Origin of the sequence: Thalassotalea atypica (assembly GCF_030295975.1) — a bacterium.
GTDB lineage: Bacteria > Pseudomonadota > Gammaproteobacteria > Enterobacterales > Alteromonadaceae > Thalassotalea_F > Thalassotalea_F atypica.
Genome location: NZ_AP027364.1, coordinates 634,387 through 865,072, shown reverse-complemented (window position 1 = coordinate 865,072; position 230,686 = coordinate 634,387). Strand labels below are relative to the sequence as shown.

Below are 230,686 nucleotides of genomic sequence, written 5' to 3'. Positions count from 1 at the left end.
GTGCAGGTAATGCAGGAACATCAAACACCGCTGTTGGCGGTACAGGCGGTGTGTAACTCGTAAGAGGGCCTGTTGCTACCCCCGCATTATCATACAATTGATAAGTGTAAGTGCCTGAGCCTGGAGGATTTTCCAACACATCGACACGCATTGGCATCATCGCTCTCGCCGCTACAGGATCTGACATATTAGTAATTTCAACTTTACCCGCACTAACATTGTTGTCTGATGGCTGAATTTCAATGGCTGCACTTGCCGCAATTCCTGAGCCGTCATTAAGGGTAACAGCTATTAAAGATGCACTGTTTTCTGTAGGACGAATGACAAAAGCATCGCCAGCTACTGGGGCCGCGCCAGTCTCAACGAACTCAAAACCAAATGCCGTTGCATAGGTACCGCTGCCTGCAGCGCCTAGGTTAGTTACTGTGCCATCACGTTTGTTTGTCATTTGATAGTTGGCACCGTCATATTGAATTTCAAATTCATCCGTCGGCACTAACGTAATATCGGTAATATTCACTATCGCACTGACACCAGCGGAATTTCCTGATAGCTCTAAAACTCGAGAGCTTGCCAATACCGGCGCATTTATATCAGTAAATATGTTTTTGCCTTGCTGCTGATTCAGGTCTAAGCCATCTGCTTGAGCTGCATTTAAGGTTTCAGAGATTCCCATGGCGATACGATTAATTTCGCTTCGAATCTGCATAAGATCATTGTCACGAAATGAAATTTTGGCGCCTAATGAGCCGCCAATAGAGCGCTCATCGATCGCCACCTTACTATTGGGGCCGACTAGCGACAATGTAGTTTGATTAGGATCTGGATCACCTGCGTTAACTTCTACAGTTAAGGCTGTGATGCCTGCAACTAACGTATTTCCGCCACCAATCATTACGGTCATAACGCCATTTTGATCTGTAACCGTGTTTACTTTCGCGTATTGCCCTAGCTCAGTGACTAAGATGTCACGTTTGTCTAACAAGTCATTAGGTTGACCTGATGTAGAAAAGCTATCGTTTTGTAATATGGCTTCATTGATCTTAGCCAGCTCAACCGATATTTCAGAAATTTGCTTAGCAATTTGATCTATTTCACCGTTATTAGATTTTTCTAGTTGATCAAAGTTTTCGTTCAGTGAATTAAAATCCGACGCCAAAATTTCAGCTTGGGTTAGTGCAATACTGCGTAGTCCCAAATCACTGGGGTTGTCGGCAATACCGTTAACGGCTTGATAAAATCGATCAATTGAATTCATCACCGCATTTCCAGAAAAGCTCATAATTTCATTCAATTGATTTAAGCTTTCATGTGATGATTCTGCGCCACCTAGAGTACTAGTAGCTAACAACTGTTCTTTATAGGAAAATTGATTATAAATGCGCGTAACGTCTTGAATGTACGTACCAGAACCAAGAAAGTTGTTACCAAAAGGGTCTCCAACTGCAGCTTGTTGCTCAGCACGCTGACGGTTGTATCCCTCAGTATTTACATTGGCAATGTTGTGGCCAGTTGTAGCCAACTGTTGCTGCGCCGCTAATAAACCGCTGACGCCAGTTTGGTACAAATTGATAGACATGTCCTACACTCCTAAAAGTCTCGAAATCGCTCGAAACCTTTGCGCTACATTTAGTCAGAGAGCAGGCTTGTGACTTTACGTAATGTCCCTAAAATTTTATTCGCGTAATTGGGATCGGTCGCATAACCTGCTTTCTGTAATCCATGCAGAAAGTGTTCCACATTGTCTGGTTTTGATAATGCATCCTGATAACGCTCACCAGTGGATAAAAAAGAAACATAGTCGGAGAGGCTGTCTTCTATGGTTTGATATACTCGAAATGGCTCATTTTTCTTCACCAACGTGCCTTGCTCATATTCAAGTGTTTCCTTACTTGTTTTATCGCCTCCCCATCGTTGGTCGGCTTTAATATTAAACAAATTATTTGAGCTTTGGCCTTCGCTATTTTTAATAATTTTCTGTCCCCAGCCAGTTTCTAAGGCCGCTTGAGCGATTACAACCTCAAATGGTACCCCAAGGGATTGCTGTACGTTTTTCGCAGAACTTGAAAGCGCGGTGACAAAATCCTTAGGATCTTTATATTGAGGAGAATTTGACACGTCTTTTTTGGTTTGCTCGTTAGCCTCAACCGCATTTGAGTTATTTTGATGACGATTATTTGACGCTTGTCCGAGATTGAAAAACTGCTGAGCCAATTGATCCAGCTCACCGCTTTTCGCATTAACTTGTGCATTTCTAACACTAAAATCATTATTCTCAGTACGCAACACCGAGCGAGAGGTAAAGCTATCATCACCACCTAATTGACGAACGATTAAGTCTGATAAACCTAAAGTGCCGTTAGTCGACATTTCAAGTGCCATTTGTTGATCTTGCATATCGCGGTAAAACTTGGTGCTTTGTGAATTAAATGGACTATCTGATGCAAGAACATCTTCAGCTTGGCGCATACTTTTGAGCAACATTTGCATGAAGATACCTTCAAATTGCTGAGCAGCTTCTTTTAACGCTGCATCCTTTGATGCCTTATCGTCACCACGAGATTGTTCACGGATTGAGTTTAAACCGTTTAAATCAAGAAAGTTGCGTGCGTCTGCTAATTTAGTATCCATTGTCATCACCCAGCCTTTTCGCTTTAAATAATGATCAGCTCACCGCGCAATGCGCCAGCTTGCTCTAATGCTTCAAGAATGGCCATCACATCTCCTGGTCCCGCCCCCACATCATTTATGGCTCTGACCAAGGTATCTAATGTCACACCGGGGTTAAATACAAACATGCGAGAATCGTTTTGGTTAACGTCAACTACTGAATTATTGGTTAATACTGTATCCCCTTCTGCAAATGCATCTGGTTGTGACACATCCTGTTGCTCATTAATAGTCACTGTAATTCCGCCATGGGTAATTGCAGCGGCAAGCAAGCGCACTTCTGAGCCAATAACTATGGTTCCTGTACGAGAGTTTACAATCACTTTCGCAGAAGGTGTATCCGGTTCAAACTCTAGATTCTCGAGCATAGACAGGAAACTAACGCGGTCTGAGGCATCTCTTGGCGCAGATACTTTAATTGAGGTTGCGTCCACGGCCCTTGCCGTTCCTGCGACAAAATCATTGATAGTATCAGCTAATCGTTTTGCGGTAGTAAAATCAGAGCTGCGTAAGTTCAACGTGATGTGATCACCACTTGTAAAAGGAGATTTAACTTCTCGCTCGACCATAGCACCATTTGGAATACGGCCAACGGTAGGCGTGTTAACAACTATTTTAGAGCCATCTAACCCTTCAGCCCCTAAGCCACTGACCACTAAGCTGCCCTGTGCAACGGCATAAGCATTGCCGTCAAGCCCCATCAGAATAGTTTGCAATAGTGTGCCGCCTCTTAAGCTTTGTGCACTGCCCATCGAAGAAACCGTGATATCGATTTTTTGACCTGGTTTTGCAAATGCGGGTAATTCAGCATGAACGGCAACAGCAGCAACGTTTTTGATTTTTGGCTTTAAATTTTGCGGCATAGTAATGCCGAAATTGCTGAGCATGGTTTTAAAGCTTTGCTCAGTAAAAGGACTTTGCTCACCTGTGCCCGGCAAGCCTACCACGAGACCGTAACCGATAAGTTGGTTTGAACGCACACCTTGTACATCTGCCAAGTCTTTAACTCGTTGTGCTAATGCAGAATTTGAGAGACACAGTAAAGTTATAGATACCGAGATTAGTAATGATTTTACTAACATTTTCATTTAGATACTCCTCATATACCTATAAGCTACAACGGCCACCAAGAGCTGTTAAAAAACTTAGTCAACCAGCCTTGTTCTTGAACGTCAGCAAAAGTTCCTGTACCGGCATACTGAATGCGTGCATTAGCAATTTTTTGTGACAAAATCGTATTATCCGATTTAATGTCTAACGGTCTGATAATACCGGTGAGTCTGATGTACTCATCACCGTTGTTCAACGTCATCCATTTCTCACCACGGATCATTAAATTACCGTTAGGTAAAACGCGTAACACGTGAACAGAAATGTTACCGCTTAAACTATTACCCTGATCTGATTTTGAATCACCTTTAAAATCAGACTCTTGGTCTAAACCAAATTGTATTGAGTCACCTTTGAAGTTTATTGGAGTACCACCAAAGCCTGTGATTGGCTGTAAGTTGGCACTGTTTTCTTTTTTCAGTTCTGTTTTAGCATTTTTCTTTGCCTGTGTGCTTTCACTTAGCACCACTGAAATTATGTCGCCAACTCGATGTGCTTTAGAGTCTGAATAAATATTATTAACGTAGTTAACTTTAAATAGAGAACCCGTTGGAATCACTGAGTCTTCTTCAGCTTCAGGCAAAATAGGCGCAAAATCAGGATCATCAGGTAAAATTTTCGCTTGTTGAGGCGAAGCGCAACCACAAAGCACAGATGCAATAAATAAGCTTGAGATGAGTTTGTTCATATGCCCCCCTTAAAGCTAAAGTTGTTGGTTAATGTAACTTAACATTTGATCTACAGCTGAAATCACTTTTGAATTCATTTCATAAATACGCTGAGATTCAATTAAGTTAACCAATTCTTCCGTAGTGTTTACGTTTGATGTTTCTAACGCGCCTTGAACTAACATCCCGTATCCTTCAAGCCCAGGCGTTCCCTCTTGTGGTGCTCCTGAAACGGCTGTTTCAACAAATAAGTTTTGTCCAACAGGCTCTAAACCCGTTGGATTAACAAAATTAACCGTATTGATTTGCCCAACGACCGCATTTTCAGCTTGCCCTTGAATACGAACGGACACTTCGCCGTCTTGAGAAACGTTAATAGATGTTGCGTCTTCCGGAATAGTGATTTGTGGCTGCAATTGGTAACCTGCACCTGGGGTAACTACGTTACCCTCTTCATCCATAGTGAACTGACCATTACGCGTATACGATGATGAACCATCAGGTAAAAGGATTTCAAAAAATCCCTCACCTTGAATCATTAAATCAAGCTGATTGTCCGTAGTGACCATATCACCTTGACTGTGAATTTTTTGCGTCGCAACTACTTTGGTACCTGCACCTAACATTAAACCTGATGGAGCTTCGGTATCTTGAGACGTGCGCCCGCCAGGCTGATTAATGTTTTGATAAAGTAAATCTTCAAATACAGCTCGGCTTTTCTTAAAGCCAACCGTACTCGCATTCGCTAAGTTATTTGAAATAACTGCAATGTCTTTTGTTTGTGCATCTAAGCCTGTTTTACTGATCCATAATGCTGGGTTCATAAATCACCTCAATAAAATATTTAATTAGTATGCACGCAATAATGCAGAGCCACGTTCATCCATCTCTTCAGCTGTTTTCATTAGCTTTAGATGCATTTCAAATTGTCGTTGCATGGCTATCATATCGGTCATTTCGTTGACAGGACTAACATTGCTTGATTCAAGCATGCCACTTTGTACTTTAACTGTGATGTCTGCGGGTTCATTCGCACCATCTTTTCGCCGATATAAGCCATCGTTGCTTTTTTCAATCATTGTAACGTCTGGTCTCACCAACTTAAGTCGCGCAACCTCATCTTGTATGGTTGATGGGGCCCCTTCAGGCTGGACCATGATGCTACCGTCTTGTGATATTTGAATATTTCTAACTGGCAACGGCAAAAATATAGGTCCACTTTCACCTAAGACTAAATCGCCGTTATTGGTTTCTAATGCGCCGGTATCTGTAAGTTTTAAGTGACCCGCTCGGGTATATGCTTCACTACCATCAGCAGTTTGCACGGCAAACCAACCATCACCTTCTATGGCAATATCTAGATCTCGACCGGTGGACAAGAGTGAACCGCTGTCAAAATTTTGGCTGGCACGTTCAGTCATAGCAAACACACGGGTTGGCATGCCTTCGCCGAAGGCCTGCATGGTTCTCGCCTGCGCTAAATCGGCTTTAAAACCCGTAGTTTTGGCGTTGGCTAAGTTGTTTGCTGTCACTGATAAGGCATGCATGTTTTGCTTAGCACCACTCATCGCAACATAGAGCATCTTATCCATAGTGAATCCTAGTTAAACTGTTATGAATAGATAAATGCAATACTGATGCCATACTAATACCATGGACAATAAAAAAGGCTTAAACAAAACAGTTTAAGCCTTTTAAAATGGAATATTAGCTATTGTTAACGAATTTGTAGAATCGTTTGGTTCAACTGATTATCTACTTCTAAAGAACGGGAGTTCGCTTGGAAGTTTCGTTGCGCAGAAATCAAATCGATTAACTCTGAGGTTAAATTAACGTTCGATTGTTCTAATGCTGACGAATTTATTGTACCAAACGTGCCTGAACCACCTTCACCGGCTAAAGGCTCGCCAGATACTAAACTTTCCTTCCATGAAGTTCCTCCAACTTGAGTCAAGCCTTGATTATTAGCAAAATTTACAAGGGCAATACGCGATAATGGCTCAGATGTACCGTTACTGTACGTTGCACGGACTAAACCATCAGCGTCAATATCTAAACCTGTTAAACGACCTACAGCTAAACCATCTTGCTCCAAACTTGTCACCTCAAAATTTGAAGCAAACTGAGTAGGTTCATTTGGGTTAGGTCCAGCAGTATCAAGGTTGAAATCTACTATCACTGTTTGTGTTGTATCTGCACCATTAGTCAATATGTTTGCATTAAGTGCGGCAGTCGTAATCAAAGCTGGGCTTTGTGCAACAAAATCACCACCAGAGCTAAAGCTCAGCGTAGCGCCATTTATTGTTGCTGGGCCGCCAGGATCGTTAGCCAATGTAGGGTTGGCAATATTATTTGTACCCCCTGGCACATCCACCATAATACCATCGACTGCGGTATACATTGTCCATTCACTTGTCGCTGGAGTTACCGCAGGATCTTCCTTAACAAAGTAATAGGTCATAATGTGGCTATCACCTAAAGAATCAAATATCGTTATTGACGTAGAATGGTTGAAAGTTAAAGGATCTGTCGGATCAAAGCCAACAGGTGCAGCAGTGATATATGCATCTCCAGCAGGTAAATTCATTCGGATATCAACTTCACCGGTTTGCTGAGGTGCCCCAGAGGCTGTTGGAATACGAATGGGCTCTGCGGTACTCAACGCTACCGATGAGGATGAGCCATCAGGGTTAACAGGAAAACCAAGTAAATGACCTCCACTTGAATTCACCACAAAGTTATCGGCGTTCAACTTAAATTCACCGGCACGAGTGTACGTTTTTTCTAAACTATCAATTTCCGGTACAGTGGCAAAAAAGCCATTGCCGGTTATCGCCAAATCCAATGCATTATTGGTAAATTTTATACTACCTTGTGCAAATTGCTGAGCAACGTCTGCGGTCAGTACACCATCACCTACTTTAGTTTTACCACCAGCAAGTAGTGATGCTGCATAAACATCGACAAATTCAGCACGTGACTCTTTGAAACCTGTAGTATTAACGTTTGCAATGTTATTTGACGTAACATCCAAATCTTTTTGCGCCGCGTTTAAACCACTTAATGAAATATTAAAAGACATAAATTCACCTCTTAGAAAATTTTGCTGAATTAACCTTCAGAAACTTCGACAACATCAGCTAAAGCCATAGATGATCCGCCATTTAAATTTAATAGAATATTGCCGCCAGCACCTGCTAACGTCACACTATCTACTTTACGATAGGTCATTGCTTGTAACTCTGACGCTTGACCATCAACAAGGCCCGCAACTCTAAACCTGTATGCACCTGCTGGTGCAGATTCGCCACTTGAAGTCATACCATCCCAAGTAAAGGCATGTTCACCTGCGGCAAAATTACCAACAGGAACAGTTTGAATAATTTCACCGGCCGTGTTTTCAACATAGATATTGACGCTACTAGCCGGTAAATCTGTAACGATTTTACCTTTGACCTCTTCACCTTCATTCAGCGCAAATACATTGTCTTCAACTAACACACTGCGCCCCACTAAGGATGACGCTTGAAGCGCTTGGCTAGATGACATCGAATTCGCAAATTGGGTAAATTGATCATTTAGCTGCGCTACACCATCGGTAGTCGAAAAAGCTGTCATTTGAGAGATCATTTCATTGTTCTCTACAGGCTTTGTTGGGTCCTGATGCGCAAGCTCTTGAGTCATCAGTGCAAAAAAGTCTTCTTGGGTCAGCATACCGTCATCTTCGCTGGCAACTTTGGTTGTTTCTTGCTGCCACCGAATTGAATCTAATACACCGCCACCACTAACTGAATCCATAAGTTATCTCACTCTCAATTTATCGTTGGCCAAGTGTTAAGGTTTTGTTCACCATGTTTTTTGCTGATTCAGCAAGTTGAACATTGGTTTGATATGAACGAGATGCAGAAATCATGTTAGTCATTTCTTCAATTACATTCACATTCGGTTTATATATATAACCGTCTTTGTCAGCCATAGGATGTTCTGGTGAATACTCGACGTTTAATGGTTTATCACTTTCGACAATTCCTAAGACGCTCACCCCTACGGCCTCTCCGCTACCAGCGGCAGCTTTTTGCATCTCTGCGGCAAAAACCGGATGCCGTGCGCGGTAAGTCTGGTCAATACTGCTACTGACACTGTCTGCATTGGCAATATTACTTGCTGTGGTATTAAGACGTAGTGATTGCGCACTCATACCTGAGCCACTGATATCAAATACGTTAAATAAACTCATGCTTATTGCCCTCCAGAAATTGCTTTTTTCAAGCCTTTCACTTTTGAATTCAAAAATTGAACACTGGCTTGATACTCTAATGAGTTTTGTAGATACAAGTTTCGTTCCACTTGTGCATCAACGGTATTTCCATCTCCCGTATCAGGTTGGTCGGGAATACGAAAATCGATCCCATTATTGAGTTCCATACGAGTATCAAAGTGTTTTTCATTGGTTCGGGACATGCCCATTTGTTGGTTTTTGGTGGCATTGGCAAGGGCTTCTTTGAAGTCCATCCCTTTGGCTTTGTAGCCTGGCGTGTCTGCATTCGCAATATTACTTGCTATGACTTCCGCGCGCTTTGCACGTAGCACCATCCCTTGCGGATGGATCCCAAATGCTTTATCAAAATTAATCGCCATAAAATGCTACCTCCAATCTATTAGAGATAGCTATTCAATATTTATGCCAATGAAAGTGTCAAATTTATGATTGTTTTTGATAAATGATGCCTGGATTGCACCTAACCATATCAAAATTTTGATTTAATCCAGAAAGTGATTCCGATGCGCCAAGATACAAGTACCCGTTTGGATTTAACACACCATGAATTTGAGAAAGGATTTGCGCTTTAACTTCAGGCGCAAAATATATCAGTACATTTCGACAAAAAACTATGTCAAATCGTCCCATTAAGCTGTAACTATTTAGCAGGTTTAATGGCCTGAAATTAACTAATTTTTTTACATTGTCTTTTACTTTTAACATACCATTATCACCCGGTTCAAAAAACTGACGTTTTCGCTCCGTGGATAGCCCTCTAGCCAATGCCAAAGAGTCATAATGGCCGTATTTACAATGCTCAAGCATAGTATTTGAAATATCTGTGCCTGTAATTTGTACCCCGCGAGAAAATGACCCCGGCTTTGACTGGATATACTCAAGCACAGACATCGCTATAGAATAAGGCTCTTGGCCAGATGAACTAGCTGCCGACCATATTTTCAGTGGCATTCGGTGATTGGCAAACTCAGGTAATATTTTGGATTTAAGTAACTCAAATGGGTAGTCATCGCGAAACCACAGTGTTTCATTTGTGGTCATTGCATCAATAACTGCGGCACGTAACTGCCGCTCTACCGGACTTAAGGTACGCTTTACCAACTCAGCTAACGACTCAACGTCAAATTTTGCCATGAGTGGTGCGAGGCGGCTTTTAACAAGATATTGTTTATTCTCGCCTAAGACAATGCCGCACTGTTGCTCTAAGAACGTGCGAAAATCTTGATAGCTTTTATCGTCAAGCTGTCGTGGTGACACTAATAGAATTCCTATTTATAACTTAGCAACAGTTAATTATTCTTCAATCGCCAACCACTTTTTAACAGCGGTAGCTAATTCGTCAGGATGAAATTTAGGGATAAAATCTTCAGCGCCTACTTTTTCAACCATAGCGTTATTAAATACACCACTTAAAGAGGTGTGCAAAATAACCGGCATGGCTTTCAATTTATCATCATTTTTAATTTCAGCCGTTAACGTATAACCGTCCATTTCAGGCATTTCAATATCAGATATAAGCAGTGCTATTTTCTCACTGATACAGGTATCGCAATCATCACTAATCGCACGCAATTGATCCAAGGCATCTTGGCCATTCTTGGCCAAGATCATTTTCAGCCCCAGCGGCTCTAAAGCTCTACGCACTTGATTTCTTGCTACGGTAGAGTCGTCAGCGATCATGATCATACGCTCACCTAAACTTTCACCAACAGATTCATCAACAACGTCTTCACTTAACTCCGTAGAAACAGGGCTGATCTCATTTAAGATTTTCTCCACGTCTAAAATTGACACCATTTCATTGTCAATTTCAGTTACCGCGGTCAGGTAACTTGATTTACCCGCACCTTCTGGTGGCGGCATGATATCTTGCCAACTTAGGGTAGTGATACGCTCAACACCGGCAACCAAAAAGCCTTGAACACTACGGTTGTATTCAGCAATGATAATAAAGCAATTTTCAGTGTCTTTTATTTCAGAGCCACCTGTTGCTTTACTTAAATCAATCACTGAAATTGTTTGCCCACGAATGTGCGCAACACCTTTAATATAGGGATCTTGGTTAGGCAATGCGGTTAATCGAGGACACTGAAGCACTTCGCGTACTTTGAAAACATTAATACCAAATCGTTGACGGCCAACCAACTTGAACAGCAACAGCTCCAACCTATTTTGACCCACTAGTTGAGTACGTTGGTTAACTGAATCTAAAATACCTGCCATAAAAACCTCTTATAGAACCATGCATCCAAAATTAGGCACAATTCTTGTTTACACTAAATAAGTATGTGACTAAACGACCAAACTTTGACACTTTACTCGTCATTGTTGCTTTATATAAGCATAGACGAGTATTTATTTTTCCCTAATCTGTATATAAAAAATTTATGCGTAAAATAAAGCTTTTTCTAACATTTTTACTTCTACAGGCAAGTTTAGCTCAATTTAGCCATGCGCAAATTTTTGATCATGACTATATAGAAAATTTTGCTAAACAAGCGCTTGAATCATCATTAATTTCTACAGACGATAGACAAATTTCTGTCTCAATCTCTCCAATTGATCCCCGAGTAACTATAAAACCGTGTTTTTCAGAGTTAAGTGCAAATATACCTGAAAATCATAATAGTAGGAATGTAAATGTTGAAATTAGTTGTGCTGATTCGACGCCTTGGAGCTTATATATCCCAGCTAGGGTAAAAATTATGAGCCCTGTAGTAGTGGCGTTGACCGCCATTGATAAAGGCAGCCTATTAACTGGCGACAACATTGGCGTTAAGTTTATTGATGAAAAAAAAATCAGAGGCGAAAAACTCACTTCTACAGTTGAGCTTATCGGTGCAAAAAGTAGACGAAATTTATCTTCAGGCAGTGCCATCTCTCGTAGAAACATATGCGTAGTATGTAAAGGCGACTCTGTTACTATTGAAGCTCATTCTGCTGCTCTAAGCATCAGAACGGCAGGAGTGGCGATGATGAACGGTTATGTGGGCGATAAAATTAAGGTAAAAAATGAACGTTCTGGTAAACTAGTTAACGCTCGGATAAGCGGCTTGAATAGTGTAAAAATTAATTTGTAGTTTTAGTTAAGGTTTACGTCAAAATGCCGATAAAAGGGAAGTAGAATTAAATTTTTGATGTAGGATATTATGATGGCTATAAATATCAACAACTTGGGTAACAACAACCCAATTAACCAGAACTTGAAAAACCAAGCAGAAGCAAAGGCACAAGCACAGCAAACTGCAACGGCTCAGCAACCTAAAGCAAGCCAAGATTCTGTCTCTTTGACGCCACAGGCTCAAAAGATGAGTGAGTTACAAAGTAAAAGTAACCAAGAACCAACAATAAACCAGAAAAAAGTAGATGAACTTAAAAAAGCCATCGAAGCTGGTGAATATAAAATTAACCCTGAAAAACTTGCTGCAAGTATTGCAAAGTTCGAGTTTGATTTAATTTAAAAAGGTAAACCATGAGTGACCAAGGTACTTCAAATCCGTTATTAGAAGAACAATTTAACCTACTTAGCCAATTGGAAAAGTTGTTAGTTCAAGAAAAAGAAGTACTCCAACAGCGTGACTCAGAAGCATTAATTGCGCTTTCTCAGGTAAAAGAGCAACTTTTAGCTGATATTCAGACAAACGATCAAACCATCGCGACCAGCCAAGTATTTATACAACAAAAAAACAGTGGCCAACTATCTGAGCGATTAAACGATGTAGAAAGCTGTTTACAAAGATGTAAAGAGCTTAACGAAGTTAATGGGCAGATAGTTGCTCACTCTCAAGTAGCTATAGAACGTATGAAGTCCGCTTTATTAGAAAGTCGTGATAAATCATCCATGACCTATGACAGCAAAGGCAAAAAGCATGCTGGCCTTAGTAGTTTAGGGATAAAAGCCTAAGCTATACTTAGCCTCATAAAAGCTACTAGGTTTCAATATACAGACAATAAAAAACCGCTCAAATGAGCGGTTTTTTATTGTTTCGATTCTCTTTAATAATTAGCTATTAAACGCAATAACAAATTGCTAGTAATAGGTAACGTCCTTAATTTTCTTGCGCTTTAATGAAGTGATATAAATGTCATAAACCTCTTTGAAATCCATCGATAGTTCTGTCGCGTAGGTATCTCCTACTGGGTAGCTCTTTATCACTTTCGCACCACGAATCACGCCTTGTACTGACGCTTTCAGCTGATCATTATTAATTGCCAAATCAGCCATCGTTGTATTACCCGTTACATGTTGTCCATACACTTGCTCTGCCAATTCAGCGTAGGCCGCCAGTTTTGACGCCTTAACGGCCATCAACATTTTTTGTGTTTGATGTTCAGATTTTTGCAAGCTAATTGGAGCATAACCAACCGCGTGTAATACCGGGTATGAACTTGGCGCCACAGGCTCCCACTCTACATGAGTGTCATAAACAGAAGAGCACGACATTATTGTCGATGCCGCTACCGCTGCCAGCGCAAGTTTTAATTTATTCATTACCACACTCCCAAAAAAATTGGCTTGAACTCAATTTAATGATGCTTTTTATGATTAACAATAAAGCACGATTTATACCAACTAACAGCACTAAACTTGAAAGTTCCCCTTACGCTGGTTCACGATTCTTAAACTTGCATTGCTTCGGCATAAAATATGCTTACTAAGGTATTATCGATTTATTTAGCACCTGATAATTAATCAAGGTGCAAAATAGTAAATCTAAGAAAAGTGAGATATTAAGATGTTTCGGATATTAATTGTTATTTTGCTAGTTAGCACCCACCTATGCGTTAGCGCCCAGTGGTACGAAGTTGAAGGTCGAGCATTCATAGCAAATGGCGATAAACATTCAGCTAGAGCGCTTGCTATGGAAAATGCACTTAAAAAGGCATTACTGGTTGCTGGTGCTTCAGTATCAAGTGTACAGCAGGTAGTCAACGGCTTATTGACAGAAGATCAGCTAAGTGTTCGCGCCAGCGGAACGGTTAATTCAGTTGATATAATTAACGAATCGTTTGACGGTGACTATGTTAATGTCACGGTACGTGCAGATATTTTTCCACAAGAGAAACAATGCTTTGCTGCTGACTACAAAAAGTCGCTCCTGATCACTCGTGCGAATATAATGCATAGAGAGCAAGCCAATATTGGCAAAATTTATAAACTCGATACCGTAATCCCCGACGTACTGAATCAGAAAATATCTCAGCATAGTCGTTTTATTGACGCTCATCTTGTTGCCAAAAACAAAGTTAACTTTTCTCGACTTAACCAGAGCTTTCAAAATGAAGAAATTAGAACACTGACCATGGAACTTGGTCATATGTTTGATAGCCAATACGTTTTATACAGCGAGTTAAATGACATTTCTTTTGGGCAGGAGTCGTTAAACACTTGGCAGTTTTGGCAAGAAGCGCAATTTCAACGCCACTTCTCTACCACACTGTATTTGTACAATAGTGCTAATGGCGAATTTATATTTAGCAAAGAGTACAGTAACAGCGCCCCTTGGCAATTTAAAAAACGTGAAGCCATTGATTTAAATAGCCAAACATTTTGGCAAAGTGAATATGGCCGCATGGTTGATAGAACTGTTGAGCAGGCCATTATTGATATTGATGAAAATGTAATGTGCCAACAGACCCGCGCTAAAATCGTGCAAGTAAATGGCAACCAGATTATGATAAATCTTGGAAAGCAGCACGGCGTGCAAGTGGGTGATGAATTTGCACTATTGCACTTAGACAACTTTATCAGTGACAACGGCAAAAACTACGCAGGATTTAACGTCAGTAATTATTCTGTAAAAGTAACCACAGTCCACGAAATGAATGCCCTTGCCGTTGCCACCGACGAACGCTTACTTGGCAATATCCAAATTAATGACCTTGCCGTAAAAGACTAATAACTATCGATAAAAAATAGAACAGCACCTTTAAATAAGATGCTGTTTTTTTATTTAAAAACTTGATAATATTTTATTCGCTTCAAATACAGGCCCCATAGCTCAGCTGGATAGAGCGGCCCCCTCCTAAGGGGCAGGTCGCAGGTTCGACTCCTGCTGGGGTCGCCATAAAAATCAATAGCTTAGCAACAAAACAGTCTATTTTAAATTCACAATAAGTTTTATATGTAGCATATTTGTAGCAAAATCAAATTGATTTTTGATAAGTGTATCTGGCCTTACCGTAGTAATATTTTGATGTTTCTTGAGCTACTGATATCTAACGGTATATTCTATATTCATTTTAAGGGGAACGCTGCGGAGTTTGCGGCTTCAAACTAAAACCAATAAAAGTGTCGATTAAAAAGCTAATTGATACTTGTATTAAACAGCTCACAAAGTGAGAACAGATAACTATGTTAGTGGTGTAACCTAGTTCAATTCGTTTATTCTTTATAAGTGATAAAATCGAAATAACAAACTATTTCGATTTACTTAATTAACATTAATCGGTATTAATAAACCTCTCTTGGAACCACCTTTCCTTATCCTTTCTATAAGCGCCGTGACCAAATTTTTTGTCTAAAGCGTTTTCATCACAACTAAACTTCATTAGTATGAATTTAATCTTAAGAGAATCTTCAGCGTCACACTTTAGAAAAAAAATACTTGGAAGAGTAAAAAAAGTATAAGGCATTGATATGATCGTTAAAATAAAAAGGTCTAAAACAGACTTGATCGAATACTTAGGTTCGCTTTCTTTTTTACTAATTGTAGGTATTTGTCTCATTGGAATGAGTGTTTTTAAGATTAATTTAATAATTGAGTCATTAGGAAATAAGAATCGCTCATTAATTTTAATCAAATATAGTTCGACCAAATTAACGTATGGTTTTAGTATTTTCAAATATTTACTAGGGCTAATTGATGGCTCAAAATTTCTTAAAAAATCAGCTTTAAACAAACCCGAAAAGTAAATAAAACTCATCGGTTCCAATCTCATTAAGCCGGTCAATCCATGCATGCCTAGCTTAGCAAGTTTATAATTACTAAACTTATTAATAACTTTTGACTCATTAGTTTGATTTGGTGAATGAAAGCTTGCGAAATTATCACCTAAAATGAATTCGTAAAACTGCTTGTGTGGAAAATAAAAGTTTTGAGAGCCAGAGGCTGGGTCAGGAACTAACAAACCGTTAGACCTCACTTCAGAGCCAATTTTTTCCGCCACTTCACGCTCAGTTTCATTTTTTTCAATTTTATCTAAATTAAGCTGTGTAACGGCTTGCCTCAACTTTTGAGGAGAATCACTGCGCAAGAACACTTTATCAAAGTCTTTTATTACTTTCTCTGTTACATTGTCAATATCTATTGCTGAAATTGTGTTTTGAGCCTCTGCTGCAAACATGAATTGCGCTATAGCTTTCGTAATAAAATGACGAATTTCCCATGGAAGTATTTGATATGCCCCTAACTCTAGCACTTGCTCTTCTTTTCTGACATATGTAGCTTCAATATAGCCTTTAACTATTGATGCTGGAGTTATCGATTCGTTGAAACTTTTGCTTTGTTTTATTCTCTCCCATTGACTTACAATAACAGGTAGCATACTAGGTCTCTTTGCTATATCCATTAATGAAGAGTCAATGGAAGCCCTTGAAATAATTTCTTCAGCCAATACAGGTTCGATGTTTCTTAGTACTTTTCTTATATCAGATAGCTCCATGAAGTTAAAACGATAAACCTTTGAAGTTACTGTACCGGCAGATGCCGAAGTATCGTTTATATTCAAAAATTCATTAAGTTCATTTTCATTGAAAAAGAAATTTGGCCTACCGGTAAATATTATTTTCGAACCCTGAAAAGCATATTTCCATAATGCATTAAATTGGCTGTAGCGGTCTAATTTGTTTCCAGCATTTTTAACTTCATCAAACCCTTCAAAAATCAAAATAGCCATTTTAGATTGAACTAAGTTCAATAACTGTTTGCCCGTAAATCCATGCTTATTGCCCCAATCACCCAACATTGCTTCAGGAGTAGGGAAACTACTAGGACTCCTCCCTCTTAACTCAATAAGAAGTGGAACTCTGGAAAATTCATTGTCGTGTTCATCACTTGTTAAACAATTATTTGCCCATCTAGCACAATACTCCAATAAAGCCGTACTTTTCCCTTGCCCAAACTCCCCCAGCAAAGCCAGTTGAGGCACTGAGTTGTTCGCTAACCAAGAACTTATAACAGCATTGAAAGTGTAGGTGTTTGTCTTGCCTTCCTCTTGTTCATACAATCTTGGTTCACTGAATGTGTTATTAAGAGTTACCTCAGAAGTTAATTTGCTGCCAGAATCAGAATTGCGTTCATAGCTGATGGCAACACTTTCTTGAAAACGCTTTAAAATATTTTTGGCATAATTTTTTACATCAATAGATTGTTGGATGAGCTGAAGTTTATTTAGACTTGTTAAATCATTAGAATGAGCGAATTTATAGAATTCCTGGCTTGCTTTCTCGTTTTCGTAACAAAAAATTATTTGATCCTCGCTTGTAGCTACGTTTATTATTTCTTGAAAACGTGCCTCCATCATTTTCAAAAAGTCGCCAGAAGTTAAAGGAAATAAATAGATTTTACTTTTTGTACCTGTTGCATAATTTGTTTTCTCACAAATATGGCAACAATGATAGTTTGACCAGTTAGATTTTTTGGCAGATATGTCTGAATTAGAAGTAAGTAATAAATCTAAAGAAAGATCTTTCCAATTTATTGCTTTGTTATTAGGCTCAATTTTAAATGGGTTTATTCCCGGCTCAAAAACAACATTATTTGGTTTCAACAAAAATTGCATGTCAGCTAGCAATAGCTTTAACAGAGTATGTTCCTCATCGTTAGAGCAATTAGTTTTAGCCTTCCATTCAGATTGCCTAACAGGTCCTTTATAGTTTTTTATTCCTAAAGCCCCTAAATAAGTTACGCCTATTGAAGAACTAACAGCTAATAAAACGGTTACAATTTTGTTAAGGGTAGTAGAACTCTTTAATAATGTGATTGATTCTTTTAGGCTACCAGTTTCTATCCATTTAGAAATCAGATGGACAGTGTCTATATTATATGACATTAGTGATATAGACAAAATTGAAACCAATACTAAAATTGTTCCAAGGACAATTCCTGATAGACTCTGCTTCCAGCTGTAGTAAAATTTTCCAAAAGATATTAAGGTTAAACATAGGGTAAGAATAAGGAGAGTAATCATAAAATCCCTTTTTGTTAATCTCTGATATTGAAACATTAGCATCAATTATTCCCTAATAAAATAAGTATTCAGTACAGTTATTTACAGAACTCCAAGTAAGACACTTTAGCCATTTTAGTTTTGAGTGGTTGTCGGTGATTAGATGTAATTAGAAGTTGGTACTCTAGGGCTAGAATTAGCCATTAAGTACTTTCTTGTGAATTTTAAGTCGACTAGCCCTTTAAAATTAACGGCCAGCGATGCATTTCTATGCAAATAAGTAGTCGACTTCGTTTTCGAGAAAAGTCGAGTCCGTATCTGCTAAATTTTGTGCTTATTTACCTCCTTTCTAGCCGTTGATTTTATTGAGTTAACTCGAGTTTTAAAAGTCGACTGTGAATCAATAATTCTCTGAGATAATTTATTAATCAATGAACTAACTTCCCGAGTATTAAGTCGAGATTTTCTCGAGTTTCCACGTAAAGAGTCGAGTGATATAAGTTTTGCTATTAAACAGCAGCCCTTTTATCTTCATGATGAGCTCACCATCATAATAGCTTTGTAAACATTCGCCTGTTACGGTATTCACGTTTACATCATAATGAAGTTTAATCGGTCTGTTTTTTGAGGGTGTTGTAATACCGCCCATCAATTGGGTATAGGCTTTCCAATCACTGTTATCGGCTGCATGCCTCACCTGTTCAATTAAAGTGTTTTCTTGCCCGCTAAACATAGTTCGAATTCGTCTAAGCTCGCGCCACACAGAAACACTTGCACCCCCAATTTGTTGAAATTGACGAATACACCAACATGATGCCCAAGCATCAATACGCTGTGCTACGAGTACCGAGTCATTACCAAATAAATCCTCATCTAAACCTTCACCATCAATGTTTTTAATGATGTATTTTAAGATATAGCCTGTAGCAGAGCCTTCATTCGGGTCTATTTTTTTAAAATCACATCGATTTTCAGCAGCGCCTTTCTCGTCGCCGTCAATCTCTAAGGCGTAATGGCGAATAATGCGTTTAAGTGAGTCGAGCTTTTCATCTTTAATAAAGAACAACATATGCCAATGAGGTGTACCGTCATGTTGCGGTTCAACTACGCGAAAGCCATAGGGCTCTATGCTTTGTCTTTTAAATTCCGCCCGCGCCTTCTTCCATTGATTATTTAGATATTCATTCGCCTCATCCGGCATAAGCCCTTGCCATTTTGGATTGGCGGCACCCGATTTAGCGAAAGCGCGATGATATTTAGACGGGCAAGTAACGGTAATGAATAGTGCTTCATGGCCTAAATCTTTGGCTAAGTCTTCAAAGCCACGGGCGCGACAAATTAATTCATCTTTTCGAATTTTAGGGTTTGATACATTTAAATCAGATATTTCTTTGAGTGAATAACGCTGTCCTGCATCATTAATAATGAAATGAGAGCTAAGTAATTCATCATTACGTAATCGTTGTGATATGCGATTCTTGGTTGTAATAGTACTGGCATAAATTTGCCGCTTACTATTCACCAGATTAAACATGATTGCGGCTTTTTCATTTGCCTGAGTCACCAGTTTTCTAAATCGTCGTAACCACCAACGGTTATCTATAAGCCTTTTTATTGCACCTGTTAGCGTGTTTTGTTTTTCGCTTGTTTTCGGTGCCACAAGACCGAAACTGTTCGCATATGCTGAAAGCTGTTTATAAATGAATAATGCTTCATCATTTTCTATAGCGAATTCGGTATTCATTTCGGTTTGGTGATAGCGAAAACCATTAACGCATTTAGGCGAATTATTTCGCTTTGATTCGGTGTATTTCGGTGTTATTTTCGCGTTAACGCCTTCATTCGATTCAAGGCGTATCGTTTCGCCTTTTTTCCGGTTATTTATAGCGAAATGATACCGAACAGGCTCAGGGTTTATTTTTATATTTCGGCAATGCTCACTACATTCTTTCGCTTTCAATTCGATATCATGTTCGGCTGCAAAAAACATGTGAGCGACTTTTTTCGGTAGTAGTTCGCTTAATTCTTTGGTTGTTTGTAATATGTACCGATTACGTTCAACATGATTTTCCTTGTTAAATGCGTGTTCTAATATTGTTGACTTAATGCTGTTCGAAAACGGCGTTAGTTTAATTCGAATAAACTCGGCATCATACTTATCAACTTTCCCAAGATAAGGCGCTAATATTTCATCCGAAGCCGTTAACGCCTTAGCAATTAATTTCTCTTTAAATGCGACCATGAGGTTTCCTTAGTAGCACACATTAAAGAGGCATATACTTGCCCACTTTCGTTTAGTTCATAGCTTTTCCATTTAATGCCGAAATGCCAATTAACTCGACTTCTGACTAACCGACACCGAATAAGCTTTTTCAGCGTTCTAATATCGAATTTGTACTCTTCACCATCAGCATTAACATAGTGATGCAAGCCTAAATAGTTGAACTGTTGTTTTGATTTAACAAAGCGAACAGCGAACACATCACCAACAATGGCTAACCACGTTAAAAGACGAACTTGCTCTGGCGTTAACTTAGGCATGATTATCACCTACGTAACATTGGCTTGTATTCTCAAAGCGATAAAAGCTATCTAACCAGTTATCTAGGTCTTCTTTCAAATACCTAACAGCCCGACCTATTTTTATAAAAGGTGGAGCTGGTGTTCTATTTTGTCTATTTCCTTCCATTCGAGACTGACGAAGGAATGAGCGACTCATACCTATATATTCGGCTGTTTCTATTTCAGAAAATACGCGTTTGTTTTGTGTTGTGGGCATAATTGCCTCCATGTTCGTTAAAGTTCATGGAGGAATTTATGAGATGAATTTTCTAGAATGAGCTTATCGATGAATTGGATGAGCTTATAGATGAATTTTAATTGTCTTCAGTAGCTAATACTGATTTTCTCGCATTTGTTAACCTATTAGGGAATGAACCAAAATTAAGCGTTTTTATTTTTCCACCTGTTCGAGGTTGCCATTTCAACTGACCACCATTTGCTTCTACAAGTAGATTATATTTATCAAGAGTTCTGAATCCTTCCATTTCTTCAGCTTCACTTTCAAGCAATCGCCAGTAGTCTTTGGCTGAATATTCAGGCTTTGCTTTAACAGCATTTATTAGCAACTCTTGAAAATCATCTATTCTCGTCTTAGGTGTATTAGGAGAAGGAACGATTTCTTTAGTAGCGGCAATCGTTTCAATTGCTACTTTTTCTTTAATAACGCCAGCCTTCACTAAATCGCTATGCAAAATACAAACATCTGCCAAAGTAAAGTTAATACCTTTAGCATAAAATTCTACTTTAGGTATTTTAGCAATTATCTCTTTATGTTCTTTGATTGTTTCCGGCAATTCTGGGCTCAAACTAGATAATGAGTTTTCAAGTACTTTTCCAAGAGTACGTAAACTATGCTCTCTTTCTTTTGGAAATAACTTTGCTGTAATGATTGGCCAAACTACATCGCTAGTTACCTTAGGTTCCCAGCCATAAAGAAAACTATTGGGTAGAGCAGTTTCGAAAGGATAATCTAAATCATGATGGCTTATATCTTCTTTTGTAATTAATTGGAAAACAATGCAATTCGTGCTTTTTTTAGACAGAACATTAAGTTGCTCTATCTGGTGGACTTTTACTAAACCTTGATAAATAACTTTCGAATAACCAATAAAACCTTGGTCTTTTCGCCAACCGCCAATAATGAATCTTCTAGGCTCAGAAAGTAGAAAGGCCACATCTATTTGTTCATTTTCGACTAAATACTGTAAATCACTGAACGAGATATCGAAGCGCTTTTCCAGCTCTTCGATTCGGTAATACTCTTTTTCAATCATTAAATATCTTCACTATATAATTTGATTAGCTAAGCGTCTAAAAACTAATTACTATCATTGCCTAGCATTTATAATATTGAAAATTTCATTAGATTCTGAACTAGATTCAACCTTCATTTTGTTAAGATACTCATCCTTTAAATCAGGTAGAGTACTCATCAAGCCTGACACATATTGCGCCAAGTAATTAGCTTGTAATACTGACAAAAAGCCAAACTCAACAATTTTACGGTATTGAAATACTAATCTGTTAAGTTTAACTACACTAAATTCATATTCTTTTAAATGAACTAATTTTGTAAAATAAAACATAAATTCATTTGAAATTAGCTCTAATTCTTTTTCTAACGTAATCAAAACTGAACTGCTCGCGTTGAGGCCTTGTTTAAGTTGCGAACTAATTTGGTCTTTTATGTCATCCGAGTTATTAAAAAAAGCTTCATTCAGGGTAAAAGACGCTAATCTTCCCCCTTTATCTATCTTCATTTTGATTTCAAGTAGCTCATTAAGGCGACGGTTTAACATATCTAACTCTTTCTTTACTGAATCAAGCGTCTCCTTCTTTTCATAGAGTCCTACTTGCTTGTGTAGAGATTCTGCCTGCTTTTGATTAGCAAAAGTACTTTGTTCAAGTTCCCTTCGAGTTAACTTTAACTCTCTCAGTTGAACTTGAATACTCCAAACTAGCAAGGAGACAGTGGCAAAGCCTAAAATAGGATTTAAAACACCGCCGAAATAATCCCCAAATTGCGCCATAGATTCTCGAGTCAAAACCGTAGTGCTATAAAAGTTGTAAAAATAAAAAACTAATATTAAAAAGGCCAATAATAACAATAGCCACTTACCAAGATTCAAAACTATCTTTTCTTCTTTACTTATCATCATCTTAGGTCTTTTAATAGTTTACTAGAACAATAGATGAAGTTATGACAACAACAAACAGCATACATATCATTCCTTCAAACTGAAAATTGCTATATGCAGTATCTCTTTTGAAAAATAACTTTAATATTAAAATCAAAAATACAGACAATAATGCAAATAAAACCACATTTAGATAACTTTTTTCTATCCCAAAAGGCATTACTTTCAAGTGAAAACAAATACCAATAAAATAAAGGTAAAAAACACCTTCAAGGTACTTTATTCTGTCGGAGATTTTTTCTCTTAATTTGACTTTAGTCTTATTCATCGGCGAGAGAAATAGCATATAGGCTGTTACTATAATTGCGCTTGATATTAGAAATAGAGATTGGTATTTATTCAGGAAAGTATCTACCATTTTTTGAGGAGCATCGAAGATTCCTACGCCATCAATTAAAACTATCATGAGTGAAAAGAATATAAACGTAATAGTGGCAATTACAAAGCAAACGCCCGACTCTTTAGCTACGGTAATTAATAGCGCTCTCGACTCAACATTATTCTCCAAAATTTCTTCTTTATCAGTCAATTTACTACCTTTATTTATTTTTAATTCAATTGCTTACCAAGCTGATTTGGAAAGAGAGTAATATGAATTACTTCAATAATAAACAGATTTAAGGAATGTGTATTAAAATTTGTTAATTTCAACCAAAATCATAGACATTCAAATCGTTTAATTAGACAACTTATATAAGTGCTAATACACATTTTTATGGTTTACGATTCAAACTCAATTTCGACTAAATGAAATGAAATGAAAAATAGAATCGAAAATTAATAGGTACTTGGATTTAAGTAATTCTGTAAATTGAACTGCAATAATGCATTTTTTAAATAATGTATTAACCTTATTCATTGAATGATATTAAACAGTTACCCAACGATACGAGGTTAATTAATAGCTACAGCTTGACTATGAAGCACACGCTTCCTTTGTTCAATTTATTAAGTGCAGCCTACTAGCTGCCGATAGATTTATGCAGTGAATGGCGCGAATCAAATGCTATATTAGGATTAACAGTATTGTTCAGTTTATAAAAAAGCTACTACAGGAAGAAGAATAACTTTATTGAGGAAGAGCAGATGAATAGACCAATACCTGATGAGATAAACAAAGCCTATATCGGACTCATCGAAGATTATCAAAAAACTTACATGGGAAAGGTAATCAATGATGAAGGTGAAATGCCAATATTCACTTCTGTAACGTTCATAATGGAAAAGTGTAAATTATATTTAGCTAAATTGAATCAAGAAAGTATCTACGGTGAAAGTGATGCATTTACACTTCGTAATGATGCTATTTTATTCTTAATGACAAACATTCACCAGATGGTTTTTTTACCCTTACAAAGTGCATATGGTCCAAATCTTGAACTCTATAGTGAGGTTTCCAATGAACATTTTAATATCAATGATTTTTATAGAAAGATAGAAATCGATATTGAAGAGATCATAAATTGTTCCGTTGAATTGGCAAAAAAAAGAGAACGGAAAGATATTCCTGCATCAATTGTGTTAGAAGCATCAGGATCAATAATTTTTGATTTAAATATGAAGAGCTTTAGGATTTGGGAGAACATCTATGTCCCAGCAAGATGAAAATAAAGAAGCATTAGAGGTAAGCAGTAACGAAAAAAATGAAAAGAAAAAACCATTAAAGATAGACAGTAACAAAATAGAAAGAATGGAAAAAACTAGCGATGGTTTATTCAATCTATTGTTTGTTGTTCTAGCAGGTATTCCTGCAGCTATTTACTCGTTCGCTACAAAGTACAACATGCCATTTTATTTCTACCTCGTTTTACTATTAGTTCTAGTTAGTCTTTATTGTAGCTGGCGAAACCGCGTACTAGGTCTTGCTTACTTATCAGAGGGTAAACAAGCAGTTCAGGGATATTTCGATAAACAGGCTAAAGCAATAGTTGTTGCGATTATTTTGTTAGTCATTGCTATAGCAATTGGGTTATCAAGTGCGAAAGAGCAACCTACAATCCAATCAACTGAAATAGAAAAATCAGACTTAAAGCAGTGAGCCTTTAACCTAATTATTTCTTTGAATGATTAGTACTAATTCAATTACATTAATTTTAACCTACTTACTGACCACCTTTTCAAAAAATAAAACATAATTGAAATTCACACTATTCACTAAAGGAAAATATTAAGTTTTTGTATAAGTCGTAAGCAATGCATACTAAATCATTAACCAATCAAATTAACCGCCGCTGCCTTATGTTCTGGCGCTAAGTGTGCGTACCTTAGCGTCATTGTTAAATCTTTATGCCCCAACAATTCACGAACAGTATTTAGGTCAACACTTGCCATGACTAGCTTACTGGCAAAATGGTGCCGTAAATCATGAAACCTAAAATTGGTGATTAGCGCCCTTTCCAATAAAGAATCCCAGCCTTTTTTAACATCTAATAGATGAGTATTATTTTCACCTTTAAATACATAGCCTTTTTTACCTGATAACTCTTTCCAATTAGCAAGTGCGTTATAAGCAATATTGTTCATTGGAATATGGCGCGTTTTACCTGATTTGGCTTTATCAGATACAACGGTAATTATTCTATTGCCGAAATCTACTTGCTCCCACTCTAACGAGAGGATTTCGCCTTTACGCATACCTGTATTCATGGCGATAAGTACAACGGGTTCTAAGTGGTCTGCAAACTCATACTGATTGAGATCAGTTAGTAATTCATAATTTCGTGATTGCCTGAATTCATTGGCGCTAGTTCTTTGCACTTTTATCTCGTTGTCACGATCTCTAAGTGCCTTTTTAAGCCTTTTCTCTTCCAGAGAATCCAAGTACCTAACTTTTGAATTGTCGACCTGTAAGGCTTTTACTTTGCTTAAATCGTGACTTTCTATTACTCCCCACTCGACCGCCCTACTCAAGCAGCCTTGAAGTTGTGTTATTTGACGATTAACCGTTGCAGGCTTTAATCCTTTTTTTAAGCGCTTGCTACGCCACTTTTCAAGCTCCCATGCGTTTATATCGCTTAGTTGAAAATCATAAAACTCACTAAATGATGATTTAAAACTCTTCATTGCTTTATCAGCAGTTTTTGCATTGCGAGAAAACAACCAAGGTGAATAGCTCTGTTCTAGAAAAACTTCTAACGTTGAAAGCTTGGCAAGTTTAGTTTGAATGCGGTCTTCTTTTTTGACCGTTTGAACATCAACGCCTTTTGTTACTTCCGCTAGTTTATCTTTAGCAAGATCTCGGGCTTGGATAGGCGTAATAATTGGGTGATTCCCCAATTTGAAATTTACTTGCTTACCTTTGTGACGATAATAGATATAGTAAGATATATTTCCACCATCAAATATACGCGCATGAAAGCCTGATAATTCTGTATCATTTTGGCGTTTATCTTCTGGTTTTAATTCTTTAATACTGGTCGCTGTGATCTTTTTCTTGATAGCCATGTCATTTCTATTTGTAGCATATTTGTAGCACACTCATTATTTCTCAATGAACAACAGTAAACAAGAGAAAACTAACTACAATAAAAATAACAGCTAAATATCAACAACTTAAATAAAAATAACGTTCATCCTTGTTCATTGGCGTTTACTGAAAAACAGGCCTTTTTCACGCTCCTAAGGGGCAGGTCGCAGGCTCGACTCCTGCTGGGGTCGCCATATAAATAAACAAACTACTTTCTAAACGCCAACTGAAAAATCGAGTTGCAATAACCTGTCCTTTAAAGAGCAATCCTTTGGTGTTTTGATTGAAGTCATCGTCATATTGACTGAGTTTGTATTCACCCTCTTTAGAGTGATTCTTGCTTTTTATAGATCATCTGAACGAGGTATTCGCTACTTGTATCAAAATCTTTGTATTGTGTCTTATAAGTTGGGCCTAAAGTGTTCTCTACTTGCGAAAGAATCTCTTCAAACTCTTTATCTTTTTCATGACCTTGTTTAACCAGTTGCCATACTGAGTCCAAAAATTTTGCATCACGAACTACCGATTTCACTGTGGTTATTTCACCATGCCCAGGGAGTACAATCGTGGGGTTCAAAGAGGCTACAACGCTCAATGTATCAATCAAGTTTGGTACGTTGCCACGAGGCGTCATAATCGGCAGCCAATTTGAGCTTAATACATCTCCGCCCATTATGACTTGCTGCTCAGGTAGCCACACCAAAACATCACCAGGAGAGTGGCCACTATTGGCAAAAATAAACTCTATATTTACGCCGCCAAGGTTGCGCTTTTCTTTTTGAGCCAAAACAGCGGTAGGATAAGAGAGGTCGGTTGTACCCGTTGCACCTTCTGTCATGCGAGAAAATGCGTCAACAACACCTTGTCCGTCTTCTTTCATTGCTGCTATTGATAAACCGGTTGAATAAATTTCAGCACCTTGTTTAGCAAAAGCTGCGTTCCCTAACCAATGGTCGGCGTGACTGTGAGAATTTACAACCCAACGAATTGGCTGCTCTGTCACCGACTTAATAGCCTTAATTATACCGTTGCCAATTAATTCAGACGAGCCAGTGTCAAACACTAAAACGCCCTTTTCAGTCACAACAAAATGGCTATTAGAATTCCATCCTTTGTTATCTTCACTAGGTCGTCCATACGACGGTGAAATTATGCTATACACGTTTTTGGTAACATGAGTCACTGAAAAGTCAAAATTAGTATCGGCAGCCAACACTTTGCTAAGAAACAGGCCAAGAAAACTTAGCGTGAGTAAAGTGGGTTTAAACATTTTACGATTATCTTCCATATATTCGATAGTTAATTGAGCAACTTGGTTTTTATAACAGCATAATCGGCTTAAGTTGGTATTTTGAGATGGTTTGCTGAGTTATTACGTTAAAGGGCAGCTAAGTAGACAACATAAGTAAGCGCACAAATAAATGGTAGGTTGTGCTGCGCGAAGATGAAACAAAACTGTTAACACAGTCTCATGGACAGTTTTCCATTTCAATTCGTGCGGGATCGGTATAAGTTCAAGCAAGCTGTATAAAGGTCAGCACTTTAACATTAGCCGTAAGTTATACTACTCCGGCCACACAGTAGATTGACAGCCAAAATAGAAATACAAAAGCTAATTACACAATAATGATGCCGCTGTTTAGTCTTTCGGCTCATTTTCGTCACTCTTTATTTTAACATACAAACAACTCGTTACTTGACTGTAACAAATTGGTACAAATTAAGTTTTTTACATTGTTACTATAATGTCACACACTGATTAAGCGGCTTTGAACACACCGCGAGAAGATATGAATTTAATTTGCTTTAAATGTAACAATTCAGAAACAAGCAACTAATATTAGTTAAGAATAGGAATAATGTACTTATAAATTGATTTTTTTGAAATAATCAGATTGCGTAGATTTCCTGTATTTTTAAATAAAGTCATTAATTAGTATATGCCCATACGAAAACTGTATATTTAATCTAGAGGTTTATATGAAGGGAAAATCACTACTAGCACTTGCTTTAGTTTCAGTCCTTGCGACAACAGCTACAACTGCTAATGCAACAACTGATAAATCACGTCCAAACGTTTTAGCGATTTGGGGTGACGATATCGGTATGGATAACCTAAGCGCATACACGAAAGGCCAAGCAGGACACTGGACGCCAAACATCGATCGTATCGCTAACGAAGGTGTATTATTTACTGACTTCTACGGTGAAAACTCTTGTACAGCGGGTCGTTCAGCTTTCATTACGGGTCAACATCCAATGCGTACAGGCTTAACTAAAGTAGGTATGCCTGGTGCCAAACAAGGCATGAAGAAAGAAGATCCAACACTTGCCACTATGCTAAAAGATAAAGGCTATGTGACAGGTCAATTCGGTAAAAACCATTTAGGTGACTTAGATGACATGTTACCAACAGAACATGGTTTTGATGAGTTCTTTGGTAACTTATACCACTTAAATGCGGAAGAAGAGCCAGAAGGAGTCGACTACCCGAAAAATCCTGCGTTTAAAAAACAATTTGGCCCTCGTGGTGTAATTCACTCATATGCTGACGGCCGCATTGAAGATACAGGTCCATTAACAAAAAAACGTATGGAAACTGTGGATGAAGAATTCTTAAGTGCTTCTCTTAGCTTTATTGACAAAGCACATGAAGAGAAAAAACCTTTCTTCGTATGGTTTAACTCGACACGTATGCACGTTTGGACTCACTTAAAGCCTGAGTCTGAAGGTATTTCAAAACGCGGTGGTTTATACGGTGACGGTTTAGTTGAGCATGATCGTCACGTTGGTCAATTACTTGACAAGTTAGACGAGTTAAACATTGCTGACAACACAATCGTAACTTACACAACTGACAATGGCGCAGAAAAATTCACATGGCCTGATGGCGGAACAGTGCGTTACCGTGGTGAGAAAAACTCTACGTGGGAAGGTGGTTTCCGTGTTCCAGCTATGATGCGTTTTCCGGGTAAAATCCCTGCGGGCTCAATTGCTAACGAAATTGCTTCACACAATGACTGGGCACCTACTTACTTAGCAGCTGCTGGTAACGATACTATTGTTGCAGACCTTAAAAAAGGTAAGACGTTAAACGGTACTAAGTACAAAGTCCACATGGACGGCTACAACTTATTACCTGCACTTAAAACAGGTAAAAACACAACAGCTGATGATAATTCAAATTGGCCACGTAAATCATTCTTCTATGTAACTGACGGTGGCGACATTTCAGCAGTGCGTGTAGGCGACTGGAAGGTTATGTTCAGCATTCAAGAATGTGAAGGTATTAATACTTGGAGATGCCCATTAACACCAATGCGTGCACCAATGATTGCAAACTTACGTCAAGACCCTTATGAAATTGCAGAGCATGAAGCGGGTTCATACGAGAAATGGTATTTTGAACGCTTACCATACCTATACTTAGGTGCAGCTACTACTGCACAGTGGTTACAAACTTATAAAGAGTTCCCGCCACGCCAAGTACCAGGTTCATTCTCTGTTGACCAAATCGTTGAGAAAATGAATATTTGGCAAAACGCTCAATACAAATAATTAATACTTTTAATTATTGTTCAAAAGCCAACCATAAGGTTGGCTTTTTTACAGAAACGGTTACACATATAGCAATTAATCAAAATTAATACTTGTAAGTGTGCTTTAGTTAGCATCGCCAGCTTGTACACAAAACACCTTGATTTAAATTATTACTAGGAGAGTTTCATGCGCATATTAACCTTTATAATTTTGGTAACCGCATCCTTGAACGTATATTCAAGCGAGGCAGATCACTCCGGATTATTACCTGAAACCCAAGTAAAAGAGCTTATTAAAAAAGCATACCGTGGTTACTCTGAACAATATTCGGTCTTTGCCAAGCTTTTCAATTTATGCCAGAAAAAACCACACGACATTGAATGCAAAGAACCTTACGAGAATGCTAAAAAGGAATACAAAGCCTCCAAAGCACTTTATGACACACTTGAAGTGCAGTCAGACATACAATTTAGATACCTACCTGCTCCGCCAATGTCATTGAAACCATTAGATGACAATCTAAGAAAATTAGGTTACCTAAAAACAGAACAGGACGTTGAGCCAAACTTTCAAACAAGGCTAGGTGCATTAAATAAGTGGGCGGTTAATAATGGTCTACCAGAAACCAATAGAATTTACTTGTTGCACGTGCAATTAGTTGAAGCAGAAGTTAAGTTTAATTGATGTTTGATGGAGCCCATAAAGCTAATCTTATGGGCTTACCAGCCCCTCTTATATGATCGCTATATTAAAATAGTTTAATTACTGAAGAACGCACTACAAGACCACAATTCCAACATTACAGTTTTACTTATCAATGTAATAAAATATAACAAATAATTATTTTGGCCATAATACATAATCAAGCGAGTTAAAATCCTGACAAATAGCTAAAACAGTTATTTATCTCCTCCCTCTTTGCCCTTTAAATTTATAGGTTTAATAAAAGTTTTTCTTTGTTATTAGGGTTTAACACTATAAAACAGCCCTAATCACCATAAATCTAAGTTTACGTTTACGTAAGGAACGTTATTCGCATTAGTTTTTCTAATGAATCATCTGCAATATTATTTGTTTGTGAAACCCCGATGAGATCATGATAATAGCGTCTCTTTTTTCATTACCATTTAATATTTATAGGAGTATACAAACCTGATGAACGAAGTTTTCTTTGATGCCATGAGCTGGATAGGACTGGCTTTCTGTATAGGCGCATTTTTTATCAAAGACATACAATTGCTTCGCATAGCAACGTTAATAGGTTGTGTTCTCATGACGGTATATTATTCACATATCGAAGTGCCACAAGGCATAGTGTCTAATATCATCATCGTGGTAATTAATTTCGTGTACTTATTAAAACGTACTGAAGAGGAAGAGGATGAGCAATCTAATTCAACACAATGTTTAGATTGAATCAACCATAATGCTCGCGCAAAAAAAAAGCCTCGTTTAATCACGAGGCTTTATTTTAACTAATCAAATTTACTTTGATTCTTCAACTTGTATTTCCGTATCACCAGCAACAGTATTATTTGAGAGCATTGCAGATACCGCTAACACTGCAACAGCAAAAAAAACAGTCGTGAGTTTAAATCCCTTTGAAGATGATTTATTCATTTTTGTTATCCTGCTTGTTGTTTGTTCTTTATTATTCTTAAACAACGCAGAAAAATTTAATTCATTCAATCACATAATTCAATCTTTTCCGTGGAATTTCTTCATTTAATTGCAGTTTTTGCCGTTTTAGCTACTAATACCCCAATTTTCGATCAATCGTATTGCTTAATGGTTGTTGGTTATTGTGCGCCAAATAGTTATCAACAATCTGGCGAACAACTTGTTTCTGGTCTGTAATAGCAGCGATATGTGGTGTAAGTATTACTTGTGGATGCGACCACAAAGGACTGTGTGTTGGCAAAGGTTCTAGCTGAACAACATCCAATACAGCGCTGGCGATTTCATGATTATCCAATGCCAACAGCAAATCATCTTCATTGACAGTGCTGCCTCGCCCAACATTAATAAAGCAGGCATGACTCGCCATGCATTTGAATAATTGCTTGTTGATCAAATGCTGAGTGGCATTTGTAGCAGGTAAGATTGAAACGATAAAATCTGCACCAGCTAAAACATCGGGCAACGCTTTCATACCGGTTCTAACGTTAAAACTGAGCTCAGGTTTGCTGTTTCGATTCCAGCCGGTAACGTTAAACCCATTATCATGTAGTTTTTGGCCAACAGCCTGCCCTATTTGACCAACACCTAAAATGGCCACATTTTTATAGTCATGCCTTTCTTGCGGTTGCCATTTGGATTGATGTTGCTGGTTAATGTATTTATCAAGGCGAATATTTTTCATTAGGAGAATGGATTGCACAAAGTCAGCCATTTGGCCAGATAAATTCTTGTCCACGATGCGGATCAGCGATGCTGATTTCGGTAGGTTAACGTCATTAATCAACCCATCAACCCCTGCCCCTAATGAACATACGACTTCAACATGTGGTAATTGCTGCCAAATATCCTCTGGCTGACGCCAAGCAACAACAAACGTTGCTTTAGCCAACTGTTTTGTGTCAGGCCAAACCGCTACATCAACTTCTGGAAGTTCATTTTTTATGCCTTGAACAAGTTCGTCTAAACTACGATCTGTAATCAACAGTCCTATCGTCATCGTTTTTTACACTTTCATTGATTAAACTTGTTGGTACTTATCCAAAGATTCACCGTCAAAATACTTTTCACCCTTTCGACTAATATCGGCTTTAAAGGATGCACTGATCATATAGTTGAGCCCTGAAATGGGGGACAATTTAATATCACCGCCCAGCTGGTGACAAATCTCTTGTGCGAGCGTCATCGAGGTGTTCAATTGGGTAAATTCTTCTTCTAAAATTTCCGTCGAAACGTTGTGGCCAGAGCTTCCCTCATCACTCGGTGTCACGACCAAAAATATTGTGACGCTGCTGTGTTTATGCATGTGTGCTTTAACGGTTATTCGCAAAGCATCGCAGTTAAATATCAACGCACCATTTTGAAGTATGGCATTAAAAACTTGTTGAATACGTAATTCATCACCGTCTATCATCTGTGGAACATCTTTATGAACAACAAATGTCACTGTTTTCACAATTTGCTGCTCACTCACGTTCGACATATTTTCAATACGTTTGATAAATTCATGCAAATCAAATGATGATTTTTTCACAGACAATAGCCCTGTTTCTAATTCCGACATGTCTTTGATGGTGCGAACAAATTGATTTAGCTGATCTGATACCAAATTAATGTTGCCAATAATGTCTTGTCGCTCATCGTCTGTTTTACTATTAACTAACATTTCGGAATAGCCAACAATACCTTTAATAGGCACTCTCAACTCATTACTTAACATTTTTAGAAATTTACTTTTTGTCTGACTGACATGTTCTGAGCTTTCCTTCTCGAGTATAAGTTCTCGCGTTTTCAATCTAATTTGCTGTCTTAGTTCACTCGAATATGCCGTCATTAGCAAAATAAGAAATTGGTATAACAAACCTCCCAATGTGCCCCCCACCAAGACGCCCCAGTTTATCCAGCTGCGTGGTTGTAACATTGATGGCTCTGTTTCTCCAATGGTAATTCGCCATTGACGACTAAAGGCATCCATTTCGCTTGCATGAATTAATCTATTTTGGTCATTTAATTCATTACCATACAAAGCCAATGGTTGTGTATTAGAAACGTCTTCAATAAATAGTGACACTTTCTTGCTGTGTTCAATACTGATGCTCTTCGGGTTAAATAATTCAAATGCATCAACCACGGCGACTAAATACCCCGCTGCATATTTAGCCTCTTGTGCAGAGCCAACATCTGTTGATGAAATCAAAAGGGAAGAAAAAACATAAATATTATTACCTTCAAGTCCATTAAGGTTTGAATTTATTGGCAGTGTCGCAACAGATGTTCCAAGCTGATTTGCTTTTAACATGGCTTTATTAAATTCTTGGTGGCTAAGAAAATCTACCGCTAAATAATACTCTGACAACGCTGTTGGGTAGACGTATTGAAGGGGAGCGTTATACGATTCATTCTTTAATGTACTCATTTGTGCATCGAATGGCCGAATACTCAAATCTAATGCAGGAAACATGTCATTGAGTTGCTTTTCAAACTGTGCTTGATCTTCACGTGCAATAACAGGCAACCAACCAAAAATTTTTACTTGTGTTGTATCACGAAAAATAAGCCTACTGAAGGTGTTAAATTCAGTAGCATCAACATTTTCACTTGCATTGAAAAATGCGCCAAGTGAATGTAATTGCTCCTCCACCATGTCGATACGCTTTTGAATTTGCGCGGTGATTTCTCTTTCAGAAATATGAAATGTATCTGCGCGCTGATGTTGATAGTCTTTTTGCGTCACTTTAAATAGAAGGCAAAGTGCGATAAAACCCAGTATTGACGCTACCATGATTTGCTTTTTTTTCGTCTGACTGATCATGGTATTGCTGTTATAAAAAAGAATTAATGTGATAGTAAACACAGAAAACAACATCGACAATGACCAATGACTCATAAAAATAAAGAGTAATCCAGAGTCAAATGTTTGGTTGTCCATCACCGATAATATCGATACGCCAGCGGCTGAAACCAAAGAACCCACAGGCCCGATTTTGATCATAAAAGACATTAAGTCTGAACGTTTGGAAAGCCAACGTTCTAACTCTATTTCACCAGAGGTCAGCTGCACAATCCACAAGCTTTGTAGTGTAATGCTCAGTAAGGCAATTAAAATAAGTGAAAGCGTTACATCCAAATCCAAGAAATAGCTTGAGGCCAGTAAAATAGTTGATATCACGGCCAACACAAGAAATATTGAACGACTGCCCCAAAAGAGAATTAGGGCTGTAGAAACCCCTGCCATAGGGCCAATGTAATTGAGGACAGAAAAAGGTTTAAAACAAATCGAGACGATCGTAGCTATTACAAAAACAAGGAGACTAACTAAGCTAATTTTCTTGATATGTTCAATCATCTAATTCCCTAGAGTAAATGAGTTTTTCTTTTCCTTTTCATGGTTATACCATGAAATTCTCTTTTCAGAGAATGATATCGAAATTTTTGCTCAAAAAATCTGATTATCTTATTTTACAAAAGAGTGGCTCAGTGGCGTTTTGAGCTCGTTTTCCTCACTTGATTATATAGCCTTATAACACTTTTCAACTGTTTTAGAAAAATAACTCTAAAACTTACAATATAATTTGCAGTACGCTTAGCACTGAGCGAGAATAGCGCAATATTTCGCTTATTCAATTCTAGTTAAATTTATCAGGAGCAATTATGCCGTCGCGTCAACAACTGGCCAATGCAATCCGTGCTTTAAGCATGGACGCCGTTCAAAAAGCAAAATCGGGACATCCCGGTGCCCCTATGGGTATGGCTGATATCGCAGAAGTACTCTGGCGTGACTATTTAAAGCATAATCCGGCGGATCCTAAATGGTCTGATCGTGACCGCTTTGTTTTGTCAAACGGCCATGGCTCAATGTTGATTTATTCACTTCTTCATTTGACCGGTTACGACTTACCAATGTCAGAGTTAGAAAACTTCCGTCAACTACACTCAAAAACACCGGGCCACCCTGAATACGGTTACACGCCAGGTGTTGAAACAACAACGGGCCCATTAGGCGCAGGTATTTCAAATGCCGTTGGTATGGCAATCGCCGAGAAGACTTTAGCCGCACAATTTAACCGTGAAGGTCATGATATTGTTGACCACAACACCTACTGTTTCCTAGGTGACGGTTGTTTAATGGAAGGTATTTCACACGAAGCTTGTTCATTAGCCGGTACGCTAGGTCTAGGTAAGTTGATCGCCTTTTGGGATGACAATGGCATTTCTATTGACGGTGAAGTAGACGGTTGGTTCACTGAAGACATTCCAGCACGCTTTGCTTCCTATGGCTGGCATGTTATTGCCGGTGTTGATGGTCATGACTCAGTCGCTGTTGCTTCGGCAATTGAAGAAGCGAAATCAGTCACTGACAAACCAACAATGATTTGTTGTAAAACTATCATTGGTTTTGGTTCACCAAATAAATCAGGTAGCCATGACTGTCACGGCGCACCATTAGGTGATGATGAGATTGCTGCAGCACGTGAATTTTTAAACTGGCCACATGCGCCATTTGAAATTCCAAGTAACGTTGCTGATGCCTGGAATCAAACTGAAAAAGGTGGTCAAAGCCAATCAAGTTGGAATGAAAAATTTGCCGCATACCAAGCTGCACACCCTACCCTTGCTGCTGAATATGAGCGTCGTGTAATTAAAGGCGATTTACCAGCTGATTTTGAAGCAAAAGCTAACGCTTACATTTTAGAGTGCCAAGAAAAATCAGAAAACGTTGCTTCGCGTAAGGCGTCGCAAAATACTATCGAAACCTTCGGTAAAGTATTACCCGAATTATTAGGTGGCTCTGCTGACCTTGCAGGTTCAAACTTAACACTTTGGTCGGGCTCTAAAGGTATTCAAGACGACGCTGCTGGTAACTACATTTTCTACGGTGTTCGTGAATTTGGTATGAGCGGTATCATGAACGGTATTTCTTTACACGGTGGTTTTATTAACTACGGCGCAACTTTTATGATGTTCATGGAATACGCACGTAATGCGGTTCGTATGTCTGCACTAATGGGCATTCAAAACATTTTCGTTTATACCCATGACTCAATTGGTCAAGGAGAAGATGGTCCAACGCATCAACCAATTGAACAACTAACAAACTTACGTACCACACCGAACATGGTGACATGGCGCCCAGCTGATGCAACTGAATCAGCTGTAGCATGGAAAAATGCAGTAGAGCGTCAAAATGCGCCAACATCACTTATTTTCTCTCGCCAAGGTTTACCTGCACTTGGCCGTTCAAATGAGCAAGTAGCAAATATTGCAAAAGGTGGTTACGTACTTAAAGATAGCGTCGGTACACCAGAAGTTATTTTAATTGCGACCGGCTCAGAAGTGTCATTAGCATTAAATGCTGCAGATGCGTTAGGCGATAACGTACGTGTAGTTTCAATGCCATCAACGAATATTTTTGATGCACAAGATGCTGCATATAAAGAGTCTGTGTTGCCAAGCACAGTAACAAAACGCGTTGCTGTTGAGGCGGCTCATACTGATTTTTGGTACAAATATGTGGGCTTTGGTGGCAAAGTTGTCGGTATGACAACCTTTGGTGAGTCAGCACCTGGTGGCGATTTGATGAAGCACTTTGGCTTCACAGTCGACAATGTCGTCGAGACAGTTAATAGCTTATAATTGCTATTACCAATTAAGCGCCGCTAGTCGGCGCTTTTATTTCTCTATTGTTTTAATTTCTTTGTTAACTATGTTCATAACAACATGCGCTTAAATTCTACGTCATCATCTTCTACTTCGAACAATCCGCTACCTGTGCGAATTGCTATCAATGGCTTTGGCCGTATTGGTCGCAGCATCGCCAGAGCGTTATATGAAAACGGGCGACAATCTGAGTTCGAATTAGTTGCTATCAATGAGCTTGCTGATCCTAAAGGCATTGCGCATCTATTAAAATATGACACAACCCATGGTCGATTTCCGTTTGCAGTAGAACATCAAGGTGAACAATTAATTATTGCTGGCGACGAAATAAACCTAAGTCACTACAAAAATTTGTCAAAGATGCCATGGCAAGCCAACGAAGTTGATATTGTTTTGGACTGCACAGGAAAGTTTTCTAGTCACGCAGATGGTGAACAACACATTGCTCAGGGAGCAAAGAAAGTACTGTACTCACACCCTGCGGCGCACGATGTCGACGCCACTATAATTTATGGTATCAACCATAACTCATTAACAGCCAGTGATACGGTGGTCTCTAATGGCTCTTGCACCACAAACTGTATTGTACCTGTCATTAAAGTCATTGATGATGCCTTTGGTGTTGAAAGTGGCACGATAACCACGATTCATTCGTCCATGCACGATCAACAAGTTATCGATGCATATCACCCTGATTTGCGCAGAACCAGAGCAGCTAGTCAATCCATTATTCCCGTAGATACTAAACTAGCCAAAGGCATTGAGCGCATTTTGCCAAAGTTCTCTGGCCGTTTTGAAGCGATTGCCGTGCGCGTACCAACTATCAACGTGACTGCCATGGATTTAAGTTTGACGCTCAATTCAGATGTATCAATCGATGATATAAACAACGCCATTATTGAAGGTCAGAAAAATGGCCTTGCAGGTATCTTAGGCTATACCGAAGAACCATTGGTGTCTGTCGACTTTAACCATGATCCGCATTCATGCATCGTTGACGGTAACCAAACCCGCGTGAGTCACAAACGATTGGTGAAATTACTGATTTGGTGTGATAACGAATGGGGATTTGCAAACCGAATGCTGGATACTGCATTAGCGATGGCAAACGTAAACAAATAAAGATTAATTCCACGATTCTAAATTAAATAAGCAATCTCAAACGATAACGAGGAGCTAAAATGTCAGTAATTAAAATGAGTGACTTATCACTCAATGAAAAACGCGTACTTATTCGCGAAGATTTAAACGTACCTATCAAAGACGGGAAAATCACTTCAGATGCACGTTTACGCGCCGCACTACCAACCTTAAAACTTGCATTAGAAGCGGGTGCTAAAGTGATGGTTATGTCACACCTTGGTCGCCCAACTGAAGGCGAATTCAATAACGAATTCTCACTTCAGCCTGTTGTTGACTACTTAGCTGCAGCACTTAACTACCCTGTGCGTTTGGTGACAAATTATCTCGATGGTGTTGAAGTCGGTACCGGCGAATTGGTTGTTTTAGAAAACGTACGCTTTAATGTTGGCGAAAAGAAAAATAACGATGAGCTCGCGCAAAAAATGGCGGCTCTTTGTGATGTTTACGTTATGGACGCATTCGGTACAGCCCATCGCGCACAGGCAAGTACTCACGGCGTAGCTAAATTTGCACCAACGGCTTGTGCAGGTCCTTTGCTTGCGGGTGAATTAGAGGCACTAGGTAAAGCACTTGATAATCCAGCAAGACCTTTAGTTGCCATTGTTGGTGGGTCAAAAGTATCAACTAAATTAACGGTATTAGAGTCTTTAGCAGGTATTGTCGACCAACTTGTTGTTGGCGGCGGCATTGCCAACACCTTTATCGCAGCAAATGGACATAATGTAGGTAAATCACTTTATGAAGCAGACCTAATTGACGAAGCCAATCGTTTAACCGCAAATGCACAAGCCAATAATGGTGATATTCCAGTACCAAGTGATGTAGTTGTAGGGAAAGAATTCTCAGAAACGGCTCAAGCGACGTTAAAGGCGGCAAATGACGTCGAAAGCGATGATATGATATTTGATATTGGTCCAGAATCAGCCAAAGCACTGGCAGATATTTTGAAAAACGCTGGAACGATTGTTTGGAACGGCCCTGTAGGCGTCTTTGAATTCGACCAATTTGGTGAAGGCACTAAAGCTATTGCTCATGCAATCGCGGAAAGTTCAGCATTTTCAATCGCCGGTGGCGGAGACACTTTAGCCGCAGTTGATAAATATGATATTGCCGATAAAGTCTCATACATTTCAACCGGTGGCGGCGCATTCTTGGAGTTTCTTGAAGGCAAAAAGCTACCTGCCGTCGCTATTTTAGAAGAGCGAGCAAAAAGCTAAATTAATACTAGTAGAAAAGTTTTAAAGCCAAGACATATGTTCTTGGCTTTTTTATACGCGTATAGCCTATGTGCTATTTTTATAAAAGGATGTAATTTTTCATCAAAATAACACTAAAAAGATAAAATAAGCTCAAATATTACGGCGATTTTAGTAATTCTCGAACAAAATTTTAGCGAGTGTTAGGGTTTTGATTTTTATTCGTTTGTTGCGACATTTTAGTGATAATTGCACTGGTTCCTTGCTATAATCTTGTCGCCTATTTGGTAAGCTTTCATTTTTTATTTCAACGAGATAAAAAATGAAAATTTTTCGGTTAATAGCAAATACACTAGGAGTATTACATGGCTTTAATTTCAATGCGTCAAATGCTTGATCATGCAGCAGAATATGGTTACGGCATTCCAGCATTTAATGTGAATAACTTAGAGCAAGTACGCGCGATCATGATCGCAGCGGATGCAACGGATAGCCCTGTAATATTGCAAGGCTCTGCAGGAGCGCGCAAATATGCAGGTGCCCCATTCCTTCGCCATTTAATTTTGGCCGCTATTGAAGAATTCCCACACATCCCTGTGGTTATGCATCAAGACCACGGTACATCACCCAGTGTATGTCAGCGCTCTATTCAATTAGGTTTTTCATCTGTGATGATGGATGGCTCTTTAATGTCTGACGGCAAAACACCTTCATCGTATGAGTACAATGTTGATGTGACTCGCCGTACCGTTGAAATGGCACATGCCTGCGGTGTATCAGTAGAAGGTGAACTTGGTTGTTTAGGCTCTTTAGAAACAGGCGAAGCGGGTGAAGAAGACGGCGTAGGCGCTGAAGGTAAGTTGACCATGGATCAAATGTTAACTGATCCAGAAGAAGCCGCTGACTTCGTTAAAAAGACACAAGTTGATGCTTTAGCAATAGCCTGTGGAACTTCACACGGTGCCTATAAATTCACTCGCCCACCAACAGGCGATATTTTAGCTATCGATCGCATTAAAGCTATTCACGAGCGCATTCCGAACACTCATTTAGTGATGCATGGCTCATCTTCTGTTCCTCAAGAATGGTTGGCTATTATTAATGAATTCGGTGGCAAAATCCCAGAAACATACGGTGTACCTGTAGAACAAATCTTAGAAGGGATCAAAAATGGTGTTCGTAAAGTAAATATCGATACCGATCTTCGTCTAGCTTCTACTGGCGCTGTTCGACGCTTTTTGGCAAACAATCCAAGCGAATTTGACCCGCGTAAATTCTTGAAGGTTTCTACTGACGCTATGGCTGATATCTGTAAAGCGCGTTACGAGGCATTTGGCACTGCAGGCCACGCCAGTAAAATTAAACCAATTTCATTAGATAACATGTTTTCTAAGTATGAAAACGGCGAGTTAGACGCTTTAGTTAAATAAGCGGCAGCACCATTTGTAAATAAAAAAGGGCTTATGCCCTTTTTTTGTGTCATTTTTTTAACATTTTGTGCCTAAATCGTAGGTTTACTGAAATATCTTGGCTATAATCGCACCAAATAGGCTAAGCAGCAGTATTGGCTTAGCGACAATAAAAAAGAAATGGGGAACCACATGGAACAAATCACATCCTTTTTACAAAATAACCAAGATATGATGATTAGCTACGGCATTAAAGTCATTGTTGCCATTATTATCTTTATCGTGGGTAAATCATTATCTAAAATGGTGAGCACGACCATTACAAAATTAATGGCCAAAAGAGGCGTTGATACCACAGTCTCATCTTTTGTAGGAAGTATCATTTATGGCTTAGCCTTCGCACTAACCATCATTGTTGCAATTGGACACTTAGGGTTTAATACCACATCTTTGGTAACCATTATAGGTGCTGCGGGTTTAGCTGTTGGTTTAGCATTACAAGGCTCTTTATCAAACTTCGCATCAGGTGTATTACTTATTATGTTTCGTCCGTTTAAAGCGGGTGACTTTGTAGAGGTTTCCGGTGTATCAGGTGTTGTAGAGGAAGTACTAATTTTCTCAACCATTCTTAGAACGGGTGATAACAAAACAGTCATTATTCCAAACGGCGGTATTACTGGCGGCACTATTACCAACTATTCAACCAAACCTACACGTCGTATCGACCTTGTCATTGGCGTCAGTTACGATGCGAACCTAGCTCAAGCAAAAGAAATACTATCAAAAGTTGTTGAAGCCGACGATCGTGTACTTCCAGAGCCCGGCGTAACCATAGGCGTAAGTGAATTAGCAGATTGTAGCGTGAACATTGTTGTTCGTCCTTGGGTCAAGTCTGGCGATTATTGGCCAACATACTTTGCCCTATTAGAAAATATTAAAGTTGCTTTAGACGAAGCAGGTATTGAAATTCCTTACCCGCAAATGTCTGTACATGTAAATAAAGAGGAAGAAAATGAAGAATAATTTAATTGCTGCTGCAATTATTGCGTTGACAGCGAGTGCTATTGCGTCGGCGGAAGAAACAGCTAAACCTGACGAGCACGAGATAAAAGCATCTGCTGAGCTTGGCTTTCTGTTTAAAACGGGTAACACCAAAAGTGGCGATATTAAAACAGGTTTTGATATAGAGCATAACTATCTTCAATGGCGCAACCTACTCAACTTCGATCTTCTTTACAAGAAAACTGAAACAGAAGTAGAAGATGCCAATGGTGATGTAAAAGATGAGTTTGAAACGAGCGACCAAAAATGGTCGATCGACGCGCAAACTAACTACACTTTGACCAAAAGTCCACAGAATTATTTGTATGGGAACTTATCATATCAAGACGATCGGTTTAGCAGCTTCGACAACCAAAGTTCTGTTTCAGTGGGTTGGGGTAAGCAATGGATGAAAGATAAAGTTTCATCATTATTTGCTGATATAGGTCCTGGTTACAAACGTGACGTGATCAAAGAAACTGGTGATACCGAAACAGCTGCGATTGTCCAAGCACAGGCGTTATATGAACGTGCCATCAATGAGCATGTGCAGTTTAAGCAATCGTTAGTAGCCAAGTACGCAGTAGACTCTGATAAGAACAGTAACTACAAAGCAGAATCGTCGTTAACAACAAAACTGATTGAAGATTTACAAATGAAGTTTAGCTTTATTGTTGAACACAACACTGAAGTTGCAGATGGTGACGATAATACAGATACACAAACAGCTGTAACATTAGTATATAGCTTCTAGTTCCGTTTTGTTTTCGCTAATAAAAAAAGCACCGAAAGGTGCTTTTTTTATACATTTGATTTATTTAGAAAATAGATCGAACTGAACTACGCTTTCTTCGCGTTGTACGTCTATTTCTCATTCTGCTGTGCAGTTCTCTACGTTTTGAGTCTAACCATTCTTCACGTGTTATTGTGCTATCACCTGCACGCTCTGATTCTCTTTCACGGTAGCTGCAAAACTCTTCATAGGCTTCGATATCGTCTTTAAGATCTTCAGAGACCAACTCGATCATGATGGCATCATCTAAAAAACCTAACACAGGAATATGATCAGGTACTAAATCTTCAGGCTCACTGAAGTACGCCAATGCACCTAATACATCGGTGCGCTCCGGCTCAGGAATTGCCCATTCGCTATCTTCAATCATTGCTACCATGGTTTCTAACTTTTTAAGTCTTGTCGAAACAAAGGCTGGTACGTCAACTTTGACGTCTTGGCTCAAGCTTTTTGCATTCGCTAAAATATCGGTCTCACTAATCTTTTTAGCCCCAGACTGAGCTTCTCTCATCACCGTTCTAAAATGCTCTATATCCGATTCATTTAGCTCAAAAGTAACTTCAAACGCCATTATAATTCTCCTATTATTTGGCTCGTTCTAATAATCCACTTTATAAATTTAACAGAACATTCGCGATTGAGCACGTAAGATATACAAATTAATTTGTTTTACCTGTAACAGACGATATAAATTGCAATACCCTTTTACACTTGTCTGTAAATCGAACAATGATAATATGTTAAGTAATTGTTTTAGCTCACGATGCCTTATGCCTTTAGAAACTAAAGAGAGTAATAATAAAGACTCTCAAACAGTCAGTTGCCAAAACTGCTTTGCTCCAACAGAAGGGCCATTTTGTAGTCGGTGCGGACAAGAGGTTGAGTCAAGACTAACCTATTTTTGGACAGTTATACTTCATATTCTTGATGACATCTTTAGCTTCGACTCTCGTGCAGCTCGCACAGTTAAACCACTACTCATCAACCCAGGATTTTTAACCAATCAGTATATTTTGGGACGTCGCGTATTCTATGTTCCACCGATCAAGTTATATTTGTTTGTTAGCGTTATTTTTTTTATATCGTTAAAATTTATCTCTTTTACAGATGATCAATTTTTAGTTCACAAGCAACGTGTTCAGCAAACAAGCGATGCCATTAACAAACGCGTTATCAGTCTAGAACAAGAAATAAAAAACCTGCCCATTGAACAACAGCAATTAACACGCGAACAGGTCACTCGTTTCAATGTCTATCAAGAACAGTTATCGCCCGGTACAGAGCGTAGTATTGTAGATATTGTTAAACGTATGGCAGACATAGAGTTGAGAGCAACTATAGAACAACCGCTTTCTAAAAAGAGACAAGCTGAACTTGATGAGCTAGCTAAAAAGCTTATTGAAGTTAAAGCGGGTGCCGATTCCGATCTTGGCAAAGTGAATGTCAATATTGGCAATACCAAAACCAACGTACTACTGTTTTCTTTTTTAAGTGACGAAGCAAATAAACGTTTAAATGAAAAAGTACAAGCGTTAGAGCAAAAAGCTGAAAACGCGATTAATACAGATGCTCGGCCATTAGCGAAGCAATCTATGAGTAAGCTGCCTCAATTGATGTTTGTACTTTTACCTTTCTTTGCCCTTATCTTAAAGATATTTTACCTATTCTCTAATCGCCTTTATCTAGAACATTTAACCGTTGCGCTTCACAGCCACAGTTTCATTTTTTCAGTCTTCCTGCTCCTTAATTTAACTTCAATCGTTCAGGAATATTGCAATGATAGTTTCATGTGGCTCTCATCAGGCCTAGATGTGTTGAGCGTCCTATTATTCATCTGGATACCAATATATCTATTTATTATGCAAAAGCGCGTATACAAACAAGGCAATATACTTACTGTGGTCAAGTTTTGTGTAGTGTCATTCGCTTATATCAATATGATCGCGATAACCAGCATTATTGCCTTTATTTGGGGGTTAACGGATATTTAGTCATCTTGGACATTGAAACCATGAAAGGCTGAAACGAAGCTAATAAAAAAGCACCCGAAGGTGCTTCTTATGATTATTCTAGAATGCCTTTATAGGTTATTCGGCTAAAGGGCGCATATGTGGGAACAAAATAACGTCTTTAATTGTTGGTGAGTCAGTGAACAACATCACTAATCGGTCAATACCAATTCCTTCACCCGCTGTGGGTGGTAAACCGTATTCAAGAGCTTGAATGTAGTCGGCATCAAAATGCATCGCTTCATCGTCTCCCGCATCTTTACCTTCTACTTGATTTTGGAAACGAGCAGCTTGATCTTCAGCATCGTTAAGCTCTGAGAAACCATTAGCCAACTCGCGACCACCTACGAAGAATTCAAAACGGTCAGTGATGAATGGGTTTTCATCGTTACGACGGGCTAGAGGTGAGACTTCCCATGGATATTCAGTGATGAATGTTGGTTGATCAAGTAAATGCTCCGCAACTTCTTCGAATATTTCACAGATGTACTTACCTGGTCCCCAGACTTTTGAAGCATCAGTTTCTTTAACACCAACTTGCTTAGCAATAGCTTTCAACGCTTCAAAATTTTCTTCAGGATTGCGCAAAACACTTTCATCAATATCGTTGCCATATTTTAATATTGCATCAATCATAGATAAGCGTGCGAACGGCTGACCGAAGTCGTAGAATTTTTCTTCAACCACTTCGCCTTCTGCGTTTTTCACTGTGTTACGAATAACAGAGGTACCCATCACATCTTCCGCTAAGGTACGCAACATATCTTCTGTAAGGTTCATCAGGTCATTATAATCCGCATAAGCTTGATAGAATTCGATCATAGTGAACTCTGGATTATGACGCGTTGATAACCCTTCATTACGGAAGTTACGGTTAATCTCAAATACTTTTTCAAAACCACCTACAACCAAACGTTTTAAGTAAAGTTCTGGCGCAATACGCATATACATTTGAATGTCTAAGGCGTTGTGGAAAGTTTCAAAAGGTTTTGCCGTTGCGCCACCAGGGATGGTTTGCAACATTGGCGTTTCCACTTCCATGAAGTCACGTTCAGTTAAAAACTTACGGATACCATCGACAATTTTTGAGCGTACTTTAAAGGTATTACGTGTGTCTTCATTGATGATTAAGTCAACATAACGCTGACGATATTTTGTTTCAACGTCTGACAAGCCATGGAACTTTTCTGGTAATGGACGTAGTGACTTAGTTAACAGCTCATATTTGTCCATGTTGACGTACAAATCACCTTTGCCGGACTTATGCATGGTGCCTGTCACACCGATAATATCGCCGATGTCTAACGTGCCCCAACGCTCTTTAATATCTTTTTGAACGGTTTTATGAGCATACGCTTGAATGCGCCCTGTCATGTCTTGCAACACAAGGAAAGGACCACGTTTGGCCATTACACGTCCAGCAATACTGTAAATGTCTGACTCAGCTTCAAGTGTTTCTTTGTCTTTCTCACCGTGTGCAGCCTGTAAATCAGCTGCATAGTGTTTTCGGTCAAACTTATTAGGGTGGCCATTAGCCGGACAGTTTTCACGAATTTGCGCTAATTTGCCGCGACGTTCGGCAATCAATTTGTTTTCGTCTTGATTCACTTGATCAGTCATTTGATTTCTCAATGTTTGCTTTGTTAATTCCTATTATAACTAGGAACGCTAATTTAAATATTGAATTGAGGCTAAGTTTATTAGGTCAATTCAAGGAGAATACACGCAACATAGACTCCTATGAGGGTATATTCGACGCATAATTACTTTAGTAACTACGCGTTAATCATTATTTATAGACCAGACTTTAAGCTCGCTTCAATAAAGCGATCTAAATCGCCATCAAGCACCGCTTGAGTATTTCTGTTTTCTACGCCCGTTCTTAAATCTTTAATGCGGCTGTCATCTAATACGTATGAGCGTATTTGACTGCCCCAGCCAATATCAGATTTACCATCTTCTAAGACTTGTTTGTCTTCATTTTGTTTTTGAATTTCCATTTCGTACAATTTTGCTTTTAAAAGCTTCATCGCTGTAGCACGGTTTTTATGCTGTGAACGATCTGCCTGACAAGCCACTACGGCTCCAGTAGGCTCGTGGGTGATACGAATGGCAGAATCTGTTTTGTTTACATGTTGTCCGCCAGCACCAGAGGCTCGAAAAGTATCTATGCGCAGATCTGCTGGGTTAATATCAATCTCTATATTGTCGTCAATTTCAGGGTAAATAAACGCTGACGCAAACGAGGTATGACGACGACCACTGGAGTCAAATGGTGACTTTCTTACCAATCGATGGACCCCGGTTTCTGTGCGAAGCCAACCATAGGCATATTCACCTGAATATTTAATGGTACAACCTTTAATGCCGGCAACATCACCATCAGAAACTTCAATCACTTCTGTTTTAAAACCATGCGATTCGCCCCAGCGTAAGTACATACGCATGAGCATTTCAGCCCAGTCTTGAGCTTCTGTTCCGCCGGAGCCAGATTGGATGTCTAAATAACAGTCATTAGCATCTTGTTCGCCGGAGAACATACGACGAAATTCTAATTTTTCCAACGCTGTGACTAGTTCCTCTACCTCTGCGCTAGCATCGTTAAAGGTTTCTTCATCTTGTTCTTCAATTGCCAATTCCACTAAACCATCAATGTCTTCACAACCGGAATCAAGTGTGTCAATGGTTTCAACCACAGCTTCTAACGCCGCACGTTCTTTCCCTAAAGCTTGAGCGCGTTCTGGCTCATTCCAAATTTCAGGTAGTTCTAATTCGCGCGAAACTTCAACTAAACGCTCTGATTTTAGATCGTAGTCAAAGGTACCCCCGAAGTAGGTCAGTACGATCGCGAATTTCTTTTAATTTATTTAAAACAGGGTTAACTTCAAACATTTTTTACACACACATAAGGTTTAGACGAAATTAGCTTTCTCTAGCACTAGCTAGGGCAATTATTCAAGCCCACGCCGCAAACCGAAAATAAGTCGCGCATTGTAACTTAAATAGCCGTCTAAATAAACGGTAGGGACACTAATTAGCACAACAAATTAGTTATGCTAAAACAATGATGTTTCGAGTAATTTTATGTTGTTTTTTATCATCAATATTCAACATCAGCATGGCGCAATATGTTCAACCATAAACTGCACCGTTTGCTTTCCTCTAAACTCATTAATATCAAGTTTATATGCAAGAGACACCTGTTTGGTTTCGCTACTTGGCCACACAGAAAGGTCAACATTAAAGGCGATAGCATCAAACACCATGTCGTTTTTTTCTACCACTAATTTTAGATGTTTTTCGCCAACAATACGCTGCTGTACTATGTTAAAGTGATCATCAAACACTGGCTCAGGAAATTGTTGCCCCCAAGGCCCTGCATCTTGAAGTTGCTGAGCAAACGATAATGTCAAATGTTCAGTACCTAAAACCCCGTCTGAAAATACCTTTCCTTGAAAGTCTTCCTCCGATAACCATTCGCCAGCAACTTGATTAAATAAAGATGAAAATTGCTCGAAATGTTCCGCTTGAATAGTTAGCCCTGCGGCCATTGCATGACCGCCGAATTTTAAAATCACGCCAGGGTTTTGGCTGTCAATATGTTCAAGTAAATCTCTTATGTGTAATCCGATAATAGAACGAGCTGAGCCTTTAAGCTCATTGGGAGTTGTATCTGATGCTGCGAAAACGATACTCGGTCGGTTGAATTTTTCCTTTAATCGACCAGCCACAATTCCGATCACGCCTTGATGCCAATCCGGTTGAAACAATGAAATCGCATTAGGAAGTTCACTGCTAGCAAATGATTTAGCGTGAGTAAGTGATAACTGCGACAAAACACGCTCTGCTTCTTGCTGTATGCCCTGCTCAATTTCTCGGCGAGATTGATTTAAGCCATCAAGTTCAACGGCCATGGCTCTCGCGGTCGATAAGTCAGATGCTAATAAGCAATTTATCCCGAATGACATATCATCAAGACGGCCTGCTGCATTAATACGCGGACCGAGTGAAAAACCAAAATCACTGGCGATCAACTTCGCTTGGGTTTTGTTGGCCACTTCTAAGAGCGCTTGAATGCCTGGCCTAGTCACACCTGCTCGAATACGCTTAATGCCTTGCTCGACTAAGATCCGATTATTGTAATCCAAAGGCACCACATCAGCAACGGTTCCTAGTGCGACCAAATCCAGTAACTGAGCAAGATTTGGCTCAGCCATCTGTCGCTCTTCATACCAACCTAGCTCTCGTAAATGTTTTCTAAACGCCATCATAAAGTAAAACGCAACGCCAACACCTGCTAACGCTTTACTAGGAAAATTACATACATGCTGATTAGGGTTAATAATGGCATCTGCGGGTGGCAGTTGTTCACCTTGTAAATGGTGGTCGGTGACGATAACTTGTAGGCCAAGCGCTTTTGCTGTGGTTACGCCAGCGATACAGCTAATGCCATTATCAACGGTAATGATCAGCTCGGCGCCGCGGGCATGTGCAATATCGACGATTTCTGGCGTTAGCCCGTAGCCGTATTCAAAACGATTAGGCACGATGAAATGGTGGTTGGTAGAGCCCAACAAGGTTAACGCTTCCATCATAAGTGCAGTGCTTGTCGCACCATCAGCATCAAAATCACCGACGACGAAGATTTTTTTCTGTTGAGCAAATGCGTCAAACAATATCTCACAACCTTCTTTAAGCCCACTAAGAAGCTCTAATGGCAAAAGTTTTGGCAAATTGAGCGATAACTCATCTTCATTTTTTATCCCACGTCGAGCATAAATTTGTTTAATGATGGGATGTAGCGTATTGGGTAAGTTGTTATCATCAACTAGAGGTCGGCGAATGATCTCTTTTTGCATGTTGTCGTCATTTCCTAGAAATAAAAAAGCCACATTAGTTCATGTGGCTTAACTTCTTCACATTAGCTATATATTACATGCTATCAAGCAATTGAATAAGATCTTTCGGCGGAATATAGCCCGGACGCAAACTACCATCTGCTAGTACAAGTGCTGGCGTGGCATTAACACCAATTTGACGGCCAAAGTTAAATTCTTCAGCAACTGGCTTATCACAAATACGTTGTGGTACACCGCTACCGCTTTTTGCTTTAGTCAATGCTTGTTCAGGGTTTTCGTTACACCATATTGAGCGTAAATCTTGAAAACCTTGCGTGAAGACTCCAGAGCGATCCGTAATACCTGCACGAGGATAAGCGAGGTAACGAATAGTAATACCTAAATCGTTATACTCATCCATTTGTTCATGCATTTTTCGGCAATACCCACAAGTAATGTCGGTAAAAACTGTGATGACATGTTTCTCGTTTTTAGCCTTATAAGTGATAGTGTCGTTGTCAAACTTTTCCAGTCCGATCAAACGCATTTTAGACATCGTTGCTTCAGTAACATTAGTTACGGTTTGTTCAGACAAGCCAAACATGGTGCCTTGAATTAAATATTTACCGTCGTAAGTTGTATAAAACAAACCTTGGTCTGTAATGATTTCGGCAATGCCTGCAACCGGTGAAGGCAAGGCTTCAATCACTGTCAAACCGATTGTTTCGTTTATCGACTTTTTCAACGCTTCAACGTTAAAACCTTCGATAGGCTTAGCAATAGTACTTGGCACATTGGGGCTCGTTGCCGCCATTGAAATCGAAGAAAATATCACTGTAGTAGTCAACGTCAATATTTTTAACGCATGTTTTAACAGTGCTGTGTGTGCTCGAAATAACATCAAATAATATCCTTAAGGGAACGCAGTCAACTAAGACCGTTTAATGGCTGCTAAAATTACAGATATTCGTGATAGAAATCAATCGAAGTAACAATTTCAGCGAGATTATTAAAGTAAATTGTACGCATATGTAGCGAAGAATATGCTGGTTCTGATAAACTCGCGCCACTTTGTATTCCCATTTAGGTTTAATTGATGAAGATCGGATTATTCTACGGCTCAACAACTTGCTACACCGAAATAGCCGCTGAAAAAATTCAAGCAACACTTGGCGCTGATATTGTTGATTTGCATAACATCAAAGACGTCAACTTATCGCTTAGCCTAGAATACGACTTTCTTATTTATGGGATCTCGACTTGGGATTATGGTGAACTTCAAGAAGACTGGGAATCACACTGGCAGGATATAGCGTCATTAGATTTATCAGGAAAAATAATTGCGTTATACGGTATGGGCGATCAGGTAGGTTATACCGATTGGTTTCAAGATGCACTTGGTATGCTACACGATGAAATATTACCATTAGGCGCAGACATTATTGGCTATTGGCCAAACGACGAATACGAGTTCGCAAAGTCAAAAGCGTTAGCCGAAGGCAATGAATTTTTTGTTGGCTTAGCACTTGATGAAGATAACCAATACGCGCTATCCGAGCAGCGAATAGAAGCTTGGTGCGACCAGATACTGTCTGAAATCAACGAGTTGCTCGACGTCTGAATTCGTTGATGAGCACTAAGATACGGATAAATAGTGCCGTTTTCTATATTGATTTGGTGATAGACCAAAGTACTGCTTAAAAGCACGACTAAAATGACTGGTGTTTTTAAACCCCACTTCAAAACACACTTGGGTAATTTGTTTGCCCAGCGCGATCAACTCTGCGGAGCGTTTTAGCCGCTGTTGATTTTGATAGACCAAAGGTGAACAGCCTAGTTTTTTCTTGAACAACTCAAAAAATTTAGTACGGCTCATACAAGCTACTTTACAGAGCCTGTCTATATCGTATTCATTCGATAAATTAGCCATCAAATAATGCAGTGCGGCGGTAAAACCATCTTGGTCTGGCCTTAACAAAGTACTTTCTAGGACTGCACGGTACTTTTGGTGTCGCAGTAGGCGTACCAACAATTCATTCACCGCTAGGTCAATCATGAAGCTTCTATCAGGGTGATTCTCAGTGAAAATATCGACCATGCGGGTGAGTAAGGCCTGTGTCTCGGTATTATGATGTGTATGAATTAAAGGGTGATTAGCACTCCCTGTCCCTATTTTCCCTTCAACAGGCGCCAACACATTCATTTGTTGGCTAATTTTTTCTACACGTTCATTTGAAATTTCAATGGCTAAACACGTTGTTGGCTGTTCTATTTTGGCTTCCGGAAAGTCAATTTCGACCATTTTATTTGGCGCAATGACAAAAGATTCATGAGGCAAAAATTCTTGATGATAATTTTCATCATCGGCATGCATGATCTTCTTACCTGACACCATGCCACAAAAGAGCAGCTGATCTGAGGCTAGCTGAACTTTATCTGCACTTTCAAAGGTATCATAAATACTCAGTTCCGCCGCTTGTGCAGCAAAACTTATCTTATTTTCGACCAGTACATGAGGGTTGAGTCTTTGTTCCTTCACTTTCCCTGAAATCATAATGTTCAACTATACTCCAATAACACTTTTGCTGTACTAACAGTCAACAAAACAGGACTGCTAGCATAGTATGATTTTTGCTCAGCCGCTACGGTAAAGTTCTTGTTTATAAATAATTAAAACGCAAAGGAAGACTCATGATTTATTCTGCCCCCAATACATCAGGTGCTTTATTCAATTTCAAAGACAGGTACCAAAATTATATCGATGGTCAATGGGTTGAACCAGTTAACGGCCAATATTTTGACAATGTCAGCCCCGTCAACGGCGAAGTATTTTGTAAAATTCCACGTTCAGATGAAAAGGACATTGAACTGGCGTTAGATGCCGCACACAAAGCAAAACAATCTTGGGGTGAAACATCAGTAACTGAACGTTCAAATATATTATTGAAAATTGCTGATACCATGGAGCAGAACATTGAACTATTGGCCTTATCTGAAACTTGGGATAACGGTAAAGCAATAAGAGAAACCTTAGCCGCTGATATTCCACTGGCGATTGATCATTTTCGTTATTTTGCCGGCTGTATTCGAGCACAAGAAGGTTCATTAGCAGAAATTGACCAAAACACCATGTCATATCATATTCATGAGCCTTTAGGTGTCGTTGGCCAAATCATCCCGTGGAACTTTCCAATCCTAATGGCAGCATGGAAGCTTGGCCCAGCGTTGGCTGCGGGAAATTGCATCGTGTTAAAGCCAGCAGAACAAACACCCGCATCCATTTTGGTGTTGTTAGAGCTCATTGGTGATTTAATCCCTGCCGGCGTGCTAAATGTAGTCAATGGATATGGACAAGAAGCAGGCCAAGCATTAGCAACCAGTACTCGAATAGCCAAAATTGCCTTTACTGGCTCAACACCTGTTGGATCACATATTCTTAAATGTGCGGCGGAAAATATTATTCCTTCCACCGTTGAGCTCGGTGGTAAATCGCCAAATATCTTTTTCTCTGACGTGATGGACTTTGAGGATAATTACTTGAGCAAGTGTATTGAAGGAGCTGTACTTGCCTACTTTAATCAAGGCGAGGTATGTACTTGCCCATCACGACTGTTTGTACAAGAAGACATTTACGATGCCTTCATCGCTAAAGTTATCGAGCGCACCAAAGCGATTATTCAAGGTAATCCACTTGATACTGACACTATGGTCGGTGCGCAAGCATCAAAAGAGCAGTTTGATAAAATTCTAGGCTATTTTGATATTGGTCGAGATGAAGGCGCCGAAGTGCTCATGGGTGCAGAGGTCAAACAGGTCGACAATGAAATTTCGGGTGGTTTTTATGTTAAGCCTACGCTACTAAAAGGCACTAACGACATGCGCATCTTCCAAGAAGAAATTTTCGGTCCGGTTATCTCTGTCACTACATTTAAGGACGAAGCTCATGCACTTGAGCTAGCTAACTCCACGGAATTTGGTTTAGGTGCAGGGCTTTGGACGCGTGATACCAATAGAGCTTATCGCATGGGACGAAAAATTGAAGCGGGTCGAGTATGGACTAATTGCTATCACATGTATCCGGCGCATGCCGCCTTCGGTGGTTACAAAAAGTCAGGCATAGGTCGCGAAACACATAAAATGGCATTAGAGCACTACCAACAAACGAAAAACCTACTGGTAAGCTACGATACAAATCCTCTGGGTTTTTTCTAAAAGCTATTTTTTGATCGTTAAAAAGCGCCGATATCATCCAACTAATATCGGCTTTTATAAAAAAATCACAAAACAGCACTATACTTGCACAAATATCGTACAGGAAAGTAACGACTTCCCTAAGACATACGGGTATAATCGCCCCCGTTTTTAATTCACTCGGTAACATACATGTTTGAGCAGTTTGACCTCGACCAAGACCTGATTGGCGGCATATCAAAAGCTGGCTTTAAAAAGCCTACCTCTATTCAACAACTGGTTTTGCCAGAAGCAATGGAAGGTAAAGATGTTTTAGCGTCGGCACCTACTGGCACCGGAAAAACAGCAGCATTTATATTGCCTGTTGCTCAACACTTATTAGATTACCCACGCACCAAACCTGGGTTTCCTCGTGTATTAGTGCTATCACCTACTCGAGAGCTCGCTTTACAAACCAGTGAACAATGCGAGCTATTAACTTCGCACACCAACATTAAAACTGGTGTTATTACTGGTGGCGTTAACTTTGGTAGCCATAAAGATATTTTAACAACCACTACTGATATCGTAATCGCGACTCCAGGCCGCTTACTAGATTATATCGAGAATGAACAGTTTGACGCCCGTGATATTGAAATTCTCGTACTCGATGAAGCAGATCGCATGCTGGATATGGGTTTTGTTGAAACCATCAATCGCATTATTGCCGAAGCAAGATGGCGTAAACAAACCATGCTTTTCTCAGCAACACTCGAAGGCTCTGGGGTAATTAAGTTTGCTAAAGATATTTTAAAAGAGCCTGTTTATTTAGAAGCAAACCCATCACGAAAAGAAAAAGCTAAAATCCATCAATGGATTCACTTAGCAGACAGTAGCGAGCATAAAACACAGTTACTCGTTAACATCTTAAAGCAAGAAGAAGTTGAAAAAGCCGTAGTTTTTGCAAACAAGCGTGAAACGGTGCAGTACTTATCGGGTAAACTTTACGCAGAAGAAGTACCTTGTGCTTGGTTGGAAGGCAAGATGCCACAAGATAAACGGAACAATGCCGTAGATCGTCTCAAAACCGCCAAGGTTAATGTCATGGTGGCGACTGATGTTGCGGCTCGTGGTTTAGACATTGATGATATTACCCATGTCATTAACTTTGATATGCCACGTAAAGCGGATATCTATTTGCACCGAATAGGTCGTACTGGGCGTGCAGGCAATAAAGGAACAGCCATTTCACTGGTTGAAGCACATGACATGGCCGTGATCAGCAAAATCGAACGCTATATGGGCGACCGCCTTCAACGTCGCGTTATTGAAGAATTGCGGCCTAAAAATAAAGAAGCGAAAGTGCCAGTGAAAAAGGCGAAAATAAAACGCACCACTGCTCAGAAAAAAGCAAAAGCGAAGAAGATCGCAGGTAAAAAAGCTAAGAAGAAAAAATAGCCCGAACTATTGATACTCTAAAAAAGTAATCTTCAGAATAGGTTATCAATAATAATGGCCCTCAAATCAATTTGAGGGCCATTATTATTTTGACGCAATGATTATTAATACATACTCTTTGCTACAGTTTCAACTTGTTGGCTAAGGCTAAGCCGAAAAGAAGCTTGAGCTTAAACTGAACCTGCATTTCCATACCAATCGCTATAACATTTGGAACAAAATTCAATGGTTATGCTTTGATATCAGCATGTTTGCTCTTTGTGCAAAATCGTTTGCTCTTAGCAAGGTTTTTACCTGTGTAAGACTATAGTGACTTAGCATGCTGCTAATATGAAAAAACTCTAGATGATTATTGTTACTCTGATTTAATATATTCATTTGTTCAACTTTAGTTTGTTGTTCAAATACGGCTAGTTCAGCAATTCTGCACGCCAAATAACAAATAACAATATCTATTTTGTCGATATCATTAAGCGATTTAACACTTCTGTCGTTGGTTAAGGGGGCAAGACTATACTCTATGTCTTTTACCATTGTTTCAGGTAACTCCCATGCCCTAGCCGCGTGACTGCCAATAATCGATGAATTTGTTTTAAATTTTAGCTGTGTTTCCTTAATACGTTCATAAAAAGAAATTCCTTTCTTATACAAATAAGAGGACTCAGGATTTGAAGACAATAAGATCAAGTCCCCCAAATAAAACAACAAACAGAGCGTTGATAGTTCAGATGCATTATCTCGACCAATCACTTTGCCTAACTCTAGTGAAATACTGCTAGCTAGAGCACTCGCTTTCCAAACATTGTTAAATGACTGCTCTTGCTCTGTATTATTTGATTCAAAGCTGGCTTTTAATGCAAGTTCAGTTGCAATTGCCCTTACCTCTGATATCCCCAAATACATAATTGCATGATTCAGGTCTTTTATCGGCTGCTGAACACCAAACCTAGGCGAATTTACAATAAACAAAATTCTTCCGGCAATCTTTGCATCAGCTTTTACTATCGTGACGAGTTCTTGTTGCGATACATACCCATTGGCTAGGCTTAAAAGCATCGGATGAGGTTTTTTATAATGAGACACCATAGTAAGCGTTGCTTGCTGTTGAGTCTCACAAATATCATTTATCGACAATAAGTTCAGCTCTTTTAAAGCGACTGGTTCTTCATAAAATTCTTCACAAGATTTTAGCGTACTGTTTATCGGTGCTTTGATAGAAATATCATTTTGACGTGACACTCGACTAGCTGTTAACGATTGTTGTTTAGGTGTCTTATGTCTAGTCGTAGTTTGTGTAGTACGTTTGTTTATAGATCTTCTAATAATAATTAAAATTAAAGTTAATAAGGAAATTATTATTAGTATTGTTAATCCCTGAACCATTAGTCCCTTTGTCCATTTTAATTAAATTTTCATTTGAAATATGACATTATTAAATTGATGAGTATAGGTTTTTTATTGGCTCACTAGGAAATATTAGTTTCATTCGGAAAAACGGAGGAGGTAAAGCATTTACGATCAGTTGTGAAGAAACATTTATGTTTCTAGAGTTTGATGACATTTATTTGGGGTTATTATTAACCTAACTTAAGTCTAAGCCTTCACATAGGTAGCTCTAGTTGTAACTTGCTCTCTTCAACTTTAGTTATCGACGAACCAAAACCAATCGTCAAACCAACGAGTCTAATAGGCTTACCTTCTCCTCTGGCTACTGCGGTACGTAAAAGTTCGATATACTCTTCGAAAATTGGCGAATGACTTTGGTGTTCAACCGTAGTTTGAGTAAAGTCAGCAAACTTTATTTTTACACCTTGCTTAGTCATATTTTTGTTTTTATGCGGTTCGTAACGACGCTGCAATTTATCGTACAGCATCGCTGCAACGTCTTCACATTCGTCAAAAGCTGTTAAGTCTGTCGCGAAGGTACGCTCTACTGCAACTGACTTCCTCTCTCTAGAGCTGACAACTTCTCTGTCATCTTCACCAAAGCTATATTCATGTATTCTTTGAGCAAATTTTCCCACTATAGGTACGAGTGACTCAGCGGATGTTTTGCGAACATCAGCACAGGTACGAAAGCCATGAACGGCTAGTTTTTCATTAGTTTTTGGGCCGATACCCGGAATTTTCTTAAGCGGCAGTTGTTCAACAAAATCAGCCACCTTAGCAGGAGAAATAACACATTGGCCATTCGGCTTGTTTTCATCGGATGCAATTTTTGCGAGAAATTTATTCGGTGCAACGCCAGCAGAAGCAGTCAGTTGCAACTCGTCATAAATTGCAGCTCTTATTTCTTGCGCTATTAAGGTCGCACTGCCTTGGTGTTGTGTACAATCACTTACGTCTAAGAAAGCCTCATCAAGTGATAAAGGCTCAATTTTGGCAGTATAACGTAGAAATATTTCACGGATTTGATGGGATATTGATTTATATACATCCATACGCCCTGACACAATTAATAGATCAGGGCAAAGCTGTTTCGCTTTTATCGCTGGCATAGCAGAACGAACGCCATACTTTCGAGCCAAATAATTGCAGGTGCATAAGACACTGCGAGGACCGTCTCCCCCTACTGCTAGAGGCACATTTTTATATTCTGGATTGTCCCTCATCTCTACTGCAGCATAGAAACAATCCATATCTATATGAATAATCTTTCTCATGGCAAACCGGCAAACACTGTAAATAATAACAGTATACCGATTTAGCGTGGAATTTAAAGAGATCTGCGCAAAAGTAAATTCCTGTTAACCATGTCCTAGAAACAGTTTAAGTAATCATTAGCGTTTACTAACTTACTTTTGGCAGAAATTGAGCCTTTAATTCATCCAAAATTGTAATATCATCAATTGTTGATGGCACTTGATAAGATTCGCCATCTAACATTTGCCTAATCACTTTACGCAATATTTTTCCTGAGCGTGTTTTCGGCAGGCGATCAACAACCATGACTTGCTTGAGTGAGGCAATAGCGCCTATTTTTTTGCGCACCATTAGCGTTAAATCATTTTGCACTTGCTCATGCGCCAATTTCACGCCATTTTTAAGTACCACCAATGCAAAAGGCATTTGTCCTTTTATTTTATCAGCTGCGCCTACCACAGCGCATTCAGCAATATGAGGGTGATCAGCAATGACTTCTTCCATTTCACCCGTTGATAAACGATGCCCTGCAACGTTAATTACATCGTCGGTTCGCCCCATGATATAAAGGTAACCATCGTCGTCAATGTATCCTCCATCCCCCGTTAGATAATAGCCAGGGTATGTGTTCAAATACCCGGCTTTAAAGCGATCAGGGTTTTGCCAAATGGTATGTAAACACCCCGGTGGCAAAGGCAATTTAATGGCAATGCTTCCCTCTTCTTGCCTGCCAAGATCATGGCCTTTTTCATCAAGTACTTTGATATCGTAGCCCGGTGTTGGAACACCCGCAGCGCCCGCTTTGGTTTCAAGTGTTTCAATACCAACAGGAATGCCCGCTATCGCCCATCCAGTTTCTGTTTGCCACCAATGGTCGATAACTGGAACACCGCTATGTTCTTTTAGCCAGTGATAGGTAGCTGGATCCAACCTTTCTCCTGCCAAATATAGTCGCTGCAAATGAGTTAAGTCATACTGGGCCAAAAACTCCGCATTAGGATCTTCTTTGCAAATGGCTCTAAAGGCAGTTGGAGCACTAAAAAGTGCTTTGACTTTATGCTCCGCACACACGCGCCAAAATGCGCCTGCATCCGGCGTTCTTACCGGTTTACCCTCATACAATATCGTTGTACAACCAGCTATGAGAGGTGCATAAACGATATAAGAATGCCCAACAACCCAGCCGACATCAGAAGCAGCCCAAAAAACATCGCCTGCATCCATTCCATAGATAACCTCCATGCTGTACTTCATTGCGACTGCATGACCGCCATTATCACGAACAACACCTTTTGGCTTTCCAGTGGTACCAGAGGTGTATAAAATGTATAAAGGGTCATTGGCATCAACAATGATAGGCTCCATTTCCACTGCATCATGCATTAAACGGTGCCAATCATAATCTCGGCCATTGGTCATTTCTGCCAAACATTGCTCGCGTTGAAATATGATGCAACTCTCGACAGGGTGTGTCGCTTCTTCTATCGCGTCATCTAGTAATCTCTTATAAGGGATGATTGTCTCGCATTCAATACCACAACTTGCACTGACTATTGCTTTAGGCGTGGCGTCATCAATTCTAATAGCGAGCTCATGGGCGGCAAAACCACCAAAAACAACCGAGTGTATTGCGCCTACTCGTGCGCAAGCTAACATCGCAATTGCCGCTTGCGGGATCATTGGCATATAAATCAATACGCGGTCGCCTTTGACGACACCTTTTTGTGCCAGCACATCAGCAAATTTTGCCACTTGGCTATGGAGTTCTTTATAAGTAAACTTTTGACTACTATCGCTGACCGGAGAGTCATAGATTAAAGCCAATTGCTCACCGCGACCATTCGCAATATGATAATCAAGCGCTAAATAACTGGTGTTTAATTTGCCATCAGAGAACCATTGGTATTGTTGGTCACTATCTTGAGAAAGTATCGTTTTCGGATTTTTATACCAATCAACTTTCGCCGCTTGCTGTCGCCAAAACTCTTCCTTATTTTGAATTGAACTTTTATAAGTGTCTTGATAGTTCATTGTACTTTCTCACTATTGGGCTATGACATCAGTATAAAAACTACACTCACTGTTAGGTATTAGACCTTAGCCTAATATGCAGTGAAAACTTTCAATCCGAGATACAAAAAAGGCCTCATCAGAGACCTTTTATCAAAACAATGCATAAGGTGATTAGCCCAAGATTTTTTTACGCCCTGCTAATCCGATAAAGCCAAGCAGTGCTAAGAATAGCGAAGAAGGCTCAGGTATTGCATTAGGGTCACTTGGTGGCGCTGCTTGTAATGCCGCAGCAAATATTTGCTGACTTTGTTGCTGAGTTTGGCCTTGTACAGCAAGTTGGCTTGTTAGTGTATTACTCGCATCAACAAAACCACCGTTATATCCAAATGCTTGTATCCATCCATATAGAAAAAACTGATCTCCCGCTGATACATCAAATGAGACTGTTACTGTTCCCTCAATTGGCTCTTCTAGTGAACCTGATACTCGCGGTTCATTATTAGTATTATAACCAGCTGTCGCTATTTGATTTCCCCAGTCGGTTGGAAAAATTTGCTCAACATCAAATAGCATATCCGTCGCTACGCCAATTTCCATCCCTAATAAGTAATCATTTATTTCAGGTGTATCACCTAATGCCCAAGCACCTCCTGAAGCGAAAAAATCGAAATTGGCAGTAAACTCTAATGTTTCATCTTCACCCGTCCATAAATACTCAGTGGCGGCGAAAGCGTTAACTGAATTTCTTTCAAACTCGTCTGATTCAGATTTAACTTTTATTTCTGGCAAACCAAGATTTTCATCATCAAGGGTTACTTGCGCATAATATTTACCGTCCTTAGTACCGACAGTGGTCATGTCTTCTGGGCCTGCGCTAGCAATAATTTCTAATGTACCCACTTGCTCAGCGGTAAACTCTCCCCCACCTGATATCGCTTCTCCATTTTCACCTGTTGGCCAAGCGTCATCATATCGCCAATTTGCATCCTTCGGTGTACCATCGCTATTAAAATGTCTTTCTTGATTTCCACCATTAAAGTGACACATTAAATCGGCATCAGCTTGTTCAATGCCATAGTACCACTCAACTATAGGTTTCCAATTTTTTACCCAATTAGCATCGGCGACTCCGGGGCAAGATCGTTGATAGGTTTGAACTGAAGTGTGTTGCGTCACCAATCCAGCATTTGCACTGAGAGCGGTTATGGTAGTTAAGGTAAAGAGTGCAGTTTTTATTTTATTTATCATTGACCTAGTTCCTATAGTCTGATTATTTTTATAGCTCGAGTTATAGAGCAAAAAACAGACCATCAAAATTAATCATTGAATAATCAGTAACTTAAAGCAAACACCAACGTACACAATAAATATAAGTGTTCATTTTTCAGACACTTATCAACCAGGCTAATAAAAATTATTCTAGATGGGTTCAAAAAAGGCCACGATTGTGGCCTTTCACTAGATGTTTTTAATATCTATTTGATTCTTTTCTTGTTCGGCTTTGCGTTCACGTTCTTGTCTTTTTTCACATGGATTATCGCAATTACATGCTTTATCTATGCCAATAGAGCCCAAACCACCGCAGCTGCCTGCCAAAGTTTTTTGCTGAAATATATAGCCAACGGCCATACCCGCTGCCACGATCAAGAACAAAGCAAGGGTAATCAAAAACATAGTCATACTATAAGCCTATTTAACGAGCAACAACTAATGAACTGATTGTAAGATCACTTCAAATATTGCATGAATTTTACCGTATTAATCTCTTCAAATCCATGCTCTGTTTTAACAATCAACATAGCAGCTAATTCATGCTCTTCGGCAAATTTAAGGCCTACCTCTGGCCCCATCACCATAATTGCAGTAGATAAACCATCTGCAGTCATCGATGACGGATGAATAATTGTTACTGACACTAAACGATGTTCTATCGGCAGTCCTGTTTTTGGATCAATAATATGAGAATAACGCTTACCATTAACTTCGATATAATTTCTATAATCACCAGAAGTCGCTACGGCATTATCTTTGGGTACAATAAATTGCTGTGCACTTCGCTCATTTGAAATTGGTTTTTCAACAGCAATAGTCCATAGCGTTCCATTTGCTTTAAACCCCTTTAACCGTAATTCCCCACCGATCTCTACTAAATAACCGTCGATACCGTTAGCTTCGACAATATCTGCAACTACGTCAACACCATACCCTTTAGCTATCGTCGACAAGTCTACATAAATATCGTGCTGAGACTTGCTAATATTATCACCTGAAACTTCAATTTTATTCAGGCCTATACGCGCTCTTGCTTGTTGCTGCTCATTATCTGTTGGCACTTTATTAGGCCTAAAATCAGGTCCGAAACCCCATAAATTAACCAATGGCCCAACGGTAACATCGAGCATTCCGTTGGTGATTTTTCCTAAACGCACCGCTTCATTAATTACTTTACTTAAGCCCTTAGACATTACTATAGGTTCAACACCATCACTTTTATTAAACAGTGAAAGTTCAGAGTCTGCAATATAGGTCGACATTTCTTGATTCACTTGTACTAAAGCTTCATCAATTGCTTTGTGTAATGTAACCGTATCAACATCACTTCCTACAACTACTTTAATGTTATAAGTGGTGCCCATTGTACGTCCTTGTAAAAGTACTTCCTTTTTACCATTAGGGTCTACAGCAGGAAAACATGCGCTTAAAACAAGCATAAAAATAAGGACAATTAATAGCTTAAATTTCATCACTTCAACCAAAATTAAATGTTTTTATCAATACAAAAAGAGCGACCTAAGTCGCTCTTTAATTAAGTCAGAAAGTATAATTATCCGCCGAAGTCATCGAGTAATATATTTTCGTCTTCTACGCCTAAACTCTTAAGCATGTTGATAACAGCAGCGTTCATCATTGGGGGACCACACATGTAGTACTCGCAATCTTCTGGCGCTTCATGATCTTTCAAGTAGTTTTCATAAAGCACATTGTGAATGAAACCTGTCATGCCATCCCAATTATCTTCGGGTTGAGGATCTGATAAAGCAACATGCCAATCGAAATTGTCATTTTCAGCTGCTAAGCCGTTGTAGTCGTCTTCATAAAACATTTCACGTAAAGAACGTGCACCGTACCAGAAACTCATCTTACGCTTAGATTTAAGACGCTTTAGTTGGTCAAAAATGTGAGAACGCATTGGTGCCATACCCGCACCACCACCGATAAAGACCATTTCATTATCAGTTTCTTTAGCGAAGAACTCACCAAATGGACCAGAAATAGTTACTTTGTCACCTGGCTTCAAACTGAAGATATAAGATGACATTTTACCAGCTGGTAAATGTAACTTTCCAGGAGGCGGCGTAGCAATACGCACGTTCAGCATGATAATGCCTTCTTCTTCTGGGTAGTTAGCCATTGAATAGGCACGTAATGTATCTGTGTCTACTTTTGACTCTACGTCGAAGAAACCAAAATGATTCCAGTCACCACGGTACTGTTCATCAATATCAAAATCACTGTACTTAACATGGTGCGCTGGCGCTTCAATTTGAATATAACCACCAGCACGGAAAGGTACAGATTCACCATTTGGAATTTGAAGCTTCAATTCTTTAATGAATGTTGCTTTGTTATCATTTGAGATAACTTCACATTCCCATTGTTGAACACCGAAGATTTCATCTTCAAGTTCAATATCCATGTCTTGCTTAACAGCAACTTGACACGCTAAACGACAGCCTTCTTTCGCTTCACGTTTAGTAATGTGACCCAATTCAGTTGGTAGAATATCACCACCACCTGAATGAACCTCAACACGACATTGACCACATGTACCACCGCCACCACAGGCTGACGGTACGAAAATACCTTGGTCTGCTAGTGCGCCTAAAAGCTTGCCACCTGCAGCTGTAGTAACCGATTTTTCAGGGTCACCGTTTATTGCGATTTTTACATCACCTGTTGATACTAACTTAGATTTGGCAAATAAAATTACCAAAACAAGTGCAACAACAATTGCTGTAAACATCGATACGCCGAGAATAATTTCCATCGACTTTTCCTTAGCACTTATCTTGAGAAGACAGCGATTACGCCGCCTTCTACGTTAATCTTATTATAACGAAATACCACCGAAAGAAAGAAAGCCAAATGCCATCAATCCTGCAGTAATAAACGTGATACCCAAACCTTTAAGGCCATCTGGAACGTCAGAATATTTCATCTTTTCGCGAATACCAGCTAACAATACGATAGCTAATGCCCAACCGATACCAGAGCCAATACCATAAACTACTGATTCACCTAACGTGTAGTTACGTGCAACCATGAATGATACTGCACCAAATATTGCACAGTTCACTGTAATTAATGGTAAGAAGATACCTAATGCTTGATAAAGCGCTGGGAAGTATTTATCCAACACCATTTCAAGAATCTGTACTAACGCTGCAATTACACCGATAAAAGTGATGAATGATAAGAAACTCAAATCAATCGTATTTGCTGGGTCAGTAACGCCCATCAAGCTGTCTAATGCACCAGGTGCCAATACCGCTTGATAGATAATTTGGTTAGCTGGAACCGCAATACCTAGTACAACAATAACTGCTACACCAAGGCCAATAGCCGTGCTAACTTTTTTAGATACCGCAAGGAATGTACACATACCTAAGAAGAACGATAACGCGATGTTCTCAATAAATATGGTTTTAATTAATAAGCTTAAATAATGTTCCATCTTATTAATCCTTCTCTACTTGTTCAGGTTTCCACTGGCGAATCGCCCAGATAAGTAAACCAATGATGAAGAATGAACTAAATGGTAATACTAAAAAGCCGTTAGCCATGTACCAACCATCATTTTGGATTAGTGGTAAGACTTCGTAGCCGAACAAATTACCAAAACCAAATAATTCACGAACAAACGCAACCGCTAATAGAATTACACCGTAACCTAAACCGTTACCGATACCATCCCAAAAGCTCACGCCCGGCGCTTCTTTCATCGCGAACGCTTCAGCACGACCCATAACGATACAGTTAGTAATGATCAAACCGATATAAACGGATAGCTCTTTTGATAACTGATACGAGAAAGCTTTAAGCACTTGGTCAACCACAATAACCAATGACGCAATAATGGCCATCTGGACAATGATACGTACGCTTGAAGGTATTTGATTACGGATAATCGAAATAAATAAGTTAGAAAATGCAGTAACTAACGTTACCGCAAGTGTCATAACCAAAGCATTGGCCATTGAACTGGTAACCGCTAATGCAGAACAAATACCTAATACTTGTAATGCGATCGGGTTATTATCAACGATCGGTTTCGTTAAAACTGATTTTGCTTCTGAAGACATTAGTTAACACCTCCCTTACCTAATGAAGAGCGATACTTAGCAATGAAAGGCGCGTAGCCTTCTTCACCAAACCAAAACTGCAACGTACGAGTTACACCGTTACTTGTTAATGTCGCGCCAGAAAGACCATCCACACCGTGAATATCATCTGCTTTTGCGCCACCTTTAACGAGTGTTACTTTCGCTACACCTGAGCCATCATAAATTTTCTTACCAGGCCATAAAGCTTTCCACTTAGGGTTCATGACTTCCGCCCCTAATCCCGGAGTTTCCTTATGATCAGAGTAAACAACACTACGAACTGTATTTAAATCGCTTTCAAGACCAACATAACCAAACATTAAGTCCCAAAGGCCTGAGCCTACGATAGGTAACACAACGGTTTCTACTTTGCCAGCTTCATTGCTCACCAGGTAAACAACTGCGTCATGTGAACGACGATTGATTCCAGCCATGTCATTTTCAGGCTTATCCGATTTAGCTGAATCACGCGAGTTACGGCGTTCATCAAATAATTCAGGGTTACCTTCAATAAACTCACCTGAATCTAAGTCAATCATTTTAGCTTTAACAAACTTAGCAAATGTCGCTTCAATTGACTTTGCAGAGCCATCAGTTAACGGCAGTAAGTTAGACGCTTCTAAGATTTTAGTTTGTTGATCAAGTAATTTGTTTTTCACCTGCAATGGTTTTAATTGAACTGCAGAGAAAGACACTAACAATGCACAAACGATACAGACGATAAATACAAATACGACTGTTTTGCCAAATGTTTCTTTATTAGCTGACACGAGCAATCCTCCGCTTGATGTTTGATTGAACAACAAAGTAATCAAACAATGGTGCAAATAAGTTAGCGAATAAAATAGCTAACATCATGCCTTCTGGGAATGCTGGGTTTACAACACGTACTAACACCACCATTACACCGACTAACGCACCAAACCAATATTTACCAGTGTTAGTGAATGACATAGTGACAGGATCTGTCGCCATGAACATCATACCAAAAGCAAAACCACCAACGACTAAATGCCAATACCAAGGCATTGCAAACATGGCGTTTGTATCACTACCAATGGCATTAAATAATGTTGCAGTTACTGCCATACCTAAGAATACACTTAGGACGATACGCCAAGAGGCAATTCCTTTATATAGAATGTATGCCCCACCTAGGAAAATCATAGCCGTAGAAACTTCACCAACAGAGCCTGGGATATAACCCCAAAATGCGTTCCACCAATCAGCGTTCATGCTGTAGTCGATAGCGCCTACTTGTGCCGATGCACCAGCGGCTAGTGCTGTAGCACCAGAGAAACCATCAACGGCAACCCATACTGCATCACCTGAGATTTGTGCTGGGTATGCAAAGAATAAGAAAGCACGACCTGCCAATGCAGGGTTAAGGAAGTTTTTACCTGTACCACCGAATATTTCTTTAGCGATAACAACACCAAAGGTAATACCGATAGCCACTTGCCATAAAGGAATAGTCGCAGGAACAATTAAGGCGAAAAGTATCGAGCTAACAAAGAAACCTTCATTAACTTCATGCTTACGTACCGCGGCGAATAATACTTCCCAAAAACCACCAACGATGAATGTTACAGCGTAGATAGGTAAGAAGAAACAAGCACCGTACAGCATCATGCCGAACCAACCAGACGATGCTGTTAACTCGCCACCTAGCATATGGAACAAGCCTACTTGCCATGTATCAGCTAGCGCATAGCCATTAGTCAAAGCATCGACTGCTTGGAAACCAATGTTATACATGCCCCAAAACATTGCTGGGAAAACAGCCAACCACACAGTGATCATGATGCGTTTTAAATCAATGCTATCACGGATGTGCGTCTTGCCTTTGTTAACATAACCTGGAGTAAACAAACCAGTAGCTACTGCTTCATATAAAGCGAACCACTTTTCATGTTTGCCGCCTTTTTCAAAATGCGGCTCAATATCTTCAATAAACTTCTTCAAGCCCATGACTAACCTTCCTTCTCAATTGTGGTTAGGCAATCACGAAGCATCACGCCGTAGTCTGTTTTACCTGGGCAAACAAACGTACATAACGCTAAATCTTCTTCGTCTAGCTCTAAGGCACCTAATTGTTGCGCGCCATCAGTATCTTTGGCAGCTAAGTCACGTAACAATAAAGTCGGTAAAATATCTAAAGGCATAACGCGTTCATAGTTACCAATTGGCACCATGGCACGAGAACTACCATTAGTCGTTGTTGTCATGTTGAACAACTTGCTTGGTGATAAGTGAGACAAGTAAGCACGAGTTACAGAGAACTTGTTCGCACCTGGCATCATATAACCAATAAACTCTTTCTCACGACCTTCAAGTAATGCACATACTTGCATGTGATAACGACCTAAGTAACCGTGTACACCCTGTGCTGTATAACCTTGCAATAATGAACCAGAGACTAAACGAACTTCACCTTCAGTGACTTCGCCTGCCGTAAATTCTGCAATGTTTGCACCTAATACGGTACGCACTAAGCTTGGCTCTTTTGCCGCTGGACCTGCAAACGAAACAACGCGAGTTGAATCTAGTTCACCTGTGGTAAACAGCTTACCAAAGGCAATAACGTCTTGATAATTCAAATGCCAAACGAATCGGTTTGCACCAACAGGTTTTAAGAAATGAATATGGGTACCGACTAAGCCCGCAGGATGTTTACCAGCAAACTCATTGACAGTAACGCCAGTTTCAGTAGGAATGTTCGCACCTGGAGCTTTAGAAACAAAAACTTCCCCTTCAGTTAAACGGGTTAATACCGTTAAACCTTGTTTGAACGCTTCGCTTTGTTCGTTAATAACAACTTCAGGATTAGCCGCTAATGGATTTGTATCCATCGCGCTAACAAAAATTGCACTAGGTGTTGCGTCGATCGCTGGAATTTTGCTGTATGGACGAGTGCGTAATGCAGTCCATAAACCAGAATTCACAAGATTAGACACCACATCTTCTCGAGCAATAGTTGCTAAATCATTGGCTGAGTAGCTAGTAAACGTTTCTTGTTCGTCGCCATCGATTTCGATAACAACAGATTGCAAAACACGCATTTCACCACGGTTGATTTCAGTAACAACACCTGAGCTTTGAGCTGTGAATTTAACGCCCGGATTCTTTTTATCTTCAAAAAGATCCTGACCTTTTTTAACACGATCACCAACTTTGACAAACATAGTCGGGCGCATTCCCACAAACTCTTCACCTAATGTTGCAACAGTTTTAATGGACGGACCATCATGGATTACTTGCTGGGGAGCACCTGATACAGGAACATCCAGACCTTTTTTTATTGTAATCATAAACACTTGCACTACTTTGACGGGAGTAATAAAACCAAAGACCTGTAAAAACGTATTACATTTACACAGCTATATGGTTTCAGTGTATTGAGTGGAAAGATAGTTCGAAAACTATTGACCACCAGTTTTAGTTTAAATTTTCTGCGGCGGATTTTAGCACGAAAAAACCTTTTGATGCTATCCGACCAAGACACTTTTAATTACAAATTAGCTAATAAAGATCAAACTTAGGTTAAATTCTAGTCAAGATATTAAAAAGTACCTTAAATTTAGTTAAATCATAGCTAATCGGCTAAAAGACACTCTTTTTTTGACCGCAGAGGTGACTAAATTTCGATGTTTATTCAACTAAAGTATAAGTAAATCTGAGCCAGCTTCTGTAATTGAATTGTAACCGTTAAATTTTGCAAAGTCGTTTGAATTGATACTCAATAGGCCAGTTTTCATAGTCTATAAAAAAGCCAGCGACTGCGCTGGCTTTTTTATTAATGAACGAGTAGCAAACTAGACTAGGTTGTTAATTTCAGCCAACGGACTAACATCTGCGTCGTAATCAACACCTGCAACATCAAAGCCAAATAACTTTAAGAACTCTTGATGATAGCTGTTGTAGTCGGTCATTTCATCAATCGTATCAGTATCAACGTTATCCCAAACATGTTGCACACGTTCTTGTACGCTGTCTTCAAGTTCACGATAGTTTTGGCTCAAACGCCCTGCTTCATCTAAACGAGGACTATTGCTGTATAAGTTTTCTCGGAACAAATCTTGAATTTGTTCAATACAACCTTGATACGTACCGTCTGACTTCATTACTTTAAACATTGCTGAAATATAAAGTGGCATGATCGGTATGGCTGAGCTTGCTTGCGTAACCACAGCATTTAGTGAAGTAACATAGGCTTTGCCGGCAATAGCACTTGTGCTGTCAGTGATCGCCGCAGCTGCACGGTCTAAATCTTCTTTTGCACGACCGATTGTTGCATGACCATAAATTGGCCAAGTCAACTTTTTACCGATATAAGTATAAGCAGTCGTTTTAAAACCTTCAGCCAATACACCTGCATCACCTAGTGCTTTGATCCATAATTCCCAATCAGCGCCGCCCATAACATCGATAGTGCCTTGGATTTCAGCTTCATTGGCTGCTTCAATACTAACAGAGTCAATGATACGCTTAGACGTATTTAAATTCTTGGTAGTAACGCTTTCGCCAATCGGCTTTAGTGTTGAAGAATAAACTTCACCCGTGTCCGGATCTGTTCTACGCGGAGACGCTAAGCTGTATATCACCAAATCAATTTGACCTAAATCTTCTTTAATCACATCAATCGCTTTTGCTTTAATGTCATGAGAGAACGCATCACCGTTGATATTTTTTGACCAAATGCCCGCTTCATCTGCAGCCTTTTGAAATGCGGCGGTATTGTACCAGCCAGCACTAGCCGTTTTTCGCTCGGTAGGCTCTTTCTCAAAAAAGATACCAAGTGTTTTAGCATTGTTACCAAAAGCGGCAGTAATACGTGAAGCTAAACCGTAGCCGGTAGATGCACCAATCACTAACACATTTTTTGGCTTACTATCAGCCTGAGTTTGACTTTTAACATAGGCGATTTGTTCATTAACGTGCGCTTCACAACCGGCAGGATGTGCGTTTGTACAGATAAAACCACGAATTTTTGGTTTGATGACCATAAAGAAACCTTATTAATATTGAGTCAAAGACCCATAGGGAAATTTATAAATTGTGCATAGTGTACTTCGCCTTTGGGCTTAAAGAGGTACGAGCAGCAAAAAATTTAGCAAAAGTTAATGGCAATTGATTAAAATCCGCCATCAACTCATACCGAAATAAGTACCGAAAAAGTATTACCGGTTTTTGAAATACTCTTTAAGTGTCAGATCATGATAGCTTCGAATTGACGTCATGAATTCGCTATACGATTGCCATACTTTTGAAAAGCCGGGATCCGCCTCAGCTTGCTCTTTCATGACTTGCTTAGTGATGGCTTTTAACTCCGTCAAAACAGATACTGGTAATTGACGCAATTTCACGCCGTGCTTTTCTTGTAATGCAATTAGCGCATTGTTGTTTCGCGCATTGTATTCATCTAGCGTATCTTCATTAACTGCCCTTGCTGCCACTTCAACAATTTTTTGCAAGTCTTTGGGTAGTTCATTTAATGCTGCTTCGTTAATTAAGAATTCTAAGCCCGTTCCTGGCTCATGCCAAATTGAAGAATAATAGTACTCGGCCGCTTGGTGAAAACCAAAGGCAAGATCATTGTACGGCCCCACCCATTCGGTGGCGTCAATCGCGCCGCTTTGCAGTGATGAAAATATTTCACCGCCAGTTAATGTCACCGGAATAGCTCCGGCACGTTTTAGCACTTCACCAGCCAAACCTGGGATGCGCATCTTTAATCCTTTTAAATCATCCATGGTGTGAATTTCTTTTTTAAACCAACCGGCAAACTGTGCACCAGAATTACCGCCCGCCATAGGTACTATGCCAAACGGTTTATACATTTCACGCCAAAGCTCTAAACCGCCACCATAATGTAACCACGCGTTTAGCTCAGTTGCCGTCATTCCAAATGGAATCGCGCCAAAAAGTGGCGAAGAAGGAATTTTTCCTTTCCAGTAATAGGAGCCACTATGTCCCATTTGCACTGTTCCTTGCGATACAGCGTCAAAAACTTCGAAACCAGGTACTAGCTCACCCGCACCATAAACTTGCACGGTTAACCTGCCCCCACTCATTTCATCTACATACTGAGAAAACTTCTCAGGTGCGACTCCTAAACCAGGAAAGTTCTTTGGCCAAGAAGTCACCATTTTCCATTGATAGGTTTTAACGTCCGCTTTCACCGTTGAGTCTGCTAGGCCCTCTTTCTCTCCACAGGCAGAAAGCAACAATGTTGTCGCCATCAATATTCCTATTTTTCTTATTGTTTTTTTCATTATGTTTTATCCGTAAATAAGTTCAGGTAACCAAGTCACTAACGCTGGCCATATTGCTAACGCGCCCAATAATAGTAGTTGCAACAAAATAAATGGGATCACTCCCTTGTAAATATCTGTCGTTTTAACAGCTTTATCTGCAACCCCTCTAAGGTAAAATAGCGCAAAACCGAAAGGGGGTGTTAGGAAAGACGTTTGTAAGTTAATCGCTATCATAATACCAAGCCAGATAGGATCAAGCCCCATTGCCAATAATATCGGCGCAACGATTGGTACGACAACAAATGTAATCTCAATAAAATCTAAGATAAAGCCCAGTAAAAAAATCACTAACATCACTATAATTGTGGCGCCAACAACACCGCCTGGCATACCTTCAAATAAACTATGAACAAGCTCCTCACCGCCAAAACCTCTGAAAACAAGTGAGAATAAACTTGCGCCGATCAGGATCAAAAAAACCATCGATGTTATTTTTACCGTGCTCTGCATAACGGCTTGTAGGTTGCTTTTTGTGACTTGTTTTTGCCATAACGCAAGCAATGTAGCGCCCATTGCGCCGACACCTGCGGCTTCTGTCGGCGTGGCAAACCCACCAAGAATTGAGCCTAATACCGCTGTCATTAATAAGATAGGCGGCACTAATGCATTTAACATCAATGGGATTAAACTTTTTGATTCATCCAATCCTTCAATATCTTCTCTTGAAATTTTAGGTACTGATTCTGGCCGAGTGATTGCAACATATATGCAGTAGCCCATATAAAGTGCCACTAGAATGAGACCTGGGATAACGGCCCCAGCAAAAAGATCACCTACAGATACAGTTTCAGGATTAAAAATCCCTATATTTAATTGTGCTTGTTGATAGGCACTGGAAAGTACATCCCCAAGTAAAACAAGAGCGATAGAAGGTGGAATAATTTGACCTAAAGTGCCTGTCGCACAAATAATTCCGGTAGAAAACTTAGGATCATAACCACGCTTTAGCATGGTAGGTAAAGACAATAAGCCCATGGTTACTACTGTCGCACCAACAATACCAGTACTAGCCGCAAGTAACATGCCCACTAAAGTCACTGAAATACCCAAGCCGCCATTAAATCGCCCAAACAACAAAGACATCGCATTAAGTAAATTCTCTGCTATTTTTGAGCGTTCTAGCATGGCGCCCATAAACACGAAAAAAGGTACTGCCAGCAACGTCTGATTATTGACAACGCCGTATAAACGGCTCGGCAAGGCACTTAAGAATGCTGCTTCAAATTCTCCCACTGAAATACCAATACCAGCAAACAACAGCGCAGTGCCAGCCAAAGACAGTGCAACCGGATAACCTAACAGTAAAACCAAGCAAACAACCACAAACATGAGAATAGCAATATACTCCATTACTTTTTCTCCTTTAATGATTTGGCTACAACAGGGGGATTACCTTTTTGTTGGCTTTGTGATGAAGAAAGCAGCAATTGCATATTTCGTGCTAATTCAGCTAATCCTTGTAACGCTAGGGTAACAGCCAATACAAGCAACAAGCTTTTGCCTAAATAGACGAAAGGCAGTCCACCTGCTTCAGGTGATTTTTCTAATATATGCCAACTGTTTGCGACATAATCAAAACTGATCATGAAGATAAAGATCGTAACAGGAAGCAATAACAATATTGTGCCGAAAAGATCGACTATCGCCTTCTGTTTGGCGCTAAAGCGATGATAAAAAATATCAACACGCACGTGGCCATCAGCTTTTAAGGTGTAAGCAGCACCTAGCATAAAAATAATGCCGTGAAGATATAAAACAGATTCTTGCATGGCGATCCAGCCGATGTTAAACCCATAACGCAAAACGACAATAGCAAACATGGTGATCACCATGACTAAAGTTAACCAAGCAATAATTCGCCCCAGAAATTCTGTCAGTGCATCTATAAGTGCGATGGTTTTAGGCAACCATTTCATTGAGTAATACTTCCTTTATCTCATTATTATTATTGATAATCTTTATTTATAAAGTGGTTAGTCAATACCGTAGGAGCTAAAGAAATAACAGAAAAGTAAATAAAATGGAATGATAGCGCCTTCTTTTAATGCTGAAAAAAGGCGCTTGATGGTAATTATGGCTAGTTAGCTGGAGTATTTATGCGGTAGTTTTTGAGCCACCTAAGCATTTTGGAGACAATGGTGTATTATCGGCGTAGTAATCTTGCCACTCTTTTTCTGTGTAGGTATGTAACGCCAATGCATGGATATGCTCAGCAAGCTCCGTTGCTAGTATTTGATTTATGGCACGGTGACGCTTAATCAACCGTTCACCTTCAAAATTGCTTGAGACAATAATAACTTTAAAGTGTGATTCACTGCCTGGCGGAACATTATGCTGATGACTTTCGTTGACAACATCTAGATGAAGTGGCGAAAAGGCAGACAGTAGTTTTTCTTCGATAATTGATTCAATGGTCATTGAAACTCCCTATTATAATTATGGGTTTTCTGCTTACCTTTCTTAATTTTAGTCGTTCTAGCCAAGTTCTCCATCATTCTAGATGGCTAACTCAAATCATACGTACTAAATATCTGCTGACACTATAAAAATTATTGGGAAATAATTTCTCGAAAGGTTAAGTTAATGCGCGACGATTTTACGCGTTTTGTTCGAGGTAAACAATGGCTCCAATATTGTTGGGTCTTACCCGCCATGATTAACAAGCTACCAGAGGTTAGATCTATGTTGAGTTTCTTACCGTTAGTTTTATGTTTTAGCTGAAAATTCCGTGTATCTCCAAGTGATAATGACGCAATCACGGGATCTACTCCTAGCTCAGCTTCATCATCGCTGTGCCACCCAACACAATCTTCACCATCTCGATATAGATTAGCCAGTACAGCATTAAAGTGATATCCAGTAGATTTTTCGATAACTTGTTTCAATGTAATTAAACAATCATTCATTGGCCGTGATGTCATTGTTAAACCAGAGTAGGCGTAGTTAAGATTATTGTCACTGTACAAAGCTTGCAAGCGAGGAAGAGTGACAGGCTTGCCATAAATCATAATTTCATCTTGGCGCCAATGAAGCTCGCTAAGTAATTGTGCAAACAACATACGGCTTTTTGCAGGCGATATGAATTGCGGAAAAAATGATAGCTGGGCATCGGGCGCTGAAATATTAATAATAAGCTTCCATTGAATTTACTAGCCGGCATAAAGCGAAATAATAGGCTAGCGGTAATTTGTGAATTTTGACACAATATCGACCATCAATGAACTAGGTCCAATCGGCCTTTTGTATCACCTGTCCATGTTAGGTCAATAATTTTATGCTCAGCCCGTTTATTATTAATGATAAAAACCTTTTTCTTGACCGTTTCCCTCTCGGACAAGTCAATCGAAGTTTACAAGCGTGGGATGCTACCGATGAATACCTGATTAATCATGTTCAAGAAAATAATGAGCAATCATCGCCTTTACACATTGTAGTTTTTAACGATAGTTTTGGCGCATTAAGCTGCAACTTAACTCAGCATCAGGTCACAATTGCCACCGATTCATACCTGAGCGAGCAGGGCATTAGACACAATATCGAGCAAAATAATCTAGAAGCTGATCAAATCAAAATAATTTCATCCTTAGATCCTTTGCCTTCCGATATCGATTTAATTCTGTATCGCATCCCCAAAAGCAAATCCTTGATGATTGAGCAACTCTATCGCATTAATCAACAATATATTGAAGCATCAGCTGATACGCAATTAAACAAACCCTCCTTTGTCGCTGGCGCCAAAGCTAAAGAAATTCATAGCTCAACATTAAAAGAGTTTGAAAAGTTACTCGGTACAACTAAAACATCACTGGCCGTTAAAAAATCACGTCTGGTTTTTTCCGCATTAGATCGAAAAATAACGAACCAATCTATAAATAAAAATAACTTATGCGCCACTTGGATACTTGAAAAAACAAATTTTAGCATTGCTAATCTAGCTAACGTGTTTGCGCGTGAAAAACTAGACATTGGTGCTCGCTTAATGCTTAAGCATTTGCCTAAGCTGAAAAGCGAACAGCATGCCATTGATCTTGGTTGCGGCAATGGTGTGCTCGGTTTAACCCTACTAGCGAATAATGAAGACGTGCAAGTGTCTTTTAGAGATGAATCATACATGGCGGTAGAATCAGCTCGCCTTAATGTGACTCAAAATTTACCCACTAAAATTGACGCCGCAAACTTTATTGTCGGTGACTGTTTGACTGAAGCAGCGCCTAACAGTGCTGACGTTATTGTCTGTAATCCGCCCTTTCATCAACAACATGCAACAACAGATCATATCGCTTGGCAAATGTTTAACGAAAGCTTTAAAGTACTTAAAAAAGGCGGCGAATTAAGAATAGTTGGTAATCGACAGTTGGGTTATCACGTTAAACTTAAACGCATTTTTGGCAACAGTACCGTTATCGCCAGCGATGACAAATTTGTAATTTTATCGGCAATCAAAAAATGAATATGAAATCTATAGCTCCGTTATTTCTTAGCGCTGTACTTATCGCGTGCGGCTCTACTCCTTCGAGTATCATCATAGCACCACAAGTTTATGCGCCGATACAAAGCCTATATCATAATCAATCCGTGCAACTAAGTATCACCGATCTACGTCGACAACATCACGTGATCCAAGTGCTTAAGAAAGATCAAGCCGCCAAATTATACTCTCCCGCTAATGACTTGGCATCGATACTCAATCAATCATTAACAACTGAATGGAAAAACCAAGGCCTTGCTGTCAATGATTTTGCGAATATCACAATGAATGTTTACATTGATGCTGCATTAGTCAGTGTCCAACAAGAAACCGTTAAGTATCAAGCGAATAGTGAGATTCGTCTACGCATAGAAATTAACAAAGCTGAAAAGACGTTAACCAACCACTTTAAATCTAAAGGCTCTAGCAATGGACCATTGTTTGCTGATGTTGCCGTGCTCGAACGAGATTTTAATCAACAACTCGGTAAGGTCATTGCGGAAATACTTAGCAATAACGACATCCAACATTTCATCAACCACTGAGATCGCTAACTAGCGTTAATATACATGGAGCACTCATGAGAAACTTATTTTTGGCTTTAATTATCGCCTTTTTCAGCTGTCATATTTTTGCAGAGAGTATCGAAATTGATCCTGATAACTTATTTCCAAAAGTAAAATTTGAAACCTCAAAGGGCGTTATTATTGTCGAGTTAGACCGGATAAAAGCACCATTGACTGTGAATAACTTTTTAACTTATGTTGTTGAAGGAGAGTTTAACAACACCATATTTCATCGCGTTATTGGCGACTTTATAGCACAAGGAGGTGGCTACGATAAAGACTTCAACATGAGAAAGGTCAAAGCGGATATTGTCAATGAGTCAGGCAATGGCCTTAAAAACGAAGAAGGCACTATTGCCATGGCAAAAGAAAGTCAGCCTCATACTGCTAACCGACAGTTTTTTTTCAACTTGGCAGACAACACAAATTTAGATCCTGGGCGAGGTTGGGGCTATACCGTATTTGGCGAAATCGTTGATGGACTTGAGGTAATGCATGCCATTGGCTCGGTTGAAACTGATTACGACGACAACATGGGCTGGGACGATGTCCCCAAAGAGCCCATTATATTGACTAAGGTCACTTTACTCCCCGTTGAGTAAGCTAAAAAACACTGTCGGCTAATACAATTCAATGCTAACTTAACCAACTGAAATTTATACACTTTCAAAATTTAACACAACAGCAACACTTTCGTTACGCTTTCATAACAGGTCAATTTTTTGACTTTCGACCGATTATGAACAATAACTTAAATATAATTATAATTTTTACGAAATTCACCTGCTGTCCGTTGTACGCTTACAATCCGTTCGTACATTTCTTGTTAATCAAGTGACATTGCGATAGAGAAAACATCATGATAATTGAGCAGTTTATCAGTGAAAAAATCAACCAGATCAGTGTCTATATCAGTGCCGTAATTGATCATTCTATCTATTATACCGAACTCGATAACTTTGTTATCGATACCATGGAAGAGTGGACATTACTACGTGTTATCGACGAAACACCTAGCAGCGCCAGAGAGCGTGTATTTTGGCATATAATGCATGAGCTGAGTTTACATGGAGCACTTGATTTAGAAAACAATCTCTTTTTCAGGAGTGAGATTCTTACTTGTGTCGACTTTTTTTCCGGTAAAGGTAGCTATCCCATCGACTGTATTGGATGGCGGCCAATCCCCTAGCATCTTTTACTGATCAGTTTGCTCGGTTTTCCTGCATAAACCACTTTTGTCATCAGTGAGTCTTTGATAGGCTTGGGTTAATTCTCCTTTTTTGTCATTTTCATGTCTAAACCTCATACAATTCTCCAAACGCTGCAGTATTTTAAAGATCGACGACTGCTTACAATATTTTGCTTTGGTATCGCCAGTGGATATCCATGGGTAATGATCGGCTCTGCCATGTCAGGCTGGCTGAAAGACGAAGGCTTATCTCGCTCCAGTATTGGCTTGTTTGGCTTAATATTTTTGGTGTATAGCATTAATTTTTTATGGTCGCCGTTAGTTGATCGACTGAAAGTGCCTGTTCTTCATCGCTTGCTCGGCCAACGCCGAAGCTGGATATGTATCACACAAGCGATTATTGTTATCTTGTGCTTACTGCTCACTCAGCTAAATGTTAGTCAACAATTAAGTACGATGGCGCTTTATGGCTTGATCATCGCTATAGCTGGTGCGACACAAGATATAGCCATTGACGCCTATCGTATTGATATACTCAATGATAAGGATAAAAACGTCTTAGCAGCAGGTTCAGCTATGGCAACAGCTGGTTGGTGGACTGGATTTGCAGGGCTAGGCAGTGTCCCATTTTTACTGGTTGACTCACCGAACTGGCAATGGTCTGAAGCCTACTGGGTGTTAGCCGCCCTCATGGCAATATTGACAATCACAGCATTAGTTGTAAAAGAGCCCCAAAGCCAACGAGAAGAGCTGCAAAACCGTATTCAACAGCAATATGCGAGTATTGTCCCTAATCAACAATTCAAAGCGGTTAGTGTATTGTTTTTGCTTACGTTATTAATTACTTGTGTTTGTTTGAAGGTATTTTCTACTAGCAGCGTGCTAGACCAACTATTGCTGAGCCAATATCCGACAGCAAGCTTTTCAATCTTCATTTTTGCCATAGTTGCATTGTTTATTAGACAATTAACTCAACTCAATGCTGTTGTTTCATCACAAATTGGTATCTCCAACAATCACACCGACCCAATACCAAACCGGTTTCATCACTTTGTTGCCTGGTTATTAACGACCTTAGTGGCTCCAATTCAAGAGTTTTTTGATCGCAACGGCACCAAACTCGCGCTATCTATTTTATTGTTTATATTCTTATTTAAGTTAGGTGAAGCCTACCTAGGTCGTATGTCGATCGTTTTTTATCGCGAAGTAGGTTTTTCAAACGCAGACATTGCTTATTATTCGAAACTGATCAATTGGTCGGTGACTATCGTGTTTTCTTTAATTGGCAGTGTATTCACCATACGTTATGGTATTTTAAAAGGATTATTTATTGGTGGTATTGCCATGGCATCTAGCAACCTGTTGTTCGCTTTAATCGCTATGGTTGGTCCAAATAAAGCACTCCTTGCTTTTACCGTGTTCATTGACGGGTTCACATCAGCTTGGGGCTCTGTTGCCTTCGTTGCATTGCTGTCAGTTCTTTGCAATCATACTTTTACCGCAAGTCAGTATGCACTGATGGCATCATTAGGTACATTTGGCCGCGTCACGTTAGGCTCATATTCAGGTATCATTGTTGATTGGCTAGACGGTAACTGGTCTTTATTTTTCGTTCTGACCGCGTTAATGGTCATTCCTAGTTTATTGTTCTTATACAGTATTCGAAAACCACTCAATGCACTGATAATCAAAAATGGGCAGGAAAATACAACATAGCTTTATTGTCCATTGTTCTCTAAGATAAAGAAAAGACTCAAAATTTTTAATTTATGATCAGATTATTTTTCCTACTACCCGTAATTATGTGTGCCATTTGGTGGAGTTATTTAAATGCCAAAGGTTTTAAAGCCAAAGACGGTTTACGAGGCTTTGGCTATATCCTCGCTTTTAATTTTATTATTTTAGGCTTTTTCGTCGTGATGATTATGGTGACAGACTATCCATAGCCCTGTAGCCATTGGCCTGTTAGTGCTATTTTAAGTGTTCTTGCCTTTAATTAGCCAACATCAAAGTTACTGTTTTTATCGTCGTGGATTATGCAATCAATGGCGATAACCGTTGACATCACTAGCCAGTTAAATTGTTCCTCATAAATATCAACACCATAAGTGTCTGACCAAGAAAACCATTTTTTTGATATTTCAGCGATAACTTGGCCATTCAAAGAAAACTGATATTCATGCGCCCAAATATTTCCTTCTATTTCAATTTTCTCGCGACCAAAAAACAAACTGAATTTATGACTAAATAAAGGAAAAAAATGCTTTTTCAACAACGCTTTTTGACCTTCTGGGTTGGTAAACTCAAATTTTGGCTTTATGGCAAACAGTTGCTGCTTGATAAAAGCGATTTCAATTTCATGATGATCTTTAAGGGTAAAAGATTTTTTTATACTTAAAAACTTACTTTTGGCCGTAAACGCTAGCTGTTCATGTTCGTCCGTGATTTCAAAGCTATCTCTTAAGCTAAAAAGCTTTTGGCGCATGACATAACGCATTCATTATTCCTTTGTTAATAATTTATTATTTGAATTCTTCGGGCGTTAATTCATTCACTTGAACCATTTCTGCTTCTGTAAGCTTTCCATACCCTTTTGGATAAGGCCAACCATAACCCCATCGAAACGGTGTCGGTAAATAAGGAGCGCCGCCAACTCTGACGCCTAAGAACATCAATTTAGCCAATTTGGGTTTTCCAACACTCACAATACAGGCACTAAACGCTTGATCAACTTGTAGCCTTTGCGCCACTGAGCCCCCTTGCCAATAAGCTAAATCATGCCTGATACAACAAGGCAAAAATAGATCCCGTTGATTGAGTGTACCATCAGGAAATGAACTACAGCCATCGGTGGTAAATGGCTTCAACTTCGATGCTGAAGCTTTAAAGCTAAGCACAAAAATTAAGGTGATTGCCACAATGCAAAGCAATCGATATTGACTTTGTTCAGGCAACTCTAAGTTTGGCTTATTGTAAGTGTTCAAGTTCATATTTAATTGCTTCTCTTACCTTATCAATATCTGATACTAACTGCTCTAAGGCGGCAATATCATCAGGTATCAGTGTCCAATGTTCACTCCAATTTAACTTTAATTTCATAGCATTGCCCGCGACATCACTACTGATCAAAGTGCTTAAATCGTTAATTAACCCTATTTTCACCCAACCTATGCGCGCGCTGCCCATCACTTCATCATTATCATAATGAGCTGCGTAAACGTTTTGTTCTAGTTCAGCCAAATTCTCTAATACTTCAAATGATGCCGTTCGCACATTATTATTAAATTCGCTCGCCTCCATTCGCCATGCATTATAGCTAAAGCCAACCAGCGCAAATAAGAAACTAAATATTGCTGTCAAATAGTATAAATGCAGCTTATTTTTTATGGTTCTCACCCTACTCTCCTATAACTTGAGGATCACACCGAAGGTCGCAAACGAAACGACAAGAGCTAAAACAGGCAATCTGAAAAACTTTAACAAAATAAATCCCGCAATAACAATTAATACATCAATTATAGAATGTATTGCGCTTTGGCTGATTGGCTGATACATCGCCGCTATAAGAATCCCAACAACCGCAGCATTAACTGATGATAACGCACTAGCGATTAGCGGCTCAGAGCTCAGTTTATGCCACGCTTTTGAAAACGCTACAATTAATAAAAAACCTGGTAAAAATAGCGCAAGTGTGGCAATAATCGCACCAATAAACATGTGTTCATTCATCAGTTGCGCGCCAAGAAATGTAGCAAAAGTAAACATTGGGCCCGGCACCGCTTGAGCAGCCGCATAACCGGTCAAAAACTGATCGTTAGTCACTATTGTACCAACGGAATGTTGCAACAACGGAAGTACAACATGCCCCCCGCCAAACACTAAGCTTCCTGCCTGATAAAAATCATTGAACATAGCCAGCCAGCCTTGCTCAGCACTTGCTAATGGAAGTAATAGAAATAAAAGTAGAAAAGATAATGCGGCAGTAACATTGATCTCTTTTTTAATCTCGTTTCTATTCTCGCTGCAGCTGGTATCTTCTGAAGTCACTAATGATTGTTTAGCGAAAAGTGCTCCAACTAAAGCCGCAATAATGATGATGCCGATTTGTACCTGCGAAGTACTAACAAGGATGAGCGCTATGGCTGAGACTAGTGCTAAAGCAAGATGTAATTTCTGTTGGCAAAATGATTTTGCCATCGTTAAAATAGCATCAGCGACAATCACCACTGCAAGCAATTTCAATCCGTAAACCATACCACTAAAGGTTGTTGTATCAGAAAACTGGCTGCCGAGCATGGCTAACAACAACATCAATAAAAATGAGGGTAAAGTAAAGCCCAAAAAGGCCATTATCCCACCCAATAGCCCAGCTCGCTCTATACCAATTGCAAACCCTACCTGACTAGAGCCTGGTCCTGGTAGAAATTGACTTAAAGCCACAATACGGCCGTAAGCCTGGACATCAAGCCATTTATACTTTTGAACGAATGTTTGTTGAAAGTAACCGATATGAGCTGCTGGACCACCAAAACTGATCAAGCCTAAATTGAAAAAACGCCAAAATATTTCGAGATACGGATTCATGATAAATATTGTCTTAATGTTTAAATTCATTGCTAATTTTACAACATATTTATGACAAGAAAATGCTATTTAATGTCTCAAACGTCTATTAATATTACTCGATATAAATAACATCAGCTTACAAATCACATCATTCAACAAATCTAAACTCTTCTAAACTTAACAGACTAGCGATGCTTAAAATTTATCACTTAATCGATATGAAAAACTTGTTTTACAGTATTACTCTTCTTCTTTTTCCTATTTTGACTCATAGTCAATCTTTTCAGTGGCAAGCGAACAAGCCTCTAGATCGCAAACTCAATAACAAAATAGAACAATGGCTTGATATCGGCGTGACTGAAACAGAACGATTGTTTTATCGATTACCTCAAAAAAAAATCTACTTCACGGTAACGCCGAGAAACAATGCGAAAGAGCCTGTTCCATGGGGGCAAGTGCGGCGTGATCGCTACAATAGCATTAACTTACACATTGATAGCAAGGCAAGCCTTTCATCACTCATAAGCGACTGGACGATTTATCATGAAATAGCCCACCTATATCACCCTTTCTTAGAAAATGAATCAACTTGGCTAAGTGAAGGATTTGCTTCCTATATACAAAACGTGACGATGTTGCATGCAGGTATTTACGACAAACAGACATATATAAACAAGTTACAAGCGGGCTTTAATCGGGGGATTAAAAATGCTCAACGTAACAAAGGAGGTATTGAAAAAATCAGCAAAAGCATGGAAAGCAGCCGTTCTTATATGCAAGTTTATTGGACAGGAGCGGCATTTTTTCTAGAAGCCGACCATCAATTACAAGCACAAAACGCAAACTTGGTTGAAGTTATCTCTCGTTATGTTGCGTGTTGTCTTCGCACACAAACCAGTGGCGCTAAATTTATTGCTACCTTAGATAAAGTAAGCAATACAACAATATTTACGGCGCTGCATAGGCGTTACATAACAGCGCAATATTTCCCACAGATCCAGCCAAGTGTCATTGAACACAGCGCAAACTATTATCAATTACACTAGTTTGGTCAGTGCATTAAAACGCCTGCAATTAGAGCAAATAATTTAACTATTCTTGTCAATTTTATCAGCACAATGTCGAGTATTTTTTAGTCAAAACCATGACTTTTGTATGTTCATATGTAATAATTCAAGTGTAAGCACATATTCAAGAGGTGGATTATGGCTGATTGTAACGATACAGGGTTTGCTAAAATGAATGACGATAACAAAACTGAAAATGAAGCTATTGAACAGCAACTTATTGATGCTCAAAAAGAAATAGAAGATTTAAAAATGCAAATTATGTGGTTGGAACGTTCTTACGAATAATCGCCTTAACGAATTTAGGTGAGCGAGAAGAAGGATTTCCGCTGTAAGCTTTCACCATAAGTTTCATGAAATTAAAAAGCCTTATCATTTGATAAGGCTTTTTGTTGTTCAAATCGTTTGATTTAATTTAAAAAATAAATTATTCCCATTCGATAGTCGCAGGTGGTTTACCTGAAATATCGTAAACCACACGTGAAATACCATCGATTTCATTAATGATGCGATTCGACACCAGACCTAAGAAGTCATATGGCAAATGAGACCAACGTGCCGTCATAAAATCGATAGTTTCAACACAACGTAAACTAACAACCCAGTCGTATTTACGAGCGTCACCCATTACACCAACTGACCGCACCGGTAAAAAAACAGTAAAAGCTTGGCTTACTTTCTTATACAAGTCATGTTTATGTAATTCTTCGATAAATATATGATCAGCGCGACGAAGCAAATCAGCATACTCTTTCTTCACTTCACCTAAAATACGGACACCTAAGCCGGGCCCAGGGAATGGATGACGATAAAGCATGTCGTATGGTAAGCCTAATTCTAAACCAATTTTGCGTACTTCATCTTTAAAAAGTTCACGTAATGGTTCAACTAAGCCTAACTCCATATCTTCTGGTAAACCTCCAACATTATGATGTGATTTAATCACATGAGCTTTACCTGTAGCAGACGCAGCCGACTCAATAACATCAGGATAAATGGTACCTTGCGCTAACCATTTTGCGTTGGTTAATTTACTCGCTTCTTCGTCAAAGATTTCAACGAATACATTACCGATAATCTTACGTTTCTTTTCTGGATCATCTTCACCAGATAAGCGATCTAAAAAGCGACTTTCCGCGTCGACATGAATAATATTCAAACCAAAATGATCACCAAACATATCCATAACTTGTTGGCCTTCGTTTAAACGAAGTAAACCATTATCAACAAATACACAGGTCAGTTTATCGCCAATGGCGCGATGCAAAAGCATGGCTACAACAGACGAATCTACGCCGCCAGATAAACCGAGAACTACTTCGTCATCACCGACTTGCTCTTTCATTTTAGCAATAGCATCTTCAATAATAGAAGCCGATGTCCATAGCTTTTCACATTGACAAATATCAACGACAAAGTGCTCAAGCATACGCATACCTTGCTTAGTATGTGTTACTTCAGGGTGGAACTGTACACCGTAGAATTTCTTGTCTTCATTGACCATTGCAGCATATTTACAGCTAGGTGTTTGAGCAATCGACGTAAAGCCTTCAGGGATTGCTGAAACTTTATCACCATGACTCATCCAAACATCTAATAGTGCGTTACCATTATCATTCACTGAGTCTTCGATGTTTTTAAATAATTCAGAGGGCGCAATAACTTCAACAGCAGCATAGCCGAACTCTTTATGCTCAGAGCTTTCTACGCCGCCACCTAATTGCTCAGCCATCGTTTGCATACCATAACAAACACCTAACACAGGTACGCCTGCACTAAATACATACTCTGGTGCTCTCGGAGAGTTATCTGCCGTCACGCTTTCAGGTCCACCCGCTAAAATGATCCCTGTTGGATTAAAGCTTTTAATTTGTTCTTCAGTTACATCCCAAGCCCAAAGCTCACAGTAAACACCAATTTCACGTACACGACGCGCGATAAGTTGAGTATATTGTGAACCGAAGTCTAAAATAAGAATTCGTGAATCATGGATATCTTTGGTCATTATCAAACCCTATATAGAATTTTAAAAGTAACAGGCTGATTATCAAAAGCGGTAATCAGCCTGTAAAATTACATTTTTAAAGAATAGCTTAAATTAAGCGATAAGCTGACAGAGTATTGCTTTTAGTTTAAGGCGAAGACGCGCAGCTTAGTTAAGTAAGTGAGCATCAACAACAAAGAATTCGAAGTAATAAACGTCAGCTCAGCAATCATCCCATGCGGTAGTTAGGGGCTTCTTTAGTAATGGTCACATCATGTACATGTGATTCACCCATACCCGCTGCCGTTATTTTCATAAACTCAGGCTTTGTGCGCATTACATCAATTGTTGCACTACCGGTTAATCCCATAGATGAACGCAGACCACCCATTTGCTGATGAATGATAGCAGCCACAGGACCTTTATAAGCAACACGACCTTCAATACCTTCTGGCACTAACTTATCTGCTTCACCATCGGTTTTTTGGAAGTAACGATCGCTTGATCCTTCTTTTTGGTCCATCGCCCCTAATGAGCCCATACCGCGGTAAGATTTGTAGTAGCGGCCTTGGAATAACTCAACTTCGCCTGGTGCCTCTTCAGTCCCAGCTAACATGCTACCAACCATGACACAATGAGCACCTGCAACTAGTGCTTTGGCGATATCACCAGAAAAGCGAATACCACCATCTGCAATTACAGGAATACCTGTACCTTGCAGCGCATCAACCGCATTAGAAATGGCAGTTAATTGAGGTACACCAACTCCAGTAACGATACGTGTAGTACAAATAGAGCCTGGACCAATACCGACTTTCACCGCATCAACACCAACGTCAGCTAATGCTTTAGCACCGGCGCCAGTGGCAACGTTACCGGCAATAATTTGTAAGTCAGGGTATTTATCACGAGTTTGTTTAACACGATCAAGCACACCTTGAGAGTGACCATGTGATGTATCAATTAATAAAACATCAACTCCCGCTGCAACAAGTGCATCAATGCGCTCGTCTGTGCCAGCGCCAACGCCAACCGCTGCACCGACGCGTAATCGGCCCAGCTCATCTTTACACGCGTTAGGTTTGCGTTCAGCTTTTTTATAATCTTTAACTGTGATCATACCTTTAAGTTTAAAACTATCATCGGTCATTAAGATTTTTTCAATGCGGTGTTCGTGCATTAAATAAAGGATATCTTCACGCTCAGCACCTTCTTTAACCGTCACTAAATCATCTTTCTTAGTCATTAGCTCAGATACTGGCTTAGTTAAGTCAGTTTCAAAACGTAAATCACGACCAGTAATAATACCAATAAGGTTTTGCTCTGCATCGATAACAGGAAAACCTGAGAAGCCTAGCTCTTTGGCTAATTTGATTACATCCAAAATAGAATCGTTAGGAGAGACAGTCACAGGATCCGAAACAATACCACTTTCGTATTTTTTAACTTGAGAGACGTTTTGTGCTTGTTCTGCAATGGTCATGTTTTTGTGGATAAAACCAATTCCACCTTCTTGAGCTAGCGTAATAGCCAAGCGCGCTTCTGTTACTGTATCCATAGACGCAGATACTATAGGTACATTCAGGTTAATTTTACGGGTTAGTTTGGTTGTTAATTCGGCAGTATGAGGAAGTACCGTAGAGTGGGCAGGCACCAGTAGAACATCATCAAAGGTTAAAGCTTCTTGAGCAATTCGTAGCATCGCAACATCTCACAAAGGTTGAGTTTCAGGAGGAAATATTGCGGTCGCATTTTAATCGTTTTATACCTATAGAACAACTTTAATTTTCATTAAAGTCAAAATAATTATAAAAAGAAAAAAAGATGCGCGAAATCCAAAGCAACACCGATATAATAAAGGCAGATAAATTCAGCGTTAATAACATTCGAAATGACACCTAAGCAGCATATTTTACAAGTTAGCGAACTGACTAAGAAAGTTCGCTTCATTTTAGAAAGCGAACTCAACACTGTTTGGTTATGCGGCGAGATTTCAAATTTTGTAGCTGCAAGCTCAGGTCATTGGTATTTATCACTTAAAGACAGCAAATCACAAGTACGCTGTGCGATGTTCAAAGGTAATAATTCGCGCGTTAGAATAAAACCTTCTAATGGTAAACAGGTTTTAGTTAGAGCAAAGGTATCGCTGTATGAACCAAGAGGTGATTTTCAGCTGATCATCGACCAAATGGATGATGCAGGTGAGGGTTTATTACAACAGCAATATGACGCGTTAAAGAAATCGCTAAATGCTCAAGGACTCTTTGGCCTGCAACACAAGCAACCATTGCCGAAAACCATCAATACGGTTGGTATTGTCACCTCACCTACTGGTGCAGCGGTAAAAGACATCATCAGCGTATTGAAGCGACGAAGCCCTGCGACAAATATTATTCTCTATCCCGCGCTTGTCCAAGGAAAGCTCGCTACACAAGATATCTGCTTGGCAATTCAAAAAGCCAACCAGCGACAAGAATGTGATGTATTAATTGTTGGACGAGGTGGCGGCTCACTAGAAGATTTATGGTGTTTTAATGAAGAAGCAGTGGTACACGCTATTTTCAATTCAACTACTCCAATTGTCAGTGCTGTTGGTCATGAAATTGATACCACGCTATCAGATTATGTCGCTGACTTAAGAGCGCCCACACCATCTGCTGCTGCAGAGTTGGTCTCTCGCGATCAAAGTGACATCATTGATAAATTCAATAACATCGAAAAGCGACTGCAATTTGCACTGCAAAACCGTATCAACATTCAAAAGCGCTTGGCCAATGATCACCTCAAACACTTATTGAAAAGACATCCAGAGCAAAGACTGGTAGTGCAAGCACAAAAAGCTGATGAACTCACCCAACGCTTAACCAATTCCACGGTGGGTTTGATTAAAAGTAAACAAATACTGCCGCAGCAATTAAGCAGAAACCTCATACACTTATCACCACAAGCAAATATTGACTATCAAACAGAAAAGCTGAAGCTACTCGAAGAACGTTTATCCCAAAGCCTGTCTCACAAATACCAACAAGAAAAAAACCACTTCGTCAGTATGATTGAGCAATTGCAGCTTGTCAGTCCGCTGGCCACCATTGCAAGGGGCTATAGTGTGACTCGGAATGAAAAAGGCAAAATAGTGAAAAGTGTAAATCAGGTTAAAACGAAAGATAGAATATCTATTCAGCTAAGTGATGGACAGGTTGATGCAACGATAAATTGACAATCACACTCTTATTGAACCCACACCTTTTATTCGGCGCCAATGACAACATGATTCAATAAGCGCTTAACTTGTTCTTTGGTCGTTGCATCATCATTGAACATTAAGCCCATAGAAACGCCGTTTAAAATACTCTTGGTACTACAAATGGTTGGATTGATTTTTAAATTTTGATTGCCTTGAAAATCTTCAATAACGACTTCAACGGTTTGACCTTTTTGCAGTAATAAATCATCCCCATTTGAAAGCGATACTTGGCAGCCTGCCACTGATAAATCAACAATCTTCCCTTGCCAATAATCCTCACCAATTTTAATTTTAGCAGCGATTTCTGTTTCAATACGGATATTGTTTCTTAGGGTTTGAAGGGTCACTTCTTTAGGAAATTCAAGTACCATCATACGAGACGGTATGTGAAGTGTCTGGCGAACAGGGCTAGCAAAAGCAACAACCGCTCCTTCGTGACCTTCAATTAACCCACGAACGGTAATAATGGTACCTTGAGCAATATAGTGTGAAAAGTTACCTAACTTTTTAACATCTGGAAATTGAATAAGTACATAGTCTTTTGGGGCCATACCAATGAAGGTAGTGCGAAATTTGCCGCGTTTTCCTGCGGGTGTAGTGACGTCGATGGTAACTGGCGCGCCGGCATGAAGTAGCCCGAGGTTTTTATTTAACCAACTTAACACATCAACCTTTACCGGACCTGTCATATAATTTAACCAGCTGTTTACAATCAAGTTTACAGTAGCCAAAACTGACCATAAAAGCAATGAGCCATCTATGACTCATTGCTTTATTTTGACTAAGAGTTCTTCTTGTAGCCTTGTGTAGCCCGCGCTAGTTTTTTCTGTTCGGTAAAGCTAAGTTTTTTCTTTCCTGAGAACGGATTTGATGTTTCTTTAAACTCAATTCTAATCGGCGTCCCCATGATTTTTAACGACTTTCGATAGTAGTTCATTAAATAACGTTTATACGATGGCGGCAGGTGCTTAGCCTGATTACCGTGTATGACAATAATCGGTGGGTTATAGCCGCCTGCGTGAGCATACTTCAACTTAATGCGACGTCCATTGTGCATAGGCGGTTGGTGATCAAAAATAGCCATGTCTAATATTTTGGTGACCATTGACGTAGAAATACGCTTAGTTGCTGACTCAAACGCTTCTTCAACTGATTCAAATAAATGGCCAACACCTGTTCCATGCAATGCAGAAATAAAGTGAATACGGGCAAAATCAATAAAACCAAGGCGACGATCAAGCTCTTTATGAATTCTATCTTTAATTTCCTGATCAATACCATCCCATTTATTCACCGCAAGCACCAAAGAACGACCCGACTCCAAAATAAAGCCCAGCAAACTTAAGTCTTGATCGGTAATACCTTCACGTGCATCTATGATCAATAAACACACGTTGGCGTCTTCAATCGCACGCAATGTTTTAATTACTGAGTATTTTTCAACAACATCAGTAACATTCTTACGACGACGAATACCCGCCGTATCAATTAACGTATATTCACGTTCGTTACGCTCCATTGGAATATAAACGCTGTCTCGGGTCGTACCTGGCATATCGTAAACAACCACGCGCTCTTCGCCTAAAATACGATTGGTGAGTGTTGACTTACCCACATTAGGCTTACCAATGATCGCCAATTTGATTTTATCACTTTCAAGCGGTGCATCTATGGTGCTCTCATCGAATTCAAATTCATCAGACGCGAACTCATCGTTTTCTTCATCGTCTTCTTGGCTTTGCCCTAACGCTTCAATATGAGGTGTTAACGCTAAGGTTAAGAGCTGTGTCACACCGCGACCATGCGCCGCTGCAATTTGGTGTACATCGCCTAAGGCGAGTTGATAAAATTCAGCCACTGCAGAATCTGCGTCGATACCATCAATCTTATTAGCGACCAAAAATACTTTTTTGTTTTGCTTACGTAAATATTCAGCAATTGACTGATCGGCTGAAGTTAATCCTGCGCGTGCGTCAACTAAAAACAAAACAGCATCAGATTCATCAATAGCTGCTAGCGATTGCTCAGCCATTAACGCATCGATTCCTTCTTCATCACCATGGATACCACCAGTATCGATCACAATGAATGGATTTTCTTCTACTTCCGCCTGCCCGTATTGACGGTCACGGGTTAAGCCCGGATAGTCGGCCACGAGCGCATCTCGACTACGAGTTAGACGGTTAAATAATGTTGATTTTCCTACGTTGGGACGACCAACAAGTGCTACGACTGGCAGCATGATTACCTCATTAACATAAACAAACAACGGCCCCTATCACTAAGTATAGGAGCCGTTTTAAATAGTATCCGTTTAAGTGCAATTAAAAAGGCAATGCCTTATAAATCACTTAAACGCGAAGCACCCTATCAATTAAGGTGTTTTAATCGCCTGCAAATCACCGTCACGTGACTGAGAATATAGAATATTCTCATTCACAGTTGGTGTTGCGTGAATGCCACTACCATCAACTTCATGACGTGCGACAATCTCTCCTGATTCTCTAGAAATCCAATGTAAATATCCTTCAAAATCACCGACAACCACGAAGTCATCAATAACTGCTGGTCCTGTCACACCGCGGTTAGTCAGTGATAGGTTGCTCCATTTTTCTAAACCGTTAATACGGTCAATGGCAAATACATGGCCTTTCACGTTAGTCAGATAAATGGTATTACCATCGATGCTGATTTGACGATATGAAGAATATTGGCGCTTCCATAAAGTACGACCATTTCTAATATCAACAGCCGCTAAATTGCCTCGTGACGATACGGCATAAACTTTATCACCGTAAACCACTGGCTCTGCATCGACATCAACCACACGCTCCAACTCAGTTGAACCAGTAGCCTCTCCTAAAGGAGCTGTCCAGCCTTGTTGGCCTTTTTCAAGCATGTAAACAGTAAGGTCACCCGAAGAGCTACCTAAAATAACACCACCACCAGAAATGGTCGGGGCACTAATACCACGTAATGACAAAGGAGGAACGTCTTGATCGATTTTCCATAACTCTTCACCATCTGTCGCATTAAACGCCTTTAATACCCCAGATGCACTATTAACCACCAAAATACCTGAGTCGAATGCCGGTCTAGCGATAATTTCACCTTTGACCTTGTTGCTCCATGACATTTCACCTGTTTCAGCATCAAATGCAAAAATTTCACCATTTTCGGTGCCAACAAACACTTTGTTAATTGCAGCAATTGGGCCGCCAGAAACTAATGCTGATTTTTTATTATCAAAAAAACCAGTTTCATCATTTACATCACTTAAATCAATCGACCAAACAGTATCACCAGTTTCAGCATTTAACGCGATAAGTTCACCATCGCGGCTCGCCGAGAATATTTTTCCATAGGCAGAAAATGGCTTGATTCTCGAAAAGTAGTGACCAACACCATCTCCGACACTTTTTTCCCATATAACTTTGGGTTCAAACAATTCTTGAATGTCTGTTAGCTCTGCGACTTTTATACTCTCATCTTCTTCATCATCAGTTGATGAACATGCCAATAGCATTGAGCTAAGCAAAACAGCGAGTGCAATTTTTCCGTGATGTTTTAATTGTTTTAATTTTTGCACACTAAGCCTCGTTACTTCGGTAAATTTACGGTTACAGCTAAATCGTCTAACTTCATTTGTAAATTAGGGCTAGTTGTTAATCCACCGGCATCTATGGCTGCTTGAAATGCGTTGCGTGCTAGGTCTTTTTTCTCTTGCATCACATAGACGTCACCTTTGGTTTCTTCGAACAGTGCATTAAATGCGACTGGCACCTGAGCTGATAACGTCGTTAACGCTTGTTCAAGTTCGCTAAGCTCAATTTGTACTCGCGCTAAACGAATGGTAGCTAACGCCTTAATTTCTTCAGAAGGTGCTTTCTCAACCGCCGTTTTCAAATGAGATGCAGTGGCATCCCAGTCTTGCTCATTTGCCGACTCTTTTGCTAGTGCTAATGCGGCTAACGATGCGTAGCTGGATTCGCTGTTAGCAGCAATGAATTGCTCAGCATCTGTCTTAAACCCTTGAGTATCTGTGACCGCTTTTTCTAATACCTCTTGGAAGGCATCTGCAGTTGCCAGCTCTGAATCAAGCTTGGCTTCTTGGTAGTAGTTATAACCTACAAATACAGCTAATCCAGCAGCAAAACCACCAATTATGGCATTGCCGTTTTCTTTCCAAAAGCCTTTAATCGCTTCTACTTGTTGTTCTTCTGTTTGATAAACTTCCACAATTAACCCTTAGACTAAATCAGTTAATAAGCTCGCAATCTCTTCGATAGGCAAACTTTGTTGTTCATGCTGGCCACGTAAATACTTCACCGTAATCGTGTTATTGGCCAGTTCATCTTCCCCTAAAATTAGGGCTATTTGCGCGCCAGATTTATCGGCACGCTTCATTTGTTTCTTCATGTTGCCACCACCACAATGACATTGCAGTCTAATCTGTGGCACTTGATCACGCCACTGCTCTGCCAAAATGTTGGCTTTTGCGGCAACATCATCACCTAGCATAATGACATACGCATCTACTTGAGCCCGCACATTATCAGCTTTCTCGAGACTCGTCATCATAAGTACTAAGCGTTCGATTCCTAGTGCAAAACCAAAACCAGGCGTTCCTTTTCCACCTAATTGCTCCACTAGGCCATCGTAACGCCCACCAGCACAGACCGTACCTTGAGCACCTAAGCTGCTAGTTACCCATTCAAACACCGTACGATTGTAATAATCTAAACCACGCACTAATCGGTCGTTTAGCTGGTAATCAATGCCTGCACTGTCTAATCGTGCACACAATGTTGAAAAGTGCTGTTTGGTCTCGTCGCCAAAGTAATCACTTAATTTCGGTGCATCAACTAATACCGCTTGCACGTCCTTATTTTTACTATCAAGTACGCGCAAAGGATTCGAATACATTCGGCGCTGACTATCTTCATCAAGCTTATCTTTATGTAGCTCTAAATAAGCAACTAATGCATCACGATAATCATTACGCTCGTCGTTTGAGCCTAAAGAGTTAAGCTCTAACGTGACGTGCTCGTTAATGCCAAGCTCTTTCCATAACCGCGCAGAAAGCATGATCACTTCAGCGTCTATATCTGGAGTTGCAATACCAAAGGCTTCAATACCAAATTGGTGAAACTGACGGTAACGCCCTTTTTGCGGACGCTCATGTCGAAACATGGGCCCCATATACCAAAGACGTTGCTCTTGGTTGTACAATAACCCATGTTGATTGCCCGCGCGGACACAGCTCGCCGTACCTTCTGGTCGCAAGGTTAAACTGTCACCATTACGATCATCAAAGGTGTACATTTCTTTTTCAACAATATCAGTAACTTCGCCAATAGAGCGTTTGAATAAAGCAGTTGATTCGACAATCGGCATGCGAATTTCGGCGAACCCGTAATTACTCGCAACGCGTCGTAACACTTCCTCGACCATTTGCCAGACATTGGTTTGTGCTGGAAGGCAATCATTCATGCCTCGTACTGCCTGTATTGCTTTACTCACTAAAACTGCTCTCTTGTGATCAAAATTAAACGGCGCATTATAGGCAGAATTGGATAAAACGTAAACTCTGCAAGCACCTGTGGTTACATTATTCCACTTCTTTTACATCGATTTGATTGTTTTCATCCATCAACTTCGCTTTTGAGCGGATTTTTTGCTCAAGTTGGTCGACTAAATCGTTATTATCAAATCGTTCTTTTTGTCGAACACCGTCAAGGTAAAAACCACTTTTTTTACTGCTGCCTGTTAAACCTAGATCGGAAACCGTCGCCTCACCAGGACCATTAACGATACAACCAATAATGGAAACATCCATTGGCGTTACGATGTCTTCAAGGCGTTGCTCTAACGCATTGACGGTGCTGATGACATCAAACTCTTGACGAGAGCAGCTTGGGCAAGCAATAAAATTGATACCACGACTGCGAATTTTTAATGATTTTAAAATATCAAAACCGACTTTGATTTCTTCTACCGGATCAGCGGCCAAAGAAACACGTAAGGTATCGCCAATCCCTTCAGAAAGTAACATGCCTAAGCCAATTGCCGATTTGACCGAGCCAGAGCGTAAACCTCCTGCCTCGGTAATACCTAAGTGCAATGGATTATCGATTTGCGCAGCTAGTAAACGATAAGCACCTACAGCTAAAAAGACATCAGAGGCTTTAACACTGACTTTAAAGTCATGAAAATTCAACCTATCAAGTATGTCAACATGGCGCATTGCTGATTCAAGTAATGCTTCAGGCGTTGGCTCAGTATATTTTTCTTGAATATCTCTTTCTAAAGAACCGCCGTTCACGCCAATGCGGATCGGAATATTTTTGTCGCGTGCAGAAGCAACAACCGCTTTAATGCGATCTTCATTGCCAATATTACCTGGGTTAATACGTAAACAATCAGCGCCATATTCAGCCACTTTTAGCGCGATGCGATAATCAAAGTGGATATCTGTCACTAATGGGATATCAACTTGCTGCTTGATTTGCTTAAATGCCTCAGCAGCGTCCATGGTAGGTACGCTCACACGAACAATGTCGGCACCAACCGCTTCTAGCGCTTTTATCTGGGCAACGGTAGCAGCAACATCTGTCGTTAGCGTGTTGGTCATTGATTGCACTGATATCGGTGCATCACCACCAACGGGGACATTACCAACCATGATTTGACGAGATTTGCGACGGATAATAGGGGATTCTTTAAACATAGTATTTCAATTAAGATTCTGGTGTTTCAGGTAAAATAAATTTTGCAATATTGCCAGTGTTGTATTTACTCATATCAACCACTCGACCATTAAAGTTTATTGCAACTAATTCAGGTTTGCCGACGGTAATGTTAAACGGCGGAACACCATTTAATTCCATGACATAACCTGCTTTTTTGATGCCATAGGCGATACGCTCACCCGTTCCATCTTGAATATTAACCCAACAATCACCCGCGAATGTAAAAATGGCCCGAACGGCAGGCAAAGCATTTGTCGGCACTTCTTGTTGAATAACATTACTTGTAGGTGCTGTTATCGATGCACGTTGCTGAGTTTCCTCTGTGAGTACTCCTTGCTCACCTGAACGGTCCATAATGTTGAGTTCAACATTGGTGCTATCAGGTCCTTCAGCAATGGTTACGGGATCGGATTCGACCTCTCTTGTATTTGCAATAACCTCAGTACTAAGCTCTGGTTCCATCACTTTTCCGGTGACATTATTAGTACTTCGCACGGTTTGGATATCTGAAATCAGTACAGCTTTTTGATTATTAGCATCCTGAAAATAATAAACAATCGTCAATGCAATCAACACCAATACAATAAGGTAACTTAACCACATAACTCTTGAATGCTCGGCTTGCTTTTCTGTAATTTTAGAAAAACTCTGCATTTTGCTGCCTTGTTGCTTAGCAACATCTAATGCATCATAGCTTGATAACACATCATCAACACTAATTTCAACTAACTTGGCATAGTTGATCAAATAACCCCGTGTAAAGGTTTCAGGTACTGATTTATCAAAGCGATCTGCTTCTATATCTTTTACTTGGCAGACACGAAAATTCAATTTTTCGGCAACGTTTTCCGCACTGAGATTCATTTTAACTCGGGCTTCTGCAAGCATTAAGCCAGGGCCAATAGCTTCAATGTTGTCCGTCAGCTCATTTGATGCTTTTTTACTCATGATTAGGTTTATTCATTCCCAACAGCAAATGGGCGTGGATCCGCAAGGTAAATTTTGTCACCAACGCGCACCAAACTTCGTTCATCTAACTTGTTCCACTCTTTTAACGCGTGCAAATGAATGTTGTATCTTTTAGAGACGGTGAATAGATTTTCTCCGTCCGCCATTTCGTGAGTCGGTAAATCTTCAATTTGATGGTATATGACCTCTTGCCTGATCTTTTCAGTCGTATTAGCTTTTGCATTACTGTCAGCGCTTACTATCTCTTCCTGTTGTTCAGAGTCCATAGTAGTAGATAAGTTCCCATCAGTATGACTTTCTAATTGACTCACAAGTTCATCGGTACTGCTCAATGCTTCTACATCATATGGAGTACTCTCTGTTTGTGCATTTTCGGCCTGCTCTAGTGCTAGTTGTTGGTCGTATTCCCTTGATAACTCTGCCAAGGTTTCATCGTTTTCAATCAACGCTTCTGCTTCAGCTAGTACTGCATCAATTGACTCATCACTGAGCATGCCATCATCAAGTACAGGATCTGGTTCAGCCTCGGCATCGTATTCTGAAGCATGTCTAGATATTTCAGCAATCAGAGCATCTGTCGACTGTTGCTCCAATTGTTCGGTTTCATCTGTAATTGACTCCAAATGAGCGATTTGTTGCTCTGCGGTTAGCACTGCACTATCGGTACCACTAGAGTTTTGCTCACTGGCTACAACTTTACTTGATTGTACTTGTGGCGCTTTTAATACCCTTGTAGGTTTTGCTGTTTTAACTACCGGCGGTTGATTTTGTTGCGGCTGCGAGGACGTTGTACCTTGAGTGCTTTCTTTTGGAATAGTGTAAACAGCAGATTGACGTGATTTAGGCTTATATTTTTTCTTTTTTGAAAAAACGATCGGGGCTTTATCTTTATCAGGCGATAACACCACGACACGCTTATTAACTGATTGGCTTTGAGTTTTTGATACCAATATTTGGTATTGAGTTGCTAGGTCATCCGCATCAATTGAGTCTAATCTATTAAGTAAATATTGCTTCGCATGCCAAGAGTCAGGGTACATTTTTACCAGCATAGTACCATAATTATTGGCAGTTCTGGTATCACCTAGCTTTAAATACACTTTGTAAGCAAGCGCCATATATTCAGAGCTGAACCGACGAGACGCTTTCTCAAAACGTTTACCATAATCTTTCGCGGTGACGTATTCACCAATAGCATATTGTAAACGCATCATTTGTAAAAGCGCCGAGCCGCTTGACGGGCTATGGGCGATGGCTTTTTCTAAATAATGTTCGGCTTTTTCAAAGTTAAATGCTTCTAATTGGCATAAGGCAAGATTTTCATAACTTTCCGAGACACGGATATAAGTGGGTACTTTAATCGCTTTGAGAAACTGTACTTCTGCTTCATCCAATCGTTCTTTTCTACATAAAAACACACCGTAATTATTCAAGGTGTTAGCATCATTAGGGTCCAGCGACAACGCATGTTCGTATGATTGAACGGTAAGTGCATCTTCACCAACGGTTTCATAGTAGTGAGCAAAAGCAGAATACACTTGGACCATGTTCGGCGCGTACTTTTTCGCTTTTTCTAGATTAAATTTGGCTTGTGAAGTATTACCCATTTTTAAATAACCTAGACCCAGCGATATGCGCGTTAAGGCAATTTCTGAGTCCGATGATTCATTTTCTAAGACTGGAGTATCATCTTCTTCATAATTTTGAGTTACACAAGCCGACAGAGAAACCATTGCAGTCATTGCAATCAACGTCTTTAAAAATCTTGTCATAATATTTTGATGTCACTTATTAAAATTTATACATCGATGACAACAAGCGACTCAATTCGCTTGTTCCTAAATTTTACGACGCAAATTATTATACTTATTGGTATTTTTTAATTTGAACAAATCAGCAGGTCGTAATTAGCCTACCATTTTTACTGAAATTGACTTGTCTTTCACCTGTTTTTTTTCATTGCTGGTTAAAGTACGTTTAGTTCGGTCTAAAACATCACCTGCTAATTGGCCACAGGCCGCATCAATATCATCGCCGCGTGTGCGTCGTGTTATCACAGTTAAGCCATAAGATTGCAGTACTTTATCGAATCTATCAATACGAGAATTACTCGAGCGTTTATATGGTGACCCAGGATAAGGATTAAATGGGATAAGATTGATTTTACTCGGCAAATCCTTTAGAACACGTGCTAATTCATGGGCTTGGTCTGTACTGTCATTAACATGATCCAGCATCACGTATTCAATTGTTGCCTGTTTGTTTGCTTTAGAGCCTTCCACATAACGACCCGCAGCTGCAATAAACTCTTCCAATGGATATTTTTTATTGATCGGTACAATTTCATCGCGCAAAGCATTGTCTGGTGCATGAACTGATATTGCCAAGGCGCAGTCAATTTTCTCTTTCAGCATATCTAGGGCTGGAACCACGCCTGAGGTACTCACGGTAACGCGACGTTTAGATAGTCCATAACCCAAGTCATTTAGCATGGTGTCGAGTGATGGGATTAAATTTTTCATGTTAAGTAGAGGCTCACCCATGCCCATCATCACAATATTAGTGATTGGTCGAGTGCCTGCAATTCGAGTTGCGCCAATATCGTTGGCTACGCGCCACACTTGCCCGATGATTTCAGACATTGATAAATTACGATTGAAGCCTTGCTGGGCTGTAGAACAAAATGTACATTCTAAAGCACAGCCTACTTGAGATGAGACACATAAAGTGGCTCTTCCATTTTCCGGTATCCACACGGTTTCAACTTCTTGTCCGCCCTCAAGTTTTAGGGCGTACTTAATGGTGCCATCATTTGAAACTTGCTTTTGAGAAATTTCAGGCGCTTTGATCTCACAATTACGTTGCAGTTTTTCACGTAATTTTCTGTTGAGGTTGGTCATTTGTTCAAAGTCATCATAACCAAAGTGATAAATCCATTTCATGATTTGATCGGCACGAAATGGTTTTTCGCCAATAGAGGCAAAGTATTCACGCATCATCTGATGATCAAAATTCAACAGGTTCACTTTAGAAACTGCTTTTGGCTCAGCAGGATTGACAACTTCAGTCACTTGACTCATGTAAATAATTTCTCAAAATAACAAAATTCAAAGGGTGCAAATTGTACACTTTTTCACCAAAAGCGGCAATTCAAAAGACATTATTTGTAACGACATAATATTTAAGTAAAAGCGTTATAAATAACTTCTTAGCGGTTCAAAAAACAAAAGCGCTTATAAAACAAAAGGATTTTACTGAAACCAGTAAAACCCTCTTAATTTTAATTTGAGCTTAAATCAACTCAATAGAGCTGATTTAAGACAAATTAACGAGTGCGCGGGCAAATCTCTTCATCAGTAAAGAAGTAAGCAATTTCACGAGCCGCTGATTCTACAGCGTCTGAGCCGTGAACTGCGTTTTCGTCGATTGAGTTAGCGTAGTCAGCACGTAACGTACCAGCTAATGCTTCAGCTGGGTTAGTAGCACCCATGATCTCACGGTTTTTAAGCACAGCGTTTTCGCCTTCTAATGCTTGAACCATTACTGGGCCAGAAGTCATGAACTCAACTAAAGCACCGAAGAAAGGACGCTCGCTGTGCTCAGCGTAGAAACCCTCTGCTTGTTCTTTAGATAAGTGAACCATTTTTGATGCGATGATAGTTAAACCAGCAGTTTCGAAACGGTTGTAGATTTGACCAATTACATTTTTTGCAACTGCGTCTGGTTTTACGATTGAGAACGTACGTTCAATAGCCATGATAAGCCCTTTTAAATAATTTAAATTAAATTTGGTACAAAATTTTGGCGCGATTATAGACGAAAAAAACACATTTGCCTAATCTTATTCTAGAAGAGTTTAAGAGGCATTTTAGGCGCTTGAATTGGCAGGCTTTAACAAAAAATTAAAGCTATAAAAAAGGCCAGCAATGCTGGCCTAATTCTTAAAACTGATTTCCTGAAGGATCTGAGTCACCTTTCTCGGCTTGAATTCGCATATAAATTTCTTCACGATGCACAGAGACTTCTTTCGGCGCATTTACACCAATGCGTACTTGGTTTCCTTTTACACCTAAGACAGTCACGGTAACGTCGTCACCAATCATAAGGGTTTCACCAACACGGCGTGTTAATATCAACATTCTTCTGTTCCTTTTAATTCAGAAATTAGGTCCACTAATTTTTAAGCTAGTTATTAATAAGTTAGTCTATTTTTTGAGAAACTTCATAAATTAATTCATTAAGTTAAACAAAATAGCTACTTAGGCAACGAAGCTAAATCAAATACCTGATGCAAGCGGGAGATTGCAGTATTCAAATGAACTTCATCTATCACAACAGAGATACTGAGCTCTGAAGTAGAAATCAATAAAACTTTAATTTGCTCTTTGGCTAAAGTAGTTAACACTTCACCGACTAAGCCAGCATAAGCTTTTATTCCTACACCGATAGCCGACACTTTGGCGACATTGGTATGAATTTGGGTATCTTTTATACAGTAATTTTTCTTAAATTTCTGTAATATATTTGTAAGTTTTGTTTGATCCTTGCTGTGGATCACAAATTGGAGGTTTATCTGACCGGCGTTAAGCACGCTTTTATTCAACATTTCCAATTCTATTCCCTGTTCACCGATTAAAGTAAACAAATTGGCCATCGCTATATCACTCTCAATACCGTTGATAATAACCAAGATATCATGTTGATGATGCGCAATACTTGTGATGCCTTGGTTACCGCAAAGTTCCGCAGCGATTGTATCTTTATGTGTCACTAAACTTCCTTCACCTGGCTCAAAACTACTTAATACGCGTATTGGCATGTTATGGCGCAGGCCGTATTCAACTGCCCTGTTTTGAAGCACTTTGGCGCCAAGGCTTGCCATAACAAGTGCTTCTTCAAAAGTCAGCACTTCAATTTTTCTCGCCTGCTCAACCAAACGAGGATCTGATGTATAAATGCCGTTCACATCAGTAAAAATTTGGCATTCATTTGCTTGTACCGCAACCGCCATTGCCACCGCTGATGTGTCCGAGCCGCCACGACCTAACGTGGTAATGTTCGCTTCATTATCCACACCTTGAAAACCGGCAACGACAATCACTTGTTCTTGTTCTAACGCTTGCTCAAGCCTTTTGGTATCAATAGACTCGATACGTGCCCGACCAAAGTGATTATTCGTTCTAATGCCCACTTGATGAGCAAGCAATGAAACTGCTGAAAAGCCTCGTTGAATAAGAGCGATGGTCAATAGCGAAATACTTACTTGCTCACCAGAAGCCATGAGCATGTCTAATTCACGTGTCGAAGGTTGAGCATCCAGCTGCGTTGCCAAAGACACCAAACGATTGGTTTCTCCTGACATAGCTGATAGCACCACAACAACTTGGTGCCCTTGCCTTACCGTTGCTATTACATTTTCAGCGACCGCTTCAATGCGAGCAAGGGAACCGACGGAGGTTCCCCCATATTTTTGTACAATGACTGCCACAAATGCTCAGTGATCTTTAGCTAAGTTTTTCAGTTAACCAAGACTCTACTGACTGTAGTGCCGCAGGAACATTTTCTGGCTCACTGCCACCAGCTTGCGCCATGTCTGGGCGGCCACCGCCTTTACCACCGACTTGTTGAGCAACCATATTGACAAGCTCTCCTGCTTTAACTTGGCTGACTAAATCTTTAGTCACACCAGCAATTAAGCTTACTTTTTGACCTGATGCAGTTGCCAGTAGAATAATGCCAGAGCCCATTTTCACTTTCAATTCATCAACCATGCCGCGTAAGGACTTGGCTTCTACGCCATCTAAATTAGCAATTAGCGCTTTAACGCCATTAATATCAACGGCCTGGCTAACTAAATCAGCACCCGCTGCTGAAGCAAGTTGTTGCTTAAGTTGTGCAATTTCTTTTTCTAATTGCTTAGAACGACTGATCATCTGTTCAACTTTTGACTCCGCGCTGGCAACGTCAGATTTCATCAAACCAGCAATAGACGATAGCGTATTAGCTTGATCATCAACAAAAGCTAATGCTCCTTCACCAGTTACCGCTTCAATACGTCGAACGCCTGCTGCAATGCCTGACTCGGAAGTAATTTTAAATAGGCCAATGTCACCTGTACGCTCTACGTGGATACCACCACAAAGCTCAGTTGAGAAATCACCTAAAGTCACGACTCGCACTTCGTCATCGTATTTTTCACCAAAAAGAGCCATTGCCCCTTTTGCTTTCGCCTCATCTATTTGCATTAATGCTGTTTCGCGCTCAACATTTTGACGAATTTGCGCATTTACTGTTCTTTCTACTTCAGCTAATTCAGCAGCCGTTACACCTTCAAAATGAGAGAAATCAAAGCGTAATTTATCTGGATCGACTAACGAGCCCTTTTGCGTCACATGCTCACCTAACACTTTTCTTAACGTGGCATGTAAAATGTGAGTTGCAGAGTGGTTTTTAATGATTTTCTCGCGGCGAGTCGTGTCAATTTCAGCATTAACACGACGGTTCATGCCGATAACAGCACGAGCAATGCCGTGATGAACAAATGCTTTGCCCACTTTGACTGTGTCGGTTACTTCAAATACGCCACCATCAAGGTGAATTAACCCAGTGTCGCCCACTTGGCCACCAGACTCAGCATAAAATGGTGTTTTATCTAAAATAATGACACCTTTCTCATTTTCATTAAGTTGCTCTACACTGCCTGTTTCATTGAATAACTCAACAACAGTGCTTGAGAATGAATCATTTGTGTAGCCTTTAAAATCAGTCACTTTGTCTGATTTTAATTGCTCGTTATAATCGGTACCAAACTGGCTCGCTTGTTGCGCACGTTCGCGCTGCAAGCCCATAGCCACATCAAACCCATTGTGATCAATTCTTAGCGCTCGTTCACGTGCGATATCAGCGGTCAAATCAGCTGGGAAGCCATAGGTATCATAAAGTTTAAATACGTCATCACCTGAAATTGTATCGCCTTCTAAGTTACTTAGGATATCTTCAAGCAAATTCATACCGCGATCTAAGGTACGACCAAATTGCTCTTCTTCGATGCGTAAGATTTTTTCAACAACTGCTTGTTGCTGAGCCAGCTCTGGGTACGCTTCACCCATTTGTTCAACAAGGGAGGCAACTAATTTGTGGAAGAAGTGAGCTTTGGCTTCTAATTTATGTCCGTGACGAACGGCGCGACGAATAATGCGACGTAATACATAACCACGACCTTCGTTTGACGGCATCACACCATCGACAATCATAAAGCTACATGACCGAATGTGATCAGCGATGACGCGTAATGATTTATGTTCAAGATCGTTACATGCTAATAAATTAGCAGCATCACCAATTAAGCCTTTAAAGATGTCAATCTCGTAGTTGCTATGAACGCCCTGCATAATTGCGGCAATACGTTCTAAGCCCATACCTGTATCTACAGAAGGTTTCGGCAGTTGCTCCATGGTACCGTCTGCGTGACGGTTGTATTGCATGAAAACGAGGTTCCAGATTTCAATAAATCTATCACCGTCTTCTTCTGGCGATCCTGGAGGACCACCCCAGATTTCTTCACCATGATCATAAAAGATCTCTGAACAAGGACCGCAAGGGCCTGTATCACCCATCGACCAAAAGTTATCCGATTCAAATTTCTTACTTGGACTTTTATCACCAATTTTAATGATTTTCTCTACTGGAACACCAATCTCATTGGCCCAGAAATCAAAAGCATCAGTATCAGTTTCATATACGGTTACCAGTAGCTTTTCTTTCGGTAGTTTCAACACGTCGGTGAGGAATTCCCAACCAAAACGAATGGCGTCTTCTTTAAAATAGTCTCCGAAGCTAAAGTTACCTAGCATTTCAAAAAACGTATGGTGACGTGCTGTATAACCGACATTCTCTAAGTCATTATGTTTACCACCAGCACGTACACAACGTTGTGAAGAAGTAGCACGTGTGTAGGCTCGAGATTCAGCACCTAAAAATACGTCTTTAAAAGGCACCATCCCTGCGTTAGTAAATAGCAATGTGGCATCGTTTCCTGGGATCAACGAACTGCTAGGAACGATTTGATGTTGCTTTGAAGCAAAGTAGTTGAGAAAAGCCTGACGTATATCAGCACTGGTCTTAATCATGGTAAAATCCAATTAATCTAAAGTAAGTTCGATTGTCTAATTTGTTGACAATGCCGCCATAATCTCATCATGTGAGAATCCGCGGTATTGTAAAAATCTTATTCTTTTCGCTTTGTCTTTCTGATCGGCAATCGCGCGGCCACCAAATTTTTTGCTATAGGCCAATTCTACTTGCACATACCAATCAATTTCTTGTGACTCCATCACCAATGAAATCGTCGAAGAATCCACGCCTTTTTGTGACAGCTCATTGTTAATATGACGCCATCCATAACCCTTACTCACCTTATTACGAATAACAGACTCGGTGAATCGCTCGTCACTTAGGTAGTTTTTTTCAAGCAAATGTTCGGTGACGATCGCTATATCGTCACGAAGAAACTCACGCGCTAATAGCTTTTGAGTTAGCTCTTTTTGGGAGTGCTCTCGGCGCGATAATAAATGTATGGCCGAATGCAAAACTTCTTTATTCAATTAACAAAAACAAAACGTGCAAAAATATTGGCAAGTATTCTACCCAGAAATAGCGCGCAATACCAACACACATGTGCAAAAGATAGGCGTTAAGGGTAATAATTTAACCTGAAGGGTGAAAACAAAAAAGCCAACAGATTAGTTGGCTTTTTATTCGAGAACAATTATTCGAGAACAGTTATTCGAAGATATTAGATTTAGATACTTATGCGCTTGTATTGTCGATAACTGGCGTTCCAGTAATTTCGTTCAATCTTCGCGGTTAGTTGTTCATCTGAGATTTCTAACGCTAACCCTTGTTCGAATGCAATTTTTGAAATAGCAAAAGCAATATCACGGCTCAGTTGTGCAATTGACGTTAAAGGAGGCAATAACTCGCCTTCGCCAGTGTTGGCAAGCGGCGATTGTTTAGCCAGCATTTCACTCGCCACTAGCAGCATTTCATCAGTAATGCGGTTGATGTTTGCCGATACCACACCTAGGCCAATGCCTGGAAAAATATAGCTATTGTTACATTGGGAAATAGGATACAGCTTGCCTTGCAATTCAACCGGCGCAAATGGACTACCTGTGGCTACTATTGCATTTCCTTCTGTCCATGTAATCACCTGCTCAGGTGTTGCTTCTACTTGTCGAGACGGGTTACTCAATGGAAAAATGATCGGCTTGTCACAATGACTGTACATTGCCTTGATCACTTGTTCGGTGAATAAACCTGCTTGACCAGAAACACCGATTAAGATATCAGGTTTTGCATTATTCATGACTTCTCGTAATGAAGCATATTCCCCTTCAATTTCCCACGATGTTACATCATCTGTTGTTTGTGTTAATTTTTCCTGGAAGTCTCTTAATCCCTCCATGCCTTGGGTTAAGAGACCCAAACGATCAACCATATAAATTTGCTTTCTGGCATGTTGCTCAGAAATACCTTCACTGACCATTTGAGCAATAATTTGCTCAGCAATACCACAACCAGCAGAGCCCGCACCGACAAACGCAACCCGCTGACTCGAAAGCTCCACGTTTTTAGAGCGGCACGCCGCTAGCAATGTACCAACCGTAACGGATGCCGTACCTTGAATATCATCATTAAAACAACAAATTTCATTACGGTATCGGTTTAACAAAGGTGTTGCATTGGGCTGAGCAAAGTCTTCGAATTGCAACATCACATGCGGCCAACGACGTTTGATCGCGTTGATAAACATATCTAAAAACTCATCATACTCTGCTTGGTCGATACGTTTATGACGTGACCCCATATACATTGGGTCGTTGAGCAGCTTTTCATTGTTTGTGCCTACATCAAGCATGACAGGTAAACAATACGCCGGACTGATGCCGCCACATGCGGTATATAATGATAATTTACCAATCGGGATCCCCATGCCGCCAATACCTTGGTCACCTAAACCTAAGATGCGCTCTCCGTCGGTAACCACGATGACTTTAACTTTATTTTTTGTCGCGTTGCGTAAAATATCATCTAATTGATGACGATCTTCGTACGAAATAAACAAACCACGAGAACTACGATAGATATCAGAAAATTGCTCACACGCATCACCGACAGTGGGCGTGTAGATAATGGGCATCATTTCTTCTAAATGTTCTTGCACCAATTTGTAGTACAAGGTTTCATTGTTATCTTGAATGGCGCGTAAATAAATATGTTTGTTTAGGTTAGTATTGAAGCTACTGTATTGACGATAACAACGGTCAACTTGCTCTTCGATCGTTTCAAAGCGCGGAGGCAATAAACCGGTAAGGTTAAACGCTACCCGTTCGTCTTTCGTAAAAGCACTACCTTTATTTAATAAAGGGGCTTCTATTAAGCTAGGGCCAGCATAAGGAATGTAGAGCGGTCTTTTTTGAGTATCTGTCATTGTTTTTATCTAATTTTGCAAAGTTAAGTAGCAATTAAGTAGCCTAGAAGGCGAGTGTGGCGAAGTATAGTTGAACTTACCGACATTAAAAAGCCAACCAGTTGGTAAATCAACGAATTAAATCGTAGTTTGCCTATCTAGTCGATAATTAGTCCGCTTCAGCGATCCATGCTAGTTGTATTGCTTCTAATACGCGCTCACCACAATGGGTTGGATCATCATCAAAGCGTTCAAGTGCAAGTACCCATTTCATCAGTTCTGGAAAGTGTAATTGCATTGGGTCTACATCAGGGTGTTCTTCTATCAAGTCAAGCGCGATTTCCAACGAGTCTGTCCACTTTAAGCTCATTATGTCCCCCTATTTGAAAAGCAGATTAAAACAAAAATAGTCAGCAGCTAACATCAGTATAAGCCAAATAATGACTCGCCGTGCTTTCAAACACAACTGACAATCGGTATGCCACCATTTTTTGAAGAGTTTAAACATTTGGAGTCCCTAACACCTGTCGACCATGAGAAATAATAGCGTTAGATATTTTTTTGTATATGCCTTTTAATAGAACCCAGTGGTGCCAATACAAGCTTTCAGTAATTTTTGCTTGTTTAAAGATGTGCACCAACTCCCCTTTTGCAAGTTCTTCTTGTATTTGTAACTCTGCAATCAAGCAATAGGCTGCACCATGTTTTGCCATTGCAACAAAAGCTTCAGATGAACGCACCGCGTGAAGCGGATAATCTCCTTCAGATAACCCAAAATGTTCATGAACAAAGCGAATGTGCATATTATCTTTGTGATCAAATGCTATACCCGGTGCTTGCCGTAAGCTGTGTTTATTAATTCCTTCGGAAAAATATCGTTCAATAAACTCTGGTGACGCCACTAAGATATAATCTAATTCACCTAGTTCTGTCAGTTGGCATCCTTTCACCGGTGTATTTTGACTGCCAATTGCGCCAAATGCTTGGCCGTCTCTTAGCATATCGACGGTGTGAGTTTCATCAGCAATCAACAGGTTTACTTCAATCAAATGTTGTTTAATTATTGGCGCAATTGCTGGGATCAGCCAAGTGGCTAAACTGTCTGCATTGGTGGCGATATGTAAAGTCAGCGGTGATTCAGGTGTGTCCGGCATGACTTGCGGCATTAAGTCTGCCTCCAACTGCACAACTTGATAGTAATGCCTTAATAATTGCTTGCCTAGCTTCGTCGTTTTTATTGGTTGGCTTCTGATCAAAACCGGTTGCGCAAGCTGCTGCTCGAGTGCTTTTATGCGTTGCGACACAGCAGATTGAGTGATGCACAAAGTGCCAGCAGCACGTTCAAAACTCTGATCTTTAATTACCGCGCTCAGTGCTTCTAGTAATTTGTAATCTAGCTTACTCATTGACGACTCATGTAATTCATACCCAACATTAGTATAACTTATGATTAATAATTTTAATTAATTATATTTATGACAAGAAGGGAACTATATTACCCAACATTGTTTTCTATTCATAAGGAAAGGCGATGTCTTTTACTGCGATGCTTCAAGGGCTCATTTTAGGAGCCGGAATGATCATTCCTATCGGTGCTCAAAACTCTTATGTCCTTAGTCAGGGCATTAAACGCAATCACCATATATTAGCAGCAACTATTTGTATGGTCTGCGACGTAATTTTAATCGGCTTAGGCATATTTGGAGGTGGAAAATTAATTGCCAGCCATGAATATTTAATGCTCGCTATTGGCTGGGGCGGTATTCTCTTTTTAACAGTTTACGCTTCAATTGCTTTTAAAAATGCATGGCAAAACCAATACCAACAGGCTGGCCAATTAAAAGCGGCCAATAACCGTAAGAAAATCATCGGAACCACTTTAGCAGTTACGCTATTGAATCCTCACGTTTATTTGGACACGGTTATGATACTCGGCAGCGTGGGTGGCACTTTTGACGGTAATGAACGATTGGCATTTGCCATTGGTACAATGTTGGCTTCCATTCTTTGGTTTTATAGCTTGGCACTAAGTGCAGCAAAAATGGCGCCGTGGTTAGGGCACCCTAAAGTACAGCGGGGAATAGATATACTCGTTGGTTTGATTATGGTTTTAGTGGCTTATTCCGTGTTTAACACTTTACTAAATCAATAATTTATCTTGTTGATTTGATAATGAAAAATATAAACATGTATACCATTAGCATGACAAAAGGCTGCATTTAGCAGCCTTTTTTATTGAACATAGAATGAGGTAATACGAACACTTCTTACTTTCTATATCTATGTTAACTCAACAGCGCAAATCCACCTGGCACATGATAAACTTTTGCAAAGCCATTTCGTTTTAATACTTTTGCGGCTGCGTCACTGCGATTACCACTACGACAAATACAAATAAACTCATGATCGTCATTACTGTGTTGGAAGTTATGAACAAATTCCGTTAACTGTGACAAGGGTACATTCACTAATTGTTTTCCTGCGACATAAGCTTCAGGATACGCCTCGTACTCGTGCACTTCTCGTACATCTACCACCGTCGCTTTAGGGTGTTTAACCATAAAACTTTCTAACTCATTAGGGGCTAAATTTCCTATTTCATCACTAGAGAATGATATTTGCCCACAAAAACAAGGGTTTTCAGACTCAGGTAGCTGTTGATCAATGCTAACTTTTTGCTTGGTAAACTCTTCAACTGACAGAGATTGATTCAACACACCATTTAATAGTGGGTTGGTTTTTTTCTCCATCGCCAAGCTCGTACTAAACAGTGATTGATAGTCATGGCTCGGACAAATAAGTGTTGAATCAATCACTGTACCATTAAGGGTTTGTAAAGATTCATACATTGATTGGGCGTTACTTTGTGCTAAATCTGTTCTGCCTAAACCGCCAATTTGAATCGAGTCGCCAACAAACACATAATCAACATTTTCAGCAAGCAAATCATCTCCATCGATTTCACCCAGTAAATACGCGACACTATTTTCGGTATGTCCCGGAATAGGCAATTGAGCCAATATTTTGCCACCCACTGTAATAGCTGGGACTTGCTGCCCATTAGCTAACCGCACAATCTTACTTTCTGCTGGCCAACCCAATAAATTGAAATGACCTGCAGCTATATGCTCGGGTATTAACTCTCTGACCATTTCAGGGGTTAATACTTGATGTTCATGACGGTGTGAGTCAAGTACAGCAATTACTTTGTAACCTTGGCACTTCACTAGCTTTTCAAATTTGTTGACTAATTCAGGCACCACATCGATAACCACACACTCTTTAGCGGCTTTATCAACATAACACCAAGTACATTGCTGATCATAGACCCACTGCTGTAATCCATCTACGCCAAACTCACTGGTATCATGAGTATCAGACAGCATTAAACAACTGTGATGCAGTGCTTTAACTGCTTGTTTGATTGCTTGACACGCTTGATCAATTTCTTGCTGTGTCGTTGCTGGGCCAAAGGACATTCGAATTGCCCCTTCGCTTTGCCATTTAGGCTTACCCATGGCATCAAGAACAAAGCTGCCAGTCACTTTTGACGAACAAGCAGAGCCAGAGCTAACACGAATTCGAGCTGCATCAAACAAATCCATGATTTCTTTACTTGATAGCCCTTTAACCGAAAAATTTAACGTCGTCGGTAAGGAATATTTGAAATCATGGTTAAAGATAATATCAGGGAAGACTTCCGTTAATGTGTCGAACATTTGTTGACGGTAACGCACTAACGTTTCATGATCTTTGAAAGTGTCGTCATGTTCACTATCAAGTAAGCTTAAAATCGCGTGCAGCGCAGCAATACCTGGTAAGTTTTCGGTGCCAGAGCGTAGGCCACTTTCTTGACCACCGCCAGCAATAAACGGTGTAAATGGAGCGTTTTCTCTAACATATAAAACGCCAATTCCCTTAGGCGCATATAATTTATGACCACTAAACGGTGCATAATCAATGGTAGTCTCTGAAATATTTAGGCTCAATTTACCTAACGCCTGCACACAATCCACCATCCATAATACGTCTTTATTGCCATTACGAATCACTGATTCCAATAAATCTAAATCTTGAAACACTCCGGTTTCATTATTCGCCGCCATAGTACAAATAACCAAGGCGTCGGCGATGTGTAATTTAATAAATTCAACATCTAAAATACCGTTTTCATCAACTGGAATGGCTAATACTTCTGCGCCAATATTCAACATGGCATTCCAGTGCTTTAACGTTTCAGGCACCGCTTTGTGCTCTGTTGCGCCATATAGTAATAATGGATTTTTTTGGCTGATACCCTTTTCACGCGCCGCGTTCAATGCTGAAATAATTGCTGTTTGTATGCCTTCTGTTGCGCCACTGGTAAATGTAATACCACCGGACGTTGCACCGATAACCTTGCGCACGAGGCTTCTTGTTGTCTCTAAAATATACTTGGCTTTCAAGCCAGTGATATGGCTACTACTTGGATTACCGTAACACAGTTGCATGGTATGCATGGCAGCTTCGGCGGCCTGCGGTAGCACTGGCGTTGTAGCGTTATTATCTAAATATATTTCATTTTTCTGAGGCTGGATATCATTAAGCGTCAACATAAAACCACTTCTTCTAATAAGTGAATACAAACTAAGTGTAAGTCGATTAAGAGCGGAACATTCTATCCACTTATAACCAAAAACACTAATATATAATTAAAACTTTTAAGGCGAATAATTGCACGCCTTATAACTAAATTGAATTATTCTTGATACTAGAACAGAATTCTTATGTGCAAAGTAATATCAACTACATTGAATTCATTTGGAATATCAGTTAATTCTGTTATTTATTTTGGTTTAATTACGATCAAAATGAGCAGTTAGTTTTGCTTATAAATGATCAATAGCTAGGGAAAAACATGGAAGATTTAATAAAACACTCAGCGGAGATAAAGAGCCTTGCGCAAGCTACACAGGCAATATTCATAAGTTTAGCAACCATAATGGCAGGCATTTGGGCAGTATTCAGACTTTTTGCCACAGATGAATTGAAAAAACAAAAAGCAGAATCAATTCAGAAACAAGTTGAGGTTAACCAAAAGAAAGGACTTAAAGGTGACATGTCTATTATCTTGGGAGAAAAAACAAATTCAGGAACCCCTGTTTTCATCGAGGTTAAAATTGAAAACCAGAGTTCTTCTACCCATACCTTAGATTGGTGCGGATATGCGTTAAAAATAGCAGCAGTAAGTTTTATTGAAAGTGAAGACCAAGATGGACATAGGCACAAATTGGATCCTATTACTAAGCTAAATCCTATTTCCATTAACAAAAATGGCAGCGAAGACTACTTTAGTGGCTCGACTTCACTTACTATCTTTCCTAGCACAGAGCGTATAGTAAATTTTTATTGGCTAATGAAACACGAAGGTGTGTTCATCGCTTCTATTTCAGCTCCTATGCCAGAGTCAATAGAAAAGCACATGCTGGATACGAGTGTCGACTTACCTGCTGTGATAGAGAATTCGGAAAAACAGTTTCCAGAATATAAAGCTAAATTTCAGTTTAATGTATCACGGTACTTCCAAGTTAATTAGCTGATATATTAAACTGAAATTCTAATATTCATCAATTTTCGCAAAGTTAGATAATAAAAGTTTAGCTAACGCGATACACTTTGGCGTATTAACTTAAACAATGACAAAAACAACGAAGTTGCGATGAACAATATTTCCTTTACAACAGAGCAAACCGAACAGCTCAAAACTTTACTTCAGCAATATTTCGAGCGTGAACTTGACCAAGATTTAGGTGACTTTGATGCCGATTTTTTACTGGATTTCATTAAAGAAAAAATGGGCGTACATTTTTACAATCAAGGACTAAGGGATGCCCAAGCGGTCTTAATGTCCAAAGTAGACGATATTACCGAAGCCATCGAAGAGATAGAACACGTAACTGATTTTTAATGAGTGGCATGTTCCCCTGCACTGCATTTTGTTTGTTATTCACCAGTAAAAAACAATTTTAGCAATGAACTATAACTTGGCTCACCATTATCGCGAGCCTATATACTTTTTGATCACTTTTTGAGGTATTTTAGCTCTTTTATAGCGTTCTAGCGCTTTGTTAAAATCGTTCCTCAACTTGGCATCATTAAATCCTACATGAGCTGAAACGGCTAATAGTAAATTATGCTCTTCAATTTCTTGTCTGCAATAACGCAACTTAGTGATTTGAGCCTCATCATGCCTATCTTCGTCGATTGAGTCTGATTGACAGTACCTTTTTAGAAAATAATAGAAAATATAATAATCAAGCACGACGAGATCATAGCGCCCCCACAACAACAATTCTGGAAACTTAGACATGTCAGCCAGCTCTCTATAGCCTTTTCCCTTTGACAACTTGACAAACTCTTCACCAAAGTATCCTGTAGCCCCTTGAAACGTTAGGATTTTCTTACCATCTGCATCAGATAATTCATTCAAACTAAATTGATTTTTTTTTAGGCTCAATATCACAGGACGATATTCGATGATGGCGTCGGAATAAAACAGTTGTTCGGAGTCTTGCTGATAAAAGGTTGGCAAAAAAAGATCCGCATATTTTAATTGCACTTGGCTTTTTCCACGGGCAAGTGGCATGAAATCCAATGTCACTTTATATCCCATACTATTTAAAATTTCACGGGTAATATCGATATCAATACCGCTATTTGACGCCGCAATCATATGCGGTGGGCCATCATCGCTCAGCATCGATAGCTCATTGGTTTGTACTTCCGTCGCAGTTAATTCTGCAGAAAGAAGCAAAAAAGAGAGGCTAGTATAAACTAGCAAAACAACAGGTGGCATAAATGAAAAAGTGTAATGGTCAAGCCCTTAAAAATCAGCTTAGACAAAAACACTCCATTAAACAAAATGTTTATTAGGAGGGCCGTAATTATGGATGTGATTCATTCGAATCATTTATATTACTTAGCACCTACTGGTATTGCTTTATTTTTTCTTTAAGTAATAAACAACATCCATATCGCCTAGCGGATCTTCGTGCAAATAGGTTTTTACGTATTCCATGCCTAACTTTTTCATGATATTAATCGAGCCTAAGTTGTCTTCAACTGCAATGGCGCAAACTGAGTCTATCGCTGTTTCGTTGAGCAAGGCATTCATGATGTGCTGCGCAGCTTCAGTAGCGTAACCTTTCCCCCAAGATTTTTGCATAAAGCGCCAGCCTAATTCCAGATTTCGCCATTGTGGGTTATCAGTAAAGTAATCCATTGGTCGAACTAACACCCAGCCGATAAAAGTATTCGACTCTGTAATGATGACTTTCCACAGCCCCCAACCTTTTTCAATATCAGTAAAGCTTTCAAGTCGAGGAATAAAACGTTGGTGAATATCTTCCATTGAGGTCATTTTGCCCCCGTTGATATAACGCATCACCTCTGGATCTTGGTCGAGTTCAAATAACAACTGAGCATCATCTTTTGTCATCAATTCCATCTGTAGGCGTGAAGTCTCTAGTACTTTCATCGTTTTCCTTATTTCATCTTTTATCAATTCAAAAAAGCCCACATAAAGTGGGCTCACATTAAATTATGTTAAACTCTACAATAAGTCATTATTCCTGAGATTTTACAGGAAAACCTCGGTCACGCATTAGGGCATCAACCACCGCATCACGGCCTCGGAAAGCGCGATACGCTTCAGCAGGATCTACGGCATTACGAACGCTGAATAAATGCTTCACCAACTTAGCGGCCACATTTTTATCGTAGTAACCACCTTCCGCTTCTTCAAATGCTTCACTTGCATCAGAAGTTAGTACTTCTGCCCACATGTAACCGTAATATGCGGCAGAATAACCTTCACCACTGAAAACATGACCAAAATGCGGTGTTCTGTGACGCATGACAATTTGAGAAGGTAATCCCAATTTGTTTAATTCGTCACGTTCGAACGCATCCGGGTCTAGACCTTTAGGGTTAACGGTATGAAGTTTCATGTCGATAATCGCCGAAGCTAAGTATTCCGTAGTTTTAAATCCTTCATTAAACGTTGCCGCATTCTTAATTTTTTGGACTAAATCTGCGGGCATTGGCTTACCTGTTTTATAGTGAATCAGGTAGTTGTCGATCACTTCGTCTGTTGTCAACCAGCGTTCAAGTAATTGAGATTGAAATTCCGTGTAATCACGTACACCGCCGTTTAATGTTGGGTAATCAACATTTGACGCTAAGAAATGAAGTGCGTGTCCAAACTCGTGGAAGTAAGTTTCTGCATCATCCCACGAAATAAGCGATGGTTGACCCTCTGGGCCTTTACTGAAGTTTGAGTTGTTTGAACTTAAGACATTAGTTTTACCGTTGATGGTAGTATGACTACGATAAGTTGTTGCCCACGCCCCCGAACGTTTTCCTTGACGTGCAAATGGGTCTAAATACCATAAACCGATGTGATCGCCAGAGGTTTTATCTGTCACTTCCCACACTCTAACATCTTCATGGAATACTGGAACAGAGCCGTCAGTCACTTCAGCAAAGCTGAAGTTAAATAAGCGGCCAGCAACATAGAACATCGCTTCACGTAGTTTGTTCAGTTGTAGGTATTCTTTTACTTCATTTGAATCTAAGTCATATTTTGCTTTACGCACTTTCTCAGCGTAGTAACGATAATCCCAAGGTTTAACTGCTTTAATGCCATCTTCTTTTTGACCAATGGCAAGCATATCAGCCACTTCTTCATCAACACGGGCAATGGCTGCAGGCCATACCGCTTCCATAAGTTTAATGGCATTTTCAGGCTTTTTCGCCATGCGATCTTCTAAGCGCCATGAAGCGTAGTTGTCATATCCTAAAAGACCAACTCGTTCATGGCGTAAGGTTAGAATTTCTTTGATCAATTCATTGTTATCAAATTCATCACCGTTATCGCCACGGTTGTAATAAGTTTCCCAGACTTTCTGACGTAATTCACGTTCAGTTGAATAAGTTAAAAATGGGTCCATTGATGAACGCGTGTTGGTGATCGCGTATTGACCATCTTTATCGCGCGCCGTTGCTGCCGATGCTGCTACTTGCACAACTGACTCAGGTAAACCACCTAGCTGTTCTTTGGTTAAGTAAAGTACGTAGTTTTCTTCATCTGCCAGTACGTTGCTTGAGAATTTTGTGTGTAGTTGCGCAAGGCGATTATTGATTTCGCCATAACGCTTCTTATCTTCACCATTTAAGGTCGCGCCATTACGAGCAAAACCATCGTAAACGAGTGTAGCCAAACGCTGCTGATCTGAACGTAGTGTTTTGAATTCTTCACCATTGCGAACTGCAGAAATACGCTGGAACAATGCTTCGTTTTGATTAATCTTGGTGTTAAACGCTGATAACTTAGGTGCCATTTCGCGTTGAATATCTCTAAATTCCGGTGTTGAACGATTAGCGCTCCAGATACCGTAGTAACTATAAATTCGACGTAAAACACTACCTGAACGCTCCATCTCAACGATAGTGTTTTCAAATGTAGGGGCATCTGTGTTGTTGGCAATCACGTCAATTTCGGCCAAATTAAGTGCCATACCCTCTTCCAGTGCCGCTTTTAGGCCTGCAATAGAGACTTGATCAAAAGCTGGAACACCTTGGAATGGACCGGTCCACGCAGCTAGTAGTAATGATTTTGCTTTTTCTTCAGCCGTTGCTTCAGTCGCATTATTAATGGTGCTTACTTGTTCGACAGTGTCCGTAGCTACTGACGCAGCACTTGTTGACGTTTCAGAATTACACGCGAATAACATGCCAGACATAAGCATGGCGGTAAACAATCTTGATTTATTCATAATTTTAGTTTCTTCTAGAAGGATATTTAGCTTATAAGACGCAAGCTAATTATTATTATTTTAGTTTCACCAATGAGTATCATTGGTGTTGCGTTTTGACAGCTTGCCACAGTTAACGAAAAATTTACAACATAAGTAATTATTAAACCCTTGTCTGTGATCATAATCAAAGTAGCCTGTCGTTAGATTTTGGCTGTTTACCGCAATGCTTGTTTGAAAATGTAGAAATCAGTATGCTTTGCGCACTTTCTTTTGTTGAGTTAACCACATGCGCGCCGTTTTTCTTGATACTCAAACTTTTAGCAGCCAAATACCCTTTTCCAACATTGCTAAGCAACTTGATGTACTGGAGTGTTTTCCTATTACACAACCCGAAGACGTTATTAAACGATGTTTAGGTTTTGACGTGGTGATCACGAATAAAGTGGTATTAACTGACGAAATTATAAGCGCATTGCCCGATTTGAAGTTAATTTGTGTTGCTGCAACAGGCACGAACAATGTTGATATTTTGTCCGCAAAAGCACAAGGAGTCGCGGTCACTAATGCCGCAGGCTACGCAGGACCATCAGTTGCACAATATATTATGGCTCAGCTCCTCAATTATTATCAAAACATACACCATCACCATAAAAATGTTGTTGATGGCTTGTGGCAACAAAGCGAGACGTTTTGTTTTCTCGGTAACCCTATCGAAGAATTATCAGGAAAAACACTAGGTTTAGTTGGTTACGGGCATATTGCCAAACACTTGGAAAATATTGCCAAGGCTTTCGATATGAAAGTGCTCATTAGCGAACATAAGCATGCGGATGTTATTAGAAGTGGACGTATTGCTTTTAATGACATGCTGACTCAGTCGGACATCATTTCTTTACATTGCCCATTGAACCAAGATACTGATCAGCTTATCACTCACGACAGTTTTAAGCGGATGAAACCAACAGCGGTGTTGGTTAATACCGCACGAGGGCAAATCATTGATACTGAGGCATTGAAAACAGCTTTGATAAATAAAGAAATCGGCTATGCAATTATAGATGTTTTAGTGCAGGAACCGCCTCGTTCAAATGAACTTCTACTACAGAATGATATCAGCAACATTAGCGTCACAGCTCACATTGCTTGGGCGAGTCAGCAAGCTCAGCAACGGCTGATTTCAATCATTGCCGACAACATCAAAGCGTATCAGCTTAATCAAGTTTTAAATAGGGTCATATGAAAGACAATAAGAATAAATTTAGTCGATAAAAACAGCCGCTTAGTCGTGGACTTTTAACCTCCAGACTTTTATTCTTGGCGTAGATAATAAGAACATTAAGCCCCTAAGGTAATATTTTATGAAAAAGCTCTACGCAGCAATGATGTTTGCTGGGATATTTTTATTGAGCGCATGTAATGGAAGCTCGGGGGAAAATGATAGCTCCCCAGCACCAACCCCCATTGCCTCTTCTGTTTCTCTTGCTCTTTATGATGCTAATGGCGTTGCCAAGCAAAGTTTTTCATCCGATGAAACGATAACACTGACTGCCACCGTTCGTGATGACAACAATACTCCCATTGCTGGACGTGCCGTTGCTTTTAACGCTGATATTGGAGTTCTATCTGTTACCAGTAAACTTACTGACAGTCGCGGTGAAGCGACTATCACCTTAACCAACAGCACATTTGCCGTCGGCGCAGGCTCTGCGACGGCCACCGCCAATGACATATCATCAACGATTGATTATGAGTTTTTATCTATCGGTAGTACTAATCCACCAAGTATTAGTACTGAAATTCGATTAGACGGCGTACTAATCAATCAGTTTAAAACTAGCGAGCAGGTACAAATTTCTGCTACCTTGATTGATCATAATAACCAACCAGTGGCAGGTGAAATTATTGCCTTTACTGCTGATATTGGTGAGCTTGCTACCGCCACCGCATTGACCAATGAACAAGGTACTGCCAATGTTGTGCTAACAGGCAATGGAGATATTGGTGCAGGCGTATTAACCGCCAACATTAATGACTCAACCTCAGTGACGCCAAGTCGCGTTAATTATGAAATTCTTGCGGATGACGCTGTCATCATTGATGAGGGTATTCGCATAGGGCATTTTGATGGAAATGATTTTATCGAAGGAAAAATAAAATTATCAATCGATGACAATACCATTAGCGCTGGCGGTACCTTAGGATTAAGCGTTGACCTAACCAATAACAATGGCGAATTAATTAACACGCCAACCCCTGTTTCTTTTACATCAAACTGTGTTCAATCACAGCATGCCGGTATTGATGAAACCGTACTAAGTATTAAAGGTAAGGCAACATCAACTTATGAAGATATCGACTGTGCTGGCGTTAGTGGTAGTGATGACGTCATCGTGGCCTCAATTACCGTAAATGGCGTTACCAGTGTTGCTTCAGAAACCATTTCTATTACCGGTGAAGAACTTGGCTCAATTGAATTTATATCCGCCGAGCCAACTTCCATTGTATTAAAAGGTACTGGTGGTCAAGGCAAACAAGAAACATCCATTCTGACTTTCCAAGTCAAGAGTGCGTTAGGTAACCCATTGGCGCAACAAGCGGTGAGCTTTATATTGGACACCAATGCCGGTGGTATAGAATTAACGCCAATGTCAGGGCTAACTAATAGCCAAGGCATGATCACTACTATTGTTAAAGCAGGAACAGTGCCTACTGCTGTACGCGTGACTGCTCGGTCGACCATGACCATAGGTAACGACACAATCGATGTGCAAACCCAATCGGATTTATTATCAATAAATACCGGTTTACCAGAGCAAAGCTCAATGACGATATCAACCAGTATTGTCAACCCAGAAGCCTATGATTTTAACGATGCAACCGCATTGATAACAGCGCAATTAGCCGACAACTTCAATAACCCTGTACCTGACGGTACTACGGTAAATTTCACTGCTGAAGGTGGCACTATCGGCAGTACTTGTATTACAGTCAATGGCGCCTGCTCAGTCGATTGGATCAGTTCAAACCCCAAGCCTGACAATCATCGCATCACCGTTTTAGCAACCGCCTCTGGCCATGAAACCTTTTTTGAGTCAAACGGGAATAACTTTTTTGATGATGACGATGGTGTAGCACATCAAGAAAAAAGCGTGTCATCAGGTGCAGCGCGCATTACGCCAATGGCATCTGGTTTTATCGATATGAGTGAAGCATGGCGTGATGATGATGAAGACGATGCATACGATGACGGTGAAAAGTACATCGACTTTAATAATGACAAAACCTTTAGCGCACCTGATGGACTTTTCAATGGCCCGCAATGCCAAGGTGCCTTATGTGCACCTGAAGGCACCAATGAAATTCACGTGCGTAAATCACTAGTGATGATCATGTCGAGCACTGCTGCTCTTGTCAGGCTAGTTAACGCAAACACTAATACCGTATACGTTGATAATAATGCAGGCATTAATGGTAGCTTGCCAGATATTGCAGACGGCAGTTCACTTGCCTTGCGTTTTGAATTTGCCGATACCGCATTACAAACATTGCCTATGGGCACGTCAATAAGAGTATCTATTGACGGTGGTGAACTAAAAGGCACAACAAGTTACGATGTTGGTAACACAGGAGCCAATGGTTATAAATCAGTGAGCTTTTTGATAACCAATGCCTCTGGCGGTGACCCAGAAACCGCCAGTTTATTAGTCAGTATCACCACCCCGCGTTCACAAGAAGTATTCTACATCAACGAGTTTGTTGACTTGTTATAATAGCTTCGACCCACAATAAAAAAACCGCTCTTGGGCGGTTTTTTTATCGTTTGAATGTCTCCAGTTATCCTTAAAAATATTTGTCTTTAACTTGCCCGTATTGGAAATACCCCCACTGCCCGACACGACGTAATGGCGCAAACGGAAATTTCGGAAGATGCCTTGAAAAAATAGGTAAGTCTGCCATTTTTTGTCCAGCAACTTTCTGGGCTAGTCGCTTACCTGCTTGGGCTGAGAATGAAACGCCTGCACCGCAATAGCCCATAGCATAAAAGATGTCTTGTTCTGGATTATGATGAATATGAGGTATGTCATCTAATGACATGCAAATCCAGCCTGACCAAGCGTATTGATAGGATAAATTTTGTAAGGAAGGAAAACTGGTTTTAAGCACTTTGAGCAATCGCTGCGCATAAAAAGGATCTTCAGCCGCTTTACCTGTAATTGCACCGCGTCCACCAAACAAAATCCGGTTGTCCGGCAGTTTTCGGTAATAATATTTCAGTGCTCGTGTGTCCATGACCACATTCGAGGTCAAGAAATTACAGGCCTGAATTTGTTGCTCAGAAAGTGGCTCGGTCACAATTATTTGCGACAACACAGGCAACGTACGGTTACTGACTAAAGGGTGAAATCCTTTTGGTGTATAGCCATTGGTCGCCATCACGACTTTCTTTGCGTAAACAATCCCTTGCGGTGTAGTAAGTTGATAACCGTTTCTATATGTTGAAAATTTCGTAACCGGGGAGCCTGTATGGATTTTTGCGCCCGCTTCCCGAGCTAACTTATGATAACCCCAAGCCAGTTTAAGTGGGTTTAGCCCAAAACCGTCTTGATATCTGATTGCACCGTGGGCATTTTGATCATCCATAAACTGCTCGCGCACCTCATTTTTTGATAAAACTTCCACGTCATAATTGAACATTTCTTGCTGCAGTTTAGCCAGCGCGATGAGTTCTTTCAGCTTCTTCGGCTTATGCGCCACCTTAATATAGCCGGGAGTTTGCTGCTCGCAATCAATTCCTTTATCAATTAATTCATTAACTGTTTCTGCACCAGCGGCCATCTCATTATAGATACCTCGCATCACCTCTTCGCCCCATTGTGCTTGCATTTGGGTGAAAGACTTTCGACCAGAAGATTTTAAGATAAAGCCTGCATTACGGCCGCTGCAGCCCCACGCACTTTGGTTTGCTTCTAGCACGCAAGCATTAATGCCGTGTTCACTAGCTAAATGATATGCACACGATAACCCTGTATAACCCGCGCCAATAATAGCGACATCAACTTGATGTTCGCCGATAATCGGGCCATCGTCTTTCGGTGCAATACCTGACATGCTTGCCCAATAGCTATCTGGGTAAGGCTCATTGGTACCAGGGGAGTTATCATGTAAAGGATCGTACATCTGTACCTCTATCATTTATTGAAGTGTGATAATTCTATTTATGATGCGCACGATAATAAATAGTGGCAAACTATGCTATTACTTTTTATTGAACTTAACTCGTTCTTAGACTATGCGAACAGATAAAAACATCACCTACCAAGCAATGAGCCCAGCAGATTTGGAACAAATAATTAGGCTTGGAAATCACGTCCATGGAGACGGTTACTTAACCCAAGAAAACGCAAAAGCTTGGTTTGAAAAAGGCCTAAGTGGAAACATCAATGCAGGCTTCGTTGCTTACGATGATAAAAAGCTAGTTGGTTTTAGGCTAACTTATGCCACAAATAATTGGCATATCGACCAGTGGTGCAGCCCGGAACTATGGCAGGCATCTCAAGAACGTGTGTGTTATTTTAAGTGTAATACGGTAGATGAGCAGTACAGAGGATATGGCATAGGCAGCGAACTCTTACGTTTATCGATTGAAGCAGCTCAACAACAAGGCGCAGTTGCAGGTGTCAGCCATTTGTGGAAACAAAGTCCAGGTAACAGCGCCGTTAAGTATTTTACAAAATGTGGTGGCCAATTGGTGAAATTACACCCTGACAAGTGGCGTGAAGACGCACTGAACGGTTATGACTGCATATTATGCGGTAATGATTGCCATTGTGAAGCAGCTGAAATGATCATCTATTTTGATGACAAGTGAATTATAACCCTCAATATTGATGTGATAAGAGCAAATCAGCACCTGCGCCAAAAAAATTAGCGTAGGTGCTTTATGTTTGCATTGTAGTTGTTATGCTGAAACTACTTGGCAGACATCAAGTAATCACGCAATTGAGCAAAATCTGCTGCCATATCAATCGACAATATCGGCTCACCCGCACAGTCGGCCAACTCTTTTGGCAAACCAATCGGCTGCCCTAAAGTATTTTCTACCACCTCTTTAAATTTGGCCGGATGAGCAGTGCCCAAGAAGACGCCAAATTCATTGTCTTCACAATCTTGCAATGCTTTATAAGCAACAGCGGCATGAGGCTCACTGATATAGCCTAATTTGGCTAATTGGATCATTGTGATCTGTGTTTCTTCTTCGTCTACTGATTGTGCGCTGACGCAACCTTCAACTAAGCCAGATTTGATCATATGCTCAACACGGGGCCAGTTATTTGGGTTACTAACATCCATAGCATTAGATATCGTCGCAATAGTTTCATGCGGCTCCCAGTCACCCGTTGAAAGGTACCGTGGTACCGTGTCATTTGCGTTAGTAGCAGCAATAAAACGTTTGATTGGTAAACCCAATGCTTTACCCAACAAACCCGCGGTAAGGTTGCCAAAGTTACCACTTGGTACAGAGACAACCAGATCGCCTAAATTCTGCTTTGATTTCTGCCTTGTTAACTGCGCCACCGCTTCAAAATAATAACAAACTTGGGCCAGCAAACGACTGATATTGATAGAATTGGCTGAATTTAATCCAATGGTTTGGGCAAGCTCTTTGTCATTAAAAGCATCTTTGACTAAAGCTTGGCAATCATCAAACGTGCCGTCGATTGCGATCGTTTCAATGTTATCACCTAAGGTGGTGAACATTTTCTCTTGTAATAAACTGATCTTGCCTTTCGGGTATAAAATCACCACACGGATATTGGCTAGGCCGTGAAATGCATGTGCTACAGCAGCTCCAGTATCACCCGAGGTTGCCGTGAGTATGGTTATTTTTTTATCTTTACTAAACGTTTGTAAGCATTGCGCCATAAAACGAGCACCAAAGTCTTTAAACGCTAAGGTTGGTCCATGAAACAATTCCAATATCGCACGATGTTCACTGATCGGCTGAATTTGTGCGGGAAAGTTGAATGCATTAGTGACAATGCTACTCAACTCTTTTTCACTTAAACTGCCTTGAACAAACGGAGCGAGTACTTTCACACTGCGCTCAACAAAGGGTAGCGCCAGTAAACTTTCGATGTCATCAAAAGCAGGCATTTTTTCTGGAAAAAACAACCCTTGATTCTTACCTAGTCCTTGTTTTACGGCTTGCGCAAAACTGACGACTTCATCATTTTCTTTTAAATTATAAAACTGCACGATTTCTTCCTTCTTTACTTATTCTTAATTTAATCATTTTGTTTCAGTCGTAACTACAGACAGCGAGAGCCTGCAATATCCACCTGACAAACATGGACAAAACCAAGATCAGTAGATAAATATTCTTGTGTTAACCAATCAGCCATTGCCTTCGCTTTTGTTAGATCATCTGTAACGGCAAATAGCGTTGGGCCTGAGCCAGAGATGCCTACCGCTAGGCTACCTTGCTCATATAAATAGTTTTTTGCTAGTTCAAAGTTAGGTAGCAGCCCTGCGCGATAAGGCTCTGCGACTACGTCTTTAAATTGTGCAAAGGCTTGTTCTTTATCATTGCGATGACAGGCATCGACAAAGGAAGCTAAATTCTGTCCAAAAGCGATCAAGTCTTGCCGGCTATATTCTGTCGGCAATACTTCTCTTGCTGCTTTTGTTGAGACCTCAATGCCAGGGTACGCCATGACATAATAGCAATCATCGAAGCTAGGTAATGTTCGAGTGATGATATTTTCACTCGGCACCATCAATTGTAAGCCACCGTAATAACATGGCGCAACATTATCATAATGCAAACTGCCACTGATTTTAGCTTCCATTTGGCCCATCATTTTTAACATGGTTTCTTGGTCGAAAAAATCACGATAAAACGCATTTAGAGCATGTAGTGTCGCCACCACAGAACAGGCACTAGAGCCTAAGCCACTACCTACCGGCATTTTCTTATCCAAGATAATATTAACAACATGGACGATTTGATTTTCAGTAACTAATGCTTGGTTAAACTGTAGCAAGCAATCCCATACGATATTACTTTGAGGATCGCTTGGCAATTTATCTGCAAAACGACCAATGACCGATAAGCTGCTTTTATTAGCACCAACTGCTGGCTCAACTGAAACTACATCACCTAGCAAAGTATCGTCTATTGGTTTTACGGCGAGGCCCAAGACATCAAATCCTACGGTCACGTTGCCAATCGACGCAGGAGCAAAAACAGAAACTTTGTTCATCTTTTCCATTAGTGTTGCTGCTCCCACGCTAGGGTACGTAATAAATCACCAAAAACACCTGCTGCCGTTACCGCAGCACCTGCACCATAGCCTCGAAGAACAAATGGTAATGGCTGATAATAACGACTGTGTATCGCCAACGCATTTTCACCATCTTTAATACTGTAAAGTGGGTGGTCTGCTCCTACAGCATCAATAGATACTTGACACTTCCCTCCATTGATTATGCCGATATAACGCAATACTTTGCCTTCAGCTTTTGCTTTATTAACCTTTTCCGCAACACTTTTATCTAAGGTAGGTAAGTTTTGCATAAATTGGTTTACATCACCGCTCGCGTCAAAGTCGTTTGGTAAGACAGAGTCGACTTTAATATCAGACAACTCTAGAGGCATACCCGCTTCTCGTGCCATGATAAGAAGCTTACGGGCGACATCCATACCGCTTAAATCATCTCGTGGATCGGGCTCAGTGAAACCATTTTCCTTAGCAATAGCGGTTGCTTGTGATAGCGACATGCCTTCTTCAAGCTTGCCAAAAATATAAGACAAAGAGCCAGACAATACGCCTTCAAAACGTACTAATTCATCACCAGCTTTAATTAGATTTTGTAACGTATCAATCACCGGTAATCCTGCACCTACCGTTGTTTCATATAAGAAGCGGCGATTAGTACTTTGCGCTGCTACTCTTAACTTTTGATAATAAGCCCAAGAGTCAGTATTGGCTTTTTTATTCGGCGTAACAACATGGATTCCTTCTCCTAAATAGTCGGCATAAGTTAAAGCCAATGCCTCATTTGAAGTAACGTCCACCAATACAGGATTAATCAGGTGATTATCTCGGGCAAACGCTTTAACATTATCAACGTTTAAAGGCGTGGTGTTAACACCGACCTTATCTTGCCACGACTCTAAATCAATACCCTCTTTGTCAAATACCATACCCTGACTATTAGCCAAACCATACACTTTTAAGTCAATATTTTGAGCTTTTAAACTCTGCTGTTGTTTGGCAATTTGACTGATTAACTCGCTACCAACAACCCCACAACCAACAACAAAAGCGTCGATGGTTGGTCGATGAGAGAAAAAATTCTGATGACACACTTTTACTGCATCAGTACATTTTCGCTGCTCGATGACAACGGAAATACTGCGCTCTGATGAGTCTTGCGCAATGGCAACGACATTCACACGGGCTTGCGCCAGAGATGAAAATAGTTTTGCCGCCATACCACGCTGATGATGCATGCCATCACCCACTAAAGAAACAATTGAGAGGTTGCTTTGCAATGCGACTGGCTCAAGTAAGCCATTTAAAAGCTCTAATTCAAATTCTTGATTTAAGCTTTGCTCAGCAATTTTTGCATCTGAAGAGTAAATACAAAAACTGATACAGTATTCACTTGATGACTGGCTTATCATTACCATTGAAATTTTTTCTTGGCTCATCGCCGCAAATACACGACTAGCCATGCCAACCATTCCTTTCATGCCAGGGCCAGAGACATTGACCATGGTTAAATCATCAAGGTTAGAAATGGCCTTAACTTGCTGCTTGTCGTCAGTTTCATTGGCGATCAAAGTACCTGGTGCTTCGGGGTTGCCTGTATTTTTGATTAAACAAGGAATGTGAAATTGCGCAATTGGACCGATTGTTTTTGGATGCAGTACTTTAGCGCCAAAATAAGACAATTCCATTGCCTCTTGATAAGACAAGTAGTCAAGTAGCTTCGCGTCTTTGATCACTCTAGGATCTGCATTATATACGCCATCAACATCCGTCCAAATCTCGCAACATTCAGCCTCAGCGCAAACTGCTAATACGGCAGCAGAGTAATCTGAGCCATTACGCCCTAAAGTGGTTACCTGCCCTTTATCGTCAACACCAATAAAACCAGGCATTACTGATATACTTTCAAGGTGAGCATATTCTCGTTTAAACGCTTGCTTGCATTCATTTAAATCGGCAATTGCATTTAATGATGCTTCATTAGTGATCAGAAAATTCTCAGGAACTAACGCAGAGGCTTGATGGCCTGTTGCTTTTAACACGGAGATAAGCATAGCGACACTCAGTCTTTCACCAGTGCTTATAATGCGCGCTCGAACATGCTCAGGACAAAAAGAAAGTAAATTGGCACCATGCATATAGCGATTAAGCTGAATTTCCCATTTGGCTAGCTCAGCTTCACTATGGGCGACATCAAAACCTGAAACGGTATTTGAAAGTTCGCTAATGATTGTTTGAATTTCATGTTTAAATTTTGCGAGATCACTGACCATTTGCACTTCGTTGCTAATATTATCGGCCATCGCAACTAAATGGTTGGTTACCCCTTGCGGCGCAGAAACAACAACAGCTACAGGAGTTGACTGACACTTATCAGCAATGATATTGGCCACTTCCGTAAATCGCTTTGCAGATGCTAACGAAGAACCGCCAAACTTTAAAACTCGCATTTTTACTTCCTCTTAAAAACAAAAAAGCCCGTGACCTTTTCAGGTCACGGGCTTGGTAAATTCTTTCTTTTTTACACGTCAGCCGATGACCACCTACCCATGAGGGTGGTAGTGGTAATAATGGTAATGATGCGGCTGCTGAATTTTTTCATGGATTTAAAATGCCTGATGCAGTAATACTTGTCAACCCTTTGAATATGAATAAACAATATATATTATGAATAAAAATGTAGTTTCTATGAACATTTATTCAAGTGTTGAGCTCCACAAATTTGGTTACGCCCGGATGATTTGGCGGAATATAACGCGCTATCAGTTTCAGATATCAGTTCGTTTATACTCTTATGACACTCTTGCACCACTGCGACACCAATACTGACTGAAAACTTAACTTCTTTTCCACCATAAATCACTGGAATACTCGCTATGGAATGACGAATTCGTTCTGCGACTTCAAAGGCGCCAACAAGATCTGTTTCTGGTAAAACAATAGCAAACTCTTCACCACCGTAACGACCAAAAATATCGCCTGTTCTTAACAATTGTTTAATCCTACTGGCCGTTTCAATTAGCACTAAATCACCACACTGATGACCATAGTTATCATTGAGCCGTTTGAAATGATCCAAGTCGAACATTAATAAACTTAGCGCATGGTTATGACGTTTTGTTCTTGAAAATTCGATGCTAAGTGATTCTTGCCAGAATTTTCGATTATATATTTGAGTTAACCCGTCTATTCTAGTAGCTAACTCTAACTCTTCCATGGTGTGTTTTAGTTTTGATTGATAGTGGCAAACATCAGTAACATCTTCAACCAATATGCAAACCCTTACCACCTGCCCCTCTTCTTCTATTGGTAAGAACGTACAGTTTTGTGCCATAAAATGGCTATCAGTTGTGATCGGTCTATTATGAGGGAGTTCAAATAAATGATGTCGCTGTTCCCACGAACAAAAAAACGGGGACTTCAATTGCGCAACACCTGCAATTTTTCGCTCAAACCAACGTTTAGGCAGTTCAGGGAAGATTTCAAAAACAGATTTGCCAATAACTTGCTCAAGATTTTTATTGGCGTGTATTGCTATAAAACGATTCCAGTTGATAATGTTACTGTCAAGATCCAGTACTAATACACCTGAATTAAGTTGATCAGATATCGTACTGAACATCGTTTCGTCAATCATTAGAATGCTTCCAATATCCGATCTATAACTTTTTTGATATCAACAATGGCAGGCTCTGGGATCAACAGAACCATATCGCAATTAAACGAATAATCGGTTACTCGATAAGTAATATTTACTTTTAGCGCAGTATCCCAACTAAATGAAAGTTGGTTTAAGTGTTGTGATAATGCCACACTATTGTCATCCAGTAAGCGCGGCGCACTGTATGACATTTGGTTTTCTATCTGACTGGCAAATACGTTTAGAAATGTTGTGGTTAGAATGGAACTAATATCTATAAGTTGCTCTTCTATCGACAATTCTTCCGGTTCATAACCTAAAATATCACCTATTTTATCTGAATCTTTATGCTGATAAACAAGGATGGCTTCACCACGAATTCCTTCATAACCAAAGAAACCTTGGCTAACCAAAGCCATAGGTTGTTCATTTGATTCTAGAGCTTTAGATAACTGTAAGGCACTAACTAGCTCAATGCTTGGTACCCTAAGATCAACAAAAGTATCTAAATATCGGGCTAACTGATCACTCGCTTGCCCCATAGCTACGTTGATAAGTTCTTGTAAGCAATCTTGTTGATCTTCATTTAAGTTAAATGGCATTACAAATACCCATGCTCTTGAAGTCTATCAACAAGAAGGTCTGTTTGGACTGGTTTGCGTAGAAAGGCTTTAGCACCTAAAGACAAGACTTTGTTCTGCATTTCAGGTTGAATATCTGCAGATATAACAAAAACGGATACATCGATACCTTCAGACTTTATTCCTTCTAGAACGCCTATCCCATCTAACTCTGGCATCGTGAGATCAAGAAATAGAACATTAATACTATTTGTTCGTAAGATATCTAACGCTTCGAGGCCATTTTTTGCCAACTGGACATCCTTTGACAATTGTTCAGGTAGACTACGTAATACTTGCTTACGCGCCATATTAGAGTCATCACAAATAAGAACTGACGAGCCCATCAAGTAAACTTCCTTTATTTATTGTTTTTGTTGTTAAAATTAATTTACATTAAAATCATCCATTTGTTAATGGATAAATAATAAGATTTTCTTATGGTAATGGCAAAATTATGACTTAAATCAAATATATCAATATGTTGCTGAAGAACAGATGACTAACTCAAAAATAAGGGCTGTAGAATTTACTTGAGAGGAAAGAGAATAATTTTGTTAGCCAATAATAAATAGCAAAAACATTATCGAGGCTATACCTGACAACCCATATAAAATGGCCATTTTCAAATGATCTTTACTTAATTTCATGGTCCTCTCCATCAGCTTTTGAAACATACGACATGAGCACCACTTTAAACGCCCCTTCCTGGTCAAAAAACATACAATTATTATGCCAAAAGGTTAAAACTACACCTGCTATACGATTACTCTGATGATTGGCCTATCGGTATTATCCATGTGTATATTTATCTGACACTATAATGACCGTAAGGTTTATTATTTTTCTATCGGATTAAAGCATATTCTTTAAAATTGCTTTTTGTAGCTATTCGTTTGATATCGCATCAATGATGTTAATACTGAGGACGAGGACTTTAGAAATATTAACCATTAACGAATATATAGACTGTGGCTTTTTAACCAATATTGGGCCTCTTTGTAATTCGGACAATATTGTTTTACCAATTGCCAAAATTCTTTGGAATGATTGAGAAAAATTAAGTGGCTCAATTCATGGATAATTACGTAATCAACCACCCTTTTAGGGCACATCATTAATAAGTAATTAAAACTAAGCTCCGCACGATTATTACAGCTACCCCAACGCGCTTTATACCGCTTAAAAACCACTGACTTATACTTCAATGACATTAACGCCGCTTGAGCTGATAATCGACTACCAATATATATGCTTGCTTGATTCTTTAGCCATTGTTCGTAAACAAATTGGGCCTGCTCTTGCTGATTATTACCACGTGGCTTCTGTTTATCACACACTCGAAGACTAATAATTAATGATTCATTTTCTATAGATACATTGGAGGTAGATGAACCCACAATTGTCAATACTTTGTTTTCGCCCAGAAATGGCACAACACTGCCCGATTCAAAGCTGATCCGATGTTGACTCTTAGCTAACTTCTGCTCATTAACTTTTGCTTCTAGCCATGCACTCTTTGTTTGTACAAATTTTTCGATGTACCGTTCACACAGTTCAATAGGCGCTCGAACTGTGATCTCACCTTGTTTGACTTGCAAAGCTAAAGTTTTACGTCTCGCACTTCTAATAATGTCATAATTGACGTGTTGCATTGTCGTTACGCTAATATGGGCTGCACAATTATGCAGCTTTCTCAGGTGACTTTGCCTTACTTTTACTCGCTGTTGGCTTTAATTTTACTTTTCCCGAAGGTGAAGCTTCAGGACTCTCCTCAGGCTTATCAACAGACTTAACCACTTTAGGTTTCTTAGCTTGTAGTGCGATAAGCACATCTTCTCGATGTTGGGCAAAGAAAATACTCAGTTCTTCTGTCATTTTTTCAGACAATTCGATTGGTGCACTCGCTAGCATTTCAGACAGATTATCTGCCATATCTAGCATCTTGTCGTATTCGTCCGCCGCTTTCTTATCCATAAATGTTTGCACCTCCACACCATTTCTAATCACGACAAATCGACTTTCTACTGCCATATGTTTCCCTTATTTTCATTTGCATTTAACGGAATTAAACCGCCAACAAAACTGTATAAAACAACAGTACCACATTCAAACGGTCTTCACCATGTGTTTATTATCATAAACCAAAGGCTGAAAAATCATAGTTGATATACGTTAAACAATGTCAATTTATCACTGATTGTAAAAATTGATGTCCGCGCCGTTATATCACCGACTCTATATCAACGCTGGTTCAATACCTTATCGATGAGTGGTAGGTTTTATGAGGTATAAATATTTACATTCACCTTGCTCACATTAACAACTTTTCTGCGCTTTAGGCCCACTATATAGGTGTGCTTAGCAATAAAAGGCACCGCTTAAAAATAAATCAGGAGAATAACCATGAACAAAGTTAAAACATCAGCAGTAGCATTAACCACAAGTATTTTTTTAATGGCAGCAAGTGCACCATCATTTGCTTTGGATAGACAAGTCGAAAACGCATTGATCAAAGTGTGTAAATCCACCTTGAGCGACAAGCCAATCCGTTTAAAAAATGCGATGGATGACTACAATTTAAAAATGCGTAATGTTGCCTTAAATGTGATGTGTAATGGAGATGACATCGTCGCATTTGCTGAAAAAAATGGCTCACATAAAATAGCAGATCGCCTTCACAACAGTGTTGGTAAAGTTAAAATCACTGACGTAGCTAAACTGAGTAAAATCAATGTTAACTTTGAATAATAAAAGAAGAACGTCATGCCTCAATTAAAACCTAAGCGTGTGCTCATTGAAGTCTAATGAGCGCACAACTTAGCGTTATAATAATTGCGTTAATGATGATTGATAACTAACATTCTCTTCACATTAACTGGATTAGTTTCCCGCAAACCGAATTACACAAATCATATTATTTTAAACAGTCGTCAAATAGCTCGACATCAACTAATTCACCTATTTCAACTCGGCCACGATCTTGCTCAAGTATAATGAAACAGTTCGCCCTTGCAATACTCGATAAAATGCCAGAGCCTTGCGAACCTGTACTTGCTACTTCCATTTCTCCTTGCGCATTCACAGTAACAACACCGCGTTGAAAGTCGGTACGTCCTCGAGATTTTTTTAACAGCGTTGTCGTTTTCACTTTAAAACGTTGGCGCTTTATAGGCGCTGCATTTTGGAGCTTGTGGATGCCATGAACAGAAAGTTGATAAAATGTTGCCAACGCTGATACCGGGTTGCCAGGAAGTCCGAAAAAGATACTGTTAGCCAATTTGCCGAACGCAAATGGTTTACCAGGTTTGATGGCAATTTTCCAAAATCCTATTTCACCCAATTCATCAAGTACATCTTTTGTATAGTCTGCTTCCCCGACTGAAACTCCTCCACTGGAAATCACTACATCCGCTTGTTCATCAGCAGAAATAAACGCCTGACGTATTTTTGATAAATCGTCAGCTATGATGCCAAAATTAATCACATCACAGTTTAGCTTTTTAAGCATAGGCGCAAGAAAGCTACTGTTGCTTTCATATATATCGCCTTCCAGTAGAGGCTGTTCTGGCGACTTCAATTCATCGCCTGTGGCAATAAGTGCTACCTTAATTGGCCGATAAACTTCAACTTTTCCTACGCCAACCGAGGTTAACATACCGATATCAACAGACGTTAGGCGATGACCTTTTTCGTAAATTTTGTGACCTAAGCTCACATCTTCACCAGCATAGCGAACATGTTGGCCTTGCTGACTTTTTTTATTAAAACTAATTTTATTGTTATCTGCGGTACAGTTTTCTTGCATTTGTACTGTGTCACAGTCGCTAGGCAATTTGGCCCCCGTCATGATGCGGATACACTCACCCGCTTTCACTTCACCTTGATAAGGAGCACCTGCAAATGACTTTCCTACCATCACTAACGTTGTACTTTGTTCTAATGAGGATTGCGCATATGCATACCCATCCATTGCTGAGTTATGGTGTGGTGGAACGTTGATAGGACTCACGATATCGTTAGCCAATACGCATTGGGCTGCTTGTGTGACCGCAACCGTAATTGTTTCTGCAACAGGCGTGATATCTTCAAGCATTTGCGCTAATGCTTGTTCAAATGGCAAAAGCCCCGGTTGGCTACAACAATCAGACATATCTGTCCCTTCTCTTAGAAAAATTTGATGATAATAAAACAATTTTTTATTTAGTATGAACTAAATCAATAAAGTATATTTTATAGCTTCTAAAATCACGAGCAATGTAAATAACTATTGTTATTCTCAAATACAGCGCTAAAATTAGAATAAATCGCCGAGCTTATTATAACTACTCCTGTTCCTTTCGGTAAGGCATGTTTAGTAGGCCGTGGTACATCGCAATTTTGCATCATACCACCAGGGTTAAAACGGAAACGTTTTAGCCTCCCGACATTTGGAAAGGTGAAATGTTAACAGATACTTTTGGCCGTAGGTTTTATTACCTGCGGTTATCCATTACTGATGTGTGCAACTTCCGTTGCCAATACTGCCTGCCCGACGGTTACGAGTGTGATCATGATCGGGACTTTCTTGAGCTTCCTGAAATAAGTCGCCTTGCCCGATGTTTTGCTTCGTTAGGCACTGAAAAAATTCGTATTACAGGTGGTGAACCTTCGCTACGCAAAGACTTACCTGAAATCATTCAAGCATGCAAACAAACCCAAGGTATAAAAACAGTCGCACTGACCACTAATGGCTATAAAATGCCTGAGCACCTACCAGCTTGGTTAGATGCGGGCCTCGACGCCATAAATGTCAGCATAGATAGTTTAGACGCTAATCAATTCAATCTGATCACTGGCCACAATAAATTTGCTACTGTGATGAAAGGCGTTGATATGGCCCTTGCTCACGGTAAAACCAAAGTAAAAGTCAATACAGTGTTAATGCGTAAACTTAATGGTTATGCACTTGATCAATTTCTTGCCTGGGTTAAGAACACACCAGTTAGCTTGCGGTTTATTGAACTAATGCAAACAGGTGACAATCAAACATTTTTTGACGAGCAACATGTCTCGGGTTCTTCAATTAAAGCAACATTACTAGAACAGGGTTGGTTGCCATCGCTTAGAGAAAAAACGGCTGGTCCAGCACAAGAATTTTATCACCCAGACTATCAAGGCACGATTGGCTTGATTATGCCCTACAGTAAAGACTTTTGTAATAGCTGTAATCGGTTACGTGTCAGCTCATTAGGCAAGCTACATTTATGTTTGTTTTCGGAGCAAGGGTTGTCGTTGAAAGATTACTTACAATCTGACGATATCGAGCCATTACGCCAATACATCCAATCAACCATGGGCGATAAAAAAGCCACGCATTTCTTGCAAGAAAGACTTACTGGTGCCACCAAACATTTATCAATGTTAGGCGGTTAGCATGCACAAATGTGTAGGTATTGTGCTAGCTGGTGGCCTCTCAAATAGGATGGGGAGTGACAAAGCGCTACTGGTACGTCAGCAGCAAAAAATGCTCGACTTTAGCCAGCAGTTACTCAGGGAGACAGGCGTGGACGATGTCATGGTCAGTGGTGATAAATACGGTATTGCCGATCTCTACCCTCAGGCAGGACCCCTTTCAGGTATTTGTAGCGTTATAAAACAAACACCATGTTCATCAGTATTAGTGCTACCGATTGATTTACCACTAATCACCTCAAGCGCGCTTAAAGAGCTCAAAAATATTGGTCAGTTAACTGAAAAAGCCTGCTTTTATCAAAATCACGCTATTCCAATGTATTTACCCATTAATAGCTTAACTGAACTGTTTTTTGAACAGGCATTTAAGCATTTCAATGGTAAAGGGCCCTCAGTAAGAAGTATGTTAAAACAGGTACCGCATCAAGCAATACCGATTGAAGATGAACGCTTGCTATTAAACACAAATACGCCGCAAGAGTGGCAACACGCACAGCAAATTTTAGCATCGAGTTTTAAACAACCGATGCAACATTTATAAGAGTTTCAAAGGAAAATTCATGGGTCACGCAAATTCACCATTTCAACCGTTAAATATTGCCGTACTAACAGTTTCAGATACACGCACCGAAGAAAATGACACATCAGGGCAGACTCTGGTGGAACGTTTAACCAATGCGGGTCACAATCTAGTAGAAAAACAAATTGTCATTGACGATGTTTATCAACTGCGCGCCATAGTCTCTAAATGGATTGCTATGGACGAAGTACAAGTTGTACTTGCCACTGGCGGTACAGGTTTTACGGCAAGAGACAATACTCCTGAAGCGTTACAACCACTATTTGATAAGAACGTTGAAGGTTTCGGGGAAGTTTTCCGTCATGTTTCCCTTGGTGAGATAGGCACATCGACTATGCAATCTCGTGCATTTGCAGGCATGGCCAACGGTACAGTAATTTTCTGTATGCCTGGCTCGACCAATGCTTGTAAAACAGCTTGGGACAAAGTGATTGTTGAACAACTAGATGCCAGCCACAAACCTTGTAATTTTGTCCCTCATTTGCGAGACGCGAAAGTTACCTGTGAGACACGTTCATGAGCAACAAACACCTCACACATCTAAATGAAAATGGTGAAGCGAATATGGTTGATGTCACTGAAAAATCAGTCACATCAAGAACTGCGACCGCCGAAGGCTATATTTCAATGTCGACTCCAACTCTTGCCATGATTGCAGCTGGTGAACACAAAAAAGGTGATGTATTCGCCGTTGCGCGTATCGCTGGTATACAAGCAGCAAAAAAGTGCGCCGATCTCATCCCGCTTTGTCATCCATTGATGTTAAGCAAAGTACAAGTTGATTTTGAAATTGATGAAGTGAACTCTCAAGTTAAAGTCATTAGTTTATGTAAATTAACGGGGCAAACTGGCGTGGAAATGGAAGCACTTACTGCTGTTTCTGTGGCTTGTTTAACCTTATTTGATATGTGTAAGGCCGTTGACCCCGCCATGGAGATCCATGGCATCAAAGTGATGACAAAAGTCGGCGGTAAGTCAGGTCAATGGGAGCGTTCTATCACATGTTAAAAGTACAGTTCTTCGCTCGACTTAAAGACCAGTTAGGTACTGCCAACATCGAGGTAGAGATCCCCGCTTCAATTAGTGTTGTTGATTTAAAAGCGCAACTTATTGCCAATAATAATACATGGCAAAAACCACTCTCAGCGGATAACATACTTTGTGCGGTCAACCACGAAGTCGTTTCTGAACAACATATTATAAAGTCTAGTGATGAAGTTGCATTCTTCCCACCGGTAACAGGCGGCTAGCCCATGATCACCATTAGTGAACAAGACTTTAACACCGGCGATGAAATAGCAACATTACAAGCGGGTAATGACGATGACGGTGCAGTCGTGACATTTACTGGCCAAGTGAGGAATCAAAACAATAATCAGGACGTGACAGGATTATTTTTAGAGCATTACCCCAACATGACCGAAAATGCGTTAAGCAGCATCATTAGTGAAGCTAAAACACGCTGGTCAATTGGCCGTGTTCGCGTTATCCACCGAGTTGGTCAATTGTATGTTGGTGATAATATTGTTTTTGTCGGCGTCACCAGTAAGCACCGTGGCGATGCATTTTCTGCCGCCGAGTACATTATGGACTACCTTAAAATTAAAGCGCCATTTTGGAAAAAAGAAACGACCTCTAATGGCGATGAATGGCTAGACGCAAAAGCACAAGACCATCAAAAAGCGCGGGATTGGTTGTAAGCCCTAAATCATTACCATGCTTATAAATGAAAAAACCCAACAAGGAAGCAGAACATGATAGCTAGGTTACCTAGTCGCTCATTCACATTAGCTTCCTTTACCTTGTTTATCTTGACTTTATTAGTCGTATTTTCATGGCAAACTCAAGCAACGACACTGAGAGTAGCAACCGCGGCAAACTTTGCACCGACACTACGAACACTCACGCCTCATTTTGAAACGTCTTACGGTATTAAAATACAAATTATTAGTGCGGCTACGGGGACTTTGTATCAACAAATTAAGCACGGTGCCCCTTTTGATTTATTTTTGTCCGCCGATAGCCAACGCCCAGAAAAATTAGTAGAAGAGAATTATGCTCTAGCGCACAGTCTAACACCCTATGCAATTGGTCAACTTAGCTTTTACTCTGAAAAGTACCCGGAGTTGTCCTTTGAACAGTATTGTGCCCAGCCTGATAAATTTGGCCGATTAGCTATTGCTAATCCTCGATTTGCTCCCTACGGGATTGCAGCACAGCAGGCATTGCAATTTAAGTCAGTTTGGAACAAAATCAATCGATCGTTAATATTGGGCATTAATGTTAATCAAACCTTTCAACAGACGCGAAGTATAGCGGCCAGTGTGGGTATCGTTGCAGCCAGTCAATTGCGCCAACATAATCTAAGGTTGCAGCCTATTCCATTAACTTATTATCAACCAATTGTACAAAAAGCAGCAATCTTGCAATCTAGCCATAACCCGAAAAGTGCTCAGCAATTTATCAACTACCTTACCAGTGATGCCATTCAGAAGCGTTTAGCTACGTTAGGTTATATTTCTATAAAACAAAAGGTTGAACGTAATGAGTGAGCTAATATTTACTGATTATGGTTCACTAATTACCACATTGAAATTAGCACTAATCACAACGGTAATACTATTAGTCATCGGCACGCCGATTGCGTGGTATCTGTCTCGTTGGCAGAGTAAGTGGCGCGTTATCGTAGAAGCTGTCATTGCCCTCCCTTTAGTACTGCCACCAACCGTGCTTGGCTTTTATCTTTTGATCGCTTTTTCTCCTACAGCCCTGCCAGGTCAATTGTGGCAAAGTATCACAGGACAACAACTTGCTTTTAGTTTTTCTGCTATCGTTATCGGCTCAGTGTTGTATTCTTTACCGTTTGTTATTCAACCATTACAAAAGGCTTTTGAGCAGATAGATCAGTACTTACTAGATAACGCTGCAATGCTGGGCGCCAAGCCCTTCGATCGTTTTTGCTCTATAGTGCTACCTATGTCCAAGGCCAGTTTTATCACAGCAACCACCTTAGGCTTTGCACATACAGTAGGAGAGTTTGGTGTGGTTTTAATGATCGGCGGTAATATTCCCGATGAAACCCGCGTATTGTCAATTGCACTATTTGACCATGTTGAGTCATTTGACTATGCCGCTGCTCATCAATTAGCAGCTGGATTGCTAGTTACCTCGGTACTCATTCTGTCGTTCGTCTACCTGTTGAATTTTTCTCAAGACCGAGGAAAGCCCTTATGACGGCGCTTACTCTTAAACTCCAATCTAAATTCGAACAGTTACACTTAGACGTTGAGTTGACCATTACCTTGCAAGGAATTACTGGCATATTCGGCCCGTCTGGCTCAGGTAAAACCTCGATACTCAAGGCCATTTCCGGTGTTAACAAAATGGTTAAAGGTCACATAGCGCTTGGTGAAACAGTTTTTTTAGATTCCAATAGAAACGTTAAACTCCCCACTGAGCAAAGACGAGTAACCGCGGTATTTCAGCAAGATGGATTATTTTCGCATTTAAGTGTTCTTCAAAACCTGCAATATGCAGTTAAGCGTCGAAAGACACACCAAATTGAACTAAACACAATAGTTAAAGAAGCAGAGATTGGATCGCTATTATCACAACCTGTGACATTACTTTCTGGTGGCGAACGTCAAAAAGTAGCCATTGCTAGAGCGCTGCTTGCGGAGCCAAAATTACTCATTCTTGATGAGCCAGTTACTGCCCTCGATAGAGTCAACAAGCTAAGAATATTACAGCTAGTTAAACGACTGCATATTCAGTTTCATATCCCAATTTTATATGTGAGTCATAACCTTGAAGAAATTCAAGCACTGGCGGATCACTTAATAGTGATAAATAAGGGCCAAGTGGTCAATCACGGCAAAGTGCACCAAGTTATTCATCAATTAAATCATGGCGAAATGATTGAGCAGCAAACAAGTTTAACAGTGACGCGCCTTAACGATGATAATCAATTTGGCTTGATAGAGTTAAAGCTGTCGGATGACACCAGCATATTTGCCACCGATCAGCACTTTATCGATCAAAGTGCTTCAACATATAGATGCTACATTTTAGCGAGAGATATAAGCCTATCGACGTCAAAGCCTGTTGGTAGCTCTATTGTGAATCATATCGAAGGTAGTATATCCGCTATTGAAACTAACAAAAACCAAGTACTAGTAACGGTTCAACATCAACAACATTGCTTTTATGTAACAATTTCTACTTTTTCATTGGGAAAACTAAAGTTGGCTGTTTCTGATAGTGTTTTCATGCAATTTAAAGCCAGCGCTATAAGACAAGCACTTTATTGAGGAAAAAACTGTGTTAACAAACCAAGAACAGCTTAGGTATGGCCGCCAAATCATGCTCGATAATGTTGGAGAGCAGGGACAAATTGCACTGCAACAAGCAACTGTCCTTATTGTTGGTGTTGGGGGATTAGGCTGTCCAGTGAGCTTGTACTTAGCCTCTGCTGGTATCGGAAAAATTATTTTATGTGACGGCGATGATATTGAAATCACGAATTTACAGCGCCAAATACTTTTTACTGAACAAGATATTGGTAACAACAAGGCAGAAACTGCCGCTGAAAAACTTAACGCAATCAATCATCATATAGATATAGAAGTGATAGATGAAATGTTTGATCACGAATTAGCCCAATACTATATGCCGCTAGTTGATATCGTAATTGATTGCACAGATAGCATGAAGGCTAGATATTTATTAAATTCCGCTAGCATACAACATCAAACACCTTTGATTATTGGCGCCGCGACTGGATTGGATGGCCAAACTTTAGTTATTGATCCCGAACAACGCTCCGCTTGCTATCAATGCGTATTCCCCAAGGCCGACGAAACTCCTGTAGATAATTGCCAGACCCTGGGTATTTTAGGTCCTGTACTGAGTATTGTCGGCGGTATGCAGGCACTGAGCGCAATTAAATGGCTGGTCAACATGCCTGTCGCTATAAATCAGCTTTCATTATTTGATGGTCTCAATCAACAATGGCAACACTTTAAGGTAACACCTCAAGCTGACTGTCCGGCATGTAAGAAAGACTAAAAAAATCAGTTTATAAGCTTCTCATAATCGAAAAGCCCCTTAAGCAGAACTTAAGGGGCTTTCCTGAATTTGATTTGACTGAATTAATTGTTACTTAAACAATCCCATGTTTTTATCGGAAACGGCCTCTCGCCAACCGCCGAGCCATTCTGACCGTGCGTCTATATTTTGATAAGGACAATTGTCTTTTGATTTGCCATTGATGCCTGCCTGGTACCCGTTTGCGTGCGCTCTATCTAAACGATCTCTTTTCTGTCTTCTCATAGATGACTCTCCATAACTTACTGATAAGTATACTGAATTAGAATTTGGCGGCCGATAGGTATTCTCTATCGACAATTCATTTAAGAACAAATGAGATGAGATTGCAATAAGAAAAGAGCAATAATATTGTCATTTTTTGTAATCGGGCTATTGATAAATAGATCGTACTTTTAATGTAATGTTTTTATGTGCCGAAAAACAACTTGTTAGCAAAATATGGTTAAAAACCGTTATAAGAATTACTACATATTCAAACATCTTTTTATTACAAATAATTTTAAAGACATACGAGCAAATTACTTGACTAACGGTCGCAACATTTTTTCCAAACCATTGAGCTTAACCTCGTACATTAACGCCAATTGTGCCCCTAACTTTGAGTCAGGAAAACCTTGGCCGTGAAACCAAACAAGATAAGGCTCAGGCAATTCTATCAACTTACGCCCTGCATATTTTCCAAATGGCATCGTTTGATTGATTGCTTCTATAAGCGCTTGTTCATTTGCTAACATAGGTCAACTACTAATATTTTTGTCAATGTGGTGGCTAGTATACTGATACTGATAATTTAGTGTATGGCGTAATGAAAAGAATTTTTTTCTCAACTAACCTACACTAGTTTATGAGTCATTAGTGATGCTAAGATAATCGTAAAATATAAAGACATATTGTGTTTAATAATAAAAATAAACATGGAAATTCTGCTATCGGTAGAGCCCATCATCGAAAAAAGTGACCGTCAGTTAGAATCAAAAAAGCCTCAAAATAGACTTGTAGACATCTAAACATCTATTTGATATCGTATTCATGAATTGAATAATTAATATTAATTTGGATCGCATATGACACAGAAAACTCAACTAATTACGCTTGCTGGTGGCTGCTTTTGGTGCATTGAAGGGGCATTTAACAATGTAATGGGTGTTGTATCGACAAAATCTGGCTATATGGGAGGGCAGGCAATTGACGCTACATACAAGCATGTATGCACAGGTACAACGGCTCATGCAGAAGTAGTGCAACTTAGTTTTGATCCGACGAGGATTACCACAAGAGAAATTCTAGAAATCTTCTTTTCCCTGCATAATCCTACTCAACTTAACCGCCAAGGCAATGACGTAGGTCCCCAGTATCGCTCTGCAGTTTTTTATCATAACATTGAACAAAAACAAGCTGCAGAACAAATCATCACTGAAATTGAGGAAGATAAGATCTGGCCGGATACAGTCGTGACTGAAGTAGTAGAAAGTTTGCCTTTTTATCCAGCAGAATCAGCACACAATAATTACTACGAAAACAACTCGGAGAGCCAATATTGTCAGCTAGTTATATCACCTAAACTTGCGAAATTAAGACAAACGTTTGCCAGTAAATTAAAGTAATGTACTCAATTGGCTACGCATTAAACTGAAGTTTAGCAAGAATATGCGAGGTGAAACACCGATAGAAACACCGATAGAAGAGTATTCTTTCTAAGAACCTATATGAGTTATGAGCACCTGAAAATACATGTAACAATTGTATTTCGAAAAATAAACATTAACTGCATGTTAATAGTTAACAATGTGTATTCACTTGAATCATTAGGCGCGAGGGTATTAAATCACTTAGTTAGGAGGATCTAGTGCAACACTAGTAATCCCCCTTGAACAACTGGTACATCAATAATTTTACTAAGAAATATGGGACTTGAGGTAAGTAAATAGAGCTTTGTACTGTTTGCCGGGCTTGTCCGCCGCTTTCTCTTTACCTGCCTGACGAACTAACTGACGTAACTTTTGACGCTCCATGGCGGAATGCTCTGCCAATAGCGCTTCTATTTTTTCACTGCCCTGCTCAATGACTTCATCACATAACTTCTCAAGTCGATTAAATTTGGTCGTTTCTTGTTGATGCTTATTGGCCATAACATCAAGCGCCTGCTTAATAGGTGCTAAATCAGTATCTTGCAACACTCTCGCCATAAAACGCATGTGACGATTTAACGCATCGTGCTTATTGGTGATTTTATCTGCTAATACCAAACACTCTTCTATGGCTTCGGTAAATGGAATTTTACTACGCTGATGTTTTGAAAGCTTTACCAACTTGACGGCAAAATCTTGCAATTGATGCATTTCGCGCTTCAATTCGGTTTTACTTTTCAGTTCTTCATCTAAGTCATCGTATTCATTGTCTAAGTGTTGCATAATATTCGTAATCTTTAATCGAGTTATCACCATTATACTACAAAGCATATTGTTGAAACACTCAAGCCAATATCAAAAGTTATTTTTTGCTGTTGTTTCGGATCGCATAAATGAAAGAAGTTAATAATTTAAATCGTCAAATGGAACATGTGAAAGAACGTGTTGAAAATGTCCTTAAGCTTGCTAAAACACTTGGGGCTGACGGTGCGGAAGTGGCCATGAGTCGCCAGCAAGGGCTTAGCGTTAATACGCGTTTAGGAGAAGTCGAGAACGTAGAGTTCACTAATGATGGTGCTCTTGGCATTACTGTATATCAAGCAGGCCGTAAAGGCAGCGCATCGACTGCAGATTTGTCAGAAGGTGCCTTGACACAAACAGTAACAGCCGCAATAAACATTGCTAAATACACCTCTGTAGATGACTGCTCTGGGCTAGCTGATAAATCACTATTAGCAATGACACCTAAAGAGCTAGACTTGCATCACCCAAAAGAAATTAGCACTGACCAAGCTATAGCGTTGGCAAAGCGATGTGAAGATACTGCACTTTCTTTTGATGAGCGCATTACAAATTCTGATGGAGCAACATTCGCTAGTTTTGAAGGATTTAAAGTATACGGTAATAGCCATGGTCAACTTGTTGGTTATCCAAGTTCTCGGCACAGTTTAAGTTGTGTTACCATCGCTAGTGATGGTGATGACATGGAGCGAGACTATGCCTATACCGTAAACCGTGATTTTGACTTACTCGATGACGCTGAGCAAGTCGGTAGAAAAGCAGCCAGTGAAGTATTATCTCGACTACAACCACAAAAATTATCAACGCGAAAAGTCCCTGTGCTATTCAGAGCCGATATCGCAAATACAATATTCGGCCACCTTATTGCAGCCATCAGTGGCGGTAACTTATACCGAAAATCCTCATTTTTGTTAGATGCTTTAGGACAGCCCATTTTCCCAGAACATTTGACTATTAATGAACAACCTCACATCCCAAAAGCACTCGCGAGTAGCGCTTTCGATAGCGAAGGTGTTGCTACCGTTGATCGTGAAATCATCAAGCAAGGAGCTTTAGAAACATACTTGCTAACCAGTTATTCCGCACGGAAGCTTGGCATGACCACAACAGGACACGCTGGAGGTATTCACAACTGGATCGTGTCTCAAAATGGTGGCGACTTTGAAGCTATGTTAAACCAGCTGGGAACAGGATTACTGGTCACCGAACTTATGGGACAAGGCGTAAACGTGGTTAACGGAGATTATTCACGTGGCGCAGCTGGTTTTTGGGTAGAAAACGGTAGGATTCAATACCCCGTCGCCGAAATTACCATTGCTGGCAACTTGCAAGACATGTTCAAAAATATGATCAGCATTGGTAGTGATACCGATATGCATGGCAGCATCAGAACAGGCTCAGTGCTTATTGAAGAAATGCAAATTGCAGGCAATTAACCCTAAACCTTTTAGTGAGGAATCACCTCCTCACTAAAATCATCTAATTCACATCGCGAAAACAGCAAGTTCTATCGAGTTAGCGTCTAAAAACTATGTTAACAATAAGGTGGCTGTACCTAAAAACGCAAAAATACCAACGACATCGGTAATGGTGGTTAAAATAACACTACCAGCTAAGGCTGGATCTATATTCATTTTTTTAAGCACTAATGGAATAGTCACCCCAGCGACGCCAGCGGCGGTTAAATTCATTAACATAGCAAAAGCAATCACGCCACCGAGCACAAAATCTTGTTTCCAAAGCGCAACTACCGAGGCAATAAGAATCGCCCATATCAAGCCATTTAAAAAACCAACGGCCAGCTCTTTATAAAGTAGAGCCCGTGAATTACTGTCTCCAACATGACCCAATGCCATGCCACGAATCACCAGTGTTAGTGTTTGATTGCCGGCAACGCCTCCCATACTGGGCACCAGTGAATTAAGAACGGCTAGTATCGCTAATTGGCTGAACAGTCCTTCAAACATGCTGGTAACTGCTACCGCCAGCAAAGCCGTGATTAAATTAACGCCAAGCCAAATAGAACGTTGTTGAGTGCTTTTAACAACTGGGGCAAAAGTATCTGCTTCATCGTCTAAACCGGCCATACTCATCATCGAGTGCTCTGCTTCTTCACGGATTATATCGATAACATCGTCAATGGTAATACGACCAAGTAATCTTCCGTCACTATCTACAACCGGCGCCGAAATTAAATCATGGCGTTCAAACAACTGGGCGACATCGGTTTCATCCATTTCAGGCGGTATTGCTTCAATGTCAGCATCAATCAAGCTGGAAACAACTTGCTCAGATTTTGACGTAACGATGGAAGCCAAGCTTACTGCACCGATGAAGCGATCGTGTCTATCTACAACATAGAAAGAATCTGTGGCTTCAGGCAGTTCACCTTTTAAACGTAAATACCGTAAAACAACATCGACAGAAACATCTGGGCGAATCGTAATGGTATCGGTGTTCATGATACCGCCCGCGGTATCTTCCTCAAATGCCAGTGCCATTTCAACGCGGGATCGGTCTTGCGTATCCATGGAGTTAATAACTTCCTGATAGACCGCGTCAGGTAGTGTTCTTAATACTTCAGCTAAATCATCAACGTCCATGCCTTCGGCAACCGCAGCGACCTTTTCTGGACGCATGCTTTTTAAGATCCCTTTGCGAACTTCTTCACTAAGTTCTTCTAATACTTCACCATGATGATCAGGATCGATTAACTGCCATAAAACCGATCGGCTTTTAGCTGTCGAAGATTCAAGAATAAGGGCAATATCAAAGGGCGGTAATTTCTGAAGCAATTTACGCACATAGACAAACATTCCGCTACCAAGTGCTTCATTGACTTGTAGCAGACGTTGCTGATTGTATTCTTGTTCTGAAATTTCCGGCATAAATCACCCTGTACCGTAATAGATCGTCCCTATTGAAATAGGCATATCTATTAACATTTGAAACGATAAGTGTGGAATTTGAGCGTTTAACGCAATAAAGCTGTTCTAAAAAACCAGGAGAGAATACGTCAAAGCTTAATGCAAGTGTATCTTAAATAAGTGGTTTTTTACAGTAGTTATTTTTGTGCTGGAAGGTGTTTTATTCAGCCTCATCAAACTTTTCATTGATTAGCTGACAAATACTTTCACAGGCTAATTGAGCATCTTCACCTGTAGCAATAACTGTGACTTTTTTACCTTGTGCGCCAGCCAATAACATCAGCGCCATAATACTTGTCGCATCAGCATTATTGCCTTCAAGCTCAAGGTGCACTTTCGAGGAGAAATTTTGGCTTAACTGAACCAATTTTGTTGCGGCTCTGGCATGCAGCCCCAGCTTATTGGCTATAGTGACTTCTTTCTTGACTTGCGTCATGTAAGCTAACTCGACTTAACATTAAGATCACGATGGCGAGATTGAATGTCTTCGCGTTCCTTTCGGAAATTATTTGCTAGTAGTTCAGCAATATAAACCGAACGATGCTTTCCACCGGTGCACCCTATAGCGATAGTGACATAACTGCGATTATTTCGCTCAAGATGTGGCAACCACGTCATTAAAAAACTATTTATTTGCCAGACAAATTTAGTCACGATAGGCTCTCTATCAAGAAAATCTTTAACAGGTTGATCAAGTCCGGTTTGTCCCTTTAGCTCTTTATCCCAAAACGGATTAGGTAGAAAGCGGGCATCAAAAACGTAGTCAGCATCCTGTGGAATACCATGTTTAAAACCAAACGATTCAAACACTAACACCATAGCACCAGTTTTCTTGCCTAAAATTCGCTCACGGACAAGGTCTGATAATTGATGTGGAGATAATTGGCTAGTGTTGATGTATAAATCGGCGCGTGTTGCGATCGGCTCAAGCAGCTTCTTTTCCAAAGATATTGCTTGATCAAGTGCCATATTTTTTCTGATTAACGGGTGTAAGCGTCTTGTTTCACTGAAACGACGAATAAGATCACTGTCATTAGCGTCAAGGTACAATATGGTCAGTTCAACCGCTGACGGCAAATACTCAATGATTTCTTTAATATCATTAGGATCAGCAGGTAAATTACGAACATCAAGACTGACGGCTACGGTATCATATTCATTGATAACGGTATGTGTAAGTGCTGGGAGTAGATTAACAGGAATATTATCAACGCAATAATAACCTAAATCTTCTAGAACTCTAAGTGCGACAGATTTCCCTGAACCTGAGCGACCACTAAGAATAATCAGTTTCATGTAATTTCACTCGTATTTGAAATCAGTTCAAATAACGCTTCATTTGAGGAGCTTTTTCTAATTTGTTTACAGAGTTTTTTATTACTTAAAAGCCGAGCAATACTTTGTAATGTAGATAAATGTTCTTTACAACAATCTTCTGGGACAAACAGAGCAACAAAAATATCCACAGCGCGATTATCTATCGCATCAAAACTCAATGCTTGTTCCGTGGTTAAAAACACCGCAATAACTTGAGAGGTTTTGCTCAACCGTCCATGAGGTATAGCGATACCATTGCCAATACCTGTACTGCCCATCTTTTCTCGTTCCATCAGGCTTTCAAGCAGCTCAAATTTAGTGTGTTCTGGGATTTTATTGGTAGCAATACTACAAATATGTTCAAGAATTCGTTTTTTGCTATTGAGTGGAACTGCACATTGAGTGCAGTCCACAGTTAAGATATCTTGCAACTTCATGATTAATGTTGTGTGATTTTGCCTTTATATTTTAGAATTTGGCGATCTAATTTATCGATAAGTCCATCAATTGAAGCATACATGTCGTGATTATCAGCTTTTGCATGAACCTCACTCCCGTTTAAATGAACGGTCGCTTCCGCAACTTGATTTAGTTTTTCTACAGTTAAAACAACATAGACGTTATTAATGTGGTCAAAATGTCGCTCTAATTTAGCGAACTTAGAGTTAACATACTCACGCATTGATTGAGTGATTTCGACGTGGTGACCTGTAAGATTAATTTGCATAAGCGGAAATCCTTATGTTGTTGAATAAAGGCTTAAAGTAAGCTCTTTCTTTGGTTAGATGGAGGAATAGACAAAGATTCTCGATATTTGGCTATCGTTCTTCTGGCAACATTAATACCTTGTTCTGCAAGCAGCTCTGCCATTTTACTATCGCTCAATGGTTTAGCCGGCGTTTCTGCCGAGACGAGTTTCTTGATTAAAGCTCTTATTGCCGTCGATGAACATTCTCCTCCGTTTTCGGTACTTACGTGACTTGAGAAGAAGTATTTAAGTTCAAAAATCCCTCTCGGAGTGTGCATGTATTTTTGTGTAGTTACACGGGAAATTGTTGATTCATGCATATCAACAGCTTCAGCGATATCGTTAAGCACCATAGGACGCATTGCCTCTGGGCCATACTCAAAAAAACCTTGCTGACGTTGGACAATACAATTTGATACTTTCAATAATGTATCGTTTCTACTTTCTAAACTTTTAATAAACCACTTAGCTTCTTGGAGGTTTGAACGGATGAATTGGTTATCATCTGAAGACTTCATGGTTTTAGTTAATGCTGCATATTGCTGGTTAATGGACAAACGCGGTGCAGTACTTGGATTTAATTCAACAACCCAACGACCATTTTTCTTTTCAACAGATACATCAGGAATTACGTATTGGTCATCGCCTTGTACAATTGCATCACCAGGGCGAGGGTTTAACGTTTGAATCAAACGCAAAGCTTCTCGAAGCTGTTCTTCCTTCAAACGAGCCTTACGCATAATCTGACGATAGTCGCGATTGCCAAGTAAATCAATATGTTCTTTAATTATCAATTTCGCATCGCTAAGGTACGGCGTATTTTCGTCAAACTGATTTAATTGAATGGTCAAACACTCAGCTATTGTGCGCGCTGCAACCCCAATAGGGTCAAACATATTGATACGTTTTAATACCGCTTCAACTTCGTCAAGTTCTAAACCTTCAGTGCCTACGCTCTCCAACACTTCTTCGCTTGATACTGTCAAATAGCCTGCATCATCCACCGCATCAATAATGGCTGTAGCTATTGCTGAATCAGTTTCTGAAAAAGGGGTTAAATCCATTTGCCAACGTAAATGGTCTTGGATTGACTCGCTCGTTTCACCTTGGTAGGTAAAATCTTCTGAAGGGGCTGAAACACCGCCACTGGACACGCCGGCACTAAAACTGTCATCCCAAGTAGAGTCTACACTTAGCTCTTCAGGGATGTCGTTTTTTTCCATGACTTCTGTCGTACTGACTTCGTCATTGGTTGGTGTTGAATCTTCACTACCGTCTAACTGTGGAGCTTGTTCATTTTCCGCACTAGCAGAGTAAGACGCTTCTTCAATAGATGTGTCTTTTTCGTCTTGAGTTGACGGTACTGATTCATCCACTTCTAACAATGGATTGCTTTCCAATGCTTCTTGGATTTCTTGTTGCAAATCTAATGTCGACAATTGCAAAAGCTTTATCGCTTGTTGCAACTGTGGCGTCATTGTTAGTTGCTGTCCTATGCGGAGTTGCAGTGATGGGCGCATCTACGTTTATTGATTTCCTATTGTTGTAATCACGTTGCTAAGCACACTATTACTATAGCGTGAATTGTTCACCAAGGTACACATCCCTGACATGTTGATTCGCTAGAATTTGATCCGAATCACCTTCTGCAATAAGTTCACCATGACTAACTATATATGCATGCTCACAAACATCTAATGTTTCACGTACATTGTGGTCTGTGATCAAAATACCTATGCCACGATTTTTTAAGTGTAAAATGATTTTTTTAATATCGCCAACCGAAATTGGATCTACACCAGCAAATGGCTCATCCAATAAAATAAATTGAGGATCGGCAGCCAATGCCCTAGCTATTTCAACACGGCGTCGTTCACCACCCGATAAACTCATGCCTGTATTATCTGTTATATGGCCGATATTAAACTCTTCAACCAAATGTTCCAGTTTTTCTTGTCTTTGTACATCATCTAGATCTTTTCGAGTTTGCAAAATCGCCATGATATTGTCATGCACGGTCAGTTTTCGAAATATTGATGCTTCTTGTGGTAAGTAGCCTATTCCTCTCCTTGCACGATCGTGCATAGGTAATAAAGTAAGATCTTCACCGTTTAAAAAAATGGCACCGGCGTCGTTAGGTACTAGACCAACGATCATATAAAACGAGGTTGTTTTGCCTGCACCATTGGGGCCTAATAGGCCAACAATTTGACCTTGACTGACCTTTAAACTGACGTCTTTGACAACCCGACGACCTTTGTAAGACTTAGCAAGCCCTTTGGCCTCTAATGTAACTTCGCTCATTCGTTACTTTTTGTCCTTTGCTTTGGGTTTTAATATCGTGGTCACGGTTTCATCTGCACTACTGCCACTTTCTGCATTTAATTGTTCAGTTTGTGTGTTGTAGACAATTTTACTTCCTGTAACTTCACTACCTGCTTGACGTAAAACCGCATTACCTGAAATGGTGATAATGTAATTGAATGGCTCATATGTAATTTCGTCGGCTTCAAGGGTTATTTTTGTACCGTCTTCTAATTGTTGTTCAAAATGTGCTGGATTGCCTTTAGCCACATAGGTTTCTGTGTCATGGTCAATTTGGCTGTACACTTGAACCAGATCAGCCTTGATCGTCAAGGATCCTTGTGTAATGACGACATCGTCTAGATAACTCGCGATCTTATTTTTAAGATCACCTGCCTGACGCTTAGATTTAATTACAATCTCTCGCTCAAGATCATCCTTTGCTGCTTGTGCTGTTGTCATAAGGACCAAACTTGTGGTCATTATCACAATACTAGCCAGTAATTTTTTTATAAATTGTTTGTACATGCTCAGTTAGTGTCATCTGTGTTGTATTAAGATCGATAATCAAGCCAGAGCCATACATAGTAAAATTTTTACCTTGAATCAAAATGGTCTGATCTGAACTAATAATGTTTGTATTTAAATCTAACTCTAAGTATTTGCAATGAATCTCTTGAATCAGACTATTTTCTTCTGTTGCCTTTAATATTACGCGATTTTTTAAAACGACACGATTGTTATTGTATAGAGTCGCTTCTTTTGCGCTGACTTTCCATGGTGCCGACTGATCTTTAGGGTATAACGTATAAAACGGCTGCTCAAATTTAGTTAAAGATACCCCTGAAAAATGCTCCATTTTGGTCGCTTGAATTTCATGAGATAACAGCCCTTCGCTATTAAAGAAATTGCTGTTTAAAGCTTCGGCAATAAAATCAGGCGTTAGTTCCTCATTTGATGTACCTTCTTGCTCAACCAAAGAAGCTCGCCATTGCACCGTACCGTAAATAGCGATGCTTACTAGTAAGACAATGAATGCCCAACTATAAAGGCGACTCATATGCTAGCGCCTTTGGCGTCCATTAGTGTTCCTTGTGATTGCATAATTAAATCACACAACTCCCTAACTGCACCAAAACCACCTCTTAAAAACGTCTGATAATTTGCTTTCGCGACAACTAGTGGATGTGCATCAGCTACCGCAACTCCTAAACCAACATGCTCAATACAAGGTAAATCAGGACAATCATCACCAATAAAGGCAACCTGCGTAGGTGTCAATCCAAGTTTGGTGATTAATTGCTGTAATGCAGGTAGCTTGTCTTCTTCCCCTTGTACGATATGCCCAACATTGAGTGCGGTCATTCTATTTTTCACAATAGCTGAGCGTCGTCCGGTAATGACTGCGACCTCAACACCACTTTTGACCAATGCTTTAATACCAAAACCATCTTTGGTGTGGAAAGCTTTTAGCTCTTCTCCATCATTGCCTAGATAAATGCGACCATCAGAAAAAACGCCGTCGACATCGCAAACCAATAACTTGATTTGCGCAGCCGCGTCTAGCACACTCGACTCCGCTTGCCCATACATGGTATTCGCCATTACAACACCCCAGATTTCAGTAGATCATGCATATTCATTGCACCAACAGGTTTATTGTTTTCATCAACAATGATAAGGCCGTTAATTTTTTTCTCTTCCATGATTTGTAATGCTTGTGCAGCCAGCAAATCAGCTTGTGCAACCCTTGGTGAACGCGTCATGACCATATCAATACTGTCTTGATGAATGTCTGTTTTCGCGTCCAATATTCGACGTAAATCACCGTCAGTAAATAAGCCGACTAACACTCCGTCACTGTCAGTGACACCCGTCATGCCCAATCCTTTTTCTGACATTTCAACCAGTGCTTCTTTGATCATCACCTCTTGATTTACCAACGGTAAACGATCGCCTTTATGCATAATATCCGATAATCGAAGCAGTAATCGTTTGCCTAAACTACCACCAGGATGCGATAAAGCAAAGTCATCAGCGGTAAATCCTCTGGCGTTGAGCAGAGCAACAGCGATAGCATCTCCCATCACTAAGGTAGCTGTCGTACTTGACGTTGGTGCTAAGCCTAATGGACACGCTTCTTTTTCTACTTTTACACAAACGTGAGTATCCCCGAGTTTTGCGAGTGTAGACTCGGTATTGCCCGTCATCGATACCAGTCGTGCACCTATACGTTTGATCACAGGAATAATCGTCAAGACTTCACCGGTTTCGCCTGAATTGGAAATGGCAAGGACTACATCTTCTTTGGTGATCATACCTAAATCACCATGGCTTGCCTCACCTGGGTGAACGAAAAACGAAGGCGTACCTGTGCTAGCTAGGGTGGCTGCTATTTTGCCAGCAATATGACCTGACTTACCCATGCCTACAACAATCACACGTCCTTTACAGTTAAACATGTAATTGCAGGCAACTTCAAAACTTTCATCAACAAACTCAAGTAGCGATGCTATTGCTTGTTGCTCGATGTTGATCACCTCAGTGGCTAAACTTTTGAAGCTTTCCATTTTTTTCCTATTGATAATTATAACTGGCTAAACAAAATAACTTGATATGCGATAAAGCAGCTTAATAAAGCAGCCCCCTTTAATCGGGTAATTCTAAAGCCTTTTTTACGGCTAAAACACAAAAAGAATAATAATAATGTAACTGCCAACATATAGGGAGAGTCGCGACTTGCAGCATTAGCATCAATGCCACCTGGTGCGATGAGGCCTGCGAGTGGCAATACAGCCAAAATATTAAAAATATTTGAGCCTATAATGTTACCCAATGCAAGATCATCTTCTTTCTTCACAATACTGGCAATACTGGCTGCAAGTTCAGGAAGGCTTGTACCAATTGCAATAATGGTCAACCCTATCACTAAATCGCTAACGCCAAAGACTTTGGCGATAAACACGGCTGAATCAACTAAAAAATGTGCACTTAACGGCAGTGCAATAATACCTAATGCCAGCCAAAATATTGCCCAGCCTGTACTCACGCCTTCAGGAACATCTTGTTCGGCTTCCAATAGCATAGGATCATCAATAGGCGCGCTCTTCGAACGTTTCAGAGTTATGAGCAATAGGCTAAGAATATAAGTAACAAACCCTGCTATCAATATCAGTCCTTCAGCAAATGTTAACTGACTATCCGAAATCATCCAAAAAGCGACAGCAGTAACGAGTAAAATTAGTGGTAATTCTCTTCTGACCGTACTGGAAGAAACCAATAACGGCTGAAATATGGCGGTAAGCCCCAACACCAGCGCAATATTGGTAATATTTGAGCCAATCGCATTACCCACTGCAGTATCCGGAGAGCCATTAAAGGAAGCTGTTGCAGCCACCATCATTTCGGGTGCTGAAGATCCCATAGCAACAATGGTCAAGCCGATGATCATCGGAGCAACGCCCAAATTTCTCGCTAAAGATGATGCACCATAAACAAATTTATCTGCACTCCAGACGAGCACGACTAACGAGACAACTAAAATAAAAACTTGAATTAACATTAACCACTCCAAATATCTAAGCTAAATTGTCGCTGGTAAAACGGTAAAAACAAAGAAGAAAGTGATTTCTTCCAGAAAAAAGTTGCCCAGACGGTTGTTTTTTAGCCAACTAGCTAACTATCCAAGCAACTATTAATAAAAGTAAGGTTAACAAAAACAAGTTTTCGAAGCTGTAAAACAAATTATTGTAGGTAAAATAACTGTAAATATTTGTGATTTTCAGTGCACTAAGCACCATGCTAAGGTAATATTCGCGCCTATACTTCTTGTTACATAGATGTTAAGTCCAATAATAATGTCAGAAACACTGGTTGATATAAGAAATATCACATTCAAACGAGATGAGCGGGTTATTTATGACAACATCAGCTTATCGATTCCCAAAGGAAAGGTCACTGCGATCATGGGACCTAGTGGCATAGGGAAAACCACATTACTTAGACTCATGGGAGGACAAATTCGCCCTGAGTCTGGACAAATATTATTTGATGGCCATGACATTCCAACCCTGTCAAGAAAAGAGCTTTACTCCGTACGTCAACGCATGAGCATGTTGTTTCAAAGTGGAGCATTATTCACGGAAATGAATGTTTACGACAATATTGCCTTTCCAATCAGGGAACACACCAAGCTTTCGGAAGACATCATTGAGAAAATTGTTTTGATGAAATTGGAAGCGGTCGGATTACGTGGCGCTAAACATTTGAAGCCAAGTGAGTTATCTGGCGGTATGGCGCGCAGAGCCGCCCTAGCAAGAGCAATAGCATTAGATCCCGAATTAATCATGTATGACGAACCATTTGCTGGACAAGATCCTATTTCAATGGGCGTTATTGTTCGATTGATTCGCTCGTTAAATGATGCTCTTGGACTGACTTCTGTTGTCGTATCTCACGACGTCCCAGAAGTAATGAGCATTGCCGATTATATTTACATTATTGCAGAGCAAAAAATTATCGGACATGGTACTCCTGAGCAAATTCGACAACAAACCTCGCCTCTGGTGAAGCAGTTTATCGATGGTGAAGACGATGGCCCAGTTCCATTTCACTTTAAAGCCCCTGATTATCAAACAGAGCTAATGAAAAAGGGAAGCAAGTAATGAGAGCCATACGTTCATTAGGAAGACATTCAATTAATTTTGTCTCTGGTTTAGGACGCGCACTATTGCTACTTGTCTCTGCAATAGGACACGTGCCCAACCCGAGAAAAGGCTTTCCCTTATTAATCAACCAACTCTACAGTGTTGGCGTTATGTCGCTGATCATTATTATTGTATCTGGGACTTTTATCGGCATGGTATTAGCCTTGCAAGGTTATACCATCTTGGTAGATTTTGGCGCTGAAGCAAGCTTAGGACCAATGGTGGCGCTGTCATTGCTAAGAGAGCTTGGTCCAGTGGTTGCTGCACTTTTATTTGCGGGTCGTGCGGGCTCAGCGTTAACCGCTGAGATTGGTTTAATGAAAGCGACCGAACAACTTTCAAGCATGGAAATGATGGCAGTAGACCCGCTAAGACGCGTGGTTGCACCAAGATTTTGGGCGGGCTTTATTAGTCTACCACTGTTAGCCGCTATTTTCTCCATGGTGGGTATTCTTGGCGCGCACCTAGTCGGTGTTGACTGGTTAGGCGTTGACTCGGGAACATTTTGGTCTGTAATGCAGTCCAAAGTGGAGTTTAAAGAAGACATAGTTAACGGTATAATTAAGAGTATTGTTTTTGCTTTTGTTGTAACATGGATTGCCGTTTACAAGGGCTTTAGCTGTGAACCGACGTCAGAAGGAATCAGTGAAGCAACAACGTCTACCGTTGTACAATCCTCATTATTGGTTTTAGGTTTAGATTTTATTTTAACGGCATTAATGTTTACGCAATAAGCGCAAAGCAATAATCGTTTTAAACATTTATTAAAAGAGATTTGGTGAAGGAAATGACATCCAAAAAGGTTGAATTTATCGTCGGTTTATTTGTAGCATTCGGAATTGCTGCAATTCTCATGTTGGCATTAAAAGTCGCAGACTCAGGTTTATCAGGGAATGGTCAGACATATAAGCTGTATGCGAAGTTTGACAATATTGGCAGTTTAAAAGTACGCTCACCAATAAAAGTGGGTGGCGTTGTTGTGGGTCGTGTAAGCGCCATTACACTTGATGAAGAAGATTACACACCAATTGTCTCGATGGAAATATCGACTGAATACAACAATTTCTCTGAAACTACGTCAATCTCAATTTTAACTGCTGGCCTACTGGGCGAGCAATACCTTGGCTTGGAGCCGGGGTTTATCGATGAATCATTCGACACATTACAGCCAGGCGATTATATTGAAGACACAAAGCCTGCATTAGTACTTGAAGAACTGATTGGTCAATTTTTATTTAGTCAAGGAAGCGGTGATTAACTATGAAAATAATGCGATTAGCTATTGGCTTATTAACACTAACACTATCAATATTTACTAGTGCCCAAGATGTCGATAAATCAAATCCTTATCACATGATCAAAGAGGTTGCAGACATAACCTTTAAGCGATTTGCCCAAGAACAAAATGAAATACAAAAAGAGCCCAACTTACTAAAAGACATCGTACGTGAAGAATTAATGCCCTATATTGACTACAAATATGCGGCTTACAAGGTCTTGGGCAGTTACCTAAAGAAAACTACAAAAGAAGAGCGAAATGAATTCGTTCCTGTTTTTCGAGACTATTTAGTCACGTCTTATGCGCAAGTGTTTACACTATACAAAAAGCAGTTGGTAGAATTTGAGCCTGAAAAGGCTATTAATGCAAAATCAAAGATCATTGCAGTGAAAACATCAATATTAGAACCTGGCCGAGATCCTATTGATATTACCTTTAAGGTTCGAAAAAATAAAAAAACCAAGGAATGGAAGGCCTTTGACATGATAGCTGAAGGCATCAGCTTGCTGGACAGTAAACAATCAGAACTCAGCAGTGTGATTAGGCAAAATGGTCTACCACATGTGACCAATATGCTGAGAGAAAAATCTACTCGCGAGATTGTATTTAAGGATAAGAAGTAAACGTGAATCAATCGTTAACCATTACTATAGATAATCAACAAGGGACCATTACAGGTCCTTTGACTCGTGATACCATTGCCCTGCTCGATAAAAACAAGCATAAGTCTATTTTTAAAGGTTCAACTAGCGATGCCTTAACAATCGATTTGGGGAAAATATCCCATGCAGATACTGCAGGACTTGCTTGGCTGTTACTGTTACTTGAAACCGCAAGTAAGCTAAATAGACAATTATCGTTTGCGCACATACCCGATGATTTACTAAAATTAGCTAAATTAAGTGCTGTTGACACTTTTCTAGCCAATTAATCCCTTCAAAATTTAGGAGCCACACTTGGACGTTTCAGATATTGAAAAACTGATCAATGACGCCGTCGCGTTAGATGAATTACATGTTAAATATGACGGCTCACAATGCCAGGTTATTGCTGTTAGCGACATCTTTGACTCAATGAGTCGCGTTAAAAGACAACAAGCCATTTATGCTCCATTAACGGACGTTATAAACGCTGGTACGATTCACGCAGTAACCATCAAAACATTTACGCCTGCCCAATGGCAACGCGACAAAATGTTTAATCTTTAAGTAACATCAAGAAGTAATTATCCTTTGGACGCATTTAAAATTAATGGCGGTAACCGACTAACCGGTGATGTCACTATTTCAGGCGCGAAAAACGCCGCTTTACCCATATTGATGTCAGCCATTTTGTCTGATACGACGATAGTGATTGACAATGTTCCACGCCTCAATGATATCGAAACAACCATCAAGTTACTCCGACAACTGGGCGCTAAAGTCAGCTGGGTAGACGAGAACAGCTTGTCGATCAATGCCAGCTCTATCAATCAACATCGCGCTTCCTATGAATTGGTGAAAACTATGCGCGCTTCTATTTTAGTACTAGGGCCATTACTCGCAAAATTTGGTCACGCAGAAGTTTCGCTACCTGGCGGTTGTGCTATAGGTGCTCGCCCTGTGGATTTACACATCCAAGGCTTAAAGTTAATGGGCGCCGATATCGAAGTAGAAAATGGCTATATCATTGCTAAAAGCAAAGGAAGACTCAGTGGTGCCACTATTTTTATGGACACTGTTAGCGTGACAGGTACTGAAAACTTAATGATGGCAGCAGCACTAGCAAATGGCACAACCATTATTGAAAACGCCGCACGTGAACCGGAAATTGTCGATTTAGCTAATTGCCTAGTTGCCATGGGTGCAAATATCACCGGTGCAGGTACTGATACTTTGACCATTGAGGGCGTTGAGAAGCTATGTGCTGATCACTACAGCGTTATGGCTGATCGTATCGAAACAGGTACATTTTTAGTTGCTGCCGCTGTTACACAAGGACATATAAAATGTCTGAATACAGATCCAAAGTCATTAGATGCCGTGATCAGTAAATTGCAAGAATCAGGTGCTACCATCACTACAGGTCAAGATTGGATAGAGTTAGAGATGAAGCAACGTCCTAAAGCCGTGAACATCAAAACTGCACCACATCCAGCATTTCCAACTGACATGCAAGCGCAATTTGTCACCTTAAATGTTATCGCTGAAGGCGGTGCACATATTACTGAAACCATTTTCGAAAATCGATTTATGCATGTGCCAGAGCTACAACGCATGGGCGCAGATATCGCTCTTGAAGGAAACACCGCTATGACAACGGGTGTAGATCACTTAACCGGTGCTCAAGTAATGGCAACTGATTTACGCGCCTCAGCAAGCTTAGTCATCGCTGGGTTAGTTTCGACCACTGAAACACAGGTGGATCGCATCTATCATATCGATCGTGGCTACCAGCACATTGAAGATAAATTGAGTCAATTGGGCGCTGATATCACCCGAGTAAAAGCTAGTTAAAGTAGCAACAATATAGCACTATAATTAGAAGACCTATAAGTTGCGCTTATAGGTTTTTTTTAACCTGAATCTTACCAACGTCACATTATTCATGCCTGCATGACCTATTACAATTACCACACATACTGATCGATATAATAGACACAACCAGCTAGAATAAAATTCAACGCAATATAATATGTAGGAAAAGCCTTTATATCCATATTGATGGCTTTAAACAGGTGGTTAATGGAAGAGTATATATTATCAATTGATCAAGGCACGACTAGTTCTCGTGCAATATTATTCGATAAGTTAGGACGAATAGTTTCCAGTGCTCAGCAAGAGTTTAAACAAATTTATCCCAAAAATGGTTGGGTTGAGCATCAACCTGACGATATTTTGCAAAGTGTTCTTAGTACTTGCAAAGAGGTTCTGAACAATAACCAACTCAAGCCAAAGCAAATTCTAAGTATAGGCATCTCAAATCAACGAGAAACCACCCTACTGTGGCGAAAAGATACAGGCCAGCCCATTTATAATGCGATTGTATGGCAAGATCGCCGAACGTCGGATTTTTGCAACGAACTGACAGAGCAAGGACACGCGCAATATATCAACGATAAAACAGGCCTACTCATCGACCCTTACTTTTCAGCAACCAAAATTCATTGGATATTGGAAAATGTTGACGGTGCTAGAGCGTTAGCCGAGCAAGGTAATTTGGTTTTTGGAACGGTAGATACGTATCTGTTATGGCATTTTACTCAAGGACAATCCCATTATACTGACGCAACCAACGCATCACGCACGATGTTGTATGATATCAAACAAGGTTGCTGGGACAAGAAGCTACTGGAACTATTTAATATTCCCTCATCAATTTTGCCCGAAGTGCTCGACAGCTCAGCTGACTTTGGGTTTTGTGCTGGTGAGATATTTGGCACTGAAATCCCAATTCAAGGTATAGCTGGTGATCAGCAAGCGGCCTTATTTGGCCAAACTTGTTTTCAATCTGGTATGTCAAAAAGTACCTATGGTACGGGTTGCTTTTTGATGATTAATACGGGCCAGGAAATTTTGACGTCTCGCAACCGTTTACTTTCAACAATTGCTTATCAATTAGACGGTAAAGCCCACTATGCATTAGAGGGCAGCATTTTTGTCGCTGGCGCTGTGGTGCAATGGATGCGAGACGGTATTGGTTTAATCACCTGTGCTAATGACACAGAACGATTAGCCAAAGAAGCCGCTATCAATCATGGGGTTTATTTTGTACCTGCTTTTACCGGCTTAGGCGCACCTTATTGGGACCCTGATGCGCGAGGTGCCATTATCGGATTAACACGCGCAACAGGGGTTAACGAAATAGTCTCGGCAGGCTTACAGTCGGTTTGTTATCAAACACGAGATTTGCAAGAGGCCATGGCTAAAGACGGTATCGAGGTCCAAACAATGCGCGTTGACGGCGGTATGGCGGTTAACCAGTGGTTTGTTCAATTTCTCAGTGATACCTTAGCGATAGAAATTGACAAGCCGACAATTATCGAAACCTCAGCGCTTGGTGCAGCCTATCTCGCAGGTCTAAAAGCAGGTGTGTTTGAATCGTTAGAACATATCCAAAGCCTTTGGCAGTCAGATGTACAGCTACAACCGCTGATGCCAGAAAACCAACGAGAGAAGCTTTATGCTGGCTGGCAAAGTGCGGTACGACGTATTTCGTCCTAACCCCGTTTTCTTCTATTTGATTATGTTTTCGTTAGCTCATGTAAATAGGCGCTTTGATTGTTAAGTGTTTTTTTCATGTCAAACAGCAAATATTGCCGTGATAAAAATGGCTAAGCAGCACTGTACAGTTTAGCTTGGCCTGCAAGCTGATACCTACTTAGGTTAAATAGAACAAGGGGTCAGAGTCACTAATTAGTCCTAAATTTAGTATGCATCAATAAAGTCACTATTATATTTGCGTTTCCAATAAAATGGTTATTTAATGACAGAAAGACTGGATAACTAATTAGATTAGGCGATGCATTTAGCTGTTAATCAGACCTCACGCTGGCAATTGGCGAGTAAAATTGAAGAGGGCCGCATTCACGTACTTCGCATGGTGGCACAGCACGAACCAATTGACGCGATAATGAATGCGCTATGTATAAAAAGTCAGATTTACAACCGAGATATGCTGTGCTCAATTCTTCGTCTTGATAACGAGCATAAGACACTTCACCCTATTGCTTCAGTTGATCTTCCTACATTTTATTGCGAAGCTCTAGAGGGAGTTCATATTGGAGCTGGCGTTGGCTCTTGCGGCACCTCGGCATTTACCAAAGAACGAGTCATAGTCGAAGACATTAATACGCACCCGTATTGGAATCAATTTAAAGAATTAGCACTAAGCGCTAAGTTGCAAGCTTGCTGGTCTGAACCCATAATAGGTGTTGATGGTATCGTCTTGGGTACTTTTGCGATGTATTACCGAGAGCCAAGAATCCCAACCGAAGAAGATTTAAAATTTATCGAGCTCAGTGCAAACCTTGCTGCCGTGGTTTTTGAAAATCATTCAAATAGACAAAGATTGCTTGAAGCTAACAACCAATTAAATCAAACAATTAATGAACAAAACAACGAACTTAAAACAGTCAATGACGCCCTTTCAACTGCAATTAAAGAACAGCGTAAACAGCATAGCTTAGCAATTGAAACGGAAAAAATGTTAACTACTAACTCCCTAGTTTCTGGCTTTTCTCATGAAATAAGCACGCCTGTTGGGATTTCTCTAACTGCCATCAGCGCAGCTGAGGATAAACTGTCATCACTTAGTGATGCATTCTCACAAGGCAAACTGACACGTAAAGGTTTTACCCTGCAAATCGATGAACTCAAAAAGGTCATTGATATAAACAAGCAAAACTTATTAAAAACCAACGATCTATTACAGCGCTTTAAAGATGTAAACACTTCAGCAATCGTCAGTGATGTATTAACCTTTTCTATGGTGAAATTTCTAGGTCAATTAAAAAGTGCATTGAAGAATGTATTGGGCCGGCACGAACTTGCGATACAATGCGAAGTTTTCGATATTACCTGCAATAAAGAGAGTTTATGGCGAGTTTTCTTTAATTTGATTGAAAACTCTATTGTTCATGGATTTAAGCATATTGATAAAGGCACTATTCACATTAATGTGACCTGCGAAAGTGATCACGTGATCATTAATTATCAAGATAACGGTTGTGGGTTATTAGATCAGCAAACAAAGGATATTTTTGAGCCTTTTTATACGTCGGCAAGAAATGAAAATAGTTTGGGACTTGGATTAAGTATTACCCATAACTTTGTTAATCATAACCTTCACGGGCATATTAGATTGATCGACTCCCCCGTAGGTGTGCGTTATGAAATAACTTTACCAGTAAGCAAGAGTGAAGCTTCAAAAGCCTAACATGTAAATTAAAGCTTCACCTTGTTGATAATAAAGTAACAACAACGCCTTAACTGACAACCAGTTTCCTTTGGTCAGTCAACCCCATTGCTAATACAAAAGGATCTTGTTTTTGTTGCGCTATAAAGCTTTGCTTATCGACGATGCCCTGCCATTGATGCTCAATTAAACATTGCGCCACTGCACCGCCTAAAGTTGCACCCGGCCCCAAAATGATCAGCTTATCAGGCGCAAATTCCTTAATCGCCACTTCAATACATCGACTAAAGCGATAAAGGTCAACGACTTGGGTCTGCAGCGTGTAATCATACAGTTTATTGGCGTCTGTACTGTATGGTTGCCACACATTGCCTAATCCATCAATAAGTGGCACTTTAGGCGCACTGAAGAGCTCTGGCGATAACAACTGCTGTGCTTTTTGAGCTACCGAAGCCAATAGTGGCGTATGAAACGCCGCATGGTTGAACAGGTTCATTGGATACCGATCTTCCAGCAAAGGCAGTTTTTCTTCCAATGCTTTCAAGCCTTTGGCGTTGCCACCGATAACCCGATAACCACCAAGCTCAATTGATAAATAAGCCTCTGCATCTTTTAGTAAATTCACTTCAGCCACAGCTTTATCGACTAAGGCTTCTAATGAGGCATCTTTGTGCCAATTTTGATCAATTACCGGATAAATCAACTGGCCACCAATCACACCGTCAGACATCATTGACCCCATAGTATTGATTAGTTCAATCGCACCTTTTGGCGCCAATGCTTGTGCGGCGGCCAAAGCAATATACCAGCCCATTGAATTACCAGTGACCGCGACTATTTCATATTTGTCGCGATCAATAGAAGCCAAATCAGCCATGGCACAAGCATAAATTAGCGCTGATGCATTCTCACCAGCAGTATGCAAACGCATCGCATATTTATCCATACCATCAAGCTCAGTGATTGATATTTGCTCTTGTTCTTGGCGATAGGCATCGATTTGTGCAACTAACTCTTTTTTATCAGCATGTAAGCGTGATAAGTAACCTAGCTCTTCTTTGTTGTATGTGCCGCGTCCAGGACAAATCACTACGACGCGTTGTTTTGCTGATGTCATATTATTGCTCCAAAGTCGCTGACTGAGTTATGGTTACTGCCGCTTCAATAATGTCTTCAACTGACGGCAGTACTTGATATGCCGCGCTGCCTAATGGAATAAAACAGTCCTTGGCAGTAACACGTTTGGTATGACGCTGTTGTAAGTTTTTTTCAACCAATAGCGCCATTATCGCTTCACTGATTGAACCGGTTTCCCTACATTCATCAACGATAAGCACCTGTTGACAGGCTTTAACCTGCTCAATAATGCCTTTCTCATCTAGTGGGGCTAGCCAACGTAAATCAACAATACGCGTTTTAATCCCTTTCTCTGTCAGTGCTTTCTCTGCTTTTCGAGACAAGTAGTAGCCATTACCATAAGTTAAAATACACAGCTCATTGCCCGTACCATGAATGGCAATTTTTTGATTAACTTCGTGGGTCAATAATGATTGATGCTGGTAGGTATGAGTCCATTGTCCATCACCTTCTTCATGTAAATCTTTTGCCATATAAAGGGCAATAGGCTCTAAGAACACCACAACTTTTTGCTGCTCTTGAGCAATTTTAATAGACGAACGCATCATCTCGACTGCGTCTTGGCCATTAGAAGGGCAAGCTAAAACCAAGCCCGGAATATCACGAAAGACTGCGAAGGAATTATCATTATGAAAATGTCCACCAAAGCCTTTTTGATATGCAAGTCCAGCAATACGAATCACCATTGGGTTGGTAAATTGTTTGTTAGAAAAAAACGACAAAGTGGCGGCTTCACCACGAATTTGATCTTCAGCATTATGTACATAGGCTAAAAATTGAATTTCAGGTACTGGTAAAAAACCATTGTGCGCTAAACCAATCGCCCCCCCTAAAATGGACTGTTCATCTAGTAAAGTATTCATCACTCGGTTTTTACCAAAGCGTTCTGCCAGTTTTGTGGTGACGTTATAAACGCCCCCTTTTCTGGCAATATCTTCACCTAGCATCACCATATTATTTTGCTCTGCCAGAGCATCAAGTAACGTCCAATTGATCATTTTGGCTAAGTGCTGAGGTTTTGATAAATTATGCTTCTCATGAGCAAAAAGCTGTTTCCGCTTAGCTTCACTAACTGGCGTTAAATACTGGTTAGGGCGAACATCTGGTACGATACTGTCCATAACGTCTTCAGCACAAGTAAGTTTTGGTTTAGCCGCCGCTTTTTCTGCAATATGCACAATACGCTGTTCAATACTTTCATATAATTCAACGATTTTTTCAGCAGTCAAAATATCATTATCGAGCAATATTTTAGCCGTATGTAACAAAGGATCTTGACGCTCTATCGCTTCAGTTTCTGCTACTGGTCGATAGACAAATTCAGCATCAGAGCCTGCGTGGCCGAGTAGCCTTACTGTGCGCACATGTAGAAATACCGGTTTTTGTTTCTCTCTTGCGATATCCGCCGCTCGTTTAGCCTTTTGGTAGGTATCAAGCACGTTCAAACCATCACAGTAGATATACTCTATTCCTGCTCGGTGTTTAAAGTTAGCCGAAATCCACCCAGTAGGCGTGGACGTTGAAATACCAATACCGTTATCTTCACAAATAAAAACCACTGGCATAGGGATCGACTGATAAGCCACCCAGCCAGCACAATTTATTGCGCCTTGCGTAGTTGAATGATTCGCTGATGCATCGCCAAAATTACAAATAATGACGCCATCGTCTTTTAGCTCACCTTGATGCTTTGAACGCTTCGATAGCCCAATACCAAACGCAGCTCCCATTGCCTTAGGCAAATGAGAAGCGATGGTGCTGGTTTGTGGCGGAATATTAAGTGCTTTGCTACCGAGCACTTTATGTCGTCCACCCGAGATAGGATCTTCTTTTGACGCGGCAAATGACAATAACATGTCATAAAGTGGCGTTTGACCATCCACTTCCTTGCTGCGCTGAATGCAAAAGGCACCACTGCGATAATGTAAAAACGCCATATCGTCGGCACGAAAAGCTTTGCCGTAAGCTGCGTTTCCTTCGTGCCCTGCACTACCGATGGTATAAAAACTCTGACCTTTCTTTTGCATTACGCGAGATTGTAGGTCAAGGTGACGGCTCATTACTTGTGTTTCAAATAAATCGACTACTTCTTCATTACTTAAGCCAACCTCTGCAGGTGACAGAGGATTGTCTTGCTCGGGTAAATCCCCTGAACGAACAAAGTGTATAAAATTATCTTTAACCAACTGATTTCTATCAGCCATATGAGCCCCTTGTTTTACTCAACCTATTAATCCAATGTCACTAAAATCTGTGTTTAAAAGAACGCCTGAATGCCCGTTTGCGCTCGACCTAAAATCAAGGCATGGACATCATGTGTTCCTTCGTATGTATTTACAGCTTCTAGGTTCATCACATGGCGAATAATATGGAACTCATCGCTAATACCGTTACCACCGTGCATGTCTCGAGCTGTGCGCGCTATATCTAGTGCTTTGCCACATGAGTTGCGCTTGATCAATGATATTGCTTCGGTCGGTAATTTGCCGTCATCCATCAAGCGACCTGCCTGTAGACAAGCAAATAAGCCTGTGGTGATTTCGGTTTGCATATCCGCAAGTTTTTTCTGGATCAGCTGGGTACCTGCTAGTGGCTTACCGAACTGTTCACGATCTAACGTGTACTGACGAGCGCCGTGCCAGCAAAACTCTGCAGCGCCTAACGCGCCCCAAGCAATACCGTAGCGTGCTTTATTCAAGCAGCCAAACGGGCCCGATAAGCCTTTCGCGTGTGGCAATAAGTTCTCTTCAGGTACAAAGACATTGTCCATCACGATTTCACCAGTGATAGAAGCGCGTAGTGAGAACTTACCTTCAATCTTAGGTGCTGAAAGACCTTCCATGCCTTTTTCTAAAATGAAGCCTTTGATATCACCCTCTAATTTGGCCCAGACGATGAAAATGTCGGCAATTGGCGAATTGGTGATCCACATTTTATTACCGGTGATACGGTAACCACCTTCAACGGCAATAGCACGCGTTGATAGGCTTGCAGGATCAGAGCCAGAATTTGGCTCGGTTAAACCAAAACAACCAATGTATTCAGCACTGGCTAATTTAGGCAAATACTTTTGTTTTTGCTCTTCACTACCGTAGGCATAAATAGGGTGCATCACCAGTGATGATTGCACACTCATCGCACTACGATAACCACTATCAACTCGTTCTACTTCACGTGCAACCAAACCATAAACCACATGATTAACGCCGGCACAGCCGTATTTTTCCGGTAAAGTACAACCTAACAAACCGAGCTCACCTAACTCTTTCATGATTTCTACATCAAATTTTTCATTTCGGTTTGCTTCAAGCACTCTTGGCATCAGTTTGTCTTGACAGTATTGGTGAGCACTATCGCGGATCATGCGCTCTTCTTCAGTTAACAGTGAATCTAAAAACAAAGGATCTTGCCAGTTAAACGCGGTTCTATTTGAAGTAGCCATAAAGTTGTTCCAGTAATGAAATAGTAATTGATTAATTATTGAGTCTAATTAAGCCTAAGCCAAAGTTGAAATATAGTTTTTCTAGACTAGGTATAGTTTTTACCTATATCATTGTACAAACCTTATTCAGCTTGCACTTGTTATATGTTTTCAGACATCAAGTAAAAAGCAGGCAAATTATTATCACTGGTAACAGCAATGGATTTGAAAACATTAAAATATTTTGTTGCCGTATATGAAACTAAAAGTTTTAGCAGTGCCGCTAAACAGTGCTTTATTGCCCAACCTTCGATATCTGCCGCTATTGCCCAGCTTGAATCCCAACTCAATGTAAAACTGTTCTCTCGCCATGCCCGAGGAGTTGTGGCAACAGAGCAAGGTGAAAAGCTGTTTCCCTTAGCAATGCAGCTTATTGGGCAGGCTGACGCGATCAAGCAAAGTTTTAGCACGGTGAGTAAAAAGCAAGAATTCAAACTTGGTGTCACCAAAGGGCTTGGTGTTAAGCGAATGAGTTTACTGCTCAAAGACTTTACCGCATCTCAACCGCACACAGCATTAACCTTAGTCCCGCCAAATGAAAAAAATAACGCTAAAATAGTGACCAAGGAAGAGCTCAATCCCGAAGATAAATATCTACCTTTTTGGCAAGAAGATTACCTGCTCGCGATGCCGCATCACCATGTACTGTCACTCAAGGAACAAATACAGCTCAGTGACTTTGAAAACCTTGCAATGATTAAGCGGACCCCTTGCCATGCTTGGCGTTCTTTAGAGGATACATTAGCCATTGCGGGCTTTAGTTTAGATATTCGCGCTAGCATTCAAACCATAGATTATGCACTTGGGTTAGTAAGTGCTGACCTAGGCTGTGCACTAGTCCCAGCTTATTCAGAAGTATTGGAGCATCCAAACATTATCTTTAGACCGATTGAAGATGTGCAGTTACGAAGGGAAATAGTGTTAGCCTATCAAGAAGAAAGTCCGGCATTGGAAACATTAAAAATGCTGGTTGATAATTACAAAGAGTAGGTATACTTCTAGCTTAAATAGCGCCGGCTTAAATATACCTACTTCATTTAAATTATATCGACTCCATTTGCTCAATATAATGAGTTAGCTACACCGTAACTAGTAGATATCTCCGCCAACAGTTAAGCCACTAGGTAAACTTTCTGGCTTTTCTTGGAAAAACTCATCTGTACTTAATGTTTTGAGAAAAGCTTCAATATCATTAAAGTCACCATCACCAATATCAACATCAATATCGCCCTTATCTTCATATGCTGCAATCGCGTCTATTAACGTCTCTCGAGAGCCATCGTGCATATAAGGCGCTGTATATGTAATATTTCTTAAACTTGGCGAGCGCACCACGGTGTCACCAATAATGGCCTCACCTTCGTGTAAAACATTATCAGATAACATGGGGCCAGAGTGGCAACGTGAACAGCCGCCATCAATGAACTTATTCAAACCAATAATTTCTTGGGCTGACAGTGCTGTGGTATCACCTGATAAAAACTGATCAAAACGCGTATTGGGTGTCATAATTTTTCGTTCAAAGGTAGCTATTGCTTTGGCAATATTTTCGCTGTTAACTGCATCAGTTGTACCAAAAGCTTGTTCAAATAACTCAACATAGGCAGGAATCGCTTTGAGTCGTGTGACAACTTCACCAAGGATATCTTGTTCACTGATATCATAACCAAGCATTTCCACCGGGTTTTGAATTGGCCCAAGCGCCTGTTCTTCTAGTGTTTCAGCTCTTAAGTCCCAGAAATAGCCACCCGAGATAAAGTCACTAGCAACATCATCATTAAGAATACCGGTATAAGCAACATTCATTATGGTCGGCGCATGAATATCAGTCACTTGTACACCGTAGCGCGATTCACCTAGACCTATTCCATCAGAGCCTATTGAAAATGCTCTACCATCAGCCCAACCTAAATCGGGATGATGGCACGAGGCACATGAGGTGTTGTAATTACCAGATAAAATCGGATCCCAGAATAGAAACTCACCTAACCTTTCTTTAGCTCCATTATATTTGTTATTCACAGGGTAAAATGGGGTTGTTGGTAATGATTTAAAAATTGCGGAATAGTCTCTAATTTCAGGGTCATCATCGATGCCTTCACCACCTCCACCTCCACATCCTAATATCGTCATGCAACCTAACACGATTACGGTACATTTGAATAACTTCATCTATAACAGCCTTATAATTCATATAGAAAAATTCATTGGGAAACACTTTCCAGTAACTGAAAACTAGTTTAGAAAATGGCGGGTCTAAGAAATGTCTAAAGAACAATTGAGCTCGCCAATAAACGCTGCTTTAGTTTTTGCTTTGATCATAACTGTGGTATAAAAAACACTAGTGGCGAGGATATCTACTCAATACACCTCTATCATTAATCAAAAGGATGCGAATAATGAATACACTCAAATTAGTCATACTTACCATTTTTTTTTAATTTTTGCTGGCTGCGGTGTTTTACCGATTAAAGCGGAAATAAAGGAAAATCACTTTAGAATAGAGAATTTTAAGAAAGATCAGGGGGATGATTTAGAATACGTCTACCTGATGTGTCGCAATAAAAAGCCCACCAATTGGTTCGGTGCCGAGCAGCATGAGCAAGGCCCACACAACTTGTGGGTCACAGCGAAATTTTCAAGACGTGGCATTGAGCATAGCGAAAGAGTCGCTTTTATTAATTTTAAAGTCAACTTGGCGGCCAATAAAAGCTACATGCTAAATCGACGTATATCGGAAGGTAGGGTTTCCGTATGGTTACAAGAAATAGATACTGGTGAATATGCCTCTGAAGTTATTACCACACAACTTGAACGACCCAAAGATTTCAAGAATGCACACAACTTGAAAATTAAACAGTGTAAATCAAGTTCCGTTTAGCTCCAATGAAACGTCCTAATTCAACAAGTTTTGATAATGAACTAGGACATCTCAATAACAAAGTGGCAGCTTAATCACTGACCTCAAAGCCCGCCGCTTTCATATTCTTTTTGAATTCATTTTTAAAGCAACCATTAGTGCTTTTACAGTTACTTAAGTACAGCTTTATTGCTTCTTGATTACCTTGGTGAGCGGCTTTATCAAGCCAAAAGAGCGCTTGCTTAGTATTGTCTTCTTTATTTTCAATTAAGTATGACTTTGCCAGATTCACTTGCCCCTTTGACAAACCAAGGCGTGCAGCCTTACTAAAGTACTCTCGTGCACTTTCAATATTGCCTTCAACTTGTGAATTTGCCATAAAAGCAAGTCCTCTATCGTTGTGCATATCAGCTAAATTTTTGTAATGTTTATTAATTGAAACATCATTGACGACCACATTGCCAAACAGCCTGTTACTTTTTGGGCGTAACACTTCAGTGACGATGTCTTTACGATAAAAAGCTTGAAATTGCGGTATCGTATATTTGTGCTCATTGCGATTAAAGTATCTTGAATCAATCACCATGCCACCTTTAATATCAATTTTAAGCGCAGACATTTTGGCGTATATATATCGGCTATAAACAACAGAAACCTCGTTACCGTTAACTATGGTCACTTTTGCTAATCTATATTTCTCATGCGGACGGATGTTTTCTGCAATACCTTGATAATTTAAGAAATAGAAATCATTCACTTTAGGAGAAGTGATGTAAGCTTGAGTTTGCAGCTCTTTTTGGTAGGCCTGATATTGCCAATAACACAGCGCCAATATCATCAACACCAACCCTGTATACATAGGTAAAATATGATAGAGCTTAAATAAACCGCGTTTTAACGACTTATACAATTTAACGTCTAAGCGTTTATTTTCAAGAGTATGCTGACAATGATTGCAGGTTAAGACGAGTTCTTTTCCTAGTGGCACAAACGGTAAATATTCTAGAAAAAAAAATGCATAGTTCACTCTACCCGCAATATTGACATCGCCACCATGGCAAGCGTCACAACAAACATCAGCCGTATCACCTCCCTGCAATTTAAAGCTACTGTATTCCATTTACCTGTCTCCCTATTAAGCAACACTCTCTTTTGATGCATTTTTCCTTAGAAAAATACGTCAAGAAGCAAAGTACGAAAGCATACGTACTTCATATAATGCACATATTTCAATCAACAATGCAAATGGTAAATCGTTGGTTTAGTAACGGTTAGTTGTAATAAATATTGCAACGTAAGAATGCTGCGAGGGACTTCATGCATCAGCACAATAATAAAACGTAGCATGAAGCGCATTAATACAACTGACCCAAGACAGCAATAGGCAGAGCTCATACCCTCACGCTCATCTGGTTGTTAAAAAGCCAATGTTGATGAATTACAGAGAGCTATAATCGCCAATAGTTCAATGACTTTCGTGCTTTTAGATTGCGAATTAGATTGAGCGGCTTTCTTTTTGAAACAGGGTTATAATTTAGAAAGCTATCTACTGCTTCAAGCACTCTGCTGCTTGATTGCCCATCACGATAAGGATGTGCTGCGCTTGCATAACGGTTAATAACGTTCATCATCTCATCAGGATAAGTTAATGCGTCATCTATTGCTGATTCTAACTCATCGATGGACTCCACATTTTTTAATCCCGTGATAAAACCGTCATTGTTAAAAGTGACGGCGGGCTTTCCAAGGACGAGGAAGTCAGTGATCATTGAAGAATAGTCGCCTAACATAACATCCGCTTGTTGCATGTAAGGAACAAGGTTATCCGTTTCAATGAATGTCAGGTTGTCGTGCTGAATGGCTTTATAAGACTCAACAATTTCAGCCGACATTTTAGGATGAAATGTGATCAGCCAATGGTATTTTCCTTGCTCAGATAACGCCATAATCTTTTCTTTTAGCGCCGGCGCTTGTGTTAACCGAGGGGAAAACGTTGAACTAAACAACACTATTTTCTTCTTTTTCTCGGCACGTTGTTTTGGCGTCTCTTTAAAATAAGGATCCATCTTGCACCAGCCGGTTTCAACAACCGAAAAGTTCTTGTGCTTATGTTCAAGTTGTTTAAAAGGTGCTGTTGATGTTGGCCCATGAGTACAATACAAATCGAAGCAATCTCGTATAATAAAATGGTAATTTACATTGTCTTTTTGTCTGGTTTTCCAACCAACAAAACCATGAAACACGCTGACCTTTATGCCAGGAATAAAGCTAGGCACCATATTTCCGGGAACAAAAACGGCAACGGGATTATAGTCGACACAATCCTCTATACTGCCTACCACAGATTCATCCTTATTGAAGTAGTCTACGTTAACCTTACTACCGGCAACATACCACTTCACTTCATCACCTCTTGCTAAAATTTCTTTTTGCAAAGGGCGCAAAATTTGAAAAGAATAGTTTTCAGAAATATAGAATAAGTAATTTTTCTTCATAAACTCAAAGCCTAGTTCGTAATGGGTCAAAGCTGTGCGTTAATCCACGGTATAACGCCGAGAATGTCATACACTGCGTGCGATTTATGGAGAAAGTTTAGCGCTGATGGTGTCGAATAAATGTCTATAAAAAGTGATGATTTGTGATCTTTTCGTTCATGAAATAGCCCAAAGGTAATCTAGTAAAATCACTGTGCGGTTTATCAGTGCATATTTAGCAAAAATCCCTTAAACGTCGTTCTGTGATAGATACAAAATAGTCTTGTTATACATTTGTGATAACTTCGTGACTCAGTTGCAATAAATTCCTTTCATACTACTTTCTCGAACGATTAAACATCTAACTAAAAGAGAGAAAACCATGTATAAATCAAAGTCATTTTTGCTCACCAGCCTGTTGATCGCGACATCTGGTTTTAGCCAAGCAGCAGATTTAGAAATTACGATCACCAACTTAACCCAAGGGACCTATTTTACGCCAGTTATTACCGCGGCACATGCAAGCGATCTGTCCATGTTTACCCTCGGACAAGCAGCATCTGCTGAATTGCAAATGATGGCAGAAGGTGGTGATATTTCTGGGCTTTCCTCAGTGTTAATCAATGCCAATGCTGATGTTATTGAAAATCCAGCTGCAGGTTTGCTTGGACCTGCTGCATCAACAACCTACATGATGACCAATGCGGACAGCAATACGCACTTGTCAATGACAACAATGATTTTACCGACCAATGATGGTTTTGTTGGTTTGAATAGCTGGGAAATCCCGGAAGAAGCAGGAACTTATACTGTTTATCTCAACGCCTATGATGCAGGTACGGAAGCAAATAATGAAGTGGTTAATGGCGGCGGAGCACCTGGTATATTAGGTATTCCAGCAGCACCTGGCGGTTTGGCCGGCACAGGTGGCACAGGAGTCACCGATATGGAAGAAAACACCAATATTCATATTCACCGAGGTAACTTAGGGGATGACGATTTAGCCGGCGGCAAAAGTGACATCAACAATACTGTTCATCGTTGGTTAAACCCTGTCGCTAAAATGACAATCGTTGTTCAATAGGGGCCGATCATGCTGATACAAAAATCTTTTCTAATAAAACTGACCATAGCTTCAGCTATGTTAACACTACTCACCGGTTGTCCGTTCGATGACGACGATGATAACGATACACCTGTTGTTGTTATGCCGCCGCCAGCACCGACGCCAGATCCAGAATATACCTACGAGGTCACGGTTGAAAATTTAACTTACGCGCAGCCTATGTCGCCCGTTGCTGCTATTTTGCACCTTGAAAATAAGCTCTGGGAAGTAGGTATGGCTGCATCCAATGAACTAGAAGTATTGGCTGAAGGTGGTGATAACTCTGGCTTTATTGGCCAAGATGTAGCTATAGCGTCAAGCAGCAGCGATGGCATTTTGATGCCCGGTATGACCACCACAGTCACTGTTACAACTACGGATATGATGGCAAATAATATTACCGTTGCGACAATGTTGGTGAATACAAATGATGCTTTCTCAGGTCTAACTGGAGTAGATCTGTCTTCTTTAGCCGTTGAAGAGTCAAAATCATGGACATTAGGCACGTACGACGCAGGCACTGAACTTAACTCAGAGGCTGCTGGCACTATTCCGGGACCAGCCGATGGTGGTACCGGATACGATGAAATGCGTGACGACATTAATAATGTTGTAGCCATGCATTCAGGTGTAGTGAGTATGGATGACGGTCTGACAAGTTCGGTATTAACTCAAGCCCATCGCTTTGATAATCCGACCTTGAAACTGACAATAACGCGAACACAGTAAAGAAATCGCCCTGGTCGATTTCTCGGCCAGGGATTATGACTGATAAAATTTTGATCATTGAAGATGAACGCGATATCGCCTTACTTATTCAAACACATATGTCTGAATTAGGCTTGCAATCTGATATTTGCGGTAACGGGCAATCTGGACTCGATCGTGCCACTGAGAATGATTACCAATTGGTAATGCTAGATATCATGTTACCTGATATTAGTGGATTGGACGTATGTCGGCAATTACGCGAGAGAAAGCCGTTACAAGCAATGATGATGCTAACCTCACGCAGCAGTGAAACCGATCGTGTATTGGGATTGGAACTTGGTGCAGACGACTACCTAACCAAACCTTTTAGTGTTCGGGAACTGCAAGCAAGAGTGCGCTCACAATTGCGACGAGTACATTGTTTTGAAGTACTAGAGCAAAGTATGAAAACACCCCAAGACGCGGTAATTTGTGTCGGTAAGCTGATGGTCGATGACCGTTGCCATAAAGTGACCTACGACAACAGCAATATTGAACTGACCTCAACAGAGTTTGAATTATTAAGCTTTTTAGGTAAGCACCCGGATCAAGTATTTTCCCGTACGCAACTACTCGATTCTGTCTGGGGCTATCACCACAGTGGTTACGAGCACACGGTCAATTCTCACATTAACCGCCTGAGAAACAAACTTGAGCATGACGTTACCAGCCCTCAGATCATTCAAACCGTTTGGGGTGTCGGGTACAAACTTAGCTCGGCAGGAGTCGCCTAATGGCATTACAACAAACGTCAATCTTTTCATTTTTTTCGCTGTATCCAATGTCACTGTATAAAAGATTAGCATTGAGCATGACACTTGTTTTTGCTTTGATACTTTACGTGATTTACAACTGGAGTAGCTCGCTAGCGCAATACGCTACAGTGCAAGCAGAGCAAAAATTACATACTGAATTAGCACAGCATTTGGCCGATGATAACCCCTTATTACAAGACGGTGTTTATGATAAGAAAGCTTTGGAGAATTTGTTTCATACTTTGATGTTGCTTGGTCCTGCCTTTGAATTCTATTACTTAGACCCGGCAGGCAAAATTTTAACTTATTCTGCTGATGCCAACAAAATTAGAAGGCAATCGGTAGATTTATCGCCTATCCATCAATTTATCGCGCAACCCACCAGTCTACCAATATTCGGCCAAGACCCTCGTGACAGCACACGTGAAAAAATATTTTCGGCGGCGCCGATATATCAAGACAAAGCATTACAAGGTTACTTGTATGTGATCATTGGTGGTGAAATTTATGACTCTATCTTTAGTGCTGCAAAACAAGATCAAGCCCTTTTTCGCCAAATTATCTGGGTTGGAATTAGCCTAATCTTATTGTTGGTGATGATTTTGGTCCTGTTCCGCTACTTCACCTCGCCGCTTCGTACATTGGCAAAAGATATGGAAGCGATCAAAGCAGCAAATTTCGACCAAGAAACCGTATCATTAACAAGATGGCAGCCAGATGATAACAATGAAGTCGCTCAACTTGGCTGTGCTTTTCTTTCCATGGTTGAACAAATAAACCAACAAATAGAACAACTGAATCATAATGACAAAATTCGTCGAGAATTGCTCGCCCACCTCTCTCATGATTTACGTACACCACTGTCTGCCATGCAGGGCTATATTGAAATATTATCACTCAAGAATGATTCGCTAACATTGACTGAACGCGAGCAATACATTACGACGGTGATGAGAAATGCTGAACAACTGAAATTACTTATCGATCAAATATTTGAACTGGCACACTTAGAAGACGGCCAAGTGTCAGTGCACTTTGAAACATTTCCCATTGGCGAACTCGTACATGACATAATTGCGAAGTTTTCCGTAAAAGCGCAACAAGCCAATATCGAACTGTGCCTGTTGCCACAGAACTTACAGCACGTTATTTATTCTGATATCGCCAAGTTAGAGCGCATTTTGTCTAACCTCATTGAAAACGCCTTAAGGCATACGCCAACCAATGGAAAAATTGTATTAGCCATTGTCCTCATTGGAGATCGTCTGTCTATTTCAGTGACTGATACGGGTAGCGGTATTAACGACAGCGAATTGGCTTACATTTTTGATGCCAGATACCGAGCTAGCAATGCCAAAGGAGAAAAAAACAAGCACGCGGGTTTAGGATTAGCAATCAGCAAAAAACTCAGCCAAATTCTCAACAGTGAACTGACCGTTGAAAGCAAACTAGGTCAAGGTTGCAAGTTCTCTTTAAGCATGGCAGCCAATAAGTAGGCGTTTGTTGATTATTTTGCTCGTGTTAAAACACATTTAGCCCAAAGGATGGTAAATGCATAGAAAGGGGTTGGGGATAGTTATGTTTTGCTTGCCCTCCTACGCTTTGGCAGCGGGCGTTGACGCCATACTATGGATTCCCGTTGGATGGTTGGTTGCACTCGCTTTTTTTATTACGTCTGTATTTATTACACCGAAGAAAAATCTACCACTGACACTTCATGCTTCTAGCGCAGCATTTTATATACTGTTTGCATTTCTTCAGTCTGGGTATGAGTGGATTTTTTTCTTTTTGCTCTTCTACCCCGTGTTATCGTCCATAGCTATTTTCATATTCGCACTACGCTATAGAGCAAAATGCAATAAGCTCTAGTTGCTAGAATCATCGATAAATTGACTATACAGTCAGTTGCTGGCGTGTATTTTTGTCAAAGTAAGACAATAAGTCTAAACATTGTTCAATGGGTATCGCTGGGCTATAAAAGTAGCCTTGGATATAGTCACAATTTAGTTTGCGCAACAAATCAAGCTGTTCTTGCTCTTCCACACCTTCCGCAACAACAGACATTCCAAGCTTATGGGCCAGTTCGATTAACGTATTCGTTAGTATTTGGTTTTTATCTTCAGTCAGTAATTTTCTAATAAAAGTGCGATCTATTTTCAAAATATCGGCAGAATAATCCATCAAATTACTTAACGAGGAATAGCCTGTGCAAAAATCGTCTAATGACACTTTAAAGTGATGAGCTCTGAGTTCATTTAGTACATTTTTGGCATGCAAATTCGAAGACATGGCCACAGATTCTGTAACTTCAATAATAATATGTTGATGCGATAATCCGTGTTTTGCTGCCGCAGTCGAAATTGCCTCAACTTGATTATTATCATACCGAAATTCATTGATCGATCGATTGATGGCAATGGAGATATCTCCATAGCCAAGTGAATGTATTTTGGCGAGGCTCTCACAAGATTGCTCTAAAACAAACTGCCCTAATGGTATAATTAGGTTCGATTTTTCCGCTATCGCAATAAACTCATCCGGCGAAATAAAGCCATAGTCTTCATCTTGCCAGCGTACAAGTGCTTCAAATTTTTCAATTTTATTTTCTCTAACATTAATTATCGGTTGATAATAAACCGTCAATTCTTGCTGCTTAATGGCTAATTTTAGTTTTTCCCGTAGTGCCAAATCTCGTAACAAATCTTGGTGCAATTGAGCGTCATAAACGCCAATGCTAGAGAGTTCTTCATATTTGACCGAGTGCATCGCGTGGTGAGCAGCACGCATCAAATCAGGTATTTTTTTTGCGCTTTCAGGGTAATGAGCTAAGCCAACACAAATATGAATGTCAATTAATAGGTGATTAATCGTTATTGGTTTATCACAGATATCTAGGAGTTTACGGACAATTTTTTCACTTTGGTTGATATTCAAATTAGTTAGTTTAACAACAAATTCATCGCCTCCGTATCGGCATGCTAAATCACTCCCCTCGATAATGCTTTTTATGCTCTGTCCAACAAATTCAAGTAGTTGGTCGCAAATATCCTGCCCGTAAATATCATTGAGGTCTTTAAACCGAACAATATCGATATAGGCTATAGTAAAGGGCTGTAGGCTCCTTTCTCTGGAGTCTTGTTCTAGTCGTTGTAAAAACGCTCTACGGTTATATAAACCGGTGATAGGTTCATTGTTGGCATAAAAAGAGAGCTTTTTTTCTGTTTCTTTCCATACGGAAATATCTTTGAACACTGCAATATAATTGGTGATTTCTTGGCTTTCGTTTTTTACTTCATTGATAGACACGGCAACAGGAACAATCTCGCCACTTTTTCGCTTATTATAAACTTCGCCGTGCCAACAACCTTCTTGATGTAATACTTGCCACATATCTTGGAAAAACTCAGCACCATGTTCGCCAGAATTTAACATGGAAGGGTATTGTCCAATGACTTCATCAATGGAATAACCTGAGCAAGATACAAAGGCATTATTGACTTGAATAATTCTATTATCCTTGTCGGTAATCATGACCGGTTCGATGGTGTGTTCAAACATCATATTGGACAGGTAGAGTGCTTGATTTATATGGTAGATCTCAGAAATATCCTGCAACACCATTTGTAAAATAGGCGCCTCAGTTATTTTATCAATACCCAACCTTCCCAATATAGCCACATACTTAAACCCATTTTCGCCGTTTATAACTTTGATATTAAATTTAAAGTGGCTTAAACCATCTACAAGTACCTGATTAATTTCGTTCTCAATGTATGCATGATCACGCTGAGGGGTAATTGACATCAATTTTTTTCGAGTTACAAGCGTATGTGGCGTAAGCCCTAAAACACTATAAATTTGCTCGCTGTGGATAATATCATCAGTGACAGTATTCCACTCAATAATGCAAGTTTTTGCCAGCTCTTCACCTAATTCCAGTTTTGAAATCAAGGCACTTTGATGTTTGCTTGTTAACTCATAACTTATCTCTACGCCCAGTAAGTAGGAAACATCAGTAAACCATTGTTTATCTAATTGGCTTTCATCCAACTCCCGATCAAACAAACAAACGAGCAAACCTACAACTTCGTTATTAAATGACCGAATGGCAATCCCCATATACCCCTGAATAGCAAGCTTATTCAGGTCAATATCTTCTGGAAAGCAGCGTTGTACATCAATGGGGTAACAACAAACGCCGGAGATCTTCTTCGCCTCAGCGCAAGGCGTTCCTTCTAGGGGATAGGAGATATTATTGACGACTTGTCCGTTCTTTAGGTGCAAGGAACTTTTGACTGTGTTGTCATCAACAAATTTACCGATAAAACAATGTGTAGGGCTAAGTTTTTGATAAATTTGTTCCAACACCCACTGACTACGAATTTCTCGTGTCGGTAAAGCTATGAAATCCGAAATAACAACGTTTTTCATCACGTTATATATAGTACCTTCTTAGGTTATCTTCAGTGTTCAACTGATGAATTACAGTATCGAACAAGGAAATTAAGACAAGTTAAATAAGGAGGTTAACAATGCGGATGTCCCGTGCCAATAGTACATAGGGGGAAGGTTACAAATGGATTACAACTGCAAACGAAGTGCAACTTCTGACAATGTAGGCGAAGTTAGCGTATCGCTTAGTTTTATTACTATAGCAGTAATTATATCAATATAGGTCCGTACAAAGCAGTTACAAGAAAAATGAATAATCCACACTAATTGCAGTAAGCAAAAAAGCTATTTTTAGGAAGCCAATTACCTGACCAGTCACGCCATTTATTCTTTTTTAGTTATTTGAAGCGACTTTTAATCACCGAATAGTTTTTCGAACCAATTTCGTTTGTCTTCTGCTTTTTCCAAACATTGATAGTAAGAAAGGCTTGTTTGAATCGCAGGGTATTGCTTCATTTGCAAACAAGTTTCATCAACTGCATTACCCGTTTGCGCCTCAAATGTGGTCATTGCAACCGTTTGAGGTGGTTCCATGTTTAAATTGCTTACTCCTGATTTTTTCATATAATCAGCAAATAGCACGAGCGCCCCTGAGCTACCCGTTAGTTTTGTCGCTTTGTTGTTATCAAAGCCGACCCACGTCGTGACAAGTTGCTGCTCATCGTACCCTATAAACCAGCTGTCTTTTAGGTCATTACTTGTACCGGTTTTACCTGCCAGCTTTTTGTTTTTTAATCGCCAAGTTAACGATCTTGCCGTGCCGGTTGTTGTGACTTGGTGCAATGCATAATCAATTAAATACATAGCTTGTTCAGACACTCTCGGCTCGGGTTGTTGACTGAACTCCCATAAGGTTTCACCCTGACTAGAGATGATTTTAGTGATCGCATGACCTTGCTGATACTGACCACCTTTTGCTAGCGTTAAGTACAATTGGTTAATTTCCAGTGGCGACATATTCATTGCGCCAAGCAGCATGGACGGACGCTCAACCACTTCTTTTTCATAACCTAGCATTTGTATCGCTTGGCTCACTTGACCTAACCCCAATGACATGCCTAAGTTTACGGTAGGTACATTCAGCGAATGCACGAGTCCATCTATCATCGGCACTTTGCCTCTGAACTTACCGTCATAATTTTTCGGCCGCCATTCCATGCCATTGTCATTTTTGAGCACCACAGGCTGATCTTCAATAAGTGTTGCCAAATTATAATGCTCGTACTGCTCTAGGGCGGGTAAATAAACCGCGGGCTTGACTAATGAGCCAATGTGCCTTTTCGCGTTAAGAACCCGATTAAAACCGCTAATATGGCGATTTCTATCACCAACTACGGCATTGATTTCGCTAGTTACAATATCAGTAACCATCATGGCCGCTTGAAGATCCTTATGCTGATATTTCTGTTCAATAGCCTTGAGCTGATGCTCCACTGTTTGCTCAAGTAAGTATTGTTTAGTTGGTGAAAACCCAGTAAAAACCTTGATGCCTGCTACATCGCTAAACTCTTGCAATTGCTCGGCTAACTCCATCTTGACCAGTTGCATATAGCCGGGAAATTTTTGATGGGCTAGGCGTCGTTTAGCGCGAATACTTAAAGGAGATTCAACCGCTTGTTCAAATTGCGCCCGCTCAATTAGATGCTGCTCGAACATCATCCGTAAAATGAGGTTTCTGCGCTCTGTTGCGCGTTTAGGGTGACGCCACGGATCGTAATAACTAGGGCCTTTGATCTGGGCAATTAATGTCGCCATTTGCGCCGCATCGAGCTGTTCAATGTCAACGCCAAAATAAAAATTAGCCGCCAAGCCAAAACCATAAATACCATTGGCATAATGTTGACCCAAGTACACTTCATTAACATACGCTTCTAGTAACTGATCTTTTGAATAACGTAGCTCTAAGATTATCGACATTAAGGCTTCATTAAATTTACGGATCAATGTTTTTTCTCTGGTTAAAAACATGTTCTTAACCAGTTGCTGGGTCAACGTACTCCCCCCTTGAACGGTTCTGCCAGCGATAATATTGGTCACCAATGCGCGTAATATTCCTAGAGGAGATATACCTGAATGAAAATAGAAATCACGATCCTCAACCAGTAACAAGGTATCGAGCAACGATTCAGGTACTTGCTCCAACGCAACTAAGACTCTGTCTTCATTATTGTTCGGTACAATACGATCGAGTAACATCGGCTCAAGTTGAACCCCTTGTTGTGAAACTTCATCCTGATATAACTTTGTGATTTGGCCACTATGTGCATCGACGGTGATCACCGCTGCTCCAACTTCTCCTTGACCTGAGTCGAAGCTGCGACGATAAACAATAATACGTTTTGTTGATAAGGCGTATTGTCCAGGGCGAAATACTTTTCGTACTTTTTGATAGCCGGAGTAGCGTAGAGATTGTGCCGTTAAATTCAAATCAAATTTATCACCCACTTGAAGGTTTATGATTTGACTAAAAACCTGAACCGGTACTTGCCAGCGCTCACCTTCAAAGCGTTGTCTTACTTTGCCATCCAAATAAATGGTATAGATACCTATCGCGAATATCACAATCAAGGTCAATTTAACCACTAAGCCTAATGCTTTTCTGGTTAATGTTTTCTTCTTTGTTACGATCGACTGATTGCCCGCAACGGCTTTAGTTTTTGAGTGCGCTTTTGATGCAGTTTTTTTAGTCGTCGTTGTTTTTTTAGTCACTGTATAAGTCGTTCACGTTCGATGCTTGTTAAAGCTTTAAATGGCGTTTTGTTTTATTGGTTGGCTGCGCATTTGCAGGATCATCGGGCCAATAATGCTTAGGATACCGCCCCTTCATCTCTTTTTGCACTTCTTTATAACTTCCTTGCCAAAAAGCAGGCAGATTTTGGGTCACTTGAATGGGCCTTCCTGCGGGTGACAATAGCTCCAAGGTCAGCGGGATGCTGCTTTGGCTAGCCTTATCGCCTACCGTAGGCGTTTCTACTTGGCCATATAGTTCTTGCATAGGCATAGAAACAATCGGTGATTTTTCCTGTTGATATCGAATACTACACTGCCGCCCTGTTGGCCCAGTAAATTCGGTCGGCGCGCACTGGACAAGTTGCTGTTGTTGCTGATAACTGAGTAACGATAACAACATAGCGTGGTAGTCCAGCGCTTTTAATTGTGACTTTCTCAATACTTTACCGACAAACGGGGCTAACCAAACGTCGCAGGTTTCAACTAAGTGTTGTTCACTGACATCGGGCAAGCCAAGGTGCGGCTGATATCGATTTAGCCAACGCCAACGCGACAAAAGGTTTTCTAGTGACGCAGGAAACGTTAAAAAACTTAAACCTTTTTGTTGTAACTTCGTTACCCACATTTGCGCAATATCTTGGTCATTATATTGCTCACTGGATTTTTTACGCTCAAGAACAATCGCGCCAAGGACCAGTTGGTGCTCAGCAATGATAATATCTTGTTGCTCATCATAAGCCAACACGGTGTTATCAACCGGTGTAGCAATGTTCCATGATTTCAATAAGTTGATATCAACCGAGGCCGCGATGCGTATTTTCAGTTGTTGTCGATGTTGGCTGATTGTGGCAATGGCAATAAACTCACTAGCGGCGAGCGCATCGTTAACATGAACTTGCAAACCTTTGCCATTCACAGCAAGAAAAGCACCTTGTTGGTTACGCTGCTGAGAAATGCGTTCAGGGTAAGCAAGTGCTAACAACTCACCACAGTGCTCAATTGAAAAGTCGGATGAAACAAACTGTGCTTTAATACTTGCGCCTGCGCCTTTATTTAGGACAGCCTTAGCAAGCACTACCGCCTGCGTTAAAATACGTTGATGTAAACTATGTCGAGTATTGTTCAATAAATAGCGAACTCGAAACCCCATATCGGCTTGTTGCTCGCTTTGTTCTCTTTGCAATACATCCCGCTCTTCTAACATCGCGGCTATTAAACACGCGAGCAAAGTAAAATTTGATTGCTGATGATTATGTTCAATGTCATTTGCGGTGATGATCATATGAGCAAAACGTGGATGGCATGGAATGGCCGAGACTTTTTCTCCGTGTTTGGTCAGTTTGCGTTGGCGATCAACAATGGCTAAATCTTGTAATGCTTGCCATGCTTGTTGCTCTAACGACTCTATCGGCAATTCAAGCATCGGCAATTCACAAAGTGTTGACACGCCCCAACGCGCCGCTTCTATTAAAATTGGCTGCAGATCGGTTTGCATTATTTCGCTGATACGGTGCGCACTGCGACGCGCATACTCTTCTTGGTCATACAATCGAATACAGTGACCTGCCATTAGCCGACCCGCTCTTCCTGCCCGCTGCGTTGCCGATGCTTTGGCAATTGATTGCTGGTTTAATTTATTCGTCAGCGTTTGATTATCAAAAATAGCGACCTTTTCAAGGCCACAATCAATCACCAAATTAATCCCATCAATGGTTAAGCTAGTTTCAGCAATATTAGTAGCTAAAACAATTTTATAGCCAGATTGCGGCGCCATGATCGCTTGTTGTTGCTGTGCTAAGGTCAAATCACCAAACAGCGGCGCTAATTGAAAGTGTGACGGTAAACACCCTTCCAAGTGTTGCGCTAAATAATGAATATCTCCGCTGCCCGGCAAAAAAACCAATACCGAGCCTTGATGTCTCGTAACCGTTGTTTTGATCACAGTTAGGGCATGATCGCGCCATGCATTGAAGTGACTCCGATTTGATGATGCGTGCGTTGTTCGCAGAGGCTGATAACTGATGTCAACCGGATAACTGCGTCCTTGACATTGCAAGACGCTAGCTTGAATGAATTTTTGCTTAAGAAAATCAACTGATAAAGTCGCAGACATTAAGACGATGGTCAGATCATCTCTTAACCCCGTTTGCACTTCCCTTGCTAAGGCAAAGGCAAAATCTGCATGAACTGAACGCTCATGAAACTCATCAAATAAAATTAAGTTGCTACCACTTATTTCAGGGTCATGTTGTATTATTTGAGTTAAGATGCCCTCAGTAATCACTTCAATTTTAGTTTTTGAAGATACTTTTGTCTCATTTCTCAGGCGATATCCAATACGCTGCCCAATAGGCTCACCCAATTGCAGAGCTAAATAATTGGCGATGCTTTTTGCCGCCATTCGCCTTGGTTGTAATAAGTAAATTTTACCGTATTGCTCTTGTTCCACTAACCAAAGTGGTAAGCCCGTTGATTTGCCCGCGCCAGGTGGCGCACTTAAAATAACCAGCTCTTGTTCGTTAATGGCCTTTAAAAAGTCTGACTTTATTTCTTCAATGGGTAAAACTGACATGATTTTGAGTATATTCTTAAAACTAAGTGAATAATACCGCCAGCCTTTTTCGATTGATAGCTTCTTATAGTGTCTATCGTTAATTTAAGTGACCCAGCGGGCTAATGGATAAATCTAGTAAGCACAATGAAGGTACACAGTATGAACAACAAAATAATATCTAAAGGATAAAAGCAATTGCGTTTATTTTTAGCCTTGGATATTTCATCATCAGATAAGCGTCTTATTAACGACTGGCGTCGCGATTCACTGTCGACAACATTTAAAGCGACAGCACTTGAAAACTTCCATATCACGCTATCTTTTCTTGGAGAAATTAATGACCATCAACGTACATCGTTAGTTGATTACATCAATACTTTTATCGACAATGGCGTTGAATTGCCAGCAACCACATTAGCGTTTAGCCATGTAGGGATCTTTACAAAACCTAAAGTGCTCTACCTCGGCTTAACAGAAACACCGCCTTGGTTATTGAATCTGGCTAATTCGCTTAAACAAAAAGCACTAGCATTGGATATTTTTCAAGAACAGCGCTCGTATTTCCCCCATTTAACACTGTTTAGAAAAGCGAACTATTTACCAAAAATTAATAACGCGTCATTATCAATCACTGCGTCTACATTTAGTTTATATTTGTCAGAGTCAACTGCTAGTGGTGTCACGTACACTCCCATACAAACTTGGCCGGTAACACAGATTACAACGGCAACATAAATCCTAGACAATACCTGTAACACTAACTCTTTGAAAGTAAACAGTATTTAAACTTGAAAAATCGAGAAATTTAGACTTACTTGGCAAGCATTAAAATTACTGATATCAATACTGTCCCTGACAAAAAGAGGAACTAGTCATGAATAATCCCATCCCCGGCAGTTATCAAATCGAACGACAAAATAATTTACTGGTTGTTGATGCGCGGGGACCATTTGACGAAGAGATAGCTATTCGATATCAGCAAGATATTGAAAACGTCACCAGCGAATTGAATGGACAACCTTGGGGGATATTAAATACTTATTACGGGAATGCGGTTTTCACGCCAGAGATAGAAAAACGTATTATTGAAACCACCAAATATCGTATTACGCAGGGCCTTGTCGCCACCGCTGCTGTTTTTCTTGAAAGCGCGCACGCCGATGTACAGCAAATGCAGCTACGCAGAATCTACCAGCAATACCGTATACCTTTTCACGTGTTTAGTGATATATCGAACGCAAAAATTTGGTTAGAGCAATACTTAACTCAAGAAAAGCTGTGTAGCTAGTCTTCTTTAACAACAGGCTAAAAGGCACAATAAAATCATTCATTGTGCCAAAAAAACTCTAGCGTAGTAACTGTGCAATCGTCGCTATACTAAGCCCAGTTCCGCCTGCCGCCCAATAGCTATTGGCATTTGCGTTGTATGCCGCAGCGATATCCATATGCACCCACCCTGTCGGGGCAACGAAACGAGATAAGAACCCTGCTGCATTGCTTGCGCCACCAGCACCGCCTCCTTTTTGTGGACGACTGTTTGCCGTGGTCGCAAATGCAGACGTGCATTTATCTTTATGCCACTCCTCTAACGGCAATTGCCACACTGGCTCATTCACTTCTTCTGCGGCGGTTTTCACACGTGACATCAAGGCTTGGTCTAAACCAAATAGTGCCGTGTAGTCAGCGCCGGTTGCCATTACTGCCGCCCCTGTTAAAGTTGCCGCGTCGATGATCAGCTCAGCACCTGTCTCCGATGCAGCCATCAATCCATCAGCAAGTACCAATCGGCCTTCAGCATCGGTGTTAGCTACTTCTACTGTGACACCATTTTTGTACTCAATCACATCACCTAGTCGATAGGCAAAGCTACTGACCATGTTTTCCGCGCAACATAAAAACAACTTAACCCTTTTAGTCAGCCCTTGCTTTATGGCTAGTCCAAATGCACCAGCAACTACGGCAGCACCACCCATGTCGCATTTCATGTCTAGCATGCCTGCACTGGCTTTAAGACTATATCCGCCGCTATCAAAAGTTATGCCTTTACCCACTAAACATGCGTCGACTTTAGCATTGGCATCTTGGCTTGGGTTGTAATCGATTTCTACTAAACAGGGCGGATGCTCACTACCTTTGCCAACATTATAAATGCCGACCCAACCGTGCTCTAATAATGCCTCTCCTTCGATAACTGTTGAGGAGATAGCATTGGGTGCTAGCGAAGTTAGATAACGAATACTCTCTTCTGCGAGCTTACTCGGGTAAAGCTCAGCAGGTGTTTGATTAGTTAAGTCTCTGCTCCAGGCATAGATCGCTAACTTTTCAGTTAAGTGATTAACAAGCTCGTTGTCACCGGCAAATTGAACATCAGTTAGTTTTCCTACACACGTGAAACCTAATGCAAATGACCATTGTTGATGCTCAGTCCATTTGCCGGCAAGCACTGCCTTTTTAACACCTAATGCTTCAATTTTACGCCCTGCTTTTTGTATTTTTCTCAATGCCCACGGGTCATCCGCTTTGATGTAAACATAAATGTCATTGCCACTCAGTTGCACTAAATTGTCAGCTTGCCAATCATTAGTTGGTTGCTCGTGCGTTAAATAGATTGTGGTACTTTGTGCCATTTTATTCTCCGGCTGTGATTAATGGCTTTAGTGTATAATGTATTAGCAGAAAAAGTTATGTAGTTTTTGAGAATGACATTAAAAACCAGTAATCGATAAATTGTGAATTTTCAGTGATGAGTTAGCCATACTTTGTTTTTAATTAAAAGCTTTTGAACTAAGCCGCTAATAGAAGAAATTGAAATTAAAATTAAATTTAGCTAGCACAAATACAACCATTACCTATAGTTTGTATATATGTATCAAGAGATGAACCCTGTGCGTTTGCTATTATTGATTTCACTTTCTATCTTTCTATCGGCTTCTGTCAACGCTCAAAAAAAGGACATTGTGAACTTTTATACCTATCACAATAAACCGCCCTTTATTGTTGATGAAGAAAACGAACATGGCTTGTATTTCGATCTTTCTCAGTACCTTTCATCAAAAAGCAATAATTATGAATTTGTCACCATCTACATCCCAAGGAAACGACTTGAGCGAATGATCAAGAACAACAAGTTGGATGGTGTCGTCATTGGTGTTAGCCCAGTTTGGTTCAATGACGAAGCAGAGAATAAGTTTTTATGGCTGCCTTCTTTTTATACGGACCGCGATGAGTTTATTTCATTGAAATCATCTGCGTTTGAATATAACGACTACCAATCGCTTATTGGAAAAACCGTTGCCAGTGTCGCCGGCTATTACTATTTCAATATCAATGAAGCCGTGAGTGCAGGTCAGTTGCAGCGAATAGACACCATAGGTGAATTACAGGTACTCGAATTGGTCAAAAAAGGACGTGCGAACATGGGATTAGTGAGCCAATCTGTTTTTAAATTTCTTAGAAAACAAGGTAAACTAGAAGATATTTTTCATATCTCCCCAACCCCACATGACTCTTTTTCGCGTCGTGCGTTTACAAACTTAGACAACGCCGACGTGCATAAAGAAATACAACGATTGATGAAATTTATTGTATTGGATCCCCTTTGGCAGGGAATGCTTGCTCAATATGAATAGCCCGGCACGATCAACCAGCTAATAAGAACTCTCGATTCACCATTTGATGAAAATACTGCACATCATCAAACAAAAGGGTTTTGGTCCTAATAAGTTACCTATCTTCCAAACTATGACTTAACAGCCAGTGATAGATACTTTCATCATAGGGTTGAAACCTTGGATCGTAATTAACTTCTACACCATCGATGATCCCTCCAGCTAATGCAGAAAGGTCGTAAATTGCGTGATGCATGTGATGCCTAGCACCGGTCAATAATGATAATTTAGGTAAAACCCTTGACTGACATAAATCTAATATTGCGTGATACGCCTTAATAGAGTCTCCATGGGAAATGACTTCATCACCTGTGCCATGAAACATCCATACAGGAACAGCCTCAATATTACAAAAATCATCGGGTAAGTCTTCCACATCTATGGAAAGACCTGAGGCTACGGGAACCACGGCCGCAATTTTATCTGGAAAGTCGACACTGTAAGCTGAACTTAAAAAGCCACCACTACTCCAGCCCGTTATATAAACTCTATTGACGTCGATATCATAGGTGTGAATTGCGTAGTCAACAAAAGCATTAAGTCGCACCCTATAACCCACATCAGGTAACGCACCTAAGTGTGGTGCAACCATCACAAACGGTAAAGTATTATCCCACTCACCATCGTCAATCAGTTTAGGTATTCCGTTATTTTCCAGAACGGCGTCGAGAGAAGAAAACGGATCCTGATTGTCCTGAAACTCAAGGTTAGCACCTGAACCATGTAAATATATCAGTAAAGGCGGTTTTTTCTCTGTTGCCTCGCCATAATCTAGTGGTAGGTGCTCAAAATAGCCGAAATTAGCAAATGTAGTACCGAGTGGTCGCCGAGTAAGAGTTGTCTTTGTGTTTGCCGTGACACGAACCATTCTAGCATGTTCAATAGCCATATTATCATCACTATCCGTAACAGAATACCTCACAAGATAATCACCAATAGCATTGGTATCAACACTACCATCTATAACAACTTGCGATGATATATCGCCATCTTGTTCATCTATTGCCAATGCACCTTCTTCTAGATAAAACTCACCGACTGCTAGCAATTGTGTTCGTTCACCCAGTAATGAAATGACCGGTCTATCTGGATTTTCAGAAAAATCAGGAATAGGTGCTTCCCACCATACCTCTACCGGAGGAGGATCTTCGACAATACAAAGCGATACGTCTTTTGCACAAGGCCGACCATCAGAGCCGCCACAGCTAGATAACACAATAACGGAAGCAAACACCGAGAACGGCTTTGCCAACAAGCGTAGTAAAGACATTACATTTAGTCTTTTCACAGCATAAAACGCCGCACTACTCATCTGTTGATAGCGAATCATTAGTCCCCTTCTTATTTGTAGGTAATACATATACTGTTAATAAGAGACACCATTTATAAGTTAACTGACACAAATTAGTGACGAAGGGCGTCTATGCTGTGATTAATGGTTTGAACATATTCAACGAAAAATGTATTAGAAAGTACCTATCTAATAGGTGCGAGCATTACTAATGCGCTAGAACTCAATTTATTCGCTATATGTTTAGAAGAAACTTATAACTTAATTTACAATCACCAGCTTTACTTTGACTCGGTGTAGCAAGGCAATGAAGACACAATTTAAAAAAGCCACTCTCATTAAACGTTATAAGCGTTTTCTTGGCGATGTTATATTAGAAGATGGCACAGAAACTACTCTCCATGTCGCTAACACGGGCGCCATGACTGGTTGTGCAGAGCCCGGTGACACCATTTGGTATAGCACTTCCGATAACCCAAAAAGAAAGTACCCATACAGTTGGGAGCTAACGCAAAGTCAATACACAGATCATTTTATATGTGTGAACACCATCAAAGCCAACCAATTAGCAGAACAGGCGATTCTTGATGGCACAATCAGTGAATTACAAGATTATGAGACAATCACCAGAGAAGTGAAATATGGTCATGAAAACAGTAAAATTGATTTACTTCTCACAGGTGGTGGCAACAATGATGTATATGTAGAAGTGAAGAGCGTCACTTTACTTGAGCGTAACAATGGCTACTTTCCTGATACCATCACGACAAGGGGACAAAAGCACTTACGCGAACTTATTGCCATGGCCGCCACTGGTAAACGTGCAGTTTTACTTTTCGCAGTTTTACATACCGGCATAAACAATTTTGCGGCCGCAGCACACATTGATAAAGACTATGCGGATCTCCTTCATGAAGCCATGACGCAAGGCGTTGAAGTTCTGGTTTATAAGGCAGCGATATCTCCTAGCAACATCCAATTAGCGCAAAAGATCAACTTTCCATAAGCATTAATTAAGCAATTTTTATATGACTGGTATTACTAATCGAGTGATACCAAAGAGAAGCTTGTTCAAAAATAAAACGATAGTAATCCACAACCTGTTGATTAATCTCAGCTTGATTATTGACGTTGTAATCATAACTACTATCCTTAGCATGTTTTGTGAAGGACGCCGCAATAGCGCATTGTATTTCCTGTGTCTCTAAGCCCAGCTGCAATGCTTGTGACACCTGTTTAATACTGGTTTCTGGCACTGTACTGATTTGATGGTAATTGATGGCTTTATGATGTTCGCTTGAAAGCTGTGCTTTTGCCTGTATAAATAATTGCTGTTGCATAAGGTAAACAATGGCTGTGGTTTTACCCACTTGCAACAAAATATCATCTTCACTGATATCAATTTCTTGGCATAACGCAGCATACTCAGGCAAGACCTGAACCAAATGTTGACGCAATTGATAAATAAATTGAAATCGCTGCTGTCCACCGCGAAATACTGCAATTAGATAATCTTCTATTGGCATTGAAACAAACACCGCTCGTATGTCACGACCACTTTTAACAATATCGGGTAACAAGCTATTAACCCAATTAGAAGGCTTAATTACCGCTGTTTGAGCAAGTGAGAATGTCTTATTCAATTGTGAAAGACAAAATCGTAAATGCTTTTGCCACATCGCTTTATCACGATAACATAAATGCTGACTTGCCTTTAACTGGGCAAGCTCGATCAGTACTTGCGGCTCTTTATAACATAGTACTTTATCAGCTTGCTGACCCAACGCATTTGCTAACAGCGTCGAACCACAAAAACCAATATGAAAGATAAATCGCAAAGATGCTTTACTGTCATTAGGCAAAAATTGCGACTCAATATCATCAGTTTTTAGCTGATAACAGGTATCATCAACAGTGATCTTCTCTCTTCCATCAACAAAAGCCAATTGCTGCAGAGTGCTTTGATTAGTTTTAACAAAAGTGAAGGTATCAGTGCTCTTATTAAATGCGTGTAAAAAATAGTCCGCGTCGTTCAACAGCTGCTTAGTCGACACCGCCGTAATTGTAGAATAGGTCATTATCCATCATGAACTTAAGTAAATCAGAACATCATTAAATATGATAAAAACGTCTTAAATCATGAGATTGTGTAATGCTTTATGTCTAAAGCCTAATACAGAAATCAATCATTACATTACATGTTCAGGCTGAAACAAATAGACATTTCTTGACTCAATGCATTTACAATGTAATGCAATTATCTCGGCAATTAGATATATTTTGTTTATGATCCGCGGATAATGATTGACTAACCCCCTAAAAACTTGATAAAAGTTCTTGGTTGTGGGTGTTTGAATACAACACCATGTAGATGATAAAAGCTTAACACCATGATTTTATAGTGTTATTTAATTTTTTTAATCTATTCACTTGAATTTATTAGGCTTAAGCACAATATAGCGATGTTAGTTAAGCCTATTTAATATTGGCAACTGCAACCAGATGGAAAACGATGCAAGCGGGCTATAAGAGCTCCCCATACTGGTCCATTAGCATTAGGAGATTTAGCATGCCAAAAAATAAAGCGCTCGGTATTTTAGCTTTGGCTGGTGTAGAGCCATACCAAGAAAAGCCAAACGAAGAGTACATGAATACAGAGCAACTTGAACACTTTAAAAAGATTCTTGATGCTTGGCGCATTCAACTTCGTGAAGAAGTAGATCGTACAGTAACTCATATGCAAGACGAAGCGGCGAACTTCCCAGATCCTGTCGATCGTGCAGCACAGGAAGAAGAATTCAGTTTAGAATTGCGTACTCGTGACCGTGAACGTAAGTTGATTAAAAAAATCGAAAAAACGCTTCAATTGATTGAAGAAGACGAATTCGGTTTTTGTAAATCTTGTGGTATAGAAATTGGCATTCGCCGTTTAGAAGCCCGCCCAACAGCTGATTTATGTATTGAGTGTAAAACTCTTGCAGAAATCAAAGAACGTCAGATGGCTGGTTAATCAGTACCTAGACCAGTACATCAAAAATGGCGTTTTCGCTTCCCAAGCGGTCTGATAATCAATATCGAGGCCGCTTCGCCCCTTCACCTTCAGGTTTTTTACACTTTGGTTCGCTGATTGCTGCGCTAGCAAGTTACCTTGATGCAAAAACAAATCATGGCTTATGGTTAGTGCGAATTGAAGACATTGACCCACCACGAGAAAAAGTTGGTGCTAGTAAGCAAATACTTAGCACATTAGAGGCTTATGGCCTTCATTGGGACGAAACCGAGCTATATCAGAGCAGGCAATCTCAATTTTACGATCAAATTCTAACCGAGCTTAATCAAAAACAGCTAAGCTATTTTTGTGATTGTACTCGTGCACGAATAAAAAAAATTGGTGGTATTTATCAAGGCCATTGTCGAGATAGAAATTTACCTGAAAATAATTGTGCCACTCGATTAGTCAATCACTACCCGATTATCGGTTATCATGACTTAATACAAGGTCAGGTACATTGCGATCATGCACTGGCACATGAAGATTTTACCATCAAACGTAAAGACGGGTTATACGCCTATCAACTTGCCGTTGTTATTGATGATATTTACCAAGGTATTAGCCACGTTATTCGTGGCTGTGATCTGCTTGAGCCTACTGCCAGACAACTAACATTCTATAAAACCTTGAACGTTGCTCCGCCACAGTTTGGACATTTTCCATTAGCCGTGAATAGTGAAGGATATAAGCTGAGTAAACAAAATAACGCACCTAGCATCAGCACAACTCGTCCACAACCAAGCTTAATCGCAGCACTGGCTTTTCTCGGTCAACAACCACTTAAGCAACTACTCGATGCAGATGTCTCGGAAATAATAAAATGGGCCGTTGAAAATTGGTCAATCAGTAATATCCCTAGACAAACTCAAATAGAGTTTAGCTAAACTTTGATTACGAATAGGCCGTCAAAAACTAAAAACTACAATAAATCAGCAATAAATGCGTAGCTATTGAGCTAAATCGGTTATTTTCGTTCTCTTTTTACAGCGACTGTTATAAAATTGCGCCGAGATAAGTCTTATCCTTTTCTACCTTACTAAACGTAATTCTGAGGCCTGCATTATTAAACGCGTAATCAATTTGTGTAAAAAGTTATTGAAACAAGAAACATCAACAACATTGGCTAACACATTTTCAACTCCAATTGTGATCCCTAGAGATCAGCATACCGTTACTCGAAAATACATCAGTAGTAATGCGCTAAAAGTCCTCTATCGATTAGATAAAGGTGGCTTTGATGCATACTTAGTTGGTGGTGGTGTTCGTGACATGCTATTAGGCATTGAACCCAAAGATTTTGATATTGCAACCAATGCCACGCCGGAAGAAATCAAAGGATTATTTAGAAACTGCCGTCTCATTGGTCGTCGCTTTCGCCTTGCTCATATTGTGTTTGGCCGTGAAATAATCGAAGTAGCAACATTTAGAGGTCATCATGAAAATGACGGCACTCAAAAGGCTTGTCAAAAAACCTCGAAACAAAGCGACCATGGCATGCTATTACGCGACAACATCTATGGCTCAATTAATGAAGACGCTGAACGCCGAGACTTTACCATCAATGCTCTGTATTACTCAGCAAGGGACTTCAAGATTTATGATTTTGCCAATGGTGTTAAAGATATAGAACAACGCAGTATTCGATTGATTGGAGATCCTGAAACGCGCTATCGAGAAGATCCTGTTCGCATGCTAAGAGCAATCCGTTTTGCGACCAAACTCGATATGAAAATAAGCAAGGAAACAAGTGCCCCGATTTTGCCTTTAGGTGAATTACTTTCGCATATTCCCCCTGCTCGTATGTTCGAAGAGTTCTTGAAATTGTTTATATCAGGCAAAGCTAAAGCCAACTTTGATATGTTACGAGATTACAATTTACTCAAGCACTTATTTCCAATTGTTGAACAGGTGCTAAATCAAAAAGAAACACCGCAAATGATTGAGTTGATTGAACTATCACTCAATAATACCGATAAAAGAATCAACAATAATCAGCGCGTAACGCCTGCATTTTTATTAGCGGCATTATTGTGGTACCCATTGCAGCAGCGCATAGTTGCACTTAAACATAGCACAGATCTAACCCCACAAGACGCGTTCTTTAACGCCCTAGGAGAGATCATGGGAGAGCAGCAACGTAGTATCGCTATCCCTAAGCGCTTTCAAGCTCCAATGAAAGACATTTGGATATTGCAAGATAAACTGGCTCGCCGAGAAGGTAAGCGCGCATATAAATGCTTAGAGCATCCAAAATTTAGAGCCGGATATGACTTCTTATTAATTCGCGGTGAAATTGAAGGTGGAGACGCTCAAGAGCTCGCATCATGGTGGACAGAGTTTCAGCATGCTGACTCAGACAAACAACAAATATTATTGAAAAGTTTACCGAGTAGCCGTTCAGGTGCTAGGCGCAGTGTACGAAAGCGTCGTAAACCTAAAAAAACAGTTACTCCACAATAACATGACCATCGCCTATGTAGGGTTGGGCAGCAACCTGTCTGATCCTGAACAACAAATACGTCAGGCCGTAACGGCGATTGAAAATATTTCTAGCTGTAAGCTACTACATGTATCGCATCTTTATTTTAGCCGTCCGATGGGGCCAAAAGATCAGCCAGACTACATGAATGCAGTGCTTGCTCTCGAAACGACATTAGCGCCACTCTCCTTATTAGATCAATTACAAACAATTGAGAATACAGCAGGCCGAGTAAGAAAAGATAACCGATGGGGGCCGCGTGTTCTCGATTTGGACATCATCTTATTTGGCGATGAAGTGATCAATAATGAGCGATTAACTGTTCCTCACTACGGCATGACTGAACGTGAGTTTGTGCTTACTCCTCTCGCTGAAATAGCGCCTAATTTATCTTTACCCGATGGACGTTCTGTCATGGCATTGAGCAAGCTAGTTGCAAACAATGGACTTAAAATTCATAGCCAGCTGCGTCAAGAGTAATATTCAAATTGATTTACGATAATCAGCATTCATCCAATAAACTTGATACAATCAAGGGATTATGCGACGCTAGCGCCGCTTAAATAATTCGGAAAACATTATGGCCAAAATTACGACCGCCACCTTGTTAAAGATGAAACAACAAGGCGAAAAAATATCCACCATTACGGCTTATGATGCCAGCTTTGCTAAGCTATTTGATCAAGCAGGCATTCACGCCATTCTCATTGGCGATTCCCTCGGCATGGTACTTCAAGGCCAGAACGATACTTTACCTGTTTCCATCGGTGATATGGCTTATCACACGGGCTGTGTTGCACGTGGCGTGGAAGAAACATTAATCATTGCCGATATGCCTTTTATGACCTACGCAACAACTGAGCAGGCATACTCAAATGCGGCCAAGCTAATGCAAGCAGGGGCAAGCATGGTCAAAATGGAAGGAGGACTTTGGCTAGTTGACACCATTAAAGGCCTAGTTGAGCGAGGAATTCCTGTTTGTGGACATTTGGGGCTTACACCACAATCGGTTAATGTATTTGGCGGGTTTAAAGTGCAAGGCCGTCAAGAAGATAAAGCATTGGAAATGGTCGAACACGCAAAAGCACTTGAAGCTGCTGGTGTTCAGTTGATCGTTTTAGAATGTATCCCAGAAGGACTAGGAAAAGCCATTTCAGAAGCAGTCTCTATACCTACTATAGGCATTGGCGCGGGCAAACACACTGACGGGCAAATCTTAGTCATGCATGATGCACTTGGCATTTCTTGTAGCTATATGCCTAAATTTTCACGCAACTTTTTGGTCGACACTGGAGATATCAAAAAAGCGATAGAACTGTATATCGAAGAAGTGAGTAACGGTAATTTCCCTGGTCCAGATCATATATTCAAGTAGAAACAAACGATGAACACAGTTTCAGATATCAACGCTTTGCGAGCGCAAGTTAAGGAATGGCACCTAAAAGGACTTAAAGTCGGCTTTGTACCGACCATGGGAAATTTACATGCCGGGCATATTTCTTTAGTAACTGAAGCAAAAAAGCACGCCGACAAAATAGTGGCTAGTATTTTTGTTAACCCGATGCAATTTGGCGCTAATGAAGATATTGGCAGTTATCCTCGCACCTTAACAGACGATAAAGAAAAACTTATTGCTGAAGGTACTGATCTGCTGTTCACACCAACACCAGAGATTATCTACCCTAAAGGCCTCGATAAGCAAAGCTTTGTTGACGTACCAAACGTATCCGAGGGCTATTGTGGCGAGAGCCGTCCAGGCCATTTCAGAGGTGTAGCGACAATTGTATGCAAGCTATTCAACCTTGTGCAGCCTGATATTGCCTGTTTTGGTTTAAAAGACTATCAACAAGTACAAGTAATCCAAGCTATGGTTGAAGACCTATCTATGCCAGTAGAGATTATTCCGGTTGCTACCTGTAGAGAAGAAAGTGGTTTGGCGATGAGTTCCCGGAACAATTATTTAACTTCTGAAGAAAAAGCCATTGCACCTGCGTTACACCAAAGTATGCAATGGTTGAGCGATAAAATTCAAACCAGCACAGATTTTATCGGTTTAGCCAAGCAAGCGGCCAGTAAAATTGACGAAGCCGGCATGAAGACAGATTACATCCACATTTGTAACGCACGTTCATTACAGCCCGCCAGTGAAGATGATACTGATTTAGTCATACTTGCCGCTGCACATTGCGGAAAAGCAAGATTGATAGATAACTTGCAAGTAACGCTATCGAAGTAATTTGCTTGAATTATACAAAACTAAAAAAGCCCGAAAATTCAATGTTCTCGGGCTTTTCATTTTATAACTTCTCTATAGTATTAAGCGCTATTTATTTAGCCATGGCGAGTAACTGAGGCAAGAAGTTTTGACTTGTTTGGGCTATAGCAATCTGCTCGTTCAAGATATCGTGGAGTATCTTTTTAGTCGTGAGTGGATTAGCTAGCACCACGCGAAACACCAAAGTCTTTCTTCCATGGTATTTTTGCACTTCGATCTTCGTTCTTGAAACAAATGATTTACCATCTTCACGTTGTGTTTTTTGAATATATTTCGTTAGTTTATCTAGCAATAAATTAGCTTCAAGCGACTCTTCAGGCGAAGCAGTGTTTAAAAATACCTGTACAGCTTTAGGAACGAAGCGGTACGTTAATAAGCAAAGCTCTGGACGAGTGACCAACTCAAACTCATCATGTCGCTCAATTGTATCTGCAAAATAGTTCGCATTCTTAATACCACGATCGATTAACATTTCATAACCAGGCCGGCTAATAATATGTAAGCTTGCATACACTAGCATCGCCATGCCTGGACGAGAGCCTTCAAGGGTATGGCTACCTAAATCTTTTGATCCTTTCCGCAGAATATATTCCGCATGATGCTCTATTGCCGCCACCGAAGCAGGGTTTTTGAACACGACTAGGCCTGCGCCCATCGGCACGTACATTTGCTTATGAGCATCAATAGTGACCGAATCAGCACGCTCGATTCCATCTAACAACGATCGATGAGTGTTCGATAAAAGTGTTGCGCCCCCCCACGCCGCATCAACGTGAAAATGGGCCCTGTATTGCTGCGCAATTTCAGCCATTTTGTCTAGCGGATCAATGTTACCTGTTTCCGTAGTACCCGCTACACCAACAATGCTTAACACTTTTATATTGCGCTGACGAAGTTCTTCACATTTTTGCGCGAGTAACTGGCAATCAATTTTATTATGTTCATCAGTAGGGATTGCGATAACACTGTCTTGGCCTAGACCTAACACGTCCGCCGACTTTTTAAGTGAATAATGGCCTCGAGCAGAAACAAGTATCGCTATGCCGTCGTATTGATAATGCTTAAGTGCGGCGTATAGACCACTGCGAGCAACGCCTTTGAAATCGCCATCTGGTTTAAGTAAATTATTACGCGCTACCCATAATGCTGTTAAATTGGCCACCGTGCCACCAGAGCAAAACGCACCGAGTGAGTGATTAGCACTGTGCATCCAAGAGCCATAAAAGTCATCTTGTTTTTGATACACCAAACGGTGCATCATGCCAATCACTTGGCGCTCTAATGGGGTAAAGGCTTTTGAGGTTTCAATTTTGACAAGGTTTTGATTCAGCCCCACCATTAGCTTAGATAGCGGTAAGATAAAATAAGGCAATGCTGACGTCATATGCCCTATGAAACTTGGGCTCGATGTATGCACCGATCGCGACACTAGCTTTTCAAGCAAGTGATGCATATGATCAGAGACAAACTGAGGTTGCTCAGGAATAGAAGATTCTGCGAAATCTTTTTCTATATCAGTTAACGCTTGTTCCGTAGCAACGATGTGATTGCCCAAAAATCCCGCAAGATTTTCAGATATCTCTTTCTCAACTAGCCCAAGCGTTGAGCTTGGGGCTTCGGGGATTGTAAAAATACGATGAAGCGACTCTATGGTGGCTTCTGCCGTGCGTTTACTTGCCGTCATTACATTACCGCTATTAAGATTCTGACTGCGCTAAGTAAAATATAATCATAGAGACTTAACGCATATTAAATGAATGCGCACTTTAATAAAAAACAGCTCAAATGTCTCGTTTTTTGTGTTTTTAGCTCACGGTAGACGCTACATACATTAAAACAGCTTGACTGATAATCACACCACTTAGGGCGTTTAACATGACACTTTTCTTGATGTTAGCTCTCATTATTATCTCTTCCATAAAATTATTCGTCTAACAAGATATAACAACTTTTGAGCCAACAATTTAACCTATTGTTTTTATTAAGGTTGTCAAAATTATCATTGCAGTTGGTCATTACAACTTTCGTTGAAATGACCATTTTTGTGTGATTTTGACAATTTATGTCATGTTATGAGTTGGTGTGTTAGAAAGGAGAAAATACGCATTCATAGCAGCCGGTTGAGCTTAACGATCAAAACTCAGCTGCCAAACCGACTGGCCGCTGGCAATATACTTGGCCTCAAATGGCGTTAGCGGTGACGACTTTGCTTGATCCGTGACTTCCATTAGTTGTCCTTCTCTGCCCGCAATTTTTGCCGCCATTTGAAACTCCTCTAAATACAAGGGCCAGTTGCTTCGCAGGGTAAGTTGTTCGCCGATACTCACAATGAAAGGGAATACCGCACTACCGTGCCAGCGTCGTTGCACATGCTTTGCTTTGGGCCAAGGGTTGGGATAAAGAATGTAATGCTTGGCAACAGGCCATTTTGCCTTGGCTACTAACCGATAAAAGTCGTTTAGGTCGGCACGAACCAAGCGATAGTTATCCTGTTTGCATAATTCTTCTGGTAAATGTTCTTCAACATTACGATTAATCCGATGCGCAGATTTATCAACCCCGATCACTAAGGCGTCAGGGTTGAGTTTAGCTAATATACGGGTGCTTTGACCGACGCCACAACACGCATCAAGTATCACCGGACCAGAAAAGCTTTGTACTTCTTGATCAAGTTGATTAAAAATTTCAACGGTGTGCGCCTGATAGGGTTTCTCAAACGCGTGGTTCAAATGCTTAGAAACAATTTTTTCAAGATTTTCATGTATGCCCGGCTGGTTTGACTCAATCGCTTTTGAGTTACCTACACTGCTGTGTTCTTCAGTCATTATCAACTCTTAATAATCAATATGAAAAATGCTTAATTCACTAACTACGTAAGCCAGTACCTGTTGAAATTAAGCGCATCGCAATGGTCCATAACACAACAATAAAGACACCTAACACCGAAAATGCAACGGTAAGACTAACATCACTGATACCTAAAAAGCCGTAGCGGAACGCGTTAACCATATAAACAATAGGGTTTACCTGCGAGACGCCTTGCCAAAAATCAGGCAGTAAGCTGATAGAATAAAATACGCCACCCAAATAAGTTAACGGCGTTAAAATAAACGTAGGGATAATGGATATATCATCGAAGCTACCGGCAAAAATTGCATTAATCAAACCACCTAAAGAAAAAACTGCAGATGTTAATGCTACAGTGATAATGATCACCCCGAGGTTGTGTATTTGAATATCAACAAACAGCAATGAAATTAGGGTGACGATACAACCCACCAATATACCACGAGTCATGCCGCCGCCAACATAGCCCGCGACAATCACCCAATTAGGTACCGGCGCGACGAGCATTTCTTCAACATTACGTTGCCATTTAGCGCTGAAAAAAGATGATGCAACATTAGAGTATGAATTGGTGATCACACTCATCATAATAAGGCCAGGAACAATAAACGACATGTAATCAAAGCCGCCCATTTCGCCAATACGAGAGCCAATTAACGAACCAAAAATAACAAAATAAAGGCTAATAGTAATAGCGGGGGGTACTAACGTTTGTACCCAGATACGCATAAAACGATGTACTTCTTTGTGCAAAATACTTTTAAGAGCAATTCGGTTAACTGCTGAAAACATCAATTATTCTCCTTTGTTTGCACTAACAGTGTCATTATTTGCGACTAAATTAACAAACAATTCTTCTAACCTATTAGTTTTGTTACGCATACTCAGCACTTCAATTCCTTGCTCAGACAACTGTGAGAACACAGAGTTGAGCCCTTGTGATTTTTTCACATCAACTTCTAGGGTGTGGTCATCAATCACCCGATAACAAAAATTATCTAGCTTAGGCTGAATATCAGTCACCGGGATATCCAAGACAAATGTTTCATTTTCCAGCGTAGCCAATAGGCTTTTCATGTTGGTATTTTTAACAATGGTGCCGCTGTCAATAATGGCAATATTACGACACAGCATTTCTGCTTCTTCCAAATAATGGGTCGTCAGAATAATAGTGATCCCCTGCTGATTAAGCTCACGCAGAAAATCCCACATTGAACGGCGTAATTCAATATCAACACCCGCCGTTGGCTCATCAAGGATCAACATTTTCGGCTCATGCATCAAGGCACGTGCAATCATTAATCGGCGCTTCATACCACCTGACAAATTACGTGCTGCATCATTACGTTTGTCCCACAAATCAAGCTGTTTGAGATACTTCTCAGCGCGCTCAAAAGCAAGCTTTCGGTCGACACCGTAATAACCCGCTTGGTTCACTAGGATACGCAATAAGGATTCAAATTGGTTGAAATTAAACTCTTGTGGGACGAGGCCAATAAAGCTTTTTGCTTGTTCAAGTTCATTATCAATACTGTGGCCAAAAACATCCACTTCACCCGCGGTTTTATTCACTAGCGAAGTAATTATTCCGATAGTCGTGGATTTGCCCGCGCCGTTAGGGCCTAAAAGTGCAAAAAAATCGCCCTGCTCAACTGTCAGATCAATCCCTTTGAGCGCTTGAAACCCGCCTTTATAGGTTTTTTGTAAATTTGATATTTTTAACGCGTGTTGCATATTTAAACTCCAACCATCTGGGCTTATTTAATATGGGTTAGTTGTAAAAGTTCAAGCGCACGAAGTGATTATATTTTTATTGCGAAACCTATTGTTAATCTATTAAGTCGATTTACACCCAATTAAAGCATGAAAAGTTTTACACAAGCCACAAGTACCGACTACCAGTTAACTCTCAACCAATTTTCCAACGACTGAGCACTCACATACCTTATGTTTGATCGCCCTCCTTGAGGTAGCCCTTTTTTTGCTTCGAACGGAATATCATTTATGCTGACTTCTTTGTTATTAAGAAGAACAGTGACAACCTCAATAACATTTACGGATATATCTTCCGGAAATACAACTATTGGTGATGGGTATAAGTTATTTTTTTCATAGTCATAATTCATTATTGTCGATGTGCCCACTTTTATTGGAGGGATTTCTACTAAGCATTTATCAAGGCTTGCTTGATGCTTTGGTGCGTAGTTAACCTTTACATGACTAGCAAAGGCACCTTTTTTTGAGTATAAAAAAACGAGTTGCTGTTTTCCTTGAGGTATATAGTCTTGGCTACCAAAAGTGACTTGCCCTGTAACATCACCTTTGAAATTTTCTAGAATATTGGCGGTAATGGTATAGCCACATGGCCTTTGGCCATAAGGGCCAAACCAATAATGTGGTATAGACCTAGTAACTTCTATTTTTACGACTGATTCAGCATTCTCTACGACTCTTTTAAGCTTGGTGTCAGCATAGCGAGCAATTGCTTCTGTAACGAAAAGTGTGAAAACTACTCCTATAATAATCAATTTCTTCATGCTCTATCCTTAGCGCTTTATGTTTATCTATAAACGAAAAAGCCCGCTATAAGCGGGCTTTTGAATTATGTCGCAGTATATTACTTACCCGCGCGAGACACGTACTCGCCTGAGCGCGTATCACATTTTACTATTTCACCAATTTGAATGAACAATGGCACACGTACAACAGCACCTGTACTTAATGTTGCTGGCTTTCCGCCAGTTCCGGCAGTATCACCTTTCAAACCAGGGTCTGTTTCTGTCACTTCCAACTCAACAAAGTTAGGTGGATCAACTGAAATAGGGTTGCCGTTCCAGAAAGTAATCGTACAAACATCACCTTCGACTAACCATTTTTCGTTGTCTCCAATGGCTTTTTCGTCTGCTGCAACTTGCTCAAACGTGTCATTATTCATAAAATGCCAAAACTCACCATCGGCATACAAATAACCAAGATCAGAATCCATGACATCAGCACCTTCTACTGAATCACCAGATTTGAACGTTTTCTCGAGTACTTTACCTGAGATAAGCTTACGGATTTTTACTCGGTTAAACGCTTGGCCTTTACCTGGCTTGACGATTTCGTTGTCTAGGATATTGCAAGGCTCACCGTCAATCATTAACTTGAGACCATTCTTGAATTGGTTTGTACTAAAAGTAGCCATAAATACTCGCTTTATTTTCGCAAAGACTTGAATTAGAAATGCCGCAAATAATAACTCAAATCGACAATGAATTGCACACTTCTTGGCAAAAAGAATTAGCAAACGTTATCACAGATCCTAAAACACTCTTAACACTGCTCAATTTAGATGTTAAGCAATATCAACACCACTTTAATGCACGCAAATTATTCCCCGTGCGCGTGCCACGCCCTTTTATTGAGCGCATGGAAAAAGGCAACATTAATGATCCACTGCTAAAGCAGGTAATGCCACTGAGTGATGAATTCACTGAGGTCACAGGTTACTTTTCCGATCCTCTTGTCGAACACGACACCGTTGCAGAAGGTTTATTACACAAATACCGTCATAGAGTACTGATGATCGTTAAAGCCGGCTGCGCTGTTAATTGTCGCTATTGCTTTCGCCGACATTTTCCTTACGCCGACAACAGCCCTAATAAAAAGCGCTGGCAACAGGCATTAGATTACATTCAAGTTCACCCTGAAATTAATGAAGTGATATTTAGTGGTGGCGACCCTTTAATGGCCAGTGACGATCATTTGCACTGGCTTATTGGGCAAATTGAACACATTCCACATGTTAAGCGATTACGTATTCATTCGCGCTTACCTGTTGTTATTCCGCGTCGTATTACAACTCAATTGGTTTCCATGCTTTCAAGCACAAGATTAAAACCGACTATGGTATTACACATCAATCACGCCAACGAAGTTGACGACGCCCTATCAACGGCACTAGAGCCCCTTAGACAAGCACGGATCCCATTGTTTAACCAAAGCGTATTACTCAATGGGGTCAATAATGACGTTGAAAGCTTGGTTAAGCTAAATGAAACCGTTTTCGATCATGGCATTATGCCTTACTACCTTCATCTTTTAGATAAGGTGCAAGGCGCAGCTCATTTCGATCTTGAAGAAGCACAAGCGCAAGCATTGTTAAAAGAAGTGTCTGCCGTATTGCCAGGCTACTTAGTACCAAAATTAGTCAGAGAGATTGCCGGTGAGCCTAACAAAACACCGATAAATTTGGCATAATAGCGACACCTTAATTTTGAACTAGTTTGATAATGTCTGACGCTATAAATCAACAACTGATTGACAATATTTCAATCATCCTTAAAAAGTCGCTCACCGCAGATGCGACACTAGCCGACTTACGTGAACACAAGAAAGCAGGATTTACCGCCATATTTGGCAAAGATGCTGGTTTTAAATGCACTGCGAATAATTTTCAGCCTTATGTACAAGAAGTTGCAGATGACTTACTCATTTGGCAAGAGCAAAAAAGCCAAGAAGTCTTGATAAAGATGGTTAAAAAAATTGAACAACTTTTTAACGTGTTATCGAATTTTGAACAAAGCTACCTAGACAGCTAACTTGCCGTCACAACGAAATTGCTTAATACATAACATAGAAAAAGCGGCTAGCACTGATGTGCTAACCGCTTTTTTTAACGATAAAATACCGCAAGAATTAAGAGAAGGTCGCTTTAAACCAGCTGGTTAGCATATTCTTCTCATAGGCAAATGAATCCCTATTGGCTGTGGTACGTAGGTTATCCATGAATGTCATGTCTTTGATTTCTACAGTATCTGCTTGAAGCGATTTACCGTTACCGTCAGTTAATATGTACGACAACGAAACACGAGGAATAAAAATCTCTTTAATGACACGTATTTGCTGCGTGTTAATAAATTGTACATTGCCCGCTAAATCAACATTAGTGACTTTGACTTCCAGTGAGTATGACTCAGGTAAGTCACTGGCCAATTCTGTTATGTGTTGCTCTAACTCTTTAAATACATGTGCTTTAAATTTTTTGTTCGAGCCATTTGCCGATCTCACATCGCGGTAATCATCAACATTTTCCCACGAAACGTTAGTTGATGCGGCTAATGCTGAATTGGATACTAACGCCAATACAACAATATAAAATAAATTCGTGAATTTTTTCATTTTTACTCCAGTTTCAACACTACAACTCTAAAATTCAATGTTGTATTAACTATTTACTTTCACTACGACATTTTCAAAGGTGTTATTAAACCACCTATCTAGCATACGTTTTTCATAACCCAATGATTTATTGCGGTAACGCATATTAGATCCCATCAGAAAGTTCATGTCTTTTAAATTAGTGCCACCTGCCTTGACTTTCGAGCCATTCTCATCAAATAGCTCGTACGTAAATTTTAGACGAGGAAAATATAAGTCTGTCACAATACGCAGTCGATCAATACCGCCCGCATTTACATCTCCTGCCAAATCAACATCAGTTACGGTTACCGCCAATTTATGTCCGTCAGGTAATTCACTTGCCATTTTGGCAAAATGCTTTTCAAAATCTTTAAAAACACGCTCTCTATATTTTGTTTTCGGTTCATTACCCGAATTAATATCTCGATACTTATCTGGATTCACCCAGTTTACTTCACTTGTACCGGCTTGTACTTGCAAGCTTGGAAATAGAAAACTGATGAAGATAGTAAAAATCACTATATATTTATTCATGATTCACTCCTCGTTTTGATCATCATGTTATTAGACCGGATTTAACGCTGAAAATTTGATCAAATTTGTAACATCAAAGTATTAACTTGTTACTTGGTTAAATAAAACTGCCTTAACACGGCGTTCACAATATAAGCCGCTCGTTGTTCTCGCTCTTGCTCTGAATAATCTTCGTGAACAAAGCCTTGAATTGCACCGCGCCAAACCTGTTTTTCCATAGCGCTATCTTCAATATAGATAAGAAAACTGCCCTTTTCCAAATCGTCAACACTAGGCAATCCTGGTAATACGCCAAACTTTTGGTTAATTGCTTGATCGCTTAAATCTTTTCCCAAGGCGATGCCGTAGCCAACATAAAAATGAGGATTGCTTTCTGTTGTATATTGATAACCTTTAGACTCTAAAGATTGAATGATTTGTGTGGCATAGACATCATAAGCCTGCTGCATTTGAGCTTCAGTTATTGACAACTGTTCACTGTATCTTGGTGATAACGAAAATTTGGCACCACTAGGGTATTTTATAGGCAGATCTCTCACACTTGATATCGCAAGTTGTGATGCACGTGAATGTTGTGCTGAGTCAACTTGTACACACCCTGTAATAAGAATAAATGGAATTAGAGCTAAACACTGTATCAATTTTTTCATCTTTCATTCCCGGAATGATTGTAAATACTATTCAACGTTTACGTAATCAAATGATATTGACTACTCAAATAGTATACAGCACATAGTTGAAACAATTTGTAATCGCGAGTTGGTAAATTGTACAAACCTTGAAGATTAACCACTCAAAAGGCACTACTGCAGAATCTACCCAATGAAATCTACCGACACCCTGTTTCAAAAAAACAACTTTGTTACAGACAATAAAAAACCTGCCGAAGCAGGTTTTTAAATATACGCGTAGAGCAATATGCTATTTTGCGAAGAATAAATCGTTTAGTACAAGGCGCTGAAAGCGAAGCATACGTGTTGTTGTATGTGAGCGAATCAGCAACGCAGTAATCAACGTTTTAGTCGAGCAAAATTACATCATACCGCCCATGCCGCCCATACCGCCCATGCCGCCCATATCAGGCATTGCTGGAGCGCCACCAGCATCTTTAACTGGTGCGTCGGTAATCATTGCTTCGGTCGTTAACATTAAACCTGCTACTGATGCAGCAAATTGTAATGCAGAGCGAGTAACTTTAGTTGGATCTAAGATCCCCATGGCTAACATGTCGCCGTACGTTGAGTTACCAGCGTTATAACCAAAGTTACCTTCACCGTTACGCACTTCGTTCAATACTACTGAAGCTTCGTCACCACAGTTAGCTACGATTTGGCGAAGAGGAGCTTCCATTGCACGAATAGCAACGTTTACACCGTGTGTTTGGTCTTCGTTAGCGCCTTCAAGATCTTTAATAGCGTCTGCTGCGCGAACTAATGCAACACCACCACCAGCAACAACACCTTCCTCAACAGCTGCACGAGTTGCATGCAATGCATCTTCAACACGGGCTTTCTTCTCTTTCATTTCAACTTCAGTAGCTGCGCCAATTTTAATTACTGCAACACCGCCCGCTAATTTAGCTAAGCGTTCTTGAAGTTTTTCTTTGTCGTAATCTGAAGATGAATCTTCAATTTGGCCACGAATTTGTGAAACACGCGCTTGAATGTCTGCTTCTTCACCAATACCGTCAATAATCGTTGTGTTGTCTTTAGAAATAACAACGCGTTTCGCTTGACCTAAATCTTCTAATGTCGCTTTTTCAAGCTCCATGCCGATTTCTTCAGAAATAACCGTACCAGCAGTTAATGTTGCAATGTCTTGTAACATTGCTTTACGACGGTCACCAAAACCAGGTGCTTTAACAGCTGCAACTTTAACGATGCCACGCATGTTGTTTACAACTAATGTTGCAAGTGCTTCGCCTTCAACATCTTCAGCAATAATTAATAATGGCTTACCTGCTTTAGCTACACCTTCAAGCGTAGTGAGTAGTTCACGAATGTTCGATACTTTTTTATCAACTAATAGGATGAATGGGTTTTCTAATTCAACAGCACCGCTTTCTTGGTTGTTAATGAAGTAAGGTGATAAGTAGCCACGGTCAAACTGCATACCTTCAACAACGTCTAGCTCATCGGTAAGGGCTTGACCTTCTTCAACAGTAATAACACCTTCAGTGCCCACTTTGTCCATCGCTGTTGCGATGATTTGACCAACGGTTTCGTCAGAGTTAGCTGAGATAGTACCTACTTGCTCAATCGCTTTGTTGTCAGCGCACTCTTGTGAAGCGCCTTTCAATGATTCCACTGCTGCAACTACAGCTTTGTCGATACCACGTTTAAGATCCATTGGGTTCATGCCCGCAGCGATAGATTTTAAACCTTCATTCACGATAGCTTGCGCTAAAACGGTTGCAGTTGTTGTACCGTCACCCGCTTCGTCATTGGCTTTAGAAGCAACTTCTTTCACCATTTGCGCACCCATGTTCTCGAACTTATCTTCTAATTCGATTTCTTTAGCTACACTAACGCCGTCTTTAGTAATTGTCGGGCCACCGAATGACTTATCTAATACAACGTTACGGCCTTTAGGGCCTAAAGTTACTTTAACTGCATCAGCTAATACGTTAACACCGTTAAGCATTTTCGCACGTGCGTCATTTCCAAATAATACGTCTTTTGCCGCCATTTTCTTAAATTCCTATAATTTGTTTCACTCACCCGATAACTTCATCATCTCAGGCAATATGCTAACTTTGGGTTATTCTACGATTGCTAAAATGTCTGCTTCAGACAAAATTAGTACTTCATCACCGTCAATTTTTTCAGTTTTAACGCCGTAACCTTCATTGAAGATCACTTGGTCGCCTACTTTTACGTCTAACGCGCGAACTTCACCGTTTTCTAAAATACGGCCATTGCCTACAGCAACAACTTCACCGCGAGTTGACTTCTCAGCTGCGCTACCCGTTAAAACGATACCGCCAGCAGATTTTGATTCTACTTCTTTACGCTTGATAATTACGCGATCGTGTAATGGACGAATGCTCATTGATTTTCTCTCCTGAGAACTAAAGTTAAAGTTATTTCGTTGAAGAATAGATAAGGACTGATTTTTTCAAAACAAGCCCTTTAATCGATTTTTTTACTCTTTACGTTCGAATTCACCATCAATGGTTTTACCTTGATGTTCTGCTTTAGGTGTATTGTGCGCTTCAAATGGGTTTTGTTGCTCGAAGCTTGAGTGTTGATGAGCACTAAAATTTGCACCTGATGTTGCACTGGTCACGATATGGCGCTGCACACCTTTTACTAACCCTTTGCGTACTTGCGGAATTAAAAGCGAGAGACCAAAGGCATCAGTGACAAAACCTGGCGTGACAAGAAATACGCCCGCAACTAATAGCAAAAGTCCGGCAACAATTTCCTCGGAAGGTGCTTGGCCTTGCGCCATTTTAGTTTGTAAATTTTGTACGGTAGCAATGCCCTGTTGACGCACAAACACAGCACCTAACCATGCCGTTAAGATCACAACACCAACTGTTGGCCAGCCGCCAATAAGTTCACCAACTTGCATTAAAACGGCTATTTCAATGATTGGGACAATGATAAAAACAAGAAATAAAATTCGAAACATCAGCATTCCTTAAAAATTACTTGAAACTAATATGGTGTTAATCAGGTCAATTTCAACCATGCAGCAGACTACTCATAGTATTTGCTGGTGTAAAATGGTAAAAATGGTGATATTGATCTTCAATCGACCCTATGACCATTTTATGTACCAAGTTGTGCTTTGTAATTGCCCTGATAACAATGTAGCTCAAGCGATAGCAACACAGTTAGTTAGGGAAAAGCTTGCCGCTTGTGTGAACATAATGCCCGGTATAACTTCGGTTTACAGTTGGCAAGAAAAGATAGAAACGGACACAGAAGTTATGCTCTTGATCAAAACAACGCAAAATCAGTTTGATAGACTAGCGGCCTTGATTAACAACATACATCCCTATGACGTTCCTGAAATTGTTTCCTTGAACATCCAGCAAGGTGACAACGCGTATTTAAACTGGATTACAGAGTCACTAAAGTAATATTCATGAAACAAGCATTTTCACTCCTGTTTTTATTGTTAACATTTATTTCAGTTAATCCCTCGACAGCCTACGCTCAAAATTCGATATTTGACACTTCATCGAGCTCATTGTTTAGCAATGATGATGAATTTTTAAAAGTGGATGAAGCATTTGTCTTTGACTTTTATCAACGCAAACGCTCTGTGGATATCACGTTTAACATTCATGAAGGTTACTACTTATACCGTCATCAATTTAAATTCACCGCTAAAAACGCGACGATCAAGCCGGTTCAATTACCAGAAGGCATTGATCACGAAGATGAGTTTTTTGGTGTCCAAAAAATATTTCAAGGAAAGCTCGCTTTTGCCATTGAAATATTGAATGCAGACAAAGATGCGTCTATCACGGTGCGCTTTCAAGGCTGTGCGGAAAAAGGCCTTTGCTACCCACCGACCAATAAAACAATCGACATTGATGCCGTTGCAGCTGATGAGAATGCTACTGATAGTGCATTGGTGTTATCTGCGATTAATGGCCAAGGTGGTGTAAGCACAATACCTGCACCATCAACAAAGCCGACACAAAAACAAACAAGTGAACAATTTGAGCTAGTAGACATGCTCAAAAGTGACAGTTTACTACTTACACTATTGGCATTTTTTACCGGTGGTTTATTGTTGTCATTCACGCCATGTGTATTTCCAATGTACCCTATTCTAACGGGTATTATTGTGGGTCAAGGTGATAATTTATCCACCAAGAAAGCTTTTAGTTTATCGTTTTTCTATGTACAAGGTATGGCGGTGACCTACACGCTACTAGGTATTGTGGTCGCATTGGCGGGTGCCCAATTTCAAGCGATGTTCCAACACCCTGTTGTATTAATAGCGTTAAGTGTGTTGTTTATATTTTTGGCGCTCTCAATGTTCGGCTTGTTTAATTTAGCATTACCATCAAGCTGGCAAAACAAGTTAAATAACATCAGTAATAAGCAAGAAGGTGGCTCTTATACAGGTGTCCTGTCGATGGGTGCAATTTCAGGTCTTGTTGCCTCACCTTGTACAACCGCTCCACTTACCGGCGCTTTAATTTATATCTCTCAAACTGGCGATATCGTCTTGGGCGCATCTGCACTATACGCCTTGAGTTTAGGCATGGGATTACCTCTTTTAGTTTTAGGTAGCTCTGGCGGAAAAATCCTTCCTAAAGCAGGCAACTGGATGAACATTATTAAGAATGTCTTTGGCTTATTATTACTTGCTGTTCCTATATTCCTTGTTGAGCGTTTTATTCCCGCACAAGCTGCCACAGCATTGTGGGCATTATTGATCATGGCGTCTGCAACATACTTTTATGTAGCAAATGCTAACAGTGAAAAGAATTTTTGGTATGGTGCACGTTCATTGGTTATTTTCTTTGCTTTCTTTATTGGTGCCAACACTATGTATCAATTGTTTGTCACGCCTTCTGTCGCCAACACAACAGTACAGACAGAAGGTAAGTCATTTGTCTTTGTTAAAGATTTAGCAGAATTAAATGCCATTATTGCTAAAGCTAACAGTGAAGGACAATCTGTAATGGTTGATCTGTATGCTGACTGGTGTATCGCTTGTAAAGAATTTGAAGAATATACTTTTCCTAAGCCTGAGGTACAACAAGCTCTGAGCAATACGTTATTAGTACAAATTGACTTAACGGAGACCGGAGCAGATTCTAGTATCGAGTTAATGGAACACTTTGATGTCTTTGGGTTGCCTTCAATACTATTTTTTGATGCTAAAGGTGAAGAGTTAAGCCAGCAACGAGTTACCGGTTTTATGGAAGCAAGTGAATTTGCCGCTCATGTAAACAGTACTCTAAACTAATCACCGAATAACACTTAACTGTTCCATAGAAACTAAGCAAGAGTATGAACTAACTTGTCATATTCTTGCTTGTACGACACCCTATACTTAATAGTATTGTATCTACTCTAACCCTTAGACTTGCCAATCAATCGGCGATTTTCCCAGTGAAATTAGCAACTTATTTGTTTTAGAAAAATGCTGACAGCCAAAAAAGCCTCTATGAGCAGAAAGAGGTGATGGGTGAGGGGCGAGAAGCACATGATGTATTTTGGTATTAATAGCTTTCCCTTTCTTTTGAGCATGCGCCCCCCACAACAAGAACACAACGCCAGTCAGTTGTTCATTAATCGAAGCAATGACATGATCGGTAAATTGTTCCCAGCCGAGGTGCTTATGAGAATGAGCTTGTCCTTCTTCCACCGTTAACACAGTATTTAACAACATCACTCCTTGGTCAGCCCAAGCTTGTAATAAACCATGCTCAGGTATTTCAAAATCACTGACATCGTTGGCCAGTTCTTTATAAATATTCTTTAACGAAGGAGGGACTTTAACGCCCGGTTTTACTGAGAAAGACAAACCATGAGCTTGTCCTTCACCGTGATAAGGATCTTGCCCTAAGATAACCACTTTTATATCGTCAAAAGCAGGAGTATCGAAGGCAGAAAAAACTTCAGCTTGAGGTGGGAATACCGTAATTCCCTGTGCTCTGCGACGCTCTATGTGTTCTATCGTCTGCAAAAAGTACGGCTGGAGTTTTTCTTGCTTAAGTAATGAGGACCAATTATTCATGCGCAATTTAAGCCAATTTTAATTAATTTTCAGGTCGAAGGCAGCTACACAGTTATTTATTAACCTGGGTTTTCCAGTAACCATCCACCAATTGCTCTTCAATAAATTTACTAATCTCTTTATCCGGAATAGGTTTGGAGAAATAATACCCTTGAATAACGTCACAGTCGTTTTCGGTCAGGCTTCGTAGCTGCGCACTAGACTCAACCCCTTCAGCGGTAACTTGTAAACCGAGATTTTTAACCATCGCGATTGTGGACATAATAATTTGATAATCAGAATGATTCTCCAACATACCGAAAATAAAGCTCTTATCGATTTTAATTACATCAACAGGCATTTTCTTCAAGTACGCTAGTGAAGAGTACCCTGTACCAAAATCATCGATGGCAAAGCTAAAGCCCATAAGCTTTAGTCGTCGCATAACAGAAATAACCGTATCAATATCTGACACCAACGTCTGCTCAGTTAATTCAAGTTCAAAATAACGAGCAGGCAATGAAAATCGATCCATCATTTGCGACAAGTAATCAGGTAAATCAGGATCTAAAAACTGAGCCGCTGATAAATTAATTGCAATACGAACTTCTTCGGTAAAGTGTGATTTTAATTCCGTGACAATTTCAAAACACCGACGTATGACCCAATAACCAAGCTCGATCATGTATTCTGAGTTTTCCAATATTGGAATAAAGTCATCTGGAGGTACCATTCCACGTTCAGGATGCTCCCAACGTAATAACGCTTCGAAACCACACAGTCGTTTCGTTTTAGCCTCTAACTGTGGTTGTAAGCTTAAGCTAAACTGCCTTTTAAGTAGCGCTTGTCTCACTTCACTTTCCAAAGCAACACGTTGGGCAACACGTAAATACATGTCTGTATGATAAATATAGTATTGTGAACCGCCACGATTTTTAGCTTCATACATGGCAATATCAGCAAAGCTGATCAAATCATCAACGCGAGATAATGGATCGTCTGTATAAACAATACCAACACTAGTAGACACATAGAAGATGCCTGAGCCGACTTTAATCGGTGTTTTGAAGCGCTGCAATACATCTTCTGCCACTAAAACGACTTCATCTACATTGGGCACTTGATTTAGTATGATGACAAATTCATCACCGCCAAATCGACACACTAAATCAACTTTACTGATACTGGTTCTTATGCGACGAGCGGCTTCCTCGAGCAGCTTATCTCCTTGCGCATGACCATGACTGTCATTCACTTTTTTGAAATCGTCTAAATCTAGAAACAATATGGCAATGCCTTGTCCTGTTCTCGGCATATTAGCGAGCGACTTTCGCAATTGATGGTTGAGCATATTACGGTTTGGTAATCCCGTTAAGATGTCATACATTGCGATGTTTTCAAGCTCTTTGGTTTTTTGTTCAACCTCAATATTCAACTGTTCAAGTTCAAAGCTTAGTTCTTGAGCTGACTTGGTCAAAACATCCAACTCATCTCTGAAAAAGCCTTTGCGTTGCAAATCAATTGCTCTAAATTTATTAAACTCTTTCCGTGCCAATAACGGCAAAGCATTAGCTAAGTTCAACAACCGTTTCGTAAATGGTCCTGTGATAAAGAACACAAACATGGCCAAGACGAGGAATATTACTGATTCAGTAACGAGGAAATAATTACGGTATTTTATGTTTTTTTCTTTAAAATCAATAACATCATCAATCAAAAGCAAATAATGCAAACTTTGTTCAGTATTAGATAGTGGAATAAAGTTAATGAGGTAATGGTTGTCTTTTCCTTCAAGCTCAACCCCTTCACGCCCCAATTTCTCAGTATAAAGACTCTCTTGAAAATCTTTAAAAATTTGCTCAGTTAGCTGTTTATTCGACGCTGAAATAATTTCAGCCTCTTGTAGCCCTAAAGACGTTTTTAATGGAAACTTTACAACAGCGACTTCACTATTTAATGTTTGGTTTAGGGTAAAGAGTACTTCAACTAATGTTGCAGACATGCTGATAACAGCTACCTGACCATTTTTATTTAAAATAGGGACACTAATAATTTGCAAACATTCTCTTTGGTTATTATCACAGGAAACAAAACCGAGTGGTTCTTGTCGTGTGAACACCTGGGCCACATTATCCCTCACTAGAGCCGGAGTGCTGTGCTCTGTAGAAGCTAGTGTTTGAAAATTTTCATCGACTAACCAAAAATTTTCTACATTTAAATGAAGCTGAAGCGCATAAAACTGCTGCTTCATTGCTTCAGATAACACACTAAAATCATCGTGTTCAGCAATACCAACAATGTCTGAAAATGATTCAACCCAAATACGCAGTTGGCTATTTAATGCTTCTTGTTCAATGGCAAATTGCGCTTTTCCTAACGATAGTTTGTCTTGTTGATGTTGGACAAACTCATCTTGTAGACGCCAAATTGATAGCGATGTAAAGCCTGCACTTAGCAGCAGCAAAGAGCCTACAATTAAGCACAAAAGCTTAACAGGGACGCTAACAAATTTCTTTCTCATGATCAGAACCAGTACATAAATTGTATTGCCCAAGTTCTCCAGTGCTTACTGTCATTAACAACAGAGTTAGGTGCTACCACTGGTGTCAATCGGGCGGTACCTTCAAACCAATGGTGCTCGAATTGGGCTTGCATGTTGTCTGTCAGATCATAAGTCAAACCAACAACAACATCGTGTTGATATCCAAAGTAATCACGGATAAGCCCCCCTGAATTTTTCTCTAATTCACTACCATTTTTGTCATCTTTATTGGCGTAGAAGCGCTCTATCCGCGCGAGTAACTTGATACGTTCTTGCCATTGATATCGTGTTTGAACAAAAAGGCCTTGCCCCATATTATCTTGATGGAATTCATCAAAATAAAAGCCGTCCAGCACAAATCGTTCTTGTATAAATTCTGCACTAAATTCCCAGTCCTCAGCCTCATAAAGTGCATTAATCATATAACGCTGCAAGATGATTTCATTATCTTCAAAAAGATCCTGCTGTCCTTTACTATAACTAAAATCTGCATCAACGACCGACACCCCAACTCGCCACTGCGACTCTATTGGTGTCCAAAATATGCTGCCCTGTACATCATAATCATGCGTCATATTTCCTGTGGCAAACTCACTGAGAAGAATTTTAGTTTGTTTTTCAGTAATTTTAGATGTGCCAAAACTAAGGTTGAATTCAAACTCCCCAAAAGTATCATCACTCCTTTTAAGTAACGCAGCTACGCCATCGCCACCTACAGCTATATCGCGAAAACCATCGAAGTATATTGATTGGGGTAAAATGATGCTTGGTCGTGTATGAGGGACATCTCGTGTGCTTGAATAAAGCCAGTTGTAATTTTTATATCGTCCAAAGAGAAAGTTTGCTTGCCAATTATCTGAATGATAGGCAGACCAGTCTAACAGTAAATAATCTAACCTTGCTCCTTCTGCGTAGCGATTACCACCGTTGAGATAAACAAGCTGCCCTGCAACTCTAAGAGTTGGAGACAGTTTATATGAAGCATTGACCCCAACTTCTGTTAATTCAAATGAGATGTCTTTATCATCATTAACATAATCACTATTATTCGATTCAATAATACCTTGAGAGATAAAACCGTGAATTTGTAGGTCTCGTTCTAAAAACTCCGCCGCAAATGCACTTTGACCTGCAAGTAAAACTAGAGCACTAAAGTTGCGTACGATCATATGCATCAACTGATTATTTCGAAATGCTGACAACATGCACATTCTCCTTTTCTGCGATGGAACTTCCTTCTCCATAACCAATAGCGCCAGGCGTAGAGCTAACTGCTTCAACCAGTTGCTTTGGGTTATCTACAACAACCGGGCCAGTACCAATACCGGAATAAGTCAATTTATTCCAGATTCGATCAAGTTGATATGGAAATATTTTGAGGACTTCTTTGCTGAACCGCTGATGCAATTCATTCTTACTTGGAAGTACGAATACGACGATAGGTTGACCATTAGGCCATAGCGGTTGTTTTCTTGAGAAAATACGTCTCAATTCTAATTTGGTGAACTCTTGTTTTTTCACCGAGGTATTTACTATAGCAAACACTTCCTCAGCATCTGCAGCGCACGGAAAGGCAAAAACAAAAATTACAAAGAGTATAAAAGCTTTAATATCCAGTTCCTTGAGTACTACAGTCCTATTATCAATAATACTATCAACACTATATTAGTGTGCAGTTTACAACAATTTAACCAAATGACTATTTTTCAATACTTTAGCTAAATTTTCTTCTCTAATTGTAGTCGTTATCAGACAGACTACCAAGCCTTTTTGTTGGTACATTACCTTTCAAAGTGATAAGACCAGTATTTTGCTGCTAAATTCTTCGAAATCACTATAATAATCGTCTAACTGATAAAGAACGCCAGTTTAACCATCATAAAGTTTAATTTTGGCACCATTTATGTAAGTATATTAAAAAATATACTTTTAGAAGCACATTTGAAGACGATGACCACAAAATCAAACATTTTAGTAATCAACGGCCCTAATTTAAACATGTTAGGAAAGCGTGAGCCTGAAGTCTATGGTGATAAAACATTAGCTGACGTTATGGCGTGTTTGCAAACACAAGCTGGCGAATTCGGGTTAATGCTTGAGCATTTTCAGTCGAACCATGAGGGTGAAATTATTGATCGACTTCATCAAGCATTCCAAAGTGTAGATTTTGTCATTATCAACCCTGCAGCACTTACGCACACAAGTGTAGCGTTGCGAGACGCAATATTGGCTATCGACGTTCCCTTTATAGAGGTTCACATATCCAATGTTCATGCACGTGAACAATTTAGACATCAGTCTTATCTATCAGATATTGCTGTAGGGGTTATATGTGGCTTAGGTATTTCAGGTTATCAGTACGCATTACGAGCAGCGAGTCAATGGCTTGCTGAGCATAAAGAATAATTCCACACTCAACAAAAAGGTGTAAACATGGATATCAGAAAAATTAAAAAATTGATCGAGCTGGTAGAAGAATCAGGGATCAATGAGTTAGAAATCTCAGAAGGTGAAGAATCTGTACGCATTAGCCGTGGCGGCCAAGTGTTCGCTAGTGCACCAGTAATGCAAGCTGCGCCAATCGCTGCACCTGTTGCTGCACCTGCAGCGGCAGTTCCTGCGGTTGATGCTGGCCCAGCGGCTATTTCAGGTCATGTTGTACGTTCACCTATGGTCGGTACGTTCTACTCATCGGCTTCACCAGATTCACCAGCATTTGTTGAAGTAGGACAACATGTTAATGCTGGCGACACGTTGTGTATCGTAGAAGCAATGAAAATGATGAACCAAATTGAAGCAGACAAATCTGGTGTCATCAAAGAAATTTTAGCAAGTAACGAAGACGCCATTGAATTTGATCAACCGCTATTCATCATTGAATAAGCCCAACAAGTAAGGGTAATTCCATGTTAGATAAAGTAGTTATCGCCAATCGAGGCGAAATTGCATTGCGAATATTGCGTGCATGTAAAGAGCTAGGTATTAAAACCGTAGCCGTTCATTCAACAGCAGATAAAAACTTAAAGCATGTTTTGCTTGCTGACGAAACCATTTGTATCGGTAAGCCACCTGCAACAGAAAGTTACTTAGATATTCCGAGTATTTTAACTGCAGCAGAAATTACCAATGCTGTTGCAATACACCCCGGTTACGGCTTTCTTGCGGAAAATGCAGATTTTGCTGAACAAGTAGAACAGTCAGGTTTTACCTTCATTGGTCCACTTGCTGAAAGCATCCGTATTATGGGTGACAAAGTTGCAGCAATTCAAGCAATGAAATCAGCCGGCGTACCTTGTGTTCCGGGTTCTGATGGTCCTTTAACTGAGGACAATGAGTTAAACCTTGCTCATGGTAAGCGTATTGGTTACCCAGTGATCATTAAAGCATCAGGTGGTGGCGGTGGTCGTGGTATGCGTGTGGTTCGTCAAGAGTCTGAGTTACTTGAATCAATTCAGTTAACCAAAGCCGAAGCCAAAGCAGCATTTAACAATGACGTGGTTTACATGGAAAAATTCCTTGAAAATCCTCGTCATGTTGAAATTCAAGTCATTGCAGACGGTCAAGGTGGAGCAATTCATTTAGGCGAACGTGATTGTTCAATGCAGCGTCGTCATCAAAAAGTAGTTGAAGAAGCGCCTGCTCCTGGTATTACACCTGAAATGCGAGCTAAAATCGGCGAACGTTGTTGTAATGCTTGTCTTGAAATTAACTATCGTGGTGCAGGTACGTTTGAATTTTTGTATGAAAACGGTGAGTTTTACTTCATTGAAATGAATACTCGAATTCAAGTTGAACACCCAGTGACAGAAATGATCACCGGTGTAGACTTAATTAAGGAACAACTTCGTGTTGCTGCTGGCCAACCGTTATCTTATACACAAGATGACATTAAAATTGCTGGTCACTCTATTGAATGTCGTATCAATGCTGAAGATCCACGCACGTTTATTCCATCACCGGGTAAGATCACCCGCTTCCACCCGCCAGGGGGAATGGGCATTCGTTGGGACTCTCACATCTATGCTGACTATTCAGTACCACCGCATTATGACTCAATGATTGGTAAGTTAATTACTTATGGTGACAACCGTGATGTGGCTATTGCCCGTATGCGAAATGCACTGAGTGAACTTGTTGTCGATGGTATTAAAACAAATATCGCATTACATGAAGATATTTTGAATGACCAAGGCTTTGTCAACGGTGGTGCAAATATTCACTACCTTGAGAAAAAGCTTGCTGAACAAGAGTAACTTTAACTTAAGCAAAAAGCCCCTTAAAGGGGCTTTTTTTATACGTGCTTTTATCCAATTGACAGATGAATTATTAATACGCCTGATTTATAATTTGCACATATAAAAACTACAACAAGCATCAAATGTCAGAAACAGTATTAGAAAAGCCATTTCCGCCAGCCGATGACGACTGCTGTGGTGGCGGCGCTTGCAATCCCTGTGTATGGGACCATTACTACGCTGAATTACAAAAGTGGCGCATTCAGCAAGCTAAGCTAAAAGAACAAAAAGAGCTTAACACTTAAGGCTAGACACTAATTAGCTTTAGCATTTACTCGCTGCTTTAATTGGCACGCCAATACGACCGCGACTGAACACCACATTAATAAAACAAACGGCGTTGCAGTACCATCGAAAAAAATAGCCAGTATTGGCCCTGCCAATGCACCTATGCCAAATCGTAATACACCAATCACTGCCGTTGCCGTACCCGATTGCTCAGCAAACTCCTGTAAAATCATCGCATCCGCATTAACAGCAATCATCGAAATACTGCCCATGAGTGGCATTATTGTTAGCACGATATACGGAAGCGGCATGCCCAAAACAGTAAGAATAAACAACAACGTTGAACTTAATACAGCTACGAGCAAGCCGTAGGACAACATTTTTCGTGATCCTTTTCGCACGACTAATTTCGAGTTAATAAAATGGGCTATCATTAGCGCTAATACATTAGCGCCAAATAATGCACTGAAAGTAAATTCACTGACCTCAAAGACCGTTAAATACACGAAAGGTATCGCCGTGATATAGGCAAAAAATGCCAATGAAATCATCATTGAGGATATGATATCTAAGCGCGCACTCTGATGAGACAGTACAATTTTATACCGTTTCAAAAAGCTAATATTTGCAGGTGCTTTTTTAACATTTGAATTTGGTAAAAATTTAATCACAAGCGCTAAAATTAAACTGGCATAAATCGCTAACACATAAAAAATGAGCTGCCAATCATCTAACCAAAGCAAACCACTACCAATACTGGGCGCGATCATCGGAGCTAGCATCATGATCATAGAAACATAAGAGAGCCCTTTAGCAGTGTTTTTACCGTAATATTCACGAATAGTGCCAGGCACAACCACCGTTGCAGCGCTACTGACAAAAGCTTGAATAAAACGCACCATAAGAAACTGTTCAATATTCGTCACAAAAGGCAAAATAAGCGTTGCCAGCAAAAAGCCTGAAACTCCCAGTACTACTAGCATTCTTCTAGGACGCTTATCTGCTTGAGGCCCAAAATAAAAGAGTCCCAACGCATAGCCAAATAAATACATGCTCAATGTATTTTGCAGCATTGTCATGTCGGTATTAAGCTCTTGTGCAATGATTGGCATCGCTGGTAAATATAAATCTATCGCCAATGGCGAAAGCGCCATTATCGAGGCGAGTAATGGCAATAAGAGTGCTAATGATGTTGGCACTTGTGTAATCTGTGGCATAGGTCTCTGATTAAAATTTAATTTGGTGCTGGGTATTCAGCAACTAACTTTCCTAACGATTTGATTGCATCTTCAATTCGATCACACCACTGAACACCGTAGCTAATACGCATATAATTTTTATACTTACCTGAAGGTGAAAACACTTCACCAGGGGCGAAACTTACGCCGAGCGAGATCGATTCATGAAAAAAGTTGCTGGTATTTACGTGAGATCGACATCGGATCCATAACACGCTGCCACCTTTAGGTTTAGAAATACACACTTCACTCGGAAAGTGCTCTGCAATCAGTGCCCGCATGCGTTCGCTGTTAAATATCAATTTTTTGCGTAGCACATTCAGGTGTCGATCGTATTCACCGCTTAACAAGTACTCAGTTAACGTCCATTGCTGGAGCATAGGAGTGGAACAAGACTGAGCTCTTTTGATCCGTTTGGCCTGTTCTTCATATTTGCCCGACACTAGCCAGCCGATGCGATAGCCTGGCGCTGCAGTTTTTGAAAATGACGAGCAGGTAATTACTAAGCCTTTATCGGAGTATAGCTGTGCCGGTTTAGGACGCTTTCCTTCAAAATATAGATCGCCATAAACATCATCTTCAATGAGTGGGATGTTCCGTTGTTCCAGTAAATTCACCAACGCTTTACGTTGCTCATCCGTCATCATAGAGCCTAGAGGGTTATTGATGGCAGTTGAAAACAAACAAGCTTTCACGGGGTACTGATCAATTGTCTTTTCCAATTCCGTTAGACAAACACCATCTTCTGTACAGGTGTACACCTCTAGCGCCTTCATACCCAAACTTTCGATCAATTCAATTAGCCCGAAATAACAAGGCGACTCAACCGCAATCACATCTCCTTTTTCGGCAACACATTGTAGTGCAATGGATAATGCTTCTTGTGCGCCGTTGGTGATTAGAATATCACTGTGATCAATTGCAACGCCTTGCTCTTGATATCTAAACGCAAGCTGCATTCGCAGTTTTGGATCGCCATTGACAGGTCCATAACTCACCGCTTTTTCTGACACTTTACTCAGTACAGAGCGCATCAATCTGGCAAGCGCTTTATCTGGCGGGTGCGCATTAACTGGGTTTGAAATGCCCAAGGCAACGGTGTCAGGAATATGAACCGCTTCATAGACCTGTTCAATCAAACTTCGACAACACACTTCGACAGGCATACTGCCAGCCCAGTTGTTAGGCCGCGGTAATAGGGTTCTTGCCATTTGGGCCTGCAGGTAATAACCAGACTGTGGCCGTGCACACACACGGCCTTGCTTTTCAAGCTCGATATAGGCCTGCTTAACCGTAGGCACACTGATCTCAAATTGCTGACTCAACTTTCTTAGGCTTGGCAATTTATCACCTGGTCGCAAGGCTCCCTGAGCTTGTTGCTTATCAATAAACTCTACTACTTGTTGATATAAAAAATCAGAAGAACTTTTATCCAGAAGTCTCATGTATTTCTCGCAATGTAAGATTATTTAGATTAAAACTGTATAGGTTGCATTTCTATTTTTTTGTGTATGTTATTAAAACAAATAATCACTAAACTGTCTATTCATGGAACAACGTTGATTCATGATTTCGTTTTTAAGATTACTTTATTCAGAAAAAGGAGTGTTGTTATGTTATTTATTTCGATGATTAATGCTTTACTTAAAAAGTGGATTGTGGCGGTATCAAAACAGTCGTTAGCAAAGTCACTCGTGCAACAAGAAAATCAAGTGGTTCGCCTGAATAATACGATGAAAACTAAATCGACCATTTCACCCGAACACAGCAGTAAGTGCTGCGATTTGAATTAATAAGGAACAGAGAATGAACAATACCGTCTTGTATCTGTTAACCGTATTAATTTGGGGAAGTACCTGGATTGCGATCAACTTTCAGCTAGGTGACGTTGCGCCAGAGGCGTCGATTACCTATCGCTTTGCGTTAGCGGCAATGGTACTTTTCGCATATTGCGGTCTAAGAAAATTGCCATTGAAAATGTCTTTAAAGCAACACGCGCAAGTCGCGGCATTTGGCATAACGCTGTTTGGCTTTAACTATTTTTTACTGTATCAAGCACAACAGCATATTAACTCGGCACTAAGTTGCATCGCGTTTTCAACCTTAATGATTTTCAACATTATTAATGCCCGAATTTGGTACAAAACTCAAATTTCAAAACAAGTTTATCTAGGCGCTTTTCTTGGCCTTATTGGTATTGTGACTTTATTCTGGCCTGAAATTGAGGAGCTATCATTTACTGATGCCACGCTTTACGGGCTAGGTCTTTGCTTAATAGGTACCCTTTCAGCGTCAACAGGCAATATGATTTCTATTAGAAATCAACGCTCACAAATTCCTGTGGTGCAAGCAAATACCTGGGGCATGTTATACGGCGCAATTTTCATGAGCATTTTGGCCGTAGTTCAAGGTAAATCATTTACCTTCGAGATGAGCATGCCCTATATCTCATCGTTACTGTTTTTGTCTATTTTTGGCTCAGTGATCGCATTTGGTTGTTACTTATCATTAATGAACAAAATAGGGGCGCAAAAAACCTCTTATGCCAACATCCTGTTTCCGGGAGTCGCGGTCATACTTTCTACCTTTTTTGAAGGATTCCAATGGCATGCCTATACCGTCATTGGTTTAGTCACCATATTAGCGGGCAATTTGGTCATTATCGCTAAACCAAAGAAAGTAAAGAAAGTTGAATCCGTACGATCACATGACGCTGATAAGCTAGCAGTCAAACAAGCGACCTAGTACCGCTAACCACAGTTTTAAACGCCTGAAAGTTATTTATGGTGTTTTTCGGCATGGCACTTCCTTCCCGCCATGCCTTTTTTATATTCATTAAAAGTTAGTAAGTTCAACTGTTCCTAGACATCTGACAGTATCTTGCCCGCCAGCTCCTTGACCAATTTCGCACAAAGCTGACTGGTTAAATGATCAATATCTTTGTTGGGGTTAAACTCTACAATATCTGCGCCCACCACAGGCGCATCAATCCGGTGAATAAGATTAATCACTTCACGAGTAGATAAACCTCCGGGTTCGCGGTGCGAAACACCCGGCGCAAACGCAGGATCAATGCCGTCAACATCAAGCGAGATGTAAACCGGACCATCGAAATATAGCGGTTTATCTAATGGCCAATCACGCATTTCATGGCACTCGACACCAAACCTATGAATTTGACTCACTTGATGTGCATTGAGTGTTCGGATGCCAATTTGTACTAGTCTTTTAGCTAGTCCTTCTTCCATGACTCGGGCAAACGGACAGGCATTTGAAAAGCGATTACCTTTGAATGAATCATAAAGATCGGAATGAGCGTCGATATGCAGAATATTCAGCGGTTCAAAATGCTCCGCATAGCTCTTAATCAACGGATAAGAAACACTGTGATCACCTCCTAAACTCAGCACTAAACTATTATTTTCAAGCAATGCATTGCAAGCAGACACTATCTCATCGTTGAAATGATGAAGAGAGCTAAATGTCACCTCGCCGCCATCACACCACCTAGGATTATCACCCAATTCAATGCCTAATTCAGTGCCTTTATTTAAGGAGCCTTGAGCGAGCACCTGCTTTATCAGCGCAGGTGCTTTTGCGGGACCTTTTTCAAGCGATGAATTATCGTCAAAAGGGATACTCAATAACGACAACTTGTTAAACATATCCCCTCCCTATCCAGTTTTGCAATAACAGTTATTCGCTACCAATTGGTGATCCCGGAGGAAGTTTGATAGTTGACACTGGCGCAGCCAATTTACCTTGAGCTAAGCTGTAATCAATTTGCTGAGAAAGCAACATATATTGCGCTTTTTGCTGTTTAAACTTACGGCTGGTCGCTTTTTCATTAAGCCACGAGCTAAGTTCCACAAGGGCAACATACACTTCTGATCTTACTTCTGTGACTAGTTGTTTCTTATGCCACAGTGTAAGTAAGTGCTCAACGACTTGTTGATTAATACGTTGTTGAACCAGTAACGACAAGCCTTTACTATCGGTTTGTTTAATTGTTTGATCCAATACTTCTTCGAACAGTTCTGCAACTGAAGGAATACCTTTATGATCTTTACCTAAAACATTAGATTGCTGCTGCAATCGTGCTAATCGCTGCGCGTTTAACAGTAATGATAAGGTATGTTTTGCCGATGCCTCTGCCGCCGAAATAGGGTCAAAAGTAATGCCCGTGTGACCTTTAAAACTTTCGCGGTTTCTTGAGTAACCGTATGCTTTAGGTGGAATTAAAGCGATCAACTCTTCATCAAGAGTTAACGTTTTGGCATCTAGGGTATTAAGTAACGCTTTGAGCGCTTTTTTCTGCGATTTGCCAGCAACCGCTCTTACCCCTTTAGCCTTTTCATTTGCTTTACTGTCACCTTTAACTTCATAGCTATATTCAACTCCAGCAATCAATTTGGCCGCGGCTTCCACTTGAAAGCGATGAAAATTGTAGATCGGCACTAAGGTCTGTTCAATTTCAGAAAGAGGGGTGCCTGTGGCGATAGAATTAAGGCCAAATTGTTTTAGTGCCAATTCGCGCACCTTCATCACACGCTCTAATTCATCTGCTGCACTTTCGCCATTATCCCAAAGGTGTCCGGTTGCGTGACCACCTGATTTTGGACGTGCATCAGGATCTGACATGTATTGCAAGCCTTGAGCTTGTGCCTTGGCAATTAAGTCTGCAAGTACTTCACTTTCCTCTTTTTGAGCTAAGTCGCTGTAGCCATATGCGACAACGAACTTATCCCAATCACCAATATCGGTATCATAAGCCTGAGATAAATCGATTTTTCCTTTGGTAATTTTCACTAATGGATGCGGGTAGTCCATCACTGATGCGCGGTTATTAACACTGGCAGAAAAGTTATGCGCTATCCCTAATGTATGACCCACTTCATGAGCCGAAAGTTGACGAATACGGGCAAGGGCCATTTCTTTCATTGGCGACGTATCAGCTGTTGCCGCTTTAAATGGCGAGGTTAATCCCAGTGCAATCAGGTAATCTTGGCGCACACGCAATGAACCTAAGGTGACGTGACCTTTGATGATCTCGCCTGTACGAGGGTCAATAACCGAGGCACCGTACGACCAACCTCGAGTCGCACGATGTACCCACTGAATAACGTTATAACGAACATCCATCGGGTCGGCGTCGCTTGGTAACATTTTCACTTGAAACGCTTTTTTGTAGCCAATAGCTTCAAACGCTTGATCCCACCAGCGTGCACCATCAAGTAACGCAGATTTTACTGGCTCTGGCACACCAGCATCTAAATAATAAACAATCGGTTCAACCGCTTCACTAACATCAGCGTTAGGATTTTTCTTTGATAAACGGTGACGTGGAATGACGCGTTGAATTAATGGTTCGTCAATTGCCGTGGCATAATCGGCATGGCTGATAGCCCAGTAGCCGCTGTAAGGGTGGAATACTCGAGTTTGATAGTTATCATCAGGAAGCTCAACTAACGAGTGATGAAAATTCACTGTAACCGCACTGTTGTCCGGTGTGACTGATTTTAAATAAGTCCCTGCTCCTGAGCCTTTAAAAGTAATGGTTGCTTCAAACTCGGTGTTTTTAGGAAACGCTTTCGTGCGTTTGCTATAAAGCCCGCTGCGTGATGCGTCTATTTTAAAATTGCCTTGCTTGCTCTTTTTAAGACGCTCACTTACGCCGTGAATATCAGACAATAAGAATGGTGTGTAATCAACAATTGCAGCGCCTTTATCGCTAGTTTCAGTGACTTTGAAACCCCAAATAATAGAACTGGCAAACGCTTCATCAATAGCTTGGCGTTCAAGCACGTTGTCACTGTTGGCACGATAGTAGGTATTTAGCTGGCGAAGAAACACTTTATCGCCAACTCGCTCAAACTGTACTAAGCGTGTATCGCCTAATTGCCCACGATCTAACCCTATATCATTTGAGCCAATACCATGAGGCATGCTGCTTTGAAATAAAAACGGCTGGTCAAATTTATCAACTGATAAATACACCTTACCCGTTTTGTCGTCTTGATAAAAAGAAAAAAAGCCTTGATGGTGGCTTTTGCCTTTTTCAAAGCTTGCCATATCAGCCATGCTAGGTAACGTGAATCCGACCAATGTCAGTAACACGAATAATTGGCGAAAAAGTTTCATCCATATTCCTTATTATTTTTGGTAAAAATGCTGGCGAATTCATGTATAATTCGCCGGAAGTTGCCGTGAAAACTTTCTTCGCGTTTGATCATTTTACTGCTCAAGCCAAGTGTTCGATAAAAATCACGATAAATGCAACTGATAAACACAAGGTATAAAATATACACTTTATATCAAACGGATCAATCCATATGCCGTTTGAATTTGACTCTAAGGCGAATTAGGTACCCCAATGCAACGACTAGCTCCCGCGTTACGTGAAGATAATGTTCCACTAGACTTGATCTCTTTAATTAAAACCATTCTTGCGGCAACTAAAGAAATTTCTTTCCGTGTTAGCCAAGCACACTTAGGTGGTTTAATGGGCTCAACCCTTGATGAAAATATCCAAGGTGAAGTTCAAAAGAAGCTAGACGTTGTTGCCAATGAATTATTTAAGGACATCGTATTAGAGTCGGGCTTTGCCAAAGCGATTTCTTCTGAAGAAGAAGACACTTCAGTCGCGGGCGATGAAAATGGTAAATTCCTAGTATCATTCGACCCACTCGATGGCAGTTCAAATATTGATATCAATTCACTTATCGGTACTATTTTCTCAATTCACGAAGCGATCCCTGAGTTGGATGCGGGTGATCCTGCTCAGTTTAAACAGCCCGGTCACAAACAAGTGTGCGCTGGCTATGTTTTATACGGTCCATCAACTATGTTGGTGATGACCACCGGCAGTGGTACTCATTTTTACGTACTTGATCGCACTCACGGTGGTTATTTACTAGTTGAACGTAATGTACAAGTACCTAAAGATACCCGTGAATTTGCCATTAATATGTCAAATCAACGTTTCTGGGAAAAACCTATGCAAAACTACATTACCGATTTAGTTGCTGGTGACTCAGGCCCACGAGGCGAGTACTTTAATATGCGTTGGATTGCCGCTATGGTGGGTGATATTCATCGCGTATTAACCCGTGGCGGCATATTTACCTATCCTGCTGATAATAAAAACCCCAAGAAACCTTATAAGTTGCGCTTGATGTACGAAGCCAACCCAATGAGCTTCTTAATTGAACAAGCGGGCGGTAAAGCGGTCACTAGCAAAGAGCGTATCATGGACATAGTGCCAACCGATATTCACCAACGTGTTGAAGTGATCATGGGTTCAGCCAATGAAGTCGACAAATGCTTGAGCTATTATAAGTAACACACTAAGAATTAAAATTCTGAGGGAGCATCTGCTCCCTTTTTTGTTGCCGCAGATAGATAGGTAGTGGGCAAGATGAGCTCTGAGGCAGATCGTGTCGTTACATTGCCATAAAACGATAAGCTCTAACTCATTTAAAAAGCTTACTAGTCGAACAGCAGTGCTTTTTGATAGAATATGGGCCATTAAATTCTAATCACTTTAAAGAGAGCCATTCAATGCCAGCATATGCAGTAGGACATAAAGTTCCTGACTCTGACTCAATTTGTTCAGCGATTGCGTTGTCGTACCTTAAAACATCTATCGGTGAAGACGTTCAACCAGCACGTTTGGGTGAATTATCGCCAGAAACGTTATTCATTTTAGATAAATTCGGTTTTGAACAACCAGAGCTTAAAATGACCTTTGCTGATACCGATGGCATATACGTTGTCGATCACTCTGATCGCATTCAAGGCCCAGATGATATAGACGATACAACAGTGTTAGGCATTATTGATCACCATAAACTAGGTGACATTACCACCTCAACACCACTTGAATGTTGGATTCGCCCAGTGGGTTGTACTAACACCATCATCAAAATGATGTATGACTTTCATGGCGTTGAGATTCCAAAGAATATCGCTGGTGCAATGATGTGTGCCATTTTATCTGATACGGTAATTTTCAAATCACCTACCTGTACAACGGCTGATATTAAATGCGTTGAAGCGCTAGCTGAAATTGCAGGCATTGAAGATTACAAAGCATTAGGCATGGAAATGTTTGAAGTAAAATCGGCCGTCGCTGGTACACCAATTCGTGAATTAGTAATGCGCGACTATAAAGACTTCAATATGCACGGCAACAAAGTAGGCATCGGGCAATTAGAATTGATTGATTTAGCCTTAGTCGACGACATGAAAGCTGATTTACAAGCAGATATTGCTGCGCTAAAAGGTGAAGGTGATTACCACAGCGTATTACTTGTATTAACCGACATAATGAAAGAAGGCTCTGAAGTTCTTGTTGTAAGTAATAATAATGACTTAACTGAAAAAGCCTACGGCAAAGCATCTATTGACGGTAAAGTGTGGATTGACGGTATCATGAGTCGTAAAAAACAAGTGGTACCACCGCTGCAAGACTCGCTCGCATAGTCGATAAGTATACATTGCAAGTAAAAAAGCTCAGCATTTGTTGAGCTTTTTTATTTTCAAGAACAAAAAATTACACGACATGGTTAGTTTTTGACAACGAATCTTTTTATAATGTCCACCCTGGTCAGACCTGAAAGATTAAATGTTCATATTCATACTTAAGGTCTACCTTTATTAGGATGATAGCGATATTTTGATTTAGATTGGATAATTTTAAAATGGGTGTTTTAAAAGCAATTTCATGGAAGTTGAATCGATTAAACATAAAGACCAAATTACTGTGTTTTTTGCTTGTCCCTTTTGCCACATTAACTTTAATTACCATCAATCAAATACAAGATCATTACGTTAGGTTAGTACAAGTTAATAAGAACAGAGACTTTGTTAATATCTCATCCAAACTCGAATCTCTTATTTTTGCATTACAGCAAGAACGCGGGATTTCAGAAGCGTTTATAGGAAGTAAAGGACGATTATTCAATAATGAACTAATTAAGAAACGAGCAGAGACTGATGAACAACTCGTTAAATTAAAGCAATTAGTTCAGTCATTACTTAGTCAAAACTTGTCGTTAGAAACACTCAATGAGTCCATTTCTGTCGAGCAAGAATTTAAACGCTTGATGGAAAATAGCAAGGCTTTATACGCCCAACGCCAAAAGATTGATAAATATGAGGCGCCAAATTCTTTCGAATACTATTCACAGTTCATCACTACGCTGATCGACAGCGTTGAGAAAATTCAATTTGCCACTAATTCAATCGATCAACTCAGGCTGATCAATCAATTCACTAATTTATTGTGGCTGCAAGAACACTCAGGTCGTGAAAGAGGGGCAATCAATGGCTTGTTAAGCACTAGTGCGTATAACAATGTCCAACTTCAACACATTTTAAGTTACTCAAACGAGCAAGATAAAATCATTGACCGTTTGTTATCGGCACAAAACGAGCATGTCAGTGGCAACATTCGTGCACAATTACTGACAGACGAATATAAAGAAATAGTTAACATAAGAAAAAAACTACAGCAAAAAATCGATAGAAATCCATTGATGTTAGATTTAATGCTGCTGTTAAGCATCGACAGTCTGTCTGATGATTTCAATGAATACGCCGAATATAAATCGACGACTTTACTTAAAAAAATAATCAGAAAATTGAGCAAGGCTCACCTTCACCTAGAACAAATAGCGATTCACTATGTCACCAATGCTACTGACACACATGCATTGAATACAATTGAACAGCAGTTAACAAAGCTGGAATACAGTTTAGAGTTGATTCAAAGTGACTCGGCTCTTGCACAAGTTAATATCGACAAGGTTATTCAAGTAGAAGAATTACAAGCGGCTTTACTGCAGCTGCATGAGCTAAACATTACCATTGAAAATGAATTTTGGTGGGACATTACCACCTCGAGAATAAAAGCTTTTCAAGATATTGCAGCCAAGGTGCAAGAAAACTTATTGTTAAACGTGCAAATCAATCAGCAAAAATCAACGCAATCCGTTGCTCGTAACTTGCTGTTAATGCTATTTACTTTGGTCTTATCATTATTATTATCCTATTTGATATTCAAACGTGTAGCTGGCGAAATTGAGAAAATTTCAACGAAGATCCTGCAGATGAAGCAAACAGGAAATTTTGACCAAAAACTGACAGTCTCAGGCGACGATGAACTAACTCAAATTGCAATTTCCTATAATGAATTACTTGATGAACGTGAACACTCTGAACGCCAAACACGTATTTCGGCAGCAGTATTTGAGCATGCTTCAGAAGCAATTTTAATTTCTGATGCG

218 protein-coding genes, 1 tRNA gene and 1 riboswitch (2 of these 220 running past the window's edge) are annotated in these 230,686 nt (G+C 40.2%); of the genes, 86 read left to right on the top strand and 133 right to left on the bottom strand.

The window, feature by feature from the left end:
- The 12 genes from flgK to QUE03_RS03975 form a co-directional block, all read right to left on the bottom strand.
- Positions 1-1,579, bottom strand: partial view of a flagellar hook-associated protein FlgK gene (gene flgK / locus QUE03_RS04030; RefSeq protein WP_286265355.1) — the 5' portion only. The gene continues 431 nt to the left of window position 1, outside the view; 1,579 of the gene's 2,010 nt are visible here — the first part of the coding sequence; the start codon lies at positions 1,577-1,579; its stop codon lies beyond the left edge, outside the window.
- Between the two features lie 50 nt (positions 1,580-1,629).
- Complete coding sequence (flgJ, locus tag QUE03_RS04025) at positions 1,630-2,631, bottom strand: flagellar assembly peptidoglycan hydrolase FlgJ (RefSeq protein WP_286265352.1); 1,002 nt, start codon at positions 2,629-2,631, stop codon at positions 1,630-1,632.
- 23 nt (positions 2,632-2,654) lie between these two features.
- Positions 2,655-3,752 (bottom strand): flagellar basal body P-ring protein FlgI, encoded by a 1,098-nt coding sequence (locus tag QUE03_RS04020; RefSeq protein WP_286267750.1) that lies wholly within the window; start codon positions 3,750-3,752, stop codon positions 2,655-2,657.
- A 32-nt stretch (positions 3,753-3,784) separates the two neighbouring features.
- A complete protein-coding gene (gene flgH, locus QUE03_RS04015) occupies positions 3,785-4,468 on the bottom strand; it encodes a flagellar basal body L-ring protein FlgH (protein ID WP_286265349.1) in 684 nt (227 codons plus the stop codon).
- Between the two features lie 15 nt (positions 4,469-4,483).
- Positions 4,484-5,272: a flagellar basal-body rod protein FlgG gene (gene flgG, locus QUE03_RS04010; protein WP_286265345.1), complete on the bottom strand. Its 789-nt coding sequence runs from the start codon at positions 5,270-5,272 to the stop codon at positions 4,484-4,486.
- 24 nt (positions 5,273-5,296) lie between these two features.
- Positions 5,297-6,040, bottom strand: a complete 744-nt coding sequence (gene flgF, locus QUE03_RS04005) for a flagellar basal-body rod protein FlgF (RefSeq protein ID WP_286265341.1) — start codon at positions 6,038-6,040, stop codon at positions 5,297-5,299.
- A gap of 125 nt (positions 6,041-6,165) precedes the next feature.
- Entirely contained in the window at positions 6,166-7,530 is a 1,365-nt protein-coding gene (flgE, locus tag QUE03_RS04000) for a flagellar hook protein FlgE (protein ID WP_286265339.1), read from the bottom strand.
- Positions 7,531-7,559: 29 nt separating this feature from the next.
- Positions 7,560-8,246 carry a flagellar hook assembly protein FlgD gene (locus QUE03_RS03995; protein ID WP_286265337.1) on the bottom strand — a complete coding sequence of 229 codons (687 nt, stop codon included), beginning with the start codon at positions 8,244-8,246 and terminating at the stop codon, positions 7,560-7,562.
- A 19-nt stretch (positions 8,247-8,265) separates the two neighbouring features.
- Complete coding sequence (gene flgC, locus QUE03_RS03990; protein ID WP_286265336.1) at positions 8,266-8,685, bottom strand: flagellar basal body rod protein FlgC; 420 nt, start codon at positions 8,683-8,685, stop codon at positions 8,266-8,268.
- 2 nt (positions 8,686-8,687) lie between these two features.
- The gene (gene flgB, locus QUE03_RS03985) at positions 8,688-9,086 is read right to left on the bottom strand and encodes a flagellar basal body rod protein FlgB (RefSeq protein ID WP_286265335.1); all 399 of its coding nucleotides are present in this window, start codon (positions 9,084-9,086) and stop codon (positions 8,688-8,690) included.
- Positions 9,087-9,150: 64 nt separating this feature from the next.
- Positions 9,151-9,984, bottom strand: coding sequence for a CheR family methyltransferase (locus tag QUE03_RS03980; RefSeq protein WP_286265334.1), 834 nt, complete (start codon positions 9,982-9,984; stop codon positions 9,151-9,153).
- Between the two features lie 36 nt (positions 9,985-10,020).
- Entirely contained in the window at positions 10,021-10,950 is a 930-nt protein-coding gene (locus tag QUE03_RS03975; protein ID WP_286265332.1) for a chemotaxis protein, read from the bottom strand.
- Positions 10,951-11,114: 164 nt separating this feature from the next.
- Between QUE03_RS03975 and flgA the strand changes: the two genes are divergently transcribed.
- The 3 genes from flgA (at position 11,115) to QUE03_RS03960 (ending at position 12,631) form a co-directional block, all read left to right on the top strand.
- Positions 11,115-11,807: a flagellar basal body P-ring formation chaperone FlgA gene (flgA, locus tag QUE03_RS03970; protein WP_286265330.1), complete on the top strand. Its 693-nt coding sequence runs from the start codon at positions 11,115-11,117 to the stop codon at positions 11,805-11,807.
- Positions 11,808-11,876: 69 nt separating this feature from the next.
- The gene (gene flgM / locus QUE03_RS03965) at positions 11,877-12,188 is read left to right on the top strand and encodes a flagellar biosynthesis anti-sigma factor FlgM (RefSeq protein WP_350227403.1); all 312 of its coding nucleotides are present in this window, start codon (positions 11,877-11,879) and stop codon (positions 12,186-12,188) included.
- Positions 12,189-12,199: 11 nt separating this feature from the next.
- Complete coding sequence (locus QUE03_RS03960; RefSeq protein ID WP_286265328.1) at positions 12,200-12,631, top strand: flagella synthesis protein FlgN; 432 nt, start codon at positions 12,200-12,202, stop codon at positions 12,629-12,631.
- 126 nt (positions 12,632-12,757) lie between these two features.
- Here QUE03_RS03960 and QUE03_RS03955 read toward each other — a convergent pair whose 3' ends face one another.
- Positions 12,758-13,219, bottom strand: coding sequence for an LPP20 family lipoprotein (locus QUE03_RS03955; RefSeq protein ID WP_286265326.1), 462 nt, complete (start codon positions 13,217-13,219; stop codon positions 12,758-12,760).
- Positions 13,220-13,463: 244 nt separating this feature from the next.
- On the opposite strand from QUE03_RS03955, the gene QUE03_RS03950 reads away from it, so the two are divergent.
- Both QUE03_RS03950 and QUE03_RS03945 read left to right on the top strand, forming a co-directional pair.
- Positions 13,464-14,627 carry a flagella assembly protein FlgT gene (locus QUE03_RS03950; protein WP_286265323.1) on the top strand — a complete coding sequence of 388 codons (1,164 nt, stop codon included), beginning with the start codon at positions 13,464-13,466 and terminating at the stop codon, positions 14,625-14,627.
- Between the two features lie 91 nt (positions 14,628-14,718).
- Positions 14,719-14,795: transfer RNA gene (locus QUE03_RS03945), tRNA-Arg, on the top strand.
- Between the two features lie 376 nt (positions 14,796-15,171).
- Here the strand turns inward: QUE03_RS03945 and QUE03_RS03940 are convergent.
- The 7 genes from QUE03_RS03940 to QUE03_RS03910 form a co-directional block, all read right to left on the bottom strand.
- The gene (locus QUE03_RS03940; RefSeq protein WP_286265321.1) at positions 15,172-17,961 is read right to left on the bottom strand and encodes an NACHT domain-containing protein; all 2,790 of its coding nucleotides are present in this window, start codon (positions 17,959-17,961) and stop codon (positions 15,172-15,174) included.
- Between the two features lie 388 nt (positions 17,962-18,349).
- A complete protein-coding gene (locus tag QUE03_RS03935; protein WP_286265319.1) occupies positions 18,350-20,140 on the bottom strand; it encodes a replication endonuclease in 1,791 nt (596 codons plus the stop codon).
- On the bottom strand, positions 20,116-20,439 hold the full coding sequence (locus QUE03_RS03930) for a hypothetical protein (RefSeq protein WP_286265317.1): 324 nt from the start codon (positions 20,437-20,439) through the stop codon (positions 20,116-20,118). The genes QUE03_RS03935 and QUE03_RS03930 overlap by 25 nt, the downstream gene beginning before the upstream one ends.
- Complete coding sequence (locus QUE03_RS03925; RefSeq protein ID WP_286265315.1) at positions 20,432-20,677, bottom strand: helix-turn-helix transcriptional regulator; 246 nt, start codon at positions 20,675-20,677, stop codon at positions 20,432-20,434. The genes QUE03_RS03930 and QUE03_RS03925 overlap by 8 nt, the downstream gene beginning before the upstream one ends.
- Positions 20,678-20,774: 97 nt before the next feature.
- Positions 20,775-21,734, bottom strand: a complete 960-nt coding sequence (locus QUE03_RS03920) for a hypothetical protein (RefSeq protein ID WP_286265313.1) — start codon at positions 21,732-21,734, stop codon at positions 20,775-20,777.
- A 54-nt stretch (positions 21,735-21,788) separates the two neighbouring features.
- The gene (locus tag QUE03_RS03915) at positions 21,789-22,619 is read right to left on the bottom strand and encodes a hypothetical protein (RefSeq protein WP_286265312.1); all 831 of its coding nucleotides are present in this window, start codon (positions 22,617-22,619) and stop codon (positions 21,789-21,791) included.
- 10 nt (positions 22,620-22,629) lie between these two features.
- The gene (locus QUE03_RS03910) at positions 22,630-23,187 is read right to left on the bottom strand and encodes a hypothetical protein (RefSeq protein ID WP_286265311.1); all 558 of its coding nucleotides are present in this window, start codon (positions 23,185-23,187) and stop codon (positions 22,630-22,632) included.
- Positions 23,188-23,744: 557 nt separating this feature from the next.
- On the opposite strand from QUE03_RS03910, the gene QUE03_RS03905 reads away from it, so the two are divergent.
- Both QUE03_RS03905 and QUE03_RS03900 read left to right on the top strand, forming a co-directional pair.
- Complete coding sequence (locus QUE03_RS03905; RefSeq protein WP_286265310.1) at positions 23,745-24,263, top strand: hypothetical protein; 519 nt, start codon at positions 23,745-23,747, stop codon at positions 24,261-24,263.
- Positions 24,247-24,696 (top strand): hypothetical protein, encoded by a 450-nt coding sequence (locus tag QUE03_RS03900; RefSeq protein WP_286265309.1) that lies wholly within the window; start codon positions 24,247-24,249, stop codon positions 24,694-24,696. Before QUE03_RS03905 ends, QUE03_RS03900 begins: the two co-directional genes overlap by 17 nt.
- Before the next feature lie 170 nt (positions 24,697-24,866).
- Here QUE03_RS03900 and QUE03_RS03895 read toward each other — a convergent pair whose 3' ends face one another.
- Positions 24,867-26,102 carry a site-specific integrase gene (locus QUE03_RS03895; RefSeq protein WP_286265308.1) on the bottom strand — a complete coding sequence of 412 codons (1,236 nt, stop codon included), beginning with the start codon at positions 26,100-26,102 and terminating at the stop codon, positions 24,867-24,869.
- A 347-nt stretch (positions 26,103-26,449) separates the two neighbouring features.
- Positions 26,450-27,394: an MBL fold metallo-hydrolase gene (locus tag QUE03_RS03890; protein WP_286265307.1), complete on the bottom strand. Its 945-nt coding sequence runs from the start codon at positions 27,392-27,394 to the stop codon at positions 26,450-26,452.
- A gap of 710 nt (positions 27,395-28,104) precedes the next feature.
- Here QUE03_RS03890 and QUE03_RS03885 point away from each other — a divergent pair.
- From QUE03_RS03885 to QUE03_RS03875, 3 genes are all read left to right on the top strand, one after another.
- Positions 28,105-29,682, top strand: coding sequence for an arylsulfatase (locus QUE03_RS03885; RefSeq protein WP_286265306.1), 1,578 nt, complete (start codon positions 28,105-28,107; stop codon positions 29,680-29,682).
- 168 nt (positions 29,683-29,850) lie between these two features.
- Positions 29,851-30,348 carry a hypothetical protein gene (locus QUE03_RS03880; RefSeq protein WP_286265305.1) on the top strand — a complete coding sequence of 166 codons (498 nt, stop codon included), beginning with the start codon at positions 29,851-29,853 and terminating at the stop codon, positions 30,346-30,348.
- A 471-nt stretch (positions 30,349-30,819) separates the two neighbouring features.
- Positions 30,820-31,080 carry a hypothetical protein gene (locus QUE03_RS03875; protein WP_286265303.1) on the top strand — a complete coding sequence of 87 codons (261 nt, stop codon included), beginning with the start codon at positions 30,820-30,822 and terminating at the stop codon, positions 31,078-31,080.
- Positions 31,081-31,149: 69 nt separating this feature from the next.
- On the opposite strand, the gene QUE03_RS03870 is transcribed toward QUE03_RS03875, so the two are convergent.
- From QUE03_RS03870 to QUE03_RS03860, 3 genes are all read right to left on the bottom strand, one after another.
- Positions 31,150-31,284 carry a hypothetical protein gene (locus QUE03_RS03870; RefSeq protein ID WP_286265301.1) on the bottom strand — a complete coding sequence of 45 codons (135 nt, stop codon included), beginning with the start codon at positions 31,282-31,284 and terminating at the stop codon, positions 31,150-31,152.
- 133 nt (positions 31,285-31,417) lie between these two features.
- Positions 31,418-32,341 (bottom strand): NAD(P)-dependent oxidoreductase, encoded by a 924-nt coding sequence (locus QUE03_RS03865; protein ID WP_286265298.1) that lies wholly within the window; start codon positions 32,339-32,341, stop codon positions 31,418-31,420.
- 21 nt (positions 32,342-32,362) lie between these two features.
- Positions 32,363-34,687, bottom strand: coding sequence for a CHASE domain-containing protein (locus QUE03_RS03860; RefSeq protein ID WP_286265296.1), 2,325 nt, complete (start codon positions 34,685-34,687; stop codon positions 32,363-32,365).
- A gap of 305 nt (positions 34,688-34,992) precedes the next feature.
- On the opposite strand from QUE03_RS03860, the gene tkt reads away from it, so the two are divergent.
- From tkt to QUE03_RS03830, 6 genes are all read left to right on the top strand, one after another.
- Entirely contained in the window at positions 34,993-36,975 is a 1,983-nt protein-coding gene (gene tkt / locus QUE03_RS03855) for a transketolase (protein WP_286265292.1), read from the top strand.
- 84 nt (positions 36,976-37,059) lie between these two features.
- Positions 37,060-38,121 carry an erythrose-4-phosphate dehydrogenase gene (gene epd / locus QUE03_RS03850; protein ID WP_286265289.1) on the top strand — a complete coding sequence of 354 codons (1,062 nt, stop codon included), beginning with the start codon at positions 37,060-37,062 and terminating at the stop codon, positions 38,119-38,121.
- A gap of 59 nt (positions 38,122-38,180) precedes the next feature.
- On the top strand, positions 38,181-39,359 hold the full coding sequence (locus QUE03_RS03845) for a phosphoglycerate kinase (protein WP_286265286.1): 1,179 nt from the start codon (positions 38,181-38,183) through the stop codon (positions 39,357-39,359).
- 344 nt (positions 39,360-39,703) lie between these two features.
- Complete coding sequence (gene fba / locus QUE03_RS03840) at positions 39,704-40,768, top strand: class II fructose-bisphosphate aldolase (RefSeq protein ID WP_286265283.1); 1,065 nt, start codon at positions 39,704-39,706, stop codon at positions 40,766-40,768.
- Positions 40,769-40,939: 171 nt separating this feature from the next.
- Positions 40,940-41,770 carry a mechanosensitive ion channel domain-containing protein gene (locus tag QUE03_RS03835; RefSeq protein WP_286265282.1) on the top strand — a complete coding sequence of 277 codons (831 nt, stop codon included), beginning with the start codon at positions 40,940-40,942 and terminating at the stop codon, positions 41,768-41,770.
- Positions 41,760-42,542, top strand: coding sequence for a DUF481 domain-containing protein (locus QUE03_RS03830; RefSeq protein WP_286265280.1), 783 nt, complete (start codon positions 41,760-41,762; stop codon positions 42,540-42,542). Before QUE03_RS03835 ends, QUE03_RS03830 begins: the two co-directional genes overlap by 11 nt.
- A gap of 64 nt (positions 42,543-42,606) precedes the next feature.
- Here the strand turns inward: QUE03_RS03830 and QUE03_RS03825 are convergent, their stop codons facing one another.
- Positions 42,607-43,152: a YkvA family protein gene (locus QUE03_RS03825; RefSeq protein ID WP_286265278.1), complete on the bottom strand. Its 546-nt coding sequence runs from the start codon at positions 43,150-43,152 to the stop codon at positions 42,607-42,609.
- Positions 43,153-43,351: 199 nt separating this feature from the next.
- Here QUE03_RS03825 and QUE03_RS03820 point away from each other — a divergent pair, with 199 nt between their 5' ends.
- The gene (locus QUE03_RS03820) at positions 43,352-44,572 is read left to right on the top strand and encodes a DUF3667 domain-containing protein (protein ID WP_286265276.1); all 1,221 of its coding nucleotides are present in this window, start codon (positions 43,352-43,354) and stop codon (positions 44,570-44,572) included.
- Between the two features lie 96 nt (positions 44,573-44,668).
- Here the strand turns inward: QUE03_RS03820 and lysS are convergent, their stop codons facing one another.
- From lysS to dsbC, 4 genes are all read right to left on the bottom strand, one after another.
- Entirely contained in the window at positions 44,669-46,210 is a 1,542-nt protein-coding gene (gene lysS, locus QUE03_RS03815; protein WP_286265274.1) for a lysine--tRNA ligase, read from the bottom strand.
- A gap of 173 nt (positions 46,211-46,383) precedes the next feature.
- Positions 46,384-47,482, bottom strand: a protein-coding gene (gene prfB, locus QUE03_RS03810; protein WP_286265272.1) for a peptide chain release factor 2 whose coding sequence is annotated in 2 segments (ribosomal slippage) — positions 46,384-47,406 and positions 47,408-47,482 — 1,098 coding nt in all. Because the reading frame shifts where the segments join, the coding sequence is not laid out codon by codon here.
- Positions 47,483-47,703: 221 nt separating this feature from the next.
- Positions 47,704-49,449: a single-stranded-DNA-specific exonuclease RecJ gene (recJ, locus tag QUE03_RS03805; protein WP_286267746.1), complete on the bottom strand. Its 1,746-nt coding sequence runs from the start codon at positions 49,447-49,449 to the stop codon at positions 47,704-47,706.
- Positions 49,450-49,522: 73 nt separating this feature from the next.
- On the bottom strand, positions 49,523-50,329 hold the full coding sequence (gene dsbC, locus QUE03_RS03800) for a bifunctional protein-disulfide isomerase/oxidoreductase DsbC (protein WP_286265270.1): 807 nt from the start codon (positions 50,327-50,329) through the stop codon (positions 49,523-49,525).
- Between the two features lie 195 nt (positions 50,330-50,524).
- On the opposite strand from dsbC, the gene fldB reads away from it, so the two are divergent.
- Positions 50,525-51,049 carry a flavodoxin FldB gene (fldB, locus tag QUE03_RS03795; protein WP_286265269.1) on the top strand — a complete coding sequence of 175 codons (525 nt, stop codon included), beginning with the start codon at positions 50,525-50,527 and terminating at the stop codon, positions 51,047-51,049.
- Between the two features lie 15 nt (positions 51,050-51,064).
- On the opposite strand, the gene QUE03_RS03790 is transcribed toward fldB, so the two are convergent.
- Positions 51,065-51,982 (bottom strand): AraC family transcriptional regulator, encoded by a 918-nt coding sequence (locus tag QUE03_RS03790; protein ID WP_286267743.1) that lies wholly within the window; start codon positions 51,980-51,982, stop codon positions 51,065-51,067.
- Between the two features lie 137 nt (positions 51,983-52,119).
- On the opposite strand from QUE03_RS03790, the gene exaC reads away from it, so the two are divergent.
- A complete protein-coding gene (exaC, locus tag QUE03_RS03785) occupies positions 52,120-53,640 on the top strand; it encodes an acetaldehyde dehydrogenase ExaC (RefSeq protein WP_286265265.1) in 1,521 nt (506 codons plus the stop codon).
- A 171-nt stretch (positions 53,641-53,811) separates the two neighbouring features.
- Positions 53,812-55,056, top strand: a complete 1,245-nt coding sequence (srmB, locus tag QUE03_RS03780; RefSeq protein ID WP_286265264.1) for an ATP-dependent RNA helicase SrmB — start codon at positions 53,812-53,814, stop codon at positions 55,054-55,056.
- Between the two features lie 222 nt (positions 55,057-55,278).
- Here srmB and QUE03_RS03775 read toward each other — a convergent pair whose 3' ends face one another.
- The 18 genes from QUE03_RS03775 to QUE03_RS03690 form a co-directional block, all read right to left on the bottom strand.
- Positions 55,279-56,295, bottom strand: a complete 1,017-nt coding sequence (locus tag QUE03_RS03775) for an HDOD domain-containing protein (protein ID WP_286265262.1) — start codon at positions 56,293-56,295, stop codon at positions 55,279-55,281.
- Between the two features lie 362 nt (positions 56,296-56,657).
- Entirely contained in the window at positions 56,658-57,719 is a 1,062-nt protein-coding gene (gene dinB, locus QUE03_RS03770; RefSeq protein WP_286265260.1) for a DNA polymerase IV, read from the bottom strand.
- Positions 57,720-57,846: 127 nt separating this feature from the next.
- Complete coding sequence (locus tag QUE03_RS03765; RefSeq protein ID WP_286265258.1) at positions 57,847-59,730, bottom strand: acetate--CoA ligase; 1,884 nt, start codon at positions 59,728-59,730, stop codon at positions 57,847-57,849.
- 153 nt (positions 59,731-59,883) lie between these two features.
- Entirely contained in the window at positions 59,884-60,960 is a 1,077-nt protein-coding gene (locus QUE03_RS03760; RefSeq protein ID WP_286265256.1) for a PEP-CTERM sorting domain-containing protein, read from the bottom strand.
- A gap of 210 nt (positions 60,961-61,170) precedes the next feature.
- Complete coding sequence (nqrM, locus tag QUE03_RS03755) at positions 61,171-61,392, bottom strand: (Na+)-NQR maturation NqrM (RefSeq protein ID WP_286265254.1); 222 nt, start codon at positions 61,390-61,392, stop codon at positions 61,171-61,173.
- A gap of 47 nt (positions 61,393-61,439) precedes the next feature.
- The gene (locus QUE03_RS03750; RefSeq protein WP_286265252.1) at positions 61,440-62,456 is read right to left on the bottom strand and encodes an FAD:protein FMN transferase; all 1,017 of its coding nucleotides are present in this window, start codon (positions 62,454-62,456) and stop codon (positions 61,440-61,442) included.
- A gap of 80 nt (positions 62,457-62,536) precedes the next feature.
- Entirely contained in the window at positions 62,537-63,760 is a 1,224-nt protein-coding gene (gene nqrF / locus QUE03_RS03745; protein WP_286265249.1) for an NADH:ubiquinone reductase (Na(+)-transporting) subunit F, read from the bottom strand.
- A gap of 63 nt (positions 63,761-63,823) precedes the next feature.
- Positions 63,824-64,447: an NADH:ubiquinone reductase (Na(+)-transporting) subunit E gene (nqrE, locus tag QUE03_RS03740; RefSeq protein WP_286265247.1), complete on the bottom strand. Its 624-nt coding sequence runs from the start codon at positions 64,445-64,447 to the stop codon at positions 63,824-63,826.
- A 4-nt stretch (positions 64,448-64,451) separates the two neighbouring features.
- The gene (locus QUE03_RS03735) at positions 64,452-65,075 is read right to left on the bottom strand and encodes an NADH:ubiquinone reductase (Na(+)-transporting) subunit D (protein ID WP_286265244.1); all 624 of its coding nucleotides are present in this window, start codon (positions 65,073-65,075) and stop codon (positions 64,452-64,454) included.
- The gene (locus tag QUE03_RS03730; protein WP_286265242.1) at positions 65,075-65,866 is read right to left on the bottom strand and encodes a Na(+)-translocating NADH-quinone reductase subunit C; all 792 of its coding nucleotides are present in this window, start codon (positions 65,864-65,866) and stop codon (positions 65,075-65,077) included. Before QUE03_RS03730 ends, QUE03_RS03735 begins: the two co-directional genes overlap by 1 nt.
- Positions 65,856-67,067 (bottom strand): NADH:ubiquinone reductase (Na(+)-transporting) subunit B, encoded by a 1,212-nt coding sequence (locus tag QUE03_RS03725; protein WP_286265237.1) that lies wholly within the window; start codon positions 67,065-67,067, stop codon positions 65,856-65,858. The genes QUE03_RS03730 and QUE03_RS03725 overlap by 11 nt, the downstream gene beginning before the upstream one ends.
- Before the next feature lie 2 nt (positions 67,068-67,069).
- Complete coding sequence (locus QUE03_RS03720; RefSeq protein ID WP_286265234.1) at positions 67,070-68,407, bottom strand: Na(+)-translocating NADH-quinone reductase subunit A; 1,338 nt, start codon at positions 68,405-68,407, stop codon at positions 67,070-67,072.
- Positions 68,408-68,911: 504 nt separating this feature from the next.
- Positions 68,912-70,102 carry an enoyl-ACP reductase FabV gene (gene fabV, locus QUE03_RS03715; protein ID WP_286265232.1) on the bottom strand — a complete coding sequence of 397 codons (1,191 nt, stop codon included), beginning with the start codon at positions 70,100-70,102 and terminating at the stop codon, positions 68,912-68,914.
- A gap of 174 nt (positions 70,103-70,276) precedes the next feature.
- Positions 70,277-71,371 carry a TRAP transporter substrate-binding protein gene (locus tag QUE03_RS03710; protein ID WP_286265230.1) on the bottom strand — a complete coding sequence of 365 codons (1,095 nt, stop codon included), beginning with the start codon at positions 71,369-71,371 and terminating at the stop codon, positions 70,277-70,279.
- A 6-nt stretch (positions 71,372-71,377) separates the two neighbouring features.
- Positions 71,378-72,763, bottom strand: coding sequence for a TRAP transporter large permease (locus tag QUE03_RS03705; RefSeq protein ID WP_286265227.1), 1,386 nt, complete (start codon positions 72,761-72,763; stop codon positions 71,378-71,380).
- On the bottom strand, positions 72,763-73,329 hold the full coding sequence (locus tag QUE03_RS03700) for a TRAP transporter small permease subunit (RefSeq protein WP_286265225.1): 567 nt from the start codon (positions 73,327-73,329) through the stop codon (positions 72,763-72,765). Before QUE03_RS03700 ends, QUE03_RS03705 begins: the two co-directional genes overlap by 1 nt.
- A gap of 178 nt (positions 73,330-73,507) precedes the next feature.
- A complete protein-coding gene (gene bolA / locus QUE03_RS03695) occupies positions 73,508-73,831 on the bottom strand; it encodes a transcriptional regulator BolA (RefSeq protein ID WP_286265222.1) in 324 nt (107 codons plus the stop codon).
- Between the two features lie 131 nt (positions 73,832-73,962).
- Positions 73,963-74,535 carry an alpha-ketoglutarate-dependent dioxygenase AlkB family protein gene (locus tag QUE03_RS03690; RefSeq protein WP_286267741.1) on the bottom strand — a complete coding sequence of 191 codons (573 nt, stop codon included), beginning with the start codon at positions 74,533-74,535 and terminating at the stop codon, positions 73,963-73,965.
- 152 nt (positions 74,536-74,687) lie between these two features.
- On the opposite strand from QUE03_RS03690, the gene QUE03_RS03685 reads away from it, so the two are divergent.
- The 6 genes from QUE03_RS03685 (at position 74,688) to QUE03_RS03660 (ending at position 79,582) form a co-directional block, all read left to right on the top strand.
- Entirely contained in the window at positions 74,688-75,863 is a 1,176-nt protein-coding gene (locus tag QUE03_RS03685; RefSeq protein WP_286265219.1) for a methyltransferase, read from the top strand.
- 2 nt (positions 75,864-75,865) lie between these two features.
- The gene (locus QUE03_RS03680) at positions 75,866-76,426 is read left to right on the top strand and encodes a YajG family lipoprotein (protein WP_286265216.1); all 561 of its coding nucleotides are present in this window, start codon (positions 75,866-75,868) and stop codon (positions 76,424-76,426) included.
- A 35-nt stretch (positions 76,427-76,461) separates the two neighbouring features.
- Positions 76,462-77,049 carry a peptidylprolyl isomerase gene (locus QUE03_RS03675; RefSeq protein ID WP_286265214.1) on the top strand — a complete coding sequence of 196 codons (588 nt, stop codon included), beginning with the start codon at positions 76,462-76,464 and terminating at the stop codon, positions 77,047-77,049.
- A gap of 257 nt (positions 77,050-77,306) precedes the next feature.
- Entirely contained in the window at positions 77,307-77,636 is a 330-nt protein-coding gene (locus QUE03_RS03670; protein ID WP_286265212.1) for a hypothetical protein, read from the top strand.
- Positions 77,637-77,738: 102 nt separating this feature from the next.
- Complete coding sequence (locus QUE03_RS03665) at positions 77,739-79,352, top strand: AmpG family muropeptide MFS transporter (RefSeq protein ID WP_286265210.1); 1,614 nt, start codon at positions 77,739-77,741, stop codon at positions 79,350-79,352.
- Between the two features lie 53 nt (positions 79,353-79,405).
- Positions 79,406-79,582: a hypothetical protein gene (locus QUE03_RS03660; protein WP_286265207.1), complete on the top strand. Its 177-nt coding sequence runs from the start codon at positions 79,406-79,408 to the stop codon at positions 79,580-79,582.
- 50 nt (positions 79,583-79,632) lie between these two features.
- Here QUE03_RS03660 and QUE03_RS03655 read toward each other — a convergent pair whose 3' ends face one another.
- The 4 genes from QUE03_RS03655 to chrA are packed head-to-tail and all read right to left on the bottom strand — an operon-like array spanning position 79,633 to position 82,250.
- Entirely contained in the window at positions 79,633-80,133 is a 501-nt protein-coding gene (locus tag QUE03_RS03655; protein ID WP_286265205.1) for an LURP-one-related/scramblase family protein, read from the bottom strand.
- A gap of 25 nt (positions 80,134-80,158) precedes the next feature.
- The gene (locus QUE03_RS03650) at positions 80,159-80,626 is read right to left on the bottom strand and encodes a phospholipase A2 family protein (protein ID WP_286265203.1); all 468 of its coding nucleotides are present in this window, start codon (positions 80,624-80,626) and stop codon (positions 80,159-80,161) included.
- Positions 80,604-81,032: a hypothetical protein gene (locus QUE03_RS03645; protein WP_286265202.1), complete on the bottom strand. Its 429-nt coding sequence runs from the start codon at positions 81,030-81,032 to the stop codon at positions 80,604-80,606. The genes QUE03_RS03650 and QUE03_RS03645 overlap by 23 nt, the downstream gene beginning before the upstream one ends.
- A gap of 9 nt (positions 81,033-81,041) precedes the next feature.
- Positions 81,042-82,250: a chromate efflux transporter gene (gene chrA / locus QUE03_RS03640; RefSeq protein ID WP_286265199.1), complete on the bottom strand. Its 1,209-nt coding sequence runs from the start codon at positions 82,248-82,250 to the stop codon at positions 81,042-81,044.
- Positions 82,251-82,393: 143 nt separating this feature from the next.
- Here chrA and QUE03_RS03635 point away from each other — a divergent pair, with 143 nt between their 5' ends.
- Together QUE03_RS03635 and QUE03_RS03630 are read left to right on the top strand one after the other, a co-directional pair.
- Positions 82,394-83,248 (top strand): M61 family metallopeptidase, encoded by an 855-nt coding sequence (locus QUE03_RS03635; RefSeq protein ID WP_286265198.1) that lies wholly within the window; start codon positions 82,394-82,396, stop codon positions 83,246-83,248.
- A gap of 159 nt (positions 83,249-83,407) precedes the next feature.
- Positions 83,408-83,557 carry a hypothetical protein gene (locus tag QUE03_RS03630; RefSeq protein WP_286265197.1) on the top strand — a complete coding sequence of 50 codons (150 nt, stop codon included), beginning with the start codon at positions 83,408-83,410 and terminating at the stop codon, positions 83,555-83,557.
- 139 nt (positions 83,558-83,696) lie between these two features.
- Here QUE03_RS03630 and guaA read toward each other — a convergent pair whose 3' ends face one another.
- A complete protein-coding gene (gene guaA, locus QUE03_RS03625; protein WP_286265196.1) occupies positions 83,697-85,274 on the bottom strand; it encodes a glutamine-hydrolyzing GMP synthase in 1,578 nt (525 codons plus the stop codon).
- A gap of 208 nt (positions 85,275-85,482) precedes the next feature.
- Positions 85,483-86,955 (bottom strand): IMP dehydrogenase, encoded by a 1,473-nt coding sequence (gene guaB, locus QUE03_RS03620; protein ID WP_286265195.1) that lies wholly within the window; start codon positions 86,953-86,955, stop codon positions 85,483-85,485.
- Positions 86,956-87,144: 189 nt separating this feature from the next.
- Between guaB and xseA the strand changes: the two genes are divergently transcribed.
- A complete protein-coding gene (xseA, locus tag QUE03_RS03615; RefSeq protein ID WP_286265194.1) occupies positions 87,145-88,470 on the top strand; it encodes an exodeoxyribonuclease VII large subunit in 1,326 nt (441 codons plus the stop codon).
- A gap of 29 nt (positions 88,471-88,499) precedes the next feature.
- On the opposite strand, the gene QUE03_RS03610 is transcribed toward xseA, so the two are convergent.
- From QUE03_RS03610 to QUE03_RS03530, 17 genes are all read right to left on the bottom strand, one after another.
- On the bottom strand, positions 88,500-89,186 hold the full coding sequence (locus QUE03_RS03610; protein ID WP_286265192.1) for a PilZ domain-containing protein: 687 nt from the start codon (positions 89,184-89,186) through the stop codon (positions 88,500-88,502).
- A 92-nt stretch (positions 89,187-89,278) separates the two neighbouring features.
- The gene (der, locus tag QUE03_RS03605) at positions 89,279-90,739 is read right to left on the bottom strand and encodes a ribosome biogenesis GTPase Der (protein WP_286265189.1); all 1,461 of its coding nucleotides are present in this window, start codon (positions 90,737-90,739) and stop codon (positions 89,279-89,281) included.
- Positions 90,740-90,871: 132 nt separating this feature from the next.
- Positions 90,872-92,086 carry an outer membrane protein assembly factor BamB gene (gene bamB / locus QUE03_RS03600; RefSeq protein WP_286265187.1) on the bottom strand — a complete coding sequence of 405 codons (1,215 nt, stop codon included), beginning with the start codon at positions 92,084-92,086 and terminating at the stop codon, positions 90,872-90,874.
- 11 nt (positions 92,087-92,097) lie between these two features.
- Positions 92,098-92,736 carry a YfgM family protein gene (locus QUE03_RS03595; RefSeq protein ID WP_286265185.1) on the bottom strand — a complete coding sequence of 213 codons (639 nt, stop codon included), beginning with the start codon at positions 92,734-92,736 and terminating at the stop codon, positions 92,098-92,100.
- A 9-nt stretch (positions 92,737-92,745) separates the two neighbouring features.
- On the bottom strand, positions 92,746-94,020 hold the full coding sequence (hisS, locus tag QUE03_RS03590) for a histidine--tRNA ligase (RefSeq protein WP_286265183.1): 1,275 nt from the start codon (positions 94,018-94,020) through the stop codon (positions 92,746-92,748).
- 88 nt (positions 94,021-94,108) lie between these two features.
- The gene (ispG, locus tag QUE03_RS03585) at positions 94,109-95,227 is read right to left on the bottom strand and encodes a flavodoxin-dependent (E)-4-hydroxy-3-methylbut-2-enyl-diphosphate synthase (RefSeq protein ID WP_286265181.1); all 1,119 of its coding nucleotides are present in this window, start codon (positions 95,225-95,227) and stop codon (positions 94,109-94,111) included.
- Between the two features lie 10 nt (positions 95,228-95,237).
- On the bottom strand, positions 95,238-96,197 hold the full coding sequence (locus QUE03_RS03580) for a RodZ domain-containing protein (protein ID WP_286265179.1): 960 nt from the start codon (positions 96,195-96,197) through the stop codon (positions 95,238-95,240).
- Positions 96,198-96,205: 8 nt separating this feature from the next.
- The gene (gene pilW, locus QUE03_RS03575) at positions 96,206-97,990 is read right to left on the bottom strand and encodes a type IV pilus biogenesis/stability protein PilW (RefSeq protein WP_286265177.1); all 1,785 of its coding nucleotides are present in this window, start codon (positions 97,988-97,990) and stop codon (positions 96,206-96,208) included.
- A gap of 135 nt (positions 97,991-98,125) precedes the next feature.
- On the bottom strand, positions 98,126-99,298 hold the full coding sequence (gene rlmN / locus QUE03_RS03570; RefSeq protein ID WP_286265175.1) for a dual-specificity RNA methyltransferase RlmN: 1,173 nt from the start codon (positions 99,296-99,298) through the stop codon (positions 98,126-98,128).
- 245 nt (positions 99,299-99,543) lie between these two features.
- A complete protein-coding gene (ndk, locus tag QUE03_RS03565) occupies positions 99,544-99,975 on the bottom strand; it encodes a nucleoside-diphosphate kinase (RefSeq protein ID WP_286265172.1) in 432 nt (143 codons plus the stop codon).
- A gap of 184 nt (positions 99,976-100,159) precedes the next feature.
- Positions 100,160-100,357, bottom strand: coding sequence for a carbon storage regulator CsrA (gene csrA, locus QUE03_RS03560; protein WP_286265171.1), 198 nt, complete (start codon positions 100,355-100,357; stop codon positions 100,160-100,162).
- Positions 100,358-100,473: 116 nt separating this feature from the next.
- Positions 100,474-101,706 carry an aspartate kinase gene (locus QUE03_RS03555; protein WP_286265170.1) on the bottom strand — a complete coding sequence of 411 codons (1,233 nt, stop codon included), beginning with the start codon at positions 101,704-101,706 and terminating at the stop codon, positions 100,474-100,476.
- A gap of 16 nt (positions 101,707-101,722) precedes the next feature.
- Positions 101,723-104,347: an alanine--tRNA ligase gene (gene alaS, locus QUE03_RS03550; RefSeq protein WP_286265168.1), complete on the bottom strand. Its 2,625-nt coding sequence runs from the start codon at positions 104,345-104,347 to the stop codon at positions 101,723-101,725.
- Positions 104,348-104,383: 36 nt separating this feature from the next.
- Entirely contained in the window at positions 104,384-104,821 is a 438-nt protein-coding gene (locus QUE03_RS03545) for a regulatory protein RecX (protein WP_286265166.1), read from the bottom strand.
- 197 nt (positions 104,822-105,018) lie between these two features.
- Positions 105,019-106,710 carry an NAD-dependent malic enzyme gene (locus tag QUE03_RS03540; protein ID WP_286265164.1) on the bottom strand — a complete coding sequence of 564 codons (1,692 nt, stop codon included), beginning with the start codon at positions 106,708-106,710 and terminating at the stop codon, positions 105,019-105,021.
- Between the two features lie 148 nt (positions 106,711-106,858).
- Positions 106,859-107,059, bottom strand: coding sequence for a Fe-S cluster assembly protein IscX (gene iscX / locus QUE03_RS03535; RefSeq protein ID WP_286265162.1), 201 nt, complete (start codon positions 107,057-107,059; stop codon positions 106,859-106,861).
- Positions 107,060-107,189: 130 nt separating this feature from the next.
- Positions 107,190-108,095 carry a LysR family transcriptional regulator ArgP gene (locus tag QUE03_RS03530; protein WP_286265159.1) on the bottom strand — a complete coding sequence of 302 codons (906 nt, stop codon included), beginning with the start codon at positions 108,093-108,095 and terminating at the stop codon, positions 107,190-107,192.
- A 125-nt stretch (positions 108,096-108,220) separates the two neighbouring features.
- On the opposite strand from QUE03_RS03530, the gene QUE03_RS03525 reads away from it, so the two are divergent.
- On the top strand, positions 108,221-108,841 hold the full coding sequence (locus QUE03_RS03525) for a LysE/ArgO family amino acid transporter (protein ID WP_286265157.1): 621 nt from the start codon (positions 108,221-108,223) through the stop codon (positions 108,839-108,841).
- Between the two features lie 133 nt (positions 108,842-108,974).
- On the opposite strand, the gene QUE03_RS03520 is transcribed toward QUE03_RS03525, so the two are convergent.
- A complete protein-coding gene (locus QUE03_RS03520; RefSeq protein ID WP_286265155.1) occupies positions 108,975-111,284 on the bottom strand; it encodes an aminotransferase class V-fold PLP-dependent enzyme in 2,310 nt (769 codons plus the stop codon).
- A 302-nt stretch (positions 111,285-111,586) separates the two neighbouring features.
- Between QUE03_RS03520 and QUE03_RS03515 the strand changes: the two genes are divergently transcribed.
- Positions 111,587-112,264: a hypothetical protein gene (locus tag QUE03_RS03515; protein WP_286265153.1), complete on the top strand. Its 678-nt coding sequence runs from the start codon at positions 111,587-111,589 to the stop codon at positions 112,262-112,264.
- 123 nt (positions 112,265-112,387) lie between these two features.
- Complete coding sequence (locus QUE03_RS03510) at positions 112,388-112,636, top strand: DUF2164 domain-containing protein (protein ID WP_286265152.1); 249 nt, start codon at positions 112,388-112,390, stop codon at positions 112,634-112,636.
- An 87-nt stretch (positions 112,637-112,723) separates the two neighbouring features.
- On the opposite strand, the gene QUE03_RS03505 is transcribed toward QUE03_RS03510, so the two are convergent.
- The 3 genes from QUE03_RS03505 to QUE03_RS03495 all read right to left on the bottom strand — a co-directional run bounded on the left by QUE03_RS03505 (position 112,724) and on the right by QUE03_RS03495 (position 116,504).
- Complete coding sequence (locus tag QUE03_RS03505) at positions 112,724-113,482, bottom strand: substrate-binding periplasmic protein (protein ID WP_286265150.1); 759 nt, start codon at positions 113,480-113,482, stop codon at positions 112,724-112,726.
- Between the two features lie 186 nt (positions 113,483-113,668).
- The gene (locus QUE03_RS03500) at positions 113,669-114,205 is read right to left on the bottom strand and encodes a GNAT family N-acetyltransferase (protein ID WP_286265148.1); all 537 of its coding nucleotides are present in this window, start codon (positions 114,203-114,205) and stop codon (positions 113,669-113,671) included.
- A gap of 88 nt (positions 114,206-114,293) precedes the next feature.
- Positions 114,294-116,504, bottom strand: coding sequence for a M3 family metallopeptidase (locus QUE03_RS03495; RefSeq protein WP_286265146.1), 2,211 nt, complete (start codon positions 116,502-116,504; stop codon positions 114,294-114,296).
- Between the two features lie 268 nt (positions 116,505-116,772).
- Here QUE03_RS03495 and QUE03_RS03490 point away from each other — a divergent pair, with 268 nt between their 5' ends.
- Positions 116,773-117,726 carry a D-2-hydroxyacid dehydrogenase gene (locus tag QUE03_RS03490; protein ID WP_286265144.1) on the top strand — a complete coding sequence of 318 codons (954 nt, stop codon included), beginning with the start codon at positions 116,773-116,775 and terminating at the stop codon, positions 117,724-117,726.
- A gap of 118 nt (positions 117,727-117,844) precedes the next feature.
- The gene (locus QUE03_RS03485; protein WP_286265142.1) at positions 117,845-120,256 is read left to right on the top strand and encodes an Ig-like domain-containing protein; all 2,412 of its coding nucleotides are present in this window, start codon (positions 117,845-117,847) and stop codon (positions 120,254-120,256) included.
- Positions 120,257-120,326: 70 nt separating this feature from the next.
- On the opposite strand, the gene QUE03_RS03480 is transcribed toward QUE03_RS03485, so the two are convergent.
- Positions 120,327-121,664: an NAD(P)/FAD-dependent oxidoreductase gene (locus QUE03_RS03480; RefSeq protein ID WP_286265140.1), complete on the bottom strand. Its 1,338-nt coding sequence runs from the start codon at positions 121,662-121,664 to the stop codon at positions 120,327-120,329.
- A 112-nt stretch (positions 121,665-121,776) separates the two neighbouring features.
- Between QUE03_RS03480 and QUE03_RS03475 the strand changes: the two genes are divergently transcribed.
- Positions 121,777-122,355, top strand: coding sequence for a GNAT family N-acetyltransferase (locus QUE03_RS03475; protein ID WP_286265138.1), 579 nt, complete (start codon positions 121,777-121,779; stop codon positions 122,353-122,355).
- 101 nt (positions 122,356-122,456) lie between these two features.
- Here QUE03_RS03475 and thrC read toward each other — a convergent pair whose 3' ends face one another.
- From thrC to QUE03_RS03435, 8 genes are all read right to left on the bottom strand, one after another.
- Entirely contained in the window at positions 122,457-123,743 is a 1,287-nt protein-coding gene (gene thrC / locus QUE03_RS03470) for a threonine synthase (RefSeq protein WP_286265136.1), read from the bottom strand.
- 53 nt (positions 123,744-123,796) lie between these two features.
- On the bottom strand, positions 123,797-124,759 hold the full coding sequence (gene thrB, locus QUE03_RS03465) for a homoserine kinase (protein ID WP_286265134.1): 963 nt from the start codon (positions 124,757-124,759) through the stop codon (positions 123,797-123,799).
- A complete protein-coding gene (thrA, locus tag QUE03_RS03460) occupies positions 124,759-127,215 on the bottom strand; it encodes a bifunctional aspartate kinase/homoserine dehydrogenase I (RefSeq protein WP_286265132.1) in 2,457 nt (818 codons plus the stop codon). The genes thrB and thrA overlap by 1 nt, the downstream gene beginning before the upstream one ends.
- A gap of 236 nt (positions 127,216-127,451) precedes the next feature.
- Positions 127,452-128,402 (bottom strand): sensor domain-containing diguanylate cyclase, encoded by a 951-nt coding sequence (locus QUE03_RS03455; protein ID WP_286265130.1) that lies wholly within the window; start codon positions 128,400-128,402, stop codon positions 127,452-127,454.
- Positions 128,402-129,007, bottom strand: coding sequence for a chemotaxis protein (locus QUE03_RS03450; RefSeq protein WP_286265128.1), 606 nt, complete (start codon positions 129,005-129,007; stop codon positions 128,402-128,404). The genes QUE03_RS03455 and QUE03_RS03450 overlap by 1 nt, the downstream gene beginning before the upstream one ends.
- Positions 129,007-129,372, bottom strand: coding sequence for a response regulator (locus QUE03_RS03445; RefSeq protein WP_286265124.1), 366 nt, complete (start codon positions 129,370-129,372; stop codon positions 129,007-129,009). The genes QUE03_RS03450 and QUE03_RS03445 overlap by 1 nt, the downstream gene beginning before the upstream one ends.
- Positions 129,373-129,978: 606 nt before the next feature.
- A complete protein-coding gene (locus QUE03_RS03440) occupies positions 129,979-130,680 on the bottom strand; it encodes a M48 family metallopeptidase (RefSeq protein WP_286265123.1) in 702 nt (233 codons plus the stop codon).
- Positions 130,681-130,708: 28 nt separating this feature from the next.
- Positions 130,709-131,059 (bottom strand): YebG family protein, encoded by a 351-nt coding sequence (locus QUE03_RS03435; RefSeq protein WP_286265120.1) that lies wholly within the window; start codon positions 131,057-131,059, stop codon positions 130,709-130,711.
- A gap of 372 nt (positions 131,060-131,431) precedes the next feature.
- Here QUE03_RS03435 and QUE03_RS03430 point away from each other — a divergent pair, with 372 nt between their 5' ends.
- Positions 131,432-131,776 (top strand): DUF3718 domain-containing protein, encoded by a 345-nt coding sequence (locus QUE03_RS03430; protein ID WP_286265117.1) that lies wholly within the window; start codon positions 131,432-131,434, stop codon positions 131,774-131,776.
- A 166-nt stretch (positions 131,777-131,942) separates the two neighbouring features.
- On the opposite strand, the gene moeA is transcribed toward QUE03_RS03430, so the two are convergent.
- Positions 131,943-133,178, bottom strand: coding sequence for a molybdopterin molybdotransferase MoeA (moeA, locus tag QUE03_RS03425; protein ID WP_286265115.1), 1,236 nt, complete (start codon positions 133,176-133,178; stop codon positions 131,943-131,945).
- Positions 133,179-133,321: 143 nt separating this feature from the next.
- Positions 133,322-133,482, top strand: a riboswitch (molybdenum cofactor riboswitch).
- Between moeA and moaA the strand changes: the two genes are divergently transcribed.
- The 10 genes from moaA to QUE03_RS03375 all read left to right on the top strand — a co-directional run bounded on the left by moaA (position 133,469) and on the right by QUE03_RS03375 (position 140,126).
- Complete coding sequence (gene moaA, locus QUE03_RS03420; RefSeq protein WP_286265113.1) at positions 133,469-134,440, top strand: GTP 3',8-cyclase MoaA; 972 nt, start codon at positions 133,469-133,471, stop codon at positions 134,438-134,440. It overlaps the preceding riboswitch by 14 nt.
- A gap of 1 nt (position 134,441) precedes the next feature.
- A complete protein-coding gene (gene mobA / locus QUE03_RS03415; protein ID WP_286265111.1) occupies positions 134,442-135,020 on the top strand; it encodes a molybdenum cofactor guanylyltransferase in 579 nt (192 codons plus the stop codon).
- A gap of 19 nt (positions 135,021-135,039) precedes the next feature.
- Complete coding sequence (moaB, locus tag QUE03_RS03410) at positions 135,040-135,579, top strand: molybdenum cofactor biosynthesis protein B (RefSeq protein WP_286265109.1); 540 nt, start codon at positions 135,040-135,042, stop codon at positions 135,577-135,579.
- Positions 135,576-136,067, top strand: a complete 492-nt coding sequence (gene moaC, locus QUE03_RS03405) for a cyclic pyranopterin monophosphate synthase MoaC (protein WP_286265107.1) — start codon at positions 135,576-135,578, stop codon at positions 136,065-136,067. The genes moaB and moaC overlap by 4 nt, the downstream gene beginning before the upstream one ends.
- Positions 136,061-136,309, top strand: a complete 249-nt coding sequence (gene moaD / locus QUE03_RS03400; RefSeq protein WP_286265105.1) for a molybdopterin converting factor subunit 1 — start codon at positions 136,061-136,063, stop codon at positions 136,307-136,309. Before moaC ends, moaD begins: the two co-directional genes overlap by 7 nt.
- A gap of 3 nt (positions 136,310-136,312) precedes the next feature.
- Complete coding sequence (moaE, locus tag QUE03_RS03395; RefSeq protein WP_286265102.1) at positions 136,313-136,759, top strand: molybdopterin synthase catalytic subunit MoaE; 447 nt, start codon at positions 136,313-136,315, stop codon at positions 136,757-136,759.
- Positions 136,760-136,813: 54 nt separating this feature from the next.
- Positions 136,814-137,611, top strand: a complete 798-nt coding sequence (gene modA / locus QUE03_RS03390) for a molybdate ABC transporter substrate-binding protein (RefSeq protein ID WP_286265100.1) — start codon at positions 136,814-136,816, stop codon at positions 137,609-137,611.
- Positions 137,604-138,293, top strand: coding sequence for a molybdate ABC transporter permease subunit (gene modB, locus QUE03_RS03385; protein ID WP_286265098.1), 690 nt, complete (start codon positions 137,604-137,606; stop codon positions 138,291-138,293). The genes modA and modB overlap by 8 nt, the downstream gene beginning before the upstream one ends.
- Positions 138,290-139,369, top strand: a complete 1,080-nt coding sequence (gene modC / locus QUE03_RS03380) for a molybdenum ABC transporter ATP-binding protein (protein ID WP_286265095.1) — start codon at positions 138,290-138,292, stop codon at positions 139,367-139,369. Before modB ends, modC begins: the two co-directional genes overlap by 4 nt.
- Before the next feature lie 10 nt (positions 139,370-139,379).
- Complete coding sequence (locus QUE03_RS03375) at positions 139,380-140,126, top strand: HesA/MoeB/ThiF family protein (RefSeq protein ID WP_286265093.1); 747 nt, start codon at positions 139,380-139,382, stop codon at positions 140,124-140,126.
- A 90-nt stretch (positions 140,127-140,216) separates the two neighbouring features.
- Here the strand turns inward: QUE03_RS03375 and rmf are convergent, their stop codons facing one another.
- Together rmf and QUE03_RS03365 are read right to left on the bottom strand one after the other, a co-directional pair.
- Positions 140,217-140,390, bottom strand: a complete 174-nt coding sequence (rmf, locus tag QUE03_RS03370; protein ID WP_286265092.1) for a ribosome modulation factor — start codon at positions 140,388-140,390, stop codon at positions 140,217-140,219.
- A 296-nt stretch (positions 140,391-140,686) separates the two neighbouring features.
- A complete protein-coding gene (locus tag QUE03_RS03365; protein WP_286265089.1) occupies positions 140,687-140,902 on the bottom strand; it encodes a DUF3820 family protein in 216 nt (71 codons plus the stop codon).
- Between the two features lie 330 nt (positions 140,903-141,232).
- Between QUE03_RS03365 and msrA the strand changes: the two genes are divergently transcribed.
- A complete protein-coding gene (gene msrA, locus QUE03_RS03360; RefSeq protein ID WP_286265087.1) occupies positions 141,233-141,772 on the top strand; it encodes a peptide-methionine (S)-S-oxide reductase MsrA in 540 nt (179 codons plus the stop codon).
- 291 nt (positions 141,773-142,063) lie between these two features.
- Here the strand turns inward: msrA and yjgA are convergent, their stop codons facing one another.
- Positions 142,064-142,579, bottom strand: coding sequence for a ribosome biogenesis factor YjgA (gene yjgA / locus QUE03_RS03355; RefSeq protein ID WP_286265085.1), 516 nt, complete (start codon positions 142,577-142,579; stop codon positions 142,064-142,066).
- Between the two features lie 110 nt (positions 142,580-142,689).
- Between yjgA and pmbA the strand changes: the two genes are divergently transcribed.
- Entirely contained in the window at positions 142,690-144,033 is a 1,344-nt protein-coding gene (gene pmbA, locus QUE03_RS03350) for a metalloprotease PmbA (protein ID WP_286265083.1), read from the top strand.
- A 93-nt stretch (positions 144,034-144,126) separates the two neighbouring features.
- Here the strand turns inward: pmbA and mgtE are convergent, their stop codons facing one another.
- The 12 genes from mgtE to QUE03_RS03290 form a co-directional block, all read right to left on the bottom strand.
- Positions 144,127-145,485, bottom strand: coding sequence for a magnesium transporter (gene mgtE, locus QUE03_RS03345; RefSeq protein ID WP_286265082.1), 1,359 nt, complete (start codon positions 145,483-145,485; stop codon positions 144,127-144,129).
- Positions 145,486-145,684: 199 nt separating this feature from the next.
- The gene (locus QUE03_RS03340) at positions 145,685-145,960 is read right to left on the bottom strand and encodes an HPr family phosphocarrier protein (protein ID WP_286265080.1); all 276 of its coding nucleotides are present in this window, start codon (positions 145,958-145,960) and stop codon (positions 145,685-145,687) included.
- 5 nt (positions 145,961-145,965) lie between these two features.
- Positions 145,966-146,820, bottom strand: a complete 855-nt coding sequence (gene rapZ / locus QUE03_RS03335) for an RNase adapter RapZ (protein ID WP_286265078.1) — start codon at positions 146,818-146,820, stop codon at positions 145,966-145,968.
- Entirely contained in the window at positions 146,817-147,278 is a 462-nt protein-coding gene (gene ptsN / locus QUE03_RS03330; protein ID WP_286265076.1) for a PTS IIA-like nitrogen regulatory protein PtsN, read from the bottom strand. Before ptsN ends, rapZ begins: the two co-directional genes overlap by 4 nt.
- Before the next feature lie 2 nt (positions 147,279-147,280).
- A complete protein-coding gene (gene hpf, locus QUE03_RS03325; RefSeq protein ID WP_286265073.1) occupies positions 147,281-147,568 on the bottom strand; it encodes a ribosome hibernation promoting factor in 288 nt (95 codons plus the stop codon).
- Between the two features lie 32 nt (positions 147,569-147,600).
- Positions 147,601-149,109, bottom strand: coding sequence for an RNA polymerase factor sigma-54 (locus tag QUE03_RS03320; protein ID WP_286265071.1), 1,509 nt, complete (start codon positions 149,107-149,109; stop codon positions 147,601-147,603).
- Positions 149,110-149,161: 52 nt separating this feature from the next.
- Positions 149,162-149,893, bottom strand: a complete 732-nt coding sequence (gene lptB / locus QUE03_RS03315; protein ID WP_286265070.1) for an LPS export ABC transporter ATP-binding protein — start codon at positions 149,891-149,893, stop codon at positions 149,162-149,164.
- A gap of 3 nt (positions 149,894-149,896) precedes the next feature.
- Entirely contained in the window at positions 149,897-150,355 is a 459-nt protein-coding gene (lptA, locus tag QUE03_RS03310) for a lipopolysaccharide transport periplasmic protein LptA (RefSeq protein WP_286265067.1), read from the bottom strand.
- Between the two features lie 31 nt (positions 150,356-150,386).
- Entirely contained in the window at positions 150,387-150,953 is a 567-nt protein-coding gene (gene lptC / locus QUE03_RS03305; RefSeq protein WP_286265064.1) for an LPS export ABC transporter periplasmic protein LptC, read from the bottom strand.
- Positions 150,950-151,498: a 3-deoxy-manno-octulosonate-8-phosphatase KdsC gene (kdsC, locus tag QUE03_RS03300; RefSeq protein WP_286265062.1), complete on the bottom strand. Its 549-nt coding sequence runs from the start codon at positions 151,496-151,498 to the stop codon at positions 150,950-150,952. Before kdsC ends, lptC begins: the two co-directional genes overlap by 4 nt.
- Complete coding sequence (locus QUE03_RS03295) at positions 151,498-152,463, bottom strand: KpsF/GutQ family sugar-phosphate isomerase (protein ID WP_286265060.1); 966 nt, start codon at positions 152,461-152,463, stop codon at positions 151,498-151,500. The genes kdsC and QUE03_RS03295 overlap by 1 nt, the downstream gene beginning before the upstream one ends.
- A 17-nt stretch (positions 152,464-152,480) precedes the next feature.
- The gene (locus QUE03_RS03290) at positions 152,481-153,455 is read right to left on the bottom strand and encodes a calcium/sodium antiporter (protein WP_286265058.1); all 975 of its coding nucleotides are present in this window, start codon (positions 153,453-153,455) and stop codon (positions 152,481-152,483) included.
- A 295-nt stretch (positions 153,456-153,750) separates the two neighbouring features.
- Here QUE03_RS03290 and mlaF point away from each other — a divergent pair, with 295 nt between their 5' ends.
- The 9 genes from mlaF to QUE03_RS03245 all read left to right on the top strand — a co-directional run bounded on the left by mlaF (position 153,751) and on the right by QUE03_RS03245 (position 161,794).
- Positions 153,751-154,557: a phospholipid ABC transporter ATP-binding protein MlaF gene (mlaF, locus tag QUE03_RS03285; RefSeq protein WP_434019804.1), complete on the top strand. Its 807-nt coding sequence runs from the start codon at positions 153,751-153,753 to the stop codon at positions 154,555-154,557.
- Entirely contained in the window at positions 154,557-155,333 is a 777-nt protein-coding gene (gene mlaE, locus QUE03_RS03280; RefSeq protein ID WP_286265055.1) for a lipid asymmetry maintenance ABC transporter permease subunit MlaE, read from the top strand. Before mlaF ends, mlaE begins: the two co-directional genes overlap by 1 nt.
- A 53-nt stretch (positions 155,334-155,386) precedes the next feature.
- Positions 155,387-155,857 (top strand): outer membrane lipid asymmetry maintenance protein MlaD, encoded by a 471-nt coding sequence (mlaD, locus tag QUE03_RS03275; RefSeq protein WP_286265053.1) that lies wholly within the window; start codon positions 155,387-155,389, stop codon positions 155,855-155,857.
- A 2-nt stretch (positions 155,858-155,859) separates the two neighbouring features.
- Complete coding sequence (locus QUE03_RS03270) at positions 155,860-156,501, top strand: ABC transporter substrate-binding protein (protein WP_286265051.1); 642 nt, start codon at positions 155,860-155,862, stop codon at positions 156,499-156,501.
- 2 nt (positions 156,502-156,503) lie between these two features.
- Positions 156,504-156,809, top strand: a complete 306-nt coding sequence (locus tag QUE03_RS03265) for an STAS domain-containing protein (protein ID WP_286265049.1) — start codon at positions 156,504-156,506, stop codon at positions 156,807-156,809.
- Between the two features lie 25 nt (positions 156,810-156,834).
- Entirely contained in the window at positions 156,835-157,086 is a 252-nt protein-coding gene (locus QUE03_RS03260) for a BolA family protein (protein WP_286265047.1), read from the top strand.
- A 24-nt stretch (positions 157,087-157,110) separates the two neighbouring features.
- Entirely contained in the window at positions 157,111-158,373 is a 1,263-nt protein-coding gene (gene murA, locus QUE03_RS03255; protein WP_286265045.1) for a UDP-N-acetylglucosamine 1-carboxyvinyltransferase, read from the top strand.
- A gap of 228 nt (positions 158,374-158,601) precedes the next feature.
- The gene (gene glpK / locus QUE03_RS03250) at positions 158,602-160,080 is read left to right on the top strand and encodes a glycerol kinase GlpK (RefSeq protein ID WP_286265043.1); all 1,479 of its coding nucleotides are present in this window, start codon (positions 158,602-158,604) and stop codon (positions 160,078-160,080) included.
- Positions 160,081-160,378: 298 nt separating this feature from the next.
- Positions 160,379-161,794: a GAF domain-containing sensor histidine kinase gene (locus tag QUE03_RS03245; RefSeq protein WP_286265040.1), complete on the top strand. Its 1,416-nt coding sequence runs from the start codon at positions 160,379-160,381 to the stop codon at positions 161,792-161,794.
- A gap of 49 nt (positions 161,795-161,843) precedes the next feature.
- On the opposite strand, the gene QUE03_RS03240 is transcribed toward QUE03_RS03245, so the two are convergent.
- From QUE03_RS03240 to QUE03_RS03230, 3 genes are read right to left on the bottom strand one after another with little or no spacing between them, the layout of a single operon-like run.
- Complete coding sequence (locus QUE03_RS03240) at positions 161,844-162,890, bottom strand: ACP S-malonyltransferase (protein WP_286265039.1); 1,047 nt, start codon at positions 162,888-162,890, stop codon at positions 161,844-161,846.
- A 1-nt stretch (position 162,891) separates the two neighbouring features.
- Positions 162,892-165,114, bottom strand: a complete 2,223-nt coding sequence (locus tag QUE03_RS03235; RefSeq protein WP_286265038.1) for a dehydrogenase E1 component subunit alpha/beta — start codon at positions 165,112-165,114, stop codon at positions 162,892-162,894.
- Positions 165,115-165,167: 53 nt separating this feature from the next.
- The gene (locus QUE03_RS03230) at positions 165,168-166,352 is read right to left on the bottom strand and encodes an acyl-CoA dehydrogenase (RefSeq protein ID WP_286265036.1); all 1,185 of its coding nucleotides are present in this window, start codon (positions 166,350-166,352) and stop codon (positions 165,168-165,170) included.
- Between the two features lie 198 nt (positions 166,353-166,550).
- Between QUE03_RS03230 and QUE03_RS03225 the strand changes: the two genes are divergently transcribed.
- Positions 166,551-167,381 (top strand): LysR family transcriptional regulator, encoded by an 831-nt coding sequence (locus QUE03_RS03225; RefSeq protein WP_286265034.1) that lies wholly within the window; start codon positions 166,551-166,553, stop codon positions 167,379-167,381.
- Positions 167,382-167,480: 99 nt separating this feature from the next.
- Here QUE03_RS03225 and QUE03_RS03220 read toward each other — a convergent pair whose 3' ends face one another.
- Entirely contained in the window at positions 167,481-168,563 is a 1,083-nt protein-coding gene (locus QUE03_RS03220) for a cytochrome-c peroxidase (protein ID WP_286265033.1), read from the bottom strand.
- A gap of 172 nt (positions 168,564-168,735) precedes the next feature.
- On the opposite strand from QUE03_RS03220, the gene QUE03_RS03215 reads away from it, so the two are divergent.
- The gene (locus QUE03_RS03215) at positions 168,736-169,272 is read left to right on the top strand and encodes a hypothetical protein (RefSeq protein WP_286265031.1); all 537 of its coding nucleotides are present in this window, start codon (positions 168,736-168,738) and stop codon (positions 169,270-169,272) included.
- Positions 169,273-169,342: 70 nt separating this feature from the next.
- Here the strand turns inward: QUE03_RS03215 and QUE03_RS03210 are convergent, their stop codons facing one another.
- A complete protein-coding gene (locus tag QUE03_RS03210) occupies positions 169,343-170,371 on the bottom strand; it encodes a tetratricopeptide repeat protein (protein ID WP_286265029.1) in 1,029 nt (342 codons plus the stop codon).
- Between the two features lie 328 nt (positions 170,372-170,699).
- Entirely contained in the window at positions 170,700-171,746 is a 1,047-nt protein-coding gene (locus QUE03_RS03205) for a CDP-glycerol glycerophosphotransferase family protein (RefSeq protein WP_286265027.1), read from the bottom strand.
- 361 nt (positions 171,747-172,107) lie between these two features.
- Here QUE03_RS03205 and QUE03_RS03200 point away from each other — a divergent pair, with 361 nt between their 5' ends.
- The 4 genes from QUE03_RS03200 to QUE03_RS03185 are packed head-to-tail and all read left to right on the top strand — an operon-like array spanning position 172,108 to position 175,831.
- Positions 172,108-172,809: a spondin domain-containing protein gene (locus QUE03_RS03200; RefSeq protein WP_286265024.1), complete on the top strand. Its 702-nt coding sequence runs from the start codon at positions 172,108-172,110 to the stop codon at positions 172,807-172,809.
- Between the two features lie 9 nt (positions 172,810-172,818).
- Entirely contained in the window at positions 172,819-173,559 is a 741-nt protein-coding gene (locus QUE03_RS03195) for a spondin domain-containing protein (protein ID WP_286265022.1), read from the top strand.
- 35 nt (positions 173,560-173,594) lie between these two features.
- Positions 173,595-174,314, top strand: a complete 720-nt coding sequence (locus tag QUE03_RS03190) for a response regulator transcription factor (RefSeq protein ID WP_286265020.1) — start codon at positions 173,595-173,597, stop codon at positions 174,312-174,314.
- The gene (locus tag QUE03_RS03185; RefSeq protein ID WP_286265018.1) at positions 174,314-175,831 is read left to right on the top strand and encodes a sensor histidine kinase; all 1,518 of its coding nucleotides are present in this window, start codon (positions 174,314-174,316) and stop codon (positions 175,829-175,831) included. The genes QUE03_RS03190 and QUE03_RS03185 overlap by 1 nt, the downstream gene beginning before the upstream one ends.
- 397 nt (positions 175,832-176,228) lie before the next feature.
- On the opposite strand, the gene QUE03_RS03180 is transcribed toward QUE03_RS03185, so the two are convergent.
- From QUE03_RS03180 to hrpB, 3 genes are all read right to left on the bottom strand, one after another.
- The gene (locus tag QUE03_RS03180) at positions 176,229-178,766 is read right to left on the bottom strand and encodes a putative bifunctional diguanylate cyclase/phosphodiesterase (protein WP_286267738.1); all 2,538 of its coding nucleotides are present in this window, start codon (positions 178,764-178,766) and stop codon (positions 176,229-176,231) included.
- A gap of 375 nt (positions 178,767-179,141) precedes the next feature.
- Complete coding sequence (gene mrcB / locus QUE03_RS03175; RefSeq protein ID WP_286265016.1) at positions 179,142-181,496, bottom strand: penicillin-binding protein 1B; 2,355 nt, start codon at positions 181,494-181,496, stop codon at positions 179,142-179,144.
- A gap of 28 nt (positions 181,497-181,524) precedes the next feature.
- Positions 181,525-184,089 carry an ATP-dependent helicase HrpB gene (gene hrpB, locus QUE03_RS03170; RefSeq protein ID WP_286265014.1) on the bottom strand — a complete coding sequence of 855 codons (2,565 nt, stop codon included), beginning with the start codon at positions 184,087-184,089 and terminating at the stop codon, positions 181,525-181,527.
- Positions 184,090-184,266: 177 nt separating this feature from the next.
- On the opposite strand from hrpB, the gene thpR reads away from it, so the two are divergent.
- Positions 184,267-184,806, top strand: coding sequence for an RNA 2',3'-cyclic phosphodiesterase (gene thpR, locus QUE03_RS03165; protein WP_286265012.1), 540 nt, complete (start codon positions 184,267-184,269; stop codon positions 184,804-184,806).
- 139 nt (positions 184,807-184,945) lie between these two features.
- The gene (locus QUE03_RS03160) at positions 184,946-185,359 is read left to right on the top strand and encodes a hypothetical protein (protein WP_286265009.1); all 414 of its coding nucleotides are present in this window, start codon (positions 184,946-184,948) and stop codon (positions 185,357-185,359) included.
- 58 nt (positions 185,360-185,417) lie between these two features.
- On the opposite strand, the gene pepB is transcribed toward QUE03_RS03160, so the two are convergent.
- Positions 185,418-186,698 carry an aminopeptidase PepB gene (pepB, locus tag QUE03_RS03155; RefSeq protein WP_286265007.1) on the bottom strand — a complete coding sequence of 427 codons (1,281 nt, stop codon included), beginning with the start codon at positions 186,696-186,698 and terminating at the stop codon, positions 185,418-185,420.
- 330 nt (positions 186,699-187,028) lie between these two features.
- Between pepB and QUE03_RS03150 the strand changes: the two genes are divergently transcribed.
- Entirely contained in the window at positions 187,029-187,700 is a 672-nt protein-coding gene (locus tag QUE03_RS03150; protein ID WP_286265004.1) for a substrate-binding periplasmic protein, read from the top strand.
- Positions 187,701-187,794: 94 nt separating this feature from the next.
- Here the strand turns inward: QUE03_RS03150 and QUE03_RS03145 are convergent, their stop codons facing one another.
- The gene (locus QUE03_RS03145; protein ID WP_286265002.1) at positions 187,795-189,069 is read right to left on the bottom strand and encodes an immunoglobulin-like domain-containing protein; all 1,275 of its coding nucleotides are present in this window, start codon (positions 189,067-189,069) and stop codon (positions 187,795-187,797) included.
- 268 nt (positions 189,070-189,337) lie between these two features.
- On the opposite strand from QUE03_RS03145, the gene sfsA reads away from it, so the two are divergent.
- Positions 189,338-190,036: a DNA/RNA nuclease SfsA gene (sfsA, locus tag QUE03_RS03140; RefSeq protein WP_286265001.1), complete on the top strand. Its 699-nt coding sequence runs from the start codon at positions 189,338-189,340 to the stop codon at positions 190,034-190,036.
- 7 nt (positions 190,037-190,043) lie between these two features.
- Here the strand turns inward: sfsA and QUE03_RS03135 are convergent, their stop codons facing one another.
- On the bottom strand, positions 190,044-191,108 hold the full coding sequence (locus QUE03_RS03135; protein ID WP_286264999.1) for a hypothetical protein: 1,065 nt from the start codon (positions 191,106-191,108) through the stop codon (positions 190,044-190,046).
- Between the two features lie 491 nt (positions 191,109-191,599).
- On the opposite strand from QUE03_RS03135, the gene dksA reads away from it, so the two are divergent.
- The 6 genes from dksA to panC all read left to right on the top strand — a co-directional run bounded on the left by dksA (position 191,600) and on the right by panC (position 196,797).
- Positions 191,600-192,040, top strand: a complete 441-nt coding sequence (dksA, locus tag QUE03_RS03130; protein ID WP_286264997.1) for an RNA polymerase-binding protein DksA — start codon at positions 191,600-191,602, stop codon at positions 192,038-192,040.
- 26 nt (positions 192,041-192,066) lie between these two features.
- Entirely contained in the window at positions 192,067-192,966 is a 900-nt protein-coding gene (gene gluQRS, locus QUE03_RS03125; protein ID WP_286264995.1) for a tRNA glutamyl-Q(34) synthetase GluQRS, read from the top strand.
- A gap of 265 nt (positions 192,967-193,231) precedes the next feature.
- Positions 193,232-194,542, top strand: coding sequence for a polynucleotide adenylyltransferase PcnB (gene pcnB / locus QUE03_RS03120; protein ID WP_286267735.1), 1,311 nt, complete (start codon positions 193,232-193,234; stop codon positions 194,540-194,542).
- Positions 194,496-195,041 (top strand): 2-amino-4-hydroxy-6-hydroxymethyldihydropteridine diphosphokinase, encoded by a 546-nt coding sequence (folK, locus tag QUE03_RS03115; RefSeq protein WP_350227401.1) that lies wholly within the window; start codon positions 194,496-194,498, stop codon positions 195,039-195,041. Before pcnB ends, folK begins: the two co-directional genes overlap by 47 nt.
- 100 nt (positions 195,042-195,141) lie before the next feature.
- The gene (panB, locus tag QUE03_RS03110) at positions 195,142-195,936 is read left to right on the top strand and encodes a 3-methyl-2-oxobutanoate hydroxymethyltransferase (protein ID WP_286264993.1); all 795 of its coding nucleotides are present in this window, start codon (positions 195,142-195,144) and stop codon (positions 195,934-195,936) included.
- 9 nt (positions 195,937-195,945) lie between these two features.
- A complete protein-coding gene (gene panC / locus QUE03_RS03105) occupies positions 195,946-196,797 on the top strand; it encodes a pantoate--beta-alanine ligase (protein ID WP_286264991.1) in 852 nt (283 codons plus the stop codon).
- Between the two features lie 91 nt (positions 196,798-196,888).
- Here panC and panP read toward each other — a convergent pair whose 3' ends face one another.
- The 6 genes from panP to efp all read right to left on the bottom strand — a co-directional run bounded on the left by panP (position 196,889) and on the right by efp (position 202,870).
- Positions 196,889-198,520, bottom strand: a complete 1,632-nt coding sequence (gene panP, locus QUE03_RS03100) for a pyridoxal-dependent aspartate 1-decarboxylase PanP (protein WP_286264989.1) — start codon at positions 198,518-198,520, stop codon at positions 196,889-196,891.
- Between the two features lie 442 nt (positions 198,521-198,962).
- Positions 198,963-199,661: a tRNA (guanine(46)-N(7))-methyltransferase TrmB gene (gene trmB / locus QUE03_RS03095; protein ID WP_286264985.1), complete on the bottom strand. Its 699-nt coding sequence runs from the start codon at positions 199,659-199,661 to the stop codon at positions 198,963-198,965.
- Between the two features lie 40 nt (positions 199,662-199,701).
- Positions 199,702-200,475 (bottom strand): ABC transporter permease, encoded by a 774-nt coding sequence (locus tag QUE03_RS03090; protein ID WP_286264982.1) that lies wholly within the window; start codon positions 200,473-200,475, stop codon positions 199,702-199,704.
- 3 nt (positions 200,476-200,478) lie between these two features.
- The gene (locus tag QUE03_RS03085) at positions 200,479-201,417 is read right to left on the bottom strand and encodes an ABC transporter ATP-binding protein (RefSeq protein ID WP_286264979.1); all 939 of its coding nucleotides are present in this window, start codon (positions 201,415-201,417) and stop codon (positions 200,479-200,481) included.
- 161 nt (positions 201,418-201,578) lie between these two features.
- Complete coding sequence (locus QUE03_RS03080) at positions 201,579-202,220, bottom strand: hypothetical protein (protein WP_286264977.1); 642 nt, start codon at positions 202,218-202,220, stop codon at positions 201,579-201,581.
- A gap of 80 nt (positions 202,221-202,300) precedes the next feature.
- Positions 202,301-202,870, bottom strand: coding sequence for an elongation factor P (gene efp / locus QUE03_RS03075; protein ID WP_286264975.1), 570 nt, complete (start codon positions 202,868-202,870; stop codon positions 202,301-202,303).
- A gap of 38 nt (positions 202,871-202,908) precedes the next feature.
- Between efp and epmB the strand changes: the two genes are divergently transcribed.
- Both epmB and QUE03_RS03065 read left to right on the top strand, forming a co-directional pair.
- Complete coding sequence (epmB, locus tag QUE03_RS03070; RefSeq protein WP_286264973.1) at positions 202,909-203,925, top strand: EF-P beta-lysylation protein EpmB; 1,017 nt, start codon at positions 202,909-202,911, stop codon at positions 203,923-203,925.
- A gap of 32 nt (positions 203,926-203,957) precedes the next feature.
- Entirely contained in the window at positions 203,958-204,266 is a 309-nt protein-coding gene (locus QUE03_RS03065) for a hypothetical protein (RefSeq protein WP_286264970.1), read from the top strand.
- Between the two features lie 97 nt (positions 204,267-204,363).
- Here the strand turns inward: QUE03_RS03065 and QUE03_RS03060 are convergent, their stop codons facing one another.
- The 6 genes from QUE03_RS03060 to QUE03_RS03035 all read right to left on the bottom strand — a co-directional run bounded on the left by QUE03_RS03060 (position 204,364) and on the right by QUE03_RS03035 (position 209,037).
- Positions 204,364-204,846: a DUF3016 domain-containing protein gene (locus QUE03_RS03060; RefSeq protein WP_286264968.1), complete on the bottom strand. Its 483-nt coding sequence runs from the start codon at positions 204,844-204,846 to the stop codon at positions 204,364-204,366.
- A 45-nt stretch (positions 204,847-204,891) separates the two neighbouring features.
- The gene (locus QUE03_RS03055; protein ID WP_286264966.1) at positions 204,892-205,401 is read right to left on the bottom strand and encodes a DUF3016 domain-containing protein; all 510 of its coding nucleotides are present in this window, start codon (positions 205,399-205,401) and stop codon (positions 204,892-204,894) included.
- Between the two features lie 89 nt (positions 205,402-205,490).
- A complete protein-coding gene (locus tag QUE03_RS03050) occupies positions 205,491-206,051 on the bottom strand; it encodes a DUF4136 domain-containing protein (RefSeq protein WP_286264964.1) in 561 nt (186 codons plus the stop codon).
- A 382-nt stretch (positions 206,052-206,433) separates the two neighbouring features.
- Positions 206,434-208,089, bottom strand: coding sequence for a chaperonin GroEL (groL, locus tag QUE03_RS03045; RefSeq protein WP_286264962.1), 1,656 nt, complete (start codon positions 208,087-208,089; stop codon positions 206,434-206,436).
- Positions 208,090-208,161: 72 nt separating this feature from the next.
- Positions 208,162-208,452 (bottom strand): co-chaperone GroES, encoded by a 291-nt coding sequence (locus tag QUE03_RS03040; protein WP_286264960.1) that lies wholly within the window; start codon positions 208,450-208,452, stop codon positions 208,162-208,164.
- A gap of 93 nt (positions 208,453-208,545) precedes the next feature.
- The gene (locus QUE03_RS03035; protein ID WP_286264959.1) at positions 208,546-209,037 is read right to left on the bottom strand and encodes an FxsA family protein; all 492 of its coding nucleotides are present in this window, start codon (positions 209,035-209,037) and stop codon (positions 208,546-208,548) included.
- Positions 209,038-209,095: 58 nt separating this feature from the next.
- Here QUE03_RS03035 and cutA point away from each other — a divergent pair, with 58 nt between their 5' ends.
- The gene (cutA, locus tag QUE03_RS03030) at positions 209,096-209,491 is read left to right on the top strand and encodes a divalent-cation tolerance protein CutA (RefSeq protein WP_286264958.1); all 396 of its coding nucleotides are present in this window, start codon (positions 209,096-209,098) and stop codon (positions 209,489-209,491) included.
- Between the two features lie 5 nt (positions 209,492-209,496).
- Positions 209,497-211,341, top strand: coding sequence for a protein-disulfide reductase DsbD (locus tag QUE03_RS03025; RefSeq protein ID WP_286264956.1), 1,845 nt, complete (start codon positions 209,497-209,499; stop codon positions 211,339-211,341).
- Between the two features lie 114 nt (positions 211,342-211,455).
- Here the strand turns inward: QUE03_RS03025 and ung are convergent, their stop codons facing one another.
- Genes ung through QUE03_RS03005 form a run of 4 tightly spaced genes read right to left on the bottom strand, consistent with a single transcriptional unit; the run spans position 211,456 to position 216,181 of the window.
- On the bottom strand, positions 211,456-212,115 hold the full coding sequence (gene ung / locus QUE03_RS03020; RefSeq protein ID WP_286264954.1) for a uracil-DNA glycosylase: 660 nt from the start codon (positions 212,113-212,115) through the stop codon (positions 211,456-211,458).
- A gap of 52 nt (positions 212,116-212,167) precedes the next feature.
- Complete coding sequence (locus tag QUE03_RS03015; protein WP_286264952.1) at positions 212,168-214,615, bottom strand: bifunctional diguanylate cyclase/phosphodiesterase; 2,448 nt, start codon at positions 214,613-214,615, stop codon at positions 212,168-212,170.
- Positions 214,616-214,617: 2 nt separating this feature from the next.
- Positions 214,618-215,841 (bottom strand): hypothetical protein, encoded by a 1,224-nt coding sequence (locus QUE03_RS03010; RefSeq protein WP_286264950.1) that lies wholly within the window; start codon positions 215,839-215,841, stop codon positions 214,618-214,620.
- Entirely contained in the window at positions 215,819-216,181 is a 363-nt protein-coding gene (locus QUE03_RS03005; protein WP_286264948.1) for a type 2 periplasmic-binding domain-containing protein, read from the bottom strand. Before QUE03_RS03005 ends, QUE03_RS03010 begins: the two co-directional genes overlap by 23 nt.
- A gap of 405 nt (positions 216,182-216,586) precedes the next feature.
- Between QUE03_RS03005 and aroQ the strand changes: the two genes are divergently transcribed.
- The 4 genes from aroQ (at position 216,587) to QUE03_RS02985 (ending at position 219,176) form a co-directional block, all read left to right on the top strand.
- Entirely contained in the window at positions 216,587-217,042 is a 456-nt protein-coding gene (gene aroQ, locus QUE03_RS03000) for a type II 3-dehydroquinate dehydratase (protein ID WP_286264946.1), read from the top strand.
- 27 nt (positions 217,043-217,069) lie between these two features.
- Positions 217,070-217,519: an acetyl-CoA carboxylase biotin carboxyl carrier protein gene (gene accB, locus QUE03_RS02995; RefSeq protein WP_286264943.1), complete on the top strand. Its 450-nt coding sequence runs from the start codon at positions 217,070-217,072 to the stop codon at positions 217,517-217,519.
- A 23-nt stretch (positions 217,520-217,542) separates the two neighbouring features.
- Entirely contained in the window at positions 217,543-218,889 is a 1,347-nt protein-coding gene (gene accC / locus QUE03_RS02990) for an acetyl-CoA carboxylase biotin carboxylase subunit (RefSeq protein WP_286264942.1), read from the top strand.
- A gap of 125 nt (positions 218,890-219,014) precedes the next feature.
- Positions 219,015-219,176 (top strand): oxidoreductase-like domain-containing protein, encoded by a 162-nt coding sequence (locus tag QUE03_RS02985; RefSeq protein WP_286264940.1) that lies wholly within the window; start codon positions 219,015-219,017, stop codon positions 219,174-219,176.
- Between the two features lie 9 nt (positions 219,177-219,185).
- Here the strand turns inward: QUE03_RS02985 and QUE03_RS02980 are convergent, their stop codons facing one another.
- Complete coding sequence (locus QUE03_RS02980; RefSeq protein WP_286264937.1) at positions 219,186-220,376, bottom strand: multidrug effflux MFS transporter; 1,191 nt, start codon at positions 220,374-220,376, stop codon at positions 219,186-219,188.
- A 17-nt stretch (positions 220,377-220,393) separates the two neighbouring features.
- Positions 220,394-221,842 carry an aminotransferase-like domain-containing protein gene (locus tag QUE03_RS02975; RefSeq protein WP_286264936.1) on the bottom strand — a complete coding sequence of 483 codons (1,449 nt, stop codon included), beginning with the start codon at positions 221,840-221,842 and terminating at the stop codon, positions 220,394-220,396.
- 168 nt (positions 221,843-222,010) lie between these two features.
- On the opposite strand from QUE03_RS02975, the gene QUE03_RS02970 reads away from it, so the two are divergent.
- Together QUE03_RS02970 and QUE03_RS02965 are read left to right on the top strand one after the other, a co-directional pair.
- On the top strand, positions 222,011-222,190 hold the full coding sequence (locus QUE03_RS02970; RefSeq protein WP_286264934.1) for a hypothetical protein: 180 nt from the start codon (positions 222,011-222,013) through the stop codon (positions 222,188-222,190).
- A 13-nt stretch (positions 222,191-222,203) separates the two neighbouring features.
- Positions 222,204-223,142 carry a DMT family transporter gene (locus tag QUE03_RS02965; RefSeq protein ID WP_286264932.1) on the top strand — a complete coding sequence of 313 codons (939 nt, stop codon included), beginning with the start codon at positions 222,204-222,206 and terminating at the stop codon, positions 223,140-223,142.
- A gap of 116 nt (positions 223,143-223,258) precedes the next feature.
- Here QUE03_RS02965 and speB read toward each other — a convergent pair whose 3' ends face one another.
- Positions 223,259-224,062 (bottom strand): agmatinase, encoded by an 804-nt coding sequence (gene speB / locus QUE03_RS02960; protein WP_286264930.1) that lies wholly within the window; start codon positions 224,060-224,062, stop codon positions 223,259-223,261.
- Between the two features lie 31 nt (positions 224,063-224,093).
- Positions 224,094-226,538 carry a zinc-dependent metalloprotease gene (locus tag QUE03_RS02955; protein WP_286264928.1) on the bottom strand — a complete coding sequence of 815 codons (2,445 nt, stop codon included), beginning with the start codon at positions 226,536-226,538 and terminating at the stop codon, positions 224,094-224,096.
- 232 nt (positions 226,539-226,770) lie between these two features.
- On the opposite strand from QUE03_RS02955, the gene QUE03_RS02950 reads away from it, so the two are divergent.
- The 3 genes from QUE03_RS02950 to QUE03_RS02940 all read left to right on the top strand — a co-directional run.
- Positions 226,771-227,739 (top strand): class 1 fructose-bisphosphatase, encoded by a 969-nt coding sequence (locus tag QUE03_RS02950; RefSeq protein ID WP_286264927.1) that lies wholly within the window; start codon positions 226,771-226,773, stop codon positions 227,737-227,739.
- Positions 227,740-227,957: 218 nt separating this feature from the next.
- Positions 227,958-228,881, top strand: a complete 924-nt coding sequence (locus QUE03_RS02945) for a manganese-dependent inorganic pyrophosphatase (RefSeq protein WP_286264925.1) — start codon at positions 227,958-227,960, stop codon at positions 228,879-228,881.
- 218 nt (positions 228,882-229,099) lie between these two features.
- On the top strand, positions 229,100-230,686 hold the beginning of the coding sequence (locus QUE03_RS02940) for an EAL domain-containing protein (RefSeq protein ID WP_286264923.1). The gene runs 1,623 nt beyond the window's last position; the window shows 1,587 of its 3,210 coding nt (coding positions 1-1,587); its start codon is at positions 229,100-229,102; its stop codon lies beyond the right edge, outside the window.

Coding starts and splice junctions, on each gene's coding strand:
- flgJ (WP_286265352.1), bottom strand. CDS start 2,631: ATGGATACTAAATTAGCAGACGCACGCAACTTTCTTGATTTAAACGGT.
- QUE03_RS04020 (WP_286267750.1), bottom strand. CDS start 3,752: ATGTTAGTAAAATCATTACTAATCTCGGTATCTATAACTTTACTGTGT.
- flgH (WP_286265349.1), bottom strand. CDS start 4,468: ATGAACAAACTCATCTCAAGCTTATTTATTGCATCTGTGCTTTGTGGT.
- flgG (WP_286265345.1), bottom strand. CDS start 5,272: ATGAACCCAGCATTATGGATCAGTAAAACAGGCTTAGATGCACAAACA.
- flgF (WP_286265341.1), bottom strand. CDS start 6,040: ATGGATAAGATGCTCTATGTTGCGATGAGTGGTGCTAAGCAAAACATG.
- flgE (WP_286265339.1), bottom strand. CDS start 7,530: ATGTCTTTTAATATTTCATTAAGTGGTTTAAACGCGGCGCAAAAAGAT.
- QUE03_RS03995 (WP_286265337.1), bottom strand. CDS start 8,246: ATGGATTCAGTTAGTGGTGGCGGTGTATTAGATTCAATTCGGTGGCAG.
- flgC (WP_286265336.1), bottom strand. CDS start 8,685: ATGAGTTTATTTAACGTATTTGATATCAGTGGCTCAGGTATGAGTGCG.
- flgB (WP_286265335.1), bottom strand. CDS start 9,086: ATGGCGATTAATTTTGATAAAGCATTTGGGATCCATCCGCAAGGGATG.
- QUE03_RS03975 (WP_286265332.1), bottom strand. CDS start 10,950: ATGGCAGGTATTTTAGATTCAGTTAACCAACGTACTCAACTAGTGGGT.
- flgA (WP_286265330.1), top strand. CDS start 11,115: ATGCGTAAAATAAAGCTTTTTCTAACATTTTTACTTCTACAGGCAAGT.
- flgM (WP_350227403.1), top strand. CDS start 11,877: ATGATGGCTATAAATATCAACAACTTGGGTAACAACAACCCAATTAAC.
- QUE03_RS03960 (WP_286265328.1), top strand. CDS start 12,200: ATGAGTGACCAAGGTACTTCAAATCCGTTATTAGAAGAACAATTTAAC.
- QUE03_RS03955 (WP_286265326.1), bottom strand. CDS start 13,219: ATGAATAAATTAAAACTTGCGCTGGCAGCGGTAGCGGCATCGACAATA.
- QUE03_RS03950 (WP_286265323.1), top strand. CDS start 13,464: ATGTTTCGGATATTAATTGTTATTTTGCTAGTTAGCACCCACCTATGC.
- QUE03_RS03940 (WP_286265321.1), bottom strand. CDS start 17,961: ATGCTAATGTTTCAATATCAGAGATTAACAAAAAGGGATTTTATGATT.
- QUE03_RS03935 (WP_286265319.1), bottom strand. CDS start 20,140: ATGGTCGCATTTAAAGAGAAATTAATTGCTAAGGCGTTAACGGCTTCG.
- QUE03_RS03930 (WP_286265317.1), bottom strand. CDS start 20,439: ATGCCTAAGTTAACGCCAGAGCAAGTTCGTCTTTTAACGTGGTTAGCC.
- QUE03_RS03925 (WP_286265315.1), bottom strand. CDS start 20,677: ATGCCCACAACACAAAACAAACGCGTATTTTCTGAAATAGAAACAGCC.
- QUE03_RS03920 (WP_286265313.1), bottom strand. CDS start 21,734: ATGATTGAAAAAGAGTATTACCGAATCGAAGAGCTGGAAAAGCGCTTC.
- QUE03_RS03915 (WP_286265312.1), bottom strand. CDS start 22,619: ATGATGATAAGTAAAGAAGAAAAGATAGTTTTGAATCTTGGTAAGTGG.
- QUE03_RS03905 (WP_286265310.1), top strand. CDS start 23,745: ATGAATAGACCAATACCTGATGAGATAAACAAAGCCTATATCGGACTC.
- QUE03_RS03900 (WP_286265309.1), top strand. CDS start 24,247: ATGTCCCAGCAAGATGAAAATAAAGAAGCATTAGAGGTAAGCAGTAAC.
- QUE03_RS03895 (WP_286265308.1), bottom strand. CDS start 26,102: ATGGCTATCAAGAAAAAGATCACAGCGACCAGTATTAAAGAATTAAAA.
- QUE03_RS03890 (WP_286265307.1), bottom strand. CDS start 27,394: ATGTTTAAACCCACTTTACTCACGCTAAGTTTTCTTGGCCTGTTTCTT.
- QUE03_RS03885 (WP_286265306.1), top strand. CDS start 28,105: ATGAAGGGAAAATCACTACTAGCACTTGCTTTAGTTTCAGTCCTTGCG.
- QUE03_RS03880 (WP_286265305.1), top strand. CDS start 29,851: ATGCGCATATTAACCTTTATAATTTTGGTAACCGCATCCTTGAACGTA.
- QUE03_RS03875 (WP_286265303.1), top strand. CDS start 30,820: ATGAACGAAGTTTTCTTTGATGCCATGAGCTGGATAGGACTGGCTTTC.
- QUE03_RS03870 (WP_286265301.1), bottom strand. CDS start 31,284: ATGAATAAATCATCTTCAAAGGGATTTAAACTCACGACTGTTTTTTTT.
- QUE03_RS03865 (WP_286265298.1), bottom strand. CDS start 32,341: ATGACGATAGGACTGTTGATTACAGATCGTAGTTTAGACGAACTTGTT.
- QUE03_RS03860 (WP_286265296.1), bottom strand. CDS start 34,687: ATGATTGAACATATCAAGAAAATTAGCTTAGTTAGTCTCCTTGTTTTT.
- tkt (WP_286265292.1), top strand. CDS start 34,993: ATGCCGTCGCGTCAACAACTGGCCAATGCAATCCGTGCTTTAAGCATG.
- epd (WP_286265289.1), top strand. CDS start 37,060: ATGCGCTTAAATTCTACGTCATCATCTTCTACTTCGAACAATCCGCTA.
- QUE03_RS03845 (WP_286265286.1), top strand. CDS start 38,181: ATGTCAGTAATTAAAATGAGTGACTTATCACTCAATGAAAAACGCGTA.
- fba (WP_286265283.1), top strand. CDS start 39,704: ATGGCTTTAATTTCAATGCGTCAAATGCTTGATCATGCAGCAGAATAT.
- QUE03_RS03835 (WP_286265282.1), top strand. CDS start 40,940: ATGGAACAAATCACATCCTTTTTACAAAATAACCAAGATATGATGATT.
- QUE03_RS03830 (WP_286265280.1), top strand. CDS start 41,760: ATGAAGAATAATTTAATTGCTGCTGCAATTATTGCGTTGACAGCGAGT.
- QUE03_RS03825 (WP_286265278.1), bottom strand. CDS start 43,152: ATGGCGTTTGAAGTTACTTTTGAGCTAAATGAATCGGATATAGAGCAT.
- QUE03_RS03820 (WP_286265276.1), top strand. CDS start 43,352: ATGCCTTTAGAAACTAAAGAGAGTAATAATAAAGACTCTCAAACAGTC.
- lysS (WP_286265274.1), bottom strand. CDS start 46,210: ATGACTGATCAAGTGAATCAAGACGAAAACAAATTGATTGCCGAACGT.
- recJ (WP_286267746.1), bottom strand. CDS start 49,449: ATGCAAAAAGAGATCATTCGCCGACCTCTAGTTGATGATAACAACTTA.
- dsbC (WP_286265270.1), bottom strand. CDS start 50,329: ATGTTATTTCGAGCACACACAGCACTGTTAAAACATGCGTTAAAAATA.
- fldB (WP_286265269.1), top strand. CDS start 50,525: ATGAAGATCGGATTATTCTACGGCTCAACAACTTGCTACACCGAAATA.
- QUE03_RS03790 (WP_286267743.1), bottom strand. CDS start 51,982: ATGATTTCAGGGAAAGTGAAGGAACAAAGACTCAACCCTCATGTACTG.
- exaC (WP_286265265.1), top strand. CDS start 52,120: ATGATTTATTCTGCCCCCAATACATCAGGTGCTTTATTCAATTTCAAA.
- srmB (WP_286265264.1), top strand. CDS start 53,812: ATGTTTGAGCAGTTTGACCTCGACCAAGACCTGATTGGCGGCATATCA.
- dinB (WP_286265260.1), bottom strand. CDS start 57,719: ATGAGAAAGATTATTCATATAGATATGGATTGTTTCTATGCTGCAGTA.
- QUE03_RS03765 (WP_286265258.1), bottom strand. CDS start 59,730: ATGAACTATCAAGACACTTATAAAAGTTCAATTCAAAATAAGGAAGAG.
- QUE03_RS03760 (WP_286265256.1), bottom strand. CDS start 60,960: ATGATAAATAAAATAAAAACTGCACTCTTTACCTTAACTACCATAACC.
- nqrM (WP_286265254.1), bottom strand. CDS start 61,392: ATGACTATGTTTTTGATTACCCTTGCTTTGTTCTTGATCGTGGCAGCG.
- QUE03_RS03750 (WP_286265252.1), bottom strand. CDS start 62,456: ATGAAATTTAAGCTATTAATTGTCCTTATTTTTATGCTTGTTTTAAGC.
- nqrF (WP_286265249.1), bottom strand. CDS start 63,760: ATGGAAATTATTCTCGGCGTATCGATGTTTACAGCAATTGTTGTTGCA.
- nqrE (WP_286265247.1), bottom strand. CDS start 64,447: ATGGAACATTATTTAAGCTTATTAATTAAAACCATATTTATTGAGAAC.
- QUE03_RS03735 (WP_286265244.1), bottom strand. CDS start 65,075: ATGTCTTCAGAAGCAAAATCAGTTTTAACGAAACCGATCGTTGATAAT.
- QUE03_RS03725 (WP_286265237.1), bottom strand. CDS start 67,067: ATGGGCTTGAAGAAGTTTATTGAAGATATTGAGCCGCATTTTGAAAAA.
- QUE03_RS03720 (WP_286265234.1), bottom strand. CDS start 68,407: ATGATTACAATAAAAAAAGGTCTGGATGTTCCTGTATCAGGTGCTCCC.
- fabV (WP_286265232.1), bottom strand. CDS start 70,102: ATGGTCATCAAACCAAAAATTCGTGGTTTTATCTGTACAAACGCACAT.
- QUE03_RS03710 (WP_286265230.1), bottom strand. CDS start 71,371: ATGAAAAAAACAATAAGAAAAATAGGAATATTGATGGCGACAACATTG.
- QUE03_RS03705 (WP_286265227.1), bottom strand. CDS start 72,763: ATGGAGTATATTGCTATTCTCATGTTTGTGGTTGTTTGCTTGGTTTTA.
- QUE03_RS03700 (WP_286265225.1), bottom strand. CDS start 73,329: ATGAAATGGTTGCCTAAAACCATCGCACTTATAGATGCACTGACAGAA.
- bolA (WP_286265222.1), bottom strand. CDS start 73,831: ATGACCATTGAATCAATTATCGAAGAAAAACTACTGTCTGCCTTTTCG.
- QUE03_RS03685 (WP_286265219.1), top strand. CDS start 74,688: ATGCTCAGCCCGTTTATTATTAATGATAAAAACCTTTTTCTTGACCGT.
- QUE03_RS03680 (WP_286265216.1), top strand. CDS start 75,866: ATGAAATCTATAGCTCCGTTATTTCTTAGCGCTGTACTTATCGCGTGC.
- QUE03_RS03675 (WP_286265214.1), top strand. CDS start 76,462: ATGAGAAACTTATTTTTGGCTTTAATTATCGCCTTTTTCAGCTGTCAT.
- QUE03_RS03670 (WP_286265212.1), top strand. CDS start 77,307: ATGATAATTGAGCAGTTTATCAGTGAAAAAATCAACCAGATCAGTGTC.
- QUE03_RS03665 (WP_286265210.1), top strand. CDS start 77,739: ATGTCTAAACCTCATACAATTCTCCAAACGCTGCAGTATTTTAAAGAT.
- QUE03_RS03660 (WP_286265207.1), top strand. CDS start 79,406: ATGATCAGATTATTTTTCCTACTACCCGTAATTATGTGTGCCATTTGG.
- QUE03_RS03655 (WP_286265205.1), bottom strand. CDS start 80,133: ATGCGTTATGTCATGCGCCAAAAGCTTTTTAGCTTAAGAGATAGCTTT.
- QUE03_RS03650 (WP_286265203.1), bottom strand. CDS start 80,626: ATGAACTTGAACACTTACAATAAGCCAAACTTAGAGTTGCCTGAACAA.
- chrA (WP_286265199.1), bottom strand. CDS start 82,250: ATGAATTTAAACATTAAGACAATATTTATCATGAATCCGTATCTCGAA.
- QUE03_RS03635 (WP_286265198.1), top strand. CDS start 82,394: ATGCTTAAAATTTATCACTTAATCGATATGAAAAACTTGTTTTACAGT.
- QUE03_RS03630 (WP_286265197.1), top strand. CDS start 83,408: ATGGCTGATTGTAACGATACAGGGTTTGCTAAAATGAATGACGATAAC.
- guaA (WP_286265196.1), bottom strand. CDS start 85,274: ATGACCAAAGATATCCATGATTCACGAATTCTTATTTTAGACTTCGGT.
- guaB (WP_286265195.1), bottom strand. CDS start 86,955: ATGCTACGAATTGCTCAAGAAGCTTTAACCTTTGATGATGTTCTACTG.
- xseA (WP_286265194.1), top strand. CDS start 87,145: ATGACACCTAAGCAGCATATTTTACAAGTTAGCGAACTGACTAAGAAA.
- QUE03_RS03610 (WP_286265192.1), bottom strand. CDS start 89,186: ATGACAGGTCCGGTAAAGGTTGATGTGTTAAGTTGGTTAAATAAAAAC.
- der (WP_286265189.1), bottom strand. CDS start 90,739: ATGCTGCCAGTCGTAGCACTTGTTGGTCGTCCCAACGTAGGAAAATCA.
- ispG (WP_286265181.1), bottom strand. CDS start 95,227: ATGTTTAAAGAATCCCCTATTATCCGTCGCAAATCTCGTCAAATCATG.
- QUE03_RS03580 (WP_286265179.1), bottom strand. CDS start 96,197: ATGAGTAAAAAAGCATCAAATGAGCTGACGGACAACATTGAAGCTATT.
- pilW (WP_286265177.1), bottom strand. CDS start 97,990: ATGACAAGATTTTTAAAGACGTTGATTGCAATGACTGCAATGGTTTCT.
- rlmN (WP_286265175.1), bottom strand. CDS start 99,298: ATGAGTCAAGTGACTGAAGTTGTCAATCCTGCTGAGCCAAAAGCAGTT.
- ndk (WP_286265172.1), bottom strand. CDS start 99,975: ATGGCTATTGAACGTACGTTCTCAATCGTAAAACCAGACGCAGTTGCA.
- csrA (WP_286265171.1), bottom strand. CDS start 100,357: ATGTTGATATTAACACGCCGTGTTGGTGAAACCCTTATGATTGGTGAC.
- alaS (WP_286265168.1), bottom strand. CDS start 104,347: ATGATTAAGACCAGTGCTGATATACGTCAGGCTTTTCTCAACTACTTT.
- QUE03_RS03540 (WP_286265164.1), bottom strand. CDS start 106,710: ATGACAGATACTCAAAAAAGACCGCTCTACATTCCTTATGCTGGCCCT.
- iscX (WP_286265162.1), bottom strand. CDS start 107,059: ATGAGCTTAAAGTGGACAGACTCGTTGGAAATCGCGCTTGACTTGATA.
- QUE03_RS03530 (WP_286265159.1), bottom strand. CDS start 108,095: ATGAGTAAGCTAGATTACAAATTACTAGAAGCACTGAGCGCGGTAATT.
- QUE03_RS03525 (WP_286265157.1), top strand. CDS start 108,221: ATGTCTTTTACTGCGATGCTTCAAGGGCTCATTTTAGGAGCCGGAATG.
- QUE03_RS03520 (WP_286265155.1), bottom strand. CDS start 111,284: ATGTTGACGCTTAATGATATCCAGCCTCAGAAAAATGAAATATATTTA.
- QUE03_RS03515 (WP_286265153.1), top strand. CDS start 111,587: ATGGAAGATTTAATAAAACACTCAGCGGAGATAAAGAGCCTTGCGCAA.
- QUE03_RS03510 (WP_286265152.1), top strand. CDS start 112,388: ATGAACAATATTTCCTTTACAACAGAGCAAACCGAACAGCTCAAAACT.
- QUE03_RS03500 (WP_286265148.1), bottom strand. CDS start 114,205: ATGAAAGTACTAGAGACTTCACGCCTACAGATGGAATTGATGACAAAA.
- QUE03_RS03495 (WP_286265146.1), bottom strand. CDS start 116,504: ATGAATAAATCAAGATTGTTTACCGCCATGCTTATGTCTGGCATGTTA.
- QUE03_RS03490 (WP_286265144.1), top strand. CDS start 116,773: ATGCGCGCCGTTTTTCTTGATACTCAAACTTTTAGCAGCCAAATACCC.
- QUE03_RS03485 (WP_286265142.1), top strand. CDS start 117,845: ATGAAAAAGCTCTACGCAGCAATGATGTTTGCTGGGATATTTTTATTG.
- QUE03_RS03480 (WP_286265140.1), bottom strand. CDS start 121,664: ATGTACGATCCTTTACATGATAACTCCCCTGGTACCAATGAGCCTTAC.
- QUE03_RS03475 (WP_286265138.1), top strand. CDS start 121,777: ATGCGAACAGATAAAAACATCACCTACCAAGCAATGAGCCCAGCAGAT.
- thrB (WP_286265134.1), bottom strand. CDS start 124,759: ATGGAAAAGATGAACAAAGTTTCTGTTTTTGCTCCTGCGTCGATTGGC.
- thrA (WP_286265132.1), bottom strand. CDS start 127,215: ATGCGAGTTTTAAAGTTTGGCGGTTCTTCGTTAGCATCTGCAAAGCGA.
- QUE03_RS03455 (WP_286265130.1), bottom strand. CDS start 128,402: ATGATTGACGAAACGATGTTCAGTACGATATCTGATCAACTTAATTCA.
- QUE03_RS03450 (WP_286265128.1), bottom strand. CDS start 129,007: ATGCCATTTAACTTAAATGAAGATCAACAAGATTGCTTACAAGAACTT.
- QUE03_RS03445 (WP_286265124.1), bottom strand. CDS start 129,372: ATGGGCTCGTCAGTTCTTATTTGTGATGACTCTAATATGGCGCGTAAG.
- QUE03_RS03440 (WP_286265123.1), bottom strand. CDS start 130,680: ATGCAACACGTCAATTATGACATTATTAGAAGTGCGAGACGTAAAACT.
- QUE03_RS03435 (WP_286265120.1), bottom strand. CDS start 131,059: ATGGCAGTAGAAAGTCGATTTGTCGTGATTAGAAATGGTGTGGAGGTG.
- QUE03_RS03430 (WP_286265117.1), top strand. CDS start 131,432: ATGAACAAAGTTAAAACATCAGCAGTAGCATTAACCACAAGTATTTTT.
- moeA (WP_286265115.1), bottom strand. CDS start 133,178: ATGTCTGATTGTTGTAGCCAACCGGGGCTTTTGCCATTTGAACAAGCA.
- moaA (WP_286265113.1), top strand. CDS start 133,469: ATGTTAACAGATACTTTTGGCCGTAGGTTTTATTACCTGCGGTTATCC.
- mobA (WP_286265111.1), top strand. CDS start 134,442: ATGCACAAATGTGTAGGTATTGTGCTAGCTGGTGGCCTCTCAAATAGG.
- moaB (WP_286265109.1), top strand. CDS start 135,040: ATGGGTCACGCAAATTCACCATTTCAACCGTTAAATATTGCCGTACTA.
- moaC (WP_286265107.1), top strand. CDS start 135,576: ATGAGCAACAAACACCTCACACATCTAAATGAAAATGGTGAAGCGAAT.
- moaD (WP_286265105.1), top strand. CDS start 136,061: ATGTTAAAAGTACAGTTCTTCGCTCGACTTAAAGACCAGTTAGGTACT.
- moaE (WP_286265102.1), top strand. CDS start 136,313: ATGATCACCATTAGTGAACAAGACTTTAACACCGGCGATGAAATAGCA.
- modA (WP_286265100.1), top strand. CDS start 136,814: ATGATAGCTAGGTTACCTAGTCGCTCATTCACATTAGCTTCCTTTACC.
- modB (WP_286265098.1), top strand. CDS start 137,604: ATGAGTGAGCTAATATTTACTGATTATGGTTCACTAATTACCACATTG.
- modC (WP_286265095.1), top strand. CDS start 138,290: ATGACGGCGCTTACTCTTAAACTCCAATCTAAATTCGAACAGTTACAC.
- rmf (WP_286265092.1), bottom strand. CDS start 140,390: ATGAGAAGACAGAAAAGAGATCGTTTAGATAGAGCGCACGCAAACGGG.
- QUE03_RS03365 (WP_286265089.1), bottom strand. CDS start 140,902: ATGTTAGCAAATGAACAAGCGCTTATAGAAGCAATCAATCAAACGATG.
- msrA (WP_286265087.1), top strand. CDS start 141,233: ATGACACAGAAAACTCAACTAATTACGCTTGCTGGTGGCTGCTTTTGG.
- yjgA (WP_286265085.1), bottom strand. CDS start 142,579: ATGCAACACTTAGACAATGAATACGATGACTTAGATGAAGAACTGAAA.
- pmbA (WP_286265083.1), top strand. CDS start 142,690: ATGAAAGAAGTTAATAATTTAAATCGTCAAATGGAACATGTGAAAGAA.
- mgtE (WP_286265082.1), bottom strand. CDS start 145,485: ATGCCGGAAATTTCAGAACAAGAATACAATCAGCAACGTCTGCTACAA.
- QUE03_RS03340 (WP_286265080.1), bottom strand. CDS start 145,960: ATGACGCAAGTCAAGAAAGAAGTCACTATAGCCAATAAGCTGGGGCTG.
- rapZ (WP_286265078.1), bottom strand. CDS start 146,820: ATGAAACTGATTATTCTTAGTGGTCGCTCAGGTTCAGGGAAATCTGTC.
- ptsN (WP_286265076.1), bottom strand. CDS start 147,278: ATGAAGTTGCAAGATATCTTAACTGTGGACTGCACTCAATGTGCAGTT.
- hpf (WP_286265073.1), bottom strand. CDS start 147,568: ATGCAAATTAATCTTACAGGTCACCACGTCGAAATCACTCAATCAATG.
- QUE03_RS03320 (WP_286265071.1), bottom strand. CDS start 149,109: ATGCGCCCATCACTGCAACTCCGCATAGGACAGCAACTAACAATGACG.
- lptB (WP_286265070.1), bottom strand. CDS start 149,893: ATGAGCGAAGTTACATTAGAGGCCAAAGGGCTTGCTAAGTCTTACAAA.
- lptA (WP_286265067.1), bottom strand. CDS start 150,355: ATGACAACAGCACAAGCAGCAAAGGATGATCTTGAGCGAGAGATTGTA.
- lptC (WP_286265064.1), bottom strand. CDS start 150,953: ATGAGTCGCCTTTATAGTTGGGCATTCATTGTCTTACTAGTAAGCATC.
- kdsC (WP_286265062.1), bottom strand. CDS start 151,498: ATGGCGAATACCATGTATGGGCAAGCGGAGTCGAGTGTGCTAGACGCG.
- QUE03_RS03295 (WP_286265060.1), bottom strand. CDS start 152,463: ATGGAAAGCTTCAAAAGTTTAGCCACTGAGGTGATCAACATCGAGCAA.
- QUE03_RS03290 (WP_286265058.1), bottom strand. CDS start 153,455: ATGTTAATTCAAGTTTTTATTTTAGTTGTCTCGTTAGTCGTGCTCGTC.
- mlaF (WP_434019804.1), top strand. CDS start 153,751: ATGTCAGAAACACTGGTTGATATAAGAAATATCACATTCAAACGAGAT.
- mlaE (WP_286265055.1), top strand. CDS start 154,557: ATGAGAGCCATACGTTCATTAGGAAGACATTCAATTAATTTTGTCTCT.
- mlaD (WP_286265053.1), top strand. CDS start 155,387: ATGACATCCAAAAAGGTTGAATTTATCGTCGGTTTATTTGTAGCATTC.
- QUE03_RS03270 (WP_286265051.1), top strand. CDS start 155,860: ATGAAAATAATGCGATTAGCTATTGGCTTATTAACACTAACACTATCA.
- glpK (WP_286265043.1), top strand. CDS start 158,602: ATGGAAGAGTATATATTATCAATTGATCAAGGCACGACTAGTTCTCGT.
- QUE03_RS03245 (WP_286265040.1), top strand. CDS start 160,379: ATGCATTTAGCTGTTAATCAGACCTCACGCTGGCAATTGGCGAGTAAA.
- QUE03_RS03240 (WP_286265039.1), bottom strand. CDS start 162,890: ATGACATCAGCAAAACAACGCGTCGTAGTGATTTGTCCTGGACGCGGC.
- QUE03_RS03235 (WP_286265038.1), bottom strand. CDS start 165,114: ATGGCTGATAGAAATCAGTTGGTTAAAGATAATTTTATACACTTTGTT.
- QUE03_RS03230 (WP_286265036.1), bottom strand. CDS start 166,352: ATGGCTACTTCAAATAGAACCGCGTTTAACTGGCAAGATCCTTTGTTT.
- QUE03_RS03225 (WP_286265034.1), top strand. CDS start 166,551: ATGGATTTGAAAACATTAAAATATTTTGTTGCCGTATATGAAACTAAA.
- QUE03_RS03220 (WP_286265033.1), bottom strand. CDS start 168,563: ATGAAGTTATTCAAATGTACCGTAATCGTGTTAGGTTGCATGACGATA.
- QUE03_RS03210 (WP_286265029.1), bottom strand. CDS start 170,371: ATGGAATACAGTAGCTTTAAATTGCAGGGAGGTGATACGGCTGATGTT.
- QUE03_RS03205 (WP_286265027.1), bottom strand. CDS start 171,746: ATGAAGAAAAATTACTTATTCTATATTTCTGAAAACTATTCTTTTCAA.
- QUE03_RS03200 (WP_286265024.1), top strand. CDS start 172,108: ATGTATAAATCAAAGTCATTTTTGCTCACCAGCCTGTTGATCGCGACA.
- QUE03_RS03195 (WP_286265022.1), top strand. CDS start 172,819: ATGCTGATACAAAAATCTTTTCTAATAAAACTGACCATAGCTTCAGCT.
- QUE03_RS03190 (WP_286265020.1), top strand. CDS start 173,595: ATGACTGATAAAATTTTGATCATTGAAGATGAACGCGATATCGCCTTA.
- QUE03_RS03185 (WP_286265018.1), top strand. CDS start 174,314: ATGGCATTACAACAAACGTCAATCTTTTCATTTTTTTCGCTGTATCCA.
- QUE03_RS03180 (WP_286267738.1), bottom strand. CDS start 178,766: ATGAAAAACGTTGTTATTTCGGATTTCATAGCTTTACCGACACGAGAA.
- hrpB (WP_286265014.1), bottom strand. CDS start 184,089: ATGTCAGTTTTACCCATTGAAGAAATAAAGTCAGACTTTTTAAAGGCC.
- QUE03_RS03160 (WP_286265009.1), top strand. CDS start 184,946: ATGAATAATCCCATCCCCGGCAGTTATCAAATCGAACGACAAAATAAT.
- pepB (WP_286265007.1), bottom strand. CDS start 186,698: ATGGCACAAAGTACCACAATCTATTTAACGCACGAGCAACCAACTAAT.
- QUE03_RS03145 (WP_286265002.1), bottom strand. CDS start 189,069: ATGATTCGCTATCAACAGATGAGTAGTGCGGCGTTTTATGCTGTGAAA.
- sfsA (WP_286265001.1), top strand. CDS start 189,338: ATGAAGACACAATTTAAAAAAGCCACTCTCATTAAACGTTATAAGCGT.
- QUE03_RS03135 (WP_286264999.1), bottom strand. CDS start 191,108: ATGACCTATTCTACAATTACGGCGGTGTCGACTAAGCAGCTGTTGAAC.
- dksA (WP_286264997.1), top strand. CDS start 191,600: ATGCCAAAAAATAAAGCGCTCGGTATTTTAGCTTTGGCTGGTGTAGAG.
- gluQRS (WP_286264995.1), top strand. CDS start 192,067: ATGGCGTTTTCGCTTCCCAAGCGGTCTGATAATCAATATCGAGGCCGC.
- panB (WP_286264993.1), top strand. CDS start 195,142: ATGGCCAAAATTACGACCGCCACCTTGTTAAAGATGAAACAACAAGGC.
- panC (WP_286264991.1), top strand. CDS start 195,946: ATGAACACAGTTTCAGATATCAACGCTTTGCGAGCGCAAGTTAAGGAA.
- panP (WP_286264989.1), bottom strand. CDS start 198,520: ATGACGGCAAGTAAACGCACGGCAGAAGCCACCATAGAGTCGCTTCAT.
- trmB (WP_286264985.1), bottom strand. CDS start 199,661: ATGACTGAAGAACACAGCAGTGTAGGTAACTCAAAAGCGATTGAGTCA.
- QUE03_RS03090 (WP_286264982.1), bottom strand. CDS start 200,475: ATGTTTTCAGCAGTTAACCGAATTGCTCTTAAAAGTATTTTGCACAAA.
- QUE03_RS03085 (WP_286264979.1), bottom strand. CDS start 201,417: ATGCAACACGCGTTAAAAATATCAAATTTACAAAAAACCTATAAAGGC.
- QUE03_RS03080 (WP_286264977.1), bottom strand. CDS start 202,220: ATGAAGAAATTGATTATTATAGGAGTAGTTTTCACACTTTTCGTTACA.
- efp (WP_286264975.1), bottom strand. CDS start 202,870: ATGGCTACTTTTAGTACAAACCAATTCAAGAATGGTCTCAAGTTAATG.
- epmB (WP_286264973.1), top strand. CDS start 202,909: ATGCCGCAAATAATAACTCAAATCGACAATGAATTGCACACTTCTTGG.
- QUE03_RS03065 (WP_286264970.1), top strand. CDS start 203,958: ATGTCTGACGCTATAAATCAACAACTGATTGACAATATTTCAATCATC.
- QUE03_RS03060 (WP_286264968.1), bottom strand. CDS start 204,846: ATGAAAAAATTCACGAATTTATTTTATATTGTTGTATTGGCGTTAGTA.
- QUE03_RS03055 (WP_286264966.1), bottom strand. CDS start 205,401: ATGAATAAATATATAGTGATTTTTACTATCTTCATCAGTTTTCTATTT.
- QUE03_RS03050 (WP_286264964.1), bottom strand. CDS start 206,051: ATGAAAAAATTGATACAGTGTTTAGCTCTAATTCCATTTATTCTTATT.
- groL (WP_286264962.1), bottom strand. CDS start 208,089: ATGGCGGCAAAAGACGTATTATTTGGAAATGACGCACGTGCGAAAATG.
- QUE03_RS03040 (WP_286264960.1), bottom strand. CDS start 208,452: ATGAGCATTCGTCCATTACACGATCGCGTAATTATCAAGCGTAAAGAA.
- QUE03_RS03035 (WP_286264959.1), bottom strand. CDS start 209,037: ATGTTTCGAATTTTATTTCTTGTTTTTATCATTGTCCCAATCATTGAA.
- cutA (WP_286264958.1), top strand. CDS start 209,096: ATGCAGCAGACTACTCATAGTATTTGCTGGTGTAAAATGGTAAAAATG.
- QUE03_RS03025 (WP_286264956.1), top strand. CDS start 209,497: ATGAAACAAGCATTTTCACTCCTGTTTTTATTGTTAACATTTATTTCA.
- ung (WP_286264954.1), bottom strand. CDS start 212,115: ATGAATAATTGGTCCTCATTACTTAAGCAAGAAAAACTCCAGCCGTAC.
- QUE03_RS03015 (WP_286264952.1), bottom strand. CDS start 214,615: ATGAGAAAGAAATTTGTTAGCGTCCCTGTTAAGCTTTTGTGCTTAATT.
- QUE03_RS03010 (WP_286264950.1), bottom strand. CDS start 215,841: ATGTTGTCAGCATTTCGAAATAATCAGTTGATGCATATGATCGTACGC.
- aroQ (WP_286264946.1), top strand. CDS start 216,587: ATGACCACAAAATCAAACATTTTAGTAATCAACGGCCCTAATTTAAAC.
- accB (WP_286264943.1), top strand. CDS start 217,070: ATGGATATCAGAAAAATTAAAAAATTGATCGAGCTGGTAGAAGAATCA.
- accC (WP_286264942.1), top strand. CDS start 217,543: ATGTTAGATAAAGTAGTTATCGCCAATCGAGGCGAAATTGCATTGCGA.
- QUE03_RS02985 (WP_286264940.1), top strand. CDS start 219,015: ATGTCAGAAACAGTATTAGAAAAGCCATTTCCGCCAGCCGATGACGAC.
- QUE03_RS02980 (WP_286264937.1), bottom strand. CDS start 220,376: ATGCCACAGATTACACAAGTGCCAACATCATTAGCACTCTTATTGCCA.
- QUE03_RS02975 (WP_286264936.1), bottom strand. CDS start 221,842: ATGAGACTTCTGGATAAAAGTTCTTCTGATTTTTTATATCAACAAGTA.
- QUE03_RS02970 (WP_286264934.1), top strand. CDS start 222,011: ATGTTATTTATTTCGATGATTAATGCTTTACTTAAAAAGTGGATTGTG.
- QUE03_RS02965 (WP_286264932.1), top strand. CDS start 222,204: ATGAACAATACCGTCTTGTATCTGTTAACCGTATTAATTTGGGGAAGT.
- speB (WP_286264930.1), bottom strand. CDS start 224,062: ATGTTTAACAAGTTGTCGTTATTGAGTATCCCTTTTGACGATAATTCA.
- QUE03_RS02955 (WP_286264928.1), bottom strand. CDS start 226,538: ATGAAACTTTTTCGCCAATTATTCGTGTTACTGACATTGGTCGGATTC.
- QUE03_RS02950 (WP_286264927.1), top strand. CDS start 226,771: ATGCAACGACTAGCTCCCGCGTTACGTGAAGATAATGTTCCACTAGAC.
- QUE03_RS02945 (WP_286264925.1), top strand. CDS start 227,958: ATGCCAGCATATGCAGTAGGACATAAAGTTCCTGACTCTGACTCAATT.